This window comes from Algoriphagus sp. NBT04N3 (assembly GCF_019443765.1).
GTDB classification, from domain to species: domain Bacteria; phylum Bacteroidota; class Bacteroidia; order Cytophagales; family Cyclobacteriaceae; genus Algoriphagus; species Algoriphagus ornithinivorans.
This window is the reverse complement of record NZ_CP048415.1, coordinates 607,501-838,186: the sequence shown is the minus strand read 5'-3', so window position 1 is coordinate 838,186 and position 230,686 is coordinate 607,501. Positions and strand designations below refer to the sequence as shown.

The 230,686-nt window shown below is 38.5% G+C and carries 198 protein-coding genes, 3 tRNA genes, 2 rRNA genes and 1 riboswitch (2 of these 204 running past the window's edge); of the genes, 92 read left to right on the top strand and 111 right to left on the bottom strand.

Annotated features, from left to right (window positions below; all coding sequences use genetic code 11):
- From GYM62_RS03685 to GYM62_RS03650, 8 genes are all read right to left on the bottom strand, one after another.
- Nucleotides 1-172: the beginning of a DegT/DnrJ/EryC1/StrS aminotransferase family protein gene (locus tag GYM62_RS03685; RefSeq protein WP_219958349.1), read on the bottom strand. 908 nt of this gene lie to the left of the window's left edge; 172 of the gene's 1,080 nt are visible here — the first part of the coding sequence; it begins with the start codon at nt 170-172; its stop codon lies off the left edge, out of view.
- Nucleotides 169-1,602, bottom strand: coding sequence for a lipopolysaccharide biosynthesis protein (locus GYM62_RS03680; RefSeq protein WP_255590531.1), 1,434 nt, complete (start codon nt 1,600-1,602; stop codon nt 169-171). The genes GYM62_RS03685 and GYM62_RS03680 overlap by 4 nt, the downstream gene beginning before the upstream one ends.
- 23 nt (nt 1,603-1,625) lie before the next feature.
- Nucleotides 1,626-2,945: a UDP-glucose/GDP-mannose dehydrogenase family protein gene (locus GYM62_RS03675; protein WP_219958347.1), complete on the bottom strand. Its 1,320-nt coding sequence runs from the start codon at nt 2,943-2,945 to the stop codon at nt 1,626-1,628.
- Between the two features lie 18 nt (nt 2,946-2,963).
- Entirely contained in the window at nt 2,964-5,525 is a 2,562-nt protein-coding gene (locus GYM62_RS03670; protein WP_219959397.1) for an SLBB domain-containing protein, read from the bottom strand.
- A gap of 183 nt (nt 5,526-5,708) precedes the next feature.
- A complete protein-coding gene (locus GYM62_RS03665) occupies nt 5,709-6,227 on the bottom strand; it encodes a transcriptional regulator (RefSeq protein WP_091654539.1) in 519 nt (172 codons plus the stop codon).
- A gap of 105 nt (nt 6,228-6,332) precedes the next feature.
- Complete coding sequence (locus GYM62_RS03660) at nt 6,333-6,707, bottom strand: hypothetical protein (RefSeq protein WP_219958346.1); 375 nt, start codon at nt 6,705-6,707, stop codon at nt 6,333-6,335.
- Nucleotides 6,704-9,127: a penicillin acylase family protein gene (locus GYM62_RS03655; protein ID WP_219958345.1), complete on the bottom strand. Its 2,424-nt coding sequence runs from the start codon at nt 9,125-9,127 to the stop codon at nt 6,704-6,706. Before GYM62_RS03655 ends, GYM62_RS03660 begins: the two co-directional genes overlap by 4 nt.
- Before the next feature lie 127 nt (nt 9,128-9,254).
- Entirely contained in the window at nt 9,255-9,827 is a 573-nt protein-coding gene (locus GYM62_RS03650) for a DUF2911 domain-containing protein (RefSeq protein ID WP_219958344.1), read from the bottom strand.
- 217 nt (nt 9,828-10,044) lie between these two features.
- On the opposite strand from GYM62_RS03650, the gene GYM62_RS03645 reads away from it, so the two are divergent.
- Nucleotides 10,045-11,091: an endonuclease/exonuclease/phosphatase family protein gene (locus GYM62_RS03645; protein WP_219958343.1), complete on the top strand. Its 1,047-nt coding sequence runs from the start codon at nt 10,045-10,047 to the stop codon at nt 11,089-11,091.
- On the opposite strand, the gene GYM62_RS03640 is transcribed toward GYM62_RS03645, so the two are convergent.
- A complete protein-coding gene (locus tag GYM62_RS03640) occupies nt 11,088-13,343 on the bottom strand; it encodes an RND family transporter (RefSeq protein ID WP_219958342.1) in 2,256 nt (751 codons plus the stop codon). The two genes, GYM62_RS03645 and GYM62_RS03640, sit on opposite strands and share 4 nt — an antisense overlap.
- 136 nt (nt 13,344-13,479) lie before the next feature.
- On the opposite strand from GYM62_RS03640, the gene GYM62_RS03635 reads away from it, so the two are divergent.
- On the top strand, nt 13,480-14,274 hold the full coding sequence (locus tag GYM62_RS03635) for a thymidylate synthase (RefSeq protein ID WP_219958341.1): 795 nt from the start codon (nt 13,480-13,482) through the stop codon (nt 14,272-14,274).
- Nucleotides 14,275-14,314: 40 nt separating this feature from the next.
- On the opposite strand, the gene GYM62_RS03630 is transcribed toward GYM62_RS03635, so the two are convergent.
- The 3 genes from GYM62_RS03630 to GYM62_RS03620 form a co-directional block, all read right to left on the bottom strand.
- Nucleotides 14,315-17,128 carry a S9 family peptidase gene (locus GYM62_RS03630; RefSeq protein ID WP_219958340.1) on the bottom strand — a complete coding sequence of 938 codons (2,814 nt, stop codon included), beginning with the start codon at nt 17,126-17,128 and terminating at the stop codon, nt 14,315-14,317.
- A gap of 21 nt (nt 17,129-17,149) precedes the next feature.
- A complete protein-coding gene (locus tag GYM62_RS03625) occupies nt 17,150-19,066 on the bottom strand; it encodes a M14 family metallopeptidase (protein ID WP_219958339.1) in 1,917 nt (638 codons plus the stop codon).
- A gap of 90 nt (nt 19,067-19,156) precedes the next feature.
- Nucleotides 19,157-19,702: a hypothetical protein gene (locus GYM62_RS03620; RefSeq protein WP_219958338.1), complete on the bottom strand. Its 546-nt coding sequence runs from the start codon at nt 19,700-19,702 to the stop codon at nt 19,157-19,159.
- 372 nt (nt 19,703-20,074) lie between these two features.
- Between GYM62_RS03620 and GYM62_RS03615 the strand changes: the two genes are divergently transcribed.
- The 10 genes from GYM62_RS03615 to GYM62_RS03570 all read left to right on the top strand — a co-directional run bounded on the left by GYM62_RS03615 (nt 20,075) and on the right by GYM62_RS03570 (nt 28,684).
- Nucleotides 20,075-20,551: an Lrp/AsnC ligand binding domain-containing protein gene (locus GYM62_RS03615; RefSeq protein ID WP_091654549.1), complete on the top strand. Its 477-nt coding sequence runs from the start codon at nt 20,075-20,077 to the stop codon at nt 20,549-20,551.
- 236 nt (nt 20,552-20,787) lie between these two features.
- Nucleotides 20,788-22,233: a Fe-S cluster assembly protein SufB gene (gene sufB / locus GYM62_RS03610; protein ID WP_219958337.1), complete on the top strand. Its 1,446-nt coding sequence runs from the start codon at nt 20,788-20,790 to the stop codon at nt 22,231-22,233.
- A gap of 38 nt (nt 22,234-22,271) precedes the next feature.
- Nucleotides 22,272-23,036 (top strand): Fe-S cluster assembly ATPase SufC, encoded by a 765-nt coding sequence (gene sufC, locus GYM62_RS03605; protein WP_219958336.1) that lies wholly within the window; start codon nt 22,272-22,274, stop codon nt 23,034-23,036.
- Nucleotides 23,037-23,053: 17 nt separating this feature from the next.
- Complete coding sequence (gene sufD / locus GYM62_RS03600) at nt 23,054-24,322, top strand: Fe-S cluster assembly protein SufD (protein WP_219958335.1); 1,269 nt, start codon at nt 23,054-23,056, stop codon at nt 24,320-24,322.
- 9 nt (nt 24,323-24,331) lie between these two features.
- The gene (locus tag GYM62_RS03595; RefSeq protein ID WP_219958334.1) at nt 24,332-25,555 is read left to right on the top strand and encodes a cysteine desulfurase; all 1,224 of its coding nucleotides are present in this window, start codon (nt 24,332-24,334) and stop codon (nt 25,553-25,555) included.
- Complete coding sequence (locus GYM62_RS03590; protein WP_219958333.1) at nt 25,552-25,983, top strand: SufE family protein; 432 nt, start codon at nt 25,552-25,554, stop codon at nt 25,981-25,983. Before GYM62_RS03595 ends, GYM62_RS03590 begins: the two co-directional genes overlap by 4 nt.
- Nucleotides 25,984-25,985: 2 nt before the next feature.
- Nucleotides 25,986-26,321 carry an iron-sulfur cluster assembly protein gene (locus tag GYM62_RS03585; RefSeq protein WP_091654555.1) on the top strand — a complete coding sequence of 112 codons (336 nt, stop codon included), beginning with the start codon at nt 25,986-25,988 and terminating at the stop codon, nt 26,319-26,321.
- A gap of 23 nt (nt 26,322-26,344) precedes the next feature.
- A complete protein-coding gene (locus GYM62_RS03580) occupies nt 26,345-26,767 on the top strand; it encodes a BrxA/BrxB family bacilliredoxin (RefSeq protein WP_219958332.1) in 423 nt (140 codons plus the stop codon).
- A gap of 247 nt (nt 26,768-27,014) precedes the next feature.
- Nucleotides 27,015-28,301, top strand: coding sequence for a citrate synthase (locus GYM62_RS03575; protein ID WP_091654558.1), 1,287 nt, complete (start codon nt 27,015-27,017; stop codon nt 28,299-28,301).
- Nucleotides 28,302-28,423: 122 nt separating this feature from the next.
- Nucleotides 28,424-28,684 (top strand): acyl-CoA-binding protein, encoded by a 261-nt coding sequence (locus GYM62_RS03570; protein WP_091654560.1) that lies wholly within the window; start codon nt 28,424-28,426, stop codon nt 28,682-28,684.
- A 76-nt stretch (nt 28,685-28,760) separates the two neighbouring features.
- On the opposite strand, the gene GYM62_RS03565 is transcribed toward GYM62_RS03570, so the two are convergent.
- Both GYM62_RS03565 and GYM62_RS03560 read right to left on the bottom strand, forming a co-directional pair.
- A complete protein-coding gene (locus tag GYM62_RS03565; protein WP_219958331.1) occupies nt 28,761-29,750 on the bottom strand; it encodes a bile acid:sodium symporter family protein in 990 nt (329 codons plus the stop codon).
- Entirely contained in the window at nt 29,751-30,497 is a 747-nt protein-coding gene (locus tag GYM62_RS03560; protein ID WP_219958330.1) for an RNA methyltransferase, read from the bottom strand. It abuts the gene before it with no gap.
- A gap of 19 nt (nt 30,498-30,516) precedes the next feature.
- Between GYM62_RS03560 and GYM62_RS03555 the strand changes: the two genes are divergently transcribed.
- From GYM62_RS03555 to GYM62_RS03530, 6 genes are all read left to right on the top strand, one after another.
- Nucleotides 30,517-32,940 carry a BamA/TamA family outer membrane protein gene (locus tag GYM62_RS03555; protein ID WP_219958329.1) on the top strand — a complete coding sequence of 808 codons (2,424 nt, stop codon included), beginning with the start codon at nt 30,517-30,519 and terminating at the stop codon, nt 32,938-32,940.
- Nucleotides 32,941-32,944: 4 nt separating this feature from the next.
- Nucleotides 32,945-33,856, top strand: coding sequence for an oxygen-dependent coproporphyrinogen oxidase (gene hemF, locus GYM62_RS03550; protein WP_219958328.1), 912 nt, complete (start codon nt 32,945-32,947; stop codon nt 33,854-33,856).
- Nucleotides 33,853-34,428, top strand: coding sequence for a phosphatase PAP2 family protein (locus tag GYM62_RS03545; RefSeq protein ID WP_219958327.1), 576 nt, complete (start codon nt 33,853-33,855; stop codon nt 34,426-34,428). Before hemF ends, GYM62_RS03545 begins: the two co-directional genes overlap by 4 nt.
- Nucleotides 34,425-35,027, top strand: coding sequence for a Crp/Fnr family transcriptional regulator (locus GYM62_RS03540; RefSeq protein ID WP_219958326.1), 603 nt, complete (start codon nt 34,425-34,427; stop codon nt 35,025-35,027). Before GYM62_RS03545 ends, GYM62_RS03540 begins: the two co-directional genes overlap by 4 nt.
- A 52-nt stretch (nt 35,028-35,079) precedes the next feature.
- Nucleotides 35,080-36,324 carry an MFS transporter gene (locus GYM62_RS03535; protein WP_219958325.1) on the top strand — a complete coding sequence of 415 codons (1,245 nt, stop codon included), beginning with the start codon at nt 35,080-35,082 and terminating at the stop codon, nt 36,322-36,324.
- A gap of 73 nt (nt 36,325-36,397) precedes the next feature.
- On the top strand, nt 36,398-36,619 hold the full coding sequence (locus GYM62_RS03530; protein WP_219958324.1) for a hypothetical protein: 222 nt from the start codon (nt 36,398-36,400) through the stop codon (nt 36,617-36,619).
- 39 nt (nt 36,620-36,658) lie between these two features.
- Here GYM62_RS03530 and GYM62_RS03525 read toward each other — a convergent pair whose 3' ends face one another.
- The 4 genes from GYM62_RS03525 to GYM62_RS03510 are packed head-to-tail and all read right to left on the bottom strand — an operon-like array spanning nt 36,659 to nt 44,000.
- On the bottom strand, nt 36,659-38,020 hold the full coding sequence (locus GYM62_RS03525) for a transglutaminase-like domain-containing protein (RefSeq protein WP_219958323.1): 1,362 nt from the start codon (nt 38,018-38,020) through the stop codon (nt 36,659-36,661).
- A 60-nt stretch (nt 38,021-38,080) separates the two neighbouring features.
- Nucleotides 38,081-40,450 (bottom strand): hypothetical protein, encoded by a 2,370-nt coding sequence (locus tag GYM62_RS03520; protein WP_219958322.1) that lies wholly within the window; start codon nt 40,448-40,450, stop codon nt 38,081-38,083.
- A gap of 2 nt (nt 40,451-40,452) precedes the next feature.
- Nucleotides 40,453-43,707, bottom strand: a complete 3,255-nt coding sequence (locus GYM62_RS03515) for an SNF2-related protein (protein WP_219958321.1) — start codon at nt 43,705-43,707, stop codon at nt 40,453-40,455.
- A 14-nt stretch (nt 43,708-43,721) separates the two neighbouring features.
- On the bottom strand, nt 43,722-44,000 hold the full coding sequence (locus tag GYM62_RS03510; protein WP_219958320.1) for a helix-turn-helix domain-containing protein: 279 nt from the start codon (nt 43,998-44,000) through the stop codon (nt 43,722-43,724).
- 710 nt (nt 44,001-44,710) lie between these two features.
- Between GYM62_RS03510 and GYM62_RS03505 the strand changes: the two genes are divergently transcribed.
- The 3 genes from GYM62_RS03505 (at nt 44,711) to GYM62_RS03495 (ending at nt 45,813) form a co-directional block, all read left to right on the top strand.
- On the top strand, nt 44,711-45,058 hold the full coding sequence (locus GYM62_RS03505; RefSeq protein WP_219958319.1) for a single-stranded DNA-binding protein: 348 nt from the start codon (nt 44,711-44,713) through the stop codon (nt 45,056-45,058).
- Nucleotides 45,059-45,132: 74 nt separating this feature from the next.
- Complete coding sequence (locus GYM62_RS03500) at nt 45,133-45,588, top strand: RadC family protein (protein ID WP_219958318.1); 456 nt, start codon at nt 45,133-45,135, stop codon at nt 45,586-45,588.
- A 6-nt stretch (nt 45,589-45,594) separates the two neighbouring features.
- On the top strand, nt 45,595-45,813 hold the full coding sequence (locus GYM62_RS03495; RefSeq protein WP_219958317.1) for a hypothetical protein: 219 nt from the start codon (nt 45,595-45,597) through the stop codon (nt 45,811-45,813).
- A gap of 238 nt (nt 45,814-46,051) precedes the next feature.
- Here GYM62_RS03495 and GYM62_RS03490 read toward each other — a convergent pair whose 3' ends face one another.
- Nucleotides 46,052-47,047, bottom strand: coding sequence for an IS110 family transposase (locus GYM62_RS03490; protein ID WP_219958316.1), 996 nt, complete (start codon nt 47,045-47,047; stop codon nt 46,052-46,054).
- Between the two features lie 484 nt (nt 47,048-47,531).
- On the opposite strand from GYM62_RS03490, the gene GYM62_RS03485 reads away from it, so the two are divergent.
- The 5 genes from GYM62_RS03485 to GYM62_RS03465 all read left to right on the top strand — a co-directional run bounded on the left by GYM62_RS03485 (nt 47,532) and on the right by GYM62_RS03465 (nt 52,572).
- Nucleotides 47,532-48,086 carry a BfmA/BtgA family mobilization protein gene (locus tag GYM62_RS03485; RefSeq protein ID WP_286935374.1) on the top strand — a complete coding sequence of 185 codons (555 nt, stop codon included), beginning with the start codon at nt 47,532-47,534 and terminating at the stop codon, nt 48,084-48,086.
- Between the two features lie 3 nt (nt 48,087-48,089).
- Nucleotides 48,090-49,115 (top strand): MobB family relaxase, encoded by a 1,026-nt coding sequence (gene mobB, locus GYM62_RS03480; protein ID WP_219958314.1) that lies wholly within the window; start codon nt 48,090-48,092, stop codon nt 49,113-49,115.
- 6 nt (nt 49,116-49,121) lie between these two features.
- On the top strand, nt 49,122-50,702 hold the full coding sequence (locus tag GYM62_RS03475; RefSeq protein WP_219958313.1) for a type IV secretory system conjugative DNA transfer family protein: 1,581 nt from the start codon (nt 49,122-49,124) through the stop codon (nt 50,700-50,702).
- Nucleotides 50,703-50,798: 96 nt separating this feature from the next.
- Nucleotides 50,799-51,593, top strand: a complete 795-nt coding sequence (locus tag GYM62_RS03470; RefSeq protein WP_219958312.1) for a phospholipase D family protein — start codon at nt 50,799-50,801, stop codon at nt 51,591-51,593.
- A gap of 271 nt (nt 51,594-51,864) precedes the next feature.
- Complete coding sequence (locus GYM62_RS03465; RefSeq protein ID WP_219958311.1) at nt 51,865-52,572, top strand: sulfite exporter TauE/SafE family protein; 708 nt, start codon at nt 51,865-51,867, stop codon at nt 52,570-52,572.
- Here GYM62_RS03465 and GYM62_RS03460 read toward each other — a convergent pair.
- The 21 genes from GYM62_RS03460 to GYM62_RS03360 form a co-directional block, all read right to left on the bottom strand.
- Nucleotides 52,569-53,663 (bottom strand): hypothetical protein, encoded by a 1,095-nt coding sequence (locus tag GYM62_RS03460; protein ID WP_219958310.1) that lies wholly within the window; start codon nt 53,661-53,663, stop codon nt 52,569-52,571. The two genes, GYM62_RS03465 and GYM62_RS03460, sit on opposite strands and share 4 nt — an antisense overlap.
- A gap of 1 nt (nt 53,664) precedes the next feature.
- Nucleotides 53,665-54,726, bottom strand: coding sequence for a hydrogenase expression/formation protein HypE (hypE, locus tag GYM62_RS03455; RefSeq protein WP_255590526.1), 1,062 nt, complete (start codon nt 54,724-54,726; stop codon nt 53,665-53,667).
- A gap of 103 nt (nt 54,727-54,829) precedes the next feature.
- Nucleotides 54,830-55,924 carry a hydrogenase formation protein HypD gene (gene hypD, locus GYM62_RS03450; RefSeq protein WP_219958309.1) on the bottom strand — a complete coding sequence of 365 codons (1,095 nt, stop codon included), beginning with the start codon at nt 55,922-55,924 and terminating at the stop codon, nt 54,830-54,832.
- 11 nt (nt 55,925-55,935) lie between these two features.
- Entirely contained in the window at nt 55,936-56,211 is a 276-nt protein-coding gene (locus GYM62_RS03445; protein ID WP_219958308.1) for a HypC/HybG/HupF family hydrogenase formation chaperone, read from the bottom strand.
- A gap of 3 nt (nt 56,212-56,214) precedes the next feature.
- Entirely contained in the window at nt 56,215-58,473 is a 2,259-nt protein-coding gene (gene hypF, locus GYM62_RS03440) for a carbamoyltransferase HypF (protein ID WP_219958307.1), read from the bottom strand.
- 7 nt (nt 58,474-58,480) lie between these two features.
- Complete coding sequence (gene hypB, locus GYM62_RS03435) at nt 58,481-59,176, bottom strand: hydrogenase nickel incorporation protein HypB (RefSeq protein WP_219958306.1); 696 nt, start codon at nt 59,174-59,176, stop codon at nt 58,481-58,483.
- Nucleotides 59,177-59,236: 60 nt separating this feature from the next.
- The gene (locus GYM62_RS03430) at nt 59,237-59,584 is read right to left on the bottom strand and encodes a hydrogenase maturation nickel metallochaperone HypA (RefSeq protein ID WP_219958305.1); all 348 of its coding nucleotides are present in this window, start codon (nt 59,582-59,584) and stop codon (nt 59,237-59,239) included.
- Between the two features lie 7 nt (nt 59,585-59,591).
- Entirely contained in the window at nt 59,592-61,073 is a 1,482-nt protein-coding gene (locus GYM62_RS03425) for a hypothetical protein (protein ID WP_219958304.1), read from the bottom strand.
- Complete coding sequence (locus GYM62_RS03420) at nt 61,048-61,278, bottom strand: hypothetical protein (protein WP_219958303.1); 231 nt, start codon at nt 61,276-61,278, stop codon at nt 61,048-61,050. Before GYM62_RS03420 ends, GYM62_RS03425 begins: the two co-directional genes overlap by 26 nt.
- Nucleotides 61,279-61,312: 34 nt before the next feature.
- Nucleotides 61,313-61,630 carry a hypothetical protein gene (locus GYM62_RS03415; protein WP_219958302.1) on the bottom strand — a complete coding sequence of 106 codons (318 nt, stop codon included), beginning with the start codon at nt 61,628-61,630 and terminating at the stop codon, nt 61,313-61,315.
- Nucleotides 61,627-62,106, bottom strand: a complete 480-nt coding sequence (locus GYM62_RS03410; RefSeq protein ID WP_219958301.1) for a hydrogenase maturation protease — start codon at nt 62,104-62,106, stop codon at nt 61,627-61,629. Before GYM62_RS03410 ends, GYM62_RS03415 begins: the two co-directional genes overlap by 4 nt.
- A 79-nt stretch (nt 62,107-62,185) precedes the next feature.
- A complete protein-coding gene (locus GYM62_RS03405) occupies nt 62,186-63,778 on the bottom strand; it encodes a nickel-dependent hydrogenase large subunit (RefSeq protein ID WP_219958300.1) in 1,593 nt (530 codons plus the stop codon).
- Nucleotides 63,779-63,799: 21 nt separating this feature from the next.
- The gene (locus tag GYM62_RS03400; RefSeq protein WP_255590524.1) at nt 63,800-64,705 is read right to left on the bottom strand and encodes a hydrogenase; all 906 of its coding nucleotides are present in this window, start codon (nt 64,703-64,705) and stop codon (nt 63,800-63,802) included.
- 241 nt (nt 64,706-64,946) lie between these two features.
- On the bottom strand, nt 64,947-65,510 hold the full coding sequence (locus GYM62_RS03395) for a recombinase family protein (RefSeq protein ID WP_219958299.1): 564 nt from the start codon (nt 65,508-65,510) through the stop codon (nt 64,947-64,949).
- A 47-nt stretch (nt 65,511-65,557) separates the two neighbouring features.
- Nucleotides 65,558-66,385: a DUF4138 domain-containing protein gene (locus GYM62_RS03390; RefSeq protein WP_219958298.1), complete on the bottom strand. Its 828-nt coding sequence runs from the start codon at nt 66,383-66,385 to the stop codon at nt 65,558-65,560.
- Nucleotides 66,382-67,308: a conjugative transposon protein TraM gene (gene traM, locus GYM62_RS03385; RefSeq protein WP_219958297.1), complete on the bottom strand. Its 927-nt coding sequence runs from the start codon at nt 67,306-67,308 to the stop codon at nt 66,382-66,384. The genes GYM62_RS03390 and traM overlap by 4 nt, the downstream gene beginning before the upstream one ends.
- A 6-nt stretch (nt 67,309-67,314) precedes the next feature.
- Entirely contained in the window at nt 67,315-67,938 is a 624-nt protein-coding gene (locus tag GYM62_RS03380) for a hypothetical protein (protein WP_219958296.1), read from the bottom strand.
- Between the two features lie 10 nt (nt 67,939-67,948).
- Nucleotides 67,949-68,779: a hypothetical protein gene (locus GYM62_RS03375; RefSeq protein WP_219958295.1), complete on the bottom strand. Its 831-nt coding sequence runs from the start codon at nt 68,777-68,779 to the stop codon at nt 67,949-67,951.
- Between the two features lie 11 nt (nt 68,780-68,790).
- The gene (locus tag GYM62_RS03370; RefSeq protein ID WP_219958294.1) at nt 68,791-69,372 is read right to left on the bottom strand and encodes a hypothetical protein; all 582 of its coding nucleotides are present in this window, start codon (nt 69,370-69,372) and stop codon (nt 68,791-68,793) included.
- A gap of 4 nt (nt 69,373-69,376) precedes the next feature.
- Nucleotides 69,377-71,809: a TraG family conjugative transposon ATPase gene (locus GYM62_RS03365; RefSeq protein ID WP_219958293.1), complete on the bottom strand. Its 2,433-nt coding sequence runs from the start codon at nt 71,807-71,809 to the stop codon at nt 69,377-69,379.
- A 270-nt stretch (nt 71,810-72,079) separates the two neighbouring features.
- Entirely contained in the window at nt 72,080-72,367 is a 288-nt protein-coding gene (locus GYM62_RS03360) for a hypothetical protein (RefSeq protein WP_219958292.1), read from the bottom strand.
- A gap of 186 nt (nt 72,368-72,553) precedes the next feature.
- On the opposite strand from GYM62_RS03360, the gene GYM62_RS03355 reads away from it, so the two are divergent.
- A complete protein-coding gene (locus GYM62_RS03355; RefSeq protein ID WP_219958291.1) occupies nt 72,554-73,186 on the top strand; it encodes an N-acetylmuramoyl-L-alanine amidase in 633 nt (210 codons plus the stop codon).
- Nucleotides 73,187-73,320: 134 nt separating this feature from the next.
- Here the strand turns inward: GYM62_RS03355 and GYM62_RS03350 are convergent, their stop codons facing one another.
- The 6 genes from GYM62_RS03350 to GYM62_RS03325 form a co-directional block, all read right to left on the bottom strand.
- On the bottom strand, nt 73,321-74,460 hold the full coding sequence (locus GYM62_RS03350) for a DUF4433 domain-containing protein (RefSeq protein ID WP_219958290.1): 1,140 nt from the start codon (nt 74,458-74,460) through the stop codon (nt 73,321-73,323).
- Nucleotides 74,453-75,148, bottom strand: a complete 696-nt coding sequence (locus GYM62_RS03345) for a hypothetical protein (RefSeq protein ID WP_219958289.1) — start codon at nt 75,146-75,148, stop codon at nt 74,453-74,455. The genes GYM62_RS03350 and GYM62_RS03345 overlap by 8 nt, the downstream gene beginning before the upstream one ends.
- Complete coding sequence (locus tag GYM62_RS03340; protein WP_255590677.1) at nt 75,148-75,774, bottom strand: macro domain-containing protein; 627 nt, start codon at nt 75,772-75,774, stop codon at nt 75,148-75,150. Before GYM62_RS03340 ends, GYM62_RS03345 begins: the two co-directional genes overlap by 1 nt.
- Before the next feature lie 245 nt (nt 75,775-76,019).
- Nucleotides 76,020-78,047 (bottom strand): hypothetical protein, encoded by a 2,028-nt coding sequence (locus GYM62_RS03335; protein WP_219958287.1) that lies wholly within the window; start codon nt 78,045-78,047, stop codon nt 76,020-76,022.
- A gap of 197 nt (nt 78,048-78,244) precedes the next feature.
- The gene (locus GYM62_RS03330; RefSeq protein WP_219958286.1) at nt 78,245-78,541 is read right to left on the bottom strand and encodes a hypothetical protein; all 297 of its coding nucleotides are present in this window, start codon (nt 78,539-78,541) and stop codon (nt 78,245-78,247) included.
- Nucleotides 78,542-78,576: 35 nt separating this feature from the next.
- The gene (locus GYM62_RS03325; RefSeq protein ID WP_219958285.1) at nt 78,577-78,837 is read right to left on the bottom strand and encodes a hypothetical protein; all 261 of its coding nucleotides are present in this window, start codon (nt 78,835-78,837) and stop codon (nt 78,577-78,579) included.
- 122 nt (nt 78,838-78,959) lie between these two features.
- Here GYM62_RS03325 and GYM62_RS03320 point away from each other — a divergent pair, with 122 nt between their 5' ends.
- Nucleotides 78,960-79,514: an SOS response-associated peptidase gene (locus GYM62_RS03320; RefSeq protein WP_219958284.1), complete on the top strand. Its 555-nt coding sequence runs from the start codon at nt 78,960-78,962 to the stop codon at nt 79,512-79,514.
- Entirely contained in the window at nt 79,515-79,736 is a 222-nt protein-coding gene (locus GYM62_RS03315) for an SOS response-associated peptidase (protein ID WP_219958283.1), read from the top strand.
- A 32-nt stretch (nt 79,737-79,768) separates the two neighbouring features.
- Here GYM62_RS03315 and GYM62_RS03310 read toward each other — a convergent pair whose 3' ends face one another.
- The 10 genes from GYM62_RS03310 to GYM62_RS03265 form a co-directional block, all read right to left on the bottom strand.
- Entirely contained in the window at nt 79,769-80,872 is a 1,104-nt protein-coding gene (locus GYM62_RS03310; RefSeq protein ID WP_219958282.1) for a hypothetical protein, read from the bottom strand.
- A 10-nt stretch (nt 80,873-80,882) separates the two neighbouring features.
- Nucleotides 80,883-81,539 carry an ATPase gene (locus tag GYM62_RS03305; protein WP_255590521.1) on the bottom strand — a complete coding sequence of 219 codons (657 nt, stop codon included), beginning with the start codon at nt 81,537-81,539 and terminating at the stop codon, nt 80,883-80,885.
- Entirely contained in the window at nt 81,523-82,194 is a 672-nt protein-coding gene (locus tag GYM62_RS03300) for a hypothetical protein (RefSeq protein WP_219958281.1), read from the bottom strand. The genes GYM62_RS03305 and GYM62_RS03300 overlap by 17 nt, the downstream gene beginning before the upstream one ends.
- An 8-nt stretch (nt 82,195-82,202) precedes the next feature.
- Nucleotides 82,203-82,481: a helix-turn-helix domain-containing protein gene (locus tag GYM62_RS03295; protein ID WP_219958280.1), complete on the bottom strand. Its 279-nt coding sequence runs from the start codon at nt 82,479-82,481 to the stop codon at nt 82,203-82,205.
- Between the two features lie 307 nt (nt 82,482-82,788).
- Nucleotides 82,789-83,625, bottom strand: coding sequence for an RteC domain-containing protein (locus GYM62_RS03290; protein WP_219958279.1), 837 nt, complete (start codon nt 83,623-83,625; stop codon nt 82,789-82,791).
- Nucleotides 83,626-83,826: 201 nt separating this feature from the next.
- On the bottom strand, nt 83,827-84,702 hold the full coding sequence (locus tag GYM62_RS03285; protein ID WP_219958278.1) for a helix-turn-helix transcriptional regulator: 876 nt from the start codon (nt 84,700-84,702) through the stop codon (nt 83,827-83,829).
- A 54-nt stretch (nt 84,703-84,756) separates the two neighbouring features.
- Entirely contained in the window at nt 84,757-85,245 is a 489-nt protein-coding gene (locus tag GYM62_RS03280; protein ID WP_219958277.1) for an asparaginase domain-containing protein, read from the bottom strand.
- Nucleotides 85,246-85,530: 285 nt separating this feature from the next.
- Nucleotides 85,531-86,796, bottom strand: a complete 1,266-nt coding sequence (locus tag GYM62_RS03275) for a site-specific integrase (protein WP_219958276.1) — start codon at nt 86,794-86,796, stop codon at nt 85,531-85,533.
- A gap of 237 nt (nt 86,797-87,033) precedes the next feature.
- Nucleotides 87,034-87,107: transfer RNA gene (locus tag GYM62_RS03270), tRNA-Pro, on the bottom strand.
- A gap of 24 nt (nt 87,108-87,131) precedes the next feature.
- A tRNA-Ser gene (locus GYM62_RS03265) sits at nt 87,132-87,220 on the bottom strand.
- A 729-nt stretch (nt 87,221-87,949) separates the two neighbouring features.
- Here GYM62_RS03265 and GYM62_RS03260 point away from each other — a divergent pair.
- Nucleotides 87,950-89,296 (top strand): hypothetical protein, encoded by a 1,347-nt coding sequence (locus tag GYM62_RS03260; protein ID WP_144605283.1) that lies wholly within the window; start codon nt 87,950-87,952, stop codon nt 89,294-89,296.
- On the opposite strand, the gene GYM62_RS03255 is transcribed toward GYM62_RS03260, so the two are convergent.
- Nucleotides 89,293-90,834, bottom strand: coding sequence for a hypothetical protein (locus tag GYM62_RS03255; RefSeq protein ID WP_144605282.1), 1,542 nt, complete (start codon nt 90,832-90,834; stop codon nt 89,293-89,295). The genes GYM62_RS03260 and GYM62_RS03255 overlap by 4 nt on opposite strands.
- A 92-nt stretch (nt 90,835-90,926) precedes the next feature.
- On the opposite strand from GYM62_RS03255, the gene GYM62_RS03250 reads away from it, so the two are divergent.
- A complete protein-coding gene (locus tag GYM62_RS03250) occupies nt 90,927-91,337 on the top strand; it encodes a LytTR family DNA-binding domain-containing protein (protein ID WP_144605281.1) in 411 nt (136 codons plus the stop codon).
- Here GYM62_RS03250 and GYM62_RS03245 read toward each other — a convergent pair.
- The gene (locus GYM62_RS03245; RefSeq protein WP_317129940.1) at nt 91,334-92,545 is read right to left on the bottom strand and encodes an S-adenosylmethionine:tRNA ribosyltransferase-isomerase; all 1,212 of its coding nucleotides are present in this window, start codon (nt 92,543-92,545) and stop codon (nt 91,334-91,336) included. The genes GYM62_RS03250 and GYM62_RS03245 overlap by 4 nt on opposite strands.
- Before the next feature lie 57 nt (nt 92,546-92,602).
- Between GYM62_RS03245 and menC the strand changes: the two genes are divergently transcribed.
- Nucleotides 92,603-93,682: an o-succinylbenzoate synthase gene (gene menC, locus GYM62_RS03240; RefSeq protein WP_144605279.1), complete on the top strand. Its 1,080-nt coding sequence runs from the start codon at nt 92,603-92,605 to the stop codon at nt 93,680-93,682.
- Here the strand turns inward: menC and GYM62_RS03235 are convergent, their stop codons facing one another.
- A complete protein-coding gene (locus GYM62_RS03235; protein WP_144605278.1) occupies nt 93,683-94,816 on the bottom strand; it encodes a lactonase family protein in 1,134 nt (377 codons plus the stop codon).
- A gap of 161 nt (nt 94,817-94,977) precedes the next feature.
- Here GYM62_RS03235 and GYM62_RS03230 point away from each other — a divergent pair, with 161 nt between their 5' ends.
- The gene (locus tag GYM62_RS03230) at nt 94,978-97,512 is read left to right on the top strand and encodes a phosphoenolpyruvate carboxylase (protein ID WP_144605277.1); all 2,535 of its coding nucleotides are present in this window, start codon (nt 94,978-94,980) and stop codon (nt 97,510-97,512) included.
- 168 nt (nt 97,513-97,680) lie between these two features.
- On the opposite strand, the gene GYM62_RS03225 is transcribed toward GYM62_RS03230, so the two are convergent.
- The 6 genes from GYM62_RS03225 to GYM62_RS03200 form a co-directional block, all read right to left on the bottom strand.
- A complete protein-coding gene (locus tag GYM62_RS03225) occupies nt 97,681-98,883 on the bottom strand; it encodes a BamA/TamA family outer membrane protein (protein ID WP_144605276.1) in 1,203 nt (400 codons plus the stop codon).
- Between the two features lie 69 nt (nt 98,884-98,952).
- Complete coding sequence (locus GYM62_RS03220) at nt 98,953-101,409, bottom strand: OmpA family protein (RefSeq protein WP_219958275.1); 2,457 nt, start codon at nt 101,407-101,409, stop codon at nt 98,953-98,955.
- A 5-nt stretch (nt 101,410-101,414) separates the two neighbouring features.
- A complete protein-coding gene (locus GYM62_RS03215) occupies nt 101,415-102,584 on the bottom strand; it encodes a hypothetical protein (RefSeq protein WP_144605274.1) in 1,170 nt (389 codons plus the stop codon).
- Nucleotides 102,585-102,984: 400 nt separating this feature from the next.
- A complete protein-coding gene (locus tag GYM62_RS03210) occupies nt 102,985-103,614 on the bottom strand; it encodes a protein-tyrosine-phosphatase (RefSeq protein ID WP_144605273.1) in 630 nt (209 codons plus the stop codon).
- A gap of 9 nt (nt 103,615-103,623) precedes the next feature.
- Nucleotides 103,624-104,091 (bottom strand): DUF6428 family protein, encoded by a 468-nt coding sequence (locus GYM62_RS03205; RefSeq protein ID WP_144605272.1) that lies wholly within the window; start codon nt 104,089-104,091, stop codon nt 103,624-103,626.
- A 12-nt stretch (nt 104,092-104,103) separates the two neighbouring features.
- Nucleotides 104,104-104,439 carry a helix-turn-helix transcriptional regulator gene (locus GYM62_RS03200; RefSeq protein ID WP_144605271.1) on the bottom strand — a complete coding sequence of 112 codons (336 nt, stop codon included), beginning with the start codon at nt 104,437-104,439 and terminating at the stop codon, nt 104,104-104,106.
- A 110-nt stretch (nt 104,440-104,549) separates the two neighbouring features.
- Between GYM62_RS03200 and GYM62_RS03195 the strand changes: the two genes are divergently transcribed.
- The 5 genes from GYM62_RS03195 to GYM62_RS03175 all read left to right on the top strand — a co-directional run bounded on the left by GYM62_RS03195 (nt 104,550) and on the right by GYM62_RS03175 (nt 114,131).
- Nucleotides 104,550-105,974 (top strand): TaqI-like C-terminal specificity domain-containing protein, encoded by a 1,425-nt coding sequence (locus GYM62_RS03195; protein WP_219958274.1) that lies wholly within the window; start codon nt 104,550-104,552, stop codon nt 105,972-105,974.
- An 8-nt stretch (nt 105,975-105,982) separates the two neighbouring features.
- Nucleotides 105,983-107,956 (top strand): McrB family protein, encoded by a 1,974-nt coding sequence (locus tag GYM62_RS03190; RefSeq protein WP_219958273.1) that lies wholly within the window; start codon nt 105,983-105,985, stop codon nt 107,954-107,956.
- Nucleotides 107,949-109,196 carry an McrC family protein gene (locus tag GYM62_RS03185; RefSeq protein ID WP_219958272.1) on the top strand — a complete coding sequence of 416 codons (1,248 nt, stop codon included), beginning with the start codon at nt 107,949-107,951 and terminating at the stop codon, nt 109,194-109,196. The genes GYM62_RS03190 and GYM62_RS03185 overlap by 8 nt, the downstream gene beginning before the upstream one ends.
- Entirely contained in the window at nt 109,193-110,698 is a 1,506-nt protein-coding gene (locus tag GYM62_RS03180; RefSeq protein WP_219958271.1) for an AAA family ATPase, read from the top strand. The genes GYM62_RS03185 and GYM62_RS03180 overlap by 4 nt, the downstream gene beginning before the upstream one ends.
- Before the next feature lie 64 nt (nt 110,699-110,762).
- Nucleotides 110,763-114,131, top strand: coding sequence for a TM0106 family RecB-like putative nuclease (locus tag GYM62_RS03175; RefSeq protein ID WP_219958270.1), 3,369 nt, complete (start codon nt 110,763-110,765; stop codon nt 114,129-114,131).
- 306 nt (nt 114,132-114,437) lie between these two features.
- Here GYM62_RS03175 and GYM62_RS03170 read toward each other — a convergent pair whose 3' ends face one another.
- Complete coding sequence (locus tag GYM62_RS03170) at nt 114,438-115,520, bottom strand: AI-2E family transporter (protein ID WP_144605284.1); 1,083 nt, start codon at nt 115,518-115,520, stop codon at nt 114,438-114,440.
- Nucleotides 115,521-115,873: 353 nt separating this feature from the next.
- Here GYM62_RS03170 and GYM62_RS03165 point away from each other — a divergent pair, with 353 nt between their 5' ends.
- From GYM62_RS03165 to GYM62_RS03155, 4 genes are all read left to right on the top strand, one after another.
- The gene (locus tag GYM62_RS03165; protein ID WP_255590518.1) at nt 115,874-116,686 is read left to right on the top strand and encodes a transposase; all 813 of its coding nucleotides are present in this window, start codon (nt 115,874-115,876) and stop codon (nt 116,684-116,686) included.
- Between the two features lie 38 nt (nt 116,687-116,724).
- A complete protein-coding gene (locus GYM62_RS20960; RefSeq protein WP_255590517.1) occupies nt 116,725-116,871 on the top strand; it encodes a hypothetical protein in 147 nt (48 codons plus the stop codon).
- Nucleotides 116,872-117,111: 240 nt separating this feature from the next.
- Nucleotides 117,112-117,966 carry an alpha/beta hydrolase family protein gene (locus tag GYM62_RS03160; protein WP_144607262.1) on the top strand — a complete coding sequence of 285 codons (855 nt, stop codon included), beginning with the start codon at nt 117,112-117,114 and terminating at the stop codon, nt 117,964-117,966.
- 89 nt (nt 117,967-118,055) lie between these two features.
- Nucleotides 118,056-119,192, top strand: a complete 1,137-nt coding sequence (locus tag GYM62_RS03155; protein WP_219958269.1) for a 1-acyl-sn-glycerol-3-phosphate acyltransferase — start codon at nt 118,056-118,058, stop codon at nt 119,190-119,192.
- 13 nt (nt 119,193-119,205) lie between these two features.
- On the opposite strand, the gene GYM62_RS03150 is transcribed toward GYM62_RS03155, so the two are convergent.
- Nucleotides 119,206-120,444, bottom strand: a complete 1,239-nt coding sequence (locus tag GYM62_RS03150; protein ID WP_219958268.1) for a GAF domain-containing sensor histidine kinase — start codon at nt 120,442-120,444, stop codon at nt 119,206-119,208.
- Nucleotides 120,445-120,599: 155 nt separating this feature from the next.
- On the opposite strand from GYM62_RS03150, the gene GYM62_RS03145 reads away from it, so the two are divergent.
- The 19 genes from GYM62_RS03145 (at nt 120,600) to GYM62_RS03055 (ending at nt 139,927) form a co-directional block, all read left to right on the top strand.
- Entirely contained in the window at nt 120,600-121,169 is a 570-nt protein-coding gene (locus GYM62_RS03145; RefSeq protein ID WP_255590516.1) for a peptidylprolyl isomerase, read from the top strand.
- A gap of 1 nt (nt 121,170) precedes the next feature.
- Nucleotides 121,171-122,241 carry a Gfo/Idh/MocA family protein gene (locus GYM62_RS03140; protein ID WP_219958266.1) on the top strand — a complete coding sequence of 357 codons (1,071 nt, stop codon included), beginning with the start codon at nt 121,171-121,173 and terminating at the stop codon, nt 122,239-122,241.
- Between the two features lie 68 nt (nt 122,242-122,309).
- Nucleotides 122,310-126,176, top strand: a complete 3,867-nt coding sequence (locus GYM62_RS03135) for a PAS domain S-box protein (protein WP_219958265.1) — start codon at nt 122,310-122,312, stop codon at nt 126,174-126,176.
- Nucleotides 126,173-128,548 carry a PAS domain-containing protein gene (locus GYM62_RS03130; protein WP_219958264.1) on the top strand — a complete coding sequence of 792 codons (2,376 nt, stop codon included), beginning with the start codon at nt 126,173-126,175 and terminating at the stop codon, nt 128,546-128,548. Before GYM62_RS03135 ends, GYM62_RS03130 begins: the two co-directional genes overlap by 4 nt.
- A gap of 4 nt (nt 128,549-128,552) precedes the next feature.
- Nucleotides 128,553-128,981 (top strand): response regulator, encoded by a 429-nt coding sequence (locus GYM62_RS03125; protein ID WP_255590515.1) that lies wholly within the window; start codon nt 128,553-128,555, stop codon nt 128,979-128,981.
- Nucleotides 128,968-129,984: a response regulator gene (locus tag GYM62_RS03120; protein WP_219958263.1), complete on the top strand. Its 1,017-nt coding sequence runs from the start codon at nt 128,968-128,970 to the stop codon at nt 129,982-129,984. Before GYM62_RS03125 ends, GYM62_RS03120 begins: the two co-directional genes overlap by 14 nt.
- 4 nt (nt 129,985-129,988) lie before the next feature.
- On the top strand, nt 129,989-130,381 hold the full coding sequence (locus GYM62_RS03115; RefSeq protein ID WP_219958262.1) for a hypothetical protein: 393 nt from the start codon (nt 129,989-129,991) through the stop codon (nt 130,379-130,381).
- Between the two features lie 13 nt (nt 130,382-130,394).
- Nucleotides 130,395-131,153 (top strand): SDR family NAD(P)-dependent oxidoreductase, encoded by a 759-nt coding sequence (locus GYM62_RS03110; protein WP_219958261.1) that lies wholly within the window; start codon nt 130,395-130,397, stop codon nt 131,151-131,153.
- A 34-nt stretch (nt 131,154-131,187) separates the two neighbouring features.
- Nucleotides 131,188-132,051 (top strand): fumarylacetoacetate hydrolase family protein, encoded by an 864-nt coding sequence (locus tag GYM62_RS03105; RefSeq protein ID WP_219958260.1) that lies wholly within the window; start codon nt 131,188-131,190, stop codon nt 132,049-132,051.
- The gene (locus GYM62_RS03100) at nt 132,048-132,875 is read left to right on the top strand and encodes an amidohydrolase (protein ID WP_219958259.1); all 828 of its coding nucleotides are present in this window, start codon (nt 132,048-132,050) and stop codon (nt 132,873-132,875) included. Before GYM62_RS03105 ends, GYM62_RS03100 begins: the two co-directional genes overlap by 4 nt.
- A 16-nt stretch (nt 132,876-132,891) precedes the next feature.
- Nucleotides 132,892-133,662, top strand: a complete 771-nt coding sequence (locus GYM62_RS03095; RefSeq protein ID WP_219958258.1) for an SDR family oxidoreductase — start codon at nt 132,892-132,894, stop codon at nt 133,660-133,662.
- The gene (gene fucP / locus GYM62_RS03090; protein WP_219958257.1) at nt 133,659-134,981 is read left to right on the top strand and encodes an L-fucose:H+ symporter permease; all 1,323 of its coding nucleotides are present in this window, start codon (nt 133,659-133,661) and stop codon (nt 134,979-134,981) included. Before GYM62_RS03095 ends, fucP begins: the two co-directional genes overlap by 4 nt.
- Nucleotides 134,982-134,993: 12 nt before the next feature.
- Entirely contained in the window at nt 134,994-135,344 is a 351-nt protein-coding gene (locus GYM62_RS03085; RefSeq protein ID WP_219958256.1) for an L-rhamnose mutarotase, read from the top strand.
- A gap of 44 nt (nt 135,345-135,388) precedes the next feature.
- Nucleotides 135,389-135,480, top strand: a riboswitch (TPP riboswitch).
- 45 nt (nt 135,481-135,525) lie between these two features.
- Nucleotides 135,526-136,251, top strand: a complete 726-nt coding sequence (locus GYM62_RS03080; protein ID WP_219958255.1) for a class I SAM-dependent methyltransferase — start codon at nt 135,526-135,528, stop codon at nt 136,249-136,251.
- Entirely contained in the window at nt 136,251-137,315 is a 1,065-nt protein-coding gene (locus GYM62_RS03075; RefSeq protein ID WP_219958254.1) for an AIR synthase family protein, read from the top strand. The genes GYM62_RS03080 and GYM62_RS03075 overlap by 1 nt, the downstream gene beginning before the upstream one ends.
- Nucleotides 137,312-137,947: a thiamine phosphate synthase gene (locus tag GYM62_RS03070; protein ID WP_219958253.1), complete on the top strand. Its 636-nt coding sequence runs from the start codon at nt 137,312-137,314 to the stop codon at nt 137,945-137,947. Before GYM62_RS03075 ends, GYM62_RS03070 begins: the two co-directional genes overlap by 4 nt.
- Nucleotides 137,940-138,227: a Trm112 family protein gene (locus tag GYM62_RS03065; RefSeq protein WP_219958252.1), complete on the top strand. Its 288-nt coding sequence runs from the start codon at nt 137,940-137,942 to the stop codon at nt 138,225-138,227. The genes GYM62_RS03070 and GYM62_RS03065 overlap by 8 nt, the downstream gene beginning before the upstream one ends.
- A gap of 93 nt (nt 138,228-138,320) precedes the next feature.
- Nucleotides 138,321-139,235 (top strand): alpha/beta hydrolase, encoded by a 915-nt coding sequence (locus GYM62_RS03060; protein ID WP_219958251.1) that lies wholly within the window; start codon nt 138,321-138,323, stop codon nt 139,233-139,235.
- Nucleotides 139,235-139,927 carry an HAD family hydrolase gene (locus GYM62_RS03055; RefSeq protein ID WP_219958250.1) on the top strand — a complete coding sequence of 231 codons (693 nt, stop codon included), beginning with the start codon at nt 139,235-139,237 and terminating at the stop codon, nt 139,925-139,927. The genes GYM62_RS03060 and GYM62_RS03055 overlap by 1 nt, the downstream gene beginning before the upstream one ends.
- Nucleotide 139,928: 1 nt before the next feature.
- Here the strand turns inward: GYM62_RS03055 and GYM62_RS03050 are convergent, their stop codons facing one another.
- Together GYM62_RS03050 and GYM62_RS03045 are read right to left on the bottom strand one after the other, a co-directional pair.
- Complete coding sequence (locus tag GYM62_RS03050) at nt 139,929-140,435, bottom strand: SRPBCC domain-containing protein (protein WP_219958249.1); 507 nt, start codon at nt 140,433-140,435, stop codon at nt 139,929-139,931.
- A gap of 69 nt (nt 140,436-140,504) precedes the next feature.
- Nucleotides 140,505-141,125 carry a YdeI family protein gene (locus GYM62_RS03045; protein WP_219958248.1) on the bottom strand — a complete coding sequence of 207 codons (621 nt, stop codon included), beginning with the start codon at nt 141,123-141,125 and terminating at the stop codon, nt 140,505-140,507.
- 221 nt (nt 141,126-141,346) lie between these two features.
- Here GYM62_RS03045 and GYM62_RS03040 point away from each other — a divergent pair, with 221 nt between their 5' ends.
- Nucleotides 141,347-141,733 (top strand): single-stranded DNA-binding protein, encoded by a 387-nt coding sequence (locus tag GYM62_RS03040; RefSeq protein WP_091654629.1) that lies wholly within the window; start codon nt 141,347-141,349, stop codon nt 141,731-141,733.
- A gap of 351 nt (nt 141,734-142,084) precedes the next feature.
- On the opposite strand, the gene GYM62_RS03035 is transcribed toward GYM62_RS03040, so the two are convergent.
- Genes GYM62_RS03035 through GYM62_RS03020 form a run of 4 tightly spaced genes read right to left on the bottom strand, consistent with a single transcriptional unit; the run spans nt 142,085 to nt 148,642 of the window.
- Entirely contained in the window at nt 142,085-145,489 is a 3,405-nt protein-coding gene (locus tag GYM62_RS03035; protein WP_219958247.1) for an efflux RND transporter permease subunit, read from the bottom strand.
- Nucleotides 145,490-145,491: 2 nt separating this feature from the next.
- A complete protein-coding gene (locus tag GYM62_RS03030; RefSeq protein ID WP_219958246.1) occupies nt 145,492-146,625 on the bottom strand; it encodes an efflux RND transporter periplasmic adaptor subunit in 1,134 nt (377 codons plus the stop codon).
- A 44-nt stretch (nt 146,626-146,669) separates the two neighbouring features.
- Complete coding sequence (locus GYM62_RS03025; protein ID WP_219958245.1) at nt 146,670-148,022, bottom strand: TolC family protein; 1,353 nt, start codon at nt 148,020-148,022, stop codon at nt 146,670-146,672.
- An 11-nt stretch (nt 148,023-148,033) separates the two neighbouring features.
- Nucleotides 148,034-148,642, bottom strand: a complete 609-nt coding sequence (locus tag GYM62_RS03020) for a TetR/AcrR family transcriptional regulator (RefSeq protein WP_219958244.1) — start codon at nt 148,640-148,642, stop codon at nt 148,034-148,036.
- 211 nt (nt 148,643-148,853) lie between these two features.
- Here GYM62_RS03020 and GYM62_RS03015 point away from each other — a divergent pair, with 211 nt between their 5' ends.
- The gene (locus GYM62_RS03015; protein ID WP_219958243.1) at nt 148,854-149,660 is read left to right on the top strand and encodes an alpha/beta fold hydrolase; all 807 of its coding nucleotides are present in this window, start codon (nt 148,854-148,856) and stop codon (nt 149,658-149,660) included.
- A 242-nt stretch (nt 149,661-149,902) separates the two neighbouring features.
- A complete protein-coding gene (purL, locus tag GYM62_RS03010) occupies nt 149,903-153,586 on the top strand; it encodes a phosphoribosylformylglycinamidine synthase (protein WP_219958242.1) in 3,684 nt (1,227 codons plus the stop codon).
- A 50-nt stretch (nt 153,587-153,636) separates the two neighbouring features.
- Here the strand turns inward: purL and GYM62_RS03005 are convergent, their stop codons facing one another.
- Entirely contained in the window at nt 153,637-155,895 is a 2,259-nt protein-coding gene (locus GYM62_RS03005; RefSeq protein WP_219958241.1) for a glycine-rich domain-containing protein, read from the bottom strand.
- A 376-nt stretch (nt 155,896-156,271) separates the two neighbouring features.
- On the opposite strand from GYM62_RS03005, the gene GYM62_RS03000 reads away from it, so the two are divergent.
- Nucleotides 156,272-157,468 carry a phage scaffolding protein gene (locus tag GYM62_RS03000; protein ID WP_219958240.1) on the top strand — a complete coding sequence of 399 codons (1,197 nt, stop codon included), beginning with the start codon at nt 156,272-156,274 and terminating at the stop codon, nt 157,466-157,468.
- Nucleotides 157,469-157,512: 44 nt separating this feature from the next.
- Here GYM62_RS03000 and GYM62_RS02995 read toward each other — a convergent pair whose 3' ends face one another.
- Together GYM62_RS02995 and GYM62_RS02990 are read right to left on the bottom strand one after the other, a co-directional pair.
- Nucleotides 157,513-158,586, bottom strand: coding sequence for an agmatine/peptidylarginine deiminase (locus GYM62_RS02995; RefSeq protein WP_219958239.1), 1,074 nt, complete (start codon nt 158,584-158,586; stop codon nt 157,513-157,515).
- 2 nt (nt 158,587-158,588) lie between these two features.
- Nucleotides 158,589-159,464, bottom strand: coding sequence for a carbon-nitrogen hydrolase (locus GYM62_RS02990; RefSeq protein WP_219958238.1), 876 nt, complete (start codon nt 159,462-159,464; stop codon nt 158,589-158,591).
- A 163-nt stretch (nt 159,465-159,627) separates the two neighbouring features.
- On the opposite strand from GYM62_RS02990, the gene GYM62_RS02985 reads away from it, so the two are divergent.
- From GYM62_RS02985 to GYM62_RS02960, 6 genes are all read left to right on the top strand, one after another.
- Nucleotides 159,628-160,566: a nucleoside hydrolase gene (locus GYM62_RS02985; protein WP_219958237.1), complete on the top strand. Its 939-nt coding sequence runs from the start codon at nt 159,628-159,630 to the stop codon at nt 160,564-160,566.
- A gap of 83 nt (nt 160,567-160,649) precedes the next feature.
- On the top strand, nt 160,650-161,264 hold the full coding sequence (locus GYM62_RS02980) for a hypothetical protein (RefSeq protein ID WP_219958236.1): 615 nt from the start codon (nt 160,650-160,652) through the stop codon (nt 161,262-161,264).
- A gap of 1 nt (nt 161,265) precedes the next feature.
- Nucleotides 161,266-161,559 carry a transcriptional regulator gene (locus tag GYM62_RS02975; RefSeq protein WP_175557915.1) on the top strand — a complete coding sequence of 98 codons (294 nt, stop codon included), beginning with the start codon at nt 161,266-161,268 and terminating at the stop codon, nt 161,557-161,559.
- A gap of 51 nt (nt 161,560-161,610) precedes the next feature.
- Nucleotides 161,611-161,925, top strand: coding sequence for a hypothetical protein (locus GYM62_RS02970; RefSeq protein WP_144607230.1), 315 nt, complete (start codon nt 161,611-161,613; stop codon nt 161,923-161,925).
- Nucleotides 161,926-161,957: 32 nt separating this feature from the next.
- Nucleotides 161,958-163,202 (top strand): hypothetical protein, encoded by a 1,245-nt coding sequence (locus tag GYM62_RS02965; RefSeq protein WP_219958235.1) that lies wholly within the window; start codon nt 161,958-161,960, stop codon nt 163,200-163,202.
- Nucleotides 163,203-163,321: 119 nt separating this feature from the next.
- Nucleotides 163,322-164,230 (top strand): sugar phosphate isomerase/epimerase, encoded by a 909-nt coding sequence (locus GYM62_RS02960; protein ID WP_219958234.1) that lies wholly within the window; start codon nt 163,322-163,324, stop codon nt 164,228-164,230.
- Nucleotides 164,231-164,296: 66 nt separating this feature from the next.
- On the opposite strand, the gene GYM62_RS02955 is transcribed toward GYM62_RS02960, so the two are convergent.
- Entirely contained in the window at nt 164,297-164,962 is a 666-nt protein-coding gene (locus tag GYM62_RS02955) for an FAD-binding oxidoreductase (protein ID WP_219958233.1), read from the bottom strand.
- Nucleotides 164,963-165,461: 499 nt separating this feature from the next.
- On the opposite strand from GYM62_RS02955, the gene GYM62_RS02950 reads away from it, so the two are divergent.
- Complete coding sequence (locus GYM62_RS02950) at nt 165,462-166,877, top strand: sodium:alanine symporter family protein (protein WP_219958232.1); 1,416 nt, start codon at nt 165,462-165,464, stop codon at nt 166,875-166,877.
- Between the two features lie 58 nt (nt 166,878-166,935).
- On the opposite strand, the gene fahA is transcribed toward GYM62_RS02950, so the two are convergent.
- Nucleotides 166,936-168,207, bottom strand: coding sequence for a fumarylacetoacetase (gene fahA, locus GYM62_RS02945; RefSeq protein WP_219958231.1), 1,272 nt, complete (start codon nt 168,205-168,207; stop codon nt 166,936-166,938).
- Nucleotides 168,208-168,416: 209 nt separating this feature from the next.
- Between fahA and GYM62_RS02940 the strand changes: the two genes are divergently transcribed.
- The 4 genes from GYM62_RS02940 to GYM62_RS02925 all read left to right on the top strand — a co-directional run bounded on the left by GYM62_RS02940 (nt 168,417) and on the right by GYM62_RS02925 (nt 177,643).
- Complete coding sequence (locus GYM62_RS02940; RefSeq protein WP_219958230.1) at nt 168,417-170,300, top strand: CocE/NonD family hydrolase; 1,884 nt, start codon at nt 168,417-168,419, stop codon at nt 170,298-170,300.
- A 194-nt stretch (nt 170,301-170,494) separates the two neighbouring features.
- Complete coding sequence (locus tag GYM62_RS02935) at nt 170,495-173,473, top strand: SusC/RagA family TonB-linked outer membrane protein (protein ID WP_219958229.1); 2,979 nt, start codon at nt 170,495-170,497, stop codon at nt 173,471-173,473.
- Nucleotides 173,474-173,485: 12 nt separating this feature from the next.
- Nucleotides 173,486-174,865 carry a RagB/SusD family nutrient uptake outer membrane protein gene (locus tag GYM62_RS02930; protein ID WP_255590512.1) on the top strand — a complete coding sequence of 460 codons (1,380 nt, stop codon included), beginning with the start codon at nt 173,486-173,488 and terminating at the stop codon, nt 174,863-174,865.
- Nucleotides 174,866-175,006: 141 nt separating this feature from the next.
- On the top strand, nt 175,007-177,643 hold the full coding sequence (locus GYM62_RS02925; protein ID WP_219958228.1) for a valine--tRNA ligase: 2,637 nt from the start codon (nt 175,007-175,009) through the stop codon (nt 177,641-177,643).
- Between the two features lie 91 nt (nt 177,644-177,734).
- On the opposite strand, the gene GYM62_RS02920 is transcribed toward GYM62_RS02925, so the two are convergent.
- From GYM62_RS02920 to GYM62_RS02905, 4 genes are all read right to left on the bottom strand, one after another.
- A complete protein-coding gene (locus GYM62_RS02920; RefSeq protein WP_219958227.1) occupies nt 177,735-178,604 on the bottom strand; it encodes a diacylglycerol kinase family protein in 870 nt (289 codons plus the stop codon).
- Between the two features lie 2 nt (nt 178,605-178,606).
- Nucleotides 178,607-179,578: an App1 family protein gene (locus GYM62_RS02915; protein ID WP_219958226.1), complete on the bottom strand. Its 972-nt coding sequence runs from the start codon at nt 179,576-179,578 to the stop codon at nt 178,607-178,609.
- A 61-nt stretch (nt 179,579-179,639) separates the two neighbouring features.
- Complete coding sequence (locus tag GYM62_RS02910) at nt 179,640-180,692, bottom strand: M42 family metallopeptidase (protein ID WP_219958225.1); 1,053 nt, start codon at nt 180,690-180,692, stop codon at nt 179,640-179,642.
- Nucleotides 180,693-180,785: 93 nt separating this feature from the next.
- Complete coding sequence (locus GYM62_RS02905) at nt 180,786-182,669, bottom strand: amidophosphoribosyltransferase (RefSeq protein WP_219958224.1); 1,884 nt, start codon at nt 182,667-182,669, stop codon at nt 180,786-180,788.
- Nucleotides 182,670-183,078: 409 nt separating this feature from the next.
- Here GYM62_RS02905 and GYM62_RS02900 point away from each other — a divergent pair, with 409 nt between their 5' ends.
- A complete protein-coding gene (locus GYM62_RS02900; protein ID WP_219958223.1) occupies nt 183,079-183,393 on the top strand; it encodes a hypothetical protein in 315 nt (104 codons plus the stop codon).
- Between the two features lie 168 nt (nt 183,394-183,561).
- Nucleotides 183,562-184,974 carry a sigma-54 dependent transcriptional regulator gene (locus tag GYM62_RS02895; protein WP_219958222.1) on the top strand — a complete coding sequence of 471 codons (1,413 nt, stop codon included), beginning with the start codon at nt 183,562-183,564 and terminating at the stop codon, nt 184,972-184,974.
- Here GYM62_RS02895 and GYM62_RS02890 read toward each other — a convergent pair.
- The 6 genes from GYM62_RS02890 to lepA form a co-directional block, all read right to left on the bottom strand.
- Complete coding sequence (locus GYM62_RS02890; RefSeq protein WP_219958221.1) at nt 184,971-187,508, bottom strand: ATP-binding protein; 2,538 nt, start codon at nt 187,506-187,508, stop codon at nt 184,971-184,973. The genes GYM62_RS02895 and GYM62_RS02890 overlap by 4 nt on opposite strands.
- A gap of 37 nt (nt 187,509-187,545) precedes the next feature.
- Entirely contained in the window at nt 187,546-188,088 is a 543-nt protein-coding gene (locus tag GYM62_RS02885; protein WP_219958220.1) for a DsrE family protein, read from the bottom strand.
- Between the two features lie 89 nt (nt 188,089-188,177).
- Nucleotides 188,178-188,260 (bottom strand) — tRNA-Leu (locus tag GYM62_RS02880).
- 65 nt (nt 188,261-188,325) lie between these two features.
- Nucleotides 188,326-189,210 (bottom strand): bifunctional 5,10-methylenetetrahydrofolate dehydrogenase/5,10-methenyltetrahydrofolate cyclohydrolase, encoded by an 885-nt coding sequence (locus GYM62_RS02875; protein ID WP_219958219.1) that lies wholly within the window; start codon nt 189,208-189,210, stop codon nt 188,326-188,328.
- A 63-nt stretch (nt 189,211-189,273) separates the two neighbouring features.
- Entirely contained in the window at nt 189,274-189,636 is a 363-nt protein-coding gene (locus GYM62_RS02870; RefSeq protein ID WP_144607210.1) for a four helix bundle protein, read from the bottom strand.
- A 141-nt stretch (nt 189,637-189,777) separates the two neighbouring features.
- Entirely contained in the window at nt 189,778-191,565 is a 1,788-nt protein-coding gene (gene lepA / locus GYM62_RS02865; RefSeq protein ID WP_286936546.1) for a translation elongation factor 4, read from the bottom strand.
- Between the two features lie 275 nt (nt 191,566-191,840).
- On the opposite strand from lepA, the gene GYM62_RS02860 reads away from it, so the two are divergent.
- The gene (locus GYM62_RS02860; protein ID WP_091654681.1) at nt 191,841-192,377 is read left to right on the top strand and encodes a DUF4924 family protein; all 537 of its coding nucleotides are present in this window, start codon (nt 191,841-191,843) and stop codon (nt 192,375-192,377) included.
- A 17-nt stretch (nt 192,378-192,394) separates the two neighbouring features.
- Here GYM62_RS02860 and GYM62_RS02855 read toward each other — a convergent pair whose 3' ends face one another.
- Nucleotides 192,395-194,323 (bottom strand): AAA domain-containing protein, encoded by a 1,929-nt coding sequence (locus GYM62_RS02855; protein WP_219958218.1) that lies wholly within the window; start codon nt 194,321-194,323, stop codon nt 192,395-192,397.
- Between the two features lie 60 nt (nt 194,324-194,383).
- Between GYM62_RS02855 and GYM62_RS02850 the strand changes: the two genes are divergently transcribed.
- Nucleotides 194,384-194,989, top strand: a complete 606-nt coding sequence (locus GYM62_RS02850; RefSeq protein WP_219958217.1) for an ACP phosphodiesterase — start codon at nt 194,384-194,386, stop codon at nt 194,987-194,989.
- The gene (locus tag GYM62_RS02845) at nt 194,976-195,434 is read left to right on the top strand and encodes a hypothetical protein (RefSeq protein WP_219958216.1); all 459 of its coding nucleotides are present in this window, start codon (nt 194,976-194,978) and stop codon (nt 195,432-195,434) included. Before GYM62_RS02850 ends, GYM62_RS02845 begins: the two co-directional genes overlap by 14 nt.
- Nucleotides 195,435-195,450: 16 nt before the next feature.
- Here the strand turns inward: GYM62_RS02845 and GYM62_RS02840 are convergent, their stop codons facing one another.
- The 5 genes from GYM62_RS02840 to GYM62_RS02820 all read right to left on the bottom strand — a co-directional run bounded on the left by GYM62_RS02840 (nt 195,451) and on the right by GYM62_RS02820 (nt 202,234).
- Nucleotides 195,451-195,990: an inorganic diphosphatase gene (locus GYM62_RS02840; protein WP_091654693.1), complete on the bottom strand. Its 540-nt coding sequence runs from the start codon at nt 195,988-195,990 to the stop codon at nt 195,451-195,453.
- A gap of 74 nt (nt 195,991-196,064) precedes the next feature.
- Nucleotides 196,065-197,150 carry a hybrid sensor histidine kinase/response regulator gene (locus tag GYM62_RS02835; RefSeq protein ID WP_219958215.1) on the bottom strand — a complete coding sequence of 362 codons (1,086 nt, stop codon included), beginning with the start codon at nt 197,148-197,150 and terminating at the stop codon, nt 196,065-196,067.
- On the bottom strand, nt 197,143-199,254 hold the full coding sequence (locus GYM62_RS02830) for a 7TM diverse intracellular signaling domain-containing protein (RefSeq protein ID WP_219958214.1): 2,112 nt from the start codon (nt 199,252-199,254) through the stop codon (nt 197,143-197,145). Before GYM62_RS02830 ends, GYM62_RS02835 begins: the two co-directional genes overlap by 8 nt.
- On the bottom strand, nt 199,251-199,964 hold the full coding sequence (locus GYM62_RS02825; protein ID WP_219958213.1) for a hypothetical protein: 714 nt from the start codon (nt 199,962-199,964) through the stop codon (nt 199,251-199,253). Before GYM62_RS02825 ends, GYM62_RS02830 begins: the two co-directional genes overlap by 4 nt.
- Nucleotides 199,964-202,234: an Rv1355c family protein gene (locus GYM62_RS02820; protein WP_219958212.1), complete on the bottom strand. Its 2,271-nt coding sequence runs from the start codon at nt 202,232-202,234 to the stop codon at nt 199,964-199,966. Before GYM62_RS02820 ends, GYM62_RS02825 begins: the two co-directional genes overlap by 1 nt.
- Before the next feature lie 203 nt (nt 202,235-202,437).
- Between GYM62_RS02820 and GYM62_RS02815 the strand changes: the two genes are divergently transcribed.
- Nucleotides 202,438-202,911: a response regulator gene (locus GYM62_RS02815; protein WP_219958211.1), complete on the top strand. Its 474-nt coding sequence runs from the start codon at nt 202,438-202,440 to the stop codon at nt 202,909-202,911.
- Here GYM62_RS02815 and GYM62_RS02810 read toward each other — a convergent pair whose 3' ends face one another.
- The 3 genes from GYM62_RS02810 to GYM62_RS02800 are packed head-to-tail and all read right to left on the bottom strand — an operon-like array spanning nt 202,912 to nt 206,107.
- Nucleotides 202,912-204,123: an alanine dehydrogenase gene (locus tag GYM62_RS02810; protein WP_091654703.1), complete on the bottom strand. Its 1,212-nt coding sequence runs from the start codon at nt 204,121-204,123 to the stop codon at nt 202,912-202,914.
- The gene (gene tsaE / locus GYM62_RS02805; RefSeq protein ID WP_219958210.1) at nt 204,107-204,544 is read right to left on the bottom strand and encodes a tRNA (adenosine(37)-N6)-threonylcarbamoyltransferase complex ATPase subunit type 1 TsaE; all 438 of its coding nucleotides are present in this window, start codon (nt 204,542-204,544) and stop codon (nt 204,107-204,109) included. Before tsaE ends, GYM62_RS02810 begins: the two co-directional genes overlap by 17 nt.
- A 6-nt stretch (nt 204,545-204,550) precedes the next feature.
- Nucleotides 204,551-206,107, bottom strand: coding sequence for a PglZ domain-containing protein (locus GYM62_RS02800; RefSeq protein ID WP_091654706.1), 1,557 nt, complete (start codon nt 206,105-206,107; stop codon nt 204,551-204,553).
- A gap of 58 nt (nt 206,108-206,165) precedes the next feature.
- Here GYM62_RS02800 and GYM62_RS02795 point away from each other — a divergent pair, with 58 nt between their 5' ends.
- From GYM62_RS02795 to GYM62_RS02770, 6 genes are all read left to right on the top strand, one after another.
- On the top strand, nt 206,166-207,389 hold the full coding sequence (locus GYM62_RS02795) for an HD domain-containing protein (protein ID WP_219958209.1): 1,224 nt from the start codon (nt 206,166-206,168) through the stop codon (nt 207,387-207,389).
- Nucleotides 207,390-207,409: 20 nt separating this feature from the next.
- Nucleotides 207,410-208,432 (top strand): UDP-3-O-(3-hydroxymyristoyl)glucosamine N-acyltransferase, encoded by a 1,023-nt coding sequence (gene lpxD, locus GYM62_RS02790; RefSeq protein ID WP_219958208.1) that lies wholly within the window; start codon nt 207,410-207,412, stop codon nt 208,430-208,432.
- A gap of 35 nt (nt 208,433-208,467) precedes the next feature.
- Complete coding sequence (locus tag GYM62_RS02785) at nt 208,468-209,862, top strand: bifunctional UDP-3-O-[3-hydroxymyristoyl] N-acetylglucosamine deacetylase/3-hydroxyacyl-ACP dehydratase (RefSeq protein WP_091654710.1); 1,395 nt, start codon at nt 208,468-208,470, stop codon at nt 209,860-209,862.
- Nucleotides 209,859-210,638, top strand: a complete 780-nt coding sequence (lpxA, locus tag GYM62_RS02780) for an acyl-ACP--UDP-N-acetylglucosamine O-acyltransferase (protein WP_144607195.1) — start codon at nt 209,859-209,861, stop codon at nt 210,636-210,638. Before GYM62_RS02785 ends, lpxA begins: the two co-directional genes overlap by 4 nt.
- Nucleotide 210,639: 1 nt before the next feature.
- Nucleotides 210,640-211,257, top strand: coding sequence for an ATP-binding cassette domain-containing protein (locus tag GYM62_RS02775; RefSeq protein ID WP_219958207.1), 618 nt, complete (start codon nt 210,640-210,642; stop codon nt 211,255-211,257).
- Between the two features lie 166 nt (nt 211,258-211,423).
- Nucleotides 211,424-211,906 (top strand): hypothetical protein, encoded by a 483-nt coding sequence (locus GYM62_RS02770; RefSeq protein WP_144607193.1) that lies wholly within the window; start codon nt 211,424-211,426, stop codon nt 211,904-211,906.
- A gap of 45 nt (nt 211,907-211,951) precedes the next feature.
- Here the strand turns inward: GYM62_RS02770 and GYM62_RS02765 are convergent, their stop codons facing one another.
- On the bottom strand, nt 211,952-214,339 hold the full coding sequence (locus GYM62_RS02765) for an endonuclease MutS2 (protein WP_219958206.1): 2,388 nt from the start codon (nt 214,337-214,339) through the stop codon (nt 211,952-211,954).
- Nucleotides 214,339-214,689, bottom strand: coding sequence for a DUF4296 domain-containing protein (locus GYM62_RS02760; RefSeq protein WP_091654717.1), 351 nt, complete (start codon nt 214,687-214,689; stop codon nt 214,339-214,341). Before GYM62_RS02760 ends, GYM62_RS02765 begins: the two co-directional genes overlap by 1 nt.
- A gap of 107 nt (nt 214,690-214,796) precedes the next feature.
- Here GYM62_RS02760 and GYM62_RS02755 point away from each other — a divergent pair, with 107 nt between their 5' ends.
- Genes GYM62_RS02755 through GYM62_RS02745 form a run of 3 tightly spaced genes read left to right on the top strand, consistent with a single transcriptional unit; the run spans nt 214,797 to nt 217,591 of the window.
- On the top strand, nt 214,797-215,675 hold the full coding sequence (locus tag GYM62_RS02755) for a DUF58 domain-containing protein (RefSeq protein WP_219958205.1): 879 nt from the start codon (nt 214,797-214,799) through the stop codon (nt 215,673-215,675).
- On the top strand, nt 215,668-216,567 hold the full coding sequence (locus GYM62_RS02750; RefSeq protein ID WP_219958204.1) for a hypothetical protein: 900 nt from the start codon (nt 215,668-215,670) through the stop codon (nt 216,565-216,567). Before GYM62_RS02755 ends, GYM62_RS02750 begins: the two co-directional genes overlap by 8 nt.
- Complete coding sequence (locus tag GYM62_RS02745; RefSeq protein WP_219958203.1) at nt 216,548-217,591, top strand: VWA domain-containing protein; 1,044 nt, start codon at nt 216,548-216,550, stop codon at nt 217,589-217,591. The genes GYM62_RS02750 and GYM62_RS02745 overlap by 20 nt, the downstream gene beginning before the upstream one ends.
- Here GYM62_RS02745 and GYM62_RS02740 read toward each other — a convergent pair.
- Nucleotides 217,580-218,671 (bottom strand): alkane 1-monooxygenase, encoded by a 1,092-nt coding sequence (locus GYM62_RS02740; protein WP_219958202.1) that lies wholly within the window; start codon nt 218,669-218,671, stop codon nt 217,580-217,582. The two genes, GYM62_RS02745 and GYM62_RS02740, sit on opposite strands and share 12 nt — an antisense overlap.
- Nucleotides 218,672-218,908: 237 nt before the next feature.
- Here GYM62_RS02740 and hemN point away from each other — a divergent pair, with 237 nt between their 5' ends.
- Complete coding sequence (hemN, locus tag GYM62_RS02735) at nt 218,909-220,267, top strand: oxygen-independent coproporphyrinogen III oxidase (protein ID WP_219958201.1); 1,359 nt, start codon at nt 218,909-218,911, stop codon at nt 220,265-220,267.
- Here the strand turns inward: hemN and GYM62_RS02730 are convergent, their stop codons facing one another.
- The 11 genes from GYM62_RS02730 to GYM62_RS02680 all read right to left on the bottom strand — a co-directional run.
- Nucleotides 220,268-220,972, bottom strand: a complete 705-nt coding sequence (locus tag GYM62_RS02730; protein ID WP_219958200.1) for a sulfite exporter TauE/SafE family protein — start codon at nt 220,970-220,972, stop codon at nt 220,268-220,270.
- A complete protein-coding gene (locus tag GYM62_RS02725) occupies nt 220,969-221,397 on the bottom strand; it encodes a FixH family protein (protein WP_219958199.1) in 429 nt (142 codons plus the stop codon). Before GYM62_RS02725 ends, GYM62_RS02730 begins: the two co-directional genes overlap by 4 nt.
- Before the next feature lie 2 nt (nt 221,398-221,399).
- The gene (gene ccoG, locus GYM62_RS02720) at nt 221,400-222,821 is read right to left on the bottom strand and encodes a cytochrome c oxidase accessory protein CcoG (protein ID WP_219958198.1); all 1,422 of its coding nucleotides are present in this window, start codon (nt 222,819-222,821) and stop codon (nt 221,400-221,402) included.
- A 42-nt stretch (nt 222,822-222,863) separates the two neighbouring features.
- Nucleotides 222,864-223,790: a cbb3-type cytochrome c oxidase N-terminal domain-containing protein gene (locus GYM62_RS02715; protein ID WP_219958197.1), complete on the bottom strand. Its 927-nt coding sequence runs from the start codon at nt 223,788-223,790 to the stop codon at nt 222,864-222,866.
- A complete protein-coding gene (locus GYM62_RS02710; protein ID WP_091654736.1) occupies nt 223,787-223,972 on the bottom strand; it encodes a CcoQ/FixQ family Cbb3-type cytochrome c oxidase assembly chaperone in 186 nt (61 codons plus the stop codon). The genes GYM62_RS02715 and GYM62_RS02710 overlap by 4 nt, the downstream gene beginning before the upstream one ends.
- 11 nt (nt 223,973-223,983) lie before the next feature.
- Nucleotides 223,984-226,110, bottom strand: coding sequence for a cytochrome-c oxidase, cbb3-type subunit I (gene ccoN / locus GYM62_RS02705; protein WP_219958196.1), 2,127 nt, complete (start codon nt 226,108-226,110; stop codon nt 223,984-223,986).
- Nucleotides 226,103-226,288: a cbb3-type cytochrome oxidase assembly protein CcoS gene (ccoS, locus tag GYM62_RS02700; RefSeq protein WP_144602290.1), complete on the bottom strand. Its 186-nt coding sequence runs from the start codon at nt 226,286-226,288 to the stop codon at nt 226,103-226,105. The genes ccoN and ccoS overlap by 8 nt, the downstream gene beginning before the upstream one ends.
- 1 nt (nt 226,289) lies before the next feature.
- A complete protein-coding gene (locus tag GYM62_RS02695; protein ID WP_219958195.1) occupies nt 226,290-228,722 on the bottom strand; it encodes a heavy metal translocating P-type ATPase metal-binding domain-containing protein in 2,433 nt (810 codons plus the stop codon).
- A gap of 63 nt (nt 228,723-228,785) precedes the next feature.
- Nucleotides 228,786-229,415, bottom strand: a complete 630-nt coding sequence (locus tag GYM62_RS02690; RefSeq protein ID WP_219958194.1) for a hypothetical protein — start codon at nt 229,413-229,415, stop codon at nt 228,786-228,788.
- 787 nt (nt 229,416-230,202) lie between these two features.
- Nucleotides 230,203-230,314: ribosomal RNA gene (gene rrf / locus GYM62_RS02685) — 5S ribosomal RNA — on the bottom strand.
- A 146-nt stretch (nt 230,315-230,460) separates the two neighbouring features.
- Nucleotides 230,461-230,686: ribosomal RNA gene (locus GYM62_RS02680) — 23S ribosomal RNA — on the bottom strand; it runs 2,645 nt beyond the window's last position.

Here is a 230,686-nt window from a genome sequence, read left to right as displayed (position 1 = left end):
TACCATTCGTGACATAGAAGATATTACATACCTGTAAATACTCCTTAAGGTTCATCTCTAGTTCATTTACCAAAGGACCATTATTAGTCAGCCAATTTCGATTCCAAATACCCTTAAGAATTTTTTGATAATCTTGAATGGGAGGTATAAAAGGTTTAGTTACAGGAATCATTTTTTTGCAAATTCTTTCTTTAAAAACAACAAAGGTTCCAACTTAATTAGCCATGAAAACGACAAATATAAACCAAAGCCAATAATGAACCCTCCTGATATCAATAGAAAGTTTGGCCATGAAGAAAAGGTTTTCAGCAAAAGATAAACTCCTAAACCAGAAACCAAAATTGGAATAAAAATCGGAAGAAGATCCTTGAGTTGATCCTTAATAGAATATCCAATCATTTTCCCTGAATACGACGAATTCAATAAGTAATAAAAGATATTCAAACCGACCTGAAGATATAATAAGAAAAAAATATTTTGACTTATCGCAATATAGAGACCAATGATCAAGGGAATTTTCTTAACTATTTCTAAACCTAATATCAAGTCTGATCTGCCTTTTACTTTTAGGATATTTATATTATAGGAATGAAGAGGGTACATGATTCCTATAACGCAAAGAATTTGAAAAAAAGGCGCAGCTGGCACCCATTTTTCTGTGAGAAGGAATTCAAATATTGGAACAGCGAGAATTCCAGCGAAAGTGAGTACTGGAGCAAGCCAAAACAATATTTGCTGCATCACCACCCGATATGCATACTTAAGTCTTTCGTCTTCATTTTGAATATTGGCAAAAAGTGGGAAGGTTACAGAATCTATTGCAGATGAAATATTTTGAACTGGAAGCTGCTTTAGGCTATCAGCTTTAGCATAAAAACCTAATTGAGCCACAGGAAAGTATTTACCAATTAATACTTGGTAACTATTTCGGAATAATGATTCAAGAAGATTGGCAAAAGTAAGTTTATAGCCAAAACCCAAATGATTTTTAATAATCTCTTTCTTAAATATAAATAATGGTTTCCAACCTGATTGAACCCAAAAGAAAACAGAATTCAAGAATATTTGAATTAAGTTCATATATACCAAAGCCCATACTCCCCAATTTTGAAAAGCGAGAAAAATTCCCAAACCACCAGCTATGAGCAAAGAAGGAATAGAAACCTTCATTTGGGTCTTAAAATCCATTTTTTTGGTTAACCTAGTTCTTTGAACTAAGGAAAGCCCACCAAAAATGAAAGAAAGACAATAAACTCTTACTACAGAAATTAAAATCGGTTGATTAAAAAATTCAGCAATAAGAGGAGCAGTGAAAAATAATAGCAGATATATAAAACCACTGATAATTAGATTTAGCCAGAAAACAGTAGAATAGTCTTCATCATTTGGCTGTACTGATCTGATCAAGCTTGCAGTCAATCCACTATTGATGAGTGTATTTCCAACTGCCATAAAAATGGCCAGCATACCCAAAATCCCGTAATCTTCGGGCATGAGTATTCTGGCCATAATTATAGATAGAATAAAGTTTAAGCCTTGGATTCCAAAAAGCTGAAAAAGACTCCAAAATAGTCCTGCATAAGCTTTTTTCTTAAGGCTCAATTATAGAAGGGATTAATTGATTTTTACTTTGCGCCAATCCCATAATGTACATAGCCCAAGCTGTCTAAATATTTTTTATCGTAAATATTTCTTCCATCAAAAACGACTTTATTTTTCAACAACTTACCTACGACTTCCCAGCTTGGTATTCTAAATTCTGACCATTCTGTTACCAGCAACAACGCATCAGCATCAACCAAAGCATCATAGGCATCTTTGCAATAAGTTACTTTATCGAAAATGTAATGTTCTTTCGCCTCTTCCATAGCTTTAGGATCATAGGCTTTCACTGTGGCACCAGCAGCACGAAGCTCATCAATAATCACAGCCGCGGGAGATTCACGCATATCATCGGTATTAGGCTTGAAGCTTAATCCCCACATCGCGAAGGTCATTCCAGAAAGATCCTCTCCAAAATGAGCTTTTACTTTTTTCGAAAGCACATACTTTTGATCATCATTCACATCTTCCACAGACTGAAGAACTCTCAAATTATAGCCATATTCTCTGGCTGTTCTAATGATAGCTTTGACGTCTTTTGGAAAACATGAACCTCCATATCCTACCCCTGGATAAATAAATTTATTGCCAATTCTTGGGTCCGATCCAATTCCTTTACGAACCATATTGGCATTAGCTCCTACCAACTCACATAAGTTGGCAATATCATTCATAAATGAAATCTTGGTTGCAAGCATAGCATTGGCAGCATATTTCGTCATTTCCGCAGATGGAATATCCATGTAAATAATACGCTCTCCACTCAGTTGGAATGGCTTATACAAACGCTGCATGATCTTTTCAGCCCGCTCATCATCCACTCCAATCACAATTCTATCTGGTCTTAAAAAATCCTCTACTGCAGCACCTTCTTTTAAGAACTCAGGATTAGAGGCAACAGCAAATGGAAGATCTGAACCTCTTTTATCCAAAGCTGCCTGAAGCGTAGCCCTTACCTTTTCTCCTGTTGTAACTGGTACTGTACTTTTGGTAGCCACTACGATATAATCACTCATTTTCTGACCGATCTCATCTGCAACTGCCAAGACATATTTCAGATCAGCAGATCCATCTTCACCTGGGGGGGTTCCAACAGCTATGAAAGCAACTTCAGCGCCTTGAATCGCTTCTCCCAAATCAGTACTGAAATGTAATCTGCCACTTTTATAATTTCTGACCACAATTTCCTCTAGACCTGGCTCATAGATGGGCATGATGCCATTCTTCAATTTCTCAATTTTCTTTTGATCAATATCCACGCAGGTTACTTCTATACCTACATCAGCAAAACAAGCTCCAGATACTAGGCCTACGTAGCCAGTACCCACTACTGCAATCTTCATATAATAATTTATTATTAGTTAGTTAATTAATCTCTCTACAAGGATCCCCAGAGTAGCAAGACTTGAAGCGATTCCTATCCAACTTGCTGCACTCATCCTTTCTCTTATTGGTTTTCGTGGCACCACAATTTCTGCTCCTGGCTCAATTGAAGGATAATTTTTCAATCCTAAAAAGCTTCTGGTTTGAGCGGCATCTCCGTTGGCATATATGACATACGCCTTAGTTTTTCTCGCATTTTCTGTAAATCCCCCAGCCTTTGAAATATAATCTTTTAAGGATTTTCCACTTATAAATCGTGTAGTAGTTGGGAGTAACACTTCCCCAACCATTCTGACAGTCTGTAATTGTTTAGGAATCTGAAGAATATCCCCTTCAAACAAAATCAAATCTGCTTCTGATCCAGGGTTTTGCATAATATACTCTAAATCTATACCCACTAGATCTTGTTCCTTGTACCTAGAGGCATTTAGAGCAGAGTCAATAGAAATACTATCAGTTGGAACCGAAACTTTGAATAATTGACTCCTTAGTCTTTGTTGTTCCTCCTTTTGCTTTTCTTCTTCTATCTGAGCCAGTTTTTTTTCTATTCTTTCAAATAAAATTTGCTCAGCCTCATTAGTGTTTCTGTTTTTCTCAGGATCCAAATTATCCTTAATTTCTCTTAACCTTTCTTCTCTAATTTCTTCTTCAGATTTCTCTTCAAAATAAATGGTTCTCCTAATTAAACTCGCTCCTTTGGGATAAGCAAAATCTGATAATCCTCCAGCTCTCTTTACGACATCGGAAATGCGTTCATTGGATGAAGAAATAGCAAACTGACCTGGATATCTAACTTCACCCCTCAATGTCACTAATTGCTCCTTTTCGAAACCTGGACTTCTACGGATAAACACATGATCAAATGGACTCAAAGGCATGTTTGACTCCTCTGCCGAAAGTTGTAAGTTGGGATCTATAGTCAGGTTGGTTATTTCAGCGATTTTACCGCTTTGTTGATCCCGAACTCTCCTTGCAATTTCTATGGAGGAATTGGTAGCTGACTCAAGTAATCCACCAGCGCGAAGAATAAGGTCTCCCACAGTCATAGATGATGCATATGGATATGTTCCTGGCAAATTAACCTCTCCTGAAATTTTCACATAATACTCTTCCTGAATATCATATCTACTTGGGACGAATAATAGATCTTCGTTCTTGAGTATTATATCCTCAGCAGTTCCTTCTATGATTCCTTTTAGGTTCAATGGAACAGCAGCTAAAGTCAGATCATCGCTGGTTCTATACAAAGTAGCTCGATTCGTAAAAGCTTCAGGTCTTAAACCTTCTGCCTTTTCAATTAGCTGCTTGATTGTTAAACCCGACTCACCGAGAGCAAATTCTCCCGGTCTATTTACACTTCCTGTTACCTGAACTCTATTAGAAAATCTGTCTAAGGCTTCACCAACTAAAATTTCATCCCCATCTTTGGGAGTAAAAGTATTGAAGTCAGTTTCAGAAACATCTAAAACTTTTCTCTGATTATTTTCTATTCTTCTGACAGTGACCCTGTCTTTATAGGCTTGAGCTGTGAAACCTCCCGTGTAAACAAACAAATCCACTAAGGCTTCATTTGGCTTTACTTCAAAAAAACCTTCTCTTCTCACTGGGCCCGTGATCTCAACTCTTGCCTGTAAAGGCGGTACTATAATCACATCATTATCTTGAAGCAAAATATTTGCACTCTGGTCTCCTTTAGATAAAAACTCATAAATATCGACAGCAGCCACTAACTTCGAATTCCTATATACTTGAATATTTCTAAATGCTCCATTTTCATTAGGGCCTCCCGCAGCATACAGGGCATTAAAAACAGTGGCAAAGGAAGGCAAAGTATAAGTCCCCGGTTTTGTCAATTCTCCTACCATGGATACTTTAATGGATCGAATATTCCCTAACCGAACTTGTAAAAACGTGTTAGGATTTGCTCCATTGAGACCGGAATAAATTCTCCCTAGACTATTCTTTATCCTGACTGTTGCTGCCTCAATTGAAGCCCCGCCAACCTGAACGGGCCCAACATTAGGAACGAATATTCTCCCTTCAGGAGAAACTGTCAAATCATAGGACTGCTGACTTGCTCCATAGACATCAATTAATAATTGATCTCCAGACCCAACTATGTATGAAAGTGGAGTTGGTAGATTTAAACTGGGGCTAAAATTTAGTTGCCTATTGTGAAACAACTTAAATCCGAATATCTTTTTTTGAGTTGGAGTAAGGTCATAATATGGATCTGATTTTCTCAATGAATCAAAAAGATCTGTTTCTTGGTCCATCAAATTCCTTCCTCCCTCCATTTTTCCAGAAGTACTGTTAGTTTGACCTGACATCCTCAAGTCATTGATTCTTTGACCTAATTTATTAGCTTCTAATGCAGGCATACCCCTCTCTCTCGCCAAGGCTACCAATTGGTTAGTAGTCAATCCATTTGCTTCAGCCCTTTTAATAAGTTGCTCTATCTGAGCGTCTGATAAATTATCTACTTTAAGATTTTGAATATCTGACAGGCTTTGAGCCTGTAAAAGGATACTCAACATCATAGAAAAGATGAAAAGACAACAAACCTTCCAGTTTTCGATTAGCTTAGAAATCAGTATGTTTTTCAAGTTGAAGAATTTAGGAAAGAATAAATATGCAAATTTTTCTAAGATTGGCACAGCTTCGCCCTTTCAGTCACAATTTGTGCCTAGCTATTATTTTACTTTTTTGTTAATCTCTCGGAGCTAAACCCCTATTTTATTATCAAACAAAACCAATCCATAGCCTTCATGACGCTCATTTTTAAGCGTAAAAACTACTTTTCGGTCAATCATTTTTTCAATTCTTTTCTTTAGACCCTGGATGTAATCCTGATTCAAATTATCTCCTGTAATCAACACATCAATTTTTCCTGAATCTATTCCTCTGGAAACATCTCCAACAAGCACGACCTGACCAACTTCCCCCATTCTTTCCAGAATCTGTTCCAAAAGCATGTCAAGCCCGAGATATTTTCTGATAATGTCCCTGATATTCGTAAAGAAAGGATGCTTTGTATTTGCGTGGTAGGAAATCTTATTTTTATCAGAGTGCTTCAAAAGGATGCCTGCCTGAGTAAGGTTATTCAATTCCTTACGAATAGCATTCGTAGATTCGCCGAATTCATCAGCCAATCCTCTTAAATGACTTTGATTTCGGTCATTCACAAAAAACTTAACCAGAAGCCTCAGACGAGTCTTAGATGTTATTAAAGATTCAAGCATAAAAAATCATTATCAAAATGAGTAACAAAGGTACTCATTAGAACGAACTGTAAAAATTTAAAACCTTATTTTTCAGGTTAAAAACCCAATAATAAGGCATATAGCTTATCCACCCCTATACAAATTATCAGGACGTTTTTTAGTTATTTTTCGAAATAAACTTCCAGTTAAAGAAGAAAATGCTCCAAAAAGAAAACCTAAAAATCCAGTAAAACCAATTAATATAGGTCCTGATCCTACCCCGAAAATTGAAGCAATTTTCTCAGGAAGTGGACTTCCAGTTTGTATCGAAAGATAAAGACTCAGTCCCAACCAGGATAAACCCATTCCAAGACCTCCACCCCAAAATGCAATAGCATTTCCTGGGTTTAATAAAATAGCTAAAAATGCCAATGCCACCATGACTCCCCAATAAGGGATAAAGGGATTTGCAAAAACTACTATTAAAATTGTTAAAATTAAGAATCCGAAGAATTTCATGGCTTAGGTACAAATGTGGTAATAAATAATGAGGCATCTGAATCGTCAGGTTTTCTCAAATTGAAATTTAAATATTCTCCATTGGCCCATTTTGAAATAAAATTAGCGTAAAACTTACTACCAGGATTCCCTGACTGCCCTCCAGGATAAATTCCAAATGCTTGGATGTCGGGACCTAATTCCACAACCATTCTCCAGCTTGCTCCATGACGGCTTCCTGTTGCATTCAAAATCCCAGAGCCTCCACCAGTATATACATTTTCTACAGAAAACGAGTTGAATTGAGGTACAAGATGTTGAATTTTAGTACGTTTGAAATTTGCCCAAGTATAATCTCCTTCATCTTCCTCCCATTTTTTCATCTCCTCCACCATCAGCTCAAACCCTTTCTTAACATGATCAGAGGCAGTTTCTTCACTGGCTGAATTTCCCCAGTCAAAAATTTGGGAGGCTGGCTCCTCCTTTAATAATTTGACTGTTTGATAATTAGAAGGCCTTACAACAGGAACTCCAAATTCAGCCCATTCTTTCCAAATCTCACTATAAGTTTTAGACCACCATGAAGAAAATAGCGTTGGCCCTTTTTGATTTGGATCTGCATAAAAATCCCAAGACTTCAGCTCTTGCATATATTTTTTCGCGGATTCATCATTAGGTAAATAGGAACCCAATAAATTGATCATCACAGGAAGTGCTTCTGCAGCGTGTAGATAATAATCATCAAATTGCAGAGCCTTCATATCTTCAATTGTGATATTTTCCATTTCCCTTAACCTGTTATTAAGCCTCCTATTTCTATAATGCTCGTAACTATTGTCAAACACATAATATGGGTAAGAAGGGTCTACTGGGTGTTGGTTCGCAGATGAAACAAAACCTCTTTCGGGATTTAATGTACTTGGATTATGTGCATTCGGTATGTATTCTTTCCACTCCATTCGTGGATCCGAGCCGTCCATGAAAAATTTGCCTTGCTCTTTCCACTTTACTGCAAACTTTCCCTGAATCCTCATTGCTATATCTCCCGATTTGGAGGCAAAAACAAAATTCTGTGCGGGGGCAGTATAATTATCTAAGGCAGCATTGTAATCCGCATGATTCTTAGCCTTATTCATCATCAGAAAGGTTTTTTGCTCATTGGAACCTTCATGCACTGTCCATTTCAATGCAAAATTGATATCCTGTCTTTCTGATTTAAAAGTCTTATCATACACTACAGGACCATAATGAGTGTAAACGACCGTATCTATATAACTTTCCTGACCTTTTATTTGAATCTCTTCAATTCGATACTCTGAGTCGCGCCAAGATTCCCCATATTTATAGGATCCCCTAGTTTCATCCTTGAAAGTGATTTTATACCAATCTCTAGCATCCTTGGTGGCATTTGTCACACCCCAAGCTATATTCTCATTAAAGCCGGAGATCACCCCTAAAGCTCCGGGCAAAGTAGCTCCTTTTACTGAATGACCGGGAGTGCTTAATTGCATACTGTACCAAAGTGATGGCAGGTTGAGGCTTAAATGCGGATCATTTGCAAGAATTGGATAGCCGTTCCTAGTTTTTTTGCCTGAAACTGCCCAGTTGTTAGAACCTGTTCCTTCTTCCGGCTGTGGAAGCGGATCAATCACCAATTCATCATTTGGGAAGTTAAGACTATCGGGCTTGGAAACTTGAATAGGTTCAAAATCCCACACTCTATCTGCCTCTATGACTGGATCATTATCTACAGGAAACTCAGGAAAAAGCTTATTCAATAACTCTTTTCCGAGAATCTTTCGCAGGTTTGAATATTCCAAATCACGGTCTCCCACTAACATATCGGACATATATTTTAAGAGAAGAAGGGATTTGTATCCAGACCACTTTTCAGGTCTGTAGTTCAAAATTTTATATTCGACAGGTAATTGCGCGGAAGAAATTTGATCAATGTAAGCATTTACACCTTCAGCGTATGCCTCTACAAGCTTTAAAGTTTCGGGGTCTTTTTCTTTCAAATAGGCTAGTCCTAATTCTGCTCCATAAGCCAAGCCTTTCCTCCTGGTCATTCTATCAAGTTCCAATGCAACAGGGCCAACAATTTCCGAAATTCTCCCAGCTGCCGCCATAGTTTGGAATTCCATCTGCCATAACCTATGCTGAGCTGTCACATATCCCTGAACTCGATACAAGTCCTCTTCATTTTGAGCAAAAATATGGGGAATCAGATTCTCATCATATGTGACTGAAACTGTTCCCTGCAGGCCAGGAATAGCTATTTCATCCTCGGCTATTTCATCCTCACTGTACATGTTTTGCCAAAATCCGTGGTTAGGATCCATCAAGGGGCCCATTGGGGGTGCAGGACCAATTGGAACAGAAGCAAAATAGCCTAAAGCAAGAGTAATTAGAAGAACAAAAATAAAACTGAAGTATTTCATTCGGGCTTTTCTTGATGATGAGCGAATTTAAATTAAACTTTGAATTTTTCTTCAAAAGCTTAGGTAATTACCCATAAAAAAAGGTCCTGAAATAAATTCCAGAACCTTTTCATTTGAACTAATTGATTTATTGAATAATTATCGGGAGTTGTAGCTTTTCCCATCTTATTACTAAACCAGGATTTTCAATATCAATAGACAGCCTTTCCTGTAGACTTTCTCCCCAAACTGGAGTAACCTCCACCCGAAGCACATCATTTTTTTCATCGTACTGGAAATGCCCATGTTCAAGATCCCATTCGGAATTAAAAATCACAGTCCATTTTCCTGATTCTTTAGGAATAGTAAAAAGAGAATATTTCCCAGCAGGTAAGCTTTTGCCTTCTACAGTCATATCTTGACTCAATTCAACATAAGTAGCCTCATTGGCACCAGTTCTCCATACAACATTGTAAGGAACCAAATCTCCCCAAATCTCCCTTCCTTTTACAGCAGGAGAGCCATAATAAACCTTAAATGCTTTCCCTGCTATTTCTCCATCTTTTACTTCCAATGGACTTGGTCTGGAGGATTCCTCAGACGATTCTTCTACACTGGAACCAAGATCAGAAGAATTTGAATCACTCTCTGTTTTGGATGAACAAGAAATTAGGATGCCTGCAAACATGGCAATTACCCATAACCTTTTGAAAGTTGTCATATAGTGGAAATTTTATTTCGAAATAAATGCATAATAACGAACCTGCAAAATCCCTGCCCGTACTATTCTGATAATTTCTTTTCCAAGAAAATACTTATTCTTCAGTAGCTTCGTTTTTAGGCTTCTCTTTTGCTTCTTTACGCAACGATAGGCTTGAAAGGTTTAAAGCAAAACAAAAAATCAATACTACAAGCTACAATCACCTGAGCATCAGCGAATGAAATTTATTACCTGGCTTACATTTATTTTGACCCTCCTGGTTTTTGGCAGTGTTTATATTTCGCCTGAAAACTTTCCTTACGTTGGGTTGCTTCCTTTTTTCATCCCTGTTGCTTGGCTTTTTAATCTTTTTTTATTCATAATTCTTGCGCTTTCATGGAGAAAATTATCATTTGTTCCTCTTAGCGCCTTATTAATTGGATATAGGTTTGCTGAAATTACTTTCCAGTTAAATGACCAAAATAAAGAGTCTGAAGGCCTTCATGTACTCACCTACAATGCTCACCTTTTTGATTACAAAAGACGAAGCGGAGGAGAGTTTGACCCGAATGTTTTTGCTTGGCTTCAGGATCATCCCGCAGAGGTCAAAGTTTTTCAGGAGTTTTATCAGGATTACACTACTCCCTCAAGAAATGCTGTTCAGCTATTGGGAAAAGATTCGGGGATGGAAATATCTTATCAGATTATAGAAGGAAACCCGCAAAAAAGATCCTACGGTTTAGCTATTTTTTCCAAATACCCAATCATTAATGAGGGAAAAGTATTCGATAATAACAGAACTAATGGAGCCATATTTGCCGATATCTTGTATAATTCGGACACCCTAAGAATTTATAATTGTCATCTGGAATCGATGAAAATAAATTCTGAAGCATTGGATAACATAGATGGTGTAAGAGAGAATTACCGTCAAACTTTGGGTAAACTTAATAGAGGAAGTTTGGCCAGAAATAAGCAGTTAAATGTTTTGGAAGAACATATTCTGAATAGCCCTCACCCAGTCATTTTGATGGGGGATTTCAATGAAGTTCCTTATTCAAACACTTATTTTAGGCTAAATAAAATATTAACCAATGCCTTTGAAAGTGCCGGCAGGGGGTTTGGTTTTACCTACAATAAGGTATTATTCTTCTTGAGAATTGATCACATTTTTAGCTCCAAAGAACTCAAGGCTGTAGATTTTGATACTCATAGAGAGGTAGATTATTCAGATCATTATCCTGTCTCTGCAACCTTTATTTTGGAAAAGGAAATCTCAGATTAATCCTGTCCATTCTTCTTTTCCCAGACCTTTTTCATAGGAAGAAGGATCACGGGTAGCAAAAAAAGGTCCGCTAACAAAGCAAAGACCAAGGCAGAAGAAATCAATAATCCCGTGTAATGAGTCACACCAAACCTGCTAAAAATCAAGACTGCAAAACCGGAAACCAAGATAAGAGTAGTAAGAACTATAGCCTTTCCTGTTTCCAAAAAAGTCCTTTTGAGTGCATATAATAGATTTTTGCCAAGACTCAATTCCATTTTCAACCGGGTCATAAAGTGTATACTATCGTCAACAGCAATACCAAATGCCACTGTAAATAGGATAGCCGTTGTTAGTTTAAATTCTACTCCCAAAAAATACATCAGTCCTAACATCCAAAGCAACGGGATAATATTTGGAATCAGTAGAATGAAAGAAATACGCCAAGACTTGAATAAAAATCCTGCTATTATACCAACCAACAAGAAAGCAACTCCAAGTCCTCTTGCCATTTGAATGGTAACCGACTCATGTCCTTTATCAATTAAATAGGAAGTCCCTGTCCATCTTACTTGAATAACATCCTCGTTTATCTCCTCTTCAATATATTCCCTCACTTTCTCTCTTATTTGGCTCATTTGCAAACTGCCCAAATCTGGAATTCTAGCTGAAATCCTACCTTCCATCAGATCCTCGGAAAGAACCAAAGACCCTTGATTTTTCGAAACTCGGCCTAAAAACCTTTCCATTCTTCTAAATTGCCCTGGACTGGGAAACATAAAGGCAGCATGATCACCTTGATTTTGTGCTTGATTTAGCGTTTTCACCAAGGTTAAAGGAGATAATACACTGATCTCTCCAAACTCCTTTTTCAATTTCATTTCTAGCTTATCTATTTCTTTCAAAGCCTCATAATCGAGAAGATTTTTAGATCCATTACTTGATTTCAAATAGATTTCTAAAGGATTGGACCCTCCAAATTGCTCATTAAAAAAATTAAAGTCATTTTGGATAGGATGGTCTGAAGGTAGATTATCGAGAAGATATCCATTGATATCTATTTTACTGCCTAGATAAACAGATAACATGCTGATGAAAAAAAAGAGAACTAAAATCTCTTTGCTTTTTATAAATATTTGCCTGAGAGCCGCGTGATAAAAATCAGGAGCTATTTTTTCAGAATCACTACTTACGCTCAACTTTTTCCAGCGATATAATAGAAATGGAGTAATTAAACTCACTGAAAAAAACATCATCAGAATCCCTAAACCAGTGGTCAACCCAAAGTCCTTCAACGCTGGAATACTTGTGAAATAAAGAGAAAAGAACCCTAAAGAGGTGGTCAAAATTGTCAATGTCACAGGAACCCATAACTCTTTAAAAACCTTTGAAATGGCTTCATCTTTTGACTGGGCTACTTTTAAAGCTTTGATAAGATGTGTGAAAAAATGGATTAAAGCACTCAGTCCTACGATTAGAAAAATTGTGGGCTGCATTACAGACATCAATGCCAATTTTTTCCCGATCAATAGAATAAATGCAAAAGCCCAAAGTACTCCAACCAACAATACTAAAATCGGTATCACCACTCCCCACCAGCTCCGAAAAATCAATACTAAAATAAGTAGCATCAAAATGAGAGAAGCCCCGAAAAACAAACCAAATTCATTTTGCATCAAATCCACAAAATCACCTTGTGTCTGTATTTTGCCTGCCACTGCCTTGGGGGCTAGGCCTTGAGACTTCCATAATTCTTGAATCTCTCCATAAAGAAGGTCTCCATCCTCTTTGGAAAGATTATCCTCATTTTTAATCAAAACCAAGAGACTTTCCCCATCCTTGGCAATAAGGTTGCCTTGATATTTCTTCTCGTCCCCTTGAAAGTTTACTTCATCTTTCTCCAAATCCCAAGACAAGGCAGCACGTTCTCTTACACCAAATGGACTAATGATAGGTTCCTTAACTGTTAATATCGAAAAGACCGAATCCACTTTTTCCAAACTTGTAACGGATTCCTGAAACTGATCTAGCTCCGATAAAAAAGAAGCATCAAACAACCGCCCTTGTGAATTTTCAAAAGCTAGTAGCAGATAATCATTATCGCTGCCAAAAATCTCCTCATACTCCCTGTAAAAGGCTAAATTCTCATCATCTTGAGGGAAAAACTGTTCGAAATCATAATCAAAAACCGGCTTTGGCTGAAGAAAACCCAAGATCAGACAAAAAATCACTGCAATGGAAAATGAAAAATTAGCACCTGATTTAGTAAACATCCAATAGCAGTTTAAATATATCTCCGACTCCAAATGTCACACAATTATAATCAGTTTGTGTCTTCTTTGTTTGATAGCAATTCCGATATTTGTCTGAAGCTATTATCTTGTTGACTAGAAAAAAACCAAAACAACCATGGAGCAATATCATGACCTGATGAGGAAAATATTAAAAGAGGGGGTGAAAAAATCTGACAGAACAGGTACTGGAACGATCAGTATTTTTGGACATCAGATGAGATTTGATTTGTCAGAGGGATTTCCGGTTGTGACTACCAAAAAACTTCATTTAAGGAGTATCATAATAGAACTTCTCTGGTTTTTGAACGGTGATAGCAATATCAAATGGCTGAAGGAAAATGGTGTTTCCATTTGGGATGAATGGGCAGATGAAAATGGAGACCTTGGACCTGTATATGGATATCAATGGAGACACTGGCCTGATGGTAAAGGTGGCGAGATTGACCAGATTAAGAACTTGATCCATCAAATTAAAACCAAACCTGATAGCAGGCGCCACATCGTTAGCGCTTGGAATGTCGCCGATGTAGATCACATGGCTCTTCCTCCTTGCCATACGATTTTTCAGTTTTATGTAGCAGACGGAAAATTATCCTGTCAACTGTACCAAAGAAGTGCGGATGTATTTTTGGGTGTTCCTTTTAATATTGCGTCCTATGCCCTATTTACAATGATGGTGGCTCAGGTTTGTGATCTCCAGCCAGGTGAATTTGTACACACTTTTGGGGATGCTCACTTGTATTTAAATCATTTAGAACAAACAGAATTGCAGCTAAGTAGAGAGTGTAGACCTTTGCCTACTATGAAAATTAATCCGGCAGTAAAAGATATTTTCAGTTTCAAATACGAGGATTTTGAATTGGTCAATTATGATCCCCACCCACATATCAAAGCCCCAGTTGCTGTATAAAAAATTAGCCCCGAATTTCAGAAAATCCGGGGCTATTTTATTATTGACCTAATTCATATTTTAAGGTTCTTCCTTTCTCGACTGCTGGAAGACCTTCAGTCATCCATAGCGGAGCCGGAGCACCTTTCAAATAATGATCAAAGAATTGACTGAGTCTAATTGACAAGTCCTTTCTATTTTTTCGCTGACGCAAGTTATGATCTTCACCATTGTATTGAAGCAACCAAGCTGGCTTGTTCAAACGCTTCAGAGCCATAAACATCTCAATACCTTGATACCACGGAACTGCTCCGTCTTCATCATTATGCATGATCAATACTGGGGTATTTACTCTATCCATGAAAAACAAAGGTGAGTTTTCTATGTAATAAAGAGGCTTCTCCCAAAGAGTTCCACCTATTCTAGATTGGGTTTGCTCGTATTGGAACATACGGCTCATTCCTGTACCCCATCTGATTCCTCCATAAGCAGAAGTCATATTTACCACAGGAGCTCCAGCTCCAGCTGCTTTAAACATATTGGTTTGTGTGATCAAATACGCCACTTGATATCCACCCCAACTTTGCCCCTGAATTGCCATATTATCGGCATCCACATAGCCTTTGGCTACGATAGATTGAACACCCGGGATGATACAGTTGTAGGCACTTGGTCCTGGTAATCCCAAATCATATTTAATATCCGGCACGAATACCAAATAATCATTGCTGACAAAAAACGGAATATTAATCGTAGAAGCCGAAGGTGCAGGGCTTCTGTAATTATGCAATCCGTCACTATTCCTCTCATAGAAGTAAACCATCATAGGATACTTCTTACTGGGATCAAAATATTCTGGTTTGAAAAGAAGTCCTTGAAGTGGAGTTCCGTCATTAGCCAAATAACTTACCAATTCCACAGAACCCCATTTAACATTTGCCTGCTGCGGATTAAGATTAGAAGCTTTTCTTAGATTTTTGAACTTCAAATCACCTAAGTACAAATCCGGAGATTCTTTATAGGTACTTCTCTGAACCAGAATTTCATCTGAATCTTCAGCTTTCGTCAATCCATAATATCTATGAGCCGTCATCAGAATTGATTTTGGAGCAGAGCCATTCATTGAACCTTCAGCTATGCCACTTTCTTTTGACATTTCATTGAAGGCTGTCAAGTAAAGTTTTTCTTTTGGATCAATGCTTTTCTCTTCCCTATCCAGAGTAATTCTTCTGTACTCGATTTTATTTTTTCTTCCTTCTCCGGCTGTGACATTAACAGCAGCATTTGGATTTCTAGGATCAATTTTCCAGATATCATATCTATCATTGATCAAAATTGCTTCGTCTCCAGCCAACCAACCTGCTACTCCATAGGAACCAGGAAGCGAGGGAGAATCATGCAATTCTTCATAAAAGACAACGTTTTCAATTCCAGAAGTTAGGTTAATTTTCTTTCGGGCAACAATATCGTAGGCGACCCAGGCACTATCGGTACTTGCATACCAGGTTACATAATTTCCTTCAGGTGAAACGCTTGGGTATCCCGGCGCATTTTTTTCGATCAAAGTTCTTTCGCCGCTTTCAAAGTCTACCAAGTATAAATCTCTTCCAATCTGAATATCCCAGCTATAAGCTCTTCTATATGGAGCATCTGTCCAAGCTATTCCAAAATCTCTTTCTATTTTGTTTTCGAGAATGACATTGTTGACTTCCCTGTCCTCCAACTGTGCAATGCTTCTATCAATTAGGTCCATTGCAGCTGTGTAAGACCGCTTTTCCTCTCTGGACTTATTTCTCAATTGCATTGGCTGAATTTCAGCATCTTGCCAGCCCCAGATATCCAAACTTACTCTCTCATCGTCCAAAATAGTAGTATCGGATTCGTAAGCATAATCCACATAGTCTTCAGAAACACCGAAAAACAACCTGTTTTCATTTTCAGAAAAACGAATAGAGCCATCATTACTGATTCTTCCATTTTCCAATATGCCCTGACTATTTCTTGTAGCAATCTCCTCTACCTTGGGATTAGAGGTGGTTGTGAGGAACAGGTTATAATATGGCTTTTTAGATTTGGCTGAATCATTTGTACTCAAAAATGCCAGATATCTGGATTTTGGAGAAAAAGTCACTCGCTCGTAAGCTGTATTCCCTTCATGTAAGACTGTAGATTGTCCGGAACTTAGGTTGAGTAAATGAATTGCAGCATTATCCAACGTATCCTCTTCAGCTAATACATAATGAAGGAAATCACCATTTCTGGAGAACCCATAAGATTTAACTCTGGCAAATTCATAGGATTTGGATCCATCTAGGGATCTTACCAGCAATTTAGTACCATCTGTTTTTTTAGGCTTTTCTGCTTTTGCGGTGGAATCAGCAGGATCTTTTTTCGCTGGCTTTTCCTTTTCAAACTGAATAGCAATCCAACTTCCTCCTTTTTCAGGAATAGCAAAAGACTTAACTTCTGCCATTTTTTCCAGTTTGCCAGTTTTCATTTCATAGATGAACAAACTATCCTTAGGCATGTCGTCTTTTTTAGTCTTTTTCAACTTCAAAAAGCGAATAGAGTCTTCTTGTGGAACAATCTTTCCGACCGCGTAAGTATCGTCAGGTGTAAAGTTCCAACCCTGAGCTCTAGGGATCACAAACTTTTTACTGACATCTTTAAAAGGTAAAATCTCTAATCTTCCATCTCCATCCTGTGGAGAAATTATATACCCTACCCAAATTCCATTTTTTGTAATTCGATCTGATGATAGGTTCTCCCAGCCATCATAATCATCATGTGTAAGGGAACGCTTTTGCTGTGCCTGTAAACCTGAAATGGTCAACATCACAGAAAGCATCAGTATTCCGCTTATTCTTCTCAGCATAATTGATTGGTTTAGAATGTATTATTTCAATGTAAATTCCTGTACAAATAACCCTCCTCTTGTAGAAGAGAGCTTAATTTTTCCTTTTACCTCTTCGGCACTATTTACTTTTACTTTGAAGCTGACCGTTTTCTTCTCACCTTTTCCGGTGTAGCCAGCATAAATAGTTTTGTCATACAAGTCAGGACTGGTTATTTGAACTTTCGCGTTCTCGTATCCTTCCGTCAATGCTTTTGCAAATTCCAGGGATACTCTGTCTTCCTGAACAATCTTTACTAGCTTGGCTTGCTCCAGTGCTACAGGAAGCCCCCCAACATTTTCCCAAGTGAGGAAAATCTCATATTCTCCATCTTTGATTTTTTTAATTACTGGCTTTTCTATTTTGATCTCAGGAAGCCTTTTTGCCATAGCTAGATTAAATAAAGCCTGTTTCTTGGCCCAATTTTCCAATTGCCAAGGCGGACCGTTTTGTCCAAAAAATTTCGGATGAAATCCTCCAATTTCTACTTCGCCTAACTCAGGGTGATCAAACGGTGTCCAAGACTTAAAGCCTTTTCCTCCATTTTCTTCTTCATCCCAAACCAAAGCATCGTAATCATCATAAATGCCATCATTATTATAATCCTTCATGGCTCCGTTGTTCCACAACTCATCACCATACCAAATACTCCCAAAATAGAAGTAGCCAAAATCAGGCCCATGCCCAAATAGTGGAGAAGGCTTTAGGGGATCACCTGTCATTCTATTGACTTTATATCGAGTAGAATAGGTTTCATATACATCCCCAGCCCATGGATAAGCTGTGTAAGAAAGTCCCAACTCATCCATCTCTTTGTATATAGCCAAATCTTCTGGATACATTCGCTCTTCGCTTTTAGAAGTTGATGGCGGTCTTAAATGCATGGGAACTCTGGTATCCATTGAATTGACCACAGAAATATTGGCATGACTTAACATCCAAAGGACAGTAGACCGAGTTTCTGGCTCACTCAAAGGGTACTCACCAGCACCATATTGTGTATAACCTCTTCCCGTCAAGTCACCGCCTATATCAGGTCTCCAGTTTTCAGGGTAATTTCTATGAAGGTCTAGACCACCTACGCCGTCTTCATTATAATCTCCATCCCCATCATTATCGATCCCTTCTGTGTAAAGGAGATAATCACCTTTACCAGGGAAAACTCTTTTCATCAATTTCCCAGATGGATGATCTGGATCTACGATATAATTGGCCTTTTTCTTTTCTTCCTCGGTGACTGCCTTTTTTCTCATTTGATAGATTACTCCATCGCCGTCCAAATCCTCCTCAGGGTCTTCATCTATTAGTCCATCTCTATCATTGTCGTGGGGTTTTACCGTACTTCTATTTCTTTGCTCGGTATATAAATAAAGATTGGAGCCATCCGGATTGTTTTGAGGCCTTAAGTAGATGGCCTTGGTGTCAATCAGATGGGTAATCTCTTTGTCCTTGCCATAATTCTCCAGCAGATGTTGAGTCAACCAAAGTACTGACTCACTGGCAGTGATCTCGCCTGAATGTCTTCCTCCTTCGAAATATGCTGCTGGTTTTTCGGTGTCTTTTCCAGTCTTTTTATTGGTAAGCGTCATCTGATAGATCGGTCTTCCTTCAAATGACTCTCCTATTATATATAGGTCAACAATTTCAGGATAGAGTTCTGCCCATTTCTCATACCAATGATACATAACATTGACCGTATGATACTTGTCGAAAGTCAGCTTTTCTCCCGGCACATATTCGACTTCAGGAAATTTATGTTTTTTAAAAAAAGAGGGGCCATGACGCTCGCCCGATACTGTATGAAATTTGGCACTGGTATCACTTTCAGTAAAGACTTTGGCTTTTTGAAAAGTATCAATTTGGCCGTAACTCATCACAGAAAGTAACATCAAACTTGATAAGCTTGCTATTTTCTTCATGATTCGGTGGTTTTTAGAATGGCTAAAAGTAAAAAAGGTGATACATCTCTGTATCACCGTTTACAAAAAAAAGCCGGAATTTTCCGGCTTCTATTTTCTAATTGTCAATTCGAATGTTTCTGGAGTATAATTCACAAACCCAGGAACAGGCTTGCATTTTGGGAGCTGCCTTACTAAATAATCAATTCTTTCTCGCAGGCCTTTATCAGTATCAGTCAATAATTCATAGCCTGAAAGTTTTCCTTTAGAATCCACCATCAATAAGACTTTCACTTCCTCCACGTCTCTTGACTTTTTTGTTCTAAAAAGAAAAGGTGAATAGGAATCAATCATGTCTAGCGTATATTCTGGCCAAGCCCAGTGGGAATCTAAATTTGAAGCCATGCTTTCTTCTGTGTTAGTCAAGGGCTTTAATTCCAAATCCTTAGAAATTGTAATCTCCTCAGCCTTCACAGATTTATTTGGAACAGACTTTAGGCTCAATCTATTATATCTAACAATTGAACTTTCAAGTTTATCATCATTTGATTCGTCCCCATTCATTTGCGCGGCAGCAGAAACAGAAAGCTGAACAGCTAGAAAAATCATAACCGTCGCAATAGGGCCAAGAGTCTTTATTTTGAATGAATTCATCATATTCAAAGTATTTGTAACAAAAATACACTTTAAATTTTATCAAATGCAAAAAATTGTATTTTAAATTTTAAAAAAAACAATAAAAAAGTCTTGCCAGCAGCAAGACCCTTTTCAGAATATAAACCCAAATATAACTTTAGAGATTAAAAGTTTTTCTTTTTCAACTGAATGTTTGGAGTTTTCTCCATTTTTCAAATTTAAAATTTTGCCTTTATTCTAAAAACAAAATAAACTGAAAGACATTCATTTCGATTCCAAAGTAAATGCATTTTGAATATAATTACAAATTGAAAAAATAATTTTGCAATATTTTGAACAATCTTTAATTTACATGCGATTTCATTAACAATCATCTAAATCCAATCAAAAAAAATGGATAAAATTTTAGATATCGATAACATAGACCTCAAGATTATCTCCTTGCTGAACGAAGATGCCAAAACACCTTATACCGAAATTGCCAAAAAGGTATTTGTGTCTTCGGGGACTGTCCACGTGAGAATGAAGAAATTGGAAGATATGGGCATTGTTAAAAGTGCAACTCTGAATATCGATTTCTCAAAACTTGGTTACGACATCTCAGCATTTTTAGGTATTTATTTGGAAAAAAGCTCTCTATACGATACAGTTATTGAAAAATTAAAGGCAATCTCTGAAGTAGTAAGTGCTTACTACACGACAGGTAATTATTCAATTTTTGCAAAAATCATCTGCAGAGACACCAATCACCTTAGACTCGTATTGGATAAAATTCAAAAGGTAGAGGGCATTGATAGAACAGAGACTTTAATTGTTTTGGAAGAAAGTATAAACAGACCAATTCAATTTTTTGATAAAGAAAAAGGATAAAAACATCTATTTAGATCAAATCTAAATAAATGAAAAACGATATTATCGCAAAAAGCCTGGCATTGTCAGGCTTTTTTTATTTCCGAGAAAATATTCCCAAATTTGAACCTGAAGGGCATTTTTAATCGAAGAATTGTATCTCCAATAGATTTTTCGAATGTGATTGAACATAATATTTTGATTATATGTTGTACCTTCGCAGTCAAAATGTAATTAGTCTAAATAACTCACCAATAATGAGCAAAGACAACGAAATTTTAGAAGAATTCACCTCAAAAGAATACGAACATGGTTGGTCAGTCAATTATGAGGCTGATGAGGCTCCCGTAGGCTTAAATGAGGAAATCATAAAGTGGATCTCTGCAAAGAAAGAAGAGCCTTCTTGGCTATTGGAGTGGAGACTCAAAGCTTTTAGAACTTGGCAGGAAATGGCTGAGCCCGATTGGGCCAACGTGACTTATCCAAAAATTGATTTTGATAAGTTGAGATATTACTCTGCACCTAAGCAATCTAATAAGCCAAAAAACTTAAACGAGGTTGATCCGGAGTTATTAGCGATCTACGAGAGACTCGGTATTTCTTTAAATGAGCAAAAAAGACTTCAAGGTATTGCTGTAGATGCAGTCCTTGATTCAGTTTCTGTTGCTACTACCTTTAAAGGTACACTTAGCAAACTCGGAATCATTTTCTGCTCCTTCAGTGAAGCGGTGAAAGAGCACCCTGAATTAGTTAAAAAATATTTGGGGTCAGTGGTCCCAATGACAGATAATTATTATGCAGCTCTTAACTCGGCTGTCTTCTCTGATGGATCATTCTGCTACATTCCAAAAGGTGTAAGATGTCCTATGGAGCTTTCCACCTACTTCCGAATCAATGCCGCAAACACAGGTCAATTCGAAAGAACCTTGATCGTTGCGGAAGAAGAGTCATATGTGTCTTATTTGGAAGGCTGTACAGCACCTCAAAGAGATGAAAATCAACTTCATGCGGCTGTAGTGGAAATTTACGCAGCAGCTCATGCAGAGGTGAAGTACTCTACCGTTCAAAACTGGTTCCCAGGAGACAAAAACGGTAAAGGAGGTATTTACAACTTTGTTACGAAGAGAGGAATCTGCGCTGGTGATCATTCCAAGATTTCTTGGACTCAGGTGGAAACAGGTTCTGCTGTTACATGGAAATATCCTTCTTGTATATTAAAAGGTGATTATTCTATAGGTGAATTCTATTCAGTAGCCGTAACCAACAATTACCAACAAGCTGATACCGGGACCAAAATGATTCACATTGGTAAAAACACCAAATCAAGAATCGTATCCAAAGGTATCTCAGCTGGTAAATCCCAAAACTCCTACAGAGGTCAGGTTCAGGTGATGAAGAGAGCAGATAATGCCAGAAACTTCTCCCAGTGCGACTCCTTATTAATGGGGGATCGATGTGGAGCTCACACTTTCCCATATATCGATATCAATAATTCAAGCGCCAAAGTAGAGCATGAAGCGACTACATCGAAAATTGGTGAAGATCAGATTTTCTATTGCAACCAGAGAGGTATAGCAACGGAAGATGCTGTTGCTTTGATTGTCAATGGGTATGCAAAAGAAGTTCTGAACCAACTTCCAATGGAATTTGCAGTGGAAGCGCAAAAACTATTAGCCTTAACCCTAGAAGGATCTGTAGGTTAAGCGCCTGAGTTAAAATTTGAAATTGAAAATCTAGAACCATGTTATCAATAAAAAACCTACACGCATCAATTGAGGGCACTTCTATCTTGAGAGGCATCAATTTGGAAGTAAAAGCAGGTGAAGTGCACGCTATCATGGGACCTAATGGGTCCGGAAAATCTACTCTTGCCTCAGTTTTGGCTGGCAGAGAAGAATATGAAGTAACTGAAGGAGAAGTAACTTTCAAAGGCAAAGACCTTTTGGATCTTGCACCAGAAGACAGAGCTAGAGAGGGCGTATTCCTTGCATTTCAATATCCTGTAGAAATTCCTGGTGTATCTTCCACCAACTTCCTCAGAACTGCCGTGAATCAGGTAAGAGAATATAGAGGTTTGGAGCCTTTGGATGCGGTGAAGTTTCTTTCTTTGATGAAGGAGAAAATGAAATTGGTTGAGATTGACCAAAAGCTTTTGAGCAGAGCTTTGAACGAAGGTTTTTCTGGAGGGGAGAAAAAGAGAAATGAAATCTTCCAGATGGCAATGTTGGAGCCAACATTATCTATTTTGGACGAAACTGACTCCGGATTAGATATTGACGCACTTAAAGTTGTATCCAACGGAGTTAATCAATTGAAATCAGCAGATAATGCTACCATAGTGGTGACTCACTATCAGCGACTTTTAGATTACATCGTACCAGATTATGTACATGTGTTATATAAAGGAAGAATAGTGAAATCAGGAACCAAGGAATTGGCCTTGGAACTGGAAGAAAAAGGTTACGACTGGATCAAAGAAGAAATTGATTCGGCAGCCACTGTCTGATTTATAAAAAAACTACCATGAGTACCTTGACAAAACAAGATACCTTCTCTCCTTTATTGGAAGCAGCAACTGACAATTTTATTGAGCAGAGAACTCTGGGTAAAGAGAGTTTTCTTTCTCAAGGTCTGCCAGCGGTAAAGGAAGAGGAATATAAATTCACTCAGATATCCAGAAAACTGGAAAAAGAAATTTCAGACTTTCAATCTGCAAAACCAATTGAGTTGACCAAAGAACTTGTCGACCAATCTATTTATGAAGGTTTTGAGGGAAATGTCCTTGTATTCAACAATGGATCCTTTATTCCAGAACTTTCTGACTTGCCTGAGGGTATAGAGATTTCTTCTATTACAAAAAAAGAAGACTTGAATCTAGGAAGCATTGCCAAGCCTGAAAAGGATGCTTTTGCTGCTTTAAATTTAGCTTCATTTCAAGACGGTGCATTTATATCTGTTCCAAAGAAAACTCAAATAACTGCACCAATTCTCTTACTTTCCTTTTTCAAAGCAAATTCTGGACAGGTTGTACAACCTAGAATATGGATTGAATCCGGTGATTTTGCTGAAATAACTTTCATCGAGCAGTCTGTCCTTCTAGGAGAAAAAACTGTCTTTGCCAATAAAGTGGTAGAGATCAAGGGAGGCTTGAACACTAAGATCAATTACTACAGACTTCAGAATGAAGGCAAGCAATTTATCGAAGTAAGCAATATTGAAACTGATATTCATCAAGACTCTCAGTTTTCAGCAGTTACCATATCACTTTCAGGAAATATGGTTAGAAATAACCTCAACCTGAATATTCTAGGAAGTAATTCCGTTGGGAACATGTACGGCATTTACCTATTGAACGGTAAAGCACACGTGGATAATCACACGAACGTAGATCACACTGTGCCTCATGCAGAATCTAATGAATTGTACAAAGGGATCTTGGCTGACCATTCAAGAGGGGTTTTCAATGGGAAAATCTTTGTAAGACAAGATGCCCAGAAGACCAATGCTTTTCAGCAGAACAATAACATCTTGCTTTCTGAAGATGCGGTAATCAATACCAAGCCACAATTAGAAATTTGGGCAGATGATGTGAAATGTTCTCATGGATGTACGACAGGCCAGTTGGATGAAGAGGCTTTGTTCTATTTGCAGGCGAGAGGAATAGATAAAATGCAGGCAAAAGGTTTGCTTTTGTATGCATTTGCAGGAGAAGTATTAGAACACATAGAAACCGAAAGCTTCCAAGCATACTGTACTAATTTGGTGCAGGAGAGACTTGGAAGTAAATTCTAAAATCCATTCATGAATTTTGATGTGAACCAAATCAGGGGCTTGTTTCCTGTGCTTCACCAAGAAGTACACGGCAAGCCCTTGATTTATTTTGATAATGCAGCTACAACACAAAAACCGAAGCAGGTTCTTGAGGCTTTAACCTCCTACTATGAAAAGGATAATTCAAATATTCATAGAGGTGCTCATGCTTTAGCTGATAGAGCTACTCAGTATTTTGAAAATACCCGCGAGTCTGTCAGAAAATTTATCAATGCCAAAGAGAGTGCTGAAATAATATTTACAAAAGGAACTACCGAATCAATTAACTTGATAGCGCAAACCTTTGGGAGGAAATTTATCGGTAAAGGTGATGAAATCATCATCTCGACCATGGAGCACCATTCCAATATTGTTCCTTGGCAAATGCTCTGCGAAGCAACGGGAGCAGTCCTGAAAATCATCCCCATTCACGAAAATGGAGAGCTAGACTATCAGGAATTCGAGAAACTTCTTACTTCCAAAACAAAACTTCTAAGCGTAGTTCATGCATCTAATGCACTGGGCACGATCAATCCAGTCAAGAAAATGATTGATGCAGCGCATGCTGTTGGAGCCAAAGTATTATTGGACGGAGCGCAATCCACTAGTCATTTGGAAATAGATGTTGTGGACTTGGATTGCGATTTTATGGTGTTTTCTGCTCACAAATTATATGGTCCTACCGGATTGGGAGTGTTGTATGGAAATAGGGAAATCCTTGAAGCCATGCCACCATTTTTGGGTGGTGGAGAAATGATCAAGGAGGTTACCTTCGAAAAAACAACCTACAACGACATCCCTTTCAAATTCGAAGCAGGAACTCCCAATATAGCTGACGTAATTGCATTCGACGCTGCAATAGAGTTTATTGACTCCTTAGGTAAAAAGGCAATTAAGGAGCACGAAGATGAGCTTTTGAGCTATGCCAATGAATTGACAGCTGATATCAAAGGCTTTCAACCGATAGGTACGGCAAAACAAAAAGTATCTGTTCTATCTTTCAATATCAACGGCATGCACCCATTCGATGTAGGTCAAATGCTGGACGCTAGAGGTATCGCTGTGAGAACAGGTCACCATTGTACTCAGCCTTTGATGAAACGATTTGGAATAGAAGGAACTGTTAGGGCTAGCTTTGCTGTTTACAATACCAAATCTGAAATTGAGCAAATGGCAGAAGGAATTGCCAGAATAGCCAAAATCAAAAATAAATGAGCAGCATCAACGAAATTCAAGACGAAATCGTATCAGAATTTGAGATCCTAGGAGATGATAGAGAATCCACCATTTTCTACATAATGGAACTTGGAGGAAACTTGGAAGGTTTTCCCGTTGAGGAGCAAAAAGAAGAAAATATCATTAAAGGTTGTCAATCTAAAGTTTGGTTGATTGCAGATGAAATTGATGGTAAAGTACACTTCAAAGCTGATTCTAATACAGATATTACCAAAGGATTGATTTCTCTTTTAATCCGCGTATTGAATGACAGAACTCCAGAGGAAATTATCCATGCTGATCTCAATTTTATTAACAGAATTGGCATGGGGAGTATTATTGGGAGTCAAAGATCCAATGGATTGGCTTCAATGATTAAGCAGATGAAGTTGTATGCCATTGCCTTCCAAACCAAGCTAAATGCCTAATTATGGAAACTGAAAATAACACAGTGGGACAGGTTACTAATTTGAAGGAAAAAGTGGTTCAGGCCATAAAACTGGTTTATGATCCTGAAATTCCAGTGGATGTTTATGAATTAGGATTGATCTATGAGATTACTGTTTATCCCGTCAATAACGTCTATGTTTTAATGACCTTAACCTCACCGAACTGTCCATCAGCGGAATTTATACCTTCTGAGGTAAAAGATAAAATACAGCAGATTCAAGGAATAAATAATGTGGAAGTAGAAGTAACATTTGATCCTCCCTACTCCCAGGATATGATGTCTGAAGCTGCAAAACTTGAATTAGGATTTCTATAAAGAACTTTAAATAATAAGATAATATGTACCCTGAAGAATTAATTGCTCCTATGAGAGCTGAACTCTCAGATGTGGGATTTGAAGAGTTTAGAACAGCAGAACAAGTTGCTACCCACCTAGGACCAGACCATAAAGGGACCACTTTCGTAGTGGTGAACTCTGTCTGTGGCTGTGCTGCAGGTGCTGCAAGACCAGGTGTAAGATATGCATTGGAGAATGCTTCGAAAAAACCGACTACACTTGCAACAGTATTTGCCGGAAACGATCGTGAAGCTGTGGATAAGATTAGAGAAATCGTATTACCTTATCCTCCATCCTCTCCTGCTATGGCTTTATTCAAAGATGGAGAGCTTGTTCATTTCATAGAGCGTCATCACATTGAAGGAAGAAATGCTAAAATGATCGGTGACCACTTAGTAGAGGTTTTTGAACATTTTTGTGATTAAAAAAAGCCCTTCGGGGCTTTTTTCATGAAAATTTTGTAAGAGCAATCTTTTTCGAAAAGAAATTTTAAGGATTTATTGAATTTCCAATATCCAATTTAAAATTCCCTTGCTTTTCAAACGGTAAAAAGAGCATTTTTGCAAAATTATATTACCCATCGCATAATAAAACCTTAAAAAATATGGGATTTTAGTAACTTAAGGCCATCTTTTACGGTTTTTATAAAAACGCAATCCAAAAACAAGTTATATGTCTGATTCCGCCAAGTTGTCCTACAACGGACAAGATTTTGAGTTTCCGATTATAGTCGGAACCGAACAAGAACCTGCAATCGATATTGCAAAACTAAGAGGAGCTACTGGTCTAATCACCTTAGATCCAGGTTATAAAAATACCGGATCGACCACTAGTGCAATCACATTTTTAGATGGAGAAGAAGGAATTCTTCGTTACAGAGGATACAGAATTGAAGATTTGGCAGAGAAGTCAACTTTCTTGGAGGTAGCTTACCTTCTTATCTACGGTGAACTTCCTACCCAGGCTGAATTTGAAAACTTCTCCAAAGAAATCACTCATCACACTTTGGTTCACGAAGACATCAAGAAGATTCTAGATGGCTTCCCTTCCAACGCGCACCCAATGGGCGTGCTATCTTCTTTGATTTGTTCTCTATCTGCTTTCTACCCTGATTCATTAAATCCAAATAGAAGCAAAGAAGAGGTGAACATGAGCATCATCCGTCTTATTGCCAAAATGCCAACTTTTGCTGCATGGGCTTATAAGAACGAAATGGGACATCCTGTGAATTATCCGGATAATACTCTGGATTATTGCTCCAATTTCCTAAAAATGATGTTTGCCCTTCCGGCAGAAAAGTATGATGTAGATCCTGTTGTATCTAAAGCTTTAGATAAATTGTTGATCCTTCATGCCGATCACGAACAAAACTGTTCTACTTCTACAGTGAGAATTGTTGGTTCTTCACAAGCAAGTATCTATGCTTCTATTTCTGCAGGTATCAATGCGCTATGGGGACCACTTCATGGAGGAGCAAACCAATCAGTGATCGAAATGCTAGAAGCTATCAAAGCTGATGGTGGAGATGCTAAGAAATACCTAGACAAAGCAAAAGACAAGAATGATCCTTTCAGATTGATGGGCTTTGGACACAGAGTGTATAAAAACTTTGATCCAAGAGCGAAAATCATCAAGAAAGCAGCTGACGATGTATTGGAAAAACTAGGAGTAAATGATCCAGTATTAGAAATCGCCAAAGAATTGGAATACGCTGCATTGAATGATCAATATTTCGTAGACAGAAAGCTATATCCAAATGTGGATTTCTACTCTGGAATTATCTACCGTGCATTGGGTATACCTACTGATATGTTCACGGTAATGTTTGCTTTGGGTCGTCTCCCAGGTTGGATCGCACAATGGAAAGAAATGCGTGAAAACGGTGAACCAATCGGTAGACCAAGACAAGTATATACTGGTGCAAATGAAAGAGATTATGTTTCTATGAATAGAAGATAATTTTGATTTATGCTAAAATATGAAAGCCAGCCTTCCTAAGGTTGGCTTTTTTATTGACATATCTTATCCAAACCGAATTTTTAACGGATATTTGGAAACTGAAAACACCAATTAGAGTTTACATGAAACCTACCACACTGGATGAGGCAATGGCCCTAACCAAAAAATTTACAGAAAGACCCAGCAATGAAGAATTATTGAAACTTTATGGCCTTTACAAACAAGCCACTGAGGGAGATAATACAGGAGAAAGACCGGGGGGATTTGACTTCAAAGCTGCTGCTAAATACAATAGCTGGTTGAGTTTAAAGGGAAAAAGTCAGGAAGAGGCTACCCAAGAATACATCGATTTTGTCGGTAATTTATCCGAGAAGTACATCTAAATAGAAAGAGGATAGAATTCAGCAGGGAGATCTATCCTTTTTTTGACATATTCTTTAACAATTTTTTTACAAAAGCCTATTGCTCTTGTCTTGAAAAGCGTTGGGCTAAAATAGATCCGACAATCAATTGCTGAATGTGATAAAGCATCACTGGAAGTAGTACTAATCCCAGAATGGCAGGATCGGGGAATATCACTTTTCCAATCACAACTCCATGCACCAAGGATTTTTTGGAACCACAGAAAAGAGCTGTGATCCTATCTTCTACTGAAAAGGAAAGTACATTTGAAAGGTAGTATGTAATCATGCATATCAAGGCGAAGAGCCCTAACATGATAGCAGCTAACTGAAAAAGAGTAGATAAGGAATATGGTGCAAAGATTTTTTGAGCGAATGACTCAGAAAATGCCGTAAATACAATTATCATGATTACGGTTTGATCCACATATTTTAATCGTTGAAGATGTTTGTGGATTTTAGGAAAAAGCCATTTATGAAGAAATATTCCTAAGCAAACCGGGAGTATGACCTTATAAGTTAATTCCAAAAGAGTTGGCAGAAAGTCCACCTCTACTCCCAGACTAGCTTCTCCTAGAACATCCATCCAGAGAGGAGTGACTACCACTCCGATCAAGCTGGAAATACTTGCGTTAAATATAGCAGCAGGAATATTCCCCCTTGCGATTGAAACCATTACTACCGATGCACTAACGGTTGAAGGCAAAGCCGATAAATAACTAATTCCCAAAACAAAATCCTGTTTGATTGAAGGAATCAATTGAAGTCCCAAGAATACCAGCAATGGAAAAAGCAGAAACGTAGTTAATTGAATCAATAGGTGCAATTTCCAGTTGGAAAGACCTTGACGTAGCTGATTCGGATCGAGCTTCACTCCATAAAAGAAGAAAACCAATGCAATTCCTACATTAATGATCGGTTTCCAAGGGACTGGGCTGGATGCTGCCCCCCATTCTGGAAATAGATAGCCCAAAGCAATGGCTCCAAATAGTCCTAAAAGAAAACCATTGAGACCAACTCTCTTCAGAAGACTCCAGATTTTTTTCACTTAGCCAATCAATCTTTTAAAATTATCACAGAGGACAGCAGTCGCTATCGCAACATTCAATGACTCAGCAGAGCCAAAGGCAGGAATAGTTATTTTCCTTGAAACAAAAGGCTCTACCTCGGGAGAAATTCCTTTAGATTCATTCCCCATCAAAATTACCCCCGGCTCTACCTTCGACAAACTATGCAGATTTTCCCCGTCCAAAAATGCTCCATAAACCGGTAAATTCCAGGAAGAGAGCACTGCGGGTAAGTCTTCGTAAAAAAATTGAATCCTGGTAAATGACCCCATGCTAGCTTGAATAACCTTGGGGTTATAGAAATCAGCTGTTTGAGAGGAAAAAAGAAGTTTTTTGATTCCGTACCAATCTGCAATCCGGATGATAGTCCCTAGGTTTCCAGGATCTCTGACATCATCCAGCGCAACAACAAGTTCATTTTGATCAGGTCTAAAAGCTTCATTGACTTTTTGCTTTACCACTGCTAAAGCCGAATCATTGCTTTGATATTGACCTAGGCTTTCCAATTGATTTTTTGTTGCTTGGATAATTTCGAAACTGCATTTTTTTAAAAGAACATTATGCCTTTCGATAAAATCAGGAGTAGCCACCAAAAAATCAATGATGAAGTCTGAGTTGATCACCTCCACAACACTTTTTTCACCTTCTACAAAGAACTTTTGATGTTCGGCACGGTATTTCTTCTGATGTAAGGATTTTATAAACTTAACCGTATTTTTGCTAAGCATTGTGATTGAATCTTTCGATTTGAAATTCTCCAAATATATACTTTTTCTTTCTCTGCTAGGGCTTGCTTCAGCTTGTTCCTTGACTAAAAATCTCCAAGAAGGAGAATATGTGGTCTATGAATCTGATATAGAAGGGGTGGAAAAAGCAAACGAAGAAGAAATAGCTGGTTTAATCCAGCAGGAACCCAATTTTAGAATTCCTGTTTTTAATTTTTCTCCAGGAGTCACTATTTACAGATTTGGGAAATCATTCTTTGACAGTGTCGCAGTCAGTGAAAAAAGGGTTGAAATTGAAAAAGAGCTAAAGCAAATAGAACAACAGCTTGACTCTATTCCAGGGGACAGAAAACTTCAGAAAAAATCCGATAAGCTCAATACCAAAATCGAGAACCTCAAAGAGAAAGAAGAGTATGGAAATGGGTTTATGCGCACTGGCAATCCGGTAACAGTTCTGGATAGCAGCCTTTTGGAATCAACAAACAGGAATATTTCTGCTTACCTTCAGAATAATGGTTTTTTTGATTCAAGGAGCTCTTTTGAAGTTGAAACAAAAGGAAAAAAGGCATATGTAACTTATAGTATTGTAGAAAATACGCCTTACAGAGTCGACTCTGTTTATACCAGAACAGACAACGAGGATATCCAGATTATTCTCAATCAGAACAAATCAAAATCCAACTTAGCCAAAGGGAAAATCTATGCCCAAAATGATATCATAGCTGAAAGAAATCAAGTAGAAGAATTATTGAAAAACAATGGGTTTTACATGTTTTCCAAATCCTACTTGGAGTACAATGTGTATCAGGATACTGCTAAGAAAAATGTTCAAATTGAGCAAATTATAAGGAAACCCACATTTGCTGAACAGCATGAAATCTATACGATTGAAAATATTAATTTTAGAATTAATCCTCCCTCAGATGGATTCAGCGACGGCAGAGTTTCAGGTCAATATGACGGTATAAATTTCAATTTTTATAGAGATAGATATTCAGAGAAAATTCTTGCTTCGAGAATTCTATTTGATAAAAATGATCGATACAGCCGAAATAAAGTAATTGAAAGCCAAAGGCAACTAAGCAATCTAGACCTTTTTAGGTTTGTCAATATTTCCTTTGACACCTTAGGCACCTCACTAACAGCAAATATTTTTACACAGCCAGCTCAAAAATACCAATTGACAAATCAGCTGGGTTTGAGTGTAACAGAGCAGTTGCCTGGACCTTTTTTCAGTACCTCATTAAGAAATAGAAACTTTTTCAGAGCTGGAGAAATCTTGGAATTCAACTTCAGAGCAGGTCTGGAAGGTGTGGCCTCTGCGACAAATCAGGGGGTGTATCAAAGTCAGGAATTAGGAGTTTCAGCTTCTATTATTTACCCGAGATTTTTGATTCCATTCGTTCCAAATACGCTGAAAAAATACGGGAAATACAATCCCAATACACGAACCCAAATCGGTTATAACTATACTAACCGACCAGAATATACCCGAAAGGGTTTGAACGGTTTGCTAGCATATACTTGGGCCACCACGAATCAAAGACAGCAATTCACTATTAACCTTGCTGACATCAACTATATCAGGACTCCAAATATCACAGATGACTTTTTGGATGTTTTGCAGAATTTGGCCAATCAGGGAAATAATTTGATCTGGTCCTTCCTTCCTTCTTTTGTAAGTAGCGTTTCCGGCCAATCCGTCATCAACTTTAATCGTTATGGAGATTGGAAAAGAAGACCATCTTCCCTTCTTCGATTGTTTGTAGAAAGTGGCGGTACTTCGCTCAACTTATTCAATGTGCCGAGCAACAACAATGAAAACCTTCAGTTTGCCAATTTCCAGTGGCTTAAATTTCAGGCAGATTTTAGGAGATATTATCCAGTCGATCAAAAACAGACTTTTGCCTATCGTTTAAATTTCGGAATCGCCCAACCTTATGGAGTGAGTGCTGGAATTCTTCCTTACGAAAAATATTTCTTTGCGGGTGGAGGTACGAGTATTAGAGCATGGCAAGCAAGACGATTGGGACCTGGAAGCTCTGTACCAACCATAGGTGATGGAGGGCGCTATGATTATAATTTCGAGCAACCTTCGGAAATGATCATAGAATCCATGCTGGAATATAGAAGAAAGCTTTATGGCTACTTTGACATGGCCTTGTTCATAGATGTGGGAAATTCATGGATGATAGGCGTAGATGCCAGTAGACCCGGAGCGGATTTTAGGTTTGATCGATTCTACAAAGAGTTTGCTGTAGGTTCTGGCATAGGTTTGAGAATGGATTTTGACTTTTTGATTATTAGACTAGACTTGGCTACGAAAGCAATTGACCCATCTCAACCCGAAGGAGAAAGATGGGTGTTGGACAATATTAATTTCAGAAGACCATTTGGCCTAAGAGGTCAAACTGTACTTAACTTTGGGATTGGATATCCCTTCTAAACAAATGGCTAGAGCGAGTAAAGAGGAAATAGCAGAATTATATCAAAAAATCCAGGATCATATATGCTCAGAATTAGAGCAGTATGATGGGACGGGAAAATTCAAAGAAGACAAATGGGAAAGAGCTGCAGGCGGCGGTGGGAGAACCCGGATATTTGAAAATGGCCAAGTGATAGAAAAAGGTGGAGTTGCTTTTTCAGCTGTTCATGGTCCAACACCTGAAAAAATCCTAAATAAACTGGGTTTAGATGAAGCAGATTTCTACGCCACAGGTGTTTCGATTGTACTGCATCCTATTAACCCTCATGTACCCATCATCCATATGAATATTCGATATTTTGAAATGGAGAATGGCGTTTATTGGTTTGGAGGCGGTATTGATTTAACCCCTCACTATATAGTACCTGACGATGCTCGGTATTTTCATCAGCAATTAAAGTCGGTTTGTGATCAATTTGACGATACTTATTATCCAAAATTTAAAAACTGGGCGGACGATTATTTTTACCTCAAACACAGAGATGAGACAAGAGGAGTTGGAGGAATATTTTATGACCGCTTAGCCGGTAAAAATGATGAGCAATTTTCAAGCATACTTGAATTTAGTTTAGCATTAGGAAGACTCTTTCCGAAAATTTACGGGCACTTCATGAGGAAAAATGTCGAAAATCCAGTAACTGTGGAAGAGAAAGCTTGGCAAAATTTGAGAAGAGGGAGGTATGTGGAATTCAACTTGGTATGGGATGCAGGCACTAAGTTTGGTCTGGACACAAATGGCAGAACTGAAAGCATCCTGATGAGCATGCCTCCTCAGGCAGAATGGACCTATATGCACGAGCCAAAATCTGGGAGTCGGGAAGAATTTACGCTCAAGCATCTTAAAAAAGGGATAGACTGGCTTAATTTTCACCCATGATAGAGCAAATCAAAAAATGGGATGAGGATTTATTCCTCTGGCTCAATTCTTTCCACACAGACTGGTTGGATCCGGTCATGTACCAAGCCACAGAAACAATTACCTGGATTCCATTATATGCATTTTTGATCTATAAGATTTATAAATCCAACCCCTCAAATAGTTGGTGGGTATTTGGAGGTGTGGCGCTGACTATTTTGATTTCTGACCAATTTACTTCTGGATTTATGAAACCATTTTTTGAAAGATTAAGACCCTGTCATGACGAAAGATGGACTGATGTCATTCACAATTATGGGAGATGCGGAGGCTTGTATGGATTCGCATCTTCACACGCCGCGAATACTTTTGGCTTAGCAGTTTTTCTCAATAAAAAATTAGGAAAATCCATTAAAGGACTGGGCTGGTTATTTTTATATGCAATTTTAGTCAGTTACACCCGGATTTATTTGGGAGTTCACTATCCAGTAGACATTCTGATTGGAGCAAGTATTGGAACAGCAGCAGCCTTTATCAGCTGGTTTTTGATAGTATTTGTGAAAAGAGAGTTCTTGAAGAAATTTTTGAAATGAACTTAAACAGAACATCAAATGAGCAGGAAACAATTTTGAAATTCTTAAAGGAAATTCAATCCTACTCTCCTTTGGAAGACCATTCTGAGAAAGCTCTAGCAAATATTTGTTTTATCCAAAAAGTAGGGAAAAATGAGGTCCTTCAAGAAATAGGAAAAACTTGTAAAACCATATATTTTGTAATGGAAGGCTCTGCCAGAATCTTTTACCTAAAAGACGGGCTTGAGATTACGGAGTATTTCGCTTTTAAAAATGATTTAATAGTCAGAGCAGAAAGTTTGTTTAAATCTTTACCAAGTAACAAGGGGATTGTATCGATAGAAGAGACCCTATTTGTGGGAATTCCTTCAAATGCACTTTTCTCATTATTTGACGAGTTCCATGATATTGAAAGACTTTTTAGGATACTAATTCAAACAGTCTATCTCGAAACTATAAAACGACTTGAATCCATTCAATTTCAAACTGCAGAAGAAAGATATAAAGGCCTTTTAGAAAACCATCCTGAATTCATTCAAAAGATACCCTTAAAACACATTGCTTCATACTTAGGAATTACCCAGGTAAGTCTCAGTCGAATAAGAGCGGGAATTTCCTGATTTTTTAACATTTGTAAAAAGAATACTTCCTTGAAAACCCCAGTTTTGAAACATGAATTCAATTCATTATCAAGCTGTTCAAGGACTAAAGGAAAATTGGAAACAATTCAGTCTTTTAGTAGTCATAAATGCTTTGGTGGGAAGTATGATTGGCTTGGAACGCTCAATTTTTCCTGAATATGCATCCACCATTTTTGGAATTGAGTCAAACTCAGCTTTTCTGACATTTATCATAGTGTTCGGAATCAGTAAAGCTATTTCCAATTATTATGCGGGAAAATATGCCAATCGATTAGGGCGTAAGAATTTATTAGTCCTTGGATGGATAATCGTCCTACCCGTACCTTTGATTTTAGCTTTTACAGATTCATGGCTAATAGTCTTGTTAGCAAACCTATTACTTGGTGTGAGTCAGGGTTTAACCTGGAGTAGTACAGTCATTATGAAAATCGACTTAGTTGGGCCAAAAAATAGGGGCTTAGCGATGGGTTTGAATGAATTTGCGGGATATCTTGCAATTGGTATTACGGCCTATTTCACAGCTAATTTGGCATCAAACTTTGGAGTGAGACCTATTCCATTCTTAATAGGTTTTGGAATAGCTCTCCTAGGGCTATACCTTTCTTTCTTTTTTTTAAAAGACACTACTCGTTTTATCAGTGTAGAGAAAACCGATTCCAAAAAGGAAGAGAAGAATAACGTTTTTTGGAATACCACCTTCCGTAGTCCAAATTTATCTTCAATAACGCAGGCTGGATTAGTCAACAATCTCAATGACGGAATGATCTGGGGCTTGTTACCATTATTATTGATTCAAAAGGAATTTTCTTTAAATGAAATTGGAAAACTGATTGCTATTTATCCTTTGGTTTGGGGAATGGGCCAATTATTTTCAGGGAAAATAGCTGACATTATTTCAAAAAAATTCTTGATTGTTTTTGGGATGATTATTCAAGGGTTTGCAATAATAATTTTAGCATATTCAAATTCCTTTAGTCAATTTTCATTTATCTCTATTGTATTGGGAATTGGAACTGCCATAGTATATCCTACTTTTCTAGCTGCGATTTCAGACGAAACCCATCCGGAAGTCAGAGCGGAAAGTGTTGGGGTATTTCGACTTTGGAGAGATTTGGGCTATGCTTTTGGAGCAATTTTATCTGGATGGATCGCTGATAATTTTGGACTTGAATTAGCAATTGTCTCCGTAGGTATGTTGACAATAGCATCTGGAATAATCACTCAATTAAGAATGACTCGAGAGGCATTTTTCAGAAAAATTGAGATGAATAATTAAGTCATTCCAGGAAATTTTCATTCATAGTGATTTTATGCTTTAATTAGTGACATCACACCAAACCTTAAACAAAATGAAAAAACTGAAATCAATTTTCACCCTAGCCTTAGCGTTCAGCTTTTTAGCAGCAGTAACATTTACTTCTTGCGGTGGCAAGAAAGAGGAAAGAAGTGAAACAGAAACTGAACAGGTAGAAAGTGAGCACCCAGATGGAGGTGAGCATCCAGCAGGAGACAGCACAGAACATCCAGCAGGAGGTGAGCATCCAAGTAGTGACTCAACTTCTGAAAGCTAAAAATCAAAAAAGGCTATCGAATTCGATAGCCTTTATTTTTTAGGAATTTACTTTTCTTTGAAAGGTGAATTTGGATGGTGCCTTTACCTCTTTTCCATTGATCTCTAAATAGGGAAATGCAATGAAATTAATTGGCCCAGCATTAGGTCCTGGATTAACTTCCAAATCCCTACCTCTGCTTAACTCAATTCTATTGGCAGGGTGCCTTCCGAAATAATAAGTAGCTAAAGCAGTATATTTATTAGCTTCCGAAATATCAACTGGCCACCATTTCCCATCTGCATAAAACTCTGCCCAGCAGTGATAACCATCAATTCCACCTTCATTCCTATCCGAAGGAATAGATGCTCCAATAGCAAATCTTGCTGGTATATCTACTGATCTGGCCAAGGAGATGAAGAAGGAGTGGAATTCAGAGCAATTCCCGGTTTTTGAATCACAGGCGTAATTTGAGTCTCCATTGCCATAATCGCCAAATTTCATATAGCGCATATTGTCTATGATATAATCATATAAAGCTCTGGCTTGAATTAAATGAGACTCTTTCAGCTTTTCTCCCAAAACCTCCTTAGCGATCTCTTCAAACCTCCCTCCTTTTGGCATGAGTCTGTTCGAAGCTAAATACACCTTGGGGTCTGGAGCAGAAGCCTCATAAGGACCTTTTTCTTTCCTTTTTACCTCGTAGCTGATTTGGATTTCTTTACCGGAATCTTCTGGCTTTAATTCATAATAAAGCAAAGTATTGCCAAAAACCTTCTCTTCAATTTTTCTGGACTCTATATCAGATTTCGTCTCTAACAGTTTCACATCCTGAAAAGGGTCTGACTCAGGAACAGGAATCCACATCCGCGCAGGACCTTCCAAACTAGGAATTTGAACAGTATAATAGAATTCAAAATGATCAGTCCCTTCGACTACTCCTAACAGGTTATTGTTTGATTGTTCCAAAGCCACTCTATACCAAGTTTTATCTTCCTTATTTTGCTTCCAACTGTAAAAAGGTTTCCCATTCAACTTATGCACCGTGGTCTGAGTGACATTCATTGCCCCAGGCTTCCCTTCCATGAAGAAATCTACATCGTATACATCTCCACTTTCATCCACCAAGTCAACACAGGCAAAATGACTATCGGGGCCTAGGTTGGATAGGTATTCGGTATGTACCCGAACCAACTTCATTTTGAGATCATGATTTTCATCTTTTACCGGAAAAACTCCATCATTTTCACCTGTTTTGACTGCAATGAAGTCTTTTATTCCTTGTTCTATTTCAGGTATGGAAACAGCAGGACTTGAAGGACTTTCAGTTACTGTATCTTCCTCCTTGGGATTACAAAAGGTTAGGGCCAAAAGTCCTGAAACTAATACCGTTCTTGAAATTGCGAGAATATAACTTTTCATGCTTCTAAAATACACATACCGTTTCAAAAGGACTTCAAATACAGGAATAAAGAATATTTTTTACTTAATTGGATAAAACACCAGTAATACTATGAAACTATCCATTCTAAAAACCAGAATCTTATCTCTTTTGGCTTTACTCCTTTTTTGCGGGGTAATATTTATTTCATGCGGAGAAAAGAAGGAAGAGAAATCTGGAAACAATACCGAGCAAATAGAAAAGATGGAGAACCCTTTATAATCAACTTTTGATATACCTACGTAAGGTGGATTCCCAATTACTACATCAAAACCACCCTTTTCTCGCCATACTTCTGAGAAAAAGAGTTTAAAGTCAAAGTCAATTTTGTATCCTGCAAATTGTTCAGCAGAATCTAAGAGTTCTCTAATTTTAGAATTGATTTCCTTGCGTAGCGCTTTCTTCTTGGTTTCGTTGGTTTGGTTATAAAAATCTTCCTTTAATGCTTCTAATTGCTTTTCAACCTCCAAATTACGCATGGCAGTTTCAGGCATACCAATCAAAGAATTACCACAAACAATTTTATAGTCAAGGTTTGGTAGTGTTTCAATTGGATCTAAATCATCTTCATCTACCACTAAAGAGAGCCATAAACGCAAACGAGCAATGTCTATGGCAGATGCATCGATATCCACTCCATAAATGCTTTCCTGTATAATGTGGCGTTTCAATCGATAGATGTATCGGCTTTCGTTGATTTCTTGTTTAGCAGTATCAAAACCAAGTTTTACCAACTTTTCTTTTAAGTATTTATCATTAAAGTGTGGTTTTAATACCAACATGGCATTTACCAATTCGTGCAATAACCCTACAGGAAAAGCACCCGAACCAATGGCAGGATCGCAAATGCGCATTTCGGTCAATTTGGTATTGATCAGTTCCGCATGTTGGCGTATACTTTCAGGTAATTGGTATTTATAGGAAGAGGTTTCCTTACCTGCATTGGCAACTCGTTGATCGTTTTCCAAAGCAAAATGACCTTCTCGTATGTAGGTTTCAATATCTTCTTTGGGAACTGTAATTTTTCCTTTGTGTTCTAGCTCGATTTTAGCTTGTCCTTTTTTGTTGCTGCTGCCACCAAACATGTTGGTCTGGTCACTATCAATGGCTTGGTAACTTGAGGTTGCATCATTCAAAGCATTATCTAAATAATGAATCAAACTCTCCTGACACATATAGTGCACAATCTCTCTTGGGGTATAGAAAGCACCTTTGCTTTTACGTTCTGTAATTTCGAGCATATTCTCGAAAACCTTACCCAGCATTTCAGGATCAACAGCTACTTCTTTATCAAGTGGTTCGTCTTCCTTTATTGTAAAGTTGTAACGGTCAAACACATCCAAAGCTCCCGTGCCTATATCTCCAGCTTTGTTTTTCTCTTCATTTCTAAAAAGGGCAGTTGGAATGGAAATGTTGGCGTTTTGCCAATCGTATTCAGCTTCAAACAAACCGCCATTTAAGAAGGGAATGCGGCAATTAAATTTTTTGTAAAACGAATTATCGCTGTTTCGTTCTTTGGCCAAAGCCTCATAAAACAAGAATTGCAATTTGTCTTTGAAAAAGTTTACATTTTCACTTTGGGCTTGGTCAAATAAATTCTGAATAAAGCGTTTTTGTCCTTTTCCCCAAACTTGGTCTTTTGGTACACCTAACCAACCTTTTTTCTGCAAGAAATACAAGAATACAATCTGCCCTAACAGCTTTTTGGTAAATCGTGCATTATCAATGTTTGCTTTGACCAACTCGGATTTTATATGCTTATCATTTTCAAAATGCTCGAATAGTTTTACATAAAGGTCTTTGTATTGATTAAAGAATTCATCTGTAACCTTTTCAATACTAAAAGCACTTTCTAATTCTTCAACTGTAGGATTATTGGCTATATTCTGTAATAGAGGAAGTAACTGATTTTTGGCGGTATGGGCTTTTTCGTATTCACCTACTAAAAATGAATAACGTTTGGCAGGGGTAAACTCTTTTTTGGTTTTTACTTTTCCTTTTGTTTCATCTAGTTCAGATCGGTACTCTAGTTTTATGAATGAAAAACGCCAGTCAGCCCCTTCATCTTCTTTTGAATAAAAAGCGACCAAGGCATAGTCCTTTTCAAACTTGCTCAAATGCTTAATTACATAGTTTCGTAAAGCAGTACGAGCTCGTTCTAACTTAAGCACACTTTTAACTTCTACAATAAGCACATCTAATGCTTCACCTTCTGGGTCAACGTATTTGCCAATGCGCTTGTAGGTGTTAATGTGGTCTTTGTAATCGTCCCAAATGTAATTACCACTATAGGCATTGCTTTTGGGTTCAAGGTCGTTCAGTAAGTTTCTTGCAAAAAGCGTAAACTGCTCTTCACTAAACTGAGCATTGAACGTATCTTCTATTAGATTTATGGCTGCTTTTTTATCCATGTCTATTTAATAATGTAGCCAGAGAGAATGACTTCTCTTTTCTGAAATTTCTTGGCGTTGTTATTGCCTTCAATGGCAACTAAACGAATATGTTTTCTCAAAATGTTAAGTGTAACAATTGGGTCTAATGTTTTCTCCAATTCCTTCTTGATCAATTGAGCTGTTTTTTTTGCAATCGTGCCCTGCAAAAGCATTTCTTTTACGCCATTGATGAACTCATCATCAGTATCTGTAAAGCCTTTGAAGTTTTTAAATGAGCGGTCTTTCAAACGAGTTTCTATGTATTTGGCATTTGAGCGACCACCTGAGCCTTTAGTTGGTTCATCACCAATAGTCGTATCCAGTTCAAAACGAGTTTTATTGGTTTGCAGATAATGATAATAATCATTGGGGATTTGAGCACGTTTGGTTTTTGGATCGCACTCCAATTCATGCACCGCATCAAAGAAGGTAACTTCACTTGCTTTGCCTTCTTGGTTTAAATAGAATTTTTTGAGTTTACCGATTCTAAAGAAAGTCACTAAACGATCTGTTTCTATGATTTCTTTTTTAAATCCTGAACGAGCCTTTTTAGGCAAGTTTTTAATCTTTTCGAAAAGATCAGGATTATCATCCCGTATTTTTCGCATTAGTTCTAAATACTTCAATTCAGAATCGCCTTCTCCATCTTCTCCGGTATAGGCCTTTTTGCTGTTCAAAGTGTTGAACAATTCTTGGCTTCCAAATTCTTCTCCGTCACTCAAATATTTGGCATCTTCACCAAGAATATCATGGAACATTTGAATTTTATTGGTAATGTTCACTTCAAGACCTAAGTGCTCGTCCGATTGCGTAGTAGGAAAGAAGTTGAATATGTGAACTTTTGAAAATTTACTGCCCAGACGATTCACACGCCCTGCTCTTTGTAAAACACGAGTTGGGTTCCAAGGTAAATCATAATTAACCAAAACATTGGAACGATGAAGGTTAATACCTTCCGCTAATACATCTGTCGCAATCAATATTTTTAGATCTTTGGACTGCTCTTTAGCTTTCCTGTTAGGGTCATAATTTGCTGTAATCAAATCTCTAGAAATGACATGGTTGGAAGTAAGGGTGTCATTTGAATGACGACCACCTTTACTTGAATAAAACATCACCTGATTCGGGAATTCCTTTATTAGTGCTTCATAAATATAATCTCCCGTTTCTTTGGATTCCGTAAACACCACCAGCTTATTACTTTTAAGTGCCGTTGTGTTTTTTAAATCGTGAATAAACTGCTCTAACTTAGGATCCGAGTCGACTTTTTTCCATAGTTTTTGAACGCTTCTTAATATCTCTAAATCGAATTCAAGTTTGGCAACAAATTCTTTTTTGAAGTCTTTAGAATCGTATTTGTGCGCCTTTTCGTCATCCACAAAACCTTCCAATTTCTCAATATTATCACTTTCAATTAAATCGTAAACATCTACCTTTTTACTAATATAAATGGTGCCTGCATGATACATCTCGATGAACTTTTCATAGGATATAATGAAACGGTCAACACTTTGGCGGAATGCATAGAAACTACTTTCAAGTCTTTTTACTAAGATTCCTTTCATAAAGCCCCCAACATTTCGTTGTTGTTGCTTTTCAAATTCACTCAACGTTTTATTACCAATATAATAGAGTAAAGGAGTATAACGAGAATACGTGAATTGATGTAGTTTAAGAATTGTTTTTTTAAAAATTTCCTCTAATTCTCCTTCATATTCGTATACTATTTTTTGAGGATTATCCAAGTCAGGAAAGGTTAATCCTTGTTTTTTCATATCCCCTTGAAAGTAGGTCATAACATCAGAACGTGTTCTTCTAACCATTACGTAACGTAGGATGCCATTTCGAATATCCTCTGAAACCTCTTTAATTAACTTTTTATATTCTGGATCATCTTTTTCAAGTTTTGCTAGTTTGGTTCTAAGACTTGCAAAAAATTTTTCAAGATTTGGTACCCCAGGAATAGTCGAGTTTTTTGGAGCTTGAAATAGTTTCAGTTGAGCAAATATGTCATCTACTTTGTTGTTGAGAGGGGTTGCTGTCACAAGAATGACTTTTTTCCCTCTACATATGTCTAATAGATTGGCATAGGATTGCGTATTTTCATTTCTAAAACGATGCGCTTCATCCACTACAATATAATCGTATTTTTCAAGACCTTTTTTAATAATATATTCTAGTTTACCTAGAGATTCAACTTCGAAACTTCTAATTCCAAAATCAAACAAAGAATCCTTCCAATACTCTTTTAAAACAGGAGGACATACTACTAAAGTTCTACCTCTTAGTTGCTGTAAAAGAAGTGCAGTTATAAATGTTTTACCTAGTCCTACTACATCAGCAAGAAACACTCCGTTGTAGGTTTCTAGAATTTTTTTTGCTTGAATTGCTGCTTGGTTCTGGTATTTCAATTTCATAAATCCTTCCGGAAGGAATGGTTCGAATTGATCTTCTAGATTAATATCTTCCTCTAAATATTCATAGATAAGTTTAAGGTAAAGTTCATAGGGAAGAATTTGATCGTTCAACCAAGTTTTGGTGGTGATAGTATCAATAAAATCCTCCGAAATATCAACAGATTCTTTCCATAATGTATTGAATTGGTCTTCGGCAAAAAGAACATCTCTCTTGGATCTGAGTTCAACGTTGAATTCCCGGTTAGCAATGAATCCTGACTCAGAGAAATTGCTGGAGCCAGTAATTACAAATCCATAGTCCCTATCTTCTGGCTTAAACTTACCTATGTAAACCTTGGCATGAATATTCTTTGACGGATAAGCCCTGATTTCAAGTTTCTTTCCATTTCCGTTATATGCTTTGTCCATTTCTGGATCCAAACAATCGGCCTGTAGAAACTCTATAAACTTTCTAATCCCAATTTCTAATTTATTGTCATTTTCCTGGGTAGTCTCTATTTCAGACTTAAGATTTTCTCGATATTTCTTTTTTGTCCTTTGGTGAGATTCGAAATCAATAGCACCAATTTCTTGATGATATTGCATAATGTCGTACGAATCTCGGTCTACACTTAAACCAACGAGAATTCTTATTTTTTCAACTGGCTCAAGTGATTCGTACAATTGGTAAAAGCCACTTGCACGGAAGTAGCCTACGAGTACATCAAATAGTTGAGTGTCCTTGAGAGTCGATTTGAAACGGCTTAATAAACTGTGGCCATCTTCATTTGTGAAGAATGTCAAGTCTGTTTGGTCTATGTTATTTTTTATTTCGCTCATAAAGTCAAGTGCTATTAGAGTGATTTTAGGGTTTTTTCTAACCCAGCTTTAATAAATGTCAAATCACCCAATTCACTTAAGATTGTAGATTTAATAAATTCAACTTCTACTTCTTTTATTTCTAATTCAAGAGATGACGCCAGTATAGAAATCATTTCTTTCGAAGCAGTCCTTTCGTTTCTTTCTATCTTACTTAGAATGGAAGTGTCGATATCAAGTTCAGCTGCAATTTTCCGCAATGGAAGACCAAGCTCTTCTCTTCTTTTTCTTAAATACTCTCCAAAAGAATTCATTTTGTATATTTTATTTGGACGATTCTGTCAAATATAAGAATTCTTATTTTTTGGAAAGGTTTAAAATTATATTAGTTTTTAAAAAAAATCACAAGCTCTTAACTACTAATCCTCAGCCCATTCCCACTCCATTCCGTTGCTCTCCATTCTGGGCAATACGCTTCGTCCCACAATTCTTGGACACAATCCCCGCTTTTGACTTTCCATTCCGCTAACCCTTCCCGTCCCGATAGCTATCGGGACTAGGAAGGAACGCTTCATTATATGCCAAAACCGTGAATTAAGTCCGCTTGAACTCAAATTGATATTTAGTGTTTTATTCCGCATCAACAGGCTATTGAAATTTCACAATCTTGGGTTTTGACCCCCTGCCCGAACCGCCACCATTTCCCTTTTTTGACGGCGAAAAAACAACATTCATTCTTGCACGACGGCATAAACCAGGGGGCCCCTGCCCCACTTATTTATACGTCTTACCAAGCCTGAATATTGTAACCCAATAAGCAACAAAAAAGGTAACAGCGACGGCTCTGTGGGAAGTAAATCAAAACCGGAAACCATGAAATCATATCAAATCCTCAAATATGAAGCAGAACAAAAGTTAAAAAACAACAAAAAGGAAAACGCTCTAGGTGTAATAAGTAAATCGACTTTAAAAGCTGTTCGAAAGGTTCGGACAGGCGTAATAATTAATTCTAAATTTTTCAATTATGAGTAGTATCAAAAATTATGTGCATCTGTTAGGGAACATCGGGGATGACCCTAAAGTAACCGAACTAGACGGTGGTAAAAAAGTGGCTCGATTCTCATTGGCCACCAATGAAACCTACAAAGACCGAAAAGGAGAAAAGCAACAGCTAACGGACTGGCATACGGTCGTAGCTTGGGGCAAGACCGCTGAAATCATAGAAAAATATGCACACAAAGGCAAGCAAGTGGCCGTAGTCGGCAAACTCAAAAGCAGAACCTATACCGAACCCAAAGAAGGCAACGAAAGAAGGGTTACGGAAGTAGTGGCCGACGAAATTCTTCTATTGGGTAGTAAGACCGATAAGTAAAATTTAAAACAAAGAGGGCGACACCGTGGAAAGTTACGCCCTCTTTTTCATCGTCTAATCTTAATAATAAAACAATGAGAAACGAAGTTAATGAAATTCAAATAAGCTATTGCGAAAAATTAGGGGTACTCAATTCAGAACCTGCGAACTCCTCCGATAGGGTTGCCGAATTATTAAATCAAACATGGGATAAAAACACTATCGGACTTCATGAAACCTTTAAAGTGTTATTACTTAATAATGCCAATAAGGTCAAAGGCACCTTTCAAGCCTCCACCGGCGGATTGACCGGCACATTGGTAGATTTGAGAATACTCTTTGCGGTCGTACTCAAAACCCTTTCTACGGCTATTATTTTGGCGCACAATCATCCATCTGGAACGAACAAAGCAAGTGGTGCCGATATCGCATTGACCAAAAAAATAGAAAAGGCTGCCGAACTTTTTGACATTCGGGTTTTGGACCATCTAATCATCCTTCCTGATGGCAACTATTTTAGTTTTAGGGATAATGGGTTAATGAAAAATTAGAAGACCATGGATATACATATTGATATTCCTTTTCGTCTAAATTTCAATAATCTAGACCTTGAAACACAAGAAAAGCTCATGCAACAATCCAAGCACGAGGTAGAACACAAATTCGGTGAGGACTTGAAAAAGTATGCCGACGAAAACTACCTGGACTACGATTCGCTTTTGGAAGAAGAAGCCATTAAAAACCTCTATAACCACAAATTCAAGTTTACCATCTAAAATAACACCATTTAGATTAATACAAGGCAGCCTTTTCGGTTGCCTTTTTCATTTTAGTATTCCCATCATTTATATCCCAAACCTGAAAATTCCTTAAAAGTCATCATCATAAACTCTTAAAATTTTGAATATGAAATCCGCCTTACGAACTGCAAACTAATTTGGGATGAAGGCTGGATTTTTCTCCTGCGGAGTAAAAAGATTTCCATGTTAAAACCAAGAAAAAATGGCAAAAGTTTCAAGCTATATTTTTGACATAAGGTTGCTGCCTTTTAATGACGGCGCATACCCTATGCACAAGCTTGTTCCTAACGTTGTTAACGATGAGCATTTTATTTTTTCCTTCTTCAACTTTTCTGAGAAAATATGCTCTGATATCGGGATCATGATTGATAGCCGCCAAGGCACTCATATGCAAGTGTTTTTTAAGCGTTCTGTTAGCCATAGGATGTATTCTGGATTTTCTATGGATACTCGACCCAGAGGTATATTCAAAAGGCACTACACCGCTGTAGCAAGCCAGTTGTTTCGGGTTGTCATAGCGCGTAAAGAAGTTTGTGAATACGGTAAGGTGAAGTGCGGTAATCTGACCAATCCCAGTTACCGAAGTCACCAAGCCAACCGTTTTGTTAAGTTTGTCGTCAGAAAGAATCAGTTTTTTAATTTCAGCTTCAATACGTTTGATTTCATCCTCAAGGTTTTTGTTGATCCTTTTCAGGTTTTTCCTGGCAAGTTTCCCAATTTCGGGAGAGAAACGCTCAAGTTCATTGGGATATTTATTGATGTCAGCTCTAGTGTTGACGAGCTTTTTTCTAATCTTAAGCAGAATTTTCATTTTTTCAAGAACTTCAGCTATAGGTTTATAAAGTTCCAGTTCTCGGTAATTTTTGGATGCATAAAAGGCTATTCTTTTAGCATCAACTCTATCGTTTTTACCTCGGTGAAGACCAATGCTCTTGGTGATCTTTATAGGCATCTCAACGCAAAAGTGTGCTTGTTTTTCAACGAGCTTGGTAATAATAAGCTTTCCGTACACCCCAGTATGTTCCATGCATATCAGCGTGTTGTCCAAAGAAATTTTCTGATTTTTAAGAAGTCTAATAAAGGCGTTAGTCCCCTTTTTGGTATTTTCAAACACATAAGAGGCAGTCCTGTCATTTTCGATGATAGCGACGTCAAAGAACTTTTTCGATATGTCAATACCGATAAAGTAGCAAAAGTTTTGTCTGTTCATAATAGATAAGATTTTAGATAAATGACCAGTATCCAGATAACCATCGAACCCCTGATAATAGGTCTAAAAACCTGAATTTCCATCTGATGCCGGTCCGGAGATAACTGACAAGGGCTTTTATCAAATAAAGTATAAGCCCGAAGCTTTGAATAGCGTATAATTCGCCCCTATCAGTTTGGTCACAGTTTATTATTATGGGGAGTATTCCCCGATAGAAAGTTAACAATTACAGAAACTCACTAACATATAAATAATCCCTAAATAAAGCGTGTTCGCTAAACTAAGGGGGAAGAGCAAGAGGGTAACACGCTGGCGCGGCGTTACAAGCGTTTGATTCATTTCAATAGCTTGCCTATCAATTAGTTATACTAAAATCTGAAGGAGAATCGGGATTGGGCTTCCTGATTTTTGCGTCAAATCGTCTCGAAATGCCCATAAACAGGCAAGAATTTGCGGCAAATTGAAATAAAAAGTATCGATAGGATTGAAAACATTTAGCAACATACGTTTCAAAAAGGCGACCGCACTGAAGTTTCAAGAGTTTTCCAGAAAGTTCTTTAAAACCCATACCGAAGCACTACAAACCATGCTTGATTTTTTTCATTACAATGAAATTTCACCCTTGGAACGTTTTGGGCCCACCGCCAGAACCTTGGAGAACCTCATTAAAAAAAGATTCAACGCCATGGCAGCGATCATGAAGGAAATGGACAACCGAGGAATAACGCCTACCAAGGCCATGATGGAACTACTCTTCGAGCATGCTCCTCAACAGAACAAGCAGCAAAAATCCCCATCATCCAACAAACGAGATGCGCCCGTTAAGGATGATGCTTTCTTTAAATCGGCTTTTGAGACCATTGAACTGCAGAAAGAGAATACCGTAATGAAGCAAAATCTCGAACAGCTGCAGCAACAGTTTATGGAAACCTTAGAGAAGATTGAAGTAACTAAATCAAGTTTCGGCAAATCAAAATTGTATTTGAATATGAAGCTGGAAGATTATACTCAATTAAAAGAATCACTTAAAACAATCTGAGCCATGTACATCAGTATTACAAAACAACATTTGAACAACAATTTCTCACAGAGTTCTTCCGATTTCGTGGATTATTTGGAAAAGGAAAATGAAGGTGTCTTACCTGAAATGCAAGAACCTTTTTTTAATCAGACGACTGACGAAATTCCTCCGGAACAGGTCATCAAAGAAATCGATGGGAATACCGCCAAGCTTAAGAAGGTCGAACCCAAATTTTATTCCCTGACCATCAATCCGAGTCAAAGTGAACTCAAGGCGATTGATAACGACCCTGAACTACTTAAAAAATATGTAAGGGAAGTCATGAAGGATTATGCGGCTTCCTTTCACAGGGACCAACCTGTTACCGTAGACGACATCAAATACTTTGCGAAAATTGAACACGGGCGAACCTTTAAAGGTTTTGACCGCGAAATCCGAGAAAATCAACCCTACCGGGCACAAATCGTTAGGCTTGAAAATGACATTCGTAAAGTGGAGCGGGGCGAACTCACGGGCAATGTTGCGGCCATGCAAAAAAAAATAGCAAAACTGAATTCTGAAATTCCCCATAAATTGGAAGGAAAGCCCATTGAACAGGGCATGAAAAAACCAGGTTTCCAAACTCACGTGCATATTATCGTAAGCCGAAAGGATGCCAGCAATCGGTATAGCCTATCCCCAGGAAGCAAATACATGGGGTCGGAAAGCAAGTTGAACGGTAAGATGGTCAAGCGCGGTTTCAACCGTGATCTATTTTACAAAAGGGCCGAAAAGACCTTTGATACCCTATTCAACTACAAACGCAATTTTGTGGAAACCTACGAGGCCAGAAAATCCTATCTCAAAGACCCCCATCACTATTTTGCCTACCTACTTGGACTTCCCACGAACGAACGCAGCGCAGCATTTAAAATTTTGGGCAAAGCCGGGGTAAGGGTCCCCCAGGTGAACATTCCTACGAATAAAGTCCAAATGGCGCTTAAGACAATCAAACAGTTCAAGAAGGCCATGGACTTGGCCCGGTCATCCAGTTCTATAGGAATCTAACAAAATATGCAAATGCTTTCGGTCATTCTCCTATATTACGTTTCCGCTTCTGGATTGATACTCCTTGTGCATCGCTATTACCGCCATGCCTTTATCAGTCTTGCCGTGATATTTTTGTACTTGGGTTTTGTGGGTTGTTTTGAAAGTAGCTTTCAATACTGTCTGTTTTTTTGCTTCAAATGGATTCTGCCTTTGTACGCCATCAGTATGGTTTGTCATGCGGCCTTAATTGAAAGTGATGTGACCAACATGCCCAAAAAATATCAGGCCAAGTTTCGGCTTAGAAACGGGGTGCTGAATATGAAAAACATCCGTAGGGGTGTTTCCATCATTGGATCAGCAGGAAGCGGTAAAACGGAATCCGTTGTCTTCAGTTTTCTCAAACATTTCAACAAGTATGGATTCTGTGGGGTAATTCACGACTATAAACATTTTGAGATTACCGAAATGGCGTATCCCCTCTTCCAGAATCCAAAAGTTCCTTTACACATAGTTTCCTTTGATGATATCTATGAACGGGTCAATCCCATTGCGCCACGTTACATGGAAGATGAGGAAAGCGTCAATGAAATATCCCGTGTGCTCTTGGAGAACCTATTGGAACAAAAAGAATCGGTAGCCTCGGGATCTTCCAAGTTTTTCAACGATGCGGTTGAAGGACTTTTGGGCGGATTGATATGGAAGCTTAAAACGGCACATCCCGATTATTGCACCTTGCCCCATCTGATCGCGACCTACCAATATCTGGATACAGAACAGCTCGTTTCCTTTCTTAGTTCGGACTTTACTTCAAAAGCCATGGCGGATGCATTTATTTCCGGAATCGATTCCGAACGGCAAACGGCCGGGGTAATGAGTACCTTGGCGAACGCCCTCAAGAAAATCAGTACACCGCGTATCTTTATGACCCTTTCGGCTGATGAAATTCCTTTGGATATAAATAATCCCAAGCATCCATCCTTAATCTCCGTTGTAAACAATCCAAAGTTCGATACGGCCTATTCCCCTGTTATCGCTACAATTATTCATACCATTACCAAACAAATGAGCATTCGTAATCGGCTATCTTCCTTCTTCCTTGCGGAGGAAGCATCCACTTTTCGATTGTTGAACATGCAACGGATTCCGGCTACCTTAAGGAGCTATGATATTGCAACGGTTTACGTACTCCAGGATAAGATTCAAAACGATCTTATGTACGGGGACAAGGCCAGTAAAGCCATATTGAGCAATCTCTCCTACCAGTTCTTCGGGAAGGCCAACGACCCCGACACGGCAAAATACTATGAACGCTTTTTTGAAATCATCAAACAGCCCACCCGAAGTGTCAGTAAGAGCAGCAATTGGAATTTCGATGCACGGATTACCAAAGGGGAAAAGGATGTAAGCAAGATTCGCGCAGATGTTTTCTTCCGATTGAAACGCGGGGAATTTATAGCCTTTACCGATGGCAAGGACAAGCGGGTCAAGTTTGAAAGGCCTGACATACAACGAGAACTCCCAAAGCCGGTCTTTGCCCAAAACCATCCTGAGATTCGCGCCAATTTTCAACGTATACATCTTGAGGTTCGAAGGCTATTTTCATGATGCGAATTGGACCTAACGACATCCAATCAAGATGAAATTTGGTTCATTTTGATGCTGAAATTTCGTATATTTAATGGTTATCCCAATCCCTAAATCGTGTGGTTCAATCAGGCAAAATGTGATATTTATATGGGTACCGGAGCCGGTACCAAGTTGCTAAAGGAAATCGGAAACGCCCAACGTTCCGTGAAAATATCCTCACCCTACCTATCCCCAAAAATGGTCGACGAATTGGTTTGGTTACATAAAAAAGGGATAAAGGTCACCTTGATAACTTCCGATAAATTTGACAGTAGAAGCTATCGCCAGGAAAGGAGTATTCAACCGTTGGTGGTTCAGAACCGGCATTTGGATGAGGAGGCCAACCAGGTGAGAAAAAGATGGTTCCTAACTCAAAAGATATTGATGGCTGGCAGTATTGCATTAGCCCTACTCCTACTTGTACTAATATTAACATCGTACGATTCAACTTATATCTATGGGTTAGGCTTTGCTTTCCTCCTTTTTTTGTGCTCCAGATATGCGAGGAGAAAAACTAAGCTTATCAAAATTTACTCGTACACCTATTCATCGCTTTTTCCATTTAAGGTTTTCGTTGCCCCGGATTCTTATCAAATCAACGATATGTTTATCCATGGTAAAATCTATATCATCGATGGCCATACGGCATATTTGGGTTCGTTGAACTTTACGGAGAGCGGTACCAAATACAACTATGAAACTAGAATTCGAGTAACGGATACGGAAGCTGTTTGGAAAATTGAAGAAGAATTTGATGCCTTATATGACCATCCTGACTTGGCTTTTTTTGGTATTGAAGAATGGGGCAGATCAATTTATGCTGAACCTATTAATCAAAGTTCTTCGGAATTAAGAGTAACTTTTAGTTGATTTTTAGTGTTCCTTAAAAGGTAAATTAAGGGGACTACTAAATGAGACCGCAATTGAGACTTTTGATTACCAGGTTCTAAAGTGTAGGCAAACTGTCTTATTATTCGGCCGATTAATAGGACCATAATTATAATTTATAACGGCCTAGGATTTTCACTATGCAGCGCTAAATAATGAAATGTATATGTTGTAACAACGTAAAGCGAATTGAAACGCATATCAGAAACAATTTTGACAAGAAATTTCACTACATTGTTCTTTTGTAAATTGAATGATGAGCTTTCCTTTACTTGCCGGTATTGCGGCTTCAATATTGCATGTGGTTTCAGGGCCAGATCATTTGGCTGCGGTTACCCCTTTAGCGATTGAAACGAGACGAAAAGTCTGGAAAATAGGTTTATTTTGGGGTTTTGGACATCTGACCGGAATGCTTTTGATCGGGTTGCTTTTTCTTCTATTTCGGCAATACATTCCAATAGAGAAAATATCGGAACATAGTGAACAGCTAGTTGGCGCCGTTCTAATTATCGTAGGACTCTGGGCATTATACAGTGTTTTCAGCAAAAGAAAAAACCACAAACATCCGCATGTGCATGACGCGGAAGAGCCCTATATTCATATACATGAGCATGAACATGATAAAAATCAGCCAAACCATAGTCACGCTCATAATAAAAAGATGAAACAGAATCAATGGTCATCTTTTGGGATAGGCGTTTTACATGGACTCGCAGGAATAGCACATTTTATTTTACTCCTTCCCGTATTGGGATTTGAAAATAAATTTGATAGTATTCAGTATATCATTGGCTTCGGAATGGGCACAGTATTGGCTATGACGATTTACACATTCTTACTTGGACAATTAGCGAAGTACTCCAAAAAACAAAACAGTAAATCCCTTTTTAAAATGATACGCTTATCGGGAGGAGTTTTCGCAATTGGTATAGGTGTCTACTGGCTGTATCTTAGTTTTTAGAGCTTTAAATCCGTTATCACTACCCGATGATTTCCCGTATCTGCAATGATTAGTTTATTTTCTTGGGTGGTTATTGAAAAAGGCCAATACAGGGAGCTTGAAGTTCCCATCAAAGTTTCTTTATTGTCGCTGCCTGTTTTAAAATCTCGTTTCCCAATGACCGCTGTTGCTTCAGGATTGTTTTTCGCAGGGATTTTATCAAACCATAATACTCTACTATTCCCAGTATCATTTACCAGTATCCCATCTTTGTAAAAGCAGGCATCATAGGTCCAATTTAAGGATTTTGAAGAGGGAAACAAGCCAAACTGATTTTGTCCACAAGCATTGAAATCGGTTTGTCCAATAATACTATCTGCGGGTTTTGAAAATGCTTTGTCAACATCATTCCACAGTAGGGTTCTATAAAATTGAGTATCAGCTACTATCATTTGTCTTTTGGCGTTTACCTTAACGGAATAGGGCCAAATAGGCTCATGATTTTCATAATCTCTAGTCGAAAAATCAGGCTTGCCAATTACCTCGTCGGCCGGAGCGAAGCTGGTCTTAGGAATTTCACTGTAGTACAGTATTCTACGATTACCGGTATCAGCTACCCATAAACTTCTTCCATCAGAAAAAACACCATAGGGCCAGTTTAGGGTTTGAGCAGAAGGGGCATTTGCAATACCACCAACATTAGTTTGATTTGATTCAAAATCGGGTTGACCCAAAACTACATCAGCCGGTTGTCCATTTTCAGTTGGTAATGAATGCCAGATGAGTACGCGGTGATTCCAGGCATCGGCAACAATTACAACAGTACCATTACTCCATATTCCCGAGGGATATTGCAAGGTACTCGCAGTTACCGGACCACCAGAATTGCGACTTGTTTCTAGTGCATCAATCTGGCCTAAAACAATATCAGGTTCTTGATATTCTGTCTTAGGAATTTCATTCCAAATGAAAACACGGTTGCGCCCCGTATCAGAAACAAAGAGTTTATTTTTCGCGGTGAAAACCCCTCTTGGAGCTAAAAATGGCATTTGTTCAGAGCCCTTAAAAACATATGAATTAGTAACGTTTTTGCCTAGCGTTTCAAAATCCATATTAACAAATTCTAGGCAACTGTTCTCCTGGAAGCATACTGATCACGCGCTTTCCTCCTATCGCACTTTCCATAATTACTTGTTTCGGATGTTCTGCAACAACACTTCCTATAATCCGGGCATTGTGTCCATTTTCATCTTTATGCAAAGCGGCCAACACAGCATCAGCCTCTGACTCGGACACGAAAGCAATAAAAAGTCCTTCATTAGCAACATACATGGGGTCTAAACCTAATAACTCACATGCGCTTGCCACCTGTTCTTCCATAGGCAAATCTCGTTGAATCAGGTCGATACCAAGTTCAGAAGATTGTGCAATTTCTTTCAATACAGTCGCAACACCTCCCCGAGTGGGATCGGTCAACAAATGAATGCTTTCTCCATACTGCTCAATCAATCGTAGTATGGTATAATTTAAATTAGTTGTATCACTCTTGATTTCTGAATCGAATTCCAAACCTTCCCTAACCGACATGATAGCCATCCCGTGGTTTGCAATGTTACCGCTGACAATAATCTTATCTCCTACGGAAATGTTTTTTACGCGGATATTTGCTTTTGGATGAATGGGTCCGATACCCGAGGTATTCACGAAAATTTTGTCGCCTTTACCCTTTTCAACCACTTTGGTATCACCTGTAACAATCTGTACACCAGCTTTTTCACAGGCAAATTTAATCGCTACCAGAATATCCCAAAACTCTTTTACCGGAAGTCCTTCTTCAATAATGAAGCTTAACGAAAGAAACTTCGGAGTAGCACCGCAAACCGCCAAATCATTCACAGTTCCGTTTACCGCCAACTCTCCAATATTTCCTCCGGGGAAAAATATGGGAGATACTAAAAAGCTATCCGTAGAAAAAGCAGTTTTACCATGTAATTCCAAAAAAGCACCATCATGGCGTTCGTCGAGGATATCGTTTTTCAGCAAATCAAAAACACCACTATCTAAAAGTTTGTTGGTTAGTACTCCGCCACTTCCATGACCCAATGTGATCACATCAAAGTCAAGTTTAGGCATGGGGCATTGCAACTGCATGCGTATTTTATTATTTTCTGACATTTACTCGATAATCGAAATTAAAGTAATTCGAGCTTTACCCCGAAATACAAGGTTCTTAATTTTAAGTGCCATGGGAACTTGCCCAGAGCTAGGTTTTTATTGATTAAGCTTCCACCATTCCAGAAAAATGATAGTAGGCCGCACAGGCCCCTTCACTACTGACCATAGGCGCGCCAAGTGGATTTGTAGGTTTACATGTCTTGCCAAATTGAGAGCACTCAAAAGGCTTTTTGATTCCCTTCATAATCTGTCCTGAAATACAATCTGGGTTTTCAGGTGCCTCTTCAATCGTGACACTAAATTTTTTCGTAGCATCAAACGCGGCATATTTCTCACGAACGGCATAGCCGCTATCAGGAATTTCCCCTATACCTCGCCACATTTGATTTCGTACTTCAAAAACTTCATCGATGACTTTCTGAGCTTCTGGGTTTCCCCCTTCCCGGACAATTCTCGCATATTGATTTTCAACCTCTGACTTACTTTGCTCTAATTGACGGATAACCATCAAAATACCTTGCAAAACATCTAAAGGCTCAAAACCGGTAACCACAATCGGCACTTTATATTCTGCCGATATGGGATGATATTCCGTATTGCCCATTATAGTGCATACATGACCTGCCGCTAAAAAGCCATCAATTTTACTTTCCTCATCATCGATCACAGCCTTTATTGCCGGTGGCACCAATACATGGGAAGCCAAAATCGAATAATTTTTTACACCTCTGCGATGCGCATGAACGACGGATAATGCATTTGCTGGAGCGGTTGTTTCAAAGCCCACAGCAAAGAAAACAACCTCTTTATCAGGATTGTCTTCAGCAATTTTCACAGCCTCCAAGGGGGAATATAAAATCCGTACATCGGCTCCTTCTGCTTTTGCTTCAAGCAAACTTTTTTGGGAACCAGGTACGCGTAGCATATCTCCAAAAGAACAAAGAATCACACCCTTTTCTGAGGCGAGATACACCGCTTTATCAATCAAATTTAAAGGGGTGACACAAACCGGACAACCAGGCCCGTGAATCATTGTAACCAAATCTGGTAACATCTCAATGATACCATTTTTCACAAGGCTATGTGTTTGCCCACCGCAAACTTCCATAATCGACCAAGGTCTGGAAACGGTATTTTTTATTTCTTGCAAATACTTTTTTGCTAACTCTGGGTCGCGATATTCTGACATATACTTCATGAGTAGCCGATTTAATTGGTTTTTGGCAAATATTCATCTACATCCGTAAGATCTCCCAGTTCGCCAATCTCTTCCAGATACTTAAACGTTTTTTGAGCTTCTTCTTCATCTACTTTGCTGATGGCAACACCAACGTGTACCAGTACATAATCGTCAATATCGGCATCCGGCAACATTTCTAAACTGGCCTCTTTGGTTATACCACCAAATAAGACTTTAGCCATGCGCACCTTGCCATCATACTTCATTTCAATACTCTTGATTTTACCTGGAATCGCTAAACACATAATTTACTTTTTAATATGCTGATAATAGGAGAACTGACCGAACGAAATGTTCTCATCGTTACTAGACAATATACGATTAAATTTTATATTAATTTTTGAATCTCCACCTAGTTTTATAAGCTTTTCGACGAGAATTGAATTTTGAAAAACCCCTCCACTACAAGCAATAATACTAAAATTATGTTGTGCGGCTATTTTGAAAATTACAAGCGCTAGTGTGTGGATAAAACTATGTGCAAGTCGAGGAATTGAGAAACCATCGACCATAGCCTGGTGAATATTTTGAATGATTGTTTTTGTAGGAATGTTTTCAAATACTACCCCTTCTAAAAAATCAACTTCATTATTTCCAACATACTTTTTTGCTTGATTTTCTAATAGCATTGCAGCCTCACCTTCATAACTAGTCACATCTATTATACCCAACAAGGATGCGACCCCATCAAACAAACGTCCTACAGAGGATGTTTTCAAGGGATTGTTCTCCAACATTTTGAGGTAGACTTTCCATTCTGTTTTAGAAAATTTCTTCTCGGCGATTTGTTTTTCTCCATCAGGCAGCATACTTAATAATGATAATCGAGGTTCCTTTGCCATTTTATCTGCGGCCAACCAGTCATAATACTCAAAATAAAGGAACCGTTCCATTGCACGATTTTGATAGGTGAAAAATTCGCCTCCCCATATCATTTCATCTTCTCCCAATCCTGTTCCATCCCAAACTACACCAAGTATTTTTTCTTCAGACGCGAATAAACCATGCTCTCCTAAGACACTTGCCAAATGGGCTTTATGGTGTTGTACGGAGACAAGCTCAGCACTCCATGTTTCTGCCAGTTCCCTTCCTAAAATACTGCTTTGATACTGTGGATGCTCATCAACCAAAACAACATTCGGTGGTGTTTGAAATAATTCTATAAACTGCTTAAGATTATCTTGAAGCCTCTCCAAAACATCATAACTATCCAAATTTCCAAAATACGGACTCACATAGGTATGAAAATTGGGAACAAATGTGAATGTACTTTTTAAATGGGCACCCATAGCCAGTATTTTATCATCTGACTTTCTTGCATTCAGATAGTTTGGAGCAAGACCGCGAGAGCGGCGAAGTGTTAGTTGTTGTTCTCCGACGAACCTAAATACAGAGTCATCCTGCGGGAAAGAAATTCCCAAATCATGATGGAGGAAATAATCGGTCAATCCAGCTAGTTTTTGAATTGCGTCGATTTTTTTTGAAATAATTGGAGAACCATGCATGTTTCCGCTAGTGGCAATAATTGGAATGTCCAATTCATCCATCAAAAGTGTAAGCAAAGCCGACGAGGGCAACATGACTCCTAAATGATCCAATCCTGGTGCAATACTTTCCTTTTCCAAATTATCAATAGATTCCTTCGGGTTTAAAATTACGATTGGAGCAACCGAAGAAGTAACCGCGTTTTCCTCTATAGAGCTTAGATTAAAATCTTTCTTGATTTTGTCCAGAGATGGGTAAAGCAACGCAAAAGGTTTTGCTGGGCGCTGCTTTTTCTCACGTAAACGTTGTATGGTAGTTTTATTATTGGCATCGCAACACAGCAGATAACCATTAGTGTTTTTAAGTGCTAGAATGCTTCCTTTTCGGATTAAATCAGATGCTTTTTCTATGAGCATTCTCTGGTCTCCATAAAATTGCTTTCCGTCGTAATCTTGAAGTTCCAGTTTAATTCCACAGTCACCACAGCTATTGGTTTGTGAATGAAATCGTCTGTCATCGGGATTAGTGTATTCCTCTTGACAAGAAACACACATTTTAAAGGCATCCACTGTGGTATTTTTTCTCTCAAAAGGAAATTGGGTCGTCACCGAAAATCTAGGTCCGCAGTTGGTACACGTGGTAAAAGCATAAGCATAACGGCGATTGGTTGTATCCCTAATTTCTTCTCTGCATGACTCGCAGATGGCAATGTCAGGCGTTAAAGGGATATTGACTTGCTGTTTTGACTCCGAAGGAACTATCTTAAAATCCTTAAATTCCTGAAAGCTAATTTCAGAAATCGAATGGGACTGAATAACTGAAATTTCAGGAGCATCATTTAGGATACGCTCTAAAAACCTCTGCGCCTTTTTCGCAGATAAATTGCAGTTAATTAATACCCCATCCTGATTGTTGCATACGGTACCCTTTACGGCAAACTCTTTGGCAAGTTTAAACACAAAAGGTCGAAATCCCACGCCTTGAACTTGTCCGGAAATTGTAATTTCAAAGGTTTTTTGCATTTAGCCATTATCCTTTCTTCCGCTCAATTTTATCCAGCAACCAATTACACCATTCATCAATTCCCTCTCCGTTTGTTGATGAAACTTGCAAGACCTCAATTTCATGATTTACCTCTCGTGCATCTTTAATTACTGCTTCTACTGAGAAAGGAACGTAAGGCAATAAATCAGCTTTTGAAACTAACATCATATCGCTGGTCAAAAACATTTTAGGATACTTTTTAGGCTTGTCATCGCCTTCTGTTGTTGCCATTAAGGTAACGCGATAGTCTTCACCCAAATCGAAAGATGACGGACAAACCAAGTTGCCAACATTTTCAATAAAGAGCAAATCGATGTTTTCCAAGTCGAATTGGTCCAAAACCTGATGCACCATTTGAGCTTCCAGATGGCAAATACCTCCCGTTACTATCTGCAGGGCATGTATGCCGGTCTCTCGAATACGCTCTGCGTCGCGTTCCGTTTCTAAATCTCCGACCATCACGGCCATCGTTATTTTATCCTTTAGTTTTTCTGCAGTTTTCTGCATTAAAGTGGTCTTACCACTACCTGCTGATGAGGTTATGTTGATTAAAAGAGTATTGGTTTTAGCCATTTCCTTTTTAATAATATCCGCTACAAAATCATTTGCTTTAAGCAAATTGATATTGGTGTTCTCGCATTGCACAGTCCCTCGTGCCGCCTTTGTTGATTTATCTACCATTTTCTTTTTTCATTTTTAACCATTTTTGGTCTTACTTTTTAGTATATCTAACTGGCTAGGTCAATCTTCAAACTCTATTTTATGAATAAGCATTTCCTCGCCTTCAATCACATTTTTACTCGGTCGTCCGCAATTATCACAAAGAAATCGATAGTTTTTAACATTTGTAATATGATTGCAAACTTCACATTGAATTTTCAATTGTGTCGACTCTATTTTCAGAGCAACGTTCTGAAATCTACCATCCCTTAAATGATAAACATCATACGCATTATGTAGTAGACGCGGCTCTATGTTTGAAAGGATCCCAACTTTCAGATGAATTGCTTTCATCTTTTGAAGTTTCTCAGCCTCAAACTCTTGTTCTAAAGTCGCAATAATGCTATTTACGATAGATGTTTCGTGCATAACGCTCCTAAATTAAACTTTTAACTTTTTCCAATTCTTGAAGATGTTTCTCAGCTTGTTCTAGTATACCTGAATCTGTGACCAAAGTTTTTACTTCCTCGGCTTTTTCCTTCATTTCTTCATATTTTTTCAACTCCTCCTCATTAGTTTCGTTATGTGTAAGCCATCCCAATTCCAATTGATTCAACAAGGTTAGGGCACGTTCAAAGGGGTATGCTTCTGCCGTTCTTACCTCAAGTGCCTCCTCAAACAGTCCCGACGCTTTATCCAGGTTATCATGAATTTTTGCCGGAGGAAAATGCATTAAGGCGGTCGCATAATTATGACTTGCCATCGCATTCTCATACGGATACTTGTCTTTTGTATAAAAAGCCAGAACTTCTTTGAAGGATGATGCACAAAAGGCCGTCCACATTGGTTTCTCATCAGCAGCTACCGGAATTTCAGAGTAAATTAACGCCAGATTGTGGTGAACATCTGCAAATTTCTGAGGATGTGTATCTCGCTTGAACACTTTCAATACATCCTGAAACGCATTAATGGCTGCCTTATAATATTGAGGACTTCCATTCTTTGACCAGGTATATAATAGAATCGCTTTTTTGAATCCGGCCTCTCCTAAGAACTCCGGAATATCTTCTTCTTTAAAATATTGAATCGCTCTATTAATAAGTTCTTTGGATGCAATAAAGTCTTCCTTAAAATTGGCAATTTCTGCTGCATCGACCAACAGCATTCCTGCCTGTATTTTAAGGCCCTTAGCTTCAAACTGAGCAATAGACTGCAACTGTAAATTATGGATTTTATCCAATTCTTGGCGAACATAAGGAACCTGTAATTGTGCCATTAAAATTCCCGCTAAAAGGGTAGACATCGCATTTTTAGCATCATCGGAAATGGCAATTTCCAGTTGTTCTTCGGCTAACTGTTTAGCTTTATCTAAATCCCCTGCATCCAAGAGTAAATTCAAATAGTGCTTTGCGGTAAATACCTTGATCTCATCATTTTCAGCGTTGGATAATGCTTTAGCAAATCCATTTTGTAGTTCGTTGAAGTCCCGAGGTTTTTCAACTACACCATAATAGCCGAGAATTGCGGTATTATGAAGGGATGTGTTGCTACAAAAATCTACCATATCTGCGGAAATTTCGTATCCGAAATGCAAATGTGTCGCAATCAAAAGGTGATGGTATAGCGGATTTTCTTCAGAAATAAACTCAAAAGCCTTTTGATGGTTTCCTAATTTATAGAAAACCAAAGCAAGTAAATTTTCTTGGCTAAGGGATGTTTTCGGAAACACGTATGGTGGCTCCAAATCATACCAATCTAAAGGAATGGTAATTTCATCGGAATCTATCACCAAGGATTTGTGGTCTTTGATTGTGTCGGCATGCTCAGTTATCGAAACCAATTCATCTAATCGGTCTACGGAAGCAATAGCCATCTGAACTTTTTGATAGATATCAGTTGTTGTTAATATTGTAAGCATTTTTATTTACTTTTTGTGTGCCCCTAGAGTCTTTTGCCGCTGTTTGCTGCATATGTTTACCATAAATTTCTGCAAGTCGCTCTGAACGGTAATCCCCTATATGCTGTATCAAAATTTGGCTAGGGTCTTTGGTATTGATAAATATAAGCAAAACTTCCCACCGCCCTTTTGTCGGGGTGACCTTGTATTGGACCTCGGCATCCATAAGCCAATTGTTTTTCGGTTTCGTCATGTTCTATTTAGACACTGATTTTTATCAAGTCCGTTTTTTCGATGATTTCATAATCCAATTCCCTATCCGATGCATCTAAGTCATTATCTATTAAAATCTCACGTACCGCAAGGGTTTTATCTCCCTTCAAGTTACGGGATTTCAAGAGAAACTGGGTCGATTTATACATTTTTACGAACCATTGACTGGAGACCGGCGTAATCAAAATCTTTTTCTGTTCTTCCACATAGGTAACATAAGCAAAATGGATTTCGCCGAATATTGTTGTAACGAGCTCGGCATCTAAATAGATATGGGAAGATTTTAGAGCAATTTTTGTACTCACGAGGGTATCGATTGATTTAAATCTTCCACAATGTGCTGCACGACCTTATCGCCAGCTTCCCTTACCACATCACTTAAATCAACTTCGAGTTTAGTATTCTCGATAGCGACCAAATACACTTGAATATCCTCTGGATAGTCATCTTGTAAAATCTTTTTGGTATAGGATAAGGCTTGATCCCATTTCATCCCATGGAGAAAAACCAGAGGGTCATCTTGGGGTGCTTTCATTACCTCTTCCGCAGGGACCTTAAACAAAGTTCCCACAGGTTCATTGCTATTCAAGACTGCGTCTACCAAAATTATCCTATCATGCCCTTTTAAACCAAAGAGCACTTCAAAGGCTGCTGTGCCCATATCAAAAATCGTAATATCCTCAGAATCCGGAAGCTTTTTGCGCAACTGTTCAATGACATAAATACCAATTGCATCATCGCTCCGCACCGGATTTCCAAATCCCATTATTGCAGTCTTCATCTCGTTAGATTTATGGTTAAAGTAAAAACTTTCCCGAGGTTACCCACAGGAAAGTCTTTTTAAAACTATGTGCTAGAAGTTAAAGTTTAAATCGCGATAGCTCCACACCACTTTTTGCATCATGGGCATGTACAGTACAAACCAGGCAAGAGTCAAAAGAGCGAGCGACAATACCTACCTCAACAGGATCTAATGGATCTTCGATAGTCGTCCCCAAAAGAGCAGTTTCTATAGGTCCAGGATTATCGTTACCATCTTGAGGGCCAACATTCCATGTTGTCGGCGCCATAACTTGATAGTTTTTGATGACACCATCCTTAATTTCAATCCAATGAGCTAAAGCTCCCCTTGCTGCTTCAGTAGCACCAAAACCTTTGCCGTCTTTCTCAACAGGTTTAGTGTAGAATTCACCATCCAGGTCGATTTCTGACAACCATTGCTCGATGAACTTATAGATTCTTGGTGCTTCATGTACACGGGCCAAAACCCTTGTGAAGACGCTGGGACCCAACTTCTTGATTATATCGCCGAATAACGGGTCTCTAATTTGATGTTCCTTGTTATTAGGATTTGCATTCATGATTACTCTTGCCAATGGCCCTGCCTCTGCTGCGTGACCATCATATCGAGGCGATTTCGCCCAGCTATACTGTCCGTCAAAATTACTATCATGCAATGTTTGTGACGGAGCGGGAGTGGGAAGTGGCTCATCCCAAGGATGTAATCCGTCTTCTTGATCGTTGTACCATGAATGCTTCACATGCTCACTTACTTTCATATGGTCGAACTCGTGATAGTTTTCTCCATCAAAGAATCCACTAGACTGAATCAAGGCATCGTTTCTACCATCGATTGTTGGATTATTATAACGGTCTTTATGGAGGTAAGTACCTGTTGCCAAAAACTTCCCTACACCTTGACCAAATTTATCCAAGCCGAATTCAAGTCCGGCACGAATCAATAATCCCAAATCACTATTCTTTTGCGATTCATTCTCCTCTACCCAGGCCAACATATCGTCCCAAGTTTTAATTTCCATGTAACGCTCAATAGAGCAGCCCAACCAGACCGGCTCTAACCAATCGTTTTTGAATTGCGCCAATATTGCATGCGCTCGCGTAATATCTTTTAAGGTAGGAGCACACATCACCCCACCGGGCACCATATAACTCGAATGTGGCCATTGACCACCGAACAAGGCATAGATTTGAACTGGAAGCCCACTAGCGGTCAATCCTATTTGAAAGGTTTCCCCAACGTAGGCTGACCAGCGTTTTACCACTTCCTTATATAAAGGTTTATCGGCATACTTTTTATTAGCTAAATCCGTGGCGAAAATCGCATAATACCATCTTGGGATACTTTGAAGGGTTTCCGAAGCCTGACCAATCGCTCTCAACAAAAGAGCATTTGGGGTTAGCTTTGTTCCCCAAGCAGTATCTAATGCCGAGGATGCACAATATAGGTGCGACCCTCCACAAATACCACAAATTCTAGGAGTAACAATGAGTCCCGATTGTGGATCCTTGCCTGCCATGATTTTCTCAAAACCCCTGAACATCGCTGCTTGCGTATGGGCGCGTGTGACTTTGCCGTTGTCAATATAGACCTTCACATCCAAATCGCCCTCAACACGACCAACGGGAGATATATTTAATTCTGTTACTGACATTTTTATTCTTTTTCGTTGCTATTATTTTGAACCTTCCTTAACCCTATGGTTTGTAGGTAATACTTTCTGGAAACCGGCCTCTAAATAGTAAGCCAATTTGTTCCTACCCTCTGGGACTTCTTTAGGAAATGTACCCATGTACTTCATGGTCTTAAAAACACTACCTTTCATAAGGTCGTTATGTGGAAAGCCAGGTTCGGTACAGCCCAAACAAGGATGATTAGCTCGGGTTTTACTAGATTGTCTGTTCCACAATATATTGTTACAACTCGCTCTTGTCATTGGGCCTCTACATCCAACCTCGTAAAAGAGGCATCCGTTACCCCTTTGGCCAAATCCACCATCGACTTTTTGTGCAAAGTTGACTACGTTGGTACAACCTGTCTGAACAAAGTCGGTAAAAAACGTTTTTGGCCTGTGGTAATCATCAATAAGCACATCGCCTATCCTTCCCACAGAAATCGCGACAAGAATTTGAGTAATCCAATCTGGGTGCGCAGGGCAACCTGGTATATTTATTACTGGCAAACCACCTTTTGAAACATAGTCAGGGCCCAAGAACCCACCCTTGTTCTTTTTATGGAATTGCATTCCAGTAGATTCACTAGGGTTTGGCGGAACTGCAGGTATGCCTCCCCATGTTGCGCAATCGCCAATAGCGACGACATAGCCCGCAACTTCTGAGAGTTCCTTAATCCAGTCCTTCATCGGACGGTCAGCGAATAAGTTCATGGTTCCTGTGTTATCCGGGCCTTGAATTATCGAGCCTTCAAAAACAAGAATATCCATCTGCACTTTTCCTGCGAGGATATCCTTTAATAGGTCTTGAACTTGGTCCCCAATCTGTAAACCGGTTGTTGGGTGCCATAAAATGTTTAGCCCGAAATCGGTAATAAGTTCTACCACCGTTGGTTCTTCGGCGTTCAAAAAGGACATTGTGTTCCACTACATGCACCTCCTTGTAACCATAGTACATTTGCCATAAGTCATTTGATATTTATTTTAAAAGTAATGAAAATAAGAATATGATTCTTATTTAACAAAATTTTTAGAGTATTTTGCGTTATTTGGAATATATCTTAATTATTCATGACAACCTCTTAAAATAAAAAGTCTGTAAGCTAATTTAATTTCAGATGAACTAATTGAGTTTCATGAAAGGAACCAATTATAGGACTTTTTCAACACGATAAAAGGAGCTCTTACTTATACCGGCTTTTTCACATGCCGTTTTTATGGGTAGGTCTTGTTTATCGTACAGGTATTTTGCAAAATGATATTTCTCAATGGTTTCTTTTTTAGAACCAGTTGGTCTGCCCAATAATTTGTTTCGCTTCCTTGCGTTGGCAAGTCCGACTTTAGTTCTTTCACTAATAAGGTTTCTTTCGAATTCCGCAACGGCAGCAAATATATGCAGTAAGAACTTACCGTTTGCCGAGGCGGTATCGAACTCCGGTTCGCTTAAGCTTTTAAAGTGAACCCCTGCCTGATTAAACTTATCTATAAGCTCAACCATATTTTTTAAAGAACGAAACACTCGGTCATTTTTATATGCGATAACAGTGTCCCCTTCGCGCATATATTTAATCAATTCATTTAGCCCTTTTCTGTCACTCCTGGCACCGCTGGCAACGTCCTTGTATATTTTTTCACAACCGGCATTTTTAAGTAGGTCTATCTGAGATTCTAAATTTTGATCTTGGGTTGATACTCTGGCATATCCAAAAATCATAATAGTTCAGTTAATTTATAGCTCATAATGATTCGGCAAAAAGGGTGTCAATCGTAAAACAATTGTAGTATTCTATTCCCCCTATGCTCTTTGAGTTCCAGCAATAGTTTCTCTTGATCACCAAAGGTAAATTTGGGTACGGTCAGCACAAACTCACGGCTCTCACCATCTTTAATGATTTTTGGAAGAGAATACCTGAAAACAGGCTCAATTTCAATTTTTTGATAGGATGATTTTTTCCGCTTGTTTCCATTTACCTTGAAAATTTTCAGATAATCCATCTCAAAGTCTATCCCAGATCTGTTTTTTATCTCCACAAGTGCATAGACCTCGGTTCGGTCGTAAATCAGGTCCCTCAGATGTAGTACTACACCTTTTTTTCTTTTGCGTTTTAGACTGTTTCGATTGTGCTTCAGTTGAAATTCGCTGAATTTTTTAAAGTATTCAAAACGATTCGGGGAACCGGTTTGTGGGGTCTTCCTCGTCACAGAATCCTTCAATACGGATACCGAACTTTTACTAGTTGGAATAAACAAAGGACTTTCAAAACCAATACGTTCATTTCTAGGAATAAAATAATTCAGCGTATCCAAATTTTTCAGATACTTCAATTTATAGGCGTAAACTTCATCGGTGGACGTAATTACCAATAGGTTGCTTTCATGGCCCTTTACCCCCTGTAACAAACCTACATGCTGAAGGTTTTCTTTATTATAACTAAAAGTAAAGTTGGGTGAACCAACGACCGCCTGACGAATTTCATTTGGAAAGAAAAGTGCAACAACCTCCCTTTCATTTGTGCCGATTGTTTTTAATTCTTGTGCACTTGTTTGGCCTAAAATAAGAATCGATATAAAGATTAGTATCATTTTCATAATGCAGGTTTTAAAATAAGCTGATATTGATTATAAACCGTCACCTTCACATTACGGTTGTTTCTTCGAAAGACTTGCTTGACACCTCCTACTTGTGGCACACCGGGAATATTTATGTCCTCTACCACGTCCCCTATAACCTCCGTGGTGGCCTCACCCGTAAAGCTGTTTCGTATGTAAATACCCTCATTGCCATCCAGTAAATCGAAGGCTTTCAAATCCACCAGTTTGTTGTTGATGTTCGTAATAGTGATAAAAACCCGGTTAGCATTAAACCGGACAAAACCATAAACCAACGAATTTCTGGGGATAGAATCGCCGTTGATGAGCGCATCTACGGCCAGTCGTAATTCCAATCGCTCGTCGCTTTTCACCGTTTGTTCTCCGTTGACTTCCACCATAACAAAGTCATCTGTCCTTCCTTTTGTTGTTTCCAAATCAACCAATGAAACTGGTTTAGGTTCGTAGGCAAAAAACTCATGATGGGCCTTTGCAAAATCAATGACCGTTTCTTCGATTTGATTTTTAGGCGTGCCGGCCATTGGTTTTGATGAACTAATGTCCGCCGTATTATTGTATTCTCCAGATTTGTAATTTATCCTTCCTGAGGCATAGATACTGTCCACGATACGTTGACGCTCTTTCTCTTGATACATAGAGTCATAAAGTCCCGTTGAATCCAATAGTGATTCGTCATAAATACTTGGAGCATTGGACTCCCGTACTTCTTTCAAGTCATTGATGGCATCCAATTTCGAGGAATACTCTTTTTGTTCCTCCTTCAATTCCGGCACCACAGGCTGGGTCAGTTCTGACTTCACATCGTCTCCCTCTCCCATTACGAGAAATCCATAGCCAACTATAAATAGCACTACCAAGGTGACTATGGTGATAAATATCATTTTGTTTCGATCTAGTTTCATTTGAAGCTATTTTTGAATGTTGAGTTTTTTAAGGGAGTTTTCAAAGAAGTTGGTTATCAATAGACCATGGGTATTATTAGGGAAATTTCTATCTACCTGAAGCAGATTGCCTGTGGTTATTAATTGGTACCTATCGATAATAGATCCCCGATTGATCTCAAAAATGGTTTCCGTTTGAAAAGATATGCGTTCCCCACTTAAAATAAGTTCCGTATTGACCGAGATAACCTTTTGCACCAGGGAGTACTGCAGCAACCTGTTATAAACCCCATCCGCCTTTTTCTGCCGGTAGACATTATCGACAGTACTATCTCCCAGCCACAAGGCCTTTTCAAGATTTTTTTCATAGTTACTTTCATCGATTCCATAGAAATAGTTGTGAAATAAATCGAGATGGGAAAGCGCCTCGACTTCCATATTTTCCTTTTGCGAAACCAATTTTAAGGGAATTATGGAACCATCCGTGTTTACGGCAAAGGTGCTGTTGAGCATACGCTGATTGAAACGATAGACCGTTACCAGTGCAAAAATGCTGGTCAATAGACAGGCCAGTACGACTGCCAAAACGATGTAGCGGTTAAGTTTCAAAACGCTATAGATATTTCTATATGGGGTTAGTTTATTTTTCATGATGTTTATATTACTCGACAAATAGCCTTAAGGTGAAGCTGGTAGCGCGTTTATAAAGTTTGAACTTCAACAGAATGATGAACCCCACTCCTGCCAATTCAATGACCGGGGCAAAGAGTTCACTACCGAAATCGGTACCGAATAGGTTTGGCCAAAAGTTTTCGGTGATTTCTTGATAGAGCTCGTTTACAAAAACATTGACCAAAAAGAATGCGGGTACTATCATATAAACAGCTGCGTACAGCTTAAAAAAGCGATAGCCCATTGGTCTGAATTTTTCAAAAACGGCCATGCTGATGACCAGTGGAAAAAAAGCCTGCATGATTCCCAACAGAAAGTAGCGTTCCGCCAAAAACATGGGATAGATGAACAGATCCAACACCCAAAGAAATAGTCCTAATGCTAGCGCAATCATACGTATTCCCAGGAAAGGAGTCGTGAGCCATTCATACAGAATGCCCATCGCCTTTGTGGTTGCATCCAAAAGGCCCAAATCCTCTTCTACTTCGATATCCTGTAGTTCCAAGGGTAGTAGTACTGGGGCCGTTCCTCGATATTGACCTTCTATGGCCACTAAAATGGAGTCAAAAGCATCCAATACTTCCGTAGAGAAAATAACCACCAGGACAACCGCAAAATTTTTGATCAATTCGGTGGGGGTCAAGCCCCATGTAGCCCCTTGGATGGTCGCCCCTCCTTCATAGTACTTTTTCAGAATATTGATCAGAAAAAACAAAACGGCCAGCACTTTCATTCCACCGATCACATAGGACGCAAAATCACTATCCTTAATGGTCTGAAAAACGGAATCGACATATTCCAACCCGATGGACAAAAACATGCTATAGCCTTTTAATAGTTGGTTTCCCTATTATTGATTCTGTCCTGCATCTCTCGAAAGGAAATAATGAGCTTATACCTCTTATTCTTTAAGGTGATGTCCGCTATCATTTTTTGAGAATCGTCCCGATGTGCTTCCAATATTTCCAATCGCTCGGCATCATTGAGTTTTAGAAAGTCATTGGAGAGCACCTGGTTCATAAATTCCAGATTACGAAGTGAGCCGTCAATGATGGTATTGAAAGCGTTGGAAACGGCATCTATTTCGTCAGGATGGATGTAAGGAGAATTTAGGATACCCCTCAAATCGTTTCGGACCATAATGACCAAAGCTTCGTTGTTTTCATTGATTTCCTTGACGGCCTCATATTGCGCTACCGCACTGTTTACTTTTTCAATGGTCTCTTTGGCCTGTTTGAGAAACTTGACGGTTTTGATCATTTCGCTAGTCTGTTTGGCGGATTCAAACAACTGCTTGATCAACGATAGAAAATTGGTGTTGTCATAAACTGGGATACCCTGCGCTTTCGTTTGACCTGTACTGGCTATAGCCAAGAATACCGAAATGATGATGGTTTTAATTGTAATTTTCATAAGGTTATTTTTTTAAGTGTGAATATGATTTTTGAAATTTCTGTTTTACAAATTCCATGATAGCCGTTTCCATATCATTGGTTTTACCATAAATGGCCATTATGGTTTCGTTCTCCGAGCCGTCAGTGAGATAGGCCGCATACACCTCGGGTGGCACTTCCAAACGAAAGATGTTGCTCTCCTTCCCTATCTTGATAAAGATTTCGGTGTACTTCCGCTGCCCTTTCAAATCGTTCTTGATAGATTTCAACTGGTTTAGGTCATGGCTAGAAAGGCTTAGTCTTTTGACCAATTCGGCGTACCCCTTTTCATTTCGAAGGCTATAAATAACCTGGGTATTTTCAAGGATACTTGCCGAAGTAGAATTACTTGGTAATTGGTTGATGGACTGAAGAATAATCCCAATCGCCCCATTTTGTTTTCGTATGGCCTGATAGTAGAATTCGACACTTTCCAGCACGTTATCAAACTTCAATTGTTTGGCGAACTCATCGAACAGGATAATCCCTTTTTCGGCACGGTTACGCCAGATGGTCCGCTGAATGGCAGATTTGATAAGCTTCAGCATTACAGAAAGGACTTCCTTGTTATCCTTCACTTCATCCAATTCAAAAACAATAAGGCGTTTGTCCTCGATTTTATAAGACTGGTCTTCACTTACCTCGAATAAAAAACTGTAGAGTCCGTCCCCGACATATTCCGACATGATGTGCAGAAAGTTTGTGGTATTGAAATAGGCCTTATCGATGCCCAAATCATCCAATAGGGTTTCTTTCTTCTGCTGGACAAAATTGTAAAAAGCTTCCAACGAATGTGTTTCATTGGTGTTGTGCTTATAGTAATGTTGAAGAATCTTCTTCAATGCGACTTCTTGTGCTTTGGCGACCTTAAGACCCGAAGCAAAGAGCTCCAAAAGGAAGACGGTAAGGTCTTCCAACCGCTCCGGGCTTAGGTCATGTAGACTATTGATATAAAAGGGATTGATGCCCAGGTTCTTTCCCTGCTCGTAGCGTAAGGTGATGTATTGATCGGGATAGAGCTTTGCAAACTTGGTATAACTGCCGCCCAAATCAATGATGACCAAGCGTACCCCATGCTCAAAATATTGACGAAGAATGTTGTTCGCCAAAAACGACTTGCCCTCTCCCGTGGGAGCAAAAATTGAAAAGTTCCGTGCCTTGATGCGCCGCTTTTTTTCGTCCCATACATCCTTAATGACCGGTATGTTATGTTGCCGGTCGTTAAAAATGATACCCGTAGCATCCGATTTATAGTTGGTATTGTTGATTAGCAGACAAAGGGCATGTTTCAGGTCGGTGACATATAGATCTTCATCGGAAAAGTTGGATGCGAAGCAACAATAGCTATTCAGCAAATAATGTTTTCGCTCTTCCCCTTTTGGAAAATACGGTATGATATCCAGTTCCTTGAACTCCGTTTTAATCCGAGAAGCAATTTTACTTAAATCAGCCAGGCGGTCGCTCCAAAAAACCACATTAAGATGACCTCGTACGATTCGGGCATTATCGTCCTGGTTGATTTGGTCCAGAATGGTACTGATTTTACCATGTACGACCTTGTTCTGCGTACCGAAGTTGGAACTTTTGCTTAGTTCCTCTAGCCGTTTTTCTAACAGTTTTCTCCATTTGTGTTTATCGTCAAAATAGATAATTTGGTTAACGATATGGTTTTCGTTCATATTTAGCCCTAACCCGTCGATAAAGCCTTGATGAAAGACAAAATCATCTGAAGTAAAAGCATCATTCGTTTTGCTACTGCTTACCGATTCGCCAAAACACAATTCATTGTTGACGGCCAGTACATCAAAATAATGATTGCCTATTTGGCCATGGTCTTTATTGAGGACAATGTCGGTATCGAAGTCTTGATTGAACCCATTGAAATAGGTATCAGTCATCAAAAGGATTTCACTTTCTTTTAGCGGTGTAAAATCAAGTTTATAGCTGTTGTTGAGAAAACCGATTGCATCGCGAACGGATGCCGTAAAACTTTCTACAGCTACGGTCATTTTTTCAGGAATGGCTTTTGGAATTCCTCGAAATGGATTCACATATTTTGATTTGTTGAGGCCTCTATTCTTGGGCCATACGAAAAAGAGATACGTTTGATGCGATATATATTCCCTGCCCTTAAAATGTTGATGGGTCGCCTTTTCCAAAAAAGTCGTATTCGGTAAACGCTCGGCCGAATATGCTAACTTTTGGTAAACGTCCTGTTTATGGATGACCGTTCCGGCCGGCAACGATTTCAACGCTTGAAACCAACTGCCGTGCAAGTCCTCAAAATCGGTTTCCGATAATGAATAGACCTCCGGCAAATCTGCCTTATAACACAATACCAGGTTACCATTATTGGCAAAGACTAGATTGTCCTGAATATCCACAATCGGGTAGTTTTGGGTTAGATTAATCCTCATAACACAGCGCGGTTGTTTTTTTGTTGGATATGGCACTCGGAAAAACCTTTTGAAAATGCAGCATGTGTGGTTGATGCGTTAATTTCAGAAGCATCGCATACAAGGTAAAATTGACACCTAGGCCACCAACAACCAAAAGGAAACTGAAAGAGAATATTATCACCAATAGCGAACCGATAACTGCCGCCATTTGTAATGCGAACAAGGAAACCGGAAGCCCGAATATCAGCGCACGTTTACGAATGTTTCGGTATATCGGGTAACTCTTCATTATACGACCAAGGTTATCAAATAGGTAAAGATGCCAACGACGGCACCGGCTATAAGCACAAATACCAATACACGAGTAATCCCTTTCTTAAGGTCGGCGTTTTCACCAAAGAAATGTCCCGCATTGAACAGGAAACCCACGAGGAAAATGACCCCTAGAATAATGGGGAAAATGGTACGTATGGTATCGGAGATGTCGTTGACCGAATCTTCGATACCACCAATTTGGGCATAAGTAGGGGCCGTTGCCAACAGCAACAACCAGATTACTTTGTTTATTCTTTTCATCACTATTCGTTTTAGTGCCCGAAGAGGGCGGTTGATATATTGTTGTTGACGAATTTGAAATGAAAAGGAAGGAATGCGGAGAATCGGCTAAAAATTAACAGTCGGGAACGTTAAAATTTCTTGGATTTTAAATCAATCACCTAAATCGATGAAAATTGTGCAACACGCACTTAAGATTTTCAGTGAATGAAGCACAATTGTTTTTACGTATTGGTTTGGATAATATATTCTGGTTTACAGCCCATGTTTGGACAGGAGAGAAATCAAAAACCCATTGTTATCATAGATCCCGGACATGGAGGTTCTGATACTGGCGCGGTTGGTATCAATGGCCTAAAGGAAAAAGACGTGGTTATTGATATTGCCAAGGAAGTCGTTAGGCTTAGCCGAGAACTATTCAATGATTCATTGGAAATATATCTCACTAGATACTCGGACACCTTAATTTCCTTGGGAGATAGAACCAAACTCGCTAAGGCCTTAAAAGCCGATGTGTTTGTCTCCATCCATTGTAATCAGGCTATTCGGCAAGCAGCTCAGGGAATTGAAGTCTATGTTAAAAAAGGGGAACCATGGTCCCAATACTTGGCCGAGCAATTCGCAATTGGACTCCATGAAAAATTAGGCTTTAAAAACAGAGGTGTTAAATATGCCAATTTTCAAGTACTCCGGGAAGCTACCCAATGCCCAAGTGTGCTCCTTGAATTGGGATTTATATCCAATTTGGAGGAGGCAGAACATAACGAAAAGGTAAGTACTATTTCTGGGTATGCATGTTTGATTTTGGAAACGCTTTTGAAATTTTTCAACTATGATTGAGGTATCGAAGATTTTGATTTCACTTTTAAGAGACATTATGAATGAATTCTATAAAATTATAGTTAAACTGTTGGCAAATAAATAATGATTCTAGGCTCAGTATGTCAATTGTTTTAAAATTTAGTTCGTGTTCATTAGAAATACAGGCTTTTATTCATATTTACCTTAATGCCTAAATGATTTGGAAACAAAGGGAATATTTTCCCTAAAGAATCCTTGCTATAAACGAAAATTTCATCAATGTAATGAGTTTGAATTTTGTCTTTCGTCAAAACTTCAGCACATATCGTTCGTTTCTGTTCGTTTTTGATTTGAAATTCATAATGGTTCCAAGAACCTTTATTGATTAATGTCCAATTCAAGTTATTGAAATCACTCAACTTATTATAAAATTTAGTTGTTCTCACTGCTGCATTTCCGTCAGAAAAAGAAACATTGTTTTCTAATAAAATATGAGGGTTTATTTTCAGTATTATTAGATTGTCCATATTAGTGTTTTTACACCAATAATAAAATGTTGGATTTTTTAGTGTGAAGAATAAAGGAGCAAAATCGTGAATGTTCCCGCCTAAACTTTGTTCTATTCTATTTCTGCGTGCGTTAACTTGTTGATTAGAAATGTCTGTATTTACGAAACCATTTTTATGGGCTAAATTATGAGACAATATGCCAAGGTTTAGAATGCTCGGTAAATTGTCCGAATGAGTAATATAAAACAGTCCGCCAAAAGGGATTTTAGTTAGTAATTCAGGTTTTAGTTTTTCTCTTTTTGATAAAATATCCCTTTTATCGACTGTGTCAATAAATACTTCAACCTCGGCTTTTATTTTCTCAAATACCTGCTCATAGTTTTGTAATTGTTTGCTATTCTGTGAAATAAAATAGTTGTCAATTTTTGAGAAAAGGTGTTTGTAGAATCTTATAAATCTTGATAAAACCTTGTTGTAAAGATTATCAAGCCAATTTATTTCTTCGCTTACTAATTTTAGCGTTAAATGGAAGTATGAATTACCTTTTGAATGTGGACCTGGATTTGAAAGGTAGAGAGGTTTGTAAACTTGACTCATCTTACAAAAGATATGTTTTTTGATTACTTCTTGACTGAAAATATTATTGTAAAATTTTTCTAAATCAGTTATTTCTTTAAAGTTGTTATCTTGACTAATAGAAGTTAAAAAGTTATTGATAACTGCTATTTCGTCCTGCAAAAGTTTGAGGATTTTTATATAGTCGTTGTTATTATAGCTGTCAATGTAAGTCATTTGGTTATTCAAAGTAAACAATTTTAAGTCCTCTATTTGGCATTTCTAACACGAATTGCTCAACTTCATCAAAGTCATCATATGTAACTGTGAATAGATAATCTGGGTCGTAGCCTTTATATTTTATGCTATTACCATTGCTTTCTAATTTATAACTTTTTTTAGGTGAAAGAGAAGGTGCAATACCGACAACTAATTCTTCTTTATTGTCAACAAAATTCAAATTAATCGTTCTCTCAACTTCACTTTCTGATACAAATGAGTTGTTTTCATAACGTTTATGTTTGGTAGAGTAAAAAATTGCTGGTTCAGTTTCTACTTCGTCAATCTGAATTCCGTGATTTTTCTGAAAATAATCTCTCAAAAAATCCCACATTCCATCCCAAGCTACATTTTGTTGAATTCCCATTGTAGCAACCATAGCTTCTTGAGCCGTATAGTGTTCAGGAAATAATTCCATAGCACCATCTGTAAACGCCTTTGCAATTGGCACAAAATCTTGAGTTGCATTTAAAGCACCCATAAACATTGCCTCAATTGTGTTGCCCTCTCGCATTTTGTCTTTTTGATTTTTGAGAATATATAGGCAGGCATTATTAATAACTTCGGCTTCAAGTTCATTTGAGGTCACAGAACCTCTTCTTTGGTTCAGATTTGAAATTGATTGTCCTAAAATCTGTTTTGCTTTGTCTTTTGTCATCAGAATAAGTTTGTTTGAATATTTTTTATATCTGGCCGCATTGCGTAAATGAAACATTTTGAAATTGTAGTTTCTCCAATGCCTTTAAATGAAGAAAGCTGACCCATATTTTTCAAATCTTCCTTTTCTAAAATTCCTATGATTTTTTTAATCTGATTGCTCTTTAGTTCAGTTAATCGTTTTAGACTGTCTAAACTGGTAGATAAAAATGCAGTTTTAAATAAGTCGAACAAGTCATCCGAAGCGTCCTCCTTGTAAATATAAATTTCGATTGGTATTTCTACCTCTTTCAAGTGTTTTTGTAATAGTTCGAGTGATTCATCTTTGGAAAGTCCTCCATTTTGAGCACCTAATAAAGGAAAGGCAATTGATTTAATTTTCTTTTGCTGGTAAGTTTCTTTGAATTTCAGAAGTCCTTTTTCGAGATAAATTGGTTTGGTTGGGTATTTCCAATGATTTTTTGTCGGAAAGTTTAATATCCATTTATTAGTGGAATGATAAAGGTAAAGTTTGCCAATATCAAGTAACTTTTTCTCGCACATTTCCTTGTAACGCTCAAACATTTCGGGATAACGGTATCTACATTCGAGTGCAATGCCTGCTCCCATAATTCCGAAACAATTCACAGTATTGACAATTGTTTGACATTCGGTCGTAAATATGTTTCCTTCAACTATTTTCAAAATGATTTAACTTTAATTCTTCCAATAGAATATAATTTTTTGATTAGGGTCTGTTTATATTTTCCATTAATCCAATAAAGCCTCCTACTGCCTCACAAAATTATCTTCATAGTTGTTTAGTTAATCATACATCTATACCACTACATATTTTCTGTGTCGTACAATTTGTACTGAATTTCTACCATTTTTTAATAAACGAATAACTTATCGAAAAATGGGTTATGACGGTTTCTTGAAAACTCCAGAAGTTTTCGAAATGTCATAACTTCAATGTGCATATTTGTTCCTGGTTGAATTTTGAAAAATGTCCCAAATGGAGTTGTCTTCCAACCTTTATTCGTATTATATTTTGCCAGTGCCTCTGGAATAATATCTAGAATTACAAAACCAAATTTTGGGGTTGTCTCTCTAATTATGACCTGATTTCCCTTATAATTTTTTTTAACTGGTGAATAAAGAAAATCTTCAAAATATGGCTCAATTAAATCTGAAAACTCCCATCTGTAATCAGTTTTCCTTTTTTGATGCGCAATCTCGCCGGGACGTTTAAATTCAAAGATTACCATGGAGTTCACTTCACCACTGCTCCTATCTCCAAAACTAATTGGATTGTTGAACATTTGGGGTATGTCCATCATCATTAAATCGGCTTCTTTTCTACTTTTTAATTGAGAATAAGAGGTTATGGGTTTATCAGAAGCAATGAATTTGTACGTAATGAAGCGTTCATCTAAAAGCCATAAATTATGATTTTCAAAATCCAATTCCTTATTGGTAAAACCCATTGGAAAAATTAGATTGTGAATGTCCTCTTCTAATTTATAATGGTTATTCTCATCTGCATCTAAGAATTTATCAAATAAATCTATTATAGCTCTTCTTCTCATCATATAATCTGCCAAGCTATCAACATCATATGAGGTCTTTTCTTTAATGTCATTTATAATATTTTTTATAGCTTCTTCATTTACCGATTTACTATGAATGAATTGCGAAATATTATGTTCAACATTTTTCCTAGCACTATAAGAAATGCTGTATAGATGCTCTTCAAGTTTATCCTCAGAAAGATTTGGAGGAATGGATTTTAAAACATCTTGATTTTTTAGAAAAGAATTATATCTAGGAGCTTTTTCTCGGATGTATGACCGGACTTTCTGAATGCTTCTTTCTTTTGCTTCTTTAACATAAGGCGCATACTCTTCTTCCATCACCTCTGAAATTTTTTCTTCTATGTCTTGAAGAGTTAAAATGTTTACATCATTAAAGAGTAAATTTTCTTTTTCCTTCGGAATTTTAAATCCATTTCTAGTTTTATAAACATTTTGATTAAGATAATCTGAAACGAGATAAATGTCAAAAAAGTAATTTTTACCATTTAACAAAATTGGATGATTGAAGATATTATTTACGTATTTCAAGTTTCTGCCATCACCTACTGTCCTCGAATTAGCGCAATAATGCAAATAATTATTCTTGCGATTACCTTCTTTTATTGTCTTTGTAATGTAGAGTCTAAAATTTCTGCTCCCAATACTGAATACACGTTCCTTATCTTTTGAAACCTTTTTAAATAATTCATTTATGCTTGTAAATTGATCATACTCCTTATCCCAAATTTCTATTAGGGGTAATTTTTTATTCAGGTAATAAATTAGACAATGGTCCATTATTTTTGCTGAAATGATCTCCAAGGGCATGGCTGACTTTTCTAAAACCACTTGGTTATTACAATTATCTAAATGAACAACCGTTTTATATTGCTCTATCCCAGATTCTTTAAATTCGGTTTCATTAATCTCGTTCTTAACAGTAAAGGAAAAATTCCTGCTATACCATTTTCCTCTTTCTTCATAATTACTTTTTACATGAAATTGTTCAAAAGCAGCCAGAACCGTAAATCTTCCAACGCCTTTACATCCGTAATCTTGATTTATTTGAGAAAATGGGGTTTTAAACGACTCAAAATTCTTTTCATTAAACCCAATACCATTATCTATTATTTTGAACGAAGAGATTGTTTTGATATTTTCAAAAGTGGGGTTCTGAGGAAGTACGTTTCTAAATATTTGAATTTGAATCTTCTTTTCTTCTTTTTGAAGTTCCGATTGCTGAAGGCTGATAATTGAATTCACAATACATTCCAACAAAGGAAGTAAAACGTCTTCATGACTTAAATCAACTTGCTCTACAATATTTTTTACCGGTACTTCCATAATTTTAATTCTAAAACGAGCTTAAAATGAATCGATTAATAAGTAATCCCAAGGGGTATGCCTTGAGTGTTGAACTCCTAGGAGCCTAACTTTTCATACTACTAAAATAGATATAATTGAATCTTAATCTTCTATGACTAATTGTGTTTTTTACTCTCAAGCCTTATTCTAACCCGAGAATGTTAAGGTGATTTTTATTATTTCCTTCTTGTATAATACTCAATATGATTACCCTTCTTGGGAAAGTTAAAGCAATACCCATTTTTGGCATCTTGGCAAAATGTAAAAAGAAGTAACCCATTAAATCGAATGGGTTCATGTTCGTACATCATTGAGACATATTTACCATTGCTTATTACCATAGTGCATTTAGCAATGACCTCATCTTCCCATTTCATATTTTGATCAGCCAAGGCCATGTGAACATTACCCATAATAGCTTCCGGTATATAATTCTTAATCGTTAGTCCTTCAATGAGATGCAATGTACGCATGCCGATATTGATTGTCCGTATGTCCTTGTTTGGTTTCATTGCAAATGAACCCTTACCCAACCCGAATCCGGTAAATCATACCTGTCAATGACCATCAGCCCCCAAGTGCCTTTTTGAGGGTATTTATACTTTAACATCGTATTGCTGTCCCCTGCCTCTATGTAGAACAGAGCCAGTCTTTTTGGAAAGCTTAAGTGCTTATTTTCGCATTCCGTACGCAGTCGGTGCTCTCCTATTTCCTTTAGCAAATGCTTAATTGCGTACCTGTCATAATTTCTAAAAACAACATCTCTCATTAAATTTAGATTGTTGGATTATTTCCTTTTTTATGGAATATTTCCAAATATAGAAAATGATTTTTTGTATATTTCAACTTTAACAGTCTTCCGTTAAATTAGTGTCCATTAAAGTATCTATTATGTGCTACGACATCAAAACGCAATTAGAAACACAGCTTAGAAGAGCTGAACGTGACGGGGACGTTCATGCTATCGAAGAAATAATGGAAAAACTTTTGCCATTGACCGATTTACCTATTCATCATTCCTCCGGTTTTAACCACCCCTCTGTTCTTATCTATACCAATGAGGACCCTTACTTTCCAGTAGTATCGACGTGGGGACTTGTCCCATTTTGGGTAAAGGACGATAAGCAAAAAAATGGAATTTGGAACAAAACCTTAAACGCTCGGGGAGAAACTATCTTTGAACTTCCTTCTTTTAGGGATTCTGCGAAGAAAAGAAGATGCTTGATTCATATCGACGGTTTCTATGAACACCATCATTTTGAGGGAAATACCTACCCATTTTATATTTCAAGAAAAGATGATGCCCCACTTACCTTGGCAGGGCTTTGGAGCGAATGGACGAACAAAGAAGATGGTTCACGTTGGAATACTTTTTCCATTGTAACCACTGAAGGAAACTCATTGATGTCGAAGATTCATAACAATCCCAAACTGGAAGGCCCATGAATGCCCTTAATCCTGCCAGAGGAATTAGAGAATGATTGGATAGAGCCCTATGATGAAAATCTTTGGGATAAGGGTCAAAAGAAAGCCATTGAAGAATTGATTCAGTCTTATCCAGAAGAAGAGCTTAAGGCACATACCGTAACTCGCTTAAGAGGAAAGGAATATGCAGGTAACGTGCCAGAAATTTCGAATCCCGTCGAATATGAAGAATTGGTATTTTAAGGTCATACTTTAGCTTAAAACAAAGTTCAGCATCAATTGAAATCAGCCCAAATCAACGGATGTTCACTTGCTGCATGCTGCTTATTGGCGATTGATGGGTACAACCTCCATTTCGGTTTGCGTTCAGGCCAGGTGCCCATTCTATTCATTCCGGAAGCCTTAACCATTTCGAACAACTTGGGAGACAACATGAAGTAATCTTTTTGTTTGATATTGACCCCCATTCGGTAAGCCCCCATACTGAAATAGTTGCCACTACTCCCATTATCCCTGTCAGCTGTAAACCGTTTGTGCTTTGAGACATCAATTAAATCCGTTTCCCGAAGCAATGGAGCCAAGCAATGGCTGTAGGATGCCTCATTCAATGTTCCACTGACAATAACCAAGTCCTTTCCATTCCTTAGTTTTTGTTTATAGATTTCAGACACCTTTTGGGCTTGCTTTTGACGTTGGACCTCGTCTGCCGAAAAGTGGTTGTTCAAAACCCAGATAGAATCTCCGTTGGGGGTACAAATCTCGTATTCCTGACAATCGATATCGAATAACGAATACCCTTCCTTATCCAAGTCATGTAGATGATTCTTAAATCCGTTTAAGTGATATCCGTTTTTTAGGAGTATGCCCATACCCAAATCCCTATTATCATTGGTTTCAAATACCATGACCTCCTGATATGGCGTAATTTTTAGCAATGGCAGGAATTCGGAATTGAACTCCATCAACGAGGCACGATCTTCCACTTCCTGCAAAACAAGAATATCTGGATTGGTTTCCGCGATCATGTACGCCTTACTGAATATAGCCTTTTCGTGGATGGGTCGGTTCCCTAATTTCGTCCAACCCTGCCAGTCTGTAAGAAAGGATGCTTTGGTTGTATTTTCCAATACCCTACCTTTAAAACACAATTCCCCAGCGCGTCTTTTGAGTATTGCATAGGGATTGTCTTCTGTTTTTTCAAAACCAAGAAGAAAGGACAAATTATTGATTCGCTCACTATCGTTTATGGATTTGTTGGGTTTACGTAAAAGACTGTCTAATTCACTTATCCAATCGGTAGCATTTTTAGTTCTACTCGTTGAAACCAAATCCCGATGCCTATGGAACAGATTCTGAATGTTGAAGGTGGCAATTTTCATATATTGATTTTTAAGTTCTCTTGTCCTTGGTATTCTTATCAAAAGCTATCAGGTTGAACATTTGACGCATCCGGCTTCGTACCCTTTTTCCATATCGTTCTTCCAATTCTTCCGCATTTAAATTTGTGGTAGCATGCGTGGGTATTTTGGATGATAAAAAGAGTTCATATCGGGAAAGGATAATTTCGCCCATCACATTACAATCCTTTCCAAAGTGACGACCCAGGGGCTCTACCCCTAAGTCATCAAAGCAGTAAAATCTTCCATTGCCATAATCCTCTATAATCTTAAAACCGATATGATTAAACCCAAAAGAAACATTTCGGGCCGGAATTAGCTCATAAGGCCTTCTGTGGGGTACGATATGGCGTATTAAACGCATCAGACTGGTTTTACCGCAGCCGACCGGTCCCGTCAACAGAATACCCTTGTCAGGATCGATTCCATATTTTGAGCAGTTCTCATAATCTTTGACCATATAGTTGCAAAGCCTCAAAAGAACACTCTTATCTTCTTCATAAATCTTAAAATGCTTTCCGAAGAGCATTCTGCCTTTTGCCTCCAAGTAAATAAGCACCTTGGTAAAATCGTATTCTACTTTTCTACCGTCCAACTCACCCAAAGAGTAGACCACACTTCCTTCCCTTATTTTAGAGGGGTTCTCCATAGTTCTTTTGTTCGTTGGTAATTAAGTAATCCGTGTTCTTAGATACTATTTGAAGTTTGGGTTTCTCTTTGATTTCCTCTGCCCTCAGCATCCAATTGGCAGCAATGGCCTTCCAATCCTCAATTTTTGTTTTACCTCCAATTTTCCAACCTACTCCTTCGTAATGGTTAAAGAACTTAACGGCATTCAGGGAAGGCCAATTTTTCAATTTAAAATATTCAATAACCTCCAATTCATTTTTTGGTTTTCTCTCTTTAGATAGTTTATATTGTTTTGAATGTTTTATATATAAGGTAAGTGGTACATTTTTGGGACAGTAGCGTTGCATTAGTGTACCAGTAAGTCCTGTTTCTGTACTACTACTGGTACAGAATTGGGACATTCTGACCATGGTTTTCTGAGTGGGGTTTTGCGTAGGCAAGTAGTTGATATATTCCCAATCCGATAGGTCTTTTATCAACCGGTGATATGTAGATCGCGAACCGATTTTTGCCAATTTCATGATTTCGGTTCTATTGGCATAAAAACCGTCGGGAAAGCGATGCAGATTCCAATAGAAAAAGAGAGCAAAGTACAAACTAAGGTGTGCGTAATTAAGACGGTCATCCCCATAGAACTTATAAAATATAGCGTTCAAATGTTTGATATAGTTCATTATGACCCTTATTGAGTGGTAGTCTGACCTTCTGTTAGCACTTTGTCAATTTCAGCTGCGTCATAGAAATAGAGACCTTCAACTTTATGTGTGGTCAAAATGTTTTTGCTTCGTAAATTTTGTAAAGTGCTGTGGCTGATTTTGAGCATTTTCTTGACATCGGAAGACCTTAACCATTTCTTTGGAGGTTCCTTTTTCAAATAACTCGATAATAATTCCTCAAACTCTTCTAAAAGTTCCAATTTAAATTCCCGTAAATCGTCGGTAGTGATAATACTTGTTGGCATCTGTTCCAGTTTTTAAAATCCCACCGCTGGTTAGAATTTTTTAGTGCGGTGGGATTACAGCAATTTGACTTTTCGAGAACAAATTTGAACAGATTTACCCAGTTTTGTTCACCAGTTCAACGGGAGTCGGGTGAAAATTTAACATTTGGGTTTATTAGGGAACAAAAGGCTATTTTCCTGCTTTTCTGACCATGTTTTACGTTCAAAGAAGTCAAAAATATTCCCTAAAAGAACATTTATATGCACTAACCGGAGGTTAACCGGAGTACGGTAATTAAAATCAAGGTTTATTGGGCTTAACCGACCTTTATAAATCAGTGCTGTCCATGTGGGATTGTAATCCAGAAGCTAAATCATCAAGAAATTTCGTACGGCTTATCTTTCTTGATTTGATTTCTGAAAATGTTTTGTAGAAATCCCCTAAATCAAAATGTAGTACTTGCTGAAAAGCGGACGCAATTTCCTTAATATCTGCATTACCATTATTGATGACCCGATTATAATGTAGGGCGTAAATCAATTCGGTCAATGCAGATTTGTTTGCCGTCCACTGGAGGTTTAATTGATTGTTCAACTCTTCTGCATTTACCCTGCGTAATTTCGATTTATCGATCATACGGTTTTGGAGATAAACCAATATGGAATCATATGCCTTGAATTCTGACAACAACATATCTTTTGGTGTGTTGAAATCCACATCATGAAAGTAAACATGCGATAAATTAAGTGGAAATGAATCGAGGTGTTTTCTGGTAAAATACTGTTCATCAAAATGGGTTCGCCCAGACGTGATATATTCGCTGAAACTGGTATGGTTACGATAAAATCGATTGATACGGTTCAATCGTTTTTTAATGAATTTACGTTGGGCATTTTCATCTCCCCTGGGGAATTCTAGTTCAAAAGAACGTACTTGGGAATGATAAATTAACTGTGAGGCAGGAATAGTTTTATAACTCTTAAAAAACTCTATTTCCTTTTCAATAGATTCAAAACCGTCGTTAATAACCCCTTGTTTAAAAATGGATAGCAGCGAATGGCACAGGCGAATTGAATGATTGGCCCTCTTAATGACATTAGGAATATTTACCTGGGCCTCTAGCAAATCTTTTTGAAGGCCATCTATGAAGGGCTTAAAATCCATAGCACCTCTTTTACAATTATAAAATTGTATAGAGGTCAATTTTTTGGTAAGGTTGTATAGTGGTTTGGGGGTTGACCCTCTATACCCAGACAGTTGCTATCTAATATAGCACCTTAGTAATCAAGACCCAAGGATATATGGCGTATTTACATACGGTTCAGTCCGTATTTATACTACGGAATCAAAATTACTGTCATTGGTTTAGGACCCTGAGAGTTTAAATCGATTTAAAAACTCGACTCTGCTCTTGACATCCATTTTTTTATAAATATTGGATGCATGTTTGGAAACCGTACTTTCTGCGATATGGAAATCGTCTCCAATTTCCTTGTAGTTGCGATCATCTAAAATTGACAGTGCAATTTCTATCTCCCTTCTCGTAAGTCCTTTATTGAAAAATTTCGGTTCTAGAAGATTGTCCTTTATGTCCTTATAATATCCGAACACCTCAATCAATTTGCTTTTGTGTTCGAGGAAAAACAGATATCTGTCTATTTCAATGGCGGTTATCGCAAAGAAAGAAATATTGATTATTGTAAAGGTTAGCCATTGATAATCGCCAATTACTGTAAGTACAGGTAGAAGCACCATACATGTCACGCTCAACAAGGCAAGTTTATTTCGACGGAGTACAAAGTCATTAGGGTTTTTAGAATTTGATATTTTTTTATTGAATGCCCAAAGAAAATAAAAAGAAATAAGTGATACCGGGAAAGCGAATGCCATCCTTGCAATATCTATTGAACCAGTAAGATAATAAGGTAACAAATAAAGCCCTAGAAAGCATAATCCACCATAAATTGAAATATTTGAAATGGTTAAATGGACGTTTAAAAATGTAATGTCATATTCCCTATAAATATAATAAAATAGGTAAATACCCATGGTCATGGCCACTACATATGTAATGATGTATTGCAAAATAAATGGTCCAGGAAAACCTTCAAAAGGTAGAAATCCTCCTGTGAAATTGTAAAGGACAAATAGGACGGCTAAACCAAGATATCTTTTTAAATTGTTATGTCTTAGGCGTGCATTCTGGAAAATGGCGAAAATCAATATGAAAGTATCTATCAATAGATAGAAAAAAGTTGTCCAATGTATTGAAGTGCCGAACATAACAATTACTCATTAGAATTCCTTTTCAAATTGGTTAGATTCCAAATTCTTCCGAACATTGTCCCAAGTAAAAACTTCTCCATTCATGGCGATATAGACACCATATTCCAGAAAATCTAGAACTCCAAAGGCAAAGCCCAAATTAAATGGAGCATCAGAATCCTTATCAGTTCCCAATTTAAGGGAACCCACCAACACTATAGTCTTTTCCAAACCAAGCTTGCCTAAAAATTTCGCAGTTTCAGCCATAGTCAAGGTACCATGGGTAACAAGAATTTGATTTGAAGAGGCAGCAGTAATCTTTTCGGCCAATTCCAATCTATCCTCAGCGGTGATGAAACGACTGTCTTTTTGAAAAACTCTCTCAAGCCTAAAGGGTGATGATACTTTTGCGCAGTTAAGAAAATCCTCAATGGAGATGGTGTTTTGAAGCGTTGCGTCCTTTGGTTTATCATAATCCAACCCTTCAATAGTACCTCCAGTAGTGAAAATATGTATCATTTTCTCACGATTTACGGAATTCAGAATCAGTAAGAGTAATTGGGATATTTCACTACATCCAATAGATAGGGCTTCCCATTATTGGAAATGTAATTAGCTTTGCATTATATGAATTCGCTAATACAATGTCTTTAAACAGGAATGGTTAGTGTAAATAGATACTCTGTAATATCGACTTTGAATTCAAAATATTTCTAAATATAATAATTTTCTTTCGTTCAAATAGTTGTAAGTCATTGATATGGTGGTAATTCTTAGTTCGAAATTTCAAGTTTAAATTAATATTTAGGCTGTTCTGGTCTCCAATAGATTATCTTTTCTACTAGAGGATTCAAGCTTAGTCTTAAGTACCGCAATATCTTCGCTGATTTTCTTCTCCATAACCCGCGCATATATTTGAGTGGTAGAAAGTCTTCGGTGTCCTAAAAGTTTAGATACTGTTTCGAGAGGAACTCCATTCGCCAACGTAACGGTAGTCGCAAAGGTGTGCCTAGCTGCATGAAATGAAATATGTTTATCAATTCCGCACTTGGCGATAATTTTCTTTAAATAAGAATTGCACTTTTGATTGCTATAAACGGGCAATAAAAGGTCATTGTTCTTCCCATATCCGTCATTAGTATATTTGCACAGAATTTCTTTGGCCTTGCTCAGTAAAGGGATTTTTACAGCTGTTTTGCTCTTTTCCCTTTTTGTATATATCCATTCTCCACCATCTATTCCAACAACTATCTGTCCAGGTTTTAGCCTTTTTAAGTCAATATAAGAGAGGCCCGTGTAGCAGGCAAATATGAAACAATCACGTACTCTTTTTAATCCGAAATCAGTCAACTCAAGTTCTTCAACTAAGCTAAGCTCTTCAATAGTTAAATATTGACGGTCATAGGATGTGAACTTAGAATTAAAAAAAGCAAATGGATTTTGCTTGATGCAGTCAAGTTTACAAGCAATCGTAGTCATCTTTTTAAAACGCTCTAGGTGTTTCATTATTCCGTTATTACCTAATGGCTGGGATTTCATCAAAGGCTTACAATTGCGGAGGTAGTTTTCAAAATTTAGAACAAAAGAATAATTAATTTGATTTAGAGGCATATCGGAGGTTCGATACTTCTTGGACAAAAAAGAGAGAAGATATTTTTCTGTGGCACCATAATTCTTTGCAGTACCTTTTTTTAGTTTTGGGATTTCATTCTCTTTATGATACTTAAGAAGTTCCCTTATTGTTCTCAAGGGGCTATCCTCTTCTAAATATCTAAGCTTTATGTCTTGAACAGTAATGAATCTTCCTTCTTGGAGTAAACTACGGTATGAAGCCTTCAATTCTGAGGATATATCGTCTAAAGAATCATTTATAAAGGATGCATCCTTATGTTTTAGATTAACTCTTTCCGAGACTGGACACCAATGTCTTTCAAGTACTGATTTTTTGGTGCTGATATCAGCTGGTTTACCATCCAATCTAATTCGGGCATAAATAGGTGTTGTACCATCTTTCCTGATTGATTTCTTTTTCAACCAAAAATGAATAATAAAAGTGTGTGTAGTTTTCATCACTTTCGTTTTTTAAAGATTATTGAATCCGTTAAACGAAAGCCAAATCGCCGTGAAAAGTCTATTGCGATGAGTTGAACGTACTAAAGTTACTAAAAAACGATTCCCAAAAACAGGACACGTAATAGGACACGTTCAATTATGATTTCAAAACTATTCAAATGAAACCAAGAATTATTTAAATCCTTGGTTTTCATAAGATTAGTACAAATTTGGTGTCTTTTGACACCCTTTTTGTCGGGGTGGCAGGATTCGAACCTACGACCTCCACATCCCAAATGTGGCGCGATACCGGGCTACGCTACACCCCGAACTAATTCTCTTAAGGATTTCAGCAGAGAGTGGGGGATTCGAACCCCCGGTACGGTTTGACCCGTACGACAGTTTAGCAAACTGCTGGTTTAAGCCACTCACCCAACTCTCTAATATTTTTATGATTTGGAAATTTTTTCCCTTCTTTAACAAAAGAGTATTATTTATTATTTCCAATTCAATTATAAAGATTTCATATAAACCTTCACCTAATGGCTAACCATTTCCTTTAGGCGATGCAAATATAAACCAAATGAAAAGATTTAAGCAAGGAATCTGCCGAAGCATCTGAAGATTGAAAGCTAATTTTTTTAATCCCCTGACTATCAATTCAAATATTTGCCCTTTTCTTTAAAAATTTTATTCGGGATGTTTGAAAGATTTTATTAATTGGTATTTTTAAAGCAAATTTTTGGATTATGGTTATTCAAACGACAAATGCCTCTTTTTTGATTGAGAATTGTGAATTTGATTCTGCCCTTGTGGCAATTCACTCTGATTCTCGATTTGAACTCTCTCGTCTTTTCGGGTCTATAAAAGTTAAATCCTCCGATTCCCATACCTACCCTTTTACTGTGAGAATCAGTAAACAGGAGTTCACTGATTCATTGATTTTATTGATCAAAGAGATTGATTACACGAGTTTTTCGCAATTAGAATCAAACTGGATGTAATTTTTTTTAGAAAATTTCAAAAAAAAATTCAAGTACTTTTTGGTGACAAAAAGCATTTTTTGGTTTAGGTCTTACTTTTTACATTGTCCAAACAAATTTTATCCCGTAAACGTCTGGTTTATAGAATTTTGTTCTATCAATTGAGTCTTTTTTTTAATAAAATTTTTTTGCAATATTCGAAGAGTACTTATTGGATTATCACCCCAAGTTTTACACCCAAATTGATCAGCATTGAACATATCGAACAGCTAATTCCTGAATTTTTTCAGGAGTCCGAGCATTTTTATCTAGTCTTTTTAGATATAGAAGGAAATGTTGAGGATTCAAATGCTCTTTTTAAAGGGCTACTGGGAATTTCTGATTCATCTTCTATTTTTGATCACCTAGATTTCCGATCAAAGCAAGAACTGGAAGGTTTAATTGATCAATTAATGCTCAAACCTAAAGAGCAATATCCGGTTTTGCTCCAATTTATTGATCAGAAAAGAGCGCAATCATGGTGGGAATTTTCTATGGTGATCAACTCCGAAATGGATCCCTTGGGATTCATTGGTATTGGTGTTGACTTGAACTTCCTTGAACGGAAACTCCCATGGAATCATCTTATCGATCTTCTCAATTTCGGAAAGGCTGAACTGGATGAAAACTTGGAGTTTATTTCCGCCGAACCTTTAGTAGCGGATTGGATTGCAAATGGGAGTTCAGAACTAATAGGGAAAAGCTTACTGAATTCAGGATTATTTGAACTGAATTCTTTTGACCGTTTGGAGTTGGAAAAGATACTCTCTACAGAAGGAGTGACACAATTCAAAGCAAGGGTTAAGAGAGCTTCAGGGTACTTTTCATATTCCATTAATTTATTGAAACATACTAAAGGATTTCTACTTTTTATGAGACCTGCGCCAAAAGATGAGTTTTATGCAAATAATGTAAAACCTTTTGCCAATGAGCAATTGGACTTAATTTCAGGTCCAGTTTGGATTTTGGAGAGAAATTTTTCGGTTGTTCAGCAAAATAGCCTCGCATCATCTTTGATCCAACAGTGGAATTCCAGCAATTCTTCGGCTAAGTCAGGCTTTAATACCGAATTTGCAGGAGATAAATCCAAAAGATTAATGGAAATAATATCTCAGACTTTTGAAGGACAAGAGAAGAAATTGGCTGTAAAAATCACCAATAAAACTGGTGGCTCAGAATATTGGACATTCCATACTAAAGTCATTTATTCGGAAGGCAAAAAGCGCTGGGTAATGATTCAAGGAATTGATCAAAGTGTTTTGTACAATCGGATTAATTTGCAGGAAAAAGAAATTCAGACATTAAGGGAATTGGCCATCCGTCCTTCGCATATTTTGAGATCTCCGCTTTCTTCTATGCTTGGCTTATTGGATTTGATTGATTACAGGAAACTTGATGAGGAAAATCAAAAATATATTTCCTACCTCAAGCCACTCGCACAAGAATTGGATGAAGTAATTCGAAATAATGCAAAGAAAATGTCTCAATTAGATTAATGAGACCCTTCAAGGCCTATTATGGCTAGAGTTGCAGGAATATTGTAAACGCCTTCCAAGACAAATCTTTCTGAGCTAATCAATAAATGACCTGATTCCTGATAGACTATTCCTTCAGGAAATCCCCTAATCGGTATATATCCAATTTTTATTTCGGGATAGAAGTTGTTCAACTTTTGATCTTCTCTTATGCCTTCACTGATCCAGATAGCCTGTTCCAGTGGATTTAAACCTAAAAATCTGAATCCAATCAAGGATATTTCCCCGTTTTCTCGGTTGATATCAGCTCCAGTTACCAAGGCATTCAAGGAAAATGTCTCTACCAGCTCAGCTTCATAATCACCCGGAATTGCAGGTAATACATAATGATCAGAATTATTAAACCCTCGGTTTTTTGAAAACAAATGAAGCTTATTCTGATAAAAAATCATGGCTTCGCAATCAAATCTATGGTTTTCGGAAGAACCGCTAAAGTCAGTTTGATTAGGGTAGTTGAACTTAATTTGCTCGGCGGTCAAATTATCCTGATTGAGTAGCTCAGCAATTGAGACCCTATAGATTACCAGGTCTTTTCGATTGCCTAAATTATTTCCAAAATCGCCAATAAATAGGTGAGTTTCGCTTTGGGCTAAATCTTCCCAATCGACGTTACTGGCATTCGTGACTGTAATATTTCTCAAAACCTCTCCTGTGGAAGCATTAAGTTCATGAATTTGATTGGGGTTTTCCCCATCATTTATTGAAAATAATCTTCCGTTAATAAATGCCAATCCTGAGGTTTCATTTTGGGAGGTTTCCAGAGAATTAATTGTGGAAGGGCTTAAAGAAATTACTTGATTTTGGCTGTTGATTTTGATCAGACCTTCTTGGTAGCTTGAGTTTCCTGCATTGAATTCGATTCTATAGGCTGATTCAATGTTAGATTCTGTATTGGAATCAAACTGGGTGATAAACTTTCCGGTATTTCCGATTGGAATTTTTATTTCCAGCCTTCCATTTAAATTATGGTAGATATAAAAGTTGTTGAGAGAGGCTTCGAATAAAGGTTTTGCATTTTCCAGCAATATGGAGGGAGCTTGGATTGGTTGATTGGAAGCAACTCTAATCCTTTTATTGAGTCTGTTTCCTTTAAGAACTAGTTCCTGATTGTCTTTTTCAGCTTTGAAACTGCCTTTTATGGATATTTCAGCAACTGAGGAAGTTTCATTTCTTGATGAACTGAGATATGTATAAGTGTAGTCCCCTGTGGCTAATTCAATGGTTTTATTGATTGGGTTTTGATTAGCCGGAATTTTTAAGAAGTATTTTTTTCCGTCATCAGTACCTTCAAAGGATATTTCTAACTCATCCTGAAATTTATTGGCCGGGGCACCTGATACATTTTCAAGCAAAATAGATGAAATAGTAACTGTGCTGTTGGCGCTTCCTCCTGGATTATCATCAATGACCGGATTTTCAGGATCTGTACAGGAAAAGTTCAAGAAAATCAATGAGAAAATTGCTGGATAAAAAGTTGAAAATCTGATTGATTGAGACATTTGGTCAAAAATATATGCTGATTTAAGTCCTTAATTTACAAAATCAAAACAATCATCTTTCACAGGAAGTTGCAAATGTAAATCGAAAGGATATGAAAGAGCTATTAGAAGGTATTAAGAAGAACAGTAACGGTGCAAGCAAACATGATGCTGCTTTGGAGAAAGAATCAAACCTTTTAATCCGGGATGCCATATTTGTTCGACATGATGGATCTCTGGTTAAAGTTAAGTTTCAAGATGTTCTTTGGCTGAAGGGGGATGGAAATTACACCACCTTGGTAGCAAGAGATTTTGTGATTTCTGTGAGGAATATTCTAAAGGATTTTGAAGAAGCGCTTCCCCAGAAAGAATTCATGAGAATCCACAAAAGTTATATAGTTCGCTTGGATGAAATAATTTCCATCAATCCGAGAGAAGTAAAGGTAGGAGAAGATCTAGTTCCTGTTGGAAGGTCTTATTACCAAAATCTCATCGATGGAATTAAGAAGTTAGGCTCGGATTAATCAAACCACAGCAAACTACTGTCTCCATAACTGAGGAACCTATAATCTTTTTCTAAGGCTTCTTGGTATACGAATTCCCAATCCTTCCCAATCATGGCAGCTATTAAAAGAACAAGAGTTGTTCCGGGCTGGTGGAAATTAGTAATCAATCCTTCAATCATTTGAAATTGATAACCTGGGAAAATGAATATTTCTGTACTTCCCATGATTTCGGTTTGTCCAGTTGAATCCATTAAATCCAGAACAGCTTGCAATGCCTCTTTTTTGGTAGGCAATACCTCTCTTGTTTCATAGGGAAATAATTTTTCCACAAAAAACTCTTCTCCCTTATTTTCTATCAGTTTCACTCCATACCAATAGAGGCTTTCCAAACTTCTAACTGAGGTTGTTCCCACAGCGACTGTTTTCCCTTCTTGTTCCAAACATTTTTCAATCACAGATCTTTGCAAATGAATTTGTTCGCTGTGCATGGGGTGTTCTTGAACCTTGTCAACTTTAATTGGCTGAAACGTGCCTGCAGAGACATGAAGCGTGACTTCTGATTCTTTCACGCCTTTTTTTCTCATTGCTGAAAAAACCTCTTCAGTAAAATGAAGTCCTGCAGTTGGTGCGGCGACTGCGCCTTCTTTTTTTGAGTAAACAGTCTGATATCTAGATTTATCTTCTTCTTCGGCTTTTCTATTGAGATAGGGAGGTAAAGGAACCTCTCCACTAGACTCTACGATATCCACAAATGCAACATCGAATGGAGACCAGGAAAACTCTACCAATTTCCTGTCTCTATCCAGAAGCTTAGCTTCTAAGATGATTTCTTTTCCCAAATGTTGAACTCGCCCTTTCAGGATTTCGCCATCCTTCCATTTCTTGGCATTTCCTATCATGGTTTCCCAAGATACCGGATGTTTGGCAAGCATGATTTCAGGTATGACTGTGCTCGGAGATACTGGCGCTAATAAGAAAATTTCAATTTTGGCTCCAGTTTCCCGTTGGAAAATTAATCGCGCAGGAATGACTTTGGTATCGTTGTAAACAAGCAACATTCCTTCTTCCAGGAGATCGGGAAGATTATAAAAACGATGGTGTGTAATATTTCCAGCTTTATAATGAAGCAACTTTGAATCATCCCTTTTTTCTAAAGGGTATTTGGCGATTCGATCTTCTGGAAGTGTATATTCGTAGTCTCTTAAGTTAATCTGAGGCTCTTTCATGCGTTTCATTTCAAAGCGCAAATATAGTCTCTTTAATCTTTTAGCCCTGCCTGTCTTATGTCACAGCTATCTCTGAAATTTCAATTGATTCCCAGAACTCTCCAGTTTCGCTTTGAAGCGGGGACTTCCCGTGGTGTATTAAAGACTCGGAATATTTGGTGGATCAAGGCTTACAATGAGGAGAGTCCTAATCAAATTGGATGGGGTGAAGCTGCTCCATTGGTAAAACTGAGCATTGATGATCGTCAGGATTTTGAGGAAGTTGTAAAGAATACGCTTGAAAAACTAGAGAAAGTGGAGTGGTCGCTGGAGGAAGATGAAATCTTAGATACTGTTAAAAAAAATGTGTCCTTTGATTTTCCTTCTATCCGATTTGCTATAGAAATGGCTGTGCTGGATTTTGTCAATGGGGGACAGAAAAAGTTTTTTTCCAATCAGTTTTTTGAAGAGCAGAAAGCCATCCCTATCAACGGGTTGATCTGGATGGGTGATCGAGAATTCATGATGCAACAAATCCAGGAAAAGCTGGATTCAGGATTTTCCTGTATTAAAATGAAAATCGGTGCCATTGATTTTAAGCAAGAATGTGAATTGCTGGAATTTATCAGAAAGCAATTCAGTCCTGATCAGATGATTTTGAGAGTGGATGCAAATGGAGCTTTTTCTCCTGAAGAAGCGCAAAGTAAACTAGCGAAATTAGCAGACCTTGGAATCCATAGTATAGAGCAACCCATCAAAGCTGGTCAATGGGATACCATGAGATTACTGTGTAAGTCAACACCCTTACCAATTGCCTTGGATGAGGAACTGATTGGTGTTAAGGAGAAGGAGTTGTTATTGGATACTATCAGGCCTCAACATATTATTTTGAAGCCAACATTGTTGGGAGGCTTTCTGGAGAGCAGAAAGTGGATAGCAAAGGCAGAAGAAAGGGGAATAGGTTGGTGGATGACCTCTGCCTTGGAAAGTAATATTGGTTTGAACGCTATCGCCCAGTTAGCTTCTCAATATCAACCTTCCATTCATCAAGGCCTTGGAACAGGGAAATTATACCATAATAATCTTGAATCCCCTCTACAAATTCAAAATGGAGAAATTCACTATAATTCAGTTATTCCTTGGGAAGAACCCAAATAATCATTGAATGGGATGTAAGTAAACAGGTTTATGACCTTGGATGCTTATTCCGGTATTTGCTAATTCGCCCGTTTCAGCATTTCTTTCAAAGACCACAATTTCATGACTTTCCTGATGAGCAGCTAAGAGATATTTTCCATCGGAAGTAAGATTGAAATTTCTAGGCATTTTTCCTCCGGAAGAGTAGTGTTGGATCAATTCATAGATCCCAGATTCATTTTTTCTAAAAGCCGAAATACTATTAGAATCACCCCTATTTGAAGCATAAATATGTTGGCCATCAGGCGAAACCCTAACTTCAGCCGCTCCTAAAGCACCCTTGAATTCTTCAGAAAAAAGAGGGAGTCTTTGTTTACTTTTCATTTGACCATTCTGATAGCTGAAAACTTCTAAAATGGCAGTCAATTCCTGAACAACAAAAAGTTCTTTTCGATCCTTCGAAAATGCCAAATGTCTTGGTCCATCTCCAGGAGTCATGGGGATTTTTTCCTCAAAGGAAAGTGGATTTTCAAGGCCACTTTCAAATTTGTAGCGATACAGTTCATCAGATCCTAAATCAGCAACCCAAACATAATCACCGGAAGGATCGAAAGTTGCGCTGTGAACATGCGCTGATTCCTGTCTAGATTTATTGACACTTGATCCTTGATGCTGTAGAACCTGCACCCGTTCCAAATTCCCATTAGTTACCTTAAAAACAGCAAGGTTACCTCCAGAGTAATTACTGACAAGGATGTATTTTTCATCAGGTGAAATTGCAATATGACAAGGATGGTCTCCAGCAGTAAAAGCTGAATCTAAAATCTGTAATGCTGTTCTTGAATCTTCGAGTTCAAAACTCAAGATTTGACCGCCATTTTCTCCCGCATTTTCAGATACTGTGTATAGGAATTCTTGATTTTTTCCTGTCAGGATAAAAGAGGGATTGGAGATTCCTTTGGCAATAGTTTCAAGGCTTAAAGAATCCTTTTCAGGGAAAAATGTCAAAAGATCGATTCCCTGTTCTTCGGTATCTGTGTAAGTTCCGACTAAAAATTTATAACTTAATAGCTCTAGGGATTTTTCCATATCGGATTCCTTTTGTTTACAGGCATACAAGGCAATTATCAATGATACGATCAGAAGGTTTTTCATGAGGATGATGAATCAATAGTTTAAGCTACAAAGAATTGTTTTTCCATTAGTCATCAATGAAAAAAAAGAAATGATTGAATGAATTATTTAATGAATTGGCAATTTGCTCGGTAAAAAACAAGAAATTTATTAATTTAGAATGCTTTAAACCTCTTTACTTAATGTATAAAACCTACGATACCGAAGTTGCAAAACGCTTCACAATTTATAACTCACTTTTTTTAGATCTTCCTTTCGATCATATTTTCAGAACAGGTACCATGTTGCCTCTTTTGGGAACTGCCTGCCAAAAGGGATTTGAGTCGGAGAAGACTCCGCGAGAGATTATTGAAGGCTTTTTTGAAGAAATGATGCCTTCCAATTCTGAGAAGGAAAGAACAGATCTGCTATTTCAAATGATTCAATATGTGGAGAGACAGGTGGTGCTTTTTGACTCCATTGAAGATGCTGCGTATGAAAAAATCAATGATTTGGGAGGGAAAGGTTCTATTAAAGCCTTAATAAACAGAGCGGAAAGTGATCATAAAAAGGAAGCATTGATAGAAAAGCTCAAAAGTTTTTCCGTCAGGCTAACATTGACAGCTCACCCAACTCAATTCTATCCCGGAAATGTGCTGGGAATTATCACCGACTTGGAAAATGCGATCCGGCAGGATGATATCGGGAGAATTAATCAATTGCTTCAGCAATTAGGAAAGACAGGTTTTATAAATAGAGAAAAGCCAAGTCCTTACGAGGAAGCGGTCAGCTTGATTTGGTTTTTGGAGAATGTATTCTATCAAAGTATCTCCGATATCATGATCAGAATGCTCAATCGCTTAAATATTCCGCTGCATGATTGGGAGAATCCAGGTTTACTGAAGGTAGGTTTTTGGCCGGGAGGAGATAGAGATGGAAATCCATTTGTGACTCATGAAACCACTATGCAGGTAGCGGAAAGATTGAAAAAATGGATTTTACGCTGTTACTACCGGGATGTAAGAAAGTTGAGGAGAAGACTTACTTTCAAACACGTAGAAAATGTAATTCTGAAAGTTGAAAAAGGGATTTATTCTACGCTTTTTGAAGATCAACCTGTTTACTCCAACAAAGAAGAATTATTAGCGGATCTTTTGAATGCAAGGGAAGCTTTGATTGAACATCATGACGGCTTATTCTTGGAACTCTTGGATGAATTTATTCTTAAAGTCAGAATTTTCGGATTCCATTTTGCCTACATGGATATGCGTCAGGATAGTCGAAAACATGATGCGCTTTGGGAAGAGATTTTTGAAGTGAAAGGTATAGAATGGAAAGCAACTGAGGAGGAGCAAATCCAGCAATTATTGGCAGTAGATTCCCTTCCTGAGATTGAAAGAATTCAGGATGAGTTTCATCAGGAAATGCTGAAGTCCTTCGGAACGATTGAAAAAATCCATGAATCCAATGGGGAGGATGTTTTGCATCGCTATATTATTTCCAATTGTCAATCTGCTAAGCATCTTTTAGAAGTATTCCAATTAGCCAAACTCACATTAGGTAAAGGAAAAGAGAATCTTCCTTTGGATGTCGTTCCGCTTTTTGAAACAATTGATGATTTGGCTGAGGCACCTGAGATTATGACCTACCTATATCGCTTGCCTGCTTATCAAAAGCATTTAGCCAGTAGAGGAAATAAACAAACCATCATGTTAGGCTTTTCAGACGGAACCAAAGATGGAGGGTATCTGAAGGCAAACTGGTCCATATTAAGAGCAAAAGAGGAAATGACTCGGGTTTCCCGTGAAAATGGAATCGAGGTAGTCTTTTTCGACGGTAGAGGTGGGCCTCCTGCAAGAGGTGGGGGAAATATGCATAATTTCTATGCATCACTGGGAGAGCGCGTTGAAAATGCGGAAATACAGGTCACTATACAGGGCCAGACTATTTCTGCAAACTATGGAAAGCAGGCTTCTTGTACTTATAATTTTGAACAGCTGCTAAGTGCGGGTCTTGAAAACCATCTTTATTCTGACTCTGAAAGAAACCTTTCTGAAGATCAGCGGGCTTTGATTGAAGAGTTGGCCAATAGAGGTTATGAATCTTACAAGGCCTTTAAGAATCATCCTAAGTTTGTCCCATATTTGGAGCATGTAACTCCACTTAAGTACTTTGGAATGACGAATATAGGCAGTCGGCCTTTGAAAAGAGGAAAGGGCGAAGGCTTGAAGTTTGAGGATTTAAGAGCGATTCCATTTGTTGGTTCTTGGGCTCAAATGAAGCAAAATATTCCCGGCTATTACGGAGTAGGTGCGGCTATTGCAGAGATGGAAAAGGAAAACCGGGTAGATGAATTAAAGGAATTGTATCAAAACAGTTTATTTTTCAGGACACTTCTGGGTAACTCCATGCAGTCTTTGAATAAGTGTTTCTATCCAGCAACTTCCTACCTAAAAAATAATGAAGAGTATGGGGGATTTTGGAAACTCATGTTCCAAGAATATGAGCGCTCTGTAGAAAAACTTAAAAAAGTTTCTCAAATGGAGGAGTTGATGGGAGATAATAAAGTGATCAAAACTTCAATTGCCATTCGGGAAAGGATAGTTTTACCACTCATTACCATACAACAATATGCTATTCAGAGTATGCTGGAAGATGGGAAGAGCAATGAGGTGCTACAGCGATTAATTTTAAGAAGTATGTTCGGAATTATCAATGCAGCCAGAAATGCTGCATGATGCCATGAGCACTAATTAAGGGGCTATCTTAAAGGCGTTGTTTTGTCCGCCTGAGTGGAGTCAAAGGCTAATGGATACTAGAAAATTTATTGGAGACCTTTAACTGACCGCTCATTGTGACATTCATCAACTTTGAGATAGCCTAATTATTTTTAGAACTAAGCGAAATCAAAAGGACTCGTTGATGTTGAGATAAAAACCTGAGTTACCGCTTCTTCCAAAGCCATAATCTGCTGAAATTATGGTTCTGTTTTCTTTGTTTATCATGACTCTCAATCCTAAGCCATATCCTGGATTGACTTGCTCAAATAGCTTTTCAGAATTGTATTTGCTGCTGAAGGAGTTGGCATTCACGAACACAGTTCCTCCGAAGGTTTCTTTGGACCTTTGTAGTGGAAACCGATACTCTACTTCTGAATAAACCATGTTTTCTCCTCTGAACCTTCCTTGTGCATAGCCTCTTCCCGTTCTGCCAAACATATCCCAACCAAGGGAAGGTAAGTTCATATAGGGTAAATTTCCAGAGACTAGAAAGTTGCCATATGCCCAAAAAGCGACTAAATGCCTTTTTCTTTGTTCATTGAGGTTGATATAATGTCTATAATCCAACAATAGCGTGGAGGAAGATTGGTCAGACCCTAAAAATGAAGGGTTGATTTTATAAGAAAGCAAGGCAAAGTTTTTCTCATATGGAGCAACCGCCCTGTCTCGATTTTCATAAACTGCATTTAAGGTAATTCCGGATAATGCATATCTATCCGTATCAAAGCCTAATGATTCATTGTATTGATTATGAGCAAAATCCAAAATAGGCTCAATCGTATCTTCATCTAAGAAAAAATTGTCAATCTTCGAATGTATATCCAGGTGATATCCTAATCCCAAGTAAAAATTGCTGTCAGAGATTCGTTTTAAAATAGTTTCATGAAAGCGAATCAGTCTAAAATCCATTTGTTGCGCTCCCCAAAAGCTTGAGTTTTGATTGGGGTTAGGGGAGGGGGCATTCGGGGTAGAACTACCTAGACCATAGGTTGGCTGGGAAGTGACAAAATATCTCCAGTCTCCCACTAAGATCAAGCTGTTTTCATCTAAGAAAATATTACTTCTAGAGCTAAAAATCCACTGTTTTTTAGTTGTGTATAGTAGGTTCCCTACAAAATTGGACATTTTGGTAGTAGTGGGATTTCCCATATACCAAGTAGCAGAAGGAGCTAGCCCAAACATCCAACCATTGGCAGGATTATAAGCTATGGCTGGTAAGGGTACAAGTTTAAAATCCTGAACTTTATTCGATTCATAGACTTTACTTTCTTGTCCAAAGGCAATACCGCCTAAGAACAAGACAATGCTGGCTAGAAATGCTTTCTTCATTCTTTAAATTTAGCAGGATTCTTTGGCTCCTGTTAAAAATGAAAAGAATACTTAAAAAGCATTTGAAGATTAATCCTTGGCTGTAACAAGAGGTGTTAGACGTATTTCTACTTTTCGGTCCTTGTCAACCGAACCTTTGGAGGCTCCACGTAAAATCAAACCTCCAGAATTTTTGAAAATTCTCTTGTGGTCAATTCCTAGGTCTATTAGCTGTTTTTTGACGGAATTAACCCGCTTTTCTACTAGTCTGAGGTTGTAGGAAACGCTTCCCGTGTTATCAGCAAAACCAATTAGCTCCAAGCCTAATTGGGGATTTGTTTCCAAGATCTCTTTCAATCGAAGCAACTTTGCTTTTTCTTCTTCACTCAACTCTGATTGGTTGATTCCAAAATAGACCTCAAGTTTACTTTCCTCTAGAAGGACAGGCTTAGTATTTTCAACCACTTTCTCAACCTCCACGGTGTCTATCCTTACTTTTTCTTTGGAGGCCTCTTTTCGAAGGCTATCTATCAGAATAGCATCTTGAGTAATTCTATCCAAAAGGGTGCTATCCTGTATATATAGAATTTGACTTTCGTCTGTTTTATTTTTGTTTAAAGCAGAAGTTGTTGTAGCCGTGCCACTGATGATTGCTGCATCTCTTAATAGTTCCCGATTTCTCCTCTCTAGTATTTCTTGTCTACTTCTTAACCTTTCTAATTCTTTGGATGTATTCGTATTATCAGATTGAGGATTAACTATTATCTGTTGAGGTGCCGTTCTTTCTTCTTGATTACTATTTTGAGCTTGGATGCTTGATAGTCTGGAAGAAAAAGCCATGAGCATTGCGGAGTCTCTAATCGCCTGCGCCTTGAGCATTTCTTCCCTATATTTTGAAATTTCTTTTTCAAAATCTTCTCGGCTTATCCATTGAGCATTTTCGACTGGTTTGGTGACGGTTTTTGATTTCTCAATTTCCGGAGTCACTGCCTTTGTACTTTTTACTGTATCTGGAGTTTGCTGATTGCTGATTCTCATTTGTGAATTTGAAAGAGAGTCCAGCTCGAACTCGCTAAATCCTTTAGGAGAGTAAATGATTGTATTGACTTTCCCCGGATAAAGCAAGATTTTTTCAATGAATTGGGCTGTATCAACTTTAGAGATGATTAGCGTGTTTTTCGCTCCCAATAGCGAATCTCCCTTAATAACCAAAATCTTATCCAAAGAGTCAATTCTGCTAATCTCCTTTTGATAATCCAAAGTTTGATTCTCAAACTGATTGATCAATATCTGTATAGAATCCTTTGAACTGAGACTGTCAATCTGCAACTCATTAATCTTCTCGCTGAGTTCTGAAAGCCTATTTTGAAGCGAATCCTTATTTGCTTGTACCAACGCTCTGGTATTCTTCAATGAATCAATTTTCCTGTCAATATTGGCTTTTTGAATAGAATCCAGTCTTACCGTGTCAATGATCGGTGCTGATTTTTCTAATCCAGGTAACTGAACAATCGTAAAATAATTATTTGTAACAGAGGCTGGCAGATTAACTTTTGGTTCTTCAGTTTTTTGAATTGAGTCAGCAGTTGCTTCAGTTTTTTCGCTCAAAACTTTAGGGGTGAAAGTATAGCGCTGGGATACGGTAGGAGGATTGAAACTTTCCTTGTTTGCTCCTAAGCTGAACTTGATGCCCATCCCATGATAGATATACCAATCTGCTTTCGAGTTTACATCTCCTCGATAGGGGTTGCCTGGTGTTGGGGTATTAGTTCCTGGCAATGCTGCATAGCGCTGAAAAGAGTTGTCATATCGATTTCTATATCTTCCAGACACATCGTCCAAATAATCAGTTGCCGCCCTTTTAAAATCTGATTGTGCGAAAAGTTCAATTCCTTTGGTAATCCGAAATCTGATTCCCATGCCCAAATGAGCATAAAGAGTAGCTTTTTTATACCCACCTGGAATTTCTGTTTCAACATCCCTTAATCTTGTCTCAAAACTTCCATCTGGGATTAAATTGGGATTGCTGTAATCATATCTGTTTCCGTTTTCATCCAATAGGTCTCCAAACACATCGAATTTTTGAACTCCCATGCCCACAACCAAATATGGAGCAAGGAAGGATTTACCAGAAAGCAACCAGTATTTATCAGGCTTTAAAACAAAGGAAAGCCCAGCATCAATTAAATCCGTTCTGAAATTTAAAGCCCTATCGAATCTGTTACTTTCCCTGTATAAAGTGCCATCATTTTCGATATATCTATCGCTTGAGCCAAATTGATAGCTTCCTGCCGTAAGCATAATTCCAACGGAGTTGCCAAGTGCATATTCCAGAGAAAATTGATAAGAAAGGTCTTCAGAATAGACAGTTGATCGTTGATAGAGTCTACCTACATCACTCAGACTATTGAGTCCAAAAGGACGGATATCCCCAATGTAATTGGTAGTCCCGACACTTGCTCCAACTCTCCACTTGTACCCGTAAAGCTGGGCGTTTACAGAATTGATAATCAGTGATAAAATGAAAATCAAGCTTAGCTTTTTCATAATTTTCATTTTTTGTTTCCAAATCCTAACCACAAATTGATTTCGGCACTTAATCCAACATAGGGTTGAATTCTGTCCGCTTTACTCCCATCCAGTTTGTTGGTAGTTAGATATGTGCCTCCAGCATTGAGTCTTATGAATCGGAAGAAGTTATATCCCAATCCCACGAATACTGGTCGGTCTAAAACTGGCCCTCTGATAGCTTCTCCCAAAGAATTTTCCATGCTTCCGGAAATAAACACTCCTGTGCTGATCGATAAATTACTCATGAAACGAGTAAAGGTCCTGTTGCCAAGAGGAAATGAAAAACCAAGGTATGGACTGTATACAAACTCTTGAGAGGATAAATCCTGTGAAAGTGAGATGGCACCAAAGCCAAAATTGATGGGAATAGAGTTAGGGGTTTTCTCACTTCTATAATTTTGAAATTGAATCTGATCTACTCGGACAAGCATGTTAGGACTGAGAAATTGATCTAATTCAGCAAAAACGATGGTTTCTAACTCCTGTAAATATTGTTGGGCATAAACAGCCCGCTCGTTCTCGTTTTCAGATTTTTTGATAATGTTGAATTTTGCCTTACCCAATTTCAGGCGTTTTCTTTGCTCTAGTTTCTTACGAGTGATATCAGAAAAACCTGGGAAAGGTTTTCCATCAGGTAATTCGAAATAATAAGCTCCTGATTGAACAATTTGATCCATATTGGAAAGGATTTGCTCGTCAGAATCTTCGAATTTGATTCCTCCTCTTCTCACGGAAGAAATGGTGTTGAGATAAGTTGCTAGGTTGGTTTGAATAAGTCTTCGGAGCTCTTCCAACTCTTTTTCTCCAGCTTTCTTATAAAATCCAAATTCAAGATTAAACTCCTCTGTAGATCTTAAAGGATTGTCTACCAAGATTTGAAAAGAAAGTTCCTTGTATCCAAATGGGGCTTTCCAAAAATAACTATCACCTGCCTTTGGAGATTTTTTTGACTGATATATGTAAAGTTTAACCATTTCCACATCCTGAGGGATGGCCCCTCTGAAATAGAATTTTTCTTCAGCGGGAAGTGGTTTTCCGCCATTGATCTCATTTTGAATGAGGTCCAGGTTAATTGACGTAATAGCTTCTTGCGAATAGGCCACAATCCCAAACCACAAAGTGAAGACTAAGGATAGTATATTTTTTTTCATAAAATGTATTTGCATAATTATGACAAAATGAAAGTGTTAATCTCAAACAAGATTTCTGAGTACTTTTAGTTATAAATCCTTTGAACTAGTGAATGTTCAAAAGAATCCTAGATTTTCGGCTTTACTACCTATTCTAACTGAAGGTATTTAAGGTATTGGTATCACCTTTCTTTATTCAATTAATTGAGCGTCAGATGGATAGGATTTAGGAGGACTTAGCTTTTTCTTCCGTTACTGGGTTTCGAATAATTAGTAGGTATTCGCGCCTAAATCCAATAGAATATATAATAAAATTTTGAATATTCTAATAATTCAATAAAAAATTTTGATAAAAATAGAGGATTGGTAAGGTGAAGGTTGGTCTCATTGAGCCTTATAGAAAAGTTTTATAATGAATTTCTTAATCATTAGCCCTTGAAAACACATAAAACATTTCGGAAGCTATTTGAAGACTTCTTTCATCATACATTTTTTGTTCTAATACAGTATCATCGAATTTTTTGGGGTCTTCAAACCTGACGGGTATTCGTATTTCTGCTCCTGAAATAATAGGACAATTCTCATCTGCATGATCGCAGGTCATTATTGCAGCAAAGTTCGAAGCTGGGTTGGACAGATCGTCAACCAGTTTTGAAAAAGCTTTAATGCCTGGCTTCATTTCTGAATAAAAGACTTCATACTTCGGATTTTCAGTTGCATTATCCGAAATGGTACGAAACCCAATTCTTTGCAATGAAGCTACAGCCCTCTCATTAAAAGCAGTGATCTCTATTCCTCCGGAGTAGCAATTGGCCTCTACTCCGAAGTAGCTGGCCGCTACCTTTGCCCAAATTTGTGAAAATTGGCTTCGTCTAGAATTATGTGTGCAAATAAAATTCAGGTTGATAGCTTCATTTTTATCCTGCTTTTCTCTGATATAATGAATCAAAGGGCTCAACACTTCCTTCCTTTCATCGGTGATTGGGATATTGAGAATTTGCTTGATGGAGTCCTCAAGCTTTGGTAAAAAGGTGAGTTTTGTATTTTCCATGGCTAAAATTTAGCAGCAACCGCTGCCGGGATTACAGGAGTTAGTATTTAATTGCAATGATGAGAGTCTAACTTTGGGTTTTGAAGGAATGCCACATTCGCTTTTAGCCAAGCAGTCTGTCATTTTTGTGGTAAGGAGAAATGACTTTCCATTATAGTCTAAACCATATTTTCCTATGGTTTCACCTTGGTACTCCACTTCAATTTCCCAATCTGGTATTCCCAGTTTCGATTCAGATAGTTCTATGATTTTCAGTAGTTTTTCTGGATGAAGTCGGTGATCGTAGTCATTTTCATTCCATAATTGGAAGTTGACTTTCTCCTCTTGTCTAATAGTCCCCCCACAGTCAATGAAATTTTTAGATATTTTTCCGATTTCTGTCACATGAAAATGACTAGGAACCAATTCTCCATTGGGGAGTTGAAACTCGATGGTTTGGGAGTTTTTTAAGATGGACTTAATTTCTGAAAGTTTCATAGTGATATGGTTTTAACAGCAGGTTGAGGGATTATTTGAATTGAATTGATCAAAGAGGCCTAGAAACAAGCTCTTGATGGAGTTCCATTTTTCAGGATTGATGCAGTAATTCACTTTTGTCCCTTCAATGGTTCCCTGAATTATATCAATTTCTTTCAATTCACGAAGATGCTGGCTTATAGTTGCTTGCGCCAGTCCCAGTTCTTGCACCAAATCCCCATTGATACAAGTATTCGTTTTGATCAAATATTGTATGATTGCAATTCGAGCTGGATGTGCCAAAGCTTTGGCGACATTGGCCAATTCATTTTGAGCGTCAGTGAAAAGGTGCGTTTGAGTAATTCCCATCGTAATAATAATATATTGCAATATTACGATGAATAAAATTACAAAAGCAAATCTTCGATCTAGATTTTGAAAAAAATTAATGAGTGATAGCCGGCTCGTCGTCCGATTTATTGAAGAAGATTGGATACGAAACCTACGCAACAACTGGTGATTTGTACGTTCTCTTTTATGAGAATGGATACAGAATTCTTAAACAGAAAGGAAACGTAAATCTTATTACTTCTAATAAGTGGATAAATGCGTCTTACGGCACAAAAACGAGAAACTTCTTTGCAAAGAAAACAAACCCAAAGTTACTAATTGACTTTGCTAGGGTGCGTATTTTCCCAAATGCTACTGTTTTCGTGAATATTTTAATGCTTGAGAAAAGCAAGGCTGAAAACAAGGTTGATGCAGTGGCAATTGAAGGGAATCAATTACCTAACGACACTCTTTATCACTATTTTTCAGACAAAAAAGTCACCCTTTCCATTAAAGCTGAAGAGGTTTGGAAAATTGGCTCTGCCAAAGAATTATCAATTAACAAGCGCATTGAAGACCTAGGCAAAAAACTTAAGGATTGGAAAGGAATCGAGTTTTTCAGAGGAATAACTTCTGGATTTAATGAGGCATTCCATCTTAATAAGTTAGAAGCAAAAGAGTTAATTGAAGTGGATAAAAAAAATTCAGAATTATTAAAACCACTACTTAGGGGAAAAGATATAAAAAGATGGATTTATGATTATCATGATTTATTTATAATCAATTCTCATAATGGTGTTCGCGAAAGTGGTTTAAAGAGAATTGAAGTAGAAACTGATTATCCAAAAATCTACAACTATCTCCTAGATTACTATGATGAAAGTAGTCCAAAGGCAATACTGAAAAAAGACGGCACCTATCAGACCCTAAAAGATAGGGCTGACCAAGGGGATCATTGGACAAATTTAAGAAATTGCGCTTTCGTAGAAGAGTTCGAAAAGCCTAAAATTGTTTGGATTGAAATATCAGATAGGGCAAATTATGCTTATGACAAACAAGGATTTTTTCTTACAAACTCAGCTTATTTTATATCTGGAGATAATTTGAAGTATCTCGTTTCAATTCTAAATTCATCAGTAGCTGACTATTACTTTTTTCAAATCACAGCAAAAATAGCCGGTGGAAGAAAACGATATACAAAACAATATGTAGAGCAAATTCCAATTCCAGTACTATCCAAAACTCGACAAACACCATACGAGTTGCTGGTTGATTATGTGATTTTATCAAAAACTCAAATAGACGATTTGGTATTCAAGTTCTTTGAGCAGCTTTTGGATGCAATCGTCTTTGAGCTTTACTTTTCAGAAGAACTTAAATCCGCAAGTAAAGAAATCTTAAAGCATTTGGAAGATTTAAAACCCATTACGGATGCCATGAGCGAAGAAGAAAAGTTGGCCATTATCCAAAGTGAGTTTGAGCGTTTGTACGACCCCAACCACCCTGTACGCTATGCCATAGAAACCTTGGATAGTATTGAGGAGGTTAGGATAATAAAAGAATCGTTGAAATAAGAAGGACTATGAATATGAAAACCGTTTATTTCGATTGGGTGCCTTTTTTTCAAGCAATTTGCCATAAAATTTTGGGTTTCGCCAACGATACAAATGACAGGGAGAAAAAACTCTTAGAACTAGCGGAGAAAACCTTCCAACGTGACCATTCCTTATTAAAATATTTGACAGTTGACCCATTTTCCTATATATATGCTTTAGCGCAACGAAACACCAAAAATCAAAGGGACATTATTTTTACAAATGCTAAGCATGCATTTGGTCTGATTGAAGAAGTACCTACCGATTATATTTTCCCAACACCTACACCCAACACATTGAGTCTTTTTTTTTCAAAAGGAAATTACATTAATATGGAAGGAATTACTGTTGGCAATCAGTGTTTATGGAACTTGTTTGTACAGGTAATAAAAGGAGATGAAATAAGCGACAACGACTTTAAGGAGGCTCTTTCCATTAAGAATGTGGGCTTTACAAAATTGAGTCAGGTCATGTTTTTGATAAATCCCAAAAAATTTATTCCTTTCGACACACAAACGAATTCATTACCCGTTCCGGATTTAGCAGATTTGAAACACGTAATTTCCAAAATAAATCAAGGAGGTTTTTCGGTCTATCAAAAGGTAATGGTAAAACTCAAAAATTCATTTCCAGGATGCGAGTTTTATGAAATAAACTTATTGAATGGCCTGATTAATTCCACAAATGAAGCCCAATTAAAGGTTTCCCATAAATATTGCCAAATTAGTAGTTGGGCAGATGGACAAGAAGATAGTGATTATTTTAATGATTTTGTAGATAAGAATGCAGTTTGGACAGGAGGTTCCGCAGGAAGAACCGGAGCCAGAGTTTATCCACTAACAGAGTTTAATCGTGGCGACGTTGTACTCGTACGAAGAGGAACTAAGTGGCTGGGCGGTATCGGTTTGATATTAAACAATGGATATCTGCAAAACGGATATAATGCTAAAAGTAAAATTCAGATTATTTGGCTTGTAAAACAAGACAAAAAAATTGAGGGCACCGGCTTAGGTCAGTGGGATGGGTTTAGTCATGCATCAATGAATACCGTTCAAAAATTTAGAGAAGTGTACCCGGGCACATTCTCTTTTATAGATTCGATAAGAAAAAGCCAAAAGGTTATGATAAATCATTCCGAACAGAAATATAAGAACCTGATTTTGCAGGGTCCTCCAGGGACAGGTAAAACGAGACTTGCCAAACAAATAGCGGAGTGGCTAACAAGTTCTGATGAAAAGTCTTATTCGTTAATAGAAGCCATTGACAAACATATCTTTGAAGGAGATCCTGAGATTGAAGAAAACGAACAAGTTAAGCTAATTCAATTTCATCCGTCCTACACCTATGAAGATTTTGTAAGAGGCATAAAAGTAGATGCTGAAGGGGATAAAATAAAATATGACGTTGAAAATAGAATACTTGCATCCTTTGCTGTCGAAGCTGCAAAAGCAGAGAACCAACATAAAGCCTATATACTTATAATTGATGAAATAAACCGCGCAAATCTCACCTCCGTATTAGGAGAATTAATATATGCCCTTGAGTATCGGGGCAAAAACGTTAGTTCATTGTATAAACTACAGAATGGCGACAATGAAATCAACTTACCTCATAATCTATATATTGTCGGCACTATGAATACAGCAGATAGGAGTGTTAGTCATATCGACTATGCGATACGCAGAAGATTCACTTTTATTCCTGTTCTACCCAACGATGATGCAATTATTTATAATAAGGCTAAATCACTTTTTACAGCGGTCAAGCTAATTTTTGATGAATATACTTCACCAGAGTTTGATCAAAACGACATTCAAATTGGTCACAGTTATTTTTTAGTTGATGATGATGAAATTGGTTTGAAGTTGAAATACGAAATAAAACCCTTATTACTAGAATACATTAAAGATGGCGTATTACTTGAGTCTGCGCGTGAAAAAGTGAAAGATTTGAATGCATGAACGGATTATACATATCAATGAACATCGATTCTGCTCTTCTCTATCAGAAGTTGAATTGATTGCTTTGCTCAAAGAGCCTAATAAGCTGATTGAGTGCGTTGACATACCAAACAATAGATTTCAGACAGGATATTTCATTGGCTTAAGCTGGTTGGCTGATACTGGGAAAGTGTTATATGTGACTCCAAAGTTGGATTCATCCTCTCAGCAAATAGACTACTTGCAAATGTTGTCCGAGAGTTTTAAGCATCCTGAAATTCTAAAACATGGCGATGATTTATTCAAGATTGAATTTGACAAGCCCTCTATCAGAATCAATCAGCAACAAGATTTAATTACACCCCTCATTGTTGTTTATTTTCTTCAAGTAGTTCAAACCATTGTTAGGAAGGGTCTTAAAAAAGGTTATTATAAAGTTGAAAACAACCTTTATGGAAAAGTGAAGGGGAAGATTCTTGTCTCCAAAACACTGATGCAGAATATATCCAAAAGTAAAAACCTCAATACGGTATGTTCATTTGATGAGTATGGTCTAAATCATCCCGAGAATAGAATAATAAAAAAAGCTCTCTATTTTTTAAGAAAGTACTTAAAAATAAGTCATCACAAAGACAAAGGATTAGAAGCTGTTTTGAATTTTATTCTACCAGCGTTTGAGGAAGTCGATGAAAATATCAGTATCAACGAGGTAAAATCTGTTAAGCACAATCCGTTTTACCCCGAATACGCAAAAGCAACAGAGCTTGCGGAGATTATTTTAAAAAGATTCGGATACAATATTAACTTTATAAAGGAGAATGTGGACATAGAAGTTCCGCCTTTTTGGATAAATATGCCATTGGTGTTTGAATTATATGTCCTTGGAAAACTTAAAGATGCGTTTGGGAGAAGAGATATAATATTCCAGTCGGGTGCAAATTATGGCGAACTCGATTTCTTACGGACAACTACAGGAAAGGAAACTGTAATTGATTCAAAGTACAAGGCTACTTATAAAAACAGCTACGACATTGACGATGTGCGGCAATTGAGCGCTTATGCGAGAGATATAGGAACTCTTAAGAAATTGAGTATAACGAAATCAGAGTGGGGGAATACCCTGCTAGATTGCTTAATAATTTATCCTGACCAGCTGGCAAAAAACCATTTAACAGAAAATCAACTTTTAGAAACGCCTATTAAACAATTTGAAAAATTCTATAAAGTTGGAATCCGAATTCCCGAAATCAAAAGTTTATGAAAATCAAGAAAGTTGAAATAAGGGACTACAAAGCCTTCTACGGAAATAATGAATTCAAAGTTGATGGCAAGAACCTATTTATCTATGGTGAAAATGGTAGTGGTAAAAGTTCATTCTATTACGCCTTAAAGGACTTTTTTCAGTCGTCCTCAGAGACACTTGATTATAATGAAACGGAGAATATATTTCTCACGAAAGCACAAAAAGGAAAAGGCTTTATTAAAGTTACGTTCAACCCTGATAAGGACGGAACAACAGCCGACAAGACCTATACATTAAATAAAAGAACAAAAGACACCTATGTTGCAGGTGATACAAGTATTCGGGATGCTATAAAACTCAAAAGTTTTTTGACGTACAAGCATTTACTGGATATCCATCACATCACTAAAGACAAAGAAATTGACTTATTTAATCTTCTTGTTAAAGGTGTTCTGAAACACTTTAAGAGTGTTGCAATTACAGGCAATAAAGAGTTAGGTGAACTTTGGGAAGACGCTGAAAAAGCAGTGGCAAAACCTACTCAGAGCAGAACTTACAACATCACACAAAAGAGAGTAGACGTTGACCGTGCAATCAATGCTTTTGATACAGCTTTTAAAAAGCTATTTCAGAAAAACAGTATTGAGAACATTCTAAAATATGCACAGCCAATTTTAGATAAGTTTGGTCACAACATTGAATTGGATTTGCATTACACCCAAGCCAAAGCAAATACCAAATACGATGCTATTGAAAGAAATCATGTTCGAGTAAAAATCAAATATCAAAATAAGGAAATTGCCAAACCTCATTTCTTTTTAAATAAAGCTCGGTTATCAGCAATCGCTATATCAATCTATTTAGGAATGATTAAAAGGCACATTCAAGGATTGCCTTGCAAGATTTTATTTTTGGATGACATTTTTATTGGGCTAGATATTGGAAATCGCCTGCCGCTACTCACGATTTTAGATAATGAATTTAGTGCTTATCAAGTCTTTATAACAACATATGATAAACCTTGGTATGAGTTTGTAAAATCAACTTATTTGGATGGAAACAATGCTTGGAAAAGCTACGAGTTTTATGCTCGTAGAACAAGGAAAGGATTTGAAGTCCCGATTATCAGAGAGAATCATTCCAATTCTCATATTCAAAACTATATAGATAAGGCGGAAGCATTTTTTAATGAAGGGGATAATAAAGCCGCTGGTGTCTATTTACGTTCTGCTTTTGAATTTATTTTGAAACGGTTTTGTTTTGGGAAAAAGGTTCCCGTTCCATTCTACCTAGATAATTCGAAAATGAAAACGGATGAATTCTGGAAAGCGGTTAAAAAATATAAAACTACACATGCAGCTTGCGGATTGACTCCGGCTACATCAACCCAAATTAATCATTATACTAATTTGGTTTTAAATCCTCTTAGTCACCATGATATAAATAAGCATGAAATAACAGCGGAAATTCAGGGGGCAATAACAACTTTAAGAACATTAAAAAACGAATTGAATGTTTAAAAAATACAATGAATTATATCAACTATCTAAGTTTTTGAATTAATTGGTTTTACTCAATTTTGATATGAAATCAAAGAATAACACGATTATTTACTCCCCTTCTGACCTATCCGCTCATAGCAGCTGCAAACACCTCACTCAATTAAATAAGCAACATACAAGAGGAGAAATCGCAGACCCAGAAGTATATACAAATCGTGTATTGCTAATGCTCAAGGAGAAAGGCATTCAGTTTGAAGAGAACCACCTACAAGAAATCAAGGTTCAAGGAAAGAATGTATCCGAAATCAGTACTAATGACCCACATGCTGAAAAACATACAATAGATGCAATGAAAGCAGGTGTTGATGTTATTTATCAGGCAAGGTTGAAAGAGGATGGGAAATGGAGCGGATGGGCTGATTTTCTAAAGAAGGTTGACAAGCCAAGTGATTTAGGCGATTGGTCATATGAGGTTTGGGACGCCAAACTAGCCAATGAAACGAAAGCTGGCACAATTCTTCAGATTGGTCTTTATTCGGAACGCGTAGCTAAAATCCAAGGTTTAACCCCAGAATATATGGGTGTTATAAAGCCTGAGGGAGAAGAATGCTATCGCTATGATGAACATGCGGCATATATCCGTTTGGTGAAACGAAATCTTGAAGATGCCATCGCTAATGAACACGAAACCTACCCGGAACCAGTCAGCCACTGCGATATTTGCAAGTGGTGGAAAAACTGCAATGCAGTTAGAAGAAAGGATGACCACCTAAACTTTATAGCGGGAATCGGTAAATCCCAAATGAAGGAGCTCAATTTGCATTATGTTAATACCTTGAAGAAATTGGCCAATCTTGATTTGCCTGTGCCTTTTAATCCTACTAAGGGAGTTAAGGAGACTTACAATAAACTTCGCGAACAGGCACGTGTTCAATATACGAGCAGACAAAACAAGTATGACCCCATCTACGAAACCTTGGAAATTGAGGAAGGCAAAGGACTCAATAAACTGCCAGAACCTTCTGAAAATGATATTTATCTCGATTTTGAAGGAGACAGGATGGTTGACCCAGATGGTCTGGAATACATGATTGGATATGTCCAGAAGGATAAATACCATGCCCTATGGGCCAAAAATGAAGCGGAAGAGAAAGAGATTTTTGAGCAGTTCATTGACTTTGCTTTTAAGCTCAAACAAATGGACCCCGCACTTCATATATACCATTATGCACCTTATGAGGTTACAGCCTTAAAGCGGCTGATGGGCAAATATGCATCTCGGGAAAATGAGATTGATACTTTCTTAAGATCAAACACATTTGTTGATCTCTATAGTGTTGTTCGGCAGTCTGTAAGAGCTAGTGTGGAGAAATATTCGATTAAAGATTTGGAGCCGTTCTTCGGTTATGAACGCATGATGGATTTGCGAGAGCTTTCAAGGCATAAAATGCAACTAGAGCTACTTCTGCAAACGGGGAATATTGACAAATTGACAAATGAAACAAAAGAAGCCGTCCAACTGTACAATCAAGATGATTGTGAATCATTAGTTCGCCTTCAGCTATGGTTGGAAGATATTCGAACCAAGTTAATTAGTGAAGGAGAAAACATTACAAGACCTGAAGATGGAATTGGAGATGCTAGTGATAACATAACCGCACACCAGGAACGCATACAGCCAATCATGGATGCTTTGCTCGATGGTGTCCCACCAATAAAAGTGGAACGAAATGAAATTGAGCAGGCCCGTTATATTCTGGCCCATATGTTAGATTGGTATCGCAGAGAGCAAAAGTCATTTTGGTGGGAGTTTTTCCGATTAAAGGAGCTTCCTGAAGATGAACTCCTAGAAGAACGAAAAGCAATCTCTTATCTGAAATATACAGGCCATCGAGAGCCAGAAAAAAGAAGTGTAATTGATACGTATACATTTCCATCTCAGGAATGTGATTTACGTCCGGGTAATTCTGTAGAGGATCAAGAAAACAATAGGTTGGGTAGCATTCATGAGATCGATGTCGATTCGGGTATACTAAGAATCAAAAAGGGGCCAACCAAAATTGACCTGCCCCACCCAAGTTCCGTCATGAGCATAGAAAACGTTAATTCTAGTACTAAAGAAGAGGCTATTATCAGATTGGCAGAATGGGTCGTGGCCAATAGCATGGACAGCGAGAATGAGAAGTACAGAGCAGCAAGGCAAATACTCTTGAATGCTCCGCCTCTTTTAACAGAGGAACTGACCTACGATGAGAATATTCTAGAGCGAACATTTGATTTTGCATCTAAACTAGATTATAGTCATCTGCCTGTTCAAGGGCCTCCGGGAACAGGCAAAAGTTTTACGGGAGGCCACCTTATTGTACAATTAGCTCAACAAGGTAAGAAAATTGGGATTACGGCACTTAGCCATAAGGTTATCACCAACTTGCTAAGCAAAGTTTGGGAAGTAGCTAAAGAGAAAGGGTTCGACATTCAAATGATGCAAAAGACCGAGCTTGATGAATATAACCCTAGCTCTTGGAACGTAAGTAATGACGAAAATGTTATTCAATCCGTAATAGGTAGAATGGATGTTATTGCAGGAACAACATTCATGTGGAGCAAACCACCATATGAAGATAGTGTGGACTATTTATTTGTTGATGAAGCTGGCCAATTGTCCTTGATTGATACGCTTTCTGTTTCACACTGCTGCTCAAACATTGTGTTTTTAGGCGACCCACAACAATTAAAACAACCACAAAAAGGTGTTCATCCGGACGGCACTGAAGTATCGGCTTTAGAGCATATATTACAAGGTGAGAAAACCATTTCTGATAAACAAGGAGTATTTTTAGATGAAACCTGGCGTATGCATTCATCCATCAACGCATTTGTATCAGAACTTTTTTATCAGAATAGATTGATATCCAAAGACCATCTTGATAAACAACAAATTATTGGCTCAAAGTATGCCGGAGCAGGATTATACTTGGAAGAAGTTGAACATTCTGGAAATACCAACGCATCCTCTGAAGAAGTTGATAAGGTTTTGGAAATTGTTGGGCAACTTACTGATGGTGACGTAACTTTTATTAATGAAAAAAATGAAGAAGCTCCGCTAACAACTAATGAAATAAAAATTATTACCCCTTACAACGCACAAGTACATGCCATCAAACAACGTTTACCTCAAATAGAAGTTGGTACCGTCGATAAATTCCAAGGTCAGGAAGCTCCTGTAATTATTTACTCTGTAGCAACTTCTAGCTCAGAAGAAGCGCCTCGTGGAATGGATTTCCTATTCAGTCCAAACCGATTAAATGTGGCCGTTTCAAGGGCTCGTGCATGTTTTATTATGGTGGCAAACCCAGCTATTTTTGAAGCGGATTGCAAAAGCCCATACCAAATAAAATTGGCGAATGCCTTTTGTAGGTTTAAAGAACTTTCACAAGATACCAACTTATAGGTAGAGTTGATGTGTTTTATAAATATTGGGTTTAATTCAAAGTTCAAATAACGAATGAATTAAATATGAATCGTTTTGAATCGTTTTGGTATTGATTTACTATTTTTATGTTACGAAAGCGTCAAAACGCTGAGGCACATGTCCTTACACGTGTCCTGTTTTAAAAAAAACATTGTAATAAGCTGATTTACAAATGAGTGTGGCTAACGGTTCTAACTCTGCCACCCCGACTACTTTACTCTCTATAAAAACAAAAGGATCAATTTTTCAACTGATAGAACATAAGTTTATTGATCAGTTTCAATTTTATTTTTTTTCAAAAAGACTCTTCCAGAATTTCTTCTTTAGTAGCTGATTCTTTTCAGGCACCATTGTTTCATCACTTAATAAAAACCCGAAAGGTTCTAAGCCTTCGGAATTTTCAAAGGTGATTTTCAGGACTCCAACCAAAGGAATAAACAAAATCATTCCTGATATTCCCCACAGCCAACCTCCCAAAAGTATTGCCAAAATTACTGCGAGGGCATTGACTTTGACCTGAGACCCTACGACCAAAGGAGTAATCACATTATTTTCAAAAAGCTGAATGGCCCACAGCACTCCAAACGTTAAAAAAGGAAAGAGTAAATTATCTGTGGTTAAAAAGACATAAAGTATTGCAAAAAAAGATGAAATGAATACTCCAACATAGGGAATGAGGTTCATAATCGCAATAAAGGCTGCAAATAACAAGAAGTACTTCACTCCAATGATAAAGAAGAATAGTCCTGCCATTACTGCGACAATTAAAGTAACCTTAACCATACCCGTGAGGTAAGATTGAATAACCTTTCCCGACTCCATTACCCAATTCAAAACCCTATCCTTATTTTTTGAAGAAAACCGAATCAGAAAATTCAGAAAAAAATCTTCGTAATAGAGTAAAAGAAAAATATAGAGTGGGATGATTCCGGCAAGTGTAAGTGATTTCCCAGTATTAAACAGTGTAGTATTGAAATTTTCTGGAGTCAAAAAAGACCATACCTCGGGCCTATTGCCAGGATCAAGTATTTCATTTCCCAGAATTACATTGAGCTCATCCAGGTAAAGACTCATTTTATTCTGTAGATTTTGTCCTATTTCAGGAATATCCCGAATCAAGCCCACCATCTGATTGAGCAATACGTAAAAAATACCGGTGACAATCACAGCAACCATCAAAATACTAATGATAATAGCTATGCTTCTGGGAAATTTTTTCTCTTCAAACCAACTGGAGATCGGGTGTAAAGAAAAAGCAAAAAATACACCCCATACCAGTGGAACCAAAATGAAAGAGCCTTCTCTTAAGATAATCGACCCAAAAACAATGATCACCAAAAAAAGAGCTATTCGTTGAAGTACTATCATCAGGCGAAATATTTAATCTGATTATCCGCAATCATGCCAGTTGCCTTATTTTCTTTGCTTGGCCGATTGGAAGACCGATGACCGAAGACCCAGCCACGGCCTTTAGGTTTGCAAAGTAGAATTATTTGAGAAAATCAGAGCTAATATCTTTACGATTATTAAGTGACTCAGATATTGAATAAATTGAAAAAGAATGGGGTGAACTTTCGCCACGGCTAGGCTAGCGACCTCTTGCCAGTATCAGTCCCCATTCTTAGTTGAGTTGCCAGTAACCAGTTAGAATTTTAGGCTTTAGGCCTGTTAAAGGTTTTAGTTTCCGCAACTCTCATTTGTTAAACTTCAATGTCTAAATTATGAAATTCAAATCAATTATTGGAGTCGATGTAAGTAAATCTACACTTGATGCTTATCTGAAGATCAACCAATGCCACGCAGTCTTTGAAAATAATGAGAAAGGTTACCAGGAGCTGGTGGAATGGGTAATGGAAAACTCTGGGTTAATACTCGCAGAAGAACTGCTTTTCGGATTTGAATCCACTGGGATTTATTCTTCAGAACTTGCTTTGTTTCTTGAAAAGCACTCCCTACCATTTTATATCATCTCAGGACTTGAATTAAAGCGATCCTTGGGAATAAGAAGAGGTAAGTCAGACAAGGCAGACTCTAAAGACATAGCTGAATATCTTTATGAAAAGCAGGAGAAGATTATCCCCACTGTTCCTCCCAAAAAGGTCATCCAGGATCTCAAAAAGCTGTTTAATTACAGAGAGCGACTTGTAAAAGACAGAGCAGCTTACATCACCCGTATCAAAGAATATGAAGCTGTAGTTTCAGAAATCAAATTAAAAGTCTATCAAAAATCCAATACCGAAGTGATCGCTTGTTTGGATAAGCAGATCCAAACCGTGGAGAAAGAAATAGACAAACTTTTACGCAAAGATGAACTGTTAATGAACCAATATAAGCTGATTAACTCTATCAAGGGCATAGGCCCACAGACAGCTGTTGCACTTATCGTCTTAACAGAAGGGTTTACCCTATTCGATAGCTGGAGAAAGTTTGCCAGTTATGCAGGAACAGCACCGTTTCCCAACCAGTCAGGTACATCCTATCGAGGAGAACCAAAATCAGTCCGCTGGCGAATAAGAGAATTAAAACACTGCTGACATTATGTGCAGGCACAGCCATCCAATACAGCACTGAGATGAAGACCTATTACAAGAGAAGAACCGGTGAAGGGAAAAGCAAAATGAGCACACTTAATATTATCAGAAATAAACTTATTGCAAGGGCTTTTGCTGTTGTCAACCGAAATTCCAGCTATGTAGACATATTAAAATATGCCGCATGAAAAAAAACTGAAAATCTTCTTGCTTAAACCTTAGAATACTGGCAGGCGAAGCTTCCGGATTCTGATCCTTTTAGCAGACAATAAGCCGTATTTTGTTGTTACTGGTAAGAAAGCGGATATCCATAATATTTAATATAGGAATATACAAATTCCAGCCGAATAGAATTTTGTCCTTCGACAAAATATACCTTCTGATAAACTCTACTTATGCGTATTTTCAATAAAAATTAGACCTACAGCATGAAAAAACTTCTACTCATTTTCTTTCTTCTTCCGATTCTTGCTTTTTCGCAGGCACAAGTAGAAACATTCGAGGTTTATAGCCCTTCCATGAAAAAAACATTGAAGGCTGCGATTACACTTCCTAAAAATTACTCAAATTCTGAGAGCAGATTCCCTGTGCTTTATCTTCTCCATGGCGGAAGTGGAGCCTTTTCGGACTGGCATGAAAAAGTAACCGAGGAAAACCTCGTTAGTAAAATGGCAGATCAATACCAGGTAATCATAGTAACTCCAGGTGTGGGACCAGCCAGCTATTATTATGATAGTCCCAAAATGGATTCAGTGAAATATGAAACATACCTTATTAAAGAATTGATCCCTTTCATAGATTCTAATTACAAGACCTTGGCAAAAAAAGAGTCGAGAGCTGTAACTGGACTTTCCATGGGAGGACATGGTGCGATATTGCTTTCTGCCAAATATCCTGAATTATTTGTAGCGGCAGGGAGTATGAGTGGGGTAATGAATATTGATACAAGGATGTGGAAAGTACAGGATGATTTCAGGAATTTAAGAGCTGAAGGGCAAAAACAAATGCTTGGTCAGGAATTAAACTATGAAGCACCAAACTTCAATCCCTACACTGCCGTAGGATGGGTGAAACAAATGAAGGAAAATGGCTTGGCCCTAATTATTGATTGCGGAGTGGATGATTTTCTGATCGATACCAACAGACAAATGCATGCTCTATTACTCGAAAACGGTACTCCACATGAGTATATCGAAAGACCGGGTGCTCACACTTGGAAGTACTGGACAGAAGCGCTCCCTGTTCATATGCTATTTTTCGATAAATACCTGATCAGACAATAGATAGACAACACTAGATCCCGAAATGGTAAAAACACCTTAGAATTCTCGACTATTTTTTGCTTTTTGCAAAACATATTTCACCCAAAACTATGTCCAAATTTGATCCTATAAGGCCTTACTATGATGCTGAAGCTAATGCAGCTATCAGGAAAATCCTGGATGACCCAATGCTGGAAGCAATGATGGGATTTACTTTTCCTGAGGATAATCAGAAAAACTGGAAGGAATTAATGAAGCATACCCATTCATTGAGAGATTTCCAGATCAACTTCATTTATCCTGGTTTGATGAAGGTCTTGGAAAAAAGTTCAGATGGCCTGAGCACCGGTGGCTTTGAGCTTTTGGAGCCCAACACTGCCTATTTATTTATATCCAATCACCGGGATATCATCCTGGATACTTCTCTGCTCAATGCCTGCCTCTACGAAAATGGTTTGGTGATGACCACCTCTGCAATTGGGGACAATTTGATTCAAAAACCATTCTTACATACGCTCTCCAGATTAAACAGAAACTTTGCAATCCAAAGGAGCTTAAAAGGAAGGGAACTCCTAGAAAGCTCACAATTGGTATCTGATTATATCAGAAAATCACTGCTTCAGGAAAATAGAAGCGTTTGGACAGCCCAAAGAGAAGGTAGAACCAAAGACGGAAATGACTTTACTCAAAAGGGTGTATTGAAAATGCTAACCCTGGCGGAAAAAGAGGGAGATGCTTTTTCTTATTTTGAAAAAATCAAGCTCGTACCGGTTTCTATTTCTTATGAATACGATCCTACAGATGTATTGAAGATGCCTGAACTCCTTGCCAAAGCAAGAGATGAAAAATACATTAAAAGCGAAAATGAAGATTTCCTCAACCTCTTAAGAGGAATTATCGGGACTAAAAAGCGAATCCACATCCAAGTGAATGCTGTCTTGGATCAGGAAATCAAAGAAATAGCGCAATCAGGAAATAATCTCAGCGAGAAACTGAATCAACTTTGTCGATTGATCGATTTGCAAATTTGGAATGGCTTTAAGTTATGGCCAAGCAATTTTATTGCTCATGATTTGCTATATGGTGAAAAAGAGTATTCTGATGAGTATACGGAGGAAGAGAAGACAGCTTTTGAAAATAGATTCAAAAATAAAATAGATACCAAAGACCCAGATGTGGTCAAAAACTTCCTGTCTATGTATGCCAACCCGGTGAATAATCAAAAAAAAGCGCTCAGTGAAATCTGAGCGCTTCGGAAGTTTATGTGACGGGCAGTAAGATTTTGAATTGAGTTCCTCCGCCAAGCGAAGAATTGAGCTCCACCTTCCCTTTTAGACCTTGGACGAGATGTAGCACTAATTTCAATCCAAACCCATAGCCGGTTTCCCCCGCAGAACCATTCGTAGAAGTGCCCTCACCACACAAAATCTCATCTACCTTTTCCTGACTCATTCCAGCCCCTGAATCCTTCACTTCAAATAGCAATATTTTATCATTACCAATAATCTCCATATCGCAAAGCACCTTAATTTCCCCACCTTGCGGAGTAAACTTGATGGAGTTGGAAACAAGATTACCTAAAATTTGTAAAATCTTATTTTTCGGAAAAGGCACCTCCGCATTTGGCGATTCTACCTGAACTTCCAAATCGATATTTTTCACCAATGCTTGAGGCTCAAACATATTAACCATCTTTGCCTTCAGGGAATTCAAAGTAAACTCTGCATCGGTCGGCTTCCTAAGCTCTTTATCTTTTCTTAGTCCATAATCTTGGGATAAAATCTCATCCGCCAACTCCAGCAAGGATTTACCACTTTTCTGGATCAGATTGATAAACTCCAACACCTCCTCCAGTTTATTTTGGTTTCCTTGGGATTGAATGATTTCTGCCAAGCCAATGATACCTCCTAAAGGTCCCCGGATATCATGAGCAACTCTATTCTTAACTTGCTGAGTTTCGTGTACCTTTTTCTGAAGGCCTTCTACAGCCTTATAAATTTTAAGGCGATTGACAACTTCTTTGGCAATGATAGAAAGCATCTCTTTTTTTTCAGGACTGAGTTGCTTGTAGTCAGTGTCTAGGACGCACAAAGCTCCTAAACTTATCTCATCATTGACCTTCAAAGGAATCCCGTAATAATACCTCAAGTTTGGATGTCCAATCACAAAAGGTCTATCATTAAACCTTTCATCTGCAGACAAATCTTTCACCTCAAATTCCGACTTCTTAGGGTCCAAAATTGTGTATTGACAAATAGATTCCTCTCTAGGCATTTGACTTACATCCATACCAAAAGAAGATACACTCCATTGAGTGAAGTGATCTATCAAATTAACTAAAGAAACTTTAGTTCCTGCTATTTTAGCTGCAAGCTTGGTCAGATCAGATAGCGAGTTTTCCAGATCCATAAAATCTAGGTCCAGTTCACTTAAGGCCATCAACCTTTCCATTTCATTCTCAGGAATGAGTGATTCGGTACTAATTTTAGGGTGATTCATGCTGTAAAATAAGTGGTATATTGGGTAGGTTTCCAAATTAAAATCATCAAATAATCTCTGGATTTGAAAAGAAACAGATTCCTTTTCTTCAACAGCAAAAATCCGATGATATAATTCAAATTCAACTAATTTTATCTATGGGGAATTTATTGATAATGAGCTTTGTAGCCCTTTTTATTATTCAAGCTAATCTGTTTGCCCAAAGATTAGACACCATCCCTATCGGTTATATTCAAACCAATTTAGGAGAGGTATATATTGAGCTTGACTATAAAACACCAAGGCATCAGAGCAGCTTTATTGAACTGGCGGAAGCTGGCTATTGGGATTCACTGACTTTCAACAGGGTAATTCCAAATTTCGTAGCACAGGGAGGTTGTCCCGATACTCCGGAAGGCTTTAATGATCCTGATTTTTTACTCGAACCTGAATTTCATCCGGACCTTACTCATCAATATGGAGCTGTTGGAGCGGGAAGAGATAATAACCCGGACAAACTCTCTGCCAGATGTCAATTCTATATAGTACAAAATACGCAGGGGCTACATCGATTGGATGGGGACTATACTGTTTTCGGAAAGGTAATCAAGGGAATGGATGTAGTAGACCAAATCGTACATGTGGAGCGGGATTCTGATGACCAACCGCTCATACCGATTACCATGAAAGTCTCTGTGCTTTATCTTAACTTGGAGGATCTAGCTCAACTGAAAAACAACAATTAACATGAACCCAATTAAAATCCTGATTGTCGGTTGTGGCAACATGGGAGCCTCTCATGCAGCAGCCTACCATAAAATGTCTGAATTTGAAATTTGCGGACTGGTGGCACGAGGAGAAAGTAAAAATCGCCTCAATGAAAAACTCAAGTCCAATTATCCGCTGTTTGATAAATATGAGGATGCATTAGCCCAAAGCAAGCCAGATGCTGTTTGTATTTCTACTTATCCTGATACTCACGAGGAATTTGCCATAAAAGCTTTAGAAGCAGGCTGTCATATTTTTATAGAAAAACCACTGGCCGATACTGTCACCGGTTGCGAAAGGATTATCCAAAAAGCAAATGAAACAGGCAAAAAAGTAGTGGTTGGCTACATTCTCCGTCATCATCCATCTTGGATCAGATTTATTGAAGAATCCCAGAAATTAGGAAAACCACTTGTAATGAGAATGAACTTGAATCAACAAAGTCATGGATACATGTGGGATGTACATAGGAATTTGATGAAAAGCTTGAGTCCGATTGTCGACTGCGGCGTACATTATATAGATGTGATGTGCCAAATGACCCGGTCAAAACCATTATCAGTCACAGCTATAGGAGCTCGACTTACAGATGATATAGCCACAGATAATTACAATTATGGGCAACTGCAAATACGCTTTGAGGATGGATCAGTGGGATGGTATGAAGCAGGCTGGGGACCTATGATTTCGGAAACAGCCTTTTTTATAAAAGATGTATTCGGACCAAAAGGAGCGGTGTCGATTGTAGCCAAAGATGCTGGAGCATCTGGAAAGTCAGACGATGTGGATTCTCATACCAAAACAGAATCTATCAGAGTTCATCATGCTGCCATTAATGATAAAAATGAATTTACAAAGGCTGACCAATGGATAGATATGAAGGATGAACCCAATCACCAAGAATTATGCAATCGAGAACAAAGCTATTTCTTAAAAGCTATCCAAAAAGATTTAGATTTGAGTGACCACTTGCAGGATGCTTTAAACAGTCTGAAAATAGCATTTGCTTGTGATGAATCCGTCAAAACCGGGAAGGTTGTAAAGGTATGATATGCCTAATCCCGTTCTTTCAAAAATTAAATATAAAGCGTAAATTATAAGCATCAACATTACCCTTGATGAGCCCTGCAAAAAAAAATCACCCCACCCAATCTGGCTCTCAGAAAACTTCTTCTGAGAAATCTGATCCAAAAAACACAAAGTTTGTAGATGCTATTGAAAATATCAACGGGCTAGGGATTTGGAAATTAAATATCCAAACCGGAGAAAATGATTGGTCTGAGGAATTTTTCAAGATTTGCGGACTCAATCCGAAAAATACAATTCCCAGCACAGAACTTAGATGGTCCATTATTCATCCTGAGGACCGAGAAGAAGCAAAAAAAGCTTTTGAAAATTCAATTACCACGGGAAATCCCTACAAGCTAGAAAAGCGGATTACCCTACCAAATGGGGATATCAAACACATTGAATCCGAAGGTAGGGTTAGTTTTGACGAACATGGTAAGCCTCTTTACTTGATTGGTACATTCAAGGATCTCACCGATTTGAGGGCCAATGAAAATCAATTAACTCAAACCACAGACGAATTAGATAGCATCCTAGAGAATTCGATTGATTTGATTTTTATTTTCGACAAGGATGGAGTGATATCAAAGATCTCCAATAGTGTCGTTGAAACCTTGGGTTATCCCAAAGAAGATATTATTGGGAGGGAGTATACGGAATTTGTTTATCCGGCAGATTTACAAAAAACAAGGGAAGCAAGTGATCAAATCAGAGATGGGGTTAAGATTAGAAATTTCAAAAACCGTTATTTGAATTCAGAAGGAAAGCTGATTCATTTTAATTGGTCTGCTTCCCTGAAAAAGGGCACTGATGATGTTTTGGCAATTGCCCGAGATATTACAGAGTTGGAAGAAATTAAAAAATCCAGGAAGCAGGATAATTTTCGAATTCAAACCATACTCAATACCTCCCCCGATTTAATCTGGAGTTTAGATAGAGACTTTAAATTGGTCAGTGCTAACACAGCTTTTAAACAAATCATCAAAGAGAGTATAAACTGGGAAATCAAGGAAGGAGACGATCTCCTTTCAATTGAGAAATATGGTCCAGATTACATTGAAATCTGGAAAAACCACTATGAAAAAGCATTTTCTGGAAAAAAAATAAAAGTTGAGGATGTCGTAAAAACCCAAAATTCGGAGACTCCTTGCATCTACGAAACCAAAATCAATCCCATCAAAATCAAGGGTGAAGTGGTTGGATTAGCCTGCTTTTCAAGAAATATTACTGAAAAACGAAATGCAGCTGAAAAAATCAAGCAGCTAAACAAGCGCCTATTAAAAGGACAGGAAATGTCCAAAATAGGATATTGGGAAAGTAATTTGATTACCAACCAGATTTTTTGGTCAGATGAAATGTATAGAATCTGGGAAGTAAAAAAATCTGACAGCGATCTCAATTTTGATTTTTTCTTTGAAAGCATTCATCCCGAGGACAAGAAGAATTTCCTTTACCATAGAAATAGAGCAATTACAAAAGAGAAGAATCTAGACGTAGTCTATAGAATTATTTCCCAAAAAGGCAAGGTGAAATACATCCACGAATTAGGAGAACTTGTCGAAGATGATAAAAATGGAGAACAGGTATTTAGAGGAACTGCTCAGGAAATCACCAAGGAAAAAGAAACTGAAATCCAACTAAGAGATAGAAATTTTTTCATCGAATCAACCCTTAATAATATCCCTTTGGGTATTGCCGTCAATAAGATTAGCGATGGTGAGGCCACTTATATGAACAAGGCTTTTGAAGAAGTATATGGATGGCCAAAAGAAGAGATTGTCAGTGTAGAATCCTTTTTCCAAAAAGTTTATCCCAATCCTGAATATAGAGAGTGGATTCAAAAAAGGATTATGGATGATATTTTAAGTGGAGATCCTGAAAGAATGACATGGAGAGGGATTGTCGTAACCACCAAAGATGGAAAAGAGAAAATAGTCAATGCAAAAAACATCCCGGTTCCTGATTTGAATTTGATGATCTCTACGGTCGCAGATGACACAGAAAGATATTGGGCTGAGGAAGCTTTAAAAATAAGTAATGATAGATTTAAGTTAGTATCTGAAGCCGTTTCTGATGCTATCTGGGATTGGGACCTAGAAAAAAGCACCATTTTCTGGGGTAGAGGGTATCATCGCTTATTTGGATATCCTGAATCAAAAAATCAAGTGGATGAAAGCGCATGGTTGGAAAGTATACACCCAGATGATTATAAAGACATTTGGCATAGTATCCTAGAGGCTAGAAAAAATCCTAAGCAAAAGTTCTGGTCTGGTGAATATAGATTTAAAAGGTTTGATGGATCCTATGCTTATGTTGATGAAAAAACCATCATCATCAGAAACTCCAAGGGAGATCCGGTTAGAATGGTGGGTGCCTTACAAGATATCACTAAAGAAAAAGAACGTGAAAATCATCTGAAATTATTGGAGTCAGTGGTAACAAATACCACAGATGCAATTCTTATCACCAATGCTGACCCAGATGAAGAAGGGTACAAAATTATATACGCAAATCAATCATTTGTAAATATGACGGGGTATTCCCAAGATGAAATCTTAGGAAAAACACCTAAAATTCTCCAAGGGAATGATACTGATCTGGAGAAAATGAAAAGATTCGGAAAGGAGCTTAGAGAATGGAAGAGTACTTCCGTCGAAGTAATTAATTATAAGAAAGACGGCACTCCATTTTGGGTGAATATAGTGGTTGTCCCTGTCGCCGATGAATCCGGATGGTACACCCACTGGGTAGGCATCCAAAGAGACATTACGGAAAAGAAACAAAGAGAACAGGAGCTCGAATTAATGAACGAGCGATTCAAAATGGTTTCTGAGGCTACCAATGATGCTATTTGGGATTGGGATGTGAAAAATGGGAATCATTTCTGGGGCGAGGGTTTTTCCAAATTATTTGGAATAGATCTCAGCAAAAAGAAAAATGATACCGAAGAATGGGAAAAGCGCATCCACCCTGAAGATCGAGAGAAAGTATTGGCTCATCTCCAATCAGTATTTGAGAATCCTAATCAAAATGACTTTCAAATTGAATATAGATTTCAAAAAAATAAAACTGAATATGCCTACGTCTTAGACTCTGGGACTGTCATAAGAGATCAAGAAGGTAAGCCAACCAGATTAGTTGGTGCTGTGCAGGATATTAGTGCGCAAAAGGATTACGAAAACTCCCTCAAACAATTAAATGAAACGTTAGAGAAGGCCAATAAAGAGCTGGAACTTTCCAATCAAGAATTGGAACAGTTTGCATATGTGGCATCTCATGATTTACAAGAGCCTTTAAGAATGATCTCCAGCTTTTTGGGATTGATCGAAAAAAGATATGATACAGTCCTAGACGAAAAGGGAAAGAAATATATTCACTTTGCTGTGGAAGGTGCAAAGAGAATGAGACAAATCATCTTGGATCTCCTCGAATTTTCCAAACTGGATAATTTTCAAGAATCCAAAATATGGATTGAATCATCAGAAATCCTGAACATTTCTAAGCTTTTCCTTAAAAAAACTATACAGAAAAAGGATCCTATCTTCCATATCTCCCAATTACCGAAGGTTTTTGGACATAAAAGCACCTTGGTTCAGCTTTTCCAAAACCTGATTTCAAACGCAATCAAATACCAACCTGAAGGACAAAAACCTGAAATTTGGATCTCTGCAAAAGAGAAAAAAACCGAATGGGAGTTTGCTTTCAAAGACAATGGAATAGGCATAGAAAAAGACTATGTAGAAAAAATCTTTATTATTTTCCAAAGACTGCATGTACAAGAAAGCTATTCAGGAACTGGGATAGGGCTAGCGATTAGTAAAAAAATTGTCGACATGCATGGAGGTAAAATCTGGGTGAATTCTACCCCATCTAAAGGTTCAACATTCTATTTCACGATTCAAAAGCCTAGCGAATGATGAAATGGATTAGGCGTCTTTTCTTCAAATCTCCTGTGATCACAGGTCTAGTCGTTTTTCTTTTATCCTTTGGCACAGGCCTTTATCTAACCTTAAAAGAATACCAGCTAGAGCTAATTGAGGAAAAAGAGAATGTTGAAAATATTGCAGAATTAATTGAGGATAGAATCGCTAAGATTATATCCTCTGCAAATTCAGCTGTAAATATTCTTGCCTACTTAGTAAGAACAGATAGACTGGATCAAAATTTCAGAGAAGTTGGAAGAAGCATAATCGATAACATTGACATTATTGATCAAATTCAAGTCTTAGACTCAGGGGAAATTGTAGCAACCTACCCATTGGTCGGAAATGAAATGGTAATTGGCTATGATATCCTCAAAGATCCGTATAGACGAGAAGAGGCTATTATGGCGATTGAGCAGAGGGAGCTTTATTTTGCAGGTCCCTTTGAGCTGAAACAGGGTGGAAAAGGTATAGTGGGAAGGCTCCCACTCTATAAAAATGGCGTATTTGAAGGTTTTACAGCAATCATTATTGATTGGTATAAATTCCAAGATCAGGTCTTATTTGGCTATCAACCCAATTCAGAGTATACTATAGACATCTTAAAAATAGACCCTATCAATAAGGACATTTCTTCCTTACTTAACAGTAACTTTTCCCAATCCGGCGGTCCCATTACAGAATTGGTTATTCCTAGTGGAAATTGGATTATTAAAGTTCAATTGGACAATAGCAACGCGTTTATCTCCATTATTCCAAATACACTTTTTCGATTGATTTCATCAATCCTCTTGGGATTTTTAATCTTTAAACTTGCTGAACAGCCATATAGACTTTCAAAGCAAGTCGAGGAAACTACCAAGGAGTTGTTACTCAGTAATCAGCGGTTTGAACTGGCAACCAAAGCAACTTCTGAAATAATCTGGGATTGGGATATGGAGAAGGACTACACTTATCGAAGTGAAAATTTTGAAAGATTATTAGGGTATAGTCAAGAGGAGTCCTTCAACAATGATAAATTCTGGAAATCCATCATTCATCCTGAGGATTATAATGAGGTTGAAAGCAACTTGAAAAAAGCTTTGGATAGCTCTGCTGAAAAATGGTCCCAAGAATTTCGAGTTAAAAAATCAGACGGACAATACCTTTTCATAGTTGATAAAGGTCTTATCATCAGGAATAAAAAAGGTAAGGCAATCAGGATGATAGGCTCTACCCAAGATATTACAGCTCGAAAAAAGGCCGAAACAGACCTAGCAGATCAGAGACAGAGACTAACTAATGTAATTGAAGGAACAGGCGCCGGTACTTGGGAATGGAATGTACAAACAGGTGAAACCCAATACAATGAAACTTGGGCGAATATTATAGGTTATACCTTGGAAGAATTAGCCCCTCTAAGCATTCAGACATGGATTGACTTTGCTCATCCGGAAGATCTTGAGCAATCCAATCAAGAGCTTGAAAAATGTTTTAGAGGTGAGACTGAGTCTTATGAGTCAGAGTGTAGAATGAAGCATAAAGACGGAAGGTGGGTGTGGGTATTAGATAGAGGAAAAGTATTCTCTTGGACTAAGGATGGAAAGCCTTTAATGATGTTTGGAACCCATGTGGATATTACTGAGAAAAAACTTCGCGAGGAGGAGATAAAAAGGACAAACCTTCAGCTACAATCCGCCAACGAAGAATTAAAATCATTTGCTTCGGTGGCTTCGCATGATATGAAGGAGCCTCTTCGAATGATTAGCTCCTTTCTTCAGCTTTTGGAAAAAAAGTATGAAAATGTATTAGACGAAAAAGGAATTCAATATATCCGATTTGCAGTAGATGGTTCTAAGAGGCTAAGTCAACTGATAGATGATATGATGGAATATGCTCAAATTGGTTTTGATCCCTCCAAACTCAGCAAAGTGGATTTGAATTCAGTGGTTGAGGAAGTTATACAACTAAAACAGAAAGTGATTGAAGAAAATAATGCCATAGTTGAAGTAAGTCCTCTTCCCGATATTTTAGGAATTCGGAGCCCGATCAAAAGCGTTTTCATCAATCTCATTTCAAATGCTTTGAAATATCAGAAGAAGAACGTTCAACCTGTTGTTAAAATATATTCTACCAAAGAAGGATCCGATTACAGAATTACTGTAGAAGACAACGGAATCGGCATTGACAAAGAGTATTATCAAAAGATTTTCAATATTTTTAAAAGACTTCATACGAAGGATGAATACCCTGGAACTGGAATCGGTCTAGCAATATGCAAAAAAGTAGTTTCACAGCATGGTGGAAAAATCTGGCTTGATTCTGAACCTGGAAAAGGCAGTACATTTCATTTCTTATTAAGAGCATATGACGATCAGACCTATTAACATCATGCTTATAGAGGATAACGAAGGCGATATTATCCTCATCCAAGATGCGCTTGAAGAAGCTAAGATTCTCAACAACATGACTATTGCGAGAGATGGTGCTGAGGCGATTGAAAAACTTGAAAAATTAGTGATTGAGACTCCAAATAATTTACCTGATTTGATCTTATTGGACATCAATCTTCCCAAGAAAAATGGCCATGAAGTATTGGAAATATTAAAAAGTAATTCGCGTTTAAAACAAATTCCAATAATCGTCTTGACCACCTCTTCTTCTGAATTAGATATTTTCAAAGCTTACGATTTACATGCAAATTGCTATATTATCAAACCCGTTGAAATCAGTGAATTTCTTAGAGTAGTCAGTAAAATTGAAGATTTCTGGCTATCTGTAGTAAAGCTTCCCAAACCAGCACGTAATGAAGAAGGATGAAAAACCTTACCATATTTTAGTAATTGAAGACAATCTCGGTGACTTCGTCATATTAGAGGAATATTTGTCAGAGTCAATACTCCACCTTGAAGCGACTCATGCTGAAAATTTCAAAGAAGCCGTAGAGCTACTTGAAAAAAATGAACGGCAATACGATTTGGTTTTCCTGGACCTCTCCCTTCCAGATAAATCCGGAGAGGAGTTAGTTAAAGAAATTACTGGTAGAGCTGAGGAAATTCCGGTTGTCGTTTTAACAGGTTTTGCAGACTTGGAATTTGGAAGTCGATCACTTGCCTTAGGCGCTTCAGATTACCTGGTCAAAGATGACCTCTCTCCCGCAGTTCTGTACAAAAGCTTGATCTATAATATTCAGCGGGTAAATTTTATCTCTGAATTAAAAGACTCCAAGAAAAAGTATGCAGATCTTTTCCAGTTAAATCCCTCTCCTATTCTTGTTTATGACTTTGAAACACTCAAGATTTTAGACGTCAATGAGGCATCTGTTCAAAAGTATGGATACAGCAGAGAAGAATTCTTAAATATGGATTTAAAAGATCTTCGACCTAAAGAAGATGAAGCCATTTTGATTTCAGCTGTTGAAGAATTTTGGAAAAAGAATGGAAAAAACTACAAGAAAATATCCAGACACCTCAAAAAAAACGGGGAGCTCATGGATGTTGAAAGAAGTCCAGCCAAAATAAAAATCAATAATAAGGATGCTGGAATGGTCTTAATCAACGACATCACAGAAAACCTTAAGTATATCCATAAAATAGAAGAGCAAAATCAAACCTTTAAGGAAATCGCATGGATTCAGTCGCATGTGGTCAGAGCACCTTTGGCTAGATTGATGGGACTTGTAAACCTATTGGAGGGCTCGGAAGATAATCTAAGTGAGGACAACCAAAAACTGGTAGAGTACATCAAACTTTCAGCTGAAGAATTAGATGCAATCATTAGAGACATTAGCAAAAAGTCAGAAGGAATTTATAATGAATCCTAAGCCTATGAATAAGGAACTTATTATAATTGACGATGACGATATTTTATTGGTGATTCTTGAAAAGATGTTCGGGAAGATTAATCCAAACCTCAAAATATCCACCTTTATCAAGGGTAGCGATGCATTGACTTTTTTAAAAAATTCAGAGTTCAATCAACCTCCTACCCTGCTAGTAGACCTCCATCTCAAAGATTTAAAAGATTGGGACTTTTTGGACAAACTGGAAACTGATGACAGGTTCCGTTCCAAAGTTTTTATCATTACATCTTCAGTGAACTCCGAGAATCCAAGTAAATCTAAGAGGTATAAAAACGTAGCCGGTTTTTTTGAAAAACCTTTAACTTTTGACATCATCCAAAGAATCAACCAATTAATCGTGGAATCTAATCCTAATTGAAAATAACCCAAGAATGAAAGAGCAACAAGTCCTGATTACTGGAGGAGCAAGTGGAATAGGCTTAGCAATGGTTCAAAAATTTGCTACTGAAGGTGCTCGGGTCTTTTTTATTGATACAAACTCTACAGAAGGTCAAAAGACAGAAACCATAGAAAGAGAGAAAGGACATCAGGTTACTTTTTGGCATGTAGACATTACCTCATTGGATCAAGTCAGGCAAAGAATCCAAACCCTTTCAGGAAAACTTCATGCTCTTATAAATAATGCAGGCATCTCCCATATTGGAAAACTAGAAAACACGAGTGAAGAGGATTTTGACCGGATAGTTCAGGTCAATGTGAAGGGAATGTTTTTGGTCACCAAAGCAGCATTGCCAAAACTTATTTCAGAAGGAGGAGGAGCTATTCTCAACCTTTGTTCTGTAGCAGCTACCATGGGTATTCCAGACCGCTTTGCCTACAGCATGAGCAAGGGTGCAGTTCTTTCCATGACTTTGAGTATTGCGCGGGACTATGTAGATCAGGGAATTCGCTGCAACTGCTTATCCCCTGGCAGAGTCCACACACCTTTCGTTGATGGTTTTTTGGCAAAGAATTATCCCGGAAAAGAAAAAGAAATGTTCGAAAAACTTGCCTCCACACAAGCTATGGGAAGAATGGGGAAACCAGAAGAAATCGCCGCACTGGCTTATTTTCTTTGCAGTGAGGACTCAAAGTTTATTACTGGTACAAACTTCAATATTGATGGAGGTTTTCAGAACCTGAAAATGTAAGATATAAACCTGATCATAACCTAAACCTATTTGAATGAAACTTATCCGATTTGGAGAAAAGGGACAAGAAAAACCCGGAATCCAAAATTCAGAAGGAAAAAATCTAGACTGTAGCAGCTTTGGAGAGGACTGGAATGAGACCTTCTTAACCAATAATGGACTGGAAAGATTGAAAGTTTGGCTGCAGGCCAATCAATCCAAACTTCCTGAAATCCCGGCTAACTCCAGACTAGCCTCTCCTATCGCCAGACCTTCCAAAATCATTTGTGTTGGCTTGAATTATAGAAAGCATGCTGCTGAAGCAGGAATGGCAGTTCCTGAGGTGCCAATTTTATTTATGAAAGCCACTTCCTCCCTATCTGGGCCATATGATCCTATTTTTATTCCAAGAAACTCAAAGAAAACAGATTGGGAAGTTGAGCTGGCAGTGGTAATTGGGAAAAGGGCAAAATACGTATCCGTTGAAAATGCGATGGATCATGTAGCAGGATATTGCCTCCACAACGATGTAAGCGAACGGGATTTCCAACTCAATCATGGAGGGCAGTGGGTAAAAGGAAAAAGCGCAGACAACTTCGCACCACTAGGTCCATTTTTAGCAACCAAAGAAGAAATACCCGATCCCCACCAATTGAGATTATGGCTCAAACTCAATGGAAAAATTCTTCAAGACAGCTCAACTTCTGATTTGATATTTGACATTCCAACCATAGTATCTCATATCAGTCAGTACATGACCTTATTGCCGGGTGATATAATTTCCACTGGTACTCCAGCGGGCGTCGGCATGGGACTCAAGCCAGAACCCAAATATTTGGAGCATGGTGATGTGGTTGAATTGGGAATAGAAGGCCTTGGAATCTCAAGACAAGTGGCCATCAATGATCCTGAAGCATGAGAATTGACTCCCATCAGCACTTTTGGGAGTATAACCCAAAAAATCAGGACTGGATAGACGACTCCATGAAAAGGATTCGCAGAAATTTTTTACCAGGCGATTTAAAGCCATTGCTAGATGAATTTCATTTGGATGGCTGTGTTGCGGTTCAGGCAGTCGAGTCCTATCGGGAAACAGATTATTTATTGGATTTAGCAGATCAAAATCCCTGGATTTTGGGAGTGGTTGGCTGGGCAGACCTGACTTCAGAAAATTTGGAGGAAAAGCTGGAGGAATACAATGAACATCCTAAGTTGAAGGGCTTCCGGGAAGTATTGCAGTCAAAAGATCCTCGCTATATGCTTCAGGAGAACTTTATACGAGGTTTACAAACGCTACATTCCAAAGGTTATACTTATGACATATTGGTATATCCCCAGCATCTCAAAGCTGTTTTGGAGTTGGTTAAAAAATGCCCAAATCAATCTTTTGTCATAGACCATCTTGCTAAACCCTTTATCCAAAAAGGGGAATGGAAAGAATGGCAAAAACTCCTCGCTCCCATAGCGGAAAGAGAGCTGATTCACTGCAAAATTTCAGGAATGGTGACGGAGGCAGATTGGAAAAACTGGAATAAGGATCAGCTTTATCCATACTTAGAAATTGCTTTGGAGCTATTCGGACCTCAAAGACTCATGTTTGGAAGTGATTGGCCGGTTTGTCTTCTTGCTGCAGAATATGAGCAAGTGATAGGTGTAGTTGAAGAGTTTACAGACACGCTTTCCAAAGATGAAAAAAGTTGGATAATGGGAAATACGGCTGAAAAATTTTACAAATTAAGCTAGCCTAAATTTATTTACTATGAATCTCTCCCTCAATCAAAAAGTGATACTCATATCGGGCGGTGCCAAAGGTATCGGAGCTGCAGTTGCAAAAGGACTGATTGAGGAAGGAGGGATTCCTGTGATTATCGATCCATCGGGAGAAGAAGCCAGGCAAATTATTGATTTTGCAAATAATCAAGCCTTGCACCTTCCTTTAAGACTAGTAAGGGCAGCCGATGCGTCAAGAGCTGTTGAGGAAACCCTAAGAAAATTTGGAAGAATAGATGGCATAGTAAATAATGCAGGTTCCAATGATGGAGTAGGTTTGGAAAATGGTAATCCGGAGGCATTTGAAAACTCAGTGTCTAAAAACTTATTCCACTATTACCATTTAGCGCATTATTCTCTGCCAGCTCTAAAGACAAGTCAAGGCAGCATAGTAAATATTTCTTCCAAAACAGCAGTAACTGGTCAGGGAGGAACATCTGGATATGTCGCTGCAAAAGGAGCACAGCTAGCTCTGACTCGTGAGTGGGCAGCAGAACTTCTCCCCTATCAGATCAGGGTTAATGCAGTGATCCCAGCAGAAGTATATACCCCGATGTATGAAAACTGGATCCAATCCTTTCCAAATCCAGAAGAAAAACTGGAAGAAATAAACCGGAAAATCCCCCTGGGAAGAAGAATGACTCAAGCTGATGAAATTGCAGCTATGGTCCTGTTTCTGCTTTCACCCAGATCTTCCCATATCACCGGCCAACATCTTTTCGTAGATGGGGGCTATACTCATCTTGACAGGGCTTTATGAAATCAGCTACTCCCATAGTCCCAAAAAATCTTCTTATTCCCTTTGTTTTAATTACCTCCTTATTTGCCTTGTGGGGATTTGCCAATGACATCACCAATCCCATGGTTGCGGCTTTTAAGCGAGTTCTGGAATTGAATAATGTCCAAGCATCATGGGTGCAAATGGCCTTTTATGGAGGTTATTTCACTATGGCTTTGCCAGCAGCCTTTTTTATTAAAAAATACTCTTATAAAACCGGAGTCTTGTTGGGTTTAGGCTTATATGCTTTTGGAGCTTTACTCTTTTACCCAGCAGCTGCATGGGAAAGCTATGGATTCTTTTTAGCTTCCTTATATATTTTGACTTTTGGATTGGCTTTTCTGGAAACTACAGCTAATCCCTATATTCTCTCCATGGGAGCAGAGGCCACGGCCACACAAAGACTCAACCTTGCACAAGCATTTAATCCTATGGGCGCATTGGCTGGCCTTTTCGTAGCAAAACAATTTATTCTGAATGCTTTGCAATCCAATAACTTGGATGAAAACGGGAAATTAATTTACCCCACTTTGGAAGAAGCTTCTAAAGCGCTGGTTCGAACCAATGATCTAATGGTCATAAGGAACCCTTATGTCATGCTAGGTTTGGTGGTGTTAGGAATCATGCTTCTTATAGCTTTGGTTAGAATGCCTGAGTCAAAGGATAGCGGAAAAATTAATTTCTGGCCGAGCATGCAAAGGCTTTTTTCTAATAAAAATTTCGTGGGAGGAACGATCGCTCAGATGTTTTATGTAGGTGCTCAAATTATGGTTTGGACCTATATTTATCAATATGCAGAAGCAATGGGAATTGAGAATGCAGATGCTGTGAATTACGGATATGCAGCATTGATTTTATTTTTGATAGGCAGGTGGATTTGCACTTTCCTCTTGAGATATATTTCAGCAACCAATCTTCTGCTTTCCTTTTCAGTTCTAGCCATATTTTTTACGGGAGGGGCAATTTTCATTCCAGGAGAATTAGGGCTTTACAGTTTGGTAGGAATCAGTTTTGCCATGTCATTAATGTTTCCCACCATCTACGGAATCGCTTTGGAAGGACTAGGAGAAGACGCCAAGTTTGGGGCTGCATTTTTGGTTATGGCAATTGTAGGCGGAGCAATCATGCCTACTTTACAGGGAATAGTCTTGGACTGGGGAGGTTCGGGATATACCGATATTCAAATCTTGGGCGTATCCGAAGTTCGATTCTCCTTTTTTCTGCCACTAATTTGCTTTGTGGTGGTCGGCCTTTTCGCCTACCAAGTCCAACGTCGAAAGAAGAACTTGAATGCTTTATAATTTGATAAACTGATGAAAACTTTCCTCTTGATCTGTGACTTGAAAGATGAACCTGAAGCTATCGAGGCCTATGATAAATGCCATCAAGCTGTGCCAGAACCAATTCTGGAAAGCATTCAAGAATCAGGAATTCTTGAAATGAATATTTTTCGTTGGAAAAACAGGCTCAGCATGACTTTAATAACCAAAGATGATTTCAGTTTTGAGAAAAAAGAACAATTGGACCTAGCCAATCCTAAAGTGCAGGAGTGGGAATCCTTTGTAGGACAATATCAACAAAATCTACCTGGAACTCCTCCTCACTGGAAATGGGCTATTTGTGAAAAGATATTTGATTTTAAAACTTTTGCAAAAGAGCAATAATCATAAAGTTTTTAGACTTTCTCTCGTTTGTACTTATATTTGATACATTAACAACGGGGTGCCTAATCAAGGCTGAGATCATACCCGCAAACCTGATCTGGATAATGCCAGCGTAGGAATTGTAAATGCCAATAAGGCTCTATTCTTTATGGGATTCATTCAGGTCTAACTATTTAGACGAATGAGCAAATTAATCCAACAAGAAAAATTTCAAGTTGTACCTGAGGAAATTCGAACCTGGCAAGGTCGAAAAGAATGGTTCTTCAATCGAGATGATACAGATCATTACGAACAATACTACGAAGGCCCTTATAAGAAACAAGAAGTTTGGCAAAAAAAGACTTTAGAGGACTTAATTAAGCAAGATCGCCGAGTTCAGACCTTATTAGAATTTGGCTGCGGAACAACTAGATTTACCCGCTGGTGGCATGAGGTCGGCATAGAAGCTACTGGAGGGGATATTTCCCCATTTATGCTAGCCCAAGGCGTACAGCTTTTTGATGGAGATCTGGTTTTGGCTGACTCGCACCATATGCCCTTCAAGAACCACTCCTTCGATGCATTGGCCTTCATTACTACCTTCGAATATTACAAAAACCCCGAAGCTGTAATCCAAGAAGCTGCTAGAGTAGGAAAGTATGGGATTATTTTTGGAATGATGAACCGTAATACTCCTAAACTAATTCGAAGAAGAGTCCAGCAGTTTTTTGGCAAAAATAATTATTACGTGACTGCCAACTTTTACACACCAGCATCATTGAAAAACCTTCTAGATAAAGCCCTTCCTGATAGGGATTTCAAAATCGAATGGAATGCTACTGGTCTTCCTGAATGGTTTCCGAAAAAGCAGTGGAAAGTCCCTTTTGGTGATTTTTTTGGTTTATATGTTCAATTCAATGATGTATAATGGGTGCTTTTGAAAATTTCTCAGGAAAAATAAGTGCACAAATTTTCAAGCAAAACCTTTTGAACCGTTACGGTGCCAAAAGAAAAGAGGTGATTTGTGGTCCCAAATTTGGGGTTGACACAGCGGTCATAGATTTAGGAAATGGTAGCGCATTAGCTATATCTTCAGACCCATTGACTTTAATCCCTTCCTTGGGAATGAAGGTATCTGCGTGGCTCTCAATCCATTTGCTGGTCAATGATATGTGCACAACTGGATTTGCTCCACAATATGCCCAATTTGTACTGAATCTTCCTTCCAACCTGAGTAGGGAGCAATTTGACGAATATTGGCAGTATATTCATGATCTATGTGAAACATTGGATGTTTCAATCACCGGAGGACATACCGGACAGGTACCTGGACAAGATTCTACTATTTCAGGAGGTGGAACCATGTTTTTACAGGCTCAAAAGGATAAAATTCTCACCAGTAACCTAGCACAGGATGGAGATTCCTTAATCCTAACAAAGGGAGCTGCTCTGTCAAGTACTTCATTGTTGGCTATGGCTTTTCCTGATTATGTCCGGCGAAATTTAGGAGAAACAAAATTCCAAAAAGCAATAAATAACTTTTGGAAGCTCTCCGTTCTCCCCGAGGCAATGCTGGCTTCTACTAATTTAAATCACAAAAGCGAACTTAGAGCTATGCACGACGTCACCGAAGGTGGAGTCTATGGAGCTATAAATGAAATGGCAGATGCTTCTGGATTGGGATTTGTGATAAATCGAACTAAAATTCCCGTCCTAAATGAAATCAGAGAAGTGGCAGAATTATTCAAAATAGATCCATTAATCTCGATTGGGGCCGGAGCCTTACTTTTATCTGTAAAAAAAGAATTAGAAAAACCTTTGCTTCAACTATATGAACAACATAACATTGAAGCATGCTGTATAGGAAATTTTACTTCCTCCCAAACAAAAGAAATAATATGTCAAAATGGGGATGTAATACCTTTTGAATTTGATGGTAAAGACCCCTATTGGGAGGCATTTTATAATGCCCTTAAATCTGGAATTTCATGAAATCACTTTCTGGACTCTATTTGGTATTAGACCCAAACCAAAACTGGGAGTCTACATATTCTAAACTCCAACTTGCACTTGAGGCGGGACTAGGAGTTGTCCAGATTTGGAATAACTGGTCTGAGAGTGTAGATCAAACTCAAAAACAAGAATTTTGCAAAAGAGTAAAGGAAATTGCAGACCACTTCAAAGTCCCTGTACTAATCAATGAAGAATGGATATTAGCCTTGGAAACTGAGCTAGACGGAGTACATTTTGATCATATCCCAGCAGACTGGAATATCATTAAAAAACGACTTGAAGACAAACTGATTGGACTTACCGTTGGTAATGAGTTGGAGCTAATTCAGTGGGCTAATGAAAATAAGCTTTCCTATATCAGTTTTTGTTCTGTTTTCCCTTCCTCCTCGGTAGATACCTGTCAGCTCGTAAAGCATGAAACCATAAGGCAGGCCGAAACATTAACCTCTTTACCAATATTTCTTTCTGGAGGTATTAAGCCCGAAAACCTACACCTACTTGAAGAATTTTCTTATCAGGGCTTAGCTGTTATTTCAGGGATCATGAATCAGATTAATCCCAAAAAAGCATCTCTAGACTATATCCAAAAAATGAAAAATCATCATGAATAGAAAACTAATTCAAAAACTCTGCTGTCCTTTTGACAAAAATGATCTTTCAATAAAAGTTATTCTCGAAACAGAAGATAAGCAGATCATCGAGGGAATTCTAAATTGTTCTAAATGTCAAAGATATTTCCCAATCATTTATGGTATCCCAATTATGACACCGGATGAGTATAGAGAAAAATCCTTAGAATTACCCAGCCTGCAAAGATGGGGACTTGAAATTGATTCAGAACAAAAATCTTTTCAATTAATCATTCCCATTGAGCAAAAAAAATTAAAATAATAACAACGAATATCATTAAAGCTAGAGGGTATTACATTTATAGATAAATATTGTTTAGGATTCTGTAAAACATGAAAAATTAAAGTCAAAAATATGAAAAAGGCTATTCCTACTTTTCTTTTCATCTTTTTTTCAATATCTGTATTGGCTCAGAATTATATCATATCACTTTGGAAAGGTAATCCGCCTCTACAGATTACATCTGGGTCTCAAGAAGTTTCTATCCAAGAAGGAATCCTTCGAATATCAAACGTGCAAATCCCTAGCATAGAAGTTTATCTTCCAACAAAGCAAATTGCTACCGGTCAGGCAGTCGTAATCTTTCCAGGGGGAGGATATGGAATCTTAGCTTATGATTGGGAAGGGACAGATTTTGCCAAATGGCTGAATTCACAGGGAATTGCAGGTATAGTAGTTAAATATAGACTTCCGATTTCCCAGTCTCTAATCAATCCCAAGGAAGTTCCATTATTAGATGCACAAAGAGCATTAAGGTTGGTTAGACATCATGCTGAAATTTGGAATATCGATCCAGAAAAAGTTGGCGTAATGGGCTTTTCTGCTGGAGGACACTTGGCATCAACACTAAGCACCCAATTTTCCTATGAATTGGAAAGAACCAAAGATAAAATTGACAATATTTCAGCAAGACCGGATTTTTCCATTTTAGTTTATCCTGTCATCACATTCCAAGATCAATATACTCATGGGGGATCCAGAAAAAACCTATTGGGAGAAAAGCCTTCACAGGAACTCATCGATCGTTTTTCCAATGAGAAAAATGTGAATGCCAATACTCCACCTACTTTTTTGGTTCATGCTCAAGATGATTTGGCTGTTCCAGTAGAAAACAGCCTCCTTTATTATCAGGCTCTAAGAGCCAATGAAGTTTCGGCCTCATTACATCTTTACCCAAGTGGCGGACATGGTTTTGCTTTTGGAATGGGAAAAGGAACTGTGGAAAACTGGAGATTAGTACTTTTGGATTGGATTAAAACTCTAAACTAATGCCGATTAAAGTAATTGCTTTCGATGCAGATGATACACTTTGGTTGAATGAACCATTTTTCAGAGAAGCAGAAGAAAAATTCGCTTCACTACTAGAAGACTTTATGCCAGAGCATGCGATAATCAAGGAGCTATACCGAACAGAAATAGAAAATCTCCAATTATATGGCTACGGAATAAAAGGCTTTATGCTTTCCATGATAGAAACAGCCATGAAAATCAGTGAGCATAAAATGCCGATTTTATTGATAGAAAAAGTGATCAAAATTGGTCGAGAAATGCTGGAAAAGCCCGTTGAACTCCTTCCTGGGGTTGAGGAAGTTTTAAAAAGTTTGAACGGGGATTACAGGATAGTTTTAGCAACCAAAGGCGACCTTTTGGATCAGGAAAGGAAATTGAAGAAGTCAGGTCTGGAAAAATATTTTCATCACATAGAAATTATGAGTGAAAAGAAAGTGGCAGATTTTGAAAAGCTCATTCGCCATTTAGATGTTTCTCCTTCGGATTTTGTCATGTTAGGCAATAGCTTAAAATCTGATATACTACCCGTGCTAGAAATAGGCGGACATGCCATTCACATACCTTTTCATATTACTTGGATTCATGAGCAAATAGACCATGAAATCCAACACGAAAGATTCGCCGAAGTAGAAAATATTTCCTTAGCGGCTGATTTAATTAGGAGGATGTAATTCAGGAATTGACCAAATTAGTTGTATCTCCTTCATTTAAGCCAGTTGCATGAAGAGTGATACCATGCTCCATCCAAGCTTTTAGATTCGCCAACCAAAAAGTCCATCCACCATAACAACCCACAAAAAGTTCCATTTTATGTTTATCGTCAGTAGGGATCTGTTTTTGAATTAAGGTGACTTCAGTTCCCCATTTGCTTTCTTTCAAATGAATATCAACAATGCCTCCAGGGCCAAAAGTAAAGGAGATGAGTTTTTTATTTTTTATTTTCAATACCTCCCCTTCTTCTCGATGTGGCCAATTGTTCCATTTCCAAGAAAAAGTATCCCCTTGCTGAACAGTTTCAATGGGCTTTCTTCCAACTCCGTTTGAGTCTTTGAATTCAGCTATTTCTAAAAACCAAGTTTCTAATAATCGTTTTTGAGTCCAAGCATCAAAGACCAATTGAGCTGGTTTCTGAATATGGATTCTACGGGTGAAAGTCGTCCAATCAATAGATTTTTCCATGGAGCTGATTTAAAGATCAAAAGGCAATTATTTAATTTACACATTATCAGCAAATTGACCAACAGCGAATTAAAATTCATTATACCCTTTGCCTTCCATAATCTTTACAACTGAGTTTTGGATTCTTTTCATCCTAGTACCAGATTGCTTCGCCTGATTGAAATAAATCAAATAGCCTCTTTGTCTACCTGGAGTTAAAGACTCGAAGGCTTTTTTGAAAAGACTATCATTTCTAAAATACGCTAAAAGTTCTTCGGGAAGCTTGGGCTTAGTGTCTATAGAAGAAGTTTTGATTCCTGATTTTTCTATCTCCATTGCCTCTTGGATATAGTGGATAATTAATTCTCTGTTTTCCCTGATTGAGTCTGCATTATAAAATTTCCATAGCTTTCCAGTTCGGCTATTTGGTCCAGCAAACTCTAAAATATTTGCTGGGTCTTTCATCAAGGAACCTTTTAAAAAAGACAAAAAGACACAATCCTTAAATGATGAGAGGATTAGTACATTTTTCCCATTCAAAGTATAGCAAGGCTGCGACCATTTAAGCTCCTCGACCAATTCTGTTGTTATGACATAGCTGCGAAGCAGCAACAATTCTTCTTGCCAAGTGTGAACCTTGCAATGAGGAGTTTGAAATAAGGAGCAACGCCCACAACCACTGGAAAAATATTCTGAGATTTTTTTATCCATTATTTTGGTGGTTTTCCAATTCAATTTTAGATTTTATTTTTTCATTTCAAATTTAGAGATAGCCCAAAACCTATTTAAAGGCATATTATCCGACAACAAACGACTGCTATCGGATACTATCGACTGCCTCCCGACTAATTTTCGACCTGTTACTGAACTTGGGCTCATCAAGTTTTCCTCTGGCGAAAACGATGCATGTCAAATTTTAACTAACAAAAACTATGAACACGCTAAGAAACAAAGTTCAGCTAATCGGCCGTCTAGGCGACAAAATTGAAGTTAAGACTTTAGAGTCTGGAAGGAAATTGGGCAAAATCAATCTTGCTACCAATGAAACTTACCGTAATCAACAAGGTGAGAAAGTAACGGAAACCACTTGGCATAACCTTGTGATTTGGGGCAAGCAAGTAGAAATCTTGGAAAAGTACACCGACAAGGGTTCTGAGCTTGCTGTAGAGGGAAAAATCTCCAACCGAGATTATACTGACAAAGACGGAAACAAGCGATATATCACAGAAATCGTAGTCCACGACTTTCTGCTTTTGGGATCCCCCAAAGGCAAGGAAAAGGCAACGGTAGTGCAAGGTGAGGATGATTTGCCTTTTTAAAAATTAATTGGGGCTGTCTCATAATTCTGTTTAATGTCAGTCTGCGAGGCCACCTGGCATCATGCAGGGGATGAGGGCCGTTATTATCCTTTTAGCCTAAAATCGATCTCGTAAGGTCTTCGGGATACTCAATGTGACCAAATCACTTTGGAGACAGCCCCTTAATTACAATATATTTTTTATTGAAATGTCGGAAACAATGAATCTTATGTTGGACTCTTAAATTTAAAGACAAGGAAGAATTAAAATTCCGCTTGAAATTAGACAGAAGATTCTCTTCTTAAAAAACGAAAAACCCCCGGAACATTGTCCCGGAGGTTTTTTCAAAAAAAACCACCAACCTTAAATCAATCATGCTTTTACCTTACGCAGCTTCATATTTAACTTATCTGCCAGCAAGTACATGACTGGTACGATCACTAACGTAAGGAAGGTCGCAAAGGTTAGCCCGAAAATCACGGTCCAAGCCATTGGACCCCAGAAATCTGCATTATCTCCTCCCACATAAAACTGAGGGTCAAAAGAACTCAATAAAGTGCCAAAATTGATGTTCATTCCTATGGCCAAAGGTATCAATCCCAGTACTGTAGTTATTGCTGTTAGTAGTACAGGACGAAGACGCGTCTTCCCTGATTCTACAATACTTCCTACCAATTCTTCATAGGATAAATATTCTCCATCTTTTACCCCTAATTTCTCCCTCTTTCTATCTCTGACAAGATTGGTATAGTCTATCAATACAATAGCATTGTTTACCACCACCCCAGCAAGAGAAATAATTCCGATACCCGTCATAATCACTACGAAATCCATGTTGAAAATAACCAAGCCTAAGAATACCCCAATAGTACTTAAGACAACTGAGGCCATGATGATGAATGGAGTGGTAACTGAGTTAAACTGCGCAACGATGATCAAGAAAATCAAGGAAACTGCTATAGCCAAGGCTCGCATTAAGAATGCTTGTGATTTAGCTTGCTCTTCCTGTTCCCCCGTAAACTTCACCTGAATTCCATCCGGAACTTCATAAGTAGCCATCAAATTCTTGATCTGTGTATTGATTTCAGTTGGGTTATAGCCCTCCAAGACGTTGGAAAACATCGTGATGACTTTTTCCAGATCTTTTCTTTTCACAGAACCATAGGTAGAACCATATTTTACATCTGCAACAGAGGCTATTGGGACTTCTTTTTTCTCCCCAAATTTATCCCGGAAACCAATCTTCTTATTGACAAGCGTATTGATATCATATCTATACTCGTCCATCATCCTCAACTGAATAGGATAATCATCCTCTCCCTCCTTGTATTTGGATACTTCCAATCCAAAAAGTGAGGTTCTCAATTCAGTAGCAATATTTGAAGTAGAGAGTCCAAATCTCCTTGCCTTTTCTCTATCAATATTCAGCACTACCTCAGGACTTCCCAATGAAAGGTCAGTCTTCAATTCCTCCAAACCGGCTACATTTTGCTTATCCAGATATTCCTTAGTCCTGTTTACAAAAGCAATTAATTGCTCATAATCCTCACCTATAAATTCAATATTAACAGCCTTTCCTACAGGCGGACCATTTCTTTGCTTATCTACTGTAATTTGGACACCTGGATATTTTTCAACCATATCCCGGATATCTTCCATTGCTTTATTGGTATTTACACCCTGTCTATCGATGTAATCCACAAAACCAATGGTCATTTTTGCTTTATGTGGCGTTGCCTGATTGCTTGGGCCTTCTGTTGGATCTCCTGTACCTTCACCAACTTGGGTGATAACCGATTCGATGATTCCTTGATAAGGCTCCAAAGTAACCATTACCTCATCTTCCATTTTATCCACAAACTCATTTGTTGCCTCTATGTCAGTTCCAATGGGAAACTCCACAAAAACATTGACCAATTGTGGTTGATTATCAGGGAAGAAAAGGATTTTTGGTGCTCTGATACCTAATAAGGCAACTGAAAGAACTAAGAGAAGAACTGTTCCACCAAAGAAGAAATATGGCCTTTTACCATGCAAAGCATAATCCAATACTTTTTCATAGAAATTTTCAAGGTTAACCAAGAAAACGGTCTGGAACCATCGAATAGCCTTTCGCAATGCAAAGACATTAAACAAGGTCAATACACAGGCAACCAACATTAATGAACCAAGAGCTGTCCAACCCAATAAATACAATAGTGTAGAGAAAATCAGAAAACTTCCCGCAACAATGATTGGCTTCTGTTTAGGTTTATCCTTGGAAACATCCTCCACTTTCATGTAAAGGGAAGTCAATACAGGGTTAATCACCAATGCTACAAACAGTGAAGAAGACAAGACAATTATCAAAGTAATTGGCAAGTACTTCATAAACTCTCCCACAATGTCATCCCAAAATGCCAATGGAAGGAATGCAGCCAATGTAGTAGCTGTAGAGGTAATAATTGGCCAAGCTACCTCTCCTACTCCCTGTTTCGCGGCTTCGGATGCACTGAGCCCTTCTGACATCAATCGGTAGATATTTTCAACTACCACAATGCCATTATCAACCAACATACCTAATGCGAGGATGAGGGAAAATAACACCATCAAATTCAGTGTGATTCCAAAGGCATTTAGCACCAGGAAGGAAATGAACATGGATAGTGGAATGGCAATACCCACGAAGAGAGCATTTCTGAATCCAAGGAAAAACATCAATACCAAAACCACCAGGATTACTCCGAAAATAATGGAGTTTTCCAAATCGCTTACTTGTAATCTCGTCTGCTTAGACTGATCATTGGTGATGGTTATTTCCAGGTCAGAAGGAAAACGATTTGCCTTGGTTTTATCGATAATAGCTTTGATCTTATCAGCAGCAATAAGTAGGTTTTCTCCTGACCTCTTGGTTACATTGATTGTTACAACTGGAAGGTTTTTGCTTCTGGCATAAGAACTTCTTTCCTTGTAGGTATCTTTGACCTCAGCTACATCCCTTAGATATACGATCTTTTGATTATCCGTCTTGACTATGATATCCAGAAGCTCCATAGGGTCTGAAAACTCTCCATCCACTCTCAAAGAGCGTGTGTAGTCTCCAGCCCGGATATTACCGCCAGAAATGGTCACATTTTCAGATTGTATGGCACCAGAGATATCACTAAAATTCACTCCGGTCGCCTCCATTTTATAAGGATTGACATTGACCTGAATTTCTCTTTCCACGGTTCCGGCAAGATCTGCTTTGGAAATTTCAGCCAACTTTTCAATCTCATCCTCCAAGTACTCCCCAAACTTCTTTAATTCCGACTCCGAATAGTCTCCAGAAATATTCACATTCATTATAGGGAAATCCGAAGTATTTATCTCAAGGACATTTGGGTCCTGATCCAAATCAGTCGGCAATTCACTTTTTGACTTATCCACTGCATCCTTGACATCTTGGATAGCTTTGGATATTTCTACCCCGGGATTAAACTCAATGACTATGGAAGAAAAGTCCTGAACAGAAGTGGATTTGATATCCTTGACATCATTCAGAGATTTCAATTCTTTTTCAATGGGTCTCGTGATGAGATTTTCCATATCCACTGGAGAGTTGCCTGGATAAGGAGTTCCTACATAAACTGTTGGAATTACAATTTCAGGGAAACTCTCCTTCGGCATTGTCCTATATGCACTCAAACCGAGCACGGTGATAATTAAGGTTAATATTACCACCGAGGTAGAGTTATCTACACTCAGACTGGACAGTCCAAATTCCCGAATAATTTTAGATTTTGGTTGCTCAGCCATAATTACAGTTGCGAAATATTTACTTTAAAATTATCTCCTACCTCTCTGAATCCTTTATCAACCAAGGTTTCGTTACCTTCTAGACCTTCCAGGATTTCAGTTTCGTTATTAAATGTTCTACCTCTTTTGATATATCGTTTTTTGGCAAGTTCACCATCTACTATGTAGATATAATCACCCTTGCTATCACTAAGTATGAGATAGCTTGGAACTATTACACTAGATGGATTTTCATAGTCCTGAATCTTCAAAACGGTGATCATATTCGGCTTCACTTGTGGAATATTTGGAAGGAAAACCTCCACTTTGAATGTTCTGTTGTTTGGATTAATAATAGCACCTACAGAGCTCACTTTGGTTTTCAGTTCTTTGCCAATGGATGGAAATGAAACATCCACACTATCCCCCTTAGACAAAACTCCAACATAGGATTCTGATATGTCTGCCTCAATAAATAGGTCGCTCTCACCAACAAACTGAAACATCGGAGTTCCAGGCTGCACCAGTTCTCCCAATCTGATCTGAACTGATTCCACTGTACCATTGAATGGTGCTACCACCATAGATTTATTCAATTGGGTTTTCAAGGAAGCTAAACTTCTTTCCAATCCTTCTTTTCTATTTTTCGCTTCTAGAAACTGTACTTCAGTACCAATTTCCTGCTCCCAAAGTCTTTTTTGTTTTTCAAAAAGTGTTTTTGCCAAATCTAGATTTGTTTCCAATTCCTCGATATTCCTTTGAATAGATTCAGCATCAATTCTTGCCAAAACCTGCCCTTTGGTCATTCTCATCCCTTCAATTGCCGGTACCTCTAGAATTCTACCTCCTGTCTCAGCACTGATGATGACATTTTTCTTCGATAATACCGATCCTGTCACTTCTACAAAGTGCTCAAATTCTGCTTTCTTTGCCTGAGCGGTGGTGATCAAAATAGATTTTTGATTTTGCTTGGCATATTCCGGATCCAGGCTGGCAATTTCCGCTTCCAATTCCAAGATGGAAGCTTGAATTTCGGATGCCTCAGTCCTTAATTTATCCAATTCAGCTTTTTTTGCTTCTACAGATTCATCTGAAGCACAGCCTATCGCAAAAAGGACCACAAGAGTTAGGGGTAATAACTTACTGATTGATTTCATGATTGATATGATAATTATCTCCCTGATAAGGATGGTGGTAGTTTTTATTGGTTTGTTGATAAAATACCCAAGGCTTTTTCCAAATCAACTTTGGCGACCAAGCCGTCATATAGGGCAGTTAAATAATTGATTTCAGCCTCAATTAGCGCAGCATCTGCTTCCACTACTTCAAGATTGGAACCCACACCTTCATTGTATTTGATTTTGGATATGTCATAGACTTCCCGCGCCAATTCCAAATTTTCACGCTGAATTTCCAAAATATTCAAGTCATTTTTCAAATTGGTTTTGGCAGTGTAGACTTCGTTTTTAATGCTTTCTTGCAAAAAGAATTTCTGATTCTCCAACTGCATCATCTGCAATCTGTTCTTTTGAATTCTAGCACTTTTTGAGAGCCCATCAAAGATTGGCACCTTCATAGAAACTCCCAGCAAGGAACTTCCAAACCAGTTTTGCTTATCAAATACAGTATTGAAGGTATTACCGGCGCCTGCTCTCTGCGCATTGGCAATAAAATCAATCTTAGGCATGTATTGAGATTGATTGTTTTTCAGGTCGAGCTGCACCAACTCCAAATTAGTCTGAAGTTGACTCACTTCTACCCTTTCCATTCCCTCCTCCTGAAGTAATGCATTGATTTCTTCGATGGGATTCAGTTGGGACAATGACTCTCCCAATTCCAAATCGTATTCCATAGGAAGCCCCATCTGAAGTTTCAGGATTTGCTCACTTATTTCAAGTGCTGTAAGGCTTCGTTCTAATTGAGTAGCAGTATTATTTCGCTGAACCTGAATTCTAGAAACATCAATTTTTTCCGCAAAACCAGCTTCATTCAATGCCCTAGTTTCAGAAAGAAGCGTATCGATTCTTGCCAGATTTGCTCTGGAAAGCCTGATTCTTTCTTCATTCACCAAAACTCCGAAATAAGCTTTCTTCACTGATTCAATCACGTCTACTTTGGTTTTAACCAAATCCAGATCCGTCAATTGCTTGTAAGTTTTGGCGGCTCTAAGTCCTACAAAGAAAGATCCGTCAAAAATCATTTGAGTCATATTCACACCCAAATTGGATTGATAACTCACGCCAAATCTCGCAGGGATAACATCTCCCGGTACATTGGGATCGCCAAAAGGTGGTTCATTTGGAAGAAAAACAATTGGGATTGCAGGGTTATAATTCAAATCAAAATTACCATTGATCTGAGGCAATCCCGTTGCTGTTGTTTCTTTGACAGTAGCCTTGGAAATTAAGGTCTCTAGTTTGGCATTTTTTACATTGACATTATTCTCAAGAGAATAACTCAATGCTTCTTCAAGGGTAAGCCTGACTATTTCTTGCGCATTCCCATGTAGTACAGGCAAGCTAAGACATAGAAGAATGAGTAAATATTTTTTCATCGCTGGGTTAATTAGCTGAGTTTTGCTTGTTGTTCTTGATATGCTTCACGTCCTTTTTCTGTGAATATTCCGTGCAGAAAATGATCCATCATTTGCATTTGCTCCTCTACCAAATTGTAATTTTCATTATTGAAATTGGAAGGTTCCATAGCGGAGGCAATTTGATTCACCCTCAGTCTGGCTAAAATATGAGCATCTATTTCACTCCTAAAATATCCAAGCTGCTTCCCCCTTTCCAAAATATTGACAAAGTCTGTCATGATTACTTGTTCCTTATGCTCTTCAAAGATTTTCCATGCTTCAGGGAAATATTTTTGAACCTCCATGATAGCAAGAGGATTAATGTTAGTCAAACGCTCTCTCATCATCTTTGAAATTTTCACCAAATGCTCAATGACATCTGTACCTGAGTCCTTTAAAAAGGCCATTTTCTCTTGGTCCCTTTCCAGCATAGCTGAAAAAGTAGCATTCACCAACTCCTTCTTGTCCTTGAATTCCTGATAGAGCGTTTTCTTAGATATACCCATCATTCGGGCAATATCATCCATAGTGGTATTGCGTACTCCATACCTGGAAAATTGCTCAATCGCTACATCCAATATTTTTTCTCTCGTCTCCACTTACTTGAAATTTGAATCAAAACTACGGAAACTTTCTATATGTTCAAAGTTTCCAAAGTTTTTTATGAAATAATATTTTGTGTTCGCACTGATACACTATTATAAAGTGTTCGATTTGATACAATTTTATCTGTTTTTAATAGTTTATTTTGCATTTCAAATTACTTTTTTCGGCATCTAAATTTCGTTTATCTTCAATTTTCATTAAAAAATGAGAGTTCTAGACATTCAATTTGGATCTTTAGCATACAAATCTCTTGGAGATGGAAAGGAGGTTTTTCTTATTTTTCATGGCTTTGGCCAAGATCACAGGGATTTATTGCCGTTTTCCAAAATTCTAAAACCCGAACAGCGCTTTCTTTTCATTGACATTTTTTACCACGGAAAAAGTCAATGGAAAAACCACGAAAACCCCTTGACAAAATCAGTTTGGGTAGAAATCTTAAAAAGTCTTTTTAAGAAAGAAGAAATCTCGAAATTCCATTTGATAGGTTATAGCATGGGAGGTAAGTTTTCATTATTGACTTATGAATTATTTCCGGAGAATGTTCAAAGTATGATCCTACTTGCTCCGGATGGAATTAAGACCGGAATATTGTACAGCATCAGTAGCTATCCAGCTTATTTTCATGCTTTATTTAAGCAAATTGTATTCAAGCCTCGTCGCTTCTTTTCTGTAGTAAACGGATTAAGTCAGATTGGCCTTGTGGAAAGTAGTATTTCAAAATTTGTACAAACCCAAATGAAATATAGATCTCAAAGGGCTCAAGTTTATTTTACCTGGAAAACTTTCGGTGGAATTCAACTTCGACTTGGAGCAATCATCCGAAATGCGAGAAAACTAAAAACTCCAATTTTCCTTTTCACGGGGAAATATGACAAAATGGTGACTGCGAAAAATCTAGAAAGATTCAGCAGCAAAATCTCTCACTTGAAATCCCATATTCTTCCGGTTGGTCACGGAGGACTTATTCAGGCAACTGTTGAATATTTAAATCAGGAGAAATTAGATGCTTAAACTAATTTCAGAAAAGTGCCTTGCAAAAGGTTGGGGTAAAATTTAAGGCTTTAAAGAATTCACTTTTCAAATTGCTTGGAAATTTTGGTTACTGCTTGATTCCCTTTCAAGATTATAAGACCATTCAATTCCTGTAATTTGAAAAACCAGCAATTTCTAAGATAATCCAATCGATTATTTCCACCCTCACTTTTTACACTTCAAGCCAATTCCTTACCTTTGCAACTTACCAGCTCAAGGACATGATTTTCTTCTTTGAATCACCTCAAAAAGTAGTCTACGCAGTACAGACTCCACAACCTCTCGCCCAAGAAGACATTACAAAACTTAACTGGCTTTTCGGCGAAGCTTCACCCATTCAAACTCCAGAAGTAGCAGGGAAATTTTCCGGCCCAAGAAAAGAAATGATCACCCCATGGTCTACCAATGCTGTGGAAATCACGGTGAACATGGGCATTCAGGGAATCCAGCGAATTGAGGAGTTTTTCCCACTTGCTGAAGGTGATCAAATTGACCCTATGCTTCAAAAAGCTTATGAAAATCTGGATCAGGAGATCTTTGATATACATTTGGAGCCAGAACCAATTAAGTCTATTGAGGATATTGCGAGCTATAATCAAAAAGAAGGATTGGCTCTTAGCGAAGAAGAAATTGCTTATTTGGAAAATGTCTCTACGCAACTCGGTAGACCATTGACCGACTCAGAGGTTTTTGGTTTTTCCCAAGTCAACTCTGAGCATTGTAGACATAAAATTTTCAACGGAACCTTTATCATCGATGGTCAGGAAAAGCCAATGACGCTCTTCCAATTGATCAAAGAAACTTCCAAAAAGCATCCAAATCGAATTGCATCTGCCTATAAGGACAATGTGGCATTTATCCAAGGTCCTAAAGCGCATCAATTCGCTCCTAAAACCCAGCATCAGGCTGACTTTTTTGAGCAAAGAGAAATTGACACGGTAATTTCCCTGAAAGCAGAAACCCATAATTTCCCTACTACTGTTGAACCTTTCAATGGAGCAGCTACAGGATCTGGAGGTGAAATCCGAGATAGACTTGCTGGGGGAACGGCTTCTATTCCTTTGGCAGGAACGGCAGTTTATATGACTTCTTATTCCCGATCAGAAAAAGGCAGAACTTGGGAAAACAAGCTGGAAGAAAGACCTTGGCTCTACCAGACTCCTATGGATATCCTGATCAAAGCCTCCAATGGCGCATCTGACTTTGGAAACAAATTCGGACAGCCCTTGATTGCTGGATCAGTTTTAACATTCGAGCATGAAGAAGGCGACAAGCACTTTGGCTTTGATAAAGTAATCATGCTAGCTGGTGGAATTGGTTTTTCGAATGCCAAATACACCAAAAAAGAAGAGCCAAAAACCGGTGATCAAATCGTGATCATGGGTGGCGATAATTATAGAATTGGTATGGGAGGATCAGCGGTTTCTTCCCTCAATACTGGTGAATTATCCAATGCTATTGAATTGAACGCCATACAAAGATCCAATCCGGAAATGCAGAAGCGTGTTTCCAATGTGATTCGGGCAATGGCTGAGAGCGAGAATAACCCTATCATTTCCATTCACGACCATGGTGCAGGTGGCCATTTAAATTGCCTTTCCGAATTGGTGGAAAGTACGGGTGGAACCATCCACATTGATCAATTGCCTGTAGGTGATCCAACTCTCTCTGCAAAGGAAATCATTGGAAATGAATCCCAGGAAAGAATGGGCTTAGTTGTCGGCAAGGAAGATGTCGCTACGCTAAAGCAACTTTCAGAAAGAGAAAGGGCTCCTTTTTATGTGGTAGGTGAGACCACCGGAGACATGCATTTCAAATTCGAAAATCAAAAGACAGGAGAAAAACCAGTTGATTGGAATTTGGCATACATGTTTGGATCTTCTCCAAAAACCATATTGGAAGATCAATCGGGGAATGCCTCATTCGCAGAAGCAAGCTATGATCCTGAATTGATCAAAGGGTATATCCAAGAAGTATTGCAATTGGAAGCCGTAGCTTGTAAAGATTGGCTAACCAATAAAGTGGACAGGTCAGTAACAGGCAGGGTTGCCACTCAGCAAACTGTAGGAGAAATCCAACTACCTCTGAATGATGTAGCCGTAATGGCTTTGGATTTCACAGGTAATAAAGGGATCGCTACCTCTATAGGTCATGCCCCGGTAGCTGCTTTGGCCAATCCAGAAGCGGGTAGCAGATTAGCTATTGCAGAGGCCTTGACCAACTTGATTTTTGCACCTATCGCAGACGGACTGAAGGGAGTTTCTCTTTCTGCCAACTGGATGTGGCCTGCCAAAAACAAAGGAGAAAACGACAGATTATACCGTGCAGTTCAGGCAGTTTCAGACTTTGCCATTGAATTGGGCGTCAATATCCCAACCGGAAAGGACTCCCTTTCCATGACTCAGAAATATCCTGACGGAAAAGTGGTTTACTCGCCGGGAACAGTAATTATATCTACAGTAGGAGAATGTTTTGACGTTCAAAAAACTGTAAAAACTGCATTGAAGCCGGTTTTAGGGAGTAGAATTCTTTATATAGACTTTTCGAAAGACAGTTTCAAACTAGCAGGATCCAGCTTTTATCAGGCGCTCAATAAAGTAGGAACAGATACGCCTACGGTGGTCAATTCCGCCTATTTTGCCAAGGCATTTAAAGCTGTACAGGATTTGATCGACCAAACTTGGATACATGCTGGACATGATATTTCATCTGGTGGAATCATCACAGCACTACTAGAAATGTGCTTCCCAACTCCAGGAATTGGATTGGAAGTAATAATTGATCGACTGGGAGAAAATGATTTGGTGAAAGCACTATTCGCGGAAAATCCAGGTATTCTAATTCAGGTACCTGACGATCATCCTGTAGAAACCCTGTTGGTTGAGGCAGATATTGATTATGTAGAACTGGCAACAGTTACCAACTCAGGTAAGATTGATTTTCTAGGAAAAGATTTAAGTCTGTATATTGAGCAGCACAGAGATATTTGGTTTAGGTCATCCTACCTTTTAGACAGGAAGCAATCCGGAGAAAAACTCGCAAAAGACCGTTTCGACAATTATAAAAATCAGCCACTTTCTTATGAATTTGCTCCAAATTGGAAAGGAAGTTTTGCTGAGTCTGGAATCAATCCATTCAGAAAAGAAACAGGAAAGGCGAAGGCAGCTATTATCAGAGAAAAAGGAGTGAATGGAGACCGAGAAATGGCTTATTCACTTTGGCTTGCAGGGTTTGAGGTGAAAGATGTGCACATGACAGATTTGATCTCAGGGAGGGAAAATCTGGAAGATGTACAGATGATAGTTTTTGTAGGAGGCTTTTCCAACTCTGATGTTTTGGGTTCAGCGAAAGGCTGGGCAGGAGCTTTCCTTTACAATCCAAAAGCAAAACAAGCTTTAGATAATTTCTACGCAAGACCTGACACCCTGAGTTTGGGAGTATGTAACGGTTGCCAGCTCATGGTAGAACTTGGACTGGTAGGTTCAGAAGATCCTGTTCATAAAGCAAAAATGCTGCACAATGCCTCTCATAAATTTGAATCCTCCTTTGTGAATGTGAGCATTCCAGAAAACAAAACTGTGATGCTTGGAAACCTTACCGGTCAGCGTTTAGGAGTGTGGGTAGCTCACGGAGAAGGAAAGTTTTATTTGCCAAAAGCTGAAAGTGAATATCATATAGGAATGAAATATAGCTATGAAGCCTATCCTGGAAATCCAAATGGTTCTGATTATGCAGTAGCCGGAATAGCCTCTCAAGATGGAAGACATTTAGCTATAATGCCTCATATTGAGCGTTCATTAAAGCCATGGAACTGGGCTCACTATCCTATGGATAGAAATGATGAATTCACTCCTTGGCTAGATGCCTTTGTCAATGCCCGTAAATGGGTTGAGGAAAAGAATTAAAGAGTTGAAAATTATAACCCTTCTGATTAAAATTTCAGAAGGGTTTATTTTTATTTGAAAATTTTGAATGTTTCAGTGAATTGGGCAGACTGAATCTTTAGAAAATAGATTCCTTGTCCAGATTGGATTAAATTTTCATTTACCCAATTTTTGATATCCTCTATATTGAAAAATTGAGAACTTTTTATTCTGCCAGAATAATCTGACATTAATACTATCACGCCATCCTTCAATTTATTTTCGTCTCCTCTATAAGTAATTTGTAGATCGGAATTCCCAACAGGATTTGGAAATACTCGCCAATTTGCATCCAACTTTGGAGGTTCTAATTTGAGCGAAACGGTATTACTATACCCTTCAAATTTATCCTTATTGTAAAGCTTTATTCTATAGAATGCATAACCTTCCTCATTATATAACTTATCATCATAAAATTTAAAATTCATTAAACCCTCTTTTCCAGACTGAACCACAAGGCTATCAAGATTCTCCCAGGATTTTATTTGATTAAGACCTCTCTGCACCACCATGGTAATATCCTCATTCAATCCTGAGATAGACCATCTTAATTCAGCACTATTTTGCTCTTTGTTCCAAGACACCTGTATCCCGCTTAAATCAATCGAGAGAATTCTATATGAAACCCTAATAATCACTTTACCCGCAGATCCAGCTCCTCCACGCACGCTTCCAGCTCCACCTCCAGATCCTGTGAAAGGAAGACCAGCCCCACCAATACCGTCAGAATTCGAATCACCGGGATTTAGGTGATCTCCATCCCCTCCAAGCTTTGTAGTCTGAAATACCCCTCCAGTACCTTTACCATATTGTTGAGCTGGATTTCTCCCAGTTGAACCTCCTCCTCCTGCGAAGGCATTAAGAACACCGGAAACCCCGTTTAATATTGGTAAAGAAATTCCATTCCCACCACTCCCGGGATTATTATTCCTTCCTTCTTCACCTGGAGTAGCAGCACCGCCTCCACCTCCACCATTCAGTTGATTGTTATTTTGACGTCTCCCATTTCCACCTTGGTTACCTAGGTTACCAGCAATTACTGCCCCCCCATTTCCTGATCCATTTCCTGGATTGTTGTTGGCGCCTCCTCCACCTCCACTGCCTCCATTTCTACCATCTCTTGCTGAGGAAGATTGAGAGCCTCCTCCTCCTCCTCCGTTAGAGATTAATCCAAAAAATGAAGACTCTAGACCATCTCTTCCAGGGGAATTATTCTGTGTAGAACCAAATCCTCCAGGACCTACAGCAACAGGATATCTTCTACCAACCAGAAGTGAAATTGCATTGCTAGAAGTTATACCACCTGAGCCACCACCGCCGGCAGCTTCACCAAACCCTCCTCCACCTGCACCACCAACCAAGGTAGCTGAAACATCAATAATTTGTTCATCCGGCAATAATTCTGGTAATATCAAATTATCAGTACAATTGAAAATATAGACTCTATCAAAGCCTGTTGAGGTCGTAATTTCAATCATTTCTACACAAGATGCAGTAGGACAACTTCCAACAGTCGCACCATCAGATAATCCATTTCCAACGGGTGCCTTATTTACATACAGAGGGGAATTGGGAATCTGTAAGCCACTGCCAGAAATCGTTCCTAGATTGGTAATTGTACCTCCAACATTTAAACTATTGCAAACATTATTATTTAACGATCTTATCTGACTATTGGAATTAAGTTGAAGTGTCCCTGAAATGGCTAAATTTCCAGCCAATTCAACAATTGTATTGGAATTCAAAATAACTGAGCCTGAAAAATTAGACATGCCAATCAGTTTGATGATGGAGTTACTATTAAATGTAGTGAGGCCTGAAAAATTCACAGTTCCATTTGAAATTAGTGTCGCCGCTGAGCTCACAACCAGTCCACTCCCAAAATTCAATTCTCCATAGTTGTAAATAGATTTATTTGAAGATATAGTTGAATTCCAATTCAATACGCCATAATTGAATATGCTCCAATTACCATTTGGGGAATTTGAAATTGACAAATTTCCATAGTTAGAAAGAGAAGCTAATCCTGAAAGTTGGCTGTAAGCGCCATTCCAAGAAGCACCATCTTCAATACAGATTGAAATATTATTTCTATTATTAAAACTTATATTGGATGTTCTGTCACCCCTAATACAAACCAAAGATCCATTTTGAATAGTACCAGAAGGAGCATTATTTCCATCAATTATTACATCACAAGAATTGCACTGAGCATAAATACTATCTGAAATAAAAATGATTAATAGCAGTATTGTAAGTGCATATATAAATTTATCTTGTTTAAATAGCATCTCAATTTTTATTGAAAAACAAGGAAATTTATATCAGATCATTTATATATCCAAATTTCAATATTAGATTATTTTAATCTTAGAAAATCTAAATCTTATCGTAAAAATAAAATTCATAAAAGCATATAATTAATACAATTTTATTAATATGAAATTTTCCTTAAGTATAAAAAATTGATCTAGTTGAATCTAGCAGGGTATTTTTTATTTATAAACTTCAATTTTATAACACTAAAATACAGGGAATTTTAGACCTAAAAATCTTATTAAATTTTAAAAACCTTTGAATTGCTTTTTCCGTGATGTTCTCGATTCGCATCTGGATCTACTTTATTTCTAGATGAGGATCCCATCTATCAACCAGCTGATCATCCCCATGAAGAAATTCAATTTCCTTGTAATTCTGACTCTTCTAGCCTTTTCACAAATAAGTTTTGCCCAAACAGAAATCTCTGAACAAATCAAAACTGATAGAGACAACCAACTGAAAGAGCTCAATGAAAAGCTCAAAACCAACGAAGAGCTTGTCAACAAACTGACTGAAAAAATTGCAGCAGCAGACAGCAAAAACGCCTCTGATAAGGACAAAATTTTCGATTTGGAAAAACTTCAATTAGCCCTTGATAATAGATTGAAAATATTGGAAGAGGCTCCAAAAACCAAAATCAATCTCAATGGACAGTTGGCGTTTACCGAGCTCTTGAGTATCCAAAGAGATATACAGCCAGTAGAGCTATTTTTAACTTCCCAGTCATTTTTTGATCAATTGGGAAATATTGGGAAAATCCAGCAATACAAATCCTTTACTAGCTGGAAAAATGAATTCGATAAATGGTATGCCAAAGAAGGTCAAAATGATGCCATGGTGGGAGTCCTTCAAAATTCCATCAGTTTGATTTCAACTGCTTCTGCGGCAGTTCCTCTTTACGGAACCATGGTCAATACTGCGATTTCGGGTGTCACCAGCTTAGTGGGAAACTTGAGCAAAAAAGAAAAGGAATTGTATGAAAGATCTCCTGAGATGCTAAGGATTTTGACAGTGACCAGTCAATTTGAACAGCAAAAATCCATCATTGATCACGAATGGGTGTTGATCAATAAGGAGTTGGAGCAACTTCAGAAAGAAAACACCCAGCTTTTAGAGGAACAGATGGCCTATTTTGGCATTGATAAAAACAGGTATCAGAACAGATATCTCAATGCAACTTTGGATGCTGATCGGGAATTTTTCAAGAATGAATGCAGAAAAGCTATTTCAGAGAAAATTGCTTTGTTGGAAAAATCACCCGAGACCCGAGGTAAATGGCTGGGTCAAGTCGAGACCTATATGTACAAAGTGCAATCCCTAAGATTGAGATTTGGTCAACTCACCACCAGAATGCAAGCTAATATTGAGCAATATGAACATTTGATAAGACTGTACTCAGACGCTACCAAATTTCCGGTTGAATTCACTGCTAAAATTACTGCTTTAAACAATCCATTGAATAATCTTAAAAATAAGTTTTACTCTTCCTTTAATCCTGCCAGATACATAGAAGATTCAGCGGTGATGTACATAGAAAGGCAATAAAAAAGGAGAGCCGCTTATTTGGCTCTCCTTTTTAATATAGATTTTTAAACCTCGGGTTCTTGCTGACTCAGGCAGTGAAAGGAGCCCAAGCCCCAAATGATATCAGTAGAATCTATTCCGATGACTTTTCTATCCGGAAAGCATTCTTTCAAAATATCTAATGCTTTCTGATCATTCTCATCTCTGAAAGTGGGAACCACTACGGCTGCATTTCCAATGTAAAAGTTGGCATAAGATGCCGGTAAACGCTGTCCTTCCCAAATCACAGCTTTAGGCATAGGGAGCTCTATAATATTCAGTTGCTTATCATTTTCCAGGCGCATTTTTTTCAGCAAATGCAAATTCTCCTGTAAAATATCATAGTTGTCATCCCCCTTATGCTCTTCAATCACTGTCACAACGGTGTCTTCATTGACGAATCTGGTAATGTCATCGATATGGCCGTCAGTGTCATCCCCTATGATCCCATCACCTACCCAAAGGATATGATTTACACCATAGTAATCGCAAAGGTACTTTTCGATCTGAGCCTGATTGAGATGCGGGTTTCGGTTTTTATTCAGAAGGCAGGCTTTGGATGTTAACAAAGTTCCTTTCCCATTAAACTCTACAGAACCACCTTCCATTACAATTCCGGGTTGGAAACAAGGAATATTCAAATACTCAGCAATTCGAAAAGGAATTTGATTATCCAAGTCATGAGGAGGGTACTTTTCTCCCCAAGCATTGTAATCCCATTTGACCAAAACTTTCTTTTGATCAGCGTTGGGGTTGATCAAAAATGCCGGACCATGATCTCTGCACCAAGCATCATTCGTAGGGAATAAGTGGAAATTAATTTGGTTCATGTCCACTCCTGCCTGATTTAATTGATCGATGGCAAACTGCCTCATCCCATCATCCAGTACATTGATATGAATTTTTTCTCCCTTAGCTACCTCCTTGATAAACTGGGCATATTTTGGATATATCGTATGAATTTTTCCCGGCCAGGAATCCTCCTTATGGGGCCAGCTTAACCACATAGCTCGATGAGGGGCAAACTCTGCGGGGAAATAATATCCCAGTTCTGCAGGAGTGGCTCCTCCAGTTCGGGCAAGTTCAAAAATATCTGCCATGCTTATTCTTCGTCTATGTAGCGCTTGGTAATCTGCTGGTAACTGTCAATTCTACGATCTCTCAAGAAAGGCCAGTGGGTTCTATATCTATCAGAACCGGTTAAATCCAATTCCTCTACATGCACTTCCTCTTCCAAATGTGGTGCTTTGTAAGTCACTCGCCCAAAAGCATTTGACACAAAAGAACCTCCCCAGAACTGCATATCTCCTTCTACACCTGTTCTATTTACAGAAACTACCGGAATGCCATTTGCAACAGCATGGGAACGCTGTATAGTTTGCCAAGCGCCATACTGCTCATCATTAGTCAAGCCATCCTGATCCTTGTGCCAGCCTATAGCTGTAGGATACACCAAGAAATCGGCTCCCTTCAAAGCTGTAATTCTTGCTGCTTCAGGATACCACTGATCCCAGCAGATCAATACGCCTATATTTCCAAACTTGGTTGGGAAAACCTTATAGCCCAAATCACCTGGAGTGAAATAAAACTTTTCAAAATATCCAGGATCATCTGGAATATGCATTTTTCTATATTTCCCTAGATAAGTTCCATCTGCATCCAATACAGCGGTTGTATTGTGATAAAGTCCCTCTGCTCTTTTTTCAAAAAGAGAAGCTACTATCACTACTCCTAATTCCTTGGCTAAAGAACCTAGGCTTTCGGTGGAAGGACCTGGAATAGCCTCCGCCAGTTTAAAGTTTTCATAATCCTCCACATCACAGAAGTAGAGCGATCTAAAAAGTTCTTGAAGCACCACTACCTCAGCTCCTTTTTGAGCTGCCTCACGGACTCCTTTTATGGTTTTATTCATGTTTTCGGTCACGTCCCCTGAGCAACTCAGCTGAACCAGACCTACCTTTACTTTTTTATCAGACACGTCTATATGAGTTTGATTGAATCAATAAGCAAATGTACGGGAGATGGAAGGGAATGGCAAATAGTGTGCACTTGAAGTAAAAGAATTGGAGTAACCTTAACATATACCTTAATTATTGGAGCTTTTTTAAATCCAAAGATTATTTTCTTTACGTTTGTATACTATGATTTTACAATTCCTTATCCCGTTTTTTCTGCTTTTTCAGGGCTTTCATTCAACTACGAGCCAAGCAGACAAAAAAGTTACTGTTATCATTGACGCAGATACTGCCAATGAAATTGACGATCTCTATGCCTTAGTACAAGCTATGGCTTCTGACAAACTGGACATCAGAGCGATCACTTCGGCACAGTTTCACACTTCGCCCATTGCAACAGATACCTCTGTGATGGAAAGTCAGATTATCAATGAGCGATTGGCTCAATTATCCAATCGAACTGACATTCCTCTACCAGTAGGAGCGAATTTCCCGATGACCTCCCCTACAGAACCACAAGTTTCTCCGGCTTCCAACTTCATTATCCAGGAAGCCAAAAAAATGAAAAATGGACAAAAGCTAGATTTGGTCATTTTAGGTCCTTGTACCAATGTGGCTTCTGCAATTGTGCAGGATCCAAGTATCATTCCTTTGATCAGAGTTCACTATCTGGGAATTTGGCATGACCCGGAAGCTAATACTTTTGATAAAAACGAGTTTAATTCCAGAAATGACAAGGTTGCTGTTAACGTATTATTCGACACACCCAATCTTGACTTGACCATCATGTCAGCTACCAGTAGCCAACATCTCAAGCTGGCTAAAACCAAAGCCGACGAAGAATTAAAGGGTAAATCTGAATTGGGAGATTATTTAATCGCTAGATGGGACAATCATAAAAGATGGTGGACCAGAAATGATCCTGAAAAGAAAACCTGGATCATGTGGGATTTGGCAATTATTCAGGCTTTAATAAATCCTGAATGGTCCAAAGTGGAAGAATTTACGACTCCTCCCGAAAATACTCAGCGAATCGTAAAGGTTCACACTTCCATCGATGCTCAAGCCATGGAAGATGATTTTTGGAAAACCATGAAAACTACCTTCCATCAAAAATCTGAATAAGCCCCATTGATAAAAATAACTCCTACCAATCGTAGGAGTTATTTATTTTTTTAATTTACTTTGTGTTTCAAAGTACTTTTAAAATGAGAAATGCACAAGATGAATTAGCTGAAATAAAATCCATCATGGAAAGAAGCAGTCGTTTTCTTTCCTTGAGTGGATTGTCGGGGATTTTAGCAGGTGTGTATGCCCTGATAGGCTCTGGCATTGCTTACAGCCTGATTTATTATCCCAAGCCTCCTTATGGAAAAGCCCTTTCCCTAACAAATCCCGAATATGTCATCAGCAATGTGATGATCACGGGACTTTCCGTCTTATTACTTTCTGTGTTTACAGCTTGGCTGCTAAGCAGAAAAAAAAGTAAGAAAACAAAAGTAAGTCTTTGGGCTCCAGCAAGCAGAAGGTTCATGAGGGCTTTATTTATTCCAGTAATCATAGGAGGCCTTCTTTGTATAGGCCTATATGCGCAAGGACAAGAGCATTTAGTCGCAGCTATCACTTTAATTTTTTATGGATTGGGACTTTTCAACGCCTCCAACTTTACCCTAAATGAGATCAAATATTTGAGTTATTGTCAACTGATTTTAGGATTGATAGCCACATTCTTTCCAGAATATGGGCTTGTGCTATGGGCATTGGGATTTGGGGTTTTGCACATCATTTATGGTGCGATCATGTATGTAAAATACGACGGTTGAGGTGAAAGGAAAATACGATAAAGCATTTGAAAATGTGATCCGGCTGAGGATCATGTCCATCCTGATGGCCAATGAAGAATTTGATTTCAATTCCTTCAAAGAACTATTGGATGTGACTGATGGAAACTTAGCAACACATCTCAAACAATTGGAGAAAAATGAATTTATCGAAGTGAAAAAATCCTTTGTTGGAAGAAAGCCTTTGACTACTTATGCCGCAACCGAAGAGGGAAAAAAAGCCTTTCAGTTTCATTTAACCTTCCTTGAAAATTTAATCAAAGAAAATAAAAGCTAAAAAAATTTATTCATCTACTTTGAATTACAAAGTACTTTCAACTCAAATAATATGGTACGTTTATCGCAGATTAATAGCAAACTAATTGCTCTTGCAGCCGGAATCGGAGCCAGTATTCCATTTTCTATTCTTTTGTTCATTATTCTGACGAAGGAGGATGTTTTTGAAACTTGGATGTTCCTTCCTCTTTCAATCATCCCAATGGGCGCCGCATTGGGCGGAATTTTCTTTTATTTATGCAGTTTCATTTGGTTCTCAGAAGGTTGGAAAAAATTTGCCGCTGTAGTTTTTAGCACCATCATCTACTTTGTATCTATTTGGATTAGCTCAGTCATTGCCTTCAATTTCACCGGTCATTGGAATTAAAAATACTTCTCTACCCCTTACCTCAATTCACTATGAAAGAACAAATTCTAAAAAACAGTCAAAACGCCTTGGAACTTGAAAAACTGTACCGGGCCAACAAATCCCAATTCAAACGAGATTTCAATGAATTGTATCCCAAAAATTTACAAACAGAACTGGGAGAGTTTTGGAACCAGCGATTGAATTATGAAACAGAATCCATTTCCTGGGGAAGCAAAGATGAAATCAAATTTATCATGATTTGTATACTCTTGGCCGGATTGATCGCAAAATTCCCCGCTCTTTTCAATATCTCTGAAGACTTTTTTTTCCCAAGAAATATTGGCTTTATCATTTTTCCCTTCCTGACTGCTTTCTTTGTTTGGAAGAACGAAATGAGCAATGCAAGCAAAGGGATTCTTATTTCCATTTCAGTGCTATTAGCTGTTTACATCAACTTCCTTCCAAATTCGAATTCCAGCGATACTTTAATTTTAGCCTGTTTACATCTTCCTTTTATTTTATGGGGAATGTTAGGCTATGCTTTTACCGGAAACAGCCTTCATCCTAACCTCCAAAAGTTGGCTTTTTTGAGATTTAATGGAGATGTGGCGGTTCTTAGTGTATTATTGGGAATAGCGGGAATGCTGATGACTGGAATGACTTTAGGCCTATTCAGCTTGATTGGTATCAGCATTGAAAAATTTTACTTCGAATACATCGCTGTTTTTGGCTTACCGGCCATTCCACTTTTGGCTACTTTGATCAATAAAAATAATCCTCAATTAGTAGATAAGGTCTCCCCTATCGTTGCGAAGCTATTTAGTCCATTGGTTTTATTGATGTTAATAGCCTATTTAAGCGCAATTCTAATTTCAGGAAAAGACCCTTATAACGACAGGGAATTTCTATTGACATTCAACTTGCTCCTCATTGGTGTGATGGCTTTGATTTTCTTTTCTGTTGCCGAACATTTTCATCAAAAAGAAAGAAATTGGACTACCTGGATCTTATTCTTACTGGCTATAGCCACTATTCTAGTGAACGGAATTGCTCTTTCTGCCATTATTTTCAGAATTTCAGAATGGGGATTTACTCCCAACCGAACCGCAGTTTTAGGTGGAAATATTTTGATACTCGGGCATCTTATGTGGGTCACAGCCCTCCTATTTCAATCAGTCAATAGAAAAACTACGCTTCAAAAAGTAGGAATAGCAATAGTCCAGTACCTTCCCATCTATGTGGTTTGGGCCTTTATCGTAGTCTTCTTATTTCCTTTGGTGTTCGGCTTTGAATAATCCGCATTTAAGCCATTCAAGGAATTGATTTCAGGGAATGATTTAGAATTTAACTCAAATAGGTATCTTAACAGTTTCAAAACCCAAAGAAAAGCTCTAACCTTTTAACAAAAAAACAGATGAAAAAACAATCCATTTTCCACATGGCAATGCTTATCCTATTGAGTATAGGAGTAATTTCCTGTGGATCAAATAGCAATGAAGAAAGCACTGAAATGAGTGAAGAAAACACGAGCGAAACAGAAAGATTTGGAGGTTTAGCACTTTACACGGTCCGTGACTCGATGGCCAGTGATCCCAAGGCCACACTTCAGGCTGTAGCTGATGCAGGATATGCATATATCGAGGCAGCTGGATATGCTGATGGCAAATTCTATGGAATGGACCCAGCAGATTTTAAAGCTTATGTAGAATCTTTAGGCCTAACCCCAAAAAGTACACACATGGGCGGAGTTACTTTAGAAAATGCTGATGAACAAATAGCCGCAAGTAAAGCAGCAGGATTCGAGTATTTCGTCATCCCTGTTCCACCTATGGGTATGTTCACCTTTGGTCCTGAAGGAATGGGAATGAAGGGCACTAAAGAAGAGTTGGTATCCATCTTGAAAACTATCGGCGAAAAATGCTCTAATGCAGGCTTAAAACTTTTATACCACAATCACGACTTTGAGTTTAAGCCTATGGCAGATGGCACTATCCTCACTGACTACATTTTGGAAAATACGGATCCAGCACATGTCAATTATCAAATGGACCTTTTCTGGGTTACGAAAGCCGGAGCAGATCCTTTGGCGTATTTTGAAAAATATCCAGGCCGTTTCAAGGCTTGGCATGTAAAGGACATGAACGCAGAAGGACAGTTTGCGCCAGTTGGAACTGGATCAATTGACTTCGGAAAAATATTAGCACAAAAAGAAAAGTCCGGCATGGTTTATTACCTAGTGGAACAAGATCAAACCTTTGGTTTGGATCCAATGGAAGCTATCAAAATTAGCCACAGCGGATTGAAAGAAATAGGTTTTCAATAATTTCTAAAAACCATAAAAAAACGCCAACTTTTTCGAGTTGGCGTTTTTTTTGAATACTTCCTTTTTCTACTCTTCAAAAGTAATTCCCTCCGGATTTGCACCCAATTGCTTCAAATTTGTGCTGACAGACTCAATCATGGGAGGTGGTCCGCAGACATAAAATTCCTGAGAAAAATCCACTAAATGCTTTTTCAAAAACTCCATATCAATTCTCCCATGTTCATGTCCATCAAGTTTTTCTTTATCCAAAATGGAAACAAAGTCCTCTCCTAATATTTCATGAAAATAGCTTTCCAAAATCACATCCTTTCTGGTTTTGTTTGCAAAAAAGAGCTTGTTTCCTTCCAACTCCCCCTTACTTTTCAAATGCTTCAAAATGGCGATGAAAGGAGTGACTCCAGCTCCTCCAGCAATGAAAACTCCTTTTCCTTTGTATTGAATTGCACCCCATGAATCATCAATAATCAACTCATCCCCGGGGATAACTCCATCCAGATGATTGGTTACTCCATCGTGGTCTCTGTATGATTTGATTACAAATTCAAGATGATCATCCTCAGGTAAAGAGGTAAAAGTGAAGGGTCTTTTTTCTTGTTTCCATCCCTCCTTGTTAATTGCTACCTCAGTGGCTTGACCAGGAATGAATGAATAACCCTCGGGTTTCTCAACTTTAAACTGTTTGACATCATGGGTGAGGGATAATAAATCTAAAATCTTAACAATGTGTGCCATAAAATGATGATTAAATAGACCGCTACTGTTCCCGAACTTATTAGAAGTTAAACTGAGTAGTAAACTTCAATGAGAGGATTTCTTGATCCAAAATTGATCCGGAGTAGCAGCTAGATTAAAATAAATAATTTACTCTTAAGTATATAAACGGAAATTCAGCTCTTTGTTTCCCGAATTGACTTTTCTTATTGCAGATACATGAAAGAAATATCCTAAGAACTCCAATGGCAATTCCTGTAAAATTCAATTTATCCAAACGATTCCTCCAGTCTTGGGTTAATTATAGAGGAGTAATTGTGAGATCTAAGCATCTCATTTCCAATAATCTTTAAGCTATCATTTTGGAAGTAAATTACTTTCTTGAATCTAATTCGATTTCCCGTTTATCTGAAATTAATGGGCATCCTATGCCAAAGGCCTTATCTTTGGCTTTTATGGATTTGAATCAAGCCTTTCTGGCTGGTCATTCTTAGACTTTATTTTCACCAAAAAACCATCAATGGAACAAATTATATACACCTTAAATGATCTAATCTGGAGTAATGCACTCATTGTTCTCTGTCTGGGAGCAGGTATTTACTTTTCTGTGAGAACAGGTTTTGTACAAATCAGATATTTCAGGGAAATGATTCATTTGCTTTTCTCTGGAAAATCCTCCAAAAAAGGCGTTTCCTCCTTCCAGGCCTTTGCGCTAGCTCTTTCCGGTAGAATTGGTACGGGAAACATTGCAGGGGTTGCCACAGCCATTGGGCTTGGAGGACCAGGAGCAATATTTTGGATGTGGATTATCGCATTTTTAGGTTCTGCATCAGCTTACATCGAGGCCACATTAGGGCAGATTTTCAAGGAAGTTAAAGGCGGTGAATACAGAGGTGGACCTGCTTACTATATAGAAAAGGGACTTGGCATCAAGTGGTACGCCATGTTATTCGCCTTCGTGACTATTATCAGTATGTCATTTTTGCTACCAGGAGTTCAGAGTAATAGTATTGCACTTAGCGTCAATAATGCCTTTGATGTTCCTGTTGAATATACAGGAGGAGTTGTTTGCCTATTTCTTGCTATGGTAATTTTCGGGGGTATCAAAAGAATCGGTAAGGTTGCTGAAATTCTTGTTCCTTTCATGGCAATGGGCTACGTATTGTTGGCAATTATAATCATTGGAATCAATATCACTGAAGTTCCAACCGTTCTGAAATTGATCGTAAGCTCTGCTTTTAACCAAGAAGCAGCTTATTCAGCAGTTTTTGGTTCGGCAATTGCTTGGGGAGTAAAAAGAGGAATTTATTCAAACGAAGCAGGTCAAGGTACTGCACCCCACGCTGCTTCGGCTGCGGAAGTTAGTCATCCGGCAAAGCAAGGTTTGGTACAAGCCTTTTCGGTTTACATTGATACTTTATTTGTTTGTACTGCAACAGCCTGTATGATCTTATTTACCGGTCAGTTTAATGTACTGCACCCTGATGGAGGCTTCTTGGTAGAAAACCTTCCCGGGATTGCGATAGGACCTGAGTTTACCCAAAATGCGATTGCTGTTCACTTCCCCACCATTGGAGCAGGTTTCGTAGCGGTTGCTTTGATGTTTTTCTCCTTTACTACCATCATGGCCTATTACTATATCGCTGAGACGAATTTGAGCTATCTGCAAAAGAATGATACTCAAAAATGGCCAATTCATGTTTTGAGAATATTAATCATTATCGCTACTTTTTATGGCGCTATACGTACGGCGCAAGTAGCTTGGACATTTGGAGATATCGGTGTAGGATTAATGGCATGGTTGAATATTATTGCTATTCTACTATTGAGAAAACCTGCTTTGGAAGCCTTGAAAGATTATAAGAAAAAGAAAGATGCCGGGGAAGATCCGGATTATGATTTCGAAGGAATGAAAAAACATTACAGCAAAAACTAAAAGTAAAAAGGGGAGCAAATCGAAATCTGCTCCCCTTATTTATTTACATCAATCAAAACTATTTCGCAGGCAATACGCTGGCTCTAACTTCACCGAAGCCAACACGGATTCCATCTTTTTCAGCAAAGCCCTTCATGATAACGGTATCCCCGTCTTCTATGAATTTTCTCTCCTCGCCGGAATCTAATTTCACAGGCTTGGTTCCTTTCCAGCTCAACTCCAACATAGAACCAAATGAATCCTCTGTGGGGCCTGAAATCGTTCCAGACGCCATCATATCTCCAACATTGATATTACATCCATTTACAGTATGATGGGCTAACTGCTGAGCTACATTCCAATACATATATTTGAAATTGGAAGTACAAACCTTAGTAGCCTGCTTTACATTTTCAGGCTGAATATACGCTTCCAATTGCAAATCAAAACTGTGATTACTGGTGCACTGCAAATAAGGTAAAACCTCAGGCTCTTGTTTTGGACCAGCTGTTCTAAAATGCTCCAATGCTTCTAATGTAACTACCCAAGGAGATATGGAAGAGGCAAAACTTTTCCCTAAAAAGGGTCCCAAAGGAACGTATTCCCATGCCTGAATATCTCTTGCAGACCAATCATTAAATAGGACAAATCCAAATATGTAATCCTCGGCTTCTTCAGTGCTGATAGAATCCCCGAGTTTGGTAGGTTTCCCTGTGATAAAAGCTAATTCTAATTCGAAGTCCAATCTTCTGGATGGCCCAAAGCCTGGCACATCCATGTCTGGGTCTTTGAACTGTCCTTTGGGTCTGATGATAGGCACTCCGGAAGGAATAATGGAAGAAGCCCTTCCATGGTATCCTACAGGCAAATGCTTCCAGTTGGGCAACAGGGCATTCTCAGGGTCCCGGAACATTTTACCCACATTGGTTGCATGCTCCTTGGAGCTATAAAAATCTGTATAATCACCGATTTTGACAGGAAGAAGCATTTCAGCCTCTTTTCTATTCACCATTACTTTTCCTCGGATCGAATGATCACGAAGCTTCTCATTATCAGCAAGTAGTAGTTCCTGTACTCTTTCTCTAATTTTCTTAGTTTGAGTTTTTCCTAATGAAATCAGCTCATTCAACGCCTCATTGAGGAAAATACCTTCAGGAAGGAACATGTCTGAGAAAAAACCCTCCTGATCCAGCACACTCAAATCAACTATTTTGTCTCCGATTGCAATTCCAATCCTTGGAGACAATCTTTTATTTTTAAATACTCCAAAAGGGAGATTGTAAATAGTAAAATCAGAATTTTTCGGCACCTCAACCCAAGTACTAAGGGGATTCATCGTTGTATCGCTCATGACAAAATCTTTGAACTGCAAATTTACTCTTTAATGAGGAAATGAAAAGGAATAATAAAGAAGAGGATTTGACTTAGCTCATAAAATCCATCATATCAAGCCTCTGAGCAGAAAATAAAATTTGAAATAATTTCCTACTTCTGCCATTTATCACTTTCCTATTGAAAAATGAGAGCCTATCCTTAAATTCCGCATAAAATGCTTTTATCATGATAAAAAACCTCACAAAAACTCTTTTTGTTTCCCTTTTACTCCTGCTGTCTCTAAGGCTGGCTGCTCAGGAGAAATCCATCCTTGATCAGCTTGAAGAAATTGCAATAGTGGATCAAAAGGTAATGATGCCCATGCGGGATGGAAATCGATTAGCGACGGATATTTATCGTCCAAAGGTAGATTACAAGGTACCCATCATTTTTTCAAGAACACCCTACAATTTCAATACTTATGGGGATGGTGAATTGAGAGAAAGAACTATGCAGTCTGCTTTGGAGTGGGTAAAAAAAGGCTACGCTTACGTGGTTCAGAATGAACGAGGAAGATTTTTCTCTGAAGGTGAATGGGATATACTCGGTACACCCTTGACAGATAGTTATGATGCTTTTGATTGGATGGCAAAGCAGGGATGGAGTAATGGGAAAATCGGAACCTTAGGCTGCTCCTCCACCGCCGAATGGCAGATGGCAGCAGCATCCTTGAATCACCCTGCACATGCAGCATTGGTTCCTCAAGGATTTGGGGCTGGCGTTGGAAGAATAGGAGAATATTTTGAGCAGGGAAATTGGTACAGAGGTGGCGCCGGTCAAATGCTTTTCACTGCTTGGCTTTATGGAACCCAGCATGATCCTTTGGCTCCGAGGCTTCAAAAAGGTATTGCTCAGGAAGATTTATTACGCTTGCAGCGCTTTTATGATATGGCCCCTGAGTACCCAAGAGTCAATTGGAAAGAAGCCCTTTCCCATCTTCCGATTCAAGACATTATTAATAATGTTAATGGTCCAAATGGGATTTATGAAGAAATGATCACCCGAAAGCCCAATGATGCTAGGTGGTATCAAGGCGGGTTATATCATGACGATATGCCGTTTGACAAACCGAGTTTCTGGTTTGTATCCTGGTATGATGTCTCTACCAGCCCCAACTTGGCATTATACAATCATGTTAGAAAAAATGCTGTTTCCCAAAAAGCCAGAGATAACCAATACTTAATCATTGCTCCGGTACTGCATTGCGCCTATACAAGAGCTACAGAAAACACGGTAGTTGGTGAAAGAAGTGTGGGTGATGCTCGATTGAATTATGATGAAATAATCACAGCCTGGTTTGATCTATGGCTGAAAAATGAAGACAAAGGCAAGATTGATTCCATGCCAAAAGTGACTTATTACACCATGGGTTCAAACAAGTGGCAGACTTCGGAGGTGTGGCCTCCTGCAAATGCAAAAATGACCACCTATTATTTAGACTCTAAAGGGAGTGCCAATACTAGAAATGGAGACGGTTTATTGTTAGCAAAGCTTCCCAAAACCGAAAATAAAGACACCTTTCAATATGACCCTATGAACCCAGTGAATTCCTACGGGGGAAATGTTTGCTGCACCGGAAATGCTGTTCAAGGTGGTTCCTTCGATCAATCCGAAATGGAATTGAGAGATGATATTTTGGTATATACCTCAGAACCATTGGCAGAGGGTGTAGAAATCTCCGGCTTTATCGAGAGCTTCCTTTACTTATCTTCTGATGTAAAAGATACAGATGTTACCATCAAATTAATCGATGTGTATCCGGACGGAAAAGCTTATAATCTGGATGAAACAATTCAGCGGGTAAGATATAGAGAAGGCTATGACAAGGAAGTCATGATGGAAAAAGGAAAGGTTTACGAAATCAAAATGACTCCAATGAGCACCTCCAATTATTTTGAAAAAGGCCATAGAATCAGAATTGAAGTGAGTAGCTCCAACTTCCCTAGATTCGACAGAAACCTAAATACAGGAGGTAATAATTATGATGAAAGTGAAGGACTCGTTGCCACTAACTCAATCCATCACGGCGGAGTTTATCCAAGCAGAATAGTATTGCCGATGATAAGATAAACCCAACTTTTCAAGAAAAAACTAAAGGAACCTTAATCGGTTCCTTATTTTATTAGAATTATTCAAGTAATAAATAAAATATTTACAATTTATATATGATTATATCCTTCTGTAATAATTTTTAAACTTTTACGAATACAGGGATTGATTTAACTTAAAAATTAATGATATTTCATTAATTAAAAATCAACCATATGTTTAAATCTTACAAACTTTTAATGATCCTACTTTTCCTATGGGGGCCAGTGGGATGGGCAAATGCTCAGTATACGATTTCAGGGACTGTCATTGATGACAGGACGGAAGAACCCTTAATTGGAGCAAATGTGCTAATCAAGGGAACAACAAGCGGTGCAATTACTGATTTGGACGGGAATTTTTCTCTCAATGTGCCGACAAGTCAGGATGCCAGGTTGGTAGTCTCCTCGATTGGCTACTTAAGTCAAGAAATCAGTGTTAACCCTAACATGGCAAGTCTTACCATCAGATTGAAACAAGATGCTACCAACTTGGAAGAAGTAGTCGTTACTGGACTTGCATCTTCTGTTAAAAGGAGTAATCTGGCGAATGCAGTTTCGACGGTTTCATCCCGAGACTTGACAGGGACTACGACCATTCAAACAACTGATGGTGCATTGTACGGTAAGGTAGCCGGCGCAACTATCAGATCGAATGGCGGTGCGCCAGGGGGTGGTTTATCAATTCAGCTTAGAGGTATATCAAGTCTTTCTGGGGCGTCCCAACCTTTAATCATTGTAGATGGAGTTTATATCAACAACGCGAGTCAAAGAACAGGGAGAGCAACTGTGTCTGGAGCTGGTGCAAGCAATCAAGATGATGGCTCGAACAGGTTAGCGGATTTGAATCCAGCAGACATTGAAACAATTGAAGTGCTAAAGGGGCCATCAGCTGCTGCTATCTACGGAACTCGCGCAAATGCAGGGGTAATAATCATCACCACCAAAAGAGGTGCTGAAGGAAGAACCACTGTTTCACTTTCTCAGGATGTGGGATTTGCTGAGCCGTTGAGACTATTGGGAGTGGATGATTGGAGCGAAGAAAAAATCAATTTCTTTTTCCCCGAATCACGAAGACCACTAGAGCTACAAAGATTCCGAGATGCTCAAGCATCCGGTAATTTTGTAGATTATGAAGACTTCTTTTATAATAATCAAGCAACTTTATTAAATACGAGAATCAATATTTCTGGAGGCAGTGAAAAGACCAAGTTTTTTGTGTCTGGAAATATTGTGGATGAAGAAGGTACTGTAAGAAACACCGGTTTTCAGAGGTACTCTATAAGAGCCAATATTGATCATAAAATCTCCAATAAAATAAAACTGGGAGTTTCTTCAAATTATATCCGATCTAATACAGATAGAGGCTTTACAGGAAACCAAAATAATACCGGAGCAAGTATAGGCTATAGCATTGCTTATGTTCCAAATTATTTTGATTTAAGAAGAAATGATGATGGCACTTATCCTGTCAATCCTTACTTCTCTGACAACCCTGTAGCTGTGACTGATCATGGGGTCAACAACTCTATGGTTAACCGATTTATTCAAGCCTTTACTTTAGATATTGATCTGTTAAAAACTGATAATAGCTTTTTAAAGGCACAAGTCGCAGGTGGTTTGGATTACTTGCAAAATTCAACTTTCATTTATTTACCAGAATTTTTGCAGTTCCAGAGGGCTCAGGCAAACCCAGGTGATATATTGAAGGGTAAGCAAGAAAGCTTTAATACAAACTTCCAGGCTGCATTGGTATATAATTGGAACTTGGGCAGAGTCAATATGAACTCTCAAACAGGATTAGTGAGATTAGATTTTCAGGAAAACTCACTATTCAATAGAGGAAGAGGATTAGTTCCTGGACAAACAAATTTGAGACAAGCAGCAATCCAGGAAATCAATCAAGAATTTGATCAAAGGGTACAGGAAGCGGGAGTTTTCCTTCAACAAGAAGCCAATTTTGAGGACAAAATCATTGGCACCGTCGGAGTAAGATGGGATAAATCCACACTAAATGGGAATCCTAACCAAGTATATGCTTTCCCGAAGGCTTCCTTAGCAATCAATGTGGCCAATTTTGATTTCTGGAATATCTCCAAAATCAATTTGTTGAAGCCAAGAATTGCTTATGGTGAAACAGCCGGACCTGTTGCCTTTGGTGCCACTTTCACTCCATTGAACGGAACTAATATTGGGGGACTTCTAGGATCTGTTGTATCAACTCAAATAGGCAACACCCAAATACTTCCTGAAACTGCAACTGAACTTGAATTCGGTGTCGATATGGGAATGTTTAATAATAGAGTAAGCCTAGAGGCTACATATTATATTAAAAACACTCAAAACAATATTCAAAACTTGAATCTTTCGCCTTCCACAGGAGTAGTGACCACCCCTAGCAACGAGGCAGAACTTCAAAATAAAGGAATTGAATTAGGGCTTTCTGGAAATATCATTGAAAAAGCCAATTTCAAGTGGTTCTCAAGGGTACTTTACTGGAGAAACAGAATTGAAATGACACGTCTGGGCATCCCTACTTATCTAGCAGGCGCATTTGGATCTGCTTTGGGAACATTCCTATATGCAGAGGGGTACTCCCCTACCACAATTGTAGGTACTCCAGCGGACCCTAATGTTCCAGGTGGCTTTACTATATGGGGTAATTCACAACCGGATTTCAATATGTCATTCTTCAATACTTTGACTATTTATCGAGGTCTTGAATTCTCATTTTTAGTGGATTGGAGACAAGGTGGGGATAACATTAACCTAACATCATTCTTGACCGATAGCGGTGGCACTACAAATGGTTGGTTTAATGATGACAATAATGACGGCATTCCTAATGGAAGACAAAGGGGACCAGAACCTCACAATAACGCTGGAAGATGGGTGCAAGATGCAAGCTTTGTTAAAATCAGGGAAATCGGCCTATACTATGTAATCCCTCGCTCTACTATCAGCCAATGGTTTGGCAACAGTGTCCAAAACATCAGGGTAGGTGGATCGGTAAATAATGCTTTCCTATTTACCAAGTACGAAGGATATGACCCAGAAACTTCAACCTTTGGAGCTCAGGCTGTAGCCAACAATGTGGATATCGCTCCCTACCCTACCCCTAGGAGAGTTTTCTTTCATTTAACGATTGATTTTTAATCTATTACCATCATGAAGAATAACATAAAAAATATAGCAAAAATGATTGCAGTCGCAGGTTTAATTACTGCTTGTAATCCACTGCAATTAGATGATATACAAGACCCAAATAATCCTTCTATTGGATCTATATCAAATAATGCCTCAAGAGAGCAAATTCAATTTCTTGTAACGGGATTGGAGTCACGACACAGAGGCTATGTAACCAATATTTCACAAGCCTGGAATTGCTTTGGTAGGGAAATATGGTACCTCAATGCTTCAGATCCTCGCTTTCAAACAGATTGGCTTGGCCAAAACGGAAGAACTCCCGACAGGTCCTATTTTGGATTTGGGACAACAGGGGGTGGTTCTTGGGCAGTGCCATACCAGGCTATCAAGCAGGCTGATGTCCTGATTACAGCCGCAAACAATACAAATGCAATTCCTGAAAATGCAAAAAATGCAGTTAAAGGATTTGCAAAAACTATTCAGGGATATCAATTCATGATTCCTGCAAATTTTGTTTATCAAAATGGGATTAGAATTGATGTTTCTGACCCACTTAATCCGGGACCTTTTGTTTCCTATACCGAAGCTCTAGATGCCATCAAAGGCATTCTAGACCAAGGAGATCAAGATTTAGCAGCTGCAGGTTCAGGAAATTTCCCATATACTCTAACAAGAGGCTTTAATGGTTATAATACAATCTCCGGGTTGAGACAAGTTAATAGAGCTATCACAGCAAGATTAAATGCATATAGGAAAGATTGGCAAGGTGTTTTAACTGCTTTAGAAGGATCATTTATGAATTTGACTGGAGATTTAAATGCAGGACCATCCCATCCTTATGGGGCCTCTCCAGACATTTTCAATCCATTATTTTATGTTCCAAATGCTGCAGTGAATACTATCATTGCAGTGCATCCTTCGGTTCTAGATGATGCCACTCCCGGTGACCTGAGAGTTAGAAATAAGTTCTTCCAAAGAACAAACCCTGTAACGGTAACTACGGATGCAGGTGCTTTGGTAGGAACTCACCAGGATGCCAGATGGGCATCGAATGTAACCTCTATTCCATTTATAAAAAATGAGGAGCTTATACTGTTAAAAGCTGAAGCACATGCTAACTTGAACCAAACTAATCAAGCTGTTGAGGCTATTAATATCATTAGAAATGCTGCTGGTATTGGAAACTACTCAGGCGCTACAACTCAAGCCGCCTTAATTGATGAAATTCTTTATCAAAGAAGATACTCTCTTTGGGCAGAACCATGGGGTCATAGATGGATAGATGCTAGAAGATATGATAGATTGAATCAAATCCCGACCAGATATGATGGTGGCACAATCTTTACACAATTTCCTCATCCTCAAGCAGAGTTAAGTTGGGATCAATATAGCGGAAACTAAAAAAAATTAAACACCACTAATAGACCGGAGTTTGAACTCCGGTCTTTTTTTTAATTTCCAAGGTTTGATTTGCTTAGCTTTTACCTGACCATATCCCCAAAATCCCCTATTTTTGCCCTTTCATAAAAATCACCAGAGTTCATGTCTACGATTGCCAGCAAATACGATCCTGCATCAGCTGAATCCAAATGGTATTCCTACTGGATGGAGCACAAACTTTTCTCCTCCCAAATAGATCCCAACAAAGAGCCTTACACGATTGTGATCCCTCCACCCAATGTGACGGGGGTGCTACACATGGGCCATATGTTGAATAATACCATTCAGGATGTCTTGATTAGACGTGCTCGTATGCAGGGAAAAAATGCCTGCTGGGTTCCTGGAACTGACCATGCTTCCATCGCAACAGAAGCAAAAGTGGTCAACATGCTCAAAGAAAAAGGTATTGACAAAAAGTCTTTAACAAGAGAAGAGTTTTTGAAGTACGCTTGGGAATGGAAAGAAAAATATGGAGGCATCATCCTAGAACAACTCAAAAAACTAGGGGCTTCCTGTGATTGGGACAGAACTGCCTTCACCATGGACCCAGGTTTAAGTGACGCAGTTATCTCTGTTTTTGTAGACCTGTATAGAAAAGGCAAAATATATAGAGGAGTCCGAATGGTTAATTGGGACCCCAAGGGAAAGACTGCGCTTTCGGATGATGAGGTAATTACCAAAGAGATTGCTTCCAAACTTTACTATATCAAATACCAAATTGAAGGGAGTGCGAATGAATTTTTGACTATAGCGACTACCCGGCCTGAAACCATCATGGCTGATGTGGCTATTTGCATCAACCCTAACGATCCGAGATTCACCCATCTCAAAGGAAAAAAAGCCATCATCCCTCTAATCAATAGAGCTATTCCTATCATCGAAGATGAATATGTGGATATGGAATTTGGTACAGGCTGCCTGAAAGTAACCCCAGCTCACGATATCAATGATTATGAATTGGGAATCAAACATAAACTGGAAGTAATCGACATCCTCAATGACGACGGCACGCTCAACGAAAAAGCCCAAATTCTTGTAGGAGAAGATCGATTTATTGCCAGAAAGAAAATCGGGAAGATGCTGGAGGAAATCAACCAACTGGAAAAAGTTGAGGATTACAAATCCAACGTTGGTCATTCCGAAAGAACAGATGCGGTCATTGAGCCGAAGCTTTCTTTGCAGTGGTTTTTGAAAATGGAGGAAATAACTCAGCCTGCATTGAAATCAGTAATGGATGACGTGATCCAGCTTCATCCTCCCAAATTCAAAAACATGTATCGTGTTTGGATGGAGAATGTAAGGGATTGGTGTATTTCTCGCCAACTTTGGTGGGGACATCAGATTCCAGCCTTTCACCTTCCAAATGGGGAATTTGTAGTGGCTAAAACCAAAGAGGAGGCACTGGAAATTGCTCAGAAAGAATATGACTCCAAGTACACTTTGGCTGATTTAAAGCAAGATGAAGATGTATTGGATACCTGGTTCAGTTCATGGCTATGGCCTATTTCTGTATTTGATACAGATGTCTTTACTACAGGCAAACCGAACGAGGAACTTAAATATTATTATCCAACCAACGATTTGGTCACTGCTCCTGAGATCTTGTTCTTCTGGGTTGCTAGAATGATCATAGCAGGATATGAGTATTTGGGTGAAAAACCATTTAAAAATGTATACCTAACAGGTATAGTTAGAGATAAATTGGGTAGAAAAATGTCCAAATCATTAGGCAATTCTCCTGATCCTCTGGAACTCATAGCTCAGTATGGTGCAGATGGAGTTCGAACAGGAATGTTGTTTTCTTCTCCAGCAGGCAATGATTTGCCTTACGATGACAAGTTGGTGGAGCAGGGAAGAAACTTTGCCAACAAAATCTGGAATGCCTTCAGGTTGGTTAAAGGATGGGAAATCGACCCCAAATTGGATGGTTCAGCGAATTCCTCCTCCATAGAATGGTTTGAGAACCGATTTAATCAGGCTTTAGCCGAAATCAATGACCATTTTGAGAAATTCAGAATTTCAGATGCCTTGATGACAACCTACAAATTGGTTTGGGGAGACTTCTGCTCTTGGTATCTGGAGATGATCAAACCGGAATATCAAAAGCCAATCGATCAGGCTACCTACAATAAGACCATAGAATTATTTGAAGATATCTTAAAAATACTTCATCCTTTCATGCCATTTATATCAGAAGAAATATGGCATCAAATCGAAGAAAGAAGTGTGGAAGATTCTTTGATACTTGCAGAATGGCCAGAGGTAAAATCCTTCGATCCCAAAATTACAGAGGAAGCTGCACAAGTTTTTGAGGTAGTTTCCCAAATCAGAAATTTAAGAGCCTCCAAAGGCATGTCTCCAAAAGAAGCGTTGGACCTGAGTATTAATACACAAAGACCTGAACTTTATACCAGATTTCAGGCTGTATTAGAAAAGTTAGCTAATCTATCTTCGCTTAACTTCGCATCCAAAGTGGAAAATGCCATGAGTTTTGTGGTGAAGGCAGATGAGTGCTTTGTTCCTATGGGTGACAGCATTGATGTGGAAGAGGAAAAAGCCGCTATCCAAAAAGAATTGGAATACACCAAAGGATTTTTGAATTCGGTGATGAAGAAGCTGAGCAATGAGCGTTTTGTAGCCGGCGCACCTGCCCAAGTCGTGGAAAATGAAAAGAAAAAACAGGCTGATGCTGAGGCAAAAATCAAAGCTTTGGAAGAAAGTCTAGAAAAATTAGGCTGATTGATTCTGATCAGATAGTAAATGTAAATGCTCCCGGAAACATTAAATTCCGGGAGCATTTTTTTATTATTCCAAAAACCGAACAGTAAGTTTATTTCACTACAAATTGAAATCGAGCTGCTTGAATATGCACCGTTATCTCTTCTGGCTGACCTTTTAACTCTCCATCAATTTGAAAATTAACTTGGTCCAAATTTTCGATTTTACAGGAGTCCAACTTCCATATTTTCATGGATTCCCCGATTGGTGTTTCGCCTGATACCAAGCTTTTACCAACTTCAAAAAGATGCTCTAAACGCTCCACATCCAGCGTAATCAATTCAAACTTTCCATCATCCAAACTTCCTCCAGGATTGACAATCGCGCCCGTTCCAAATCTATCTCCATTGGCTATCAGAAGCATCCTCGTAGAAACCTCCCAATTTTCATCTTTGGTTTTGATCAGATAGCGGTAAGGCTCTGTTTCAAAAATTTGGGAAAAAGAGCTTTTAATATATCCCATCATCCCCCTTGTCCCCTGCTCTTCAAATTTTTCAATCAAATTGGCATTGAATCCAAAATCTGCCAAATGCAAGCAAAGCTCTCCATTGATATCAATGCCATCCACATTTTTCACCTTTAATTGGCGTAGAGCCTCCAAGCCATCTTCCAATAAATCGATTCCCAAGCATTTGGCCAAGCCATTCGCTGAGCCTAATGGTAAAATTGCGATAGGCAATTGAGTTTGAAGAGATTCTGCTACCAACTTGACTGTTCCATCACCTCCTGCAACTAACAATAAACTTGGATTATGCTTATTGATCTCTTGCCGGATTTTGTCGGCATCATTTTCACCTGTTGTCTGAAAAACTGATAATTCAGCTTGATTCAAATGCATTGCTATCCTTTCTGTCAATTCTTCCAAACTGATAGGATCACTTCCGGATTTTGGATTAAAAATTAATAATGCCTTTTGGTCCATTTTTAAATAATTTGAAGCTTCTCAGCCAATGAAATCGCCTCTTGTGTAGATTGTATAAAATGAAAGTCAAGCTCCTCTTCCATCTCCCTTCTTTCTGGAGACTCAGAATGTTTAGGGTGAATTTCACGAATAAAAACCGCCATGACTCTTTGAGGATATTCATGACAAATTTCTGCATAAATTTCCGGATCATGCTGTCCCGAATCTCCTATCAAAATGAATTTCATCTCAGGAAAAAATCTTAAAAGAAAATGAATTTTCTCCAACTTATGCTGATGACTTCCACCACCGGATTTCCAGATGTTTTTCAAATTGATATGCTTGTCTTTCAGTAAAATCGGACCTAATGGAATATTCCTAAATTGAAGAAAATCCCGTATCAAATCAAATAAGGACCAGTCACTACTGGATACATAAAACATTTCATACCCCTTTTCCCTGACCATTTTTTGATAAAATTCAGAGACCCCTGGAAAAGGTCTTCGAGTATAGGCATTTTTGGAAACAGATAACCAAAACTTCTTACCAATTGCAGTAGCATGAGATATCAAGATTGTATCATCAATATCTGAAATCAGTCCCAGCTTTTTCTCAATTTTTTGAATCTCCATTTCTGAATCATCACAATTCCAATCTGGGTCCTCTGGTTGTACAGACATCATGACTGTTCTCTCTTCATGAAAAGGTAAGAAGCATTCAAAAACACCCTCATCATCGGTACGGACCCTTTCAATTTTCTCTCCTACCTTCACTTCAACCCAAACTCCGGGAATACTGCTGACAGAATACCTTCTAATAGTTGCTAAAATATTCTTGAGAGGATTGTTTTTAGCTCTTGGCCTACTTTGCTTATACGCAGAGATGACTCTTCCTTTTACAAAAAGTTCCTGTCCATTACTTACTGCCAAAAAAGGTTCAACTTGAATTTTATCCAGTTTCCCGATCCACCGGGTAATTACATTCCAAAAAGCCATGTCAATAAGATAATCGAAAGAGGGGAAAAGAAAAAGCCGGGAGAAATTTCCCGGCCTCAATTTAATGTTTCCAATCGTAGCTATCCATTTGTTCCAAACAGGCCACCAAGAGTGATATAGAATCGGCTATATCTTTTTTATGTGCCATTTCTATCACTTGATGCAAGTGTCTGGTAGGAATGGAAATCGCTCCGGCAATTGCCCCTTGCTTACCCATTCTTTGTACTCCGGCAGTATCCGTACCCCCAGCTGTTAAAATTTCTGGCTGCCAGGTAATCTTCTCTTTATCAGCAGTCTGTTTCATAAACTCAACCATTCTATAATCACAAATGGTCATAGCATCCATAATTTTAATAGCAGTTCCTTTTCCCAATTCGGTAACCTTTTCATGCGCCTGCGCTCCAGGCACATCAAATGCAATGGTAGTATCTAAGGCTATTCCAAAATCAGGATTGATTCCATGAGCAGCAACATTAGCACCTCGGATACCCACCTCTTCTTGAACTGTAAAAGTGGCATACACATCATAAGCGGGATTTTTCAACTTTTTCAGTGCTTCGATCAGGATAAACACAGCCACCCGGTTATCTATAGACTTACAATTGACACAGTCCCCCATCTCAATGAGTTCTCTGTCTCTGGTCACTGGGTCCCCTACTGATATGTATTTTTCCACCTCCTCTTTTGGCATTCCCAAATCAATGAAAAAATCTGTGGTTTTAGGAAGTTTATTTCGTTCTTCCTGGCTCATCACATGAATAGGCTTACTTCCCATAACACCAATCAGGTCTTTTTTTCCATGTACAATTACCCTTTGAGCAGTTAAGGTTTTTGGATCAAAACCGCCAAGTGTATGGAATCTCAAAAATCCATTATCATCAATATGCGTAACAATAAAACCAATCTCATCCATGTGCGCAGCCACCATCACTCTTTTGCCGTCAGGATTTTTCTTACCCTTTTTAACTGCTATGACATTGCCCAGATTATCGACTTTGACTTCATCAGCTAATGGTGTCACCAACTCAATCACTAAATCCCTCACACGCTTTTCAAACCCGGGTGCACCTGCGATTTCGCAGATTTGTTTTAAAAGTTTAACGTTTACGTCCATTTCTCTTTATTAAATAGTCTTTCAAATACTCAATATATAAAACACAAAAGGCGCAAAGTGTTAGCTCTGCGCCTAGGTAAATATTTCTTTGTTTTAATATGCTCTGACTGTCTTACCTTCCATGAAATTAACAAAAGCTCTGTTCACCACTCTTGTTCCTCCTGTAGTAGGATAATCTCCGGTGAAGTACCAATCACCTATATGATTTGGAGTGCACTTGTGTAGATTTTCTACTGTTTGGTAAATCACCTTAACCTCCGCCTTGATTTCTGGTGTTGTGACGATCTCAGCGATTTTATCAGATACTTCCTGATCTGCGAATGATTCATAGATGCGCTTCACAAAATTCTCTGGCCCAAGAGGGTTGGCGATGCAAGCCTCATATGTCTCATCCAGGATATTCTCCAATTTTCTCTCTTTCAGCAATGCCAAGGCAGCTCTGAAGGCGATAAATTCCTTCATTCTTGACATATCAATTCCATAACAATCCGGGAATCTGATCTGAGGAGCGGAGGAAACAATGATAATACGCTTAGGACTTAATTTATCAAGGGTGGTCAGAATACTTTTTTCCAAAGTAGTACCTCTTACTATACTATCATCAATCACAACCAAGGTATCAACTCCAGGTTTGATCACTTCATAAGTAGTATCATATACTGAGGAGACCATCACGTCCCTATCGTCATCATTGGTAATGAAGGTTCTAAGCTTGACATCTTTGGAAACCAGTTTCTCAACCCTCGGACGGAAGTTCAATAATTCTTCCAGGTCACCCATATGAGGCTTCCCTTCCAAAAAGACCTCTTTTCTTTTTGCAACCAAATAATCCTCTAAACCTTCAATCATACCCAAGAAGGCAGTTTCTGCGGTATTGGGAATGTAAGAGAAAACGGTGTTTTTCAGGTCAAAATCAATTGCCTTCAAAATCTGAGGAATCAAAGCTTTCCCTAAGCTCTTTCTTTCCTGATAGATATCCGGATCAGTTCCTCTTGAAAAATAAATCCGCTCAAAGGAGCAGGATTTTTTCTCTCTGGCAGGCATTACCTCTGATTCCGCGTAAGACCCGTCTTTATTAATTACCAAGGCATGACCCGGTTGAATTTCTTTGATCGCTTTGAAATCAATGTCAAATGCCGATTTGATTGCAGGCTTTTCTGATGCTACCACGATCACTTCATCATCTGCATAATAATAAGCAGGTCGAATTCCCGAAGGATCACGTACAACAAAGGATGAACCGTTTCCAATTAAGCCAGCCATTGCGTATCCTCCATCGAAATCCCTGCAGGAACGTCGAAGAATTCTCGCGACATCCAATTCATTTTCAATCACATGTGTGATTTGCTCATTGGAGTATTGATGCTTGTATTTGTCGAAAATCCTCTGGTTTTCCTCATCCAAAAAGTGACCGATTTTCTCCATAACAGTAACGGTATCAGTCTTCTCTTTAGGATGCTGTCCCAGCTGAACCAATTTCCCGAAAAGCTCCTCCACATTTGTCATGTTGAAGTTACCGGCCATTACCAAGTTTCGGCTTCTCCAGTTATTTTGCTTCAAAAATGGGTGGCAAGTTTCAATTGAATTCTCGCCGTGTGTTCCGTATCGAAGATGGCCTAACCAAACTTCCCCGGTAAAGGCAATATTTTCTTTCAGCCATTCTGCATCACTAAGTGCATCATGACCTCCTATCTTTTTGGCCTTTTTATACTTCTTGTTGATTTTGTCAAAAATAAAATTGACAGCTGAGGGCTCCACAGATCTATATCTGGAAATGTATCGAGTACCTGGTTGCGTGTCAATTTTAACATTGGCTACTCCGGCACCGTCTTGTCCTCTGTTGATCTGTTTTTGCATCAGCACATACATCCTGTTGGATGCGTAGGCTGCAGTCCCATATTTATCGATGTAATATTGGGGAGACTTGCGGAGCCTGATCATTGCTATGCCGCACTCGTGTTTGATAGCGTCGCTCATTACCTGGGCTTGAGTTTATTTTGACAATTCAAAGTTACAGGTTTTTAGAAGATAATTTGGATTAAAAAAGTTCGGTTTTGATAAAACAGGTTTTTCTTTTTGACTTGTAACAAATACTTACTTTTTCGTAGGTGTTTTTAAGAGGTTTTTAGGTCATTTTGCCCTTGAACTCCCCAGGAAATATTGTGGAATCTAAACCAAAAACAGCCTTGAGACTATTTTTTGGCACATGGCATAGGAATCGCACTAACACAATCAAGCTGATATAGATTCAGCTCTCGGATCCGGAAACCGATTTTATAATTATTCAAACCAACATATGAGATCTATCTCGAGGAAATAATCATCTCTGATCAGGATTTTTATTCTCCAATTGAGATATCCCATAACCACTTAAACTATCACAATTATGAAAAAGTCAATTTTAATCGCCGCAGTTTTAATGTCTGGAGTAGCAATGGCGGCACCAGTTGCAAACACTAACTTCAGCCCAATAGCTACCGAAATTCAGGAAGCTAAAGTAAAAATCGAACCAGATGCTCTGCCAGAGCCTGTAAAAACAGCAATAGCAAATGATGCTTCAGTCAGCAGCCTGACCATTTCCGAGGCTTGGCAATGGGCAACTCCAGAAGGAACTTACCAATTCAAAGTTGTCTTCGATAATGGAACTGAAGACAAACTTTCTAAGAAATATGACCAAGAAGGGAATGAAATAAAAGGATAAGTTGCTTTCCCCGATTAATTTAAAAGCATCAGATACTTATCTGGTGCTTTTTTTGTTTTAGCTATGCCAACTAGTTGGACTACAAAAAACCTTTTCTGTATAAAACTATTTTCGGATTCTTGCCTCTTTTGCAAAATCCATTTGATCATCGAAAACGTAATACAAAAGATGAAGAAGATACTATTGGTAGAAGACGATTTGACCTACTCCAGAATCGTCAAGACATTTTTGGAAAAAAACGGATTTGCTGTAGAAGCATCCACCAAAGTAAAGGAAGCTCAGAATATCCTAAACTCAGGAAAATTTGATCTGATTATTGCAGATTTCAGGCTTCCTGATGGAACCGGAATGGAACTGCTCCAATGGTCCAAAAAGGAATTTCCTCAAACCCAAGTAATTCTGATTACACATTATTCTGACATCAGGATCGCGATCAAAGCTATGAAACTTGGGGCATTTGAATACATCACCAAGCCAATTAATCCAGATGAACTTCTAGCCACTGTCAATGAGTCCTTGTCCAGTAAGTCCAAAGTACCAGAAGCTATTGGTGATGAAGCTTCCCCTTCCAAGCCTAATCAAAAATCTGGAAGTTCACCCTCTACCAATTTTTATGTCGCTGGAACATCTCCAGAATCTGAGAAACTGGAAAAGCATATCCAATTGGTGGCCCCAACAGATTTGAGCGTATTGATTTTGGGGGAAACAGGGACTGGTAAGGAATTTATATCTCGAAGAATCCATGAGCAGTCGGAAAGAAGAAACGGACCATTTATAGCAATTGATTGTGGTGCTCTTCCCAAAGATTTGGCAGGAAGCGAGCTTTTCGGCCACGTAAAGGGAGCCTTTACCGGAGCATTAGACAATAAAACGGGACATTTCGAAGCTGCTCATGGAGGAACCATTTTCCTGGACGAAGTGGGTAATTTAAGCTATGAGGTTCAGATTCAATTGTTAAGAGCTATCCAAGAAAGAACCATCCGAAAAATCGGTGGCAATAAGGAAATCAATATCAATGTCAGAATCATTGCAGCCACTAATGAGAACTTATTATTACAAGCCGGAGAAGGCCAATTCCGGGAGGATTTATATCATAGACTCAATGAGTTTACACTTCATGCTATTCCTCTGAGAAGAAGAAAAGAAGACTTGGAGATCTTTGCTGAGCATTTTCTGGAAGAAAGCAATCAGCGCATGAATAAATCTGTCAAAGGATTTACTTCTGAAGTTTGGGAAATCTTCTTGGGCTATGACTGGCCTGGAAACCTGAGAGAATTTAAAAATATTATCCAAAGGGCTGTCTTATTAACTACTGGACTTTTGGTGGAAAAAGAGGCATTGCCTGCCGATTTGAATAATCCTGAATTTGCCTTCAGTTCCAATAGACCAAGTAATACCATGAATCAGGCTCAGGACTTACCTTCTCCAAGAGATTACAAAAGCCAGTGGATTGAGCAGGAAAAAGAATTGATCCAGCAAGTGCTGCAGGACACGAAATACAATAAATCAAAAACTGCACGAATTCTCAAAATGGATAGAAAAACCCTTTATAGCAAAATGGAAAAATATGGGCTGAATTAAGAAGCAACGGGAGCTTTTGATTCGATCACTTTGGAAAGTTCTTCTAAAAGCTCCCGAATTTTCTCTTCCAGTTCAACCAACTGATTATTTATACCCTGCTGATTTCCAAGCTTCAATTTATTTTCAATTTTTCTAGCCAAGTCCCCTGACTCAGATTTTATTTGGCCCAATCTGCTTCCCAGTTGATGGCAAATTTCCAAAATAACCTCATAGCGCTCATTGAGTCTAGCTTTCTGAAGTTGTTCCAAGTTTTTCCTGGATTCCTGAATTAGGTCTTTTAAAATATCTTTCAGCAAAGCATCATCACCCATACAAAATTTATTGAGGTCCCTTAAATCAAAGAGGGAGGTTTCGACTGGCTTTTCTTGCTGATCCTCATTTTTAATCTCGTGGACAGCTTCAGGAAACAGTCTTCCTAAAACCAAAACCAACGCTTTTTCCTGAAATGGCTTGAACAAAATATCACTAAACCCACGCTTAAACATCTTTTCTTTCTCTTCCACAAAGACATTGGCCGTCATTGCCAGAACGGGCTGACCCTTATAGCTAGCGTGATTTTTTAGCATATCAATCACATCAAAACCAGAAAATTCAGGCATCTGAATATCCAAAATTGCCAATTCGAAATCCAAACCTTCAAAACTATCACGGAATGAAGCCCCTCCTTCATAGAGGACAGTTGAAGCTCCAAAATAGCTGAGAATCTGTGATAAATATTGAATACCCACCGGATCATCGTCCACCAGCAATACTTTCTTACCCGTCAAATCCAACCCAAACTTCTGATCATAAATAGGTTTATTCTGAGGAGCTTCCACTGCTTCCATGGGAAGAATTACCTTCATACAGGTTCCTTTATTCTCCTCGCTCTGAGCCTCTATACTTCCCCCCATTAAAGTGGTCAATCTATGTACAATTGCCAATCCTAATCCTGTTCCTCCATATTTTCTGGAAATGGAGGTGTCAGCTTGATCAAATTCTCTAAAAACCTTCGAGAGTACTTCTTCGCTCATTCCTATGCCGCTGTCCTCGACCTCCACAGTTAGGGTATCTTCTCCCCAATGTACCCGAACTTCAATCCAGCCATTGGAAGTAAACTTAAATGCATTACTCAATAAATTATTGGCAATCTGCTTCAACCTCAATTGGTCCCCCAGCAACCATTGATTGGATGGCAATTGAATACTCCATCTGAAATCCAGATTTTTCTCTTGGGCTTTAAGATCAAAAAAGTCTTGAAGGGAAGAGAATAGTGATTCAGGATCAAAAGCTTCTTTTTCCAGTTTCAACTTTCCTGCCTCCAGCTTTGAAAAATCCAGAACCTCATCTACAATTTCCATCAAGGTCTCGGAAGCAAAGCCAATCATTTTCAATTGTGATTTTTGCCTCTCATCCAATTGACCCTTCTCCAAAACCGATCTATACCCCTGGATTACATGAAGCGGATTGCGGATTTCATGACTCATATTGGCCAAAAACTCCTGTTTAGATCTCGCAAGTTGTTCAGATTTTTGCCTGGACGCTTCTAGGTTTTCTTGATATTGACGATTGATTTTTATCTCTTTCAAGATAGAGTATACCATAAAGCCACTACCAATTACGGCCAGAACCACGATCACTATTAAGAAAAATGTCACATCGTAGGCTAAACTGTAGGCTTCACTGTTTTTTTCCTCAGACTCTTCTAAAATTCTTTTTTGCAAAACTCCCAACAGTCCCTGAATAGTGGAAATCACTTCACTTTGCTTGATAGAAAGATCAGTTTCCATCTGTGCCAAGTTCTGTCTTTGCCTACTTTCTTCCCGGTAAATCTGATTGATCACCGCTCGGATGTTGTATAAAATACTATCCAAAGTACTGGAACCTGGAGCAGCACTTCCCTTCGAATTCTGATTAATGAACCCTAATAGTTTATCAATTTCCGGCGATTTGGCGATCTGTGGAGAGGTAGGATTGATCTTACCCACACTATTTTTTCCCGCACTGATAGGCGCCACTGAGGAGGTCTGCCTCAACTCATTGATAATGGCATCTCTAGGGTTTAATTGTTGGAGAGGTTGATTTTCCAAAATCTCCGCTCTTCTTCTGATGCCGATCTCTACTTTTTTGAGTGCCTCTCTTGAAAAATTCCTATTAGCTAGATTACTTTTTACTTCGTATAGGTTTTCATACCCCTGAATCAAAGAAACTAAATTTGCCCGGATCAATCGAACCTCTGTTAGTTCAGAGGTATCAGCTGCCAATGATTCCAAAATGTCCAGTTTGGACTCCAGAAAATTCAAGGTGGAGTCTTTGATTCTAAAATCTCCTTCAGGGCCTAATCGCTCTATTTGAGTGATTTGGATAATTTCTGCCTGAAGTTCATTGAGTGTATTGAGCTTTTGGTTGGGTTCGGAGAGTTGCCCCATTGTCGCCAAAAGTCGATTCAGGGTATAATAAGTTAACCCTGCTACTCCTATCAGAAAAATAGCAGCTAAAAAGAAGCCGATAATCACTTTCCCGGCTGTTATAACATTGGGCGTTTTTTTAGTCATAGCTCGCCCTTAAAGACCAAGAACTATTCCAGACTGTTTAAAACTTCAGCAAAATATATCCCTGAGGCACATAGGTAGTAATGGTCGTTAATGCAGAATGGGCAATCTGCACTCCTTGCCACAAATCTTCTTTCTTGATATTCCTAGCTACCATAGATTGTCCGCAAACGTAAAACTCTGCTCCTGCTTCTTTCAAAGCTTCATAAACCGCCAAATTCGGATTAGCGGAATCATATCTCGTCTGATGCCTATCATCATTCAATAAGGTGAAAATAGCTCCTCCGTGTACCACTACCTTGACATGTAGTCTATCCTTAGTTACTCCAGCCAAGCCATGCAAATTCATCATACGGGCTATATTATCTACCCATCTGGATATTTCTGCAGGATTATCAGCTCCTGAAGTCAAATCGACTAAGATCTTATATTCCATGGATCCATCCGGCCTTTCTGTAGCCTCCGGTATCTCATAGATTCCTCCAAAACCTTTGACAATTGGAAACTGGGCAGTTTGAGCCAAGATTGTATTTAATCCTAAAAATAGGAAAAGGAATGCGGTAGATAAAAGGTGCTTTTTCATAATCAATCAATTGAGTCGAAATTAACCAAAAATAAAACTGATTGAGTGCCATTAATCAAAAAAGCCTCTCCAAAATTGGAAAGGCTTTGTGCGCACGAGAAGATTCGAACTTCCACACCCGTAGGGCACCACCCCCTCAAGATGGCGTGTCTACCAATTTCACCACGTGCGCGGTTAGGGTCTGCAAAAGTAGAAAGCCAGCCTATTCAAAGCAAATGCTTTCTAACCCAATTTCTTTTATCTGTAAACTTTTTTCTCTGCAGCCAAAAGGGTATTATATAGCAAAGAAGCAATGGTCATTGGCCCTACTCCTCCAGGAACAGGAGTGATAGCGGAAGCTTTTTCAGCCACTTCATCGAACTTCACATCACCGATCAATCTGAATCCAGACTTCTTGCTAGCATCCTCCACTCGATGAATTCCCACATCAATCACCACAGCGCCTGGCTTTACCATATCAGCAGTTACAAATTCTGGCTTCCCTAGAGCAACAATCAAAATATCAGCGGTTTGAGCTATTTCTTTTAGATTCTGAGTTCGGCTATGGGTCAAGGTGACGGTGGCATTTCCAGGATATCCATTTCTTGCCATCAAAATACTCATCGGGCTTCCTACAATATGGCTTCTGCCAATAACCACACAATGCTTACCAGAAGTCTCTATATTATATCTTTTCAAAAGCTCCACAATTCCATAGGGAGTTGCCGCTACATAAGCTGGCCAATTCAAGGCCATCCTTCCTACATTGGAAGGAGTAAAACCATCCACATCTTTCTCCGGCTTGATCTTATCGGTGACTTTTTCCACAGAAATATGCTTAGGCAAAGGAAGCTGTACGATCAATCCATCAATGTCGGGATTTGCATTGATCTCTTCTACTTTGGCCAAAAGTTCCTCTTCAGAAATAGTGTCATCCAATCGCACCAAAGTGGATTCAAAACCGATTTCATGACAAGCCTTTACTTTGGCTCCCACATAGGTTTGGCTAGCTCCGTCACTTCCCACCAGAATAGCTGCCAAGTGAGGAATTTTCCCTCCTTCAGTTTTGATCTCAGCCACACGTGCTGCGATTTCATTTTTGATGTCTTGGGAGGTCTTTTTTCCGTCGATGATTGTAGCCATTTTGATTTTGATTAGGTTCGAGAACTTCGAAATTCATCATTCTAAATTCGATGTTCGATATTTTTATATATTATTTCTTTCCGCAGTTTCAATACTTTTCACGAAGATTGAAATCAGCTGATTACTCTCGCTAATTAATGATTCAATTCTTTTTGAATCTGAATGCAGATTTGATTTTGCAATAATTTTTAGGGCAACTCTGCTTTCTCGAAGTTCCTTTAATACAATTTTCAACTTATGAATAAAGTCCTTTCTTGATTCTCCGGACTGAGCTTCGCCGTAATTTAATGCGGGTGATGTTCCACTTCTCAAAAGCTGATTTGCCATATGGTTACCAGCTTTCGAATTGATCATAGAATCTGTAAATGAAATTACAGCAGATGCAAATTCAATCAAGCGAGACTCAAGATCATATTTTCTTTCCATGATCGATTCATCATTTTGATTGCTCAAAATTCATTGTCTAACTGAGATTTCTAAATATCGAATGATGAACATCGAATGTCGAATATCGAAGTTTTGAATTGCCTCGTAAATCGTAATTCTTAAATCGTAAATCGTTAATCCCTAGTCCAGCTTCAGCACTGCCATAAACGCCTCCTGAGGAACCTCAACATTACCGACTTGCCTCATGCGTTTCTTTCCTTTTTTCTGCTTTTCCAGAAGTTTACGCTTTCGGGAAATATCACCACCATAACACTTCGCCAGTACGTTTTTACGTAGGGCTTTTACAGTTTCTCGGGCAATGATTTTCGTTCCGATGGCTGCCTGAATGGCGATTTCAAACATCTGACGAGGAACCAATTCTTTCAATTTTTCGCAGAGTCTTTTGCCCCATTCGTAAGCTTTATCACGGTGCACGATCGCAGAAAGCGCATCAACTGCTTCTCCATTAAGCATCACATCGAGACGCACCATGTGAGAAGGCTGATATCCTTTCAATTCATAATCCAAGGATGCATATCCTCTGGAAATGGTTTTTAACTTGTCGAAGAAATCAAATACGATCTCGGCCAAAGGCATATCGAAGGTCAATTCCACCCGATCTGCAGTCAAATAAACCTGGTTTTTGATTTGACCTCTTTTCTCCATACAAAGCGTAATCACAGCGCCAACGTATTCTGAAGCTGTGATGATGGAAGCCTTAACGAATGGCTCTTCAATATGCTTCATCTTGGTAGGATCAGGCATATCTGAAGGAGCATTGATTAGCTTGTAAGTATCATTGGTCATCAATGCCTTGAACTGCACAGAGGGCACAGTTGTGATCACGGTCATATCAAATTCCCGCTCTAATCGCTCCTGAATGATTTCCATATGCAGCATTCCCAAGAATCCACATCGGAAACCAAATCCCAAAGCAGCGGATGTTTCCGGTTCCCAAACTAGGGAAGCATCGTTGAGTTGCAGCTTTTCCATGGATGCTCTCAACTCTTCATAATCCGTGGTATCTACAGGATAGATCCCTGCAAAAACCATAGGCTTCACATTCTCAAAACCCTGAATGGCTTTCTCGCAAGGGCGTTTGATATGGGTGATGGTATCCCCTACTTTAATTTCTTTAGCCACCTTGACCCCAGAAATAAGGTAACCTACATTTCCGGCACTCATGGTTTGCTGAGGAATCTGATTCAGCCCTAAAATACCGATTTCATCTGCCTCATATTCCCTTCCGGTATTGACAAACTTAATTTTATCGCCTTTGCTGAAGGTTCCGTTGAAAATCCGGAAGATCACTTCCACACCTCTGAAAGGATTGTAAACGGAGTCAAAAATCATCGCTTGTAGCGGTGCATCAGGGTCTCCTTTAGGCGCTGGAATTCGAGTGACAACAGCCTTCAAAATATCATCTATCCCTATTCCTGTCTTTCCAGAGGCCAAAATAATATCCTCCCTATCACAGCCAATCAGGTCAATTACCTCGTCTGCCACAGATTCAGGATCTGCTCCGGGAAGGTCAATTTTATTTAAAACAGGAATAATTTCCAGGTCATGACCCAATGCCAAATACAAGTTTGAAATGGTCTGTGCTTCAATACCCTGAGAAGCATCCACAATTAGCAAAGCACCTTCACAAGCTGCAATCGATCTGGAAACTTCGTAAGAAAAATCCACGTGTCCCGGAGTATCGATGAGGTTGAGTATATATTCCTCTCCTTCATGGGTGTATTTCATCTGGATGGCATGGGACTTAATGGTGATTCCCCGCTCTCTCTCCAGATCCATGTTATCCAACAACTGGTCCTGCATATCCCGATCAGACACTGTCTGAGTTTCTTGCAGCAACCTATCCGCCAATGTACTCTTCCCATGGTCAATATGGGCGATGATACAGAAATTTCTTATTTTTTGCATGTTCATTCTGCGCGCAAAATTAGGGAAAAAGAAGGAGAAAATTAGAGGATTATACCTGAAATACGGATTTGTCGAAACAGAAAAGAAATATAGTTGAAATACACTTCGCTAGGCCAAGTGAAATATGCCTTCGACGAAATAACCCTAACGGTTCAGGACACCTTGAGTAGATAAATATTTCATTCACCGAAGGTGAATATATTTCAATAGTATTTCCACTGTATTTCGACCTCTGACATTTAGCTTTTAACTTTACCCCGAAAATATTTTAATCCATGAAATCCATAGCCGAGAACAAAAAATCCCAAAATATCGCCGAGTACATCATCTATCTCTATCAACAGGAGGACTTGATTCGGTCTTTTCAGGGTAATTTGGAGGAAATCCGGCAATATGTAGTTTCTCACTTTCCTGTCGAAGAAAAGGAAAAGAATACCATTTTTAATTGGTATCAGGACTTCCGAAATCAAATGGAGAAAGAAGGAATTATGGAGAAGGGTCATTTGGAGGAAAGTAAAAAATTGGTTGCTGAGCTTTCCCAACTGCACTGGCAGTTACTTAAATCGGATCAAACCTATTTCCAAACTTATCAAAAAGCCAAGCCTCATATTCTACAAGCTGTAATGGAGGCTGATGGGAAAGACCTGGGAAATGAAATCCAAATCTGCCTCAACGGGGTCTATGGACTTTTGCTTTGCAGACTACTGGGCAAGAAAATATCGGATGAGCAATTGAAATCAGCTGAAGCCTTTGGTGAAGTTCTAAGCTTATTGAATTTGGTCTATCAGCAGGAAAAGGTTTCTAGAAATTGATTTGAAAAAGGATCGATTCATACGTCAATAAACTCCCAAACACTCCTATACCCTCCCTTTTCTTCAAAATACCCAAGCAGTGAATCAAAAAAAGGATTGATAGCCAAAGTACTGCTATCTCCAATTAAAACTAGCTTCCTTTTGGATCGGGTAATAGCTACGTTCATCCTTCGTTCATCTGCCAAAAAACCAATCTCTCCTCTCTCATTGGACCGAGTCAGTGAAATGATCATCAAGTCCCGCTCCTGCCCCTGAAATCCATCTACAGTATCAATGGTGATCAAATCGGCAAAAGCCTTCAAATTGGGATAATCATAAGTTTCAAAGATCAATGTTCGTAAGTATCTTACCTGGGCAGAATACGGAGCGATCAAACCTATAGTCCAGCCATTTTCCTTAAATTTTGAAATACCGATACGCTTGATAAGTTCATTTAAATACTTGCAGGTAAAGCTAGCTTCCTCAGGATTGAAGGTACTGAGGCTTTCCTCCTCTTGCCGATCTGAATACCCAGCTCCCGCGGTATCTATCCACTCCAAGACTGCTTCATTTTCGAATACATGAAGGTCTGTATTTTTAGCAGCTTTCAATTTCCCCCCATAAAAATACTCATTGGAGAACCCCATGATTTCGGCTTTCATTCTATACTGAACCTGTAAGAGCTCCGCCACTTGAGGCTTTCTTTGAATGACTTTTTCCATCAAAGTAATCGCTAAACCTTCTTTTGCAGCTTCAAAGGATTTGATTGTGGGTGGGAGTTGTAAGTGATCACCAGCAAAAACCACCTTTTTAGCCTTCAGGATTGGAATCCAAGTTGCTGCTTCCAATCCCTGGGCTGCCTCGTCGATAAATACCACATCAAAGGCCATCCCTTTCAAGTGATAGGACGAGGCGCCAACCAGCGTACAGGCAAAAACTTGTGTTTTTTGAAAAATGTCAAAGGAAATATATTCTTCCAGATGCTTAGCAGCTTCCCGGATTCTCCCCACTTCATCAAACAACAACTTTCGCTGTCTGCGCTCTTCAGGTCCAAAATTTCGCTTGTATTGTTTGGCTAGCTTTAGATACTGATCAATTTCCTTTCGAAGTTTTTTCAGATCTCTGTAACTTTCATGAAAAGCTGTTTTTGCATCCAAAGTTTGGTTCAAAATCTTTTCCTCCACTCTCGCAGGATGACCCAATCGGAGAGTAGAGATTCCTGAATCTGTCAACTTTTCTACCAATAAATCCACCGCAGCATTACTAGGGGCACAAACCAAAACGGATAATCCTTTTTCTGTAGCTTCCGAAATAGCTTTGATCAAAGTAGTGGTTTTTCCTGTTCCGGGAGGTCCATGAATTATCGCCACATCCTTTGCATTGGCGATTTTTAGGCAAGCTTGGTTTTGGGAAAAGTTTAAACCTTCCGATTCACTTCTTGTGTTTTCTGAGAATATTGGGGTTCGCGATCCCAAGAGCGTTTCTTTCAACTCTTTAAGCCGAAGATTATCTGCCTCAATGACTCTTTTCAAGGCAAATTCCATCTCTCGATAGCTGGCCTCATCAAACAATAAGTCAACACCCAAACGGCTGCTATCCATCCATTCCGGGAGTTCATCAGCCTGAAGCGTAACAATCATCGTGTCTTTTTTTACTTGATTGATCACTCCATTCACTCGGTTTTCAGAAGAGGCATAGCCATCTTGGGTTGAGAAAAATGCGACAGATTTTCCGGATTGAAAAGCAGAGTTTTGGCTTTGATCCAACTTTTCTATTTCTACCAAAAGTCTCTCTCCCATTCCTATTTTAGCCTTTTTCACCTGAATAGGATGCCAAGTAATCCCCTCTTTTTTCTTATCCGCCAGAGAAGTATTTAAAAACTTTTTCTTGTATTGAGCCAGGTCTTCTTGCCATTCTTGCTTCAAAAGTTTCAGCCCTTTTTTTAATTCCTCTGTGACTTTGTCCATCAATCCGTATTTTAGGCGAAACTAATCAAAAGGCAAAGAGTTTCTAAGTCTAAACATTCTATGAATTTCCTCGCACATGCATTTCTGTCTTTTAATGAAGAAAAGATTCTCGTCGGGAATTTCATAGCTGATTTTGTAAAAGGGAAACAGATCAAAGATTTTGAAGAGGACATTATCTCCGGAATCTTGTTACATCGGGAGATAGATTACTTTACCGACTCACATCCATTGGTCAAAGCAGGGCAATCCTATCTTAGACCAAAATTTGGACACTATTCCACCGTGATTACGGATATCTTTTTTGATTATTTTCTGATCAAAAACTGGAAAAACTATTCCTCAATCTCTATAGAAGATTTTATCCAGAAGACCTATTCAACATTGGATGGGTATGAAGACATCTTCCCGGAGCGCTTTGCAAAGATGTATTACTGGATGAGAAAAGACAATTGGCTATTGCACTATGGAACTGTAGAAGGCATCAGAAGATCACTGACTGGCATGTCCAAAAGAACCACCTTTAATTCAAAAATGGAGGAAGCTCATTTGGCCTTGTTAGACAGGGAAGCTGAATTTGAAGTGATTTTCTTCGCTTTTTTCAAGGATTTAGAGACTTTTGCCTACGGAAAACTACTGGAATTACATAAAGCTCATGATCGTCATTAAACCGAAAGGATCCACTTACTTTTCATTGGGAATTATTGTTGTCGCTCTTTTGGCAGGTCTGATTCTGATCCTCAGAGATTTTGCTTACAAGGGTTCTTTTGGCCTATGGTTTTACTTGATTGCTGCATCTTTGATCACTTTAGTGCTATTGATGCTGTTGGTAAAAATGCTTGCGGGTTTTCGTTTTATCACTGCTGGAAGGGATCAAATTATCGTCAAACTTCCTTTAAGAGGATTTCAAAAAGCCTACCCCATTGCTGAAATTTTAGCTTGGGAAGAAGAAGTAGTAATCGCGAATAAAAAGGAATTCAAGCAATTGACTATAGCATTTTCAGACCAACAGTCAATTTCTGTCTCCAACCATGAGCATCATGCCTATCCTGACCTAGTTAATTATCTTGTAAAAAAAGCTCCTAAGAAAAAGGTGAAAAACAAAAAAGCCTGATTGCTCAGGCTTTATCTTATCGTTGGTTTCTGAAATTCTTATCGTAAAGTTCGATACTTTCCCGAATAATTCTCAAAGCATCTTCCTTACCTAGGAAATCCTCCACTTTTACTTCTTTATTCTCGAGCTTCTTATAATCTTCAAAGAATCGATGGACTTCCTTCATCAAATGAGGAGGTAGCTCATCGATATCATTGATATAATTCACAGACTGATCTCCGGCAGCTACAGCGATAATTTTATCATCTGCCTCTCCGCCATCCACCATGCGCATCACGCCTATGACCTTAGCCTCAACTAGGCACATGGAAGGGATATCTATTTGAGAAATAATCAAAATATCCAAAGGGTCATGATCCTCACAGAATGTTTGGGGAATGAATCCATAATTGGCAGGATAGTGCACGGCAGAGAATAGAACTCTATCCAGCATCAACATTCCTGACTTTTTGTGAAGTTCGTATTTACCTTTACTTCCTTTGGGAATTTCCACCACTCCCATCACATATTCGGGAGCATCTTTCCCGATATTGACGTCATGCCAAGGGTTAATCATAATTTTTCTTTTTGTTTATAAAAAGTGAGGGTGCAAAGATACGCTTTCCTCCTAAAAACCCCAGAAAAGTATTCTTAATTCAAGCTCGGCAGTACTACTCTGACGGTAGTTCCTTCGTTTAAAATAGATCTCAACTCGATTTTTCCACCCAATTGCTCGACAGCTTCTTTGACCATGTATAGTCCCAAGCCTGTTCCTACATTCTTCTGGGTAGCTCTTGTAAACAAGTTGAACACTTCCGGATGATGTCGGTCGTCTATTCCAATCCCATTATCTTCGAGCATGATGATGGCTTGCCCATCTTTAACATCTATGGTAATAGAGATCTTCTTTTCCCCTTGTTCATTCTTCTGGAATTGCACTGAGTTGCTGAATAGGTTATTCAAGATTACTCTGATTTTTGCATCATCGGAGTAAAAAAGCTCATCTTGGTTAACCTGGGTCAAAACATTAAACTCAGATAGATTGAATTTTGCTTTGTAGGCTTCCATTTGCTGTCCAAGTACATCTCTGAATTTGATCTCAGTTACTTTATGGTCAATTTTGGTAGACCTATAGAAGTCCAGCATTTTGTATATAAAATCGTCCAGCTTGGTGGTGGCGGAATCAATCATTTCAAAATATTCCAAAATATTAGGGTCGGAAACTTCCAATTTCGCCAATTTCGAGACACCTGAAATACTCATCAAAGGTCCACGGAGTTCATGCGAAAGACTGTACACGAACTGATTCATTTCGGTATGCAGCTTTTTAAGACGGATATTTTTCTCTTTTAACTCCTGCCTCATGAAATAAATGTCCGCTGCATTTTTGATGGAGTTCTTAATCTGCTCGATATTCCATGGTTTATCGATGAATCGATAAACTTCGCCCTTATTGATCGCATCGATTACACTGGCGATGTCAGAATACCCGGTAAGCAGGATACGAATTGGGTCGGGGTTGATTTGAATGAGCTTTTCAAAAAATTCTGTACCTGTCATTCCAGGCATGCGCTGATCCGCAATCACTACATGCACTTCCTCAGTCTGGGCAACTTGCAAACCTTCTTCTGCATCTATGGCAGTAAAAACCTTGAAATCTTTCCTTAGCGAGGCTCTAAATGATTTGAGGTTATTATCCTCATCATCAATATAAAGCACATGTATATGGTTATTCATACTTGGATGAGCTTTGATAAATAGGTAGTGTTATAATAAAAGTTGTCCCTTGACCCACTTCAGAGTTGACTTCTAAAGTCCCTTTATGATTTTCAATAATAGAATAAACAATTGAAAGCCCCAAACCTGTGCCTTTTCCAACTGCTTTGGTAGTGAAGAAGGGTTCAAAAATCCTCTGTCTTACATGATCCGGCATTCCTGGGCCGTTATCCTCAATTTCCACCACCACATGATCTCCCAAAGATCTGGTGCGAATTTCAATTTTTGGATCTTTGACTGTATCAATATGATCGCTTAATGCATGTACTGCATTATTGATAATATTCATGAATACCTGATTGATTTTTCCAGCCAGACATTCCACCATTGGAAGTTCAGCAAAATCCCTAACAATCCTGATTTTTCCAGGTATTGAGCTGTTCAAGAGAATAATTGTACTATTAATCCCATCGTGGATATCCACTTTCTTGACATCCTGCTCGTCGACTCTGGAGAATAAACGGAGACCTTTGACAATTTCCACTGTTCGCTTTGCTCCTTCTTCCATTCCCTTGAGAAGTTGATCTACTTCGTCCAGTACATAATCCAGTTCTAATTCCTCTTCCAGATCTTTCGCTTTTTTCTTAGACTCCTCCTTGAATTCGTTCATACCAGTTTCACGGTAGAACTCGATCACCTCCATGATATCTGCAATATCCCTTTTGAGCGGGGTAATATTTGAACTTACAAAGTTGATTGGGTTGTTTATCTCATGCGCAATACCTGCAGTCAATTGACCTAGTGAAGCCATTTTTTCCTGACTGACTAATTGACTTTGGGTATTTTGAAGATTTCTCAGAGCCTGTTCCAATTCATCCGTTCTGATTCTTACTTTTTCTTCGAGCATGGTATTTTGCTCACGGATCAATTGCTCATTTTCTTTTAGTACTCTAAGGCGTTCTGCCTGCTCTTTCTCCTTCTCTTTCTTTAAAATATTAATCTTATCAGCAAGTGCGAAGGAGAGTAACACAACTTCCAATGCAGAGCCTAAAGGCATAATGTATGCAGTCAAATCATTAGTTGGTATGATTCCCATTTCGCTCAAAACGAAAAGGAAAATACCTAACATAAACACAGACCAAGCTAGCAAATAATATCTAGCAGGTCGATAGCCTTGCTTCTGAACAGCAAAAGCTGCCAATAAAACATATAAAACGACTATACTTTGAGTTACCAATAAGGTCTGATAACTCACTGTGATGGAAAAGAAAAAGGCGTTAACTAAGATAAAAGCATAGACGAGATAGATAAAGTAAAAGCCCTTATCCAATTTGGGTATGAATTTATCTGTTGACAAAAACACTCTTAAAAACCAAATCCCAACTATACTAACCAGAGATGAAAAAATAACTCCAGATCTCAAGTTTAACCAAACCACATTGGGCCAGAATATTTCCTGTGTAAAACCTAGTATTGAGGATTGCGCAAACCACACCAATACGGTGTGAATCACATATATGAGATATAATTTATCTCTTACAGAAAAGAATAGGAATAAATTATAAAAGAATAATCCTACAATTACACCAGTAAATATCCCAAATAGTATATTCTCTCTATTTATCAGGTTCTCTAGATAATTTCTATTCGTTATCGTGGATGTAATAATCTTTTTATTTACACTTTTAACTTTTAAAAAAATCTCAGAAGTTTTTCCTATCGGGAGATTTATATCAAAAATTATTGATTTGGATAAAATCGGTTTTGAATAAAAATCTACTAATCTACCTCCTACATAAGATTCCAAAATCTCATTTTCGCTTACAACAAATAATTCTAAGCTATCCAATGAAGAGTTGTTGATGTAAAAATATTTTCCTTCGTTTTCAGAATTATTCTCTACAACATATTTCAACCATACTACATCATTGTTGATTCCGAAATTTTTGCTTTGTTGATCTATTTTAGTGAAATCATTTCTTTCAATGATTTCCTGAAATTTGATGTCTTTATCCTCTTCTAATATCAAGTATTCATACCTATCAAGAAGAACTGTTTCTCCATTTAAGATGACAGGGTTTAAAGCTTGAAAAAAAGCCCAAATAAAAGTAATTATCGAAATCATGGTTTAACTCTCCAGTCAGTATTTTTAATTTTCAATTGATAGGTAATTTCTACTGGCCCTTTCAAGGTTTCTTCAACCCTGGTACATTCAAGATTTTTTCTTAAATCAAGAATAAACTCCCTTTCAACTGGGAGAGCTAAAGGTAAATTTTCTACATCCTTCAAAACTGCCAAAGTTGCTACTAAATCCAGTTTCGGGTAAAAAAAAGTACCATTATTACCAATGTTTTCCTCAATCTCAAAACCCTTCTGAAGGGTAGGTTTTAAGGTATATTCCGCACAGAGAGCAAATAAAGTCGGAACATTTAACTGCTCTGCAATTACTAAAGATGTCCTCGAAAGAAAAATGGCACCTATACCATAACCTGAAATCATTCTACTATTCCATAATCCTCCGATTTCCCCCGTCCCTCCTCTTTCTCTATATTCTCCGACTAATCCAAAAATTTTAGAATCAACTGGTGCAATTGCACCTTCAAGAGGAAGAGGAAATTCTGTATCGGCTACGTGTATTCTTAATCCGCTTACTACTTGTCCAGTAGAATTATCGTGAACAGTTACCACGAAAACGAATGGGTTATATTTCCAATCATTATTGGAGGAAGTTACCTTGGTGACACCATATTCTTTAAGAACATTTGCATGTCCTTCAATAAACATATCACATATTTCAGGCTCATCAACTGCCCTAAATGCTTTAAAGGTGAACATCAGTTAATGGTAATTAATGTATCTTCGACTTCCCTTCTATAGGATCTCATACTTGGCTCTCCTCCGAAATTAAGTCTAAACATAAATAATTCTTCATTACTTTTTTCCCTGTTGAACAAAGTATTGAATTCTGCTTTGTATTTTTTGATCATAGTCACCTCTTCTTTAGTGAAGCCATGGTCTTTTTCCCTAAGAGTTTGGTGGAAAATAAACATTGCCGCTGTCACTGGCTGAAAACTGATCTCCATCATGTTAGCTTTGATCCAAATGCGTTGAAGAACCTTTCCTGCTTTTAGATATTCTTGAGGAGTAAATTCTTTGCCTTGCAGCAAAAACATGGCGGAACTTGACATGATGGTATCATGGGAAATTTTGGTGAGGCCATAGCCCATCAGAAACTTCCTGAAAAAACGAACTGTCCTCGGATCTTTTAATAAGCCCATTGCAGCTCTTTCCGCCCCACTCAATTCCAATGTTGCTATATCTATTCCATCCCGGCTTTCTCTTGCTTCCTTATCATTCCATCTTACTTCATTGATAAAATCTTTAAGCCCCTGATCGTGAAAAAGGCGCATTCTATCCATCCCGCCAATGATGCCGGATAGCTTTTCCAAATCAGACTTTGCGGAAATATGCTCCATCGGCATATCTTCTGCCAACGCATATCCGTGAAAAAGCTGGATCTGCTCAGGTGTCAAATCTACCTTGGATGCATTCTTTCTATTGGTACATCGGATTGCCACTCCATCTACCAATTCTCCATTATGAACTTTGATTTTTTGATTATGCTTAACTATAAAGCGTATGCTTGCAATCAGATCTTCCTCGAAATCCTGTATGTGTTCAATGATTTCGATCTCAATTCCTGATTTTGCACAGTGGAGTCTGATATTTTCAAGAGCCGCGCCAAAAGCAATCAAGGAACCGGTGCCTTTATAATCCAGCATGGAGTGACTTCTTTCCTTGTCATGGAAAAGGTGCAAAACTCCATTTTGATCGAACACCCATATCCACGGTTGAATATTTCCCCCTGAAGGAGCCAAATTGGCAAATTCAACCAATCCATTAAGTTCTTCCTTGTTTAGGACGTAACCTGATGGAATGATATTTTTGGGAATGCTACCTAAAAAATCTCCATTCTTAACTGGAACTACCTCTCGCTCTTCTTGAATTTCAGGAAGATCCAATTTGATGATTTCGTCAAGATCCACGAAAAATCTTCCCGAATCAACCGGTTCACCCACCAATAACTTTCGAGCAACATGAGCCACTGAAGCCCCACCCAGAAAAACTGCAGAAGCTAATTGTGGCCAACTGCTAATAGTTTGCCCAACCTCCAAAAGTGAAGCTTTCATCCTCGGAGAAAGAGTATCTACCCCAGTCATCTTCAATCCAATGGCAACTTTCTGCTTATTGGTCAGATTTTTTAGCGTATCTAAATTTATATCTCCCAGGTACCCATGAAAAATTGGCCTCTCCGGCTCCAAATCAAATCTTTCTATATCTAACATTCCCCGATCAGATGTATCCATCATTAGAGGAATCTGATATTTCTGGGCTGTTTTTCGGAGTAGAATTTTGATATCCAAACTATCACACTCATCGATAATCAAATCCAACTCTCCCTGCTCTGAAAAAAATGAGTCAATATTTTCTTCTGTGATACCATCTCGAAATAGAGTTAACTTCAGATAGGGATCGATCTCTGCAATTTCTCTTGCTGCAATAACTATCTTCTCTACTCCCAAACTTGTAACTCCAGCTTTTAACCTATTGAGATTACTCAATTCCAAATGATCAAAGTCTGCCAAACGCATTTCTCCGCAACTTCTTTCCAAAGCCATGGCTAAAGCAATGCTTTGCCCAACAGAGAGTCCTACTATCCCAACCTTTTTCTTTGCGAGCTCTTTTTGCTCTTGAGGAGTAATTTTATAATTGTTTCTGAGTGTTCTAACCCGAATAAATTCTTCTTCAGGCAAAAGATGAACTAGCGCATACTTCCAGGGATAATAAACCCAATTCCCATAAGACTCCTTGGGATTTTCTTCAAAAAAATTCTCAATCTCTGCTTTTAACTCTTCCTTGGAAAAAGTTTTTGCTGGATGCCGTGATTTGATTAAATCGCCAACCTGACTATTGATTTGATTGATTACCTGAATCTGAGGGTTATTTTTCAAATCAACTATTTTCTCCTGATCATCTCGATTTCTGGGATTTAAAATAACCGGGTATACTTGATCGGACAATGAATAGCTTGGCGTGGTTAACATCTAATTTAGTGTGCAGATTGGGTGATATGCATTGTAAAGTTAGTTTTTGATTTCATTTCTCAAATGAAAATGAAAATTATTTTTATAGGAATAACCTATTTTATCCATATCAAGTTTAAGGCCACAATAGAATTTGTTTGTTTTTAAATAAAAAAAGCAATTATTTAGAATTACGATTAACTTGTATTCAAGTCAAGAATTGAATGGAAACCAAGGCAGAAGAAAAAATTAAGATTTTATATGTAGATGATGAAGAGAATAATCTTCAAGCATTTAAAGCTACATTCCGAAGAGACTATAAAATTTTTCTCGCTATTTCTGCCAAAGAAGGACGTGAGATTTTAGACAAGGAAGAAATTGACATTATCATTACCGACCAAAGAATGCCAGAGGAAACTGGCGTGGAATTTTTAGAATCAATCATCCCAATTCATCCAAATCCAATAAGAGTATTATTAACAGGGTACACAGACATACAAGCTGTAATTGATGCAATTAACAAAGGTCAAGTGTATCATTATCTGACCAAGCCTTGGGAAGAAGATTACCTCAGAACAGTCATCAAAAACGCTTTTGAAATCTACACATTACGAAGAGAAAACGAGCGCTTGACTCAGGCTTTGATCAAAGCAAATGATCAATTAGAATTTTTATTGAGGCAAAACCTCCTTTCCTAATCAATACCTCGCAGCAAGGAGTAATTGTAATTCTTTGTGAGTTAAATCAAATTTCCTTGCCAAATAAGCATTGGTTAAGCTTCCCCTGTAAGTATATACCCCTCGCAGAAACCATCGGTAATTAAAAATCATTTCTTCAGCACCACCCAAATCCGCCATTTGTAAAACAATTGGGGTGAAAATATTGCTCAAAGAATAGGATGCAGTACGCGATACTCTGGAAGCAATATTAGGTACACAGTAGTGAATAATATCATGTTTCAAATACACAGGGTCACTGTGGGTTGTCATCTGTGCAGTTTCAATGCATCCTCCCTGATCAATTCCCACATCAATGATAATGCTGCCATGCATCATGTTGGCAACCATTTCTTCACTGACCACCACCTTATTTCTTCCTTTCTCTGCTCTCAGGGCACCAATCACCACATCAGCCTCTGCAAGAGCCTGAGTTAGGGTCAAATTATCAATAGTCGAAGTATAAACCTGCTGACCCAGCAATTGCTTCAACCTACGAAGCTTGTATATATGGTTATCAAAAATTTTAATATTTGCCCCAAGTCCTAAGGCAGTTCTAGCCGCATACTCCGCCACCGTGCCTGCACCTATAATCACAACCTGAGTAGGTGGCACACCCGTAACACCTCCCATAATCAGTCCTTTACCATCGTTGACGGAGGATAAATATTCCGAAGCTATCAGCATCACAGTACTGCCTGCGATCTCCGACATGGCTCTTACCACCGGCATCCCACCTACTTTATCCTCTAGGTATTCAAAAGCAACCGAAGTGATCTTTTTGGCATTCAAAGCCTCAATAAACTCTTTATTCTGCTTTCCAATTTGCAGAGCTGAAATCAGACATGCTCCCTGATTCATGGATTCTATTTCCGTTAAGCTTGGCGCATCAACTTTCAGTACTACTTCAGATTGAAAAGCCTCCTTTGAAGAGTAAACCACCTTCGCTCCTGCATCTGAAAAATCTTGATCTGAAAACTTGGAAGCCAGTCCTGCTCCACTTTCCACAATCACATTCAGCCCGTTGTTGGTCAGTAATCCTACTGCTTCCGGGGTCAATACGATTCTTTTTTCTTCATCAGATTGCTCTTTGGGTATACCAATAGTCAGCCCGCCCTTCCCTCTTTTTACTTTGGCAGGAGATTCTTTTGGAATTAGTCCAACAGCGGTGAGTTCATTAATCTGAGTCGACATCCCGATAATGTTGAAGTGTGATTTTTCTACTTGAAGTAGAATAATACTCAATTTTAATCAATAAAAAATGATCTGGAATAAAACCTCCCAATTTTTCGGCCCATTCCATCCAACAATAATTCCCGCTTTCAAAATATTCCTCCACTCCTATATCCAAAGCTTCCTCAGGTTTTTCCAGTCTATAAAAATCAAAATGATAAATAGGAGCTTTTCCAGAAAGCTCATAATGATTGACTATCCCGAAAGTAGGACTGCTTACCTGAGATGCAAGTCCAAACTTTTCACCCAATGCTTTGATCAATGTAGTTTTTCCAGCACCCATATCGCCCTGAAACACCCAAAGCTTCTCGTTTTGGGCAAAATCAATAATCCATTGGGCTATTTGGTCCAGCTCTTTTAACTCGTAAATCTTACTATCCAAAACTCTCTATTTTGCTGTGAGATAAACGATCGGAACGATCATTTCCTCCAAAGATACGCCACCGTGCTGAAAAGTATCCTTATAATAGTTCACATAATAGTTGTAATTGTTTGGATACGCGAAAAAATAGTCCTCCACAGCGAACACATAACTTGAGGAAACATTAAGCTTGGGTAGCTTGGCATCTTCAGGTTTCCTTATTTCGAAAACCTTGCCTGCTTCAAAATTCAGGTTTTTCCCTTGCTTATATCTTAAGTTAGTAGTCACATTTTTATCCCCAATTATTCGGTATGGCTTATTGACTCTCTTGGTTCCATGATCAGTAGTGATGATTACATCTGCTTCTGCCAGTTGAATCTTTTTCAACAGATCAAATAAGCTACTATGCTCAAACCAACTTTTGGTTAGAGAGCGATAAGCCGATTCATCAGGAGCAAGCTCTCTAATCATTTTCATATCTGTCCTCGCATGAGATACCATGTCCACAAAATTATAAACTAGGACATTTAACTCATTTTGAACCAAAGAGTGAAACTGATCCAAAACAGCCTTTCCTTGATTGGCTTGAATTATTTTATGATATGAATGCTTCGCTTGTACCCTGCTTTTTTCTAAGTTAATCTTCAACCAATCTTCCTCGAAATTATTTTTCCCTTCATCAGAATCCTCATCTTCCCATAGGTTGGGATAAAATCTAGCCATATCCATAGGCATCATCCCGCTGAAGAGCGCATTTCTAGCAAAAGCCGTGGTGGTAGGAAGGATACTATAATAGGTTTCCTTTTCCTGAATATTGAAATATGGAGAAACTAAGGACTCGATCTCTTCCCACTGGTCCAACCTTAAATTGTCAATCACAATAAAGAACAGAGGCTTCCCTTCTTTGACCTTAGGGAACACTTTCTTTTTCATCACTTGATGGGAAAGCAAAGGTTTATCTGTGTTTTTTTCTTCCAGCCAGTCTAGGTAGTTGTCTTTGATGAATCGGGCAAAAGACGCGTTTGCTTCGGTTTTTTGTGACTCCAAAACTTCCTGCATGCTCTTATTTTCAGTATCGTCAATCTGAAGCTCCCAGTAGGTCAATTTCTTATAAATATTTGCCCAGTCCTCATGATCCTCTGCATCTCCAAAGGCCATACTGATATTCATAAAATCTTGCTGATAACTCAAAGTGGTTTTCTCTTCTATCAACTGTCTGTTTTGAAGAATCTTTTTCACTGAAAGCCAAATTTGGCTTGGATTCAATGGCTTAATCAGATAATCAGCTATTTTACCTCCAATCGCATCATCCATGATATGCTCCTCCTCACTTTTGGTGATCATGACAACTGGAATCTGAGGCTTAATCTGTTTGATTTGCTGTAAAGTTTCCAGGCCAGTCATCCCTGGCATATTTTCATCTAGAAAAATGACATCAAAATTTCGTTTTTCGACTTCTTCTATCGCATCTATGCCAGAATTAACGGTAGTGATAGCATAGCCTTTTTGTTCCAAAAAAAGGATATGTGGCTTCAAAAGGTCAATTTCATCATCGGCCCATAGAATATTGGATTTTTGCGACATAGCGGATTCCGTTTCTTTTAAAATTATAATTACTTTTGGGTAAACAAAACAGGCCTCCTTGAAAAGCCAGAAAATACTCAACGATCCCGTTTATGGTTTTATCACCATTCCGAGCGAGTTGATTTTTACAATCATTGATCATCCATATTTCCAAAGATTACGCCGGATCAAGCAATTGGGTTTGACAGATTTTGTCTACCCCGGTGCTTTACATACGCGATTTCACCATGCTTTGGGTGCAATGCACTTAATGAGCATCACTTTGGATAACCTCAGGAATAAAGGTACCGAAATCTCAGACCCTGAGTATGAAGCAGCTTTAATTGCAATTCTGCTTCATGACATAGGTCATGGCCCTTTTTCCCATGCATTGGAATATAGTCTTTTAAAATCAGTTCCGCATGAGGAACTGTCATTACTGATTATAGAACTCTTAAATCAAGAATTAAGTGGCAAACTTGATCTGACTTTAAGAATCTTTAAGAATCAATATGAACGGAAATTTTTCCATCAGCTGGTTTCCAGTCAGTTGGATATTGATCGGCTAGACTACCTTCAAAGAGATTGTTTCTTCACGGGTGTCTCTGAAGGTACGATCGGGGCAGACCGTATCATCAAGATGATGGATGTGAAAGACGATCAGGTAGTCATTGAAGAAAAAGGGATTTACTCTATAGAAAACTTTCTGAGCGCCAGAAGGCTAATGTATTGGCAGGTTTACTTGCACAAGACTACCGTGAGTGCAGAAAAAATGCTGATAAACCTGATCCAAAGAGCAAAAGACTTAAAAATCAGGGGTGCCAATTTCCCAATTTCCGAGGAGTTTGATTATCTATTGGGCAATGAACATACCTTACAGGATTTTCAAAGCAATCCTGATTTATTGAAGATTTTCTTGGAGTTAGATGATTTGGATCTATGGGGAGCTATCAAACTTTGGAAAAAATCGGATGATTATGTTCTCAGAAGTATTTCCAGGATGTTTTTAACGAGGAATCTTTTCAAAATAAGCCTGAAAAATGACCCTTTTACAAAAAAGGAAATTGAAAGCTCAAAAAGAAAAGCGATTCAAAAATTAGGGATTCCTGAAGAGGATTTGGATTATTTCTTTTCCCATGGAACTGTGAGCAATTATGGATATTTGATCAAAGACCGGATTAATATTCTTACCAAGAAAGGAAAAGTAATTGACGTGGCTCAAGCGGCAGACTTGCCTAACATCAAAGTGATGAGCAAAATCGTCGAAAAACACTATATATGTAAAGCCAAAAGTCTAATTTAGACAATCAATACATTTGCTGTATGGAATTTACTTTAAGGCAGTTAGCCGAATTATTGAATGGAAAAGTAGAAGGCGATGAAAGCTTGACAGTGAGCCGTCTTGACAAAATTCAAGAAGGCCAAGCGGGCGGAATTAGCTTCCTTTCCAATGAAAAATACGAACCCTACCTTTATCAAACTCAAGCTACTGCAGTTATTGTTTCAGAAGGGTTCAAACCTTCAAAAACCTACAAGACCAATCTGATTCGGGTAAAAGATGCCTATTTGGGATTTACAGCTCTTCTTGAAGCTTACGCCCAGTTTTCAAAAGCGTCTTTTTCGGGAGTAGAGGAGCCAAGCTTCATGGACGCAAGTTCCAGTATTGGAGAAAATCACTTCAGAGGTGCATTTTCCTATATCGGAAAAAACTGCAAAATCGGAAATCAGGTTAAAATTCATCCTCATGCATACATTGGAAACAATGTAGAGATTGGAGATAATACCATCATTCATTCTGGCGCCAGGATTTGTACCGACACCAAAATTGGTAAAAATTGTGAAATCCATCCTGGTGCCGTGATAGGCTCGGATGGTTTTGGCTTTGCTCCTCAAGAAGATGGATCATATAAAGCTATCCCGCAAATAGGAAACGTAATCATAGAGGACAATGTCAGTATTGGAGCTAATTCAACTATTGATTGCGCAACCATGGGCTCAACCCTAATCAAAAAGGGAGCGAAAATCGATAATCAGGTACAAATTGCCCACAACGTTGTAATAGGTGAAAATACTGTTATTGCTGCCCAAACAGGAATTTCAGGATCCACAGAAATTGGAAAAAACTGTGTTATCGCCGGAAAAGCAGGAATTGTAGGCCATATTAAAATTGCGGACAACACTACTATCGGAGCCAACACGGGTGTAAGTAAGTCCATCAAATCACCTGGGCAAACATTATTTGGTTACATAGGATTTGACATGAAACAGTTTTTAAAGTCTTATTCTATATTCAAAAATTTGGACGACCTAGAGAACAGAATCAAAGAACTCGAAAAAAAGCCTTAATTTTGCGGCCCTAGCATTTAAATGGCTAAGAAATAATGAAAGTAAAACAGCACACTATAAAGAAACAGGTTGAATTGTCAGGAGTTGGCCTTCACACAGGTGTCATTTCCAACATGACTTTTTTACCTGCTCCACCCAATCACGGTATTAAGTTTCAGCGAATAGATTTAGAAGGAATGCCTACCGTGGATGCAGACTGCGATTTAGTCGTAGACGTATCCAGAGGCACTACGCTTGAGCAAAACGGAGCACGCGTATACACTGTAGAACATGTCCTAGCTGCATTGGTAGGCATGGAAATAGACAATGTGCTGATTCAGCTGGATGGTCCTGAACCTCCTATCATGGACGGTTCATCTATTCAATTTATTGAGGTCCTTGAAGATGCTGGACTGGAAGAACAAAATGCATTAAGGAGATTTTTTGAAGTTCAGGAAAGTATCCAATACAAAGATTCTTCCAGAGAAGTAGAAATGGTTGCTCTTCCAACAGACAATTATAGAGTGACCGTCATGGTTGACTACAATTCCCCTGTTTTGGGAAGTCAGCATGCTTCCATTACAGATATCGGACAATTTAAAACTGAGATCGCATCATGCAGAACTTTCTGTTTTTTGCATGAATTAGAAATGCTTTACAACTCCAACTTAATTAAAGGAGGAGACTTGAATAATGCTATCGTCGTCGTAGACAGAGTAGTTGAGGAAAAAGAACTGGCACATTTAGCCAAAATGTTCAATAAGCAAAGAGTTGAGGTCAAAAAGGAAGGCATCCTTAATAATGTTGATCTTCGCTACAGAAATGAGCCTGCTAGACATAAGCTTCTGGATGTAGTAGGAGATTTGGCATTGGTTGGAAGACCATTGAAGGCTCAAATTTTAGCCGCAAGACCAGGGCATGCTGCTAATGTGGCTTTTGCAAAAAAGCTAAAAAGAGCTATGGAAAAGGCAGGAGCTTCGCACATTCCACACTACGATCCAAAACTTCCACCAGTGATGGATATCAATCAGATCTCTAATATTCTTCCTCACAGATATCCTTTCCAATTATTGGATAAAATTATCTACTTGGATGATACGGTAGTTGCTGGAGTGAAAAATGTAACGATGAATGAACCGTTTTTCTTGGGTCATTTTCCAGGCAACCCAGTGATGCCAGGTGTGCTCCAAGTGGAGGCAATGGCGCAGACGGGTGGTATTTTGGTACTAAGCACAGTAGATGATCCTGAAAATTATTGGACTTACTTCTTGGGAATCGAGAATTGTAAGTTCAGAAAAATGGTACTTCCTGGAGATACACTGATTTTCAAATGTGAACTTTTAGCTCCTATCAGAAGAGGAATTGCAAAAATGAGAGGTGAGGCCTATGTGGGTAACACTTTGGTGTGTGAGGCAGTTATGACAGCCAGTATAACTAGAAAAGAATCATGATCAGCCCATTAGCTCATGTAAGCCCAAAAGCTCAACTTGGAGAAAATGTCCATGTTGATCCCTTCACCATGATTCATGAAGATGTAATCATAGGGGATAATTCTTGGATTGGCCCTAATGTGACGATTTTCCCAGGAGCAAGAATTGGTAAAAACTGTAAGATTTTTCCAGGTGCTGTGATCGCAGGTATTCCTCAAGACTTAAAATTCCAAGGCGAAGATTCTACCGTAGTGATTGGTGACAATACTACCATTAGGGAGTGTGTTACTATAAGCCGGGGAACAGTTGACAAGCAGACCACAGTAATAGGAAGCAATTGCCTTTTAATGGCTTATGTACACGTTGCACATGACTGTGTGATCGGAAGCCATGTAATCATCGCCAACTCCGTACAAATTGCTGGTCACGTATCCATCGACGACTGGGCAATTGTGGGTGGATCTAGTGCCATTCACCAATTTGTCAAGGTAGGAATGCATTCCATGATTTCCGGCGGTTCATTGGTGAGAAAAGACGTTCCTCCATTCACAAAAGCTGCAAGGGAACCACTTTCCTATGCCGGTGTAAACTCGTTGGGCCTGAGAAGAAGAGGTTTCAGCTCTGAAACCATTGCACATATACAGGAAGTATATAGATATCTTTTCTTAAACAGCCTCAATAACAGTAAGGCTTTGGAAGAAATTGAAGTAAACCTTCCTGCTACCAAAGAAAGAGATGAAATTCTGAATTTTATACGATCTTCAGAAAGAGGAGTAATGAAAGGCTACATCAATTAAAATGCTGAAAATCCAACTCGAAGAGGCTTCAAAACGCTTTCAATACGAATGGATTTTTAAAAATCTGGATTTATCGCTTCAATCCGGTGATTCACTGGCAATCACTGGAAGTAATGGCTCGGGAAAATCTACACTTCTCAAATGTATTGCAGGGTCCATCCCATTGAGTTTCGGAAAAATATCTTTTCTAAAAGATAATCCTATTCCTGATTCTGACTGGTTTAGATTACTCACTATTGCCGCCCCATATCTGGAGCTTCCAGAGGAATTTAGCCTCAGAGAGGTATTGCAGTTTCATTTCAAATTCAAAAAACCTAAAAGCAATTTGAGCTTGGAAGAAATGTTGCAGATTTTATACTTGGAGCAACATATGAATAAACCCATATCCCAGTTTTCTTCAGGAATGAAACAAAGGTTAAAGCTTGGATTGGCACTTTTTTCAGATGTTGACCTAGTCCTTTTGGATGAACCCACTTCTAATCTTGATAAAAAAGGAATAAGCTGGTATTTGGAGATGGTAGAAAAATTTGCTCAAAACCAGATCTTAATTATTTGCTCCAATGAATCCAGAGAGTACGAATTTTGTCAACAAAAACTGGTATTGGAAGATTATAAATAAGGCTATTCTTTGAACTTCAAATGATATAGTTAATTTTAGAGGATTAATTCTAATTTCAATTTAATTTAGAGTTTACCTTAGGGAAGGTAGATTCAGAAATCTAATTATAGCCTCTGGAAGAAAAGCCTCTGATAGTTGAAATTTTAGCTTAAGAAATAAAAAGTATATGAAAAAATCATTGTTTAGTTTAAGTCTGATTTCATTGTTTACAGTGATCTTGTTTGCATGTGGTGACAAGCCAGCTCCAACACCACAGAAGACGCCAGAACAGTTGGCTGTAGAAGCTTTGACTGGTTCAGGTTCTCAGACTTGGGGGATTGCTGGAGGGGGTTCTGTTACCAGAAGTGGTTCTACCGTTACAGATCAATATCAAAACTTCGAGCTGATTTTAAATTCAGGTTCAGCAAAAACCTATACCACAAGAAATAATAATGACTTGTTTGACAATTCAGGGAACTGGTCATTTGCGGGAACCAACTTTGACAAATTCAGTCTAACCGGAGCCAAACCAGCTGCTGGTCGGGAGATTTCATTTACCCGCACAGGCGATAATTTGCGATTGGAATTCAATATTCCTGCGCCAGGAGCCAGAATCAACGGTACTTTTGCAGTGGCAGGAAGCTATGTATTCAATTTGGTAAAAAAATAAGCTAGATTTAAACCCTAAAATTAAAGGGGCTTCGAGCCCCTTTTTTTATTTCAATGTCACCAAAGTAACTCCGGCTCCTCCCCTGTCTGCATGTTCATCCTCCATTTTTTTGACAGGCCCCATAGTCCTAAGGAGATTCCTCGTAATTTCTCTCAGAATTCCATCTCCCTTTCCGTGAACTATTCTCAAATCTTTCAAACCAAGCATATATCCTTCATCAATAAAAGTTTGAACCAAGCTTAAAACTTCTTCTCCTCTTTTTCCCCTCAGGTCCAGGTTGGGAGAAAAATCCATCATCTTTTGGTTCGTATTAAAGCCTGACCTATTACTCGAAGCTTTGGTCTCCTTTTTAACCTGAGTTTGAGAGATTTTTTCAAGGCGAGACAATTTCACTGTGGACTTCAATTCTCCAATAGAAATATCTACTTCTTTATTTCTCAATTGCAAAACTTGAGCAATCGCCCCATTATCCTTCAAACGAACCCAATCGCCAGTTTCAATTTTACCTCCCAAAACAGTGATCCCCGGCTCTTTAACCACTACTTTTTCTGGCTTAATTTCCTCTTTGAAGCTTTCCAATTCCTTCCTCACCTTTTTGGTAGCTTCCTTTTCAGCCTTTCCTTCTTTGATCTCCCGAATGGTTGCTTCAATTTTCTTATTGGTTTCGTCCAATAGGCGTTTGGCCTCCTGTTTCGCTTCCTGTATATAGCGTTTTTTCGTTTGCTCGAGAGTTTCTTTTAGCTCATTGTATTCCTTCAGCCTGGTCTGAAGCAATTTTTCCTTGGATTTCACCTCTGTTAGGAGCCCTGAATATTGATTTTTTTCGTTCTCCAATTGAGTCAGAAGTCTATCATACCTCACTCTCTCTTCACCAATCTGGGATTTGGCGTAATTCAGAATTTCCTTCGAGATCCCAATTTTGGAAGCAATTTCGAGCGCAAAAGAAGAGCCTGGCTTTCCAATCTCCAATTGGTACATGGGTTCCAATTTTTCCACATCATAGCGCATGGCACCATTAACCAAGCCTTGATTTTTGTTGGCTGCTTGTTTGAGGTTACCATAGTGAGTTGTCACAATGCCAAAAGCTCCAGCTTTATTGAGAGCTAATAATATGGATTCCGCAATTGCTCCTCCAAACTGAGGCTCAGTTCCTGTACCGAATTCGTCTATAAACAGGATTGTTTTTTTATTGGCAAACTGCGTAAAATGCTTCATGCTCATCAAATGTGAGCTGTAAGTACTCAGATCATTTTCCAGATTTTGCTCATCACCGATGTCAATAAAGAAATTATCAAAAAGGGAGCTTTTTGAGTCTGGATGAACCGGAATCAGAATACCGCACTGCAACATATATTGAAGCAATGCGACTGTTTTTAAGGTTACTGATTTTCCTCCTGCATTAGGACCGGAAATCACCAATAAGCGATTCTGCCCCTCCAGATGAATTGATAAAGGTACAATTTTCTTCTGCTGAGACTTTAGTGCCATCTCCAACAGCGGATGTCTCGCATGAGTCCAAGACAAGGTTCTTTCTTTGACAATTACAGGCTTGACGCTTTCGGTTTTCTGGGCAAACTTGGCCTTTGCTCTGATAAAATCAATCAAGCCGAGGTAATTAGTCGCTTTTCTGAAAGCGGGGATTGAAGGCCGAAGTCTATCTGTCAGCTGGGTGAGAATCTTGATGATTTCTCTCCTCTCCATGTATTCCAAATCCCGGATTTCATTATTGATATCCAAAGCTTCTTCGGGCTCCATGAAAACAGTCTGACCAGTAGCAGATTCATCGTGAATAAAACCTCTCAGCTTCCTTTTGTTCTCAGCAGCAACGGGAATCACCATTCTCCCAGAACGTATAGTAATCGCAGAATCTTCAGGTGTTAGGCCTTTAGCTCGGGCTTCCTTGAAGATCCTATCCATGACCTTTCGCAGTCTGCCTTCCTCATAAATTATTTGATTTCTAATCAATTGCAATTCCTTACTTGCATTGCTTCGGATCTGCCCTTTTTCATCAACCACCAATTCGATGGCTTTTAGCAAACCCAGATCCAGGTCCAAGACCAAACCCAGCAATTGACTTAATGCAGGATAGGATTCTCCGTATTTGGAAAAAAACTTGATGCAACCCTGAAGCGTCATCAGAGATAATTTGACTTCATGAAATTCCTCCTGATCCAAAAAAGCTCCCTCAAGCTTGGCTTTTTCCAAATAGGGATTCAGGTTGGTAAAATTGGAAGCAGGAAAGCTCTCTCCTGAAATCAGAATATCCAAAAACTCCTGAGTCTGGTCCAACAATTTATTAACCTGTTTCGGATCAGAAGAAAAAGCTACTTTGTCCACATACTCCATCCCCAAAGAAGAGGAGCATTCAGCCTTGAGTAGCTCTTTGATTTTTTTGAAATTTATTTTCTTCTCTAAATTCGAAGGATATAGCATTACATTTTTTCTTCACTGGTTGGATTGGATTCCCTTACTACTAGAGAATCTATCACACGGGCATACATTTGATCCATTCTTTCAGGATACTGCAAATAGTAGCGCATGCTCTCGGTAAAAACCGAATCGCTGGTATCATGTTTTAAAAAAATATCTTTTTCTAAGAGCCTATACAAAGTTTGTGAAGAGTCATAAGGAATGGGTAAAGCACTGGCCACTCCTTCAGTCAGGTGAATATCAATTAAAACGCTGACCATCTGATCCTCAGACAAAAGCCCATCAGGCTTATTGGATTTCCCGCAGGAAAGGGCCGTAGAAATCAAAAGAAATAGAATTAATAATCGTCTCACAATCCAAAATTAGGTTTTTTTAACGGATAATCTTACTACCCTTCCTGTAAGGGAAATTTTATAATTGAACTGATAAGCATAACTTAGGCAGTTCAAATCACCAATCCATGGACCAGCTATTCAGTAAGCTAAGAAAGTACGAGATTATGATCCGGAAGGTGGCAAACAATCACCTGCAAGGCGAATACCAATCCTTATTTAAAGGCTCAGGACTGGAATTTGACGATTTGAGACCCTATCAATACGGAGATGACGTAAGGACGATTGAGTGGAAAGTTTCTGCCAAAGGTCATGGAACCTTTGTGAAAACCTTCAAAGAAGATAAAGAACAGTCAGTTTATTTTCTCCTGGATATATCCGGTTCTCAGGATATAGGTCAGCCTGGTCAAAAAAAAATCGACCAAGGCAAAGTCATTGCAGGGGTTTTGACTCTGGCAGCTATTTTTGAAGGAAGCCAGGTGGGTTTAATTAGTTTTTCCGATCAAAAAGAAAAAATCATCCTTCCCTCAAAAGGTGGAAAGCAAGGAGTAAAAATGATCAGAGGGATTTTTGACCATCAAAATAACTCTCTGAAAACTGACCTGAACGCCCTATTCACCTTTACGCTCAATCTGATTAAAAAGAGAAGCATTATCGTGGTGATTTCTGACTTTATAGATGAGGGTTACGAGCGATCTTTCAGAGCATTGGCCGAAAGGCATGACTTGGTTGCGATTCAGTTAACTGATCCCAGAGAATCTGCTTTACCTGCCTTGGGAATTATCCCTGTTTATGATAAGGAAAAAGGAAAGACAACTTGGGTAAATACAGCTTTTGGAAGCTTTTCAAGAAAAATCTCTGAAACCTTTACAACCGAAAGAGATCATTTGAGAGAGATTTGCAAGAAAAATCAAATCAACTATCTCTCCATAGACACTACGCAGGATATTGTCATGCCATTGATTGAATTATTTAAGTACAGAAATAAAAGCATGAAACGTGGGTAAGAGGTTACTGTTTTTGATTCTATTTCTGGGAATTTTACTTCAAGTCTCTGCACAGGAGGTGAAGGTAGAAGGCTATTTCCTTCAAGATTCTGCCAAACTGGGAGAAAGGATAGGCTATGTTTTGAAAGCCAGCTACCCAAAGGAAAAGCAATTGATTTTTCCTGATTCTGTCTATGATTTCAGTCCATTTGTTTTGCTTGAAAAGAAAACTTTTATCTCGAGCACTAAGGAATCAATGACGGTTGACAGTGCCGTGTATTACCTTTCGAATTTTGAGTTAGACCCAAGCCTTTTTTTGACACTGCCTGTTTATGAGCTCAATCGATACGATAGTGTGGCCCATTTTCCTCTAGAAGCTGAGTTAAAACTCAAACTGACTTTGGACAGTATTCCCGAACAGCTTGTTTTTCAGGAAAACAATGTATACCAACCCATAGAGAAAAAATGGAATTGGCTGTTATTTGGAGGTATCGCTCTAATTGCCATCCTAGGATTAGGTGTGTTCTTCTGGCTCTTTGCGGATAGAATTAAGAAAATATGGAACGAACGCAATGAAAAAAGACGTTGGAAACGCTTCCAGAGGAGATGGGCTGCAGCCACTCAAAACCTTAAAAATGAAAACTCCATGAACGCAGCTGATGAGCTTCTAGGCTTGTGGAAAGGATACATGGAAAGTATCACCAACCTTCCAATAAAAGAGTGGACATCAAGTGAAATTGGAGAAAAGCTGGAAGACATCAGAATTTTCAGTTCTCTCAGAAGTATTGAAATGATTATTTACGCTGGAAAAACTTTAGAAATACAAGAAGCATCTGATTACCTGTTGGAGGTAGCACAGGAAAAATTTCATGAAAAGTTAAGCAAAATCAAGCATGTTAGAGCAAATCACTGAGTTCTTTAGCTGGTCTTGGTTTTTGCCAGAGACCTTTAAAACTTATGAATGGGAAAACCCTATCCTTCTCAATTTGATTTGGATAATTCCTCTTTTTATGCTTATCAGGAAGTTTATCAAATTTTTGAAAAACCCTGTTCTCGAACTCTCCCTTCCAAAAAGAATAGCCAAGAACAACCCTTGGACCTACTTACGGTTGATTCCAACTGGTTTTTTCCTTCTAGCGCTATTCATGATTGTGATTGCTTTGGCCAGACCTCAGCGGAGCAATGAAAAGGTGGAACAATACACGGAGGGTATAGATATCATGCTGGTTTTGGACATTTCTGAATCCATGGATTTGCAGGACTTCAGCCCTAACCGATTGGAAGCAGCCAAAAGAACTGCTATAGATTTCATCAGCGGGAGAATTGGAGACAGAATCGGAATGGTAGTCTTTGCAGGAGAAGCCTATTCTCTGGCCCCATTGACCAATGATTACAAGCTTTTGACCGAGTTGATTTCCGAAATTTCCTTCAATATGATGGAAGCTAAAGGTACGGCAATTGGTTCTGCCATAGCATCCGGCACTAACCGTATGAAAGAGGCTGAATCCGTTTCAAAGGTGATGATTTTGCTTAGTGATGGTGAAAGTAATGCAGGAAATGTTGATCCATTATTTGCAGCTCAGCTTGCCTCCGCTTTAGGAATTAAAATCTACACCATTGCGGTAGGTAAAGATGGAATGGTCCCTTATGGAACTGATTTCTTTGGCAGACCACAAATGGTCGAAAGCTATCTAGATGAAACAACGCTCAGGGAAATAGCCAAACTAACTGAAGCTCAGTTTTTCAGAGCTTCCGATGGCAATGCATTACAAGGTATTTTTGACCAGATCGACAGTTTGGAGAAAACCGAAATCATGGAAAACCGCTATAGGGAAACCACCGATTACTACAGGGTGTATTTGTTCTGGGGGATTCTTTTATTCTTCTTCTGGATGGTCCTCAAAAGCAGTTTCCTTAACAACTTCCTATTGGACTGATTCCCGAAAGGTTTTTTCTCTCCAGTTTTGGAGCAATGGGTCCATCATAGCAAACCATAAAGGTGGAAAAAAGGCTACCAATATCATCGCAGAGTATCCAGCTGGCAACTGAGGACTTTCTTCATAATGATTTAAGACCTGATAAGGCTTGTAAGCATGTGCATGATGATCCGAATGGCGTTGAAGTTGAAAGAGTAAAAAATTACTCACAGTATGATTGGCATTCCAAGAATGTAATGGGGTGACTTTTTCATAAAAACCATTGGCCAATTTCTTCCTTTCCATTCCATAGTGCTCCAAGTAATTAACAGCTTCAAGTAAACTAAAACCCAAAATACTTTGAGCCAAGAAGAATAGAGGGAGTTCCCAAATCAACCTGTCGAAAAATATAGAGAAGCCTCCTGTAACTAGAACTATAAAAATAATCGGTAAAAGAGTAAACTGAATCATTTGATTTTTCCAGGAAGCAAGAGGAATGCTTTTCTTTTTCAATCTTTCGGCTTCTAGTTTCCAAGCACTCAAATACCCGTCCTTTACAGACCTGAACCAAAAACGGTAAAAATTTTCCCCAAATCTACTTGTTGCCGGATCTTCCGGAGTAGCTACTCTAACGTGATGACCACGATTGTGCTCGATAAAAAAGTGCATATAGCAAACACACATCAATAATATCTTTGCGTATAACTGCTCCAATTTTTCAGCTTTGTGACCTAACTCGTGGGCTACTGTAATTCCAATCCCTCCAGTGATCAAAGCCATTCCACTGGTAAAAGCTAGCCATTCCCACCAGCTAAAATCGACTTTAGAAACCTGGAAAAAGGCCCAAATTAAAACTGCTAATTGAACATATACCCATCCAAAAGTCACCACTTTATAAAAGCGCTCTTTGGCAACTTTTGAAATAAATTCTTTGGGAACGTTAGTACTGTCTTTTTTTACCAAAAAATCCATCAATGGAACCAGTACAAAAACAAATACATGAATTATAAAAAGGCCAATACCTCCCAGGTAAAATCCGAGAATAAATAATACAGGAAGAATTAAAGCACTAAAAAAACCGATCTTTTTAAGATTTTTCATTTCTCATTTGCTGATAGAACAATTTACTCTTTTTCCTTCATCTTTGGAATAGCTGCTTTTCTCATAAAAACAAAGGATGAAATAACCGATCTCATTCCTTAGCAGAAGGATCCCCAATCGATACACTTTGAAACTATTTTTGGAAAAACCACAAAATGATTTTTATCAGTTTTCCGACTTACCTGTGTCAATATTTACTGGCCATAAGAATCAGACATTTGAAAAAATTATTTTCTTATGACAATTCAGCCAGAATTAATTCAAAAGTATAACTCACCAGCACCAAGATATACCAGCTATCCTACTGTTCCGCTTTGGGAAAATAACATCCAACCCAACCATTGGTCTCAATTAGTTGATCAAGCATTCCAGATATATGGAAAGGAGGAAGGAATATCTTTATATATCCACTTACCATTTTGCGAAAGTCTATGTACCTATTGTGGATGTAACAAAAGAATCACAAAAAACCATGATGTAGAAAATCCATATTTAGAAAGTTTATTGAAAGAGTGGGAAAATTATTTGAACATTTTCCATGAAAAACCGAAGTTGGCAGCTATTCACCTGGGTGGTGGAACCCCCACTTTTTTTTCTGCGGAAAATCTTTTCACCTTCCTAAAAAAACTCATTGAATCTTGTGAAATATTACCGGGAAAAGAATTCAGCTTTGAAGGTCATCCCAATAATACCAGCATAGAGCATTTGAAAAAACTGGCAGAATTGGGGTTTGATCGAGTTAGTTTCGGGATTCAGGATTTTGATCTTTTGGTGCAGAAAACCATCAATCGAATTCAACCTTTTGAGCGGGTAAAAGAAGCTGTGGAGAATGCCCGATCAGTTGGATTTAAATCCATAAATTTTGATTTGATTTATGGTCTTCCCTATCAAAATGAAGAAACTTTAAGCTGTACTTTCAAGGCGGTCCAAGAATTAAAACCCGACAGAATTGCTTTTTACTCCTATGCCCACGTACCTACTTCTTTCCCCGCTCAAAGAAGTTATGAATCCCATTTACCCAATGAAATTGAAAAGCGGAGCCTCTACGAATTAGGCAAAAGCCTTTTGATCGAAATGGGCTATACGGAAATTGGAATGGATCATTTTGCTTTACCAAAAGATCCACTGAATCTAGCTCGACAAAGTGGAAAACTCCACCGAAATTTCATGGGCTACACCACTTCCAAATCAAAAATCTTAATAGGATTAGGAGCAAGTAGCATCTCTGACATTTATATTGCCTATGCTCAAAATCAAAAGTCAGTCGAACTTTACCAAAATGAAATTTCCAAAGCAAATTGGCCAATTGTAAAAGGGCATTCCCTTACAGAAGAAGACCTGTTGGTAAAAGAAATTATCTTAGACTTGATATGTAAACAAGCTGCTTTTGTTCCAGTAAATATCTGGTCTCAATTGTCAGATTCCAGCCTTGAAAATTTAAGGGATATGGAGATCGAGGGTATGATAAATATAATGGGTAAAACTATTCAGATTACAGAATTAGGTATAGCCTTTATTCGGATCATCTGCATGCAGTTTGATTTGCGGCTACAACATAGACAAGAGGAGGTTTTCTCCTTCAGTAAAGCTATCTAATTAGCGGCACATGGTAATTTCCACCTGTTGGGATCCATAATTGAACACTTGCAAATCAGGACTTAAAAGATGGATTCCAAGGCCTAGTCCACGAAAAATAAATACAATTCCAATGATCACTCCCAGGTAGGGAATGACTCGTTGGAATTGTATTCTTTTACTCATAGAAAGGAATTTACCTGAAAGCATCAATGCCATCAATAAAGGCATGGTGCCCAGTCCAAAGAAAAACATATAAATAGCTCCATATATTGGGCTTTGAAATCCCAAAGCAGCTACCAAGGCTAAATAAACCATTCCGCAGGGCAATAGTCCATTTGCCAATCCAGTTCCAAAAAAAGCCAAAGCCCCACCTCTTTTAAGGTAAAACGAGAGTTGTGCTTTCACCCATTTTACAAGGTCATTTAAGATACCTAGAGACGAAATATTTTCAGATTGCCTGAAAAGCAATGATAAGAAAATTAGAAATAAACCAATCAGGATAGAAAAGCCCTGCTGAAACCCTGCAAGGGATAGACTGAATCCTATGCTCCCGACAATCAATCCCAAAAAAGCGTAGGTGAAGCTTCTACCCAGGTTATAAAAAATTTTATTCCATAAGAACTGATTAGAGCCTGAATTTCCAATAGCCAAAGCAATAGGCCCACACATTCCCACACAGTGAAATGAGCTCAAAAAACCTAGGGCTAAAGCTGTCCAAATCATTTTAAAGAGATTTTCTTTTCCTGATAATATGATTCCCCGTTTTCTTGCCAACTCAATTGAGCTTTCCAATAACCAGCTTGAAGATTTCCAATAAATACTGTCTTCTCATTTTCTTCTTTTATTTCTACTGTTAATTTCTGATCCAGTTTAGAATCCGAAGGTCGAAATAAGTGAAGTATGCCCGTTGCTCCCACCGGAAGATCTAAAAAGAGGCTTTGATTTTCCGCATCAAACTGAAGCACTTCTCTTTCAAGAGTCAATGTGGACTTTTCTTTATCTATTTGATCTTGATAGTTGATTTCGGCCTCATAATAATTTTCAGTAACCAACTCTATCCCTTCCATTCGGACAGATATAACCACCATGGTCATGATTATGACAATGAATCCAATAATGGCTAATAGAATACCTTTTCCCCAATCCATAATTATTGCTTTTTGGCTACTGGAGCCATGAAACTTGTATTAATCTGATCTATTTCTTCTCCTTCGTGAATCAATGATAAATTCACTTTTTCCTGAGGGACACTCACTTTTGTCTGGTTTTTGACCAGAAAAAATCTTCCTTCGACCTTTGACTGTGGTTGCAACACCAAATTTGATGTACCTACCAATTCAACTGATACATCTTCCGATAAAGACTGCAGGTTTACAGACTGCTCCTGAAATGTCTTATTAATAAGAGTGATTTGATAAAGATTTGAGACAGTTCCATTGTCTCGCATTTGATAGGTCATCCCCGGAAATCTGGTGACTGTTGCTTCAAGGTCTTCCCTTGTCGCTATCAGAGAAACAAAACCTAGAATCAATACAATCAAAACCAAAGAATAGGCTTTTACTCGGGTGGTCATTAGTTTTTGCACGCCTTTCTGAATACTATTTTCGGATGCATACCTAATCAAACCCTTAGGCCTATCTACTTTTAGCATCACTTCGTCACAGGCATCGATGCAGGCTGTACAATTGACGCATTCCATTTGAATTCCATTTCGGATATCTATGCCAGTTGGACAAACTTGAACGCAAAGGCTACAATCCACACAATCACCTTTGGGTGAAATTTCAGCTTGACTTTTTCTCAAAGGCCCTCTTGGTTCACCCCTGACGTAATCGTACATGACATTGATAGAATTATCATCCAAAAGCACTCCTTGAAGCCTCCCATAAGGACAGACAACAAGACAGGCCTGCTCTCTAAACCAGGTAAACACGAACATGAAAATTCCTGAAAAAGCCAATAACCCGACAAATCCGGCCATGTTTTGGGTTGGTTGCTGAGAGACAATCTCTTTTACTTGATCAACTCCAATCAAATATGCCATGACTAAATGGCCTATCAGTAATGAAATAATTGCGAAAACAAGCAGTTTTACTCCTTTCTTAACTATCTTCTCTACTGACCATGGTCCCTCATTGAGGGTTCTTTGCCTATTGGCATCCCCCTCTATGGTATATTCAATTTTCCTAAATACCATTTCCATAAAGAGCGTTTGAGGGCAAGCCCACCCACACCAGACTCTTCCAAAAATGACTGTAAACAGGATGATGAAAACCATGAAAATCAATAGGAGGAAAATCAGTAAGTGAGTATCCTGTGGCCAAAACACAGCTCCGAAAATGATAAACTTCCTTTCAAAAATATTGAATAGCAACCATGGTCTTCCATCAACTTGAATAAATGGCCCCGTAAATAAAATAGCCAATAAGAGCCATGATAGATAGGTTCTATATCGGTAAAATATCCCTGATACTTTTTTGGGATACACCCAGTTCCTCTTCCCATCCTCTTTGACAGTTGCCAAAGCATCACGAAAGTTTTCTGGATTAGTATGAGGGTTCTTCTTAGCCATATTTGGAGTATGGCTGCCAGATTTCTAGCCTGGCAGCCTTAATTAATTTAAAGTGATGATCGCTGTACTATCAGAAGCTAATTCTTCTGGTTGGATTGTTTCTTGGACAAATAATTCTCCCTGAGGATCTTTTGGGTTTGCTGGAGTCGAACCCTTAAGACTCAAAATGAAGCTGGATACTTGCTGAATCTCAACCGGTGATAATTGATCTTCCCAAGGAACCATTCCTTTGCTTACAACTCCATACTTTACAATTTTAAATACATCTTGGATGCTTCCTCCATGTATCCAATATTCATCTGTCAGATTTGGACCAACACCCCCACCTCCGTCAGAGGCATGGCAAGCAGCACAATTTGCCTCGAAAATGGATTTACCAGAACTCAAAGCAGCTCCTGACTCATCAAACACCACACTACTTTCGTCAATAGATGCCATCATATTGGCCTTTCGTGCTTCCGCAGCTATTGCTTCTAATTGAAGTTCTTCCTCATATTCTTCAACTCCTGTTTTTCCAATGCCCAAAACAGAGTAGTTCACGAAATACCCAACTCCAAATGCGATTGTCAGAATAAATACCCATTGCAGCCATGGAGGCATAAAATTGTCCAGTTCGGTTATCCCATCATAAGAATGATCCGCCATGACTTTGGCTTTTTCATCCTTACTTCCTACCTCTGGCAATTTCCCTGTCACAAAACGCTCTTTAAATTTCTCCCACCAACTCGGTTCTTTTGCCATTTCGGGATTCTCTTTTTTCAAGACTGCCACCATGAAATACATAAGGTAAACCATCAATATCAGTAGTAGAACGATAACCAGAAGCACTATTCCAAGGATGATTAATAGGGTTATCTGGCCAGAATCCATGGATTGAAGGGTGATATACCAATTGGACTCTGCTGTTTGTGCCCATGAATTAGAATTTGCAAGGGCTAATAATGCTAAACTCAAGGTTAACTTTTTCATGGCTGTTCACTGGTTAAATGATCATCATTTTCCATAGGAAGAGATTTCATGTGGTCCTCCAAATCCTTTGGCATCCGAAATACCCAAAAGAACACTCCAAGGAAAAACAAAACGAATATGAGTAAGGAAATCACTGGATAGATTTCAATATTCTCTATAGATCTTAAGACTTCTTTATACATGATTTCCTGATTTAATTTTCTGCTGTAGCTTTGATATCTGTGCCCAATCGCTGCAAATAGGCAATCATGGCCACTATTTCTGTATGAGGAAGTGTTTCTACACCTGCCTCTTTCAAGTTGGAAACGATACGATTTGCCTGAACGTCCAAATCTTCCATCGCCTTCTCATCATACCCTTCCGGATATGGGACACCCAGTTTTTGGAGAGTTCTGATCTTCGCAGGCAAATCCGAATAATCCATGATGTTCTCTGTCATCCATGGGTAAGGAGGCATCAATGAGCCCGGAGACATAGAGGATGGATCTTGCATGTGGAAGTAATGCCAGGAATCTGGGTATTTCCCTCCTACTCTGTGAAGATCAGGACCAGTTCGTTTGGAACCCCATAAAAATGGTCTATCGTAGACAAATTCTCCAGCCTTGGAATATTCTCCATAACGTTCAGTCTCAAACCTAAATGGCCGGATCATTTGAGAATGGCAACCTACACATCCATTTTTGATGTAAAGGTCTCTCCCCTCCAACTCCAATGGAGTGTAAGGTTTAACCGAGGAAATAGTTGGGACATTGGATTCAACCAATATGGTTGGAATAATTTCAATAGCTCCCCCTATGGCTATAGCAATGGTCGCCAAGACTGTAAAGAAAATAGGCTTTCTTTCCCATGCACGGTGCCAAAATTCGCCTGTTGCATTATAGGAAGGTGCCAAAGCTGGAGCCTGATCTTCTTCATATTCTTGAAATACTCCCTTTTGGGCTGTTTTATACATGTTGTATACCATAATAATTGCACCGATGAGATAGAGTAATCCACCCAATGCTCTCAAGATATACATAGGCACAAGCTCCACTACCGTCTGAAGGAAGTTTCCATAAGCCAACCTTCCCATTTCATCAAACTCTCTCAGCATCAAAAACTGAGTCAAGGCAGCAACATACATAGGAAGGGCATAGAAAATAATACCTAGAGTACCTATCCAGAAATGCGTATTAGCTAATTTTTGAGAATAAATGGTGGTTTTGAATAATCTTGGCCACATCCAATACAGCATACCGAAGGTCAAGAAACCATTCCAACCCAAACCTCCTATGTGGACGTGTGCTACGATCCAATCTGTATAGTGTGCGATAGCATTGACATTTTTCAAAGAAAGCATTGGTCCCTCAAACGTGGACATTCCATAGGCTGTAACGGCTACCACCATGAATTTGAGTACAGGTTCATTCCTCACTTTATCCCAAGCACCTCTCAATGTTAAAAGACCATTCACCATACCTCCCCAGGAAGGTGCGATCAACATTACTGAAAATACTGTCCCCAATACTTGAGCCCATTCAGGAAGAGCAGTATAGAGTAAATGGTGAGGCCCTGCCCACATGTAGATAAAAATCAAAGACCAGAAATGGACGATAGAAAGCTTATAAGAATAAACAGGTCTATTGGCAGCCTTTGGTAGAAAGTAATACATGAGCCCCAAGAATGGAGTAGTCAGGAAAAATGCAACGGCATTATGTCCATACCACCATTGCACCAAGGCATCCTGTACACCTGCATAAGCTGAATAACTTTTTGTCCATGAAACCGGAAGTTCCAAGGAATTGAAAATGTGAAGTACAGCTACCGTAATAAAAGATGCCAAATAGAACCAAATGGCCACATACATGTGTCTTTCCCTTCGCTTGAATAAGGTTCCAATCATATTGGCACCAAATGCAACCCAAACTAAGGCTATGGCAATATCAATTGGCCACTCCAGTTCAGCGTATTCTTTTGAAGTGGTCAAACCCAATGGGAGTGTAATAGCAGCAGCTAGAATTATCAGCTGCCAACCCCAGAAGTGGAACCAACTCAGCCCTTTATTCCACATTGGAGTTTTGAGCAATCTTGGCATGGAATAATAAATTCCGGCGAAAATTGCATTTCCAACGAAGGCAAAGATGACTGCATTAGTATGCAGAGGTCTGATCCTTCCAAACGTAGTGTAAGGATTGCCCAAATTGGCCTCGGGGAGGAATAGCTGGGTAGCGGCTATTACCCCCACCAGCATGCCTACCAGGCCCCAAATAATCGTAGCAGCTCCAAAATATTTGACAATCTTATTGTCGTAATGGAACCGTTCCAGCGTAGCATCATTCATAGGACTTAGGTTTTGTTGATTGTTTTTTTGTTGCTTTTTTATGAGAATCAAATAGAATTCGAACTGATGGGGTATAATCATCATCAAACTGACCATCCTTCATTGCTCTGAAAAAGAGCCAAAGGAAAGTCACGGCGAGAATTAAGCTGATGGCTATCAATAGAAATATTACTTCCATATTATGTCGATTTTTGAATAATTAGACCTTTTTTCCACGCCAGGATATTAGTACTGAGGGTAGTAAATAACACCACGGATATACTGCTCACTGGCATCAAAACAGCACAAATCACTGGACTTAGTAGCCCCTGAACAGCAAGACTAACTCCCACTACATTATAGAGAAGGCTTAATCCAAAACTTGCTTTGATTATATTTCTAGACTGCTTTGCGAAACCCAGATAATCGGATATGCTTCTCAAAGAATCTGAACTCAGGATGGCATCACTTGCAGGCGAAAAATGACTGACCTGATCAGTGACTGCTATTCCAACATTGCTCTCCTGTAAAGCCCCCGCATCATTCAGCCCATCACCAATCATCAGCGTTTCCTTACCTGATGTATTCAAGTCCCTCAGATAATTCATTTTATCCTTTGGGCTTTGCAAAAAGTTGTATTGGATGTCCTTCCCAAGCTTGGCTTTCAATGAACCCAATTCATGAGGGTGATCTCCAGATAATACATGGATTTCATATTTTCCTCGGAGAGCCTTCACCACATCTTCCAACCCTTCTCTCAGGCCAGACTGGATATGAAAATAGCCTATTGTCACTCCCTCAACCTGAAAGAAAACTAGGTTGCCAAACTCTTCTAATTCTCCATTCTTAGAACCGGTGAAATCACTAGAGCCAATTTTTATTTCCTGATTTTTATAGATGGCTCTCAAGCCATTTCCCTTGATTTCCTCAAAGTTTTCTATTTCCAAAACAGAAATATTCCCTAACCATTGATTGATTCTAATACTTAATGGATGGGCTGATTTAGAAACCAGAGACTTGATCAGAGATTTTGTTTCATTTGAAAGAAGCTCGCCATGAAAATTTATTTTTGCTTGACTAGGAGATGTGAGCGTTCCCGTTTTGTCAAAGACTACTGTATCGATCAGAGCTAGCCTTTCTACTACGCTGGCATTTTTCAAATAGAATTTCCCCCTACCAAAAATTCGAAGCGTATTGCCTAAGGTAAATGGAGTAGACATTGCCAAAGCACATGGGCAAGCCACAATCAATACAGAGACAAAACTTTTTACGGCAATTGAAAAATCAGTAAAGGACCAAAAAAGTAAAGCTGAGACTGAGATGAAAATAACAATCCAAGTAAAAGAAGCCGAAATCTTGTTTGACAGCGGTTCTAAAAGCTTATCTTTTTTCTTTTCAAAAGCCTCATTATTCCATAAATCAGTCAAGTAACCTTGAGAAGGAGATTTTTGAACAGTCAATAAAATAGGATCTCCTAGTTGTCTTCCCCCAGCAAAAATCAAGTCGTCTTTTTTCTTCGGAACAGGTACCTCTTCACCAGTCACAAAACTGTAATCAATATTGGCTGATTCACTTAAAAGAATAGAGTCAGCCGGTATAAGTTCTTCATTTCTGACACGGATGAGGTTTCCCACTTCTAGTTTTCGCAGCGGGATCACTTCTTCCACATCCTGAGAAAGTCGGGTTATAGCTATTGGGAAATAGGATTTGTAATCTCTGTCAAACTCTAGAGTAGCAAAGGTTTTTTGCTGGTAAATCTTCCCTAATAGAAGGAAAAACAATAACCCTCCCAAGCTGTCCATATAGCCAGCATTACCCGCAATTAAAATTTCCCAAAGGGAATAAAAAAACAAGGCAATGATTCCCAATACGATTGGAACATCCATATTGATTCTCTTCAGTCTCAGGGAATTCCAAGCAGATATATAATAATCATTCGCAGAATAGAGCACTACCGGCAGCGCCAATACCACATTTAGGTAATTAAAAAGTCCTCGAAAATTTTCGGCGATTAAAACAGTTTCAGAGAAATATTCAGGAACGCTAAAGAGCATCATATTTCCAAAGCAAAACCCCGCTACTGCCAGCTTTTTGACAATCCTATTATCCGAATAGTTTTTTTGCTTTTTTTCAAGATTAGCCAAATTGATTCTTGGCTCATATCCTATGGCTGAAAGCAGTTCAACAAGTTCTTTGAGACTTAGCTTCTGATTGGAGAACTTGATTTGAACTTTCTTTTTTATGAAATCAACCCTAGAGGATATAATGCCCGAATGAATGTGGAAAAGGTTTTCCAACAACCAGATACAGGATGCGCAATGGATTAATGGAATAAAAAAAGTAACATGGCTCTGCTCTTGATTTTGAAAGTCAAGGAGATTCCTTGCTGTTTCTTCATCATTCAGATAGTCAAACCGATTGCTTTTCCCAGTTTGTGATTTTTGGCTTTCTCCCGGAAAAGCTTCTATGTTATAATAATTACATAAATCATTTTCTGCCAAAACCTCATACACCAACTTGCAACCATGACAGCAAAACTGCTTTTCTTCCAATAGAAAATTTTCATTTTCACATGGTTCACCACAGTGATAGCATTTAACAGCTGGAAGATTTATGGTTGCAGGCTTTTTCAAAGTTTTTGAATTAGTGGTGATTAGATACTTGAAGCATGATCAAACTCAGTTTTTTTTAAGGGCTTATAGTGACAGGTAGAAAGAAAGTTTATCAGACCACCGAGATCCTTTATAAAAGTGGAATAGAACTTTTGCGAGATCAGCTTGATAGCTTTTTGTAGTCACTAAAAGGCTACAATCATGCTTGACAGCATAAGACCAAAAGTCCCCAATCCTGGAAAAATTAAATTTGATAAAGCTCGTTTCCCGAGTAGAATTGGAAACAAGCTCGATTAACTCCTGTTCTTCTTTAATTTTGGATTTTGGGATAAAGCAAGGCGAAATAATAGTGGCTTTGCTTGTTGAAATTTGCTTTTTAAAAAGCTGTATAAAATGCTTGATTAAACTCGCGGAGCTAGGTGATCCATCATAATGGAATAGAAGGTGAGCAGTGGAAAAGTCAGGAACAAAAAGTAAGACAGGGATTTCGCATACTTCCTTTTCAAGAGGTTTTGGTAGCTCATTTCCATGCAACCAATCCAACACTTTATGAAGATCCACGCTAATTAAGCTCGGTTCTTCTTGGGTAAGATCACAGGAAATACTCTCCTTTTTGGCAGGCCAAAATCCAGCTTCCAAAACAGAGCAATGAAACTCTTTCAAATATTCGGAAGGGAGGTGAAATTTTTGGGCGTAGGAGGTTTTCAGTTCCATGTTCTGATTTTTTTCAATAATCAAAACTAGGAGTTATGCTAATGGGAAAATCTGACCATTCCCACGACAGAACATGATAAAAATCAGTTTGGAAAAATCTGGAAGATGTTTAGTGAAATGAGTTTGTTATTGAAAAAAGTGATGAGTAAAGCTTATGTCTAAAATAAAAAGTTATTGGTTATTGAGTTATTAGTTATTAGTTGTCGGGTTTTTGGAAAAAATTCAAAGCTAGCCTTAATTATTTCAGCTTTTACACTTTAGCCTTTAAAGCCTACTGCCTACTCAATGCTGCCTACTATCCCTGAACTGAATAAACTTCATTGGGACGAATAACAAGTAGTCCGTTCTTTCAGCTTTCCCACTTAAGCCTTCATCCTTTCCAGCCTACTGCCTACTCAAAACTGCCTAGTGTATTTGAACTGAAAAAAATTTATTTGAAGAGCAACCAGAATTCCGTCCGCCCTTTCAGCTTTCTCACTTCAGCTTTCATCCTTTCCAGCCTACTGCCTCCTCAATGCTGCCTACTATTCCTGCACTGAATAAACTTCATTGGGACGAATAACCAGTAGTCCGTTCTTTCAGCTTTCCCACTTAAGCCTTCATCCTTTCAAGCCTACTGCCTACTCAATGCTGCCTACTATCCCTGAACTGAATAAACTTCATTGGAACGAATAACCAGCAGTCCGTTCTTTCAGCTTTCTGACTTCAGCCTTCATCCTTTCCAGCCTCTCGCTTCTCTGTAGCACTAAAACACAAAAACCCCAGCGGTTAGGCTGAGGTTTGAATAATGTGGCGGCGACCTACTCTCCCGGGTGTAACCCCAGTACCATCGGCGCTGCAGGGCTTAACTTCTCTGTTCGGGATGGGAAGAGGTGGGACCCCTGCGCTAGGCCGCCTAATCTGTAAGTATGCAGTGATCAGTTTCCAGTCGGCAGTTTCCTGCTTTCCGATCCGATGCCCTGCATCTAATATTTTTTGTTCTTCGGTCTTCAGTCTTCCGACTGCTGACTCTTTTTAACATATATCGTAGAAACTGTAACACAGCCAGAATAAGCTTTTGGGCAATTAGTACTGCTCAGCTATGACATTACTGCCTTTACACCTGCAGCCTATCAACCTCATCGTCTCTGAGGGCCCTATTTGGAAGTCTCATCTTGAGGGGAGTTTCGCACTTAGATGCTTTCAGCGCTTATCTCTTCCCGACGTAGCTACCCGGCAGTGCAGTTGGCACCACAACCGGTACACCAGCGGTCAGTCCAACCCGGTCCTCT

Excerpts from the sequence above, each read along its gene's own strand:
- GYM62_RS03675 (WP_219958347.1), bottom strand. The coding sequence starts at position 2,945 with ATGAAGATTGCAGTAGTGGGTACTGGCTACGTAGGCCTAGTATCTGGA.
- GYM62_RS03670 (WP_219959397.1), bottom strand. The coding sequence starts at position 5,525 with ATGATGTTGAGTATCCTTTTACAGGCTCAAAGCCTGTCAGATATTCAA.
- GYM62_RS03665 (WP_091654539.1), bottom strand. The coding sequence starts at position 6,227 with ATGCTTGAATCTTTAATAACATCTAAGACTCGTCTGAGGCTTCTGGTT.
- GYM62_RS03660 (WP_219958346.1), bottom strand. The coding sequence starts at position 6,707 with ATGAAATTCTTCGGATTCTTAATTTTAACAATTTTAATAGTAGTTTTT.
- GYM62_RS03655 (WP_219958345.1), bottom strand. The coding sequence starts at position 9,127 with ATGAAATACTTCAGTTTTATTTTTGTTCTTCTAATTACTCTTGCTTTA.
- GYM62_RS03650 (WP_219958344.1), bottom strand. The coding sequence starts at position 9,827 with ATGACAACTTTCAAAAGGTTATGGGTAATTGCCATGTTTGCAGGCATC.
- GYM62_RS03645 (WP_219958343.1), top strand. The coding sequence starts at position 10,045 with ATGAAATTTATTACCTGGCTTACATTTATTTTGACCCTCCTGGTTTTT.
- GYM62_RS03640 (WP_219958342.1), bottom strand. The coding sequence starts at position 13,343 with ATGTTTACTAAATCAGGTGCTAATTTTTCATTTTCCATTGCAGTGATT.
- GYM62_RS03635 (WP_219958341.1), top strand. The coding sequence starts at position 13,480 with ATGGAGCAATATCATGACCTGATGAGGAAAATATTAAAAGAGGGGGTG.
- GYM62_RS03630 (WP_219958340.1), bottom strand. The coding sequence starts at position 17,128 with ATGCTGAGAAGAATAAGCGGAATACTGATGCTTTCTGTGATGTTGACC.
- GYM62_RS03625 (WP_219958339.1), bottom strand. The coding sequence starts at position 19,066 with ATGAAGAAAATAGCAAGCTTATCAAGTTTGATGTTACTTTCTGTGATG.
- GYM62_RS03620 (WP_219958338.1), bottom strand. The coding sequence starts at position 19,702 with ATGATGAATTCATTCAAAATAAAGACTCTTGGCCCTATTGCGACGGTT.
- GYM62_RS03615 (WP_091654549.1), top strand. The coding sequence starts at position 20,075 with ATGGATAAAATTTTAGATATCGATAACATAGACCTCAAGATTATCTCC.
- sufB (WP_219958337.1), top strand. The coding sequence starts at position 20,788 with ATGAGCAAAGACAACGAAATTTTAGAAGAATTCACCTCAAAAGAATAC.
- sufC (WP_219958336.1), top strand. The coding sequence starts at position 22,272 with ATGTTATCAATAAAAAACCTACACGCATCAATTGAGGGCACTTCTATC.
- sufD (WP_219958335.1), top strand. The coding sequence starts at position 23,054 with ATGAGTACCTTGACAAAACAAGATACCTTCTCTCCTTTATTGGAAGCA.
- GYM62_RS03595 (WP_219958334.1), top strand. The coding sequence starts at position 24,332 with ATGAATTTTGATGTGAACCAAATCAGGGGCTTGTTTCCTGTGCTTCAC.
- GYM62_RS03590 (WP_219958333.1), top strand. The coding sequence starts at position 25,552 with ATGAGCAGCATCAACGAAATTCAAGACGAAATCGTATCAGAATTTGAG.
- GYM62_RS03585 (WP_091654555.1), top strand. The coding sequence starts at position 25,986 with ATGGAAACTGAAAATAACACAGTGGGACAGGTTACTAATTTGAAGGAA.
- GYM62_RS03580 (WP_219958332.1), top strand. The coding sequence starts at position 26,345 with ATGTACCCTGAAGAATTAATTGCTCCTATGAGAGCTGAACTCTCAGAT.
- GYM62_RS03575 (WP_091654558.1), top strand. The coding sequence starts at position 27,015 with ATGTCTGATTCCGCCAAGTTGTCCTACAACGGACAAGATTTTGAGTTT.
- GYM62_RS03570 (WP_091654560.1), top strand. The coding sequence starts at position 28,424 with ATGAAACCTACCACACTGGATGAGGCAATGGCCCTAACCAAAAAATTT.
- GYM62_RS03560 (WP_219958330.1), bottom strand. The coding sequence starts at position 30,497 with ATGCTTAGCAAAAATACGGTTAAGTTTATAAAATCCTTACATCAGAAG.
- hemF (WP_219958328.1), top strand. The coding sequence starts at position 32,945 with ATGGCTAGAGCGAGTAAAGAGGAAATAGCAGAATTATATCAAAAAATC.
- GYM62_RS03545 (WP_219958327.1), top strand. The coding sequence starts at position 33,853 with ATGATAGAGCAAATCAAAAAATGGGATGAGGATTTATTCCTCTGGCTC.
- GYM62_RS03540 (WP_219958326.1), top strand. The coding sequence starts at position 34,425 with ATGAACTTAAACAGAACATCAAATGAGCAGGAAACAATTTTGAAATTC.
- GYM62_RS03535 (WP_219958325.1), top strand. The coding sequence starts at position 35,080 with ATGAATTCAATTCATTATCAAGCTGTTCAAGGACTAAAGGAAAATTGG.
- GYM62_RS03530 (WP_219958324.1), top strand. The coding sequence starts at position 36,398 with ATGAAAAAACTGAAATCAATTTTCACCCTAGCCTTAGCGTTCAGCTTT.
- GYM62_RS03525 (WP_219958323.1), bottom strand. The coding sequence starts at position 38,020 with ATGAAAAGTTATATTCTCGCAATTTCAAGAACGGTATTAGTTTCAGGA.
- GYM62_RS03520 (WP_219958322.1), bottom strand. The coding sequence starts at position 40,450 with ATGGATAAAAAAGCAGCCATAAATCTAATAGAAGATACGTTCAATGCT.
- GYM62_RS03515 (WP_219958321.1), bottom strand. The coding sequence starts at position 43,707 with ATGAGCGAAATAAAAAATAACATAGACCAAACAGACTTGACATTCTTC.
- GYM62_RS03510 (WP_219958320.1), bottom strand. The coding sequence starts at position 44,000 with ATGAATTCTTTTGGAGAGTATTTAAGAAAAAGAAGAGAAGAGCTTGGT.
- GYM62_RS03505 (WP_219958319.1), top strand. The coding sequence starts at position 44,711 with ATGAGTAGTATCAAAAATTATGTGCATCTGTTAGGGAACATCGGGGAT.
- GYM62_RS03500 (WP_219958318.1), top strand. The coding sequence starts at position 45,133 with ATGAGAAACGAAGTTAATGAAATTCAAATAAGCTATTGCGAAAAATTA.
- GYM62_RS03495 (WP_219958317.1), top strand. The coding sequence starts at position 45,595 with ATGGATATACATATTGATATTCCTTTTCGTCTAAATTTCAATAATCTA.
- GYM62_RS03490 (WP_219958316.1), bottom strand. The coding sequence starts at position 47,047 with ATGAACAGACAAAACTTTTGCTACTTTATCGGTATTGACATATCGAAA.
- mobB (WP_219958314.1), top strand. The coding sequence starts at position 48,090 with ATGTACATCAGTATTACAAAACAACATTTGAACAACAATTTCTCACAG.
- GYM62_RS03475 (WP_219958313.1), top strand. The coding sequence starts at position 49,122 with ATGCAAATGCTTTCGGTCATTCTCCTATATTACGTTTCCGCTTCTGGA.
- GYM62_RS03465 (WP_219958311.1), top strand. The coding sequence starts at position 51,865 with ATGATGAGCTTTCCTTTACTTGCCGGTATTGCGGCTTCAATATTGCAT.
- GYM62_RS03460 (WP_219958310.1), bottom strand. The coding sequence starts at position 53,663 with ATGGATTTTGAAACGCTAGGCAAAAACGTTACTAATTCATATGTTTTT.
- hypE (WP_255590526.1), bottom strand. The coding sequence starts at position 54,726 with ATGTCAGAAAATAATAAAATACGCATGCAGTTGCAATGCCCCATGCCT.
- hypD (WP_219958309.1), bottom strand. The coding sequence starts at position 55,924 with ATGAAGTATATGTCAGAATATCGCGACCCAGAGTTAGCAAAAAAGTAT.
- GYM62_RS03445 (WP_219958308.1), bottom strand. The coding sequence starts at position 56,211 with ATGTGTTTAGCGATTCCAGGTAAAATCAAGAGTATTGAAATGAAGTAT.
- hypF (WP_219958307.1), bottom strand. The coding sequence starts at position 58,473 with ATGCAAAAAACCTTTGAAATTACAATTTCCGGACAAGTTCAAGGCGTG.
- hypB (WP_219958306.1), bottom strand. The coding sequence starts at position 59,176 with ATGGTAGATAAATCAACAAAGGCGGCACGAGGGACTGTGCAATGCGAG.
- GYM62_RS03430 (WP_219958305.1), bottom strand. The coding sequence starts at position 59,584 with ATGCACGAAACATCTATCGTAAATAGCATTATTGCGACTTTAGAACAA.
- GYM62_RS03425 (WP_219958304.1), bottom strand. The coding sequence starts at position 61,073 with ATGCTTACAATATTAACAACAACTGATATCTATCAAAAAGTTCAGATG.
- GYM62_RS03420 (WP_219958303.1), bottom strand. The coding sequence starts at position 61,278 with ATGGATGCCGAGGTCCAATACAAGGTCACCCCGACAAAAGGGCGGTGG.
- GYM62_RS03410 (WP_219958301.1), bottom strand. The coding sequence starts at position 62,106 with ATGAAGACTGCAATAATGGGATTTGGAAATCCGGTGCGGAGCGATGAT.
- GYM62_RS03405 (WP_219958300.1), bottom strand. The coding sequence starts at position 63,778 with ATGTCAGTAACAGAATTAAATATATCTCCCGTTGGTCGTGTTGAGGGC.
- GYM62_RS03395 (WP_219958299.1), bottom strand. The coding sequence starts at position 65,510 with ATGATTTTTGGATATGCCAGAGTATCAACCCAAGATCAAAATTTAGAA.
- GYM62_RS03390 (WP_219958298.1), bottom strand. The coding sequence starts at position 66,385 with ATGAAAATGATACTAATCTTTATATCGATTCTTATTTTAGGCCAAACA.
- traM (WP_219958297.1), bottom strand. The coding sequence starts at position 67,308 with ATGAAACTAGATCGAAACAAAATGATATTTATCACCATAGTCACCTTG.
- GYM62_RS03380 (WP_219958296.1), bottom strand. The coding sequence starts at position 67,938 with ATGAAAAATAAACTAACCCCATATAGAAATATCTATAGCGTTTTGAAA.
- GYM62_RS03375 (WP_219958295.1), bottom strand. The coding sequence starts at position 68,779 with ATGTTTTTGTCCATCGGGTTGGAATATGTCGATTCCGTTTTTCAGACC.
- GYM62_RS03370 (WP_219958294.1), bottom strand. The coding sequence starts at position 69,372 with ATGAAAATTACAATTAAAACCATCATCATTTCGGTATTCTTGGCTATA.
- GYM62_RS03365 (WP_219958293.1), bottom strand. The coding sequence starts at position 71,809 with ATGAGGATTAATCTAACCCAAAACTACCCGATTGTGGATATTCAGGAC.
- GYM62_RS03360 (WP_219958292.1), bottom strand. The coding sequence starts at position 72,367 with ATGAAAAGAATAAACAAAGTAATCTGGTTGTTGCTGTTGGCAACGGCC.
- GYM62_RS03355 (WP_219958291.1), top strand. The coding sequence starts at position 72,554 with ATGAAGCACAATTGTTTTTACGTATTGGTTTGGATAATATATTCTGGT.
- GYM62_RS03345 (WP_219958289.1), bottom strand. The coding sequence starts at position 75,148 with ATGACAAAAGACAAAGCAAAACAGATTTTAGGACAATCAATTTCAAAT.
- GYM62_RS03335 (WP_219958287.1), bottom strand. The coding sequence starts at position 78,047 with ATGGAAGTACCGGTAAAAAATATTGTAGAGCAAGTTGATTTAAGTCAT.
- GYM62_RS03330 (WP_219958286.1), bottom strand. The coding sequence starts at position 78,541 with ATGCGTACATTGCATCTCATTGAAGGACTAACGATTAAGAATTATATA.
- GYM62_RS03325 (WP_219958285.1), bottom strand. The coding sequence starts at position 78,837 with ATGAGAGATGTTGTTTTTAGAAATTATGACAGGTACGCAATTAAGCAT.
- GYM62_RS03320 (WP_219958284.1), top strand. The coding sequence starts at position 78,960 with ATGTGCTACGACATCAAAACGCAATTAGAAACACAGCTTAGAAGAGCT.
- GYM62_RS03315 (WP_219958283.1), top strand. The coding sequence starts at position 79,515 with ATGCCCTTAATCCTGCCAGAGGAATTAGAGAATGATTGGATAGAGCCC.
- GYM62_RS03310 (WP_219958282.1), bottom strand. The coding sequence starts at position 80,872 with ATGAAAATTGCCACCTTCAACATTCAGAATCTGTTCCATAGGCATCGG.
- GYM62_RS03305 (WP_255590521.1), bottom strand. The coding sequence starts at position 81,539 with ATGGAGAACCCCTCTAAAATAAGGGAAGGAAGTGTGGTCTACTCTTTG.
- GYM62_RS03300 (WP_219958281.1), bottom strand. The coding sequence starts at position 82,194 with ATGAACTATATCAAACATTTGAACGCTATATTTTATAAGTTCTATGGG.
- GYM62_RS03295 (WP_219958280.1), bottom strand. The coding sequence starts at position 82,481 with ATGCCAACAAGTATTATCACTACCGACGATTTACGGGAATTTAAATTG.
- GYM62_RS03290 (WP_219958279.1), bottom strand. The coding sequence starts at position 83,625 with ATGGATTTTAAGCCCTTCATAGATGGCCTTCAAAAAGATTTGCTAGAG.
- GYM62_RS03280 (WP_219958277.1), bottom strand. The coding sequence starts at position 85,245 with ATGATACATATTTTCACTACTGGAGGTACTATTGAAGGGTTGGATTAT.
- GYM62_RS03275 (WP_219958276.1), bottom strand. The coding sequence starts at position 86,796 with ATGAAAACTACACACACTTTTATTATTCATTTTTGGTTGAAAAAGAAA.
- GYM62_RS03255 (WP_144605282.1), bottom strand. The coding sequence starts at position 90,834 with ATGTCTCAATCAATCAGATTTTCAACTTTTTATCCAGCAATTTTCTCA.
- GYM62_RS03250 (WP_144605281.1), top strand. The coding sequence starts at position 90,927 with ATGAAAGAGCTATTAGAAGGTATTAAGAAGAACAGTAACGGTGCAAGC.
- GYM62_RS03245 (WP_317129940.1), bottom strand. The coding sequence starts at position 92,545 with ATGAAAGAGCCTCAGATTAACTTAAGAGACTACGAATATACACTTCCA.
- menC (WP_144605279.1), top strand. The coding sequence starts at position 92,603 with ATGTCACAGCTATCTCTGAAATTTCAATTGATTCCCAGAACTCTCCAG.
- GYM62_RS03235 (WP_144605278.1), bottom strand. The coding sequence starts at position 94,816 with ATGAAAAACCTTCTGATCGTATCATTGATAATTGCCTTGTATGCCTGT.
- GYM62_RS03230 (WP_144605277.1), top strand. The coding sequence starts at position 94,978 with ATGTATAAAACCTACGATACCGAAGTTGCAAAACGCTTCACAATTTAT.
- GYM62_RS03225 (WP_144605276.1), bottom strand. The coding sequence starts at position 98,883 with ATGAAGAAAGCATTTCTAGCCAGCATTGTCTTGTTCTTAGGCGGTATT.
- GYM62_RS03220 (WP_219958275.1), bottom strand. The coding sequence starts at position 101,409 with ATGAAAAAGCTAAGCTTGATTTTCATTTTATCACTGATTATCAATTCT.
- GYM62_RS03215 (WP_144605274.1), bottom strand. The coding sequence starts at position 102,584 with ATGAAAAAAAATATACTATCCTTAGTCTTCACTTTGTGGTTTGGGATT.
- GYM62_RS03210 (WP_144605273.1), bottom strand. The coding sequence starts at position 103,614 with ATGGAAAATACAAAACTCACCTTTTTACCAAAGCTTGAGGACTCCATC.
- GYM62_RS03205 (WP_144605272.1), bottom strand. The coding sequence starts at position 104,091 with ATGAAACTTTCAGAAATTAAGTCCATCTTAAAAAACTCCCAAACCATC.
- GYM62_RS03200 (WP_144605271.1), bottom strand. The coding sequence starts at position 104,439 with ATGGGAATTACTCAAACGCACCTTTTCACTGACGCTCAAAATGAATTG.
- GYM62_RS03190 (WP_219958273.1), top strand. The coding sequence starts at position 105,983 with ATGAATATGAAAACCGTTTATTTCGATTGGGTGCCTTTTTTTCAAGCA.
- GYM62_RS03185 (WP_219958272.1), top strand. The coding sequence starts at position 107,949 with ATGCATGAACGGATTATACATATCAATGAACATCGATTCTGCTCTTCT.
- GYM62_RS03180 (WP_219958271.1), top strand. The coding sequence starts at position 109,193 with ATGAAAATCAAGAAAGTTGAAATAAGGGACTACAAAGCCTTCTACGGA.
- GYM62_RS03175 (WP_219958270.1), top strand. The coding sequence starts at position 110,763 with ATGAAATCAAAGAATAACACGATTATTTACTCCCCTTCTGACCTATCC.
- GYM62_RS03170 (WP_144605284.1), bottom strand. The coding sequence starts at position 115,520 with ATGATAGTACTTCAACGAATAGCTCTTTTTTTGGTGATCATTGTTTTT.
- GYM62_RS03165 (WP_255590518.1), top strand. The coding sequence starts at position 115,874 with ATGAAATTCAAATCAATTATTGGAGTCGATGTAAGTAAATCTACACTT.
- GYM62_RS20960 (WP_255590517.1), top strand. The coding sequence starts at position 116,725 with ATGAAGACCTATTACAAGAGAAGAACCGGTGAAGGGAAAAGCAAAATG.
- GYM62_RS03160 (WP_144607262.1), top strand. The coding sequence starts at position 117,112 with ATGAAAAAACTTCTACTCATTTTCTTTCTTCTTCCGATTCTTGCTTTT.
- GYM62_RS03155 (WP_219958269.1), top strand. The coding sequence starts at position 118,056 with ATGTCCAAATTTGATCCTATAAGGCCTTACTATGATGCTGAAGCTAAT.
- GYM62_RS03150 (WP_219958268.1), bottom strand. The coding sequence starts at position 120,444 with ATGAATCACCCTAAAATTAGTACCGAATCACTCATTCCTGAGAATGAA.
- GYM62_RS03145 (WP_255590516.1), top strand. The coding sequence starts at position 120,600 with ATGAGCTTTGTAGCCCTTTTTATTATTCAAGCTAATCTGTTTGCCCAA.
- GYM62_RS03140 (WP_219958266.1), top strand. The coding sequence starts at position 121,171 with ATGAACCCAATTAAAATCCTGATTGTCGGTTGTGGCAACATGGGAGCC.
- GYM62_RS03135 (WP_219958265.1), top strand. The coding sequence starts at position 122,310 with ATGAGCCCTGCAAAAAAAAATCACCCCACCCAATCTGGCTCTCAGAAA.
- GYM62_RS03130 (WP_219958264.1), top strand. The coding sequence starts at position 126,173 with ATGATGAAATGGATTAGGCGTCTTTTCTTCAAATCTCCTGTGATCACA.
- GYM62_RS03125 (WP_255590515.1), top strand. The coding sequence starts at position 128,553 with ATGCTTATAGAGGATAACGAAGGCGATATTATCCTCATCCAAGATGCG.
- GYM62_RS03120 (WP_219958263.1), top strand. The coding sequence starts at position 128,968 with ATGAAGAAGGATGAAAAACCTTACCATATTTTAGTAATTGAAGACAAT.
- GYM62_RS03115 (WP_219958262.1), top strand. The coding sequence starts at position 129,989 with ATGAATAAGGAACTTATTATAATTGACGATGACGATATTTTATTGGTG.
- GYM62_RS03110 (WP_219958261.1), top strand. The coding sequence starts at position 130,395 with ATGAAAGAGCAACAAGTCCTGATTACTGGAGGAGCAAGTGGAATAGGC.
- GYM62_RS03105 (WP_219958260.1), top strand. The coding sequence starts at position 131,188 with ATGAAACTTATCCGATTTGGAGAAAAGGGACAAGAAAAACCCGGAATC.
- GYM62_RS03100 (WP_219958259.1), top strand. The coding sequence starts at position 132,048 with ATGAGAATTGACTCCCATCAGCACTTTTGGGAGTATAACCCAAAAAAT.
- GYM62_RS03095 (WP_219958258.1), top strand. The coding sequence starts at position 132,892 with ATGAATCTCTCCCTCAATCAAAAAGTGATACTCATATCGGGCGGTGCC.
- fucP (WP_219958257.1), top strand. The coding sequence starts at position 133,659 with ATGAAATCAGCTACTCCCATAGTCCCAAAAAATCTTCTTATTCCCTTT.
- GYM62_RS03085 (WP_219958256.1), top strand. The coding sequence starts at position 134,994 with ATGAAAACTTTCCTCTTGATCTGTGACTTGAAAGATGAACCTGAAGCT.
- GYM62_RS03080 (WP_219958255.1), top strand. The coding sequence starts at position 135,526 with ATGAGCAAATTAATCCAACAAGAAAAATTTCAAGTTGTACCTGAGGAA.
- GYM62_RS03075 (WP_219958254.1), top strand. The coding sequence starts at position 136,251 with ATGGGTGCTTTTGAAAATTTCTCAGGAAAAATAAGTGCACAAATTTTC.
- GYM62_RS03070 (WP_219958253.1), top strand. The coding sequence starts at position 137,312 with ATGAAATCACTTTCTGGACTCTATTTGGTATTAGACCCAAACCAAAAC.
- GYM62_RS03065 (WP_219958252.1), top strand. The coding sequence starts at position 137,940 with ATGAATAGAAAACTAATTCAAAAACTCTGCTGTCCTTTTGACAAAAAT.
- GYM62_RS03060 (WP_219958251.1), top strand. The coding sequence starts at position 138,321 with ATGAAAAAGGCTATTCCTACTTTTCTTTTCATCTTTTTTTCAATATCT.
- GYM62_RS03055 (WP_219958250.1), top strand. The coding sequence starts at position 139,235 with ATGCCGATTAAAGTAATTGCTTTCGATGCAGATGATACACTTTGGTTG.
- GYM62_RS03050 (WP_219958249.1), bottom strand. The coding sequence starts at position 140,435 with ATGGAAAAATCTATTGATTGGACGACTTTCACCCGTAGAATCCATATT.
- GYM62_RS03045 (WP_219958248.1), bottom strand. The coding sequence starts at position 141,125 with ATGGATAAAAAAATCTCAGAATATTTTTCCAGTGGTTGTGGGCGTTGC.
- GYM62_RS03040 (WP_091654629.1), top strand. The coding sequence starts at position 141,347 with ATGAACACGCTAAGAAACAAAGTTCAGCTAATCGGCCGTCTAGGCGAC.
- GYM62_RS03035 (WP_219958247.1), bottom strand. The coding sequence starts at position 145,489 with ATGGCTGAGCAACCAAAATCTAAAATTATTCGGGAATTTGGACTGTCC.
- GYM62_RS03030 (WP_219958246.1), bottom strand. The coding sequence starts at position 146,625 with ATGAAATCAATCAGTAAGTTATTACCCCTAACTCTTGTGGTCCTTTTT.
- GYM62_RS03025 (WP_219958245.1), bottom strand. The coding sequence starts at position 148,022 with ATGAAAAAATATTTACTCATTCTTCTATGTCTTAGCTTGCCTGTACTA.
- GYM62_RS03015 (WP_219958243.1), top strand. The coding sequence starts at position 148,854 with ATGAGAGTTCTAGACATTCAATTTGGATCTTTAGCATACAAATCTCTT.
- purL (WP_219958242.1), top strand. The coding sequence starts at position 149,903 with ATGATTTTCTTCTTTGAATCACCTCAAAAAGTAGTCTACGCAGTACAG.
- GYM62_RS03005 (WP_219958241.1), bottom strand. The coding sequence starts at position 155,895 with ATGCTATTTAAACAAGATAAATTTATATATGCACTTACAATACTGCTA.
- GYM62_RS03000 (WP_219958240.1), top strand. The coding sequence starts at position 156,272 with ATGAAGAAATTCAATTTCCTTGTAATTCTGACTCTTCTAGCCTTTTCA.
- GYM62_RS02995 (WP_219958239.1), bottom strand. The coding sequence starts at position 158,586 with ATGGCAGATATTTTTGAACTTGCCCGAACTGGAGGAGCCACTCCTGCA.
- GYM62_RS02985 (WP_219958237.1), top strand. The coding sequence starts at position 159,628 with ATGATTTTACAATTCCTTATCCCGTTTTTTCTGCTTTTTCAGGGCTTT.
- GYM62_RS02980 (WP_219958236.1), top strand. The coding sequence starts at position 160,650 with ATGAGAAATGCACAAGATGAATTAGCTGAAATAAAATCCATCATGGAA.
- GYM62_RS02970 (WP_144607230.1), top strand. The coding sequence starts at position 161,611 with ATGGTACGTTTATCGCAGATTAATAGCAAACTAATTGCTCTTGCAGCC.
- GYM62_RS02965 (WP_219958235.1), top strand. The coding sequence starts at position 161,958 with ATGAAAGAACAAATTCTAAAAAACAGTCAAAACGCCTTGGAACTTGAA.
- GYM62_RS02960 (WP_219958234.1), top strand. The coding sequence starts at position 163,322 with ATGAAAAAACAATCCATTTTCCACATGGCAATGCTTATCCTATTGAGT.
- GYM62_RS02955 (WP_219958233.1), bottom strand. The coding sequence starts at position 164,962 with ATGGCACACATTGTTAAGATTTTAGATTTATTATCCCTCACCCATGAT.
- GYM62_RS02950 (WP_219958232.1), top strand. The coding sequence starts at position 165,462 with ATGGAACAAATTATATACACCTTAAATGATCTAATCTGGAGTAATGCA.
- fahA (WP_219958231.1), bottom strand. The coding sequence starts at position 168,207 with ATGAGCGATACAACGATGAATCCCCTTAGTACTTGGGTTGAGGTGCCG.
- GYM62_RS02940 (WP_219958230.1), top strand. The coding sequence starts at position 168,417 with ATGATAAAAAACCTCACAAAAACTCTTTTTGTTTCCCTTTTACTCCTG.
- GYM62_RS02935 (WP_219958229.1), top strand. The coding sequence starts at position 170,495 with ATGTTTAAATCTTACAAACTTTTAATGATCCTACTTTTCCTATGGGGG.
- GYM62_RS02930 (WP_255590512.1), top strand. The coding sequence starts at position 173,486 with ATGAAGAATAACATAAAAAATATAGCAAAAATGATTGCAGTCGCAGGT.
- GYM62_RS02925 (WP_219958228.1), top strand. The coding sequence starts at position 175,007 with ATGTCTACGATTGCCAGCAAATACGATCCTGCATCAGCTGAATCCAAA.
- GYM62_RS02920 (WP_219958227.1), bottom strand. The coding sequence starts at position 178,604 with ATGGACCAAAAGGCATTATTAATTTTTAATCCAAAATCCGGAAGTGAT.
- GYM62_RS02915 (WP_219958226.1), bottom strand. The coding sequence starts at position 179,578 with ATGGCTTTTTGGAATGTAATTACCCGGTGGATCGGGAAACTGGATAAA.
- GYM62_RS02910 (WP_219958225.1), bottom strand. The coding sequence starts at position 180,692 with ATGGACGTAAACGTTAAACTTTTAAAACAAATCTGCGAAATCGCAGGT.
- GYM62_RS02905 (WP_219958224.1), bottom strand. The coding sequence starts at position 182,669 with ATGAGCGACGCTATCAAACACGAGTGCGGCATAGCAATGATCAGGCTC.
- GYM62_RS02900 (WP_219958223.1), top strand. The coding sequence starts at position 183,079 with ATGAAAAAGTCAATTTTAATCGCCGCAGTTTTAATGTCTGGAGTAGCA.
- GYM62_RS02895 (WP_219958222.1), top strand. The coding sequence starts at position 183,562 with ATGAAGAAGATACTATTGGTAGAAGACGATTTGACCTACTCCAGAATC.
- GYM62_RS02890 (WP_219958221.1), bottom strand. The coding sequence starts at position 187,508 with ATGACTAAAAAAACGCCCAATGTTATAACAGCCGGGAAAGTGATTATC.
- GYM62_RS02885 (WP_219958220.1), bottom strand. The coding sequence starts at position 188,088 with ATGAAAAAGCACCTTTTATCTACCGCATTCCTTTTCCTATTTTTAGGA.
- GYM62_RS02875 (WP_219958219.1), bottom strand. The coding sequence starts at position 189,210 with ATGGCTACAATCATCGACGGAAAAAAGACCTCCCAAGACATCAAAAAT.
- GYM62_RS02870 (WP_144607210.1), bottom strand. The coding sequence starts at position 189,636 with ATGGAAAGAAAATATGATCTTGAGTCTCGCTTGATTGAATTTGCATCT.
- lepA (WP_286936546.1), bottom strand. The coding sequence starts at position 191,565 with ATGCAAAAAATAAGAAATTTCTGTATCATCGCCCATATTGACCATGGG.
- GYM62_RS02860 (WP_091654681.1), top strand. The coding sequence starts at position 191,841 with ATGAAATCCATAGCCGAGAACAAAAAATCCCAAAATATCGCCGAGTAC.
- GYM62_RS02855 (WP_219958218.1), bottom strand. The coding sequence starts at position 194,323 with ATGGACAAAGTCACAGAGGAATTAAAAAAAGGGCTGAAACTTTTGAAG.
- GYM62_RS02850 (WP_219958217.1), top strand. The coding sequence starts at position 194,384 with ATGAATTTCCTCGCACATGCATTTCTGTCTTTTAATGAAGAAAAGATT.
- GYM62_RS02845 (WP_219958216.1), top strand. The coding sequence starts at position 194,976 with ATGATCGTCATTAAACCGAAAGGATCCACTTACTTTTCATTGGGAATT.
- GYM62_RS02840 (WP_091654693.1), bottom strand. The coding sequence starts at position 195,990 with ATGATTAACCCTTGGCATGACGTCAATATCGGGAAAGATGCTCCCGAA.
- GYM62_RS02835 (WP_219958215.1), bottom strand. The coding sequence starts at position 197,150 with ATGAATAACCATATACATGTGCTTTATATTGATGATGAGGATAATAAC.
- GYM62_RS02830 (WP_219958214.1), bottom strand. The coding sequence starts at position 199,254 with ATGATTTCGATAATTACTTTTATTTGGGCTTTTTTTCAAGCTTTAAAC.
- GYM62_RS02825 (WP_219958213.1), bottom strand. The coding sequence starts at position 199,964 with ATGTTCACCTTTAAAGCATTTAGGGCAGTTGATGAGCCTGAAATATGT.
- GYM62_RS02820 (WP_219958212.1), bottom strand. The coding sequence starts at position 202,234 with ATGTTAACCACGCCAAGCTATTCATTGTCCGATCAAGTATACCCGGTT.
- GYM62_RS02815 (WP_219958211.1), top strand. The coding sequence starts at position 202,438 with ATGGAAACCAAGGCAGAAGAAAAAATTAAGATTTTATATGTAGATGAT.
- GYM62_RS02810 (WP_091654703.1), bottom strand. The coding sequence starts at position 204,123 with ATGTCGACTCAGATTAATGAACTCACCGCTGTTGGACTAATTCCAAAA.
- GYM62_RS02800 (WP_091654706.1), bottom strand. The coding sequence starts at position 206,107 with ATGTCGCAAAAATCCAATATTCTATGGGCCGATGATGAAATTGACCTT.
- lpxD (WP_219958208.1), top strand. The coding sequence starts at position 207,410 with ATGGAATTTACTTTAAGGCAGTTAGCCGAATTATTGAATGGAAAAGTA.
- GYM62_RS02785 (WP_091654710.1), top strand. The coding sequence starts at position 208,468 with ATGAAAGTAAAACAGCACACTATAAAGAAACAGGTTGAATTGTCAGGA.
- lpxA (WP_144607195.1), top strand. The coding sequence starts at position 209,859 with ATGATCAGCCCATTAGCTCATGTAAGCCCAAAAGCTCAACTTGGAGAA.
- GYM62_RS02775 (WP_219958207.1), top strand. The coding sequence starts at position 210,640 with ATGCTGAAAATCCAACTCGAAGAGGCTTCAAAACGCTTTCAATACGAA.
- GYM62_RS02770 (WP_144607193.1), top strand. The coding sequence starts at position 211,424 with ATGAAAAAATCATTGTTTAGTTTAAGTCTGATTTCATTGTTTACAGTG.
- GYM62_RS02765 (WP_219958206.1), bottom strand. The coding sequence starts at position 214,339 with ATGCTATATCCTTCGAATTTAGAGAAGAAAATAAATTTCAAAAAAATC.
- GYM62_RS02755 (WP_219958205.1), top strand. The coding sequence starts at position 214,797 with ATGGACCAGCTATTCAGTAAGCTAAGAAAGTACGAGATTATGATCCGG.
- GYM62_RS02745 (WP_219958203.1), top strand. The coding sequence starts at position 216,548 with ATGTTAGAGCAAATCACTGAGTTCTTTAGCTGGTCTTGGTTTTTGCCA.
- GYM62_RS02740 (WP_219958202.1), bottom strand. The coding sequence starts at position 218,671 with ATGAAAAATCTTAAAAAGATCGGTTTTTTTAGTGCTTTAATTCTTCCT.
- hemN (WP_219958201.1), top strand. The coding sequence starts at position 218,909 with ATGACAATTCAGCCAGAATTAATTCAAAAGTATAACTCACCAGCACCA.
- GYM62_RS02730 (WP_219958200.1), bottom strand. The coding sequence starts at position 220,972 with ATGATTTGGACAGCTTTAGCCCTAGGTTTTTTGAGCTCATTTCACTGT.
- GYM62_RS02725 (WP_219958199.1), bottom strand. The coding sequence starts at position 221,397 with ATGGATTGGGGAAAAGGTATTCTATTAGCCATTATTGGATTCATTGTC.
- ccoG (WP_219958198.1), bottom strand. The coding sequence starts at position 222,821 with ATGGCTAAGAAGAACCCTCATACTAATCCAGAAAACTTTCGTGATGCT.
- GYM62_RS02715 (WP_219958197.1), bottom strand. The coding sequence starts at position 223,790 with ATGAAAAAGTTAACCTTGAGTTTAGCATTATTAGCCCTTGCAAATTCT.
- GYM62_RS02710 (WP_091654736.1), bottom strand. The coding sequence starts at position 223,972 with ATGTATAAAGAAGTCTTAAGATCTATAGAGAATATTGAAATCTATCCA.
- ccoN (WP_219958196.1), bottom strand. The coding sequence starts at position 226,110 with ATGAATGATGCTACGCTGGAACGGTTCCATTACGACAATAAGATTGTC.
- ccoS (WP_144602290.1), bottom strand. The coding sequence starts at position 226,288 with ATGGAAGTAATATTTCTATTGATAGCCATCAGCTTAATTCTCGCCGTG.
- GYM62_RS02690 (WP_219958194.1), bottom strand. The coding sequence starts at position 229,415 with ATGGAACTGAAAACCTCCTACGCCCAAAAATTTCACCTCCCTTCCGAA.